Origin of the sequence: Pseudomonas sp. SG20052 (genome assembly GCF_031766055.1) — a bacterium.
Taxonomy (GTDB): domain Bacteria; phylum Pseudomonadota; class Gammaproteobacteria; order Pseudomonadales; family Pseudomonadaceae; genus Aquipseudomonas; species Aquipseudomonas mandelii.
Genome location: NZ_CP134498.1, coordinates 1,941,082 through 2,171,767 on the forward strand (window position 1 = coordinate 1,941,082; position 230,686 = coordinate 2,171,767).

172 protein-coding genes, 2 tRNA genes, 3 rRNA genes and 9 pseudogenes (1 of these 186 cut by a window edge) are annotated in these 230,686 nt (G+C 60.7%); 92 read left to right on the top strand and 94 right to left on the bottom strand.

What is annotated here, in order from left to right; all coding sequences use genetic code 11:
- Together earP and RHP74_RS08870 are read left to right on the top strand one after the other, a co-directional pair.
- Positions 1-927: the 3' portion of an elongation factor P maturation arginine rhamnosyltransferase EarP gene (earP, locus tag RHP74_RS08865; RefSeq protein ID WP_311098957.1), read on the top strand. It extends 231 nt beyond the left edge of the window; only the last 927 of its 1,158 coding nucleotides appear in the window; its start codon lies beyond the left edge, outside the window; its stop codon occupies positions 925-927.
- Positions 928-975: 48 nt separating this feature from the next.
- A complete protein-coding gene (locus RHP74_RS08870; protein WP_007943632.1) occupies positions 976-1,545 on the top strand; it encodes an elongation factor P in 570 nt (189 codons plus the stop codon).
- Between the two features lie 174 nt (positions 1,546-1,719).
- Here the strand turns inward: RHP74_RS08870 and RHP74_RS08875 are convergent, their stop codons facing one another.
- From RHP74_RS08875 to RHP74_RS08890, 4 genes are all read right to left on the bottom strand, one after another.
- Positions 1,720-2,733: an alpha/beta hydrolase gene (locus RHP74_RS08875; RefSeq protein WP_311098962.1), complete on the bottom strand. Its 1,014-nt coding sequence runs from the start codon at positions 2,731-2,733 to the stop codon at positions 1,720-1,722.
- Between the two features lie 33 nt (positions 2,734-2,766).
- On the bottom strand, positions 2,767-3,186 hold the full coding sequence (locus tag RHP74_RS08880; protein ID WP_010461312.1) for an organic hydroperoxide resistance protein: 420 nt from the start codon (positions 3,184-3,186) through the stop codon (positions 2,767-2,769).
- A 346-nt stretch (positions 3,187-3,532) separates the two neighbouring features.
- Positions 3,533-3,994: a MarR family winged helix-turn-helix transcriptional regulator gene (locus tag RHP74_RS08885; RefSeq protein WP_042932887.1), complete on the bottom strand. Its 462-nt coding sequence runs from the start codon at positions 3,992-3,994 to the stop codon at positions 3,533-3,535.
- 69 nt (positions 3,995-4,063) lie between these two features.
- Positions 4,064-5,020 (bottom strand): LysR family transcriptional regulator, encoded by a 957-nt coding sequence (locus RHP74_RS08890; RefSeq protein ID WP_311098965.1) that lies wholly within the window; start codon positions 5,018-5,020, stop codon positions 4,064-4,066.
- A gap of 124 nt (positions 5,021-5,144) precedes the next feature.
- Here RHP74_RS08890 and RHP74_RS08895 point away from each other — a divergent pair, with 124 nt between their 5' ends.
- On the top strand, positions 5,145-5,879 hold the full coding sequence (locus RHP74_RS08895; RefSeq protein WP_042932884.1) for a sulfite exporter TauE/SafE family protein: 735 nt from the start codon (positions 5,145-5,147) through the stop codon (positions 5,877-5,879).
- Here the strand turns inward: RHP74_RS08895 and RHP74_RS08900 are convergent.
- Entirely contained in the window at positions 5,869-6,723 is an 855-nt protein-coding gene (locus RHP74_RS08900) for a LysR substrate-binding domain-containing protein (RefSeq protein ID WP_010461304.1), read from the bottom strand. The two genes, RHP74_RS08895 and RHP74_RS08900, sit on opposite strands and share 11 nt — an antisense overlap.
- Before the next feature lie 96 nt (positions 6,724-6,819).
- Here RHP74_RS08900 and RHP74_RS08905 point away from each other — a divergent pair, with 96 nt between their 5' ends.
- Together RHP74_RS08905 and RHP74_RS08910 are read left to right on the top strand one after the other, a co-directional pair.
- Entirely contained in the window at positions 6,820-7,035 is a 216-nt protein-coding gene (locus RHP74_RS08905; protein ID WP_010461302.1) for a DUF1127 domain-containing protein, read from the top strand.
- 64 nt (positions 7,036-7,099) lie between these two features.
- Positions 7,100-8,329: a winged helix-turn-helix domain-containing protein gene (locus RHP74_RS08910; RefSeq protein WP_311098969.1), complete on the top strand. Its 1,230-nt coding sequence runs from the start codon at positions 7,100-7,102 to the stop codon at positions 8,327-8,329.
- A gap of 90 nt (positions 8,330-8,419) precedes the next feature.
- Here the strand turns inward: RHP74_RS08910 and RHP74_RS08915 are convergent, their stop codons facing one another.
- Positions 8,420-9,766 (bottom strand): class II 3-deoxy-7-phosphoheptulonate synthase, encoded by a 1,347-nt coding sequence (locus RHP74_RS08915; protein WP_010461297.1) that lies wholly within the window; start codon positions 9,764-9,766, stop codon positions 8,420-8,422.
- 149 nt (positions 9,767-9,915) lie between these two features.
- On the opposite strand from RHP74_RS08915, the gene RHP74_RS08920 reads away from it, so the two are divergent.
- Positions 9,916-10,671: a spermidine synthase gene (locus RHP74_RS08920; protein ID WP_010461296.1), complete on the top strand. Its 756-nt coding sequence runs from the start codon at positions 9,916-9,918 to the stop codon at positions 10,669-10,671.
- Between the two features lie 138 nt (positions 10,672-10,809).
- On the opposite strand, the gene RHP74_RS08925 is transcribed toward RHP74_RS08920, so the two are convergent.
- Positions 10,810-11,601, bottom strand: coding sequence for a crotonase/enoyl-CoA hydratase family protein (locus RHP74_RS08925; protein ID WP_311098971.1), 792 nt, complete (start codon positions 11,599-11,601; stop codon positions 10,810-10,812).
- A 434-nt stretch (positions 11,602-12,035) separates the two neighbouring features.
- On the opposite strand from RHP74_RS08925, the gene RHP74_RS08930 reads away from it, so the two are divergent.
- Positions 12,036-13,709, top strand: a complete 1,674-nt coding sequence (locus RHP74_RS08930) for a DEAD/DEAH box helicase (protein WP_008146183.1) — start codon at positions 12,036-12,038, stop codon at positions 13,707-13,709.
- Between the two features lie 187 nt (positions 13,710-13,896).
- On the opposite strand, the gene RHP74_RS08935 is transcribed toward RHP74_RS08930, so the two are convergent.
- A complete protein-coding gene (locus tag RHP74_RS08935; RefSeq protein WP_010461290.1) occupies positions 13,897-14,664 on the bottom strand; it encodes a class III extradiol ring-cleavage dioxygenase in 768 nt (255 codons plus the stop codon).
- A 103-nt stretch (positions 14,665-14,767) separates the two neighbouring features.
- On the opposite strand from RHP74_RS08935, the gene RHP74_RS08940 reads away from it, so the two are divergent.
- Positions 14,768-15,424, top strand: a complete 657-nt coding sequence (locus RHP74_RS08940; RefSeq protein ID WP_102593946.1) for a thiopurine S-methyltransferase — start codon at positions 14,768-14,770, stop codon at positions 15,422-15,424.
- A gap of 134 nt (positions 15,425-15,558) precedes the next feature.
- Here RHP74_RS08940 and htpX read toward each other — a convergent pair whose 3' ends face one another.
- Together htpX and RHP74_RS08950 are read right to left on the bottom strand one after the other, a co-directional pair.
- Positions 15,559-16,446 (bottom strand): protease HtpX, encoded by an 888-nt coding sequence (gene htpX / locus RHP74_RS08945; protein WP_010461286.1) that lies wholly within the window; start codon positions 16,444-16,446, stop codon positions 15,559-15,561.
- 316 nt (positions 16,447-16,762) lie between these two features.
- Complete coding sequence (locus tag RHP74_RS08950) at positions 16,763-17,974, bottom strand: pyridoxal phosphate-dependent aminotransferase (protein ID WP_010461284.1); 1,212 nt, start codon at positions 17,972-17,974, stop codon at positions 16,763-16,765.
- Between the two features lie 226 nt (positions 17,975-18,200).
- Here RHP74_RS08950 and msrB point away from each other — a divergent pair, with 226 nt between their 5' ends.
- From msrB to RHP74_RS08965, 3 genes are all read left to right on the top strand, one after another.
- Complete coding sequence (gene msrB, locus RHP74_RS08955; RefSeq protein ID WP_010461282.1) at positions 18,201-18,596, top strand: peptide-methionine (R)-S-oxide reductase MsrB; 396 nt, start codon at positions 18,201-18,203, stop codon at positions 18,594-18,596.
- A gap of 198 nt (positions 18,597-18,794) precedes the next feature.
- A complete protein-coding gene (locus RHP74_RS08960) occupies positions 18,795-19,280 on the top strand; it encodes a glutathione peroxidase (RefSeq protein ID WP_010461280.1) in 486 nt (161 codons plus the stop codon).
- The gene (locus tag RHP74_RS08965; RefSeq protein WP_010461278.1) at positions 19,277-19,738 is read left to right on the top strand and encodes a MarR family winged helix-turn-helix transcriptional regulator; all 462 of its coding nucleotides are present in this window, start codon (positions 19,277-19,279) and stop codon (positions 19,736-19,738) included. Before RHP74_RS08960 ends, RHP74_RS08965 begins: the two co-directional genes overlap by 4 nt.
- On the opposite strand, the gene RHP74_RS08970 is transcribed toward RHP74_RS08965, so the two are convergent.
- Positions 19,722-22,043: a response regulator gene (locus RHP74_RS08970; RefSeq protein WP_077747913.1), complete on the bottom strand. Its 2,322-nt coding sequence runs from the start codon at positions 22,041-22,043 to the stop codon at positions 19,722-19,724. The two genes, RHP74_RS08965 and RHP74_RS08970, sit on opposite strands and share 17 nt — an antisense overlap.
- Before the next feature lie 168 nt (positions 22,044-22,211).
- Here RHP74_RS08970 and RHP74_RS08975 point away from each other — a divergent pair, with 168 nt between their 5' ends.
- Both RHP74_RS08975 and RHP74_RS08980 read left to right on the top strand, forming a co-directional pair.
- Complete coding sequence (locus tag RHP74_RS08975; protein ID WP_010461274.1) at positions 22,212-23,102, top strand: ATP-binding protein; 891 nt, start codon at positions 22,212-22,214, stop codon at positions 23,100-23,102.
- Entirely contained in the window at positions 23,099-23,581 is a 483-nt protein-coding gene (locus RHP74_RS08980) for a GAF domain-containing protein (RefSeq protein ID WP_077747912.1), read from the top strand. The genes RHP74_RS08975 and RHP74_RS08980 overlap by 4 nt, the downstream gene beginning before the upstream one ends.
- Here RHP74_RS08980 and RHP74_RS08985 read toward each other — a convergent pair whose 3' ends face one another.
- The 9 genes and pseudogenes from RHP74_RS08985 to RHP74_RS09025 form a co-directional block, all read right to left on the bottom strand.
- On the bottom strand, positions 23,582-26,530 hold the full coding sequence (locus tag RHP74_RS08985; RefSeq protein ID WP_311098978.1) for an HD domain-containing phosphohydrolase: 2,949 nt from the start codon (positions 26,528-26,530) through the stop codon (positions 23,582-23,584). It abuts the gene before it with no gap.
- Positions 26,531-26,579: 49 nt separating this feature from the next.
- Complete coding sequence (locus RHP74_RS08990; RefSeq protein ID WP_311098980.1) at positions 26,580-30,236, bottom strand: transporter substrate-binding domain-containing protein; 3,657 nt, start codon at positions 30,234-30,236, stop codon at positions 26,580-26,582.
- 8 nt (positions 30,237-30,244) lie between these two features.
- Positions 30,245-30,871, bottom strand: coding sequence for a response regulator transcription factor (locus RHP74_RS08995; protein WP_010461270.1), 627 nt, complete (start codon positions 30,869-30,871; stop codon positions 30,245-30,247).
- A gap of 257 nt (positions 30,872-31,128) precedes the next feature.
- Positions 31,129-31,363 (bottom strand): annotated as a pseudogene (locus RHP74_RS09000) (hypothetical protein).
- A gap of 186 nt (positions 31,364-31,549) precedes the next feature.
- Entirely contained in the window at positions 31,550-32,881 is a 1,332-nt protein-coding gene (locus RHP74_RS09005) for a deoxyguanosinetriphosphate triphosphohydrolase (RefSeq protein WP_010461269.1), read from the bottom strand.
- Positions 32,882-32,948: 67 nt separating this feature from the next.
- Positions 32,949-34,112 carry an EAL domain-containing protein gene (locus RHP74_RS09010; protein WP_169858169.1) on the bottom strand — a complete coding sequence of 388 codons (1,164 nt, stop codon included), beginning with the start codon at positions 34,110-34,112 and terminating at the stop codon, positions 32,949-32,951.
- Between the two features lie 126 nt (positions 34,113-34,238).
- Positions 34,239-34,580, bottom strand: a complete 342-nt coding sequence (locus RHP74_RS09015) for a hypothetical protein (protein WP_010461265.1) — start codon at positions 34,578-34,580, stop codon at positions 34,239-34,241.
- Positions 34,577-34,966, bottom strand: a complete 390-nt coding sequence (locus RHP74_RS09020; protein WP_042932237.1) for a phage holin family protein — start codon at positions 34,964-34,966, stop codon at positions 34,577-34,579. The genes RHP74_RS09015 and RHP74_RS09020 overlap by 4 nt, the downstream gene beginning before the upstream one ends.
- 1 nt (position 34,967) lies before the next feature.
- Complete coding sequence (locus RHP74_RS09025; protein ID WP_010461262.1) at positions 34,968-35,282, bottom strand: YqjD family protein; 315 nt, start codon at positions 35,280-35,282, stop codon at positions 34,968-34,970.
- Positions 35,283-35,584: 302 nt separating this feature from the next.
- On the opposite strand from RHP74_RS09025, the gene RHP74_RS09030 reads away from it, so the two are divergent.
- Complete coding sequence (locus RHP74_RS09030; protein WP_010461260.1) at positions 35,585-36,793, top strand: ammonium transporter; 1,209 nt, start codon at positions 35,585-35,587, stop codon at positions 36,791-36,793.
- A gap of 1 nt (position 36,794) precedes the next feature.
- Here RHP74_RS09030 and RHP74_RS09035 read toward each other — a convergent pair whose 3' ends face one another.
- Entirely contained in the window at positions 36,795-38,507 is a 1,713-nt protein-coding gene (locus RHP74_RS09035) for a monovalent cation:proton antiporter-2 (CPA2) family protein (protein WP_010461257.1), read from the bottom strand.
- 206 nt (positions 38,508-38,713) lie between these two features.
- Between RHP74_RS09035 and RHP74_RS09040 the strand changes: the two genes are divergently transcribed.
- The 3 genes from RHP74_RS09040 to RHP74_RS09050 all read left to right on the top strand — a co-directional run bounded on the left by RHP74_RS09040 (position 38,714) and on the right by RHP74_RS09050 (position 40,398).
- Positions 38,714-38,950 carry a glutaredoxin family protein gene (locus RHP74_RS09040; RefSeq protein ID WP_010461255.1) on the top strand — a complete coding sequence of 79 codons (237 nt, stop codon included), beginning with the start codon at positions 38,714-38,716 and terminating at the stop codon, positions 38,948-38,950.
- A 168-nt stretch (positions 38,951-39,118) separates the two neighbouring features.
- The gene (locus tag RHP74_RS09045) at positions 39,119-39,436 is read left to right on the top strand and encodes a transcriptional regulator (protein WP_145308626.1); all 318 of its coding nucleotides are present in this window, start codon (positions 39,119-39,121) and stop codon (positions 39,434-39,436) included.
- 71 nt (positions 39,437-39,507) lie between these two features.
- Positions 39,508-40,398: a pseudouridine synthase gene (locus tag RHP74_RS09050; RefSeq protein WP_010461251.1), complete on the top strand. Its 891-nt coding sequence runs from the start codon at positions 39,508-39,510 to the stop codon at positions 40,396-40,398.
- A gap of 69 nt (positions 40,399-40,467) precedes the next feature.
- Here RHP74_RS09050 and RHP74_RS09055 read toward each other — a convergent pair whose 3' ends face one another.
- Positions 40,468-40,689 (bottom strand): YgdI/YgdR family lipoprotein, encoded by a 222-nt coding sequence (locus RHP74_RS09055; protein WP_010461249.1) that lies wholly within the window; start codon positions 40,687-40,689, stop codon positions 40,468-40,470.
- Between the two features lie 76 nt (positions 40,690-40,765).
- On the bottom strand, positions 40,766-41,368 hold the full coding sequence (gene mobA, locus RHP74_RS09060; RefSeq protein ID WP_010461248.1) for a molybdenum cofactor guanylyltransferase MobA: 603 nt from the start codon (positions 41,366-41,368) through the stop codon (positions 40,766-40,768).
- Between the two features lie 81 nt (positions 41,369-41,449).
- Here mobA and moaB point away from each other — a divergent pair, with 81 nt between their 5' ends.
- The gene (gene moaB / locus RHP74_RS09065; protein WP_221108814.1) at positions 41,450-41,989 is read left to right on the top strand and encodes a molybdenum cofactor biosynthesis protein B; all 540 of its coding nucleotides are present in this window, start codon (positions 41,450-41,452) and stop codon (positions 41,987-41,989) included.
- Complete coding sequence (gene glp / locus RHP74_RS09070) at positions 41,973-43,199, top strand: gephyrin-like molybdotransferase Glp (RefSeq protein ID WP_311098991.1); 1,227 nt, start codon at positions 41,973-41,975, stop codon at positions 43,197-43,199. Before moaB ends, glp begins: the two co-directional genes overlap by 17 nt.
- A 66-nt stretch (positions 43,200-43,265) precedes the next feature.
- Here glp and RHP74_RS09075 read toward each other — a convergent pair whose 3' ends face one another.
- Complete coding sequence (locus RHP74_RS09075; protein WP_077747906.1) at positions 43,266-43,574, bottom strand: hypothetical protein; 309 nt, start codon at positions 43,572-43,574, stop codon at positions 43,266-43,268.
- A gap of 323 nt (positions 43,575-43,897) precedes the next feature.
- On the opposite strand from RHP74_RS09075, the gene yegS reads away from it, so the two are divergent.
- Positions 43,898-44,815 carry a lipid kinase YegS gene (gene yegS, locus RHP74_RS09080; RefSeq protein ID WP_010461241.1) on the top strand — a complete coding sequence of 306 codons (918 nt, stop codon included), beginning with the start codon at positions 43,898-43,900 and terminating at the stop codon, positions 44,813-44,815.
- Here yegS and RHP74_RS09085 read toward each other — a convergent pair.
- From RHP74_RS09085 to RHP74_RS09095, 3 genes are all read right to left on the bottom strand, one after another.
- Positions 44,799-45,458 carry a response regulator transcription factor gene (locus RHP74_RS09085; RefSeq protein ID WP_010461240.1) on the bottom strand — a complete coding sequence of 220 codons (660 nt, stop codon included), beginning with the start codon at positions 45,456-45,458 and terminating at the stop codon, positions 44,799-44,801. The two genes, yegS and RHP74_RS09085, sit on opposite strands and share 17 nt — an antisense overlap.
- Positions 45,455-46,348 (bottom strand): sensor histidine kinase, encoded by an 894-nt coding sequence (locus tag RHP74_RS09090; protein WP_042932235.1) that lies wholly within the window; start codon positions 46,346-46,348, stop codon positions 45,455-45,457. The genes RHP74_RS09085 and RHP74_RS09090 overlap by 4 nt, the downstream gene beginning before the upstream one ends.
- Before the next feature lie 399 nt (positions 46,349-46,747).
- Positions 46,748-47,218 carry a hypothetical protein gene (locus RHP74_RS09095; protein ID WP_311100448.1) on the bottom strand — a complete coding sequence of 157 codons (471 nt, stop codon included), beginning with the start codon at positions 47,216-47,218 and terminating at the stop codon, positions 46,748-46,750.
- Between the two features lie 462 nt (positions 47,219-47,680).
- Here RHP74_RS09095 and RHP74_RS09100 point away from each other — a divergent pair, with 462 nt between their 5' ends.
- Positions 47,681-48,616, top strand: coding sequence for a chemotaxis protein CheV (locus tag RHP74_RS09100; protein WP_010461233.1), 936 nt, complete (start codon positions 47,681-47,683; stop codon positions 48,614-48,616).
- A 199-nt stretch (positions 48,617-48,815) separates the two neighbouring features.
- Positions 48,816-49,622: an MOSC domain-containing protein gene (locus RHP74_RS09105; RefSeq protein WP_077747902.1), complete on the top strand. Its 807-nt coding sequence runs from the start codon at positions 48,816-48,818 to the stop codon at positions 49,620-49,622.
- 72 nt (positions 49,623-49,694) lie between these two features.
- On the opposite strand, the gene RHP74_RS09110 is transcribed toward RHP74_RS09105, so the two are convergent.
- From RHP74_RS09110 to RHP74_RS09145, 8 genes are all read right to left on the bottom strand, one after another.
- Positions 49,695-49,979: a pyrimidine/purine nucleoside phosphorylase gene (locus RHP74_RS09110; protein WP_010461229.1), complete on the bottom strand. Its 285-nt coding sequence runs from the start codon at positions 49,977-49,979 to the stop codon at positions 49,695-49,697.
- A gap of 61 nt (positions 49,980-50,040) precedes the next feature.
- A complete protein-coding gene (locus RHP74_RS09115) occupies positions 50,041-50,589 on the bottom strand; it encodes an exonuclease domain-containing protein (protein ID WP_311098995.1) in 549 nt (182 codons plus the stop codon).
- Positions 50,590-50,660: 71 nt separating this feature from the next.
- Complete coding sequence (locus RHP74_RS09120; protein ID WP_311098997.1) at positions 50,661-52,622, bottom strand: acetyl/propionyl/methylcrotonyl-CoA carboxylase subunit alpha; 1,962 nt, start codon at positions 52,620-52,622, stop codon at positions 50,661-50,663.
- Positions 52,623-52,755: 133 nt separating this feature from the next.
- Complete coding sequence (locus RHP74_RS09125; protein ID WP_010461220.1) at positions 52,756-53,553, bottom strand: enoyl-CoA hydratase/isomerase family protein; 798 nt, start codon at positions 53,551-53,553, stop codon at positions 52,756-52,758.
- Positions 53,550-54,707: a citronellyl-CoA dehydrogenase gene (gene atuD, locus RHP74_RS09130; RefSeq protein WP_083374689.1), complete on the bottom strand. Its 1,158-nt coding sequence runs from the start codon at positions 54,705-54,707 to the stop codon at positions 53,550-53,552. Before atuD ends, RHP74_RS09125 begins: the two co-directional genes overlap by 4 nt.
- Positions 54,708-54,733: 26 nt before the next feature.
- Entirely contained in the window at positions 54,734-56,350 is a 1,617-nt protein-coding gene (gene atuC, locus RHP74_RS09135) for a geranyl-CoA carboxylase subunit beta (RefSeq protein ID WP_010461216.1), read from the bottom strand.
- A 3-nt stretch (positions 56,351-56,353) separates the two neighbouring features.
- The gene (locus RHP74_RS09140) at positions 56,354-57,223 is read right to left on the bottom strand and encodes an SDR family oxidoreductase (protein ID WP_077747897.1); all 870 of its coding nucleotides are present in this window, start codon (positions 57,221-57,223) and stop codon (positions 56,354-56,356) included.
- A gap of 12 nt (positions 57,224-57,235) precedes the next feature.
- Positions 57,236-59,038 carry an acyclic terpene utilization AtuA family protein gene (locus RHP74_RS09145; protein WP_010461213.1) on the bottom strand — a complete coding sequence of 601 codons (1,803 nt, stop codon included), beginning with the start codon at positions 59,036-59,038 and terminating at the stop codon, positions 57,236-57,238.
- 178 nt (positions 59,039-59,216) lie between these two features.
- On the opposite strand from RHP74_RS09145, the gene RHP74_RS09150 reads away from it, so the two are divergent.
- The 3 genes from RHP74_RS09150 to RHP74_RS09160 all read left to right on the top strand — a co-directional run bounded on the left by RHP74_RS09150 (position 59,217) and on the right by RHP74_RS09160 (position 61,844).
- Positions 59,217-59,840, top strand: a complete 624-nt coding sequence (locus tag RHP74_RS09150; RefSeq protein WP_010461210.1) for a TetR/AcrR family transcriptional regulator — start codon at positions 59,217-59,219, stop codon at positions 59,838-59,840.
- A gap of 95 nt (positions 59,841-59,935) precedes the next feature.
- The gene (locus RHP74_RS09155) at positions 59,936-60,730 is read left to right on the top strand and encodes a transporter substrate-binding domain-containing protein (RefSeq protein WP_311099002.1); all 795 of its coding nucleotides are present in this window, start codon (positions 59,936-59,938) and stop codon (positions 60,728-60,730) included.
- Positions 60,731-60,830: 100 nt separating this feature from the next.
- Positions 60,831-61,844: a GNAT family N-acetyltransferase gene (locus tag RHP74_RS09160; protein WP_311099004.1), complete on the top strand. Its 1,014-nt coding sequence runs from the start codon at positions 60,831-60,833 to the stop codon at positions 61,842-61,844.
- 156 nt (positions 61,845-62,000) lie between these two features.
- Here RHP74_RS09160 and RHP74_RS09165 read toward each other — a convergent pair whose 3' ends face one another.
- On the bottom strand, positions 62,001-62,549 hold the full coding sequence (locus RHP74_RS09165) for an RNA polymerase factor sigma-70 (protein ID WP_010461205.1): 549 nt from the start codon (positions 62,547-62,549) through the stop codon (positions 62,001-62,003).
- 378 nt (positions 62,550-62,927) lie between these two features.
- On the opposite strand from RHP74_RS09165, the gene RHP74_RS09170 reads away from it, so the two are divergent.
- On the top strand, positions 62,928-75,911 hold the full coding sequence (locus RHP74_RS09170; RefSeq protein ID WP_311099008.1) for a non-ribosomal peptide synthetase: 12,984 nt from the start codon (positions 62,928-62,930) through the stop codon (positions 75,909-75,911).
- Positions 75,912-76,129: 218 nt separating this feature from the next.
- A complete protein-coding gene (locus tag RHP74_RS09175) occupies positions 76,130-76,942 on the top strand; it encodes an alpha/beta fold hydrolase (protein ID WP_077747891.1) in 813 nt (270 codons plus the stop codon).
- Between the two features lie 115 nt (positions 76,943-77,057).
- On the opposite strand, the gene dsbG is transcribed toward RHP74_RS09175, so the two are convergent.
- The 4 genes from dsbG to RHP74_RS09195 all read right to left on the bottom strand — a co-directional run bounded on the left by dsbG (position 77,058) and on the right by RHP74_RS09195 (position 81,187).
- Complete coding sequence (dsbG, locus tag RHP74_RS09180) at positions 77,058-77,828, bottom strand: thiol:disulfide interchange protein DsbG (protein ID WP_311099010.1); 771 nt, start codon at positions 77,826-77,828, stop codon at positions 77,058-77,060.
- On the bottom strand, positions 77,804-78,670 hold the full coding sequence (locus RHP74_RS09185) for a TlpA disulfide reductase family protein (RefSeq protein ID WP_077747889.1): 867 nt from the start codon (positions 78,668-78,670) through the stop codon (positions 77,804-77,806). The genes dsbG and RHP74_RS09185 overlap by 25 nt, the downstream gene beginning before the upstream one ends.
- Positions 78,670-80,406, bottom strand: a complete 1,737-nt coding sequence (gene dsbD / locus RHP74_RS09190) for a protein-disulfide reductase DsbD (protein WP_311099013.1) — start codon at positions 80,404-80,406, stop codon at positions 78,670-78,672. The genes RHP74_RS09185 and dsbD overlap by 1 nt, the downstream gene beginning before the upstream one ends.
- A gap of 82 nt (positions 80,407-80,488) precedes the next feature.
- Complete coding sequence (locus RHP74_RS09195; protein ID WP_311099015.1) at positions 80,489-81,187, bottom strand: hypothetical protein; 699 nt, start codon at positions 81,185-81,187, stop codon at positions 80,489-80,491.
- A gap of 290 nt (positions 81,188-81,477) precedes the next feature.
- On the opposite strand from RHP74_RS09195, the gene RHP74_RS09200 reads away from it, so the two are divergent.
- From RHP74_RS09200 to RHP74_RS09220, 5 genes are all read left to right on the top strand, one after another.
- On the top strand, positions 81,478-82,161 hold the full coding sequence (locus RHP74_RS09200; RefSeq protein ID WP_311099017.1) for a response regulator: 684 nt from the start codon (positions 81,478-81,480) through the stop codon (positions 82,159-82,161).
- Positions 82,158-83,483 (top strand): ATP-binding protein, encoded by a 1,326-nt coding sequence (locus RHP74_RS09205; RefSeq protein ID WP_077747886.1) that lies wholly within the window; start codon positions 82,158-82,160, stop codon positions 83,481-83,483. Before RHP74_RS09200 ends, RHP74_RS09205 begins: the two co-directional genes overlap by 4 nt.
- 218 nt (positions 83,484-83,701) lie before the next feature.
- On the top strand, positions 83,702-84,187 hold the full coding sequence (locus tag RHP74_RS09210) for a GNAT family N-acetyltransferase (RefSeq protein ID WP_010461187.1): 486 nt from the start codon (positions 83,702-83,704) through the stop codon (positions 84,185-84,187).
- A gap of 77 nt (positions 84,188-84,264) precedes the next feature.
- Entirely contained in the window at positions 84,265-85,677 is a 1,413-nt protein-coding gene (locus RHP74_RS09215; protein WP_311099021.1) for an aspartate aminotransferase family protein, read from the top strand.
- Between the two features lie 81 nt (positions 85,678-85,758).
- Positions 85,759-85,986, top strand: a complete 228-nt coding sequence (locus RHP74_RS09220) for an MbtH family protein (RefSeq protein WP_010461182.1) — start codon at positions 85,759-85,761, stop codon at positions 85,984-85,986.
- 187 nt (positions 85,987-86,173) lie between these two features.
- Here RHP74_RS09220 and RHP74_RS09225 read toward each other — a convergent pair whose 3' ends face one another.
- From RHP74_RS09225 to RHP74_RS09260, 8 genes are read right to left on the bottom strand one after another with little or no spacing between them, the layout of a single operon-like run.
- Positions 86,174-87,073, bottom strand: coding sequence for a metal ABC transporter solute-binding protein, Zn/Mn family (locus RHP74_RS09225; protein WP_311099023.1), 900 nt, complete (start codon positions 87,071-87,073; stop codon positions 86,174-86,176).
- A complete protein-coding gene (locus RHP74_RS09230) occupies positions 87,074-87,973 on the bottom strand; it encodes a metal ABC transporter permease (protein ID WP_010461179.1) in 900 nt (299 codons plus the stop codon).
- A complete protein-coding gene (locus tag RHP74_RS09235; protein ID WP_311099025.1) occupies positions 87,973-88,830 on the bottom strand; it encodes a metal ABC transporter ATP-binding protein in 858 nt (285 codons plus the stop codon). The genes RHP74_RS09230 and RHP74_RS09235 overlap by 1 nt, the downstream gene beginning before the upstream one ends.
- The gene (locus RHP74_RS09240; RefSeq protein WP_311099026.1) at positions 88,827-89,753 is read right to left on the bottom strand and encodes a metal ABC transporter solute-binding protein, Zn/Mn family; all 927 of its coding nucleotides are present in this window, start codon (positions 89,751-89,753) and stop codon (positions 88,827-88,829) included. The genes RHP74_RS09235 and RHP74_RS09240 overlap by 4 nt, the downstream gene beginning before the upstream one ends.
- A 35-nt stretch (positions 89,754-89,788) precedes the next feature.
- On the bottom strand, positions 89,789-90,361 hold the full coding sequence (locus RHP74_RS09245) for a DUF6162 family protein (protein WP_311099028.1): 573 nt from the start codon (positions 90,359-90,361) through the stop codon (positions 89,789-89,791).
- Complete coding sequence (locus tag RHP74_RS09250) at positions 90,358-90,681, bottom strand: hypothetical protein (RefSeq protein ID WP_010461170.1); 324 nt, start codon at positions 90,679-90,681, stop codon at positions 90,358-90,360. Before RHP74_RS09250 ends, RHP74_RS09245 begins: the two co-directional genes overlap by 4 nt.
- A complete protein-coding gene (locus RHP74_RS09255; RefSeq protein WP_010461169.1) occupies positions 90,678-91,220 on the bottom strand; it encodes a hypothetical protein in 543 nt (180 codons plus the stop codon). The genes RHP74_RS09250 and RHP74_RS09255 overlap by 4 nt, the downstream gene beginning before the upstream one ends.
- Positions 91,217-92,410, bottom strand: a complete 1,194-nt coding sequence (locus tag RHP74_RS09260; RefSeq protein WP_010461167.1) for a PepSY domain-containing protein — start codon at positions 92,408-92,410, stop codon at positions 91,217-91,219. Before RHP74_RS09260 ends, RHP74_RS09255 begins: the two co-directional genes overlap by 4 nt.
- Positions 92,411-92,814: 404 nt before the next feature.
- Here RHP74_RS09260 and leuC point away from each other — a divergent pair, with 404 nt between their 5' ends.
- Positions 92,815-94,236, top strand: a complete 1,422-nt coding sequence (gene leuC / locus RHP74_RS09265; protein WP_311099031.1) for a 3-isopropylmalate dehydratase large subunit — start codon at positions 92,815-92,817, stop codon at positions 94,234-94,236.
- Complete coding sequence (gene leuD, locus RHP74_RS09270) at positions 94,233-94,847, top strand: 3-isopropylmalate dehydratase small subunit (protein WP_083374676.1); 615 nt, start codon at positions 94,233-94,235, stop codon at positions 94,845-94,847. Before leuC ends, leuD begins: the two co-directional genes overlap by 4 nt.
- A 96-nt stretch (positions 94,848-94,943) precedes the next feature.
- On the opposite strand, the pseudogene RHP74_RS09275 reads toward leuD, so the two are convergent.
- The 3 genes and pseudogenes from RHP74_RS09275 to RHP74_RS09285 form a co-directional block, all read right to left on the bottom strand.
- Positions 94,944-95,893, bottom strand: a pseudogene (locus RHP74_RS09275) (LysR substrate-binding domain-containing protein).
- A gap of 18 nt (positions 95,894-95,911) precedes the next feature.
- The gene (locus RHP74_RS09280; protein ID WP_311099033.1) at positions 95,912-96,787 is read right to left on the bottom strand and encodes an alpha/beta hydrolase; all 876 of its coding nucleotides are present in this window, start codon (positions 96,785-96,787) and stop codon (positions 95,912-95,914) included.
- A gap of 241 nt (positions 96,788-97,028) precedes the next feature.
- Positions 97,029-97,487: a VOC family protein gene (locus RHP74_RS09285; RefSeq protein ID WP_311099035.1), complete on the bottom strand. Its 459-nt coding sequence runs from the start codon at positions 97,485-97,487 to the stop codon at positions 97,029-97,031.
- A 120-nt stretch (positions 97,488-97,607) separates the two neighbouring features.
- On the opposite strand from RHP74_RS09285, the pseudogene RHP74_RS09290 reads away from it, so the two are divergent.
- Positions 97,608-97,694 (top strand): annotated as a pseudogene (locus RHP74_RS09290) (methionine ABC transporter substrate-binding protein); the annotation flags it as partial.
- A 118-nt stretch (positions 97,695-97,812) separates the two neighbouring features.
- Here RHP74_RS09290 and soxR read toward each other — a convergent pair.
- Positions 97,813-98,280 carry a redox-sensitive transcriptional activator SoxR gene (soxR, locus tag RHP74_RS09295; RefSeq protein WP_010461153.1) on the bottom strand — a complete coding sequence of 156 codons (468 nt, stop codon included), beginning with the start codon at positions 98,278-98,280 and terminating at the stop codon, positions 97,813-97,815.
- 95 nt (positions 98,281-98,375) lie between these two features.
- Between soxR and RHP74_RS09300 the strand changes: the two genes are divergently transcribed.
- On the top strand, positions 98,376-98,741 hold the full coding sequence (locus tag RHP74_RS09300) for an antibiotic biosynthesis monooxygenase (RefSeq protein ID WP_154503919.1): 366 nt from the start codon (positions 98,376-98,378) through the stop codon (positions 98,739-98,741).
- Here RHP74_RS09300 and RHP74_RS09305 read toward each other — a convergent pair.
- Positions 98,738-98,926: pseudogene (locus tag RHP74_RS09305) on the bottom strand (sigma-54-dependent Fis family transcriptional regulator); the annotation flags it as partial. The gene RHP74_RS09300 and the pseudogene RHP74_RS09305 overlap by 4 nt on opposite strands.
- Before the next feature lie 117 nt (positions 98,927-99,043).
- Here RHP74_RS09305 and RHP74_RS09310 point away from each other — a divergent pair.
- From RHP74_RS09310 to RHP74_RS09325, 4 genes are all read left to right on the top strand, one after another.
- Positions 99,044-99,313, top strand: a complete 270-nt coding sequence (locus tag RHP74_RS09310; RefSeq protein ID WP_010461147.1) for a hypothetical protein — start codon at positions 99,044-99,046, stop codon at positions 99,311-99,313.
- 102 nt (positions 99,314-99,415) lie between these two features.
- Complete coding sequence (locus RHP74_RS09315) at positions 99,416-100,027, top strand: LysE family translocator (protein WP_145308576.1); 612 nt, start codon at positions 99,416-99,418, stop codon at positions 100,025-100,027.
- A gap of 204 nt (positions 100,028-100,231) precedes the next feature.
- The gene (locus RHP74_RS09320) at positions 100,232-101,389 is read left to right on the top strand and encodes a cysteine desulfurase family protein (RefSeq protein WP_010461142.1); all 1,158 of its coding nucleotides are present in this window, start codon (positions 100,232-100,234) and stop codon (positions 101,387-101,389) included.
- A gap of 65 nt (positions 101,390-101,454) precedes the next feature.
- On the top strand, positions 101,455-103,263 hold the full coding sequence (locus RHP74_RS09325; protein ID WP_145308574.1) for an aminopeptidase P family protein: 1,809 nt from the start codon (positions 101,455-101,457) through the stop codon (positions 103,261-103,263).
- Here RHP74_RS09325 and RHP74_RS09330 read toward each other — a convergent pair.
- The gene (locus RHP74_RS09330) at positions 103,256-104,164 is read right to left on the bottom strand and encodes a LysR family transcriptional regulator (protein WP_077747874.1); all 909 of its coding nucleotides are present in this window, start codon (positions 104,162-104,164) and stop codon (positions 103,256-103,258) included. The genes RHP74_RS09325 and RHP74_RS09330 overlap by 8 nt on opposite strands.
- A 114-nt stretch (positions 104,165-104,278) precedes the next feature.
- Here RHP74_RS09330 and RHP74_RS09335 point away from each other — a divergent pair, with 114 nt between their 5' ends.
- The gene (locus RHP74_RS09335) at positions 104,279-105,277 is read left to right on the top strand and encodes a zinc-dependent alcohol dehydrogenase family protein (RefSeq protein ID WP_311099044.1); all 999 of its coding nucleotides are present in this window, start codon (positions 104,279-104,281) and stop codon (positions 105,275-105,277) included.
- Here RHP74_RS09335 and RHP74_RS09340 read toward each other — a convergent pair.
- Positions 105,274-105,864: a 2-hydroxychromene-2-carboxylate isomerase gene (locus tag RHP74_RS09340; protein WP_145308569.1), complete on the bottom strand. Its 591-nt coding sequence runs from the start codon at positions 105,862-105,864 to the stop codon at positions 105,274-105,276. The genes RHP74_RS09335 and RHP74_RS09340 overlap by 4 nt on opposite strands.
- Positions 105,865-105,903: 39 nt before the next feature.
- Positions 105,904-106,632, bottom strand: a complete 729-nt coding sequence (locus RHP74_RS09345; protein ID WP_010461132.1) for an SDR family oxidoreductase — start codon at positions 106,630-106,632, stop codon at positions 105,904-105,906.
- Positions 106,633-106,724: 92 nt separating this feature from the next.
- Here RHP74_RS09345 and RHP74_RS09350 point away from each other — a divergent pair, with 92 nt between their 5' ends.
- On the top strand, positions 106,725-107,297 hold the full coding sequence (locus tag RHP74_RS09350) for a TetR/AcrR family transcriptional regulator (protein WP_282411634.1): 573 nt from the start codon (positions 106,725-106,727) through the stop codon (positions 107,295-107,297).
- Here the strand turns inward: RHP74_RS09350 and RHP74_RS09355 are convergent.
- Both RHP74_RS09355 and rhtA read right to left on the bottom strand, forming a co-directional pair.
- On the bottom strand, positions 107,284-107,565 hold the full coding sequence (locus tag RHP74_RS09355; protein ID WP_010461128.1) for a hypothetical protein: 282 nt from the start codon (positions 107,563-107,565) through the stop codon (positions 107,284-107,286). The genes RHP74_RS09350 and RHP74_RS09355 overlap by 14 nt on opposite strands.
- A gap of 168 nt (positions 107,566-107,733) precedes the next feature.
- Complete coding sequence (gene rhtA, locus RHP74_RS09360) at positions 107,734-108,621, bottom strand: threonine/homoserine exporter RhtA (protein WP_010461127.1); 888 nt, start codon at positions 108,619-108,621, stop codon at positions 107,734-107,736.
- Between the two features lie 670 nt (positions 108,622-109,291).
- Between rhtA and RHP74_RS09365 the strand changes: the two genes are divergently transcribed.
- From RHP74_RS09365 to rrf, 5 genes are all read left to right on the top strand, one after another.
- Positions 109,292-110,830: ribosomal RNA gene (locus RHP74_RS09365) — 16S ribosomal RNA — on the top strand.
- A gap of 123 nt (positions 110,831-110,953) precedes the next feature.
- Positions 110,954-111,030: transfer RNA gene (locus RHP74_RS09370), tRNA-Ile, on the top strand.
- Between the two features lie 10 nt (positions 111,031-111,040).
- Positions 111,041-111,116, top strand: a tRNA-Ala gene (locus tag RHP74_RS09375).
- Positions 111,117-111,356: 240 nt separating this feature from the next.
- Positions 111,357-114,248: ribosomal RNA gene (locus RHP74_RS09380) — 23S ribosomal RNA — on the top strand.
- Between the two features lie 158 nt (positions 114,249-114,406).
- Positions 114,407-114,522 (top strand): 5S ribosomal RNA (gene rrf / locus RHP74_RS09385).
- The 16S, 23S and 5S rRNA genes sit together here with 2 tRNA genes alongside, the layout of an rRNA operon.
- Before the next feature lie 111 nt (positions 114,523-114,633).
- On the opposite strand, the gene RHP74_RS09390 is transcribed toward rrf, so the two are convergent.
- Positions 114,634-115,557, bottom strand: a complete 924-nt coding sequence (locus tag RHP74_RS09390; protein WP_311099048.1) for a TIGR03571 family LLM class oxidoreductase — start codon at positions 115,555-115,557, stop codon at positions 114,634-114,636.
- A 273-nt stretch (positions 115,558-115,830) separates the two neighbouring features.
- On the opposite strand from RHP74_RS09390, the gene mrdA reads away from it, so the two are divergent.
- Positions 115,831-117,723, top strand: a complete 1,893-nt coding sequence (gene mrdA, locus RHP74_RS09395) for a penicillin-binding protein 2 (protein ID WP_010458391.1) — start codon at positions 115,831-115,833, stop codon at positions 117,721-117,723.
- 12 nt (positions 117,724-117,735) lie between these two features.
- Here mrdA and RHP74_RS09400 read toward each other — a convergent pair.
- Positions 117,736-117,872: pseudogene (locus tag RHP74_RS09400) on the bottom strand (LysR family transcriptional regulator); the annotation flags it as partial.
- Here RHP74_RS09400 and RHP74_RS09405 point away from each other — a divergent pair.
- The 5 genes and pseudogenes from RHP74_RS09405 to RHP74_RS09425 all read left to right on the top strand — a co-directional run.
- A pseudogene (locus RHP74_RS09405) lies at positions 117,871-118,077 on the top strand (histone deacetylase family protein); the annotation flags it as partial. The pseudogenes RHP74_RS09400 and RHP74_RS09405 sit on opposite strands and share 2 nt — an antisense overlap.
- Positions 118,078-118,323: 246 nt before the next feature.
- On the top strand, positions 118,324-120,228 hold the full coding sequence (locus RHP74_RS09410) for a sigma-54-dependent Fis family transcriptional regulator (RefSeq protein WP_077748922.1): 1,905 nt from the start codon (positions 118,324-118,326) through the stop codon (positions 120,226-120,228).
- Positions 120,228-121,946 (top strand): ABC transporter ATP-binding protein, encoded by a 1,719-nt coding sequence (locus RHP74_RS09415; protein WP_304873067.1) that lies wholly within the window; start codon positions 120,228-120,230, stop codon positions 121,944-121,946. Before RHP74_RS09410 ends, RHP74_RS09415 begins: the two co-directional genes overlap by 1 nt.
- Positions 121,936-122,613: a S8 family serine peptidase gene (locus RHP74_RS09420; protein WP_010458395.1), complete on the top strand. Its 678-nt coding sequence runs from the start codon at positions 121,936-121,938 to the stop codon at positions 122,611-122,613. The genes RHP74_RS09415 and RHP74_RS09420 overlap by 11 nt, the downstream gene beginning before the upstream one ends.
- Entirely contained in the window at positions 122,610-123,899 is a 1,290-nt protein-coding gene (locus tag RHP74_RS09425; protein ID WP_311099051.1) for an FAD-dependent monooxygenase, read from the top strand. Before RHP74_RS09420 ends, RHP74_RS09425 begins: the two co-directional genes overlap by 4 nt.
- A 50-nt stretch (positions 123,900-123,949) precedes the next feature.
- On the opposite strand, the gene RHP74_RS09430 is transcribed toward RHP74_RS09425, so the two are convergent.
- Positions 123,950-125,440 (bottom strand): aldehyde dehydrogenase, encoded by a 1,491-nt coding sequence (locus tag RHP74_RS09430; protein WP_154911472.1) that lies wholly within the window; start codon positions 125,438-125,440, stop codon positions 123,950-123,952.
- Positions 125,441-125,714: 274 nt separating this feature from the next.
- Between RHP74_RS09430 and RHP74_RS09435 the strand changes: the two genes are divergently transcribed.
- Complete coding sequence (locus tag RHP74_RS09435; RefSeq protein WP_311099054.1) at positions 125,715-125,969, top strand: DUF1652 domain-containing protein; 255 nt, start codon at positions 125,715-125,717, stop codon at positions 125,967-125,969.
- Between the two features lie 45 nt (positions 125,970-126,014).
- On the opposite strand, the gene RHP74_RS09440 is transcribed toward RHP74_RS09435, so the two are convergent.
- Positions 126,015-126,371 carry a hypothetical protein gene (locus tag RHP74_RS09440; RefSeq protein ID WP_311099056.1) on the bottom strand — a complete coding sequence of 119 codons (357 nt, stop codon included), beginning with the start codon at positions 126,369-126,371 and terminating at the stop codon, positions 126,015-126,017.
- 345 nt (positions 126,372-126,716) lie between these two features.
- On the opposite strand from RHP74_RS09440, the gene peaA reads away from it, so the two are divergent.
- The 4 genes from peaA to peaD all read left to right on the top strand — a co-directional run bounded on the left by peaA (position 126,717) and on the right by peaD (position 131,277).
- Positions 126,717-128,297 (top strand): quinohemoprotein amine dehydrogenase subunit alpha, encoded by a 1,581-nt coding sequence (peaA, locus tag RHP74_RS09445; protein WP_311099058.1) that lies wholly within the window; start codon positions 126,717-126,719, stop codon positions 128,295-128,297.
- Positions 128,298-128,378: 81 nt separating this feature from the next.
- On the top strand, positions 128,379-129,809 hold the full coding sequence (gene peaB, locus RHP74_RS09450) for a quinohemoprotein amine dehydrogenase maturation protein (protein WP_311099061.1): 1,431 nt from the start codon (positions 128,379-128,381) through the stop codon (positions 129,807-129,809).
- Position 129,810: 1 nt separating this feature from the next.
- Positions 129,811-130,134: a quinohemoprotein amine dehydrogenase subunit gamma gene (gene qhpC, locus RHP74_RS09455; protein WP_008027961.1), complete on the top strand. Its 324-nt coding sequence runs from the start codon at positions 129,811-129,813 to the stop codon at positions 130,132-130,134.
- Positions 130,135-130,158: 24 nt separating this feature from the next.
- Positions 130,159-131,277, top strand: a complete 1,119-nt coding sequence (peaD, locus tag RHP74_RS09460) for a quinohemoprotein amine dehydrogenase subunit beta (RefSeq protein ID WP_010458411.1) — start codon at positions 130,159-130,161, stop codon at positions 131,275-131,277.
- A 135-nt stretch (positions 131,278-131,412) separates the two neighbouring features.
- Here the strand turns inward: peaD and RHP74_RS09465 are convergent, their stop codons facing one another.
- Positions 131,413-131,814, bottom strand: a complete 402-nt coding sequence (locus RHP74_RS09465) for a lysozyme inhibitor LprI family protein (RefSeq protein ID WP_077748915.1) — start codon at positions 131,812-131,814, stop codon at positions 131,413-131,415.
- A gap of 273 nt (positions 131,815-132,087) precedes the next feature.
- On the opposite strand from RHP74_RS09465, the gene RHP74_RS09470 reads away from it, so the two are divergent.
- Together RHP74_RS09470 and RHP74_RS09475 are read left to right on the top strand one after the other, a co-directional pair.
- Entirely contained in the window at positions 132,088-132,576 is a 489-nt protein-coding gene (locus RHP74_RS09470; protein WP_010458415.1) for an SRPBCC family protein, read from the top strand.
- Positions 132,577-132,583: 7 nt separating this feature from the next.
- Positions 132,584-133,384, top strand: coding sequence for an aminoglycoside phosphotransferase family protein (locus tag RHP74_RS09475; protein WP_311099067.1), 801 nt, complete (start codon positions 132,584-132,586; stop codon positions 133,382-133,384).
- A gap of 468 nt (positions 133,385-133,852) precedes the next feature.
- Here the strand turns inward: RHP74_RS09475 and inhA are convergent, their stop codons facing one another.
- Complete coding sequence (gene inhA / locus RHP74_RS09480; RefSeq protein ID WP_311099069.1) at positions 133,853-134,530, bottom strand: isonitrile hydratase; 678 nt, start codon at positions 134,528-134,530, stop codon at positions 133,853-133,855.
- Between the two features lie 88 nt (positions 134,531-134,618).
- Here inhA and RHP74_RS09485 point away from each other — a divergent pair, with 88 nt between their 5' ends.
- On the top strand, positions 134,619-135,602 hold the full coding sequence (locus RHP74_RS09485) for a GlxA family transcriptional regulator (protein WP_010458421.1): 984 nt from the start codon (positions 134,619-134,621) through the stop codon (positions 135,600-135,602).
- Here RHP74_RS09485 and RHP74_RS09490 read toward each other — a convergent pair.
- The 4 genes from RHP74_RS09490 to RHP74_RS09505 form a co-directional block, all read right to left on the bottom strand.
- Positions 135,571-136,473 carry an alpha/beta fold hydrolase gene (locus tag RHP74_RS09490; protein WP_169857422.1) on the bottom strand — a complete coding sequence of 301 codons (903 nt, stop codon included), beginning with the start codon at positions 136,471-136,473 and terminating at the stop codon, positions 135,571-135,573. The genes RHP74_RS09485 and RHP74_RS09490 overlap by 32 nt on opposite strands.
- Before the next feature lie 58 nt (positions 136,474-136,531).
- Entirely contained in the window at positions 136,532-136,921 is a 390-nt protein-coding gene (locus tag RHP74_RS09495) for a hypothetical protein (protein WP_311099071.1), read from the bottom strand.
- Between the two features lie 326 nt (positions 136,922-137,247).
- Positions 137,248-139,074: a glycoside hydrolase family 15 protein gene (locus RHP74_RS09500; RefSeq protein WP_311099073.1), complete on the bottom strand. Its 1,827-nt coding sequence runs from the start codon at positions 139,072-139,074 to the stop codon at positions 137,248-137,250.
- Positions 139,067-139,855, bottom strand: a complete 789-nt coding sequence (locus RHP74_RS09505; RefSeq protein WP_221108860.1) for a glucose 1-dehydrogenase — start codon at positions 139,853-139,855, stop codon at positions 139,067-139,069. Before RHP74_RS09505 ends, RHP74_RS09500 begins: the two co-directional genes overlap by 8 nt.
- 232 nt (positions 139,856-140,087) lie before the next feature.
- Between RHP74_RS09505 and RHP74_RS09510 the strand changes: the two genes are divergently transcribed.
- From RHP74_RS09510 to RHP74_RS09530, 5 genes are all read left to right on the top strand, one after another.
- The gene (locus RHP74_RS09510) at positions 140,088-141,260 is read left to right on the top strand and encodes an MFS transporter (protein WP_311099075.1); all 1,173 of its coding nucleotides are present in this window, start codon (positions 140,088-140,090) and stop codon (positions 141,258-141,260) included.
- 206 nt (positions 141,261-141,466) lie between these two features.
- Positions 141,467-142,201, top strand: coding sequence for an alpha/beta fold hydrolase (locus RHP74_RS09515; protein WP_311099077.1), 735 nt, complete (start codon positions 141,467-141,469; stop codon positions 142,199-142,201).
- Between the two features lie 189 nt (positions 142,202-142,390).
- A complete protein-coding gene (locus tag RHP74_RS09520; protein ID WP_311099079.1) occupies positions 142,391-153,358 on the top strand; it encodes a non-ribosomal peptide synthetase in 10,968 nt (3,655 codons plus the stop codon).
- Positions 153,358-165,120, top strand: a complete 11,763-nt coding sequence (locus RHP74_RS09525) for a non-ribosomal peptide synthase/polyketide synthase (protein ID WP_311099081.1) — start codon at positions 153,358-153,360, stop codon at positions 165,118-165,120. The genes RHP74_RS09520 and RHP74_RS09525 overlap by 1 nt, the downstream gene beginning before the upstream one ends.
- A 128-nt stretch (positions 165,121-165,248) precedes the next feature.
- A complete protein-coding gene (locus tag RHP74_RS09530; protein WP_154503963.1) occupies positions 165,249-166,205 on the top strand; it encodes an alpha/beta hydrolase in 957 nt (318 codons plus the stop codon).
- A 258-nt stretch (positions 166,206-166,463) separates the two neighbouring features.
- Here RHP74_RS09530 and RHP74_RS09535 read toward each other — a convergent pair whose 3' ends face one another.
- The 5 genes from RHP74_RS09535 to pvdM form a co-directional block, all read right to left on the bottom strand.
- Positions 166,464-168,929, bottom strand: coding sequence for a TonB-dependent siderophore receptor (locus RHP74_RS09535; protein WP_010458435.1), 2,466 nt, complete (start codon positions 168,927-168,929; stop codon positions 166,464-166,466).
- Between the two features lie 260 nt (positions 168,930-169,189).
- Positions 169,190-170,839, bottom strand: coding sequence for a cyclic peptide export ABC transporter (locus tag RHP74_RS09540; RefSeq protein WP_311099082.1), 1,650 nt, complete (start codon positions 170,837-170,839; stop codon positions 169,190-169,192).
- Between the two features lie 234 nt (positions 170,840-171,073).
- On the bottom strand, positions 171,074-171,952 hold the full coding sequence (locus RHP74_RS09545) for a formylglycine-generating enzyme family protein (RefSeq protein WP_077748900.1): 879 nt from the start codon (positions 171,950-171,952) through the stop codon (positions 171,074-171,076).
- A gap of 136 nt (positions 171,953-172,088) precedes the next feature.
- Positions 172,089-173,369: an aminotransferase class V-fold PLP-dependent enzyme gene (locus RHP74_RS09550; protein ID WP_311099085.1), complete on the bottom strand. Its 1,281-nt coding sequence runs from the start codon at positions 173,367-173,369 to the stop codon at positions 172,089-172,091.
- Positions 173,370-173,399: 30 nt separating this feature from the next.
- Positions 173,400-174,749 carry a pyoverdine-tailoring dipeptidase-like protein PvdM gene (gene pvdM, locus RHP74_RS09555; RefSeq protein WP_311099086.1) on the bottom strand — a complete coding sequence of 450 codons (1,350 nt, stop codon included), beginning with the start codon at positions 174,747-174,749 and terminating at the stop codon, positions 173,400-173,402.
- Between the two features lie 242 nt (positions 174,750-174,991).
- Between pvdM and RHP74_RS09560 the strand changes: the two genes are divergently transcribed.
- Positions 174,992-176,620, top strand: coding sequence for a PvdJ/PvdD/PvdP-like protein (locus tag RHP74_RS09560; RefSeq protein WP_311099088.1), 1,629 nt, complete (start codon positions 174,992-174,994; stop codon positions 176,618-176,620).
- Positions 176,621-176,733: 113 nt separating this feature from the next.
- Here the strand turns inward: RHP74_RS09560 and RHP74_RS09565 are convergent, their stop codons facing one another.
- From RHP74_RS09565 to RHP74_RS09575, 3 genes are read right to left on the bottom strand one after another with little or no spacing between them, the layout of a single operon-like run.
- Entirely contained in the window at positions 176,734-178,128 is a 1,395-nt protein-coding gene (locus tag RHP74_RS09565) for an efflux transporter outer membrane subunit (protein ID WP_311099090.1), read from the bottom strand.
- Between the two features lie 7 nt (positions 178,129-178,135).
- Positions 178,136-180,109: a MacB family efflux pump subunit gene (locus RHP74_RS09570; protein ID WP_169857413.1), complete on the bottom strand. Its 1,974-nt coding sequence runs from the start codon at positions 180,107-180,109 to the stop codon at positions 178,136-178,138.
- Positions 180,110-181,282, bottom strand: a complete 1,173-nt coding sequence (locus tag RHP74_RS09575; RefSeq protein ID WP_010458456.1) for an efflux RND transporter periplasmic adaptor subunit — start codon at positions 181,280-181,282, stop codon at positions 180,110-180,112.
- Between the two features lie 321 nt (positions 181,283-181,603).
- Between RHP74_RS09575 and RHP74_RS09580 the strand changes: the two genes are divergently transcribed.
- From RHP74_RS09580 to RHP74_RS09605, 6 genes and pseudogenes are all read left to right on the top strand, one after another.
- Complete coding sequence (locus RHP74_RS09580; protein ID WP_042932216.1) at positions 181,604-182,086, top strand: sigma-70 family RNA polymerase sigma factor; 483 nt, start codon at positions 181,604-181,606, stop codon at positions 182,084-182,086.
- A 122-nt stretch (positions 182,087-182,208) separates the two neighbouring features.
- The gene (locus tag RHP74_RS09585; protein ID WP_311099093.1) at positions 182,209-183,546 is read left to right on the top strand and encodes a SidA/IucD/PvdA family monooxygenase; all 1,338 of its coding nucleotides are present in this window, start codon (positions 182,209-182,211) and stop codon (positions 183,544-183,546) included.
- Between the two features lie 378 nt (positions 183,547-183,924).
- A pseudogene (locus tag RHP74_RS09590) lies at positions 183,925-184,259 on the top strand (cation transporting ATPase C-terminal domain-containing protein); the annotation flags it as partial.
- Positions 184,260-184,362: 103 nt separating this feature from the next.
- A complete protein-coding gene (locus tag RHP74_RS09595) occupies positions 184,363-184,773 on the top strand; it encodes a hypothetical protein (protein ID WP_010458467.1) in 411 nt (136 codons plus the stop codon).
- A gap of 142 nt (positions 184,774-184,915) precedes the next feature.
- The gene (locus tag RHP74_RS09600) at positions 184,916-185,536 is read left to right on the top strand and encodes a response regulator transcription factor (RefSeq protein WP_042932214.1); all 621 of its coding nucleotides are present in this window, start codon (positions 184,916-184,918) and stop codon (positions 185,534-185,536) included.
- A 36-nt stretch (positions 185,537-185,572) separates the two neighbouring features.
- Entirely contained in the window at positions 185,573-188,755 is a 3,183-nt protein-coding gene (locus RHP74_RS09605) for a response regulator (RefSeq protein ID WP_311099095.1), read from the top strand.
- Between the two features lie 3 nt (positions 188,756-188,758).
- Here the strand turns inward: RHP74_RS09605 and dkgB are convergent, their stop codons facing one another.
- Positions 188,759-189,562 carry a 2,5-didehydrogluconate reductase DkgB gene (gene dkgB, locus RHP74_RS09610; protein ID WP_311099096.1) on the bottom strand — a complete coding sequence of 268 codons (804 nt, stop codon included), beginning with the start codon at positions 189,560-189,562 and terminating at the stop codon, positions 188,759-188,761.
- Between the two features lie 234 nt (positions 189,563-189,796).
- Positions 189,797-190,336 (bottom strand): PaaI family thioesterase, encoded by a 540-nt coding sequence (locus RHP74_RS09615; RefSeq protein WP_077748889.1) that lies wholly within the window; start codon positions 190,334-190,336, stop codon positions 189,797-189,799.
- A 262-nt stretch (positions 190,337-190,598) separates the two neighbouring features.
- Here RHP74_RS09615 and RHP74_RS09620 point away from each other — a divergent pair, with 262 nt between their 5' ends.
- The 3 genes from RHP74_RS09620 (at position 190,599) to RHP74_RS09630 (ending at position 193,637) form a co-directional block, all read left to right on the top strand.
- A complete protein-coding gene (locus RHP74_RS09620; RefSeq protein WP_282410845.1) occupies positions 190,599-191,465 on the top strand; it encodes a pirin family protein in 867 nt (288 codons plus the stop codon).
- A 115-nt stretch (positions 191,466-191,580) separates the two neighbouring features.
- Positions 191,581-193,023, top strand: a complete 1,443-nt coding sequence (locus tag RHP74_RS09625; RefSeq protein ID WP_010458478.1) for a mechanosensitive ion channel domain-containing protein — start codon at positions 191,581-191,583, stop codon at positions 193,021-193,023.
- Between the two features lie 173 nt (positions 193,024-193,196).
- Complete coding sequence (locus tag RHP74_RS09630) at positions 193,197-193,637, top strand: carboxymuconolactone decarboxylase family protein (protein ID WP_077748887.1); 441 nt, start codon at positions 193,197-193,199, stop codon at positions 193,635-193,637.
- Here the strand turns inward: RHP74_RS09630 and RHP74_RS09635 are convergent, their stop codons facing one another.
- Positions 193,638-195,230 carry a DHA2 family efflux MFS transporter permease subunit gene (locus RHP74_RS09635; RefSeq protein ID WP_083374640.1) on the bottom strand — a complete coding sequence of 531 codons (1,593 nt, stop codon included), beginning with the start codon at positions 195,228-195,230 and terminating at the stop codon, positions 193,638-193,640.
- A complete protein-coding gene (locus RHP74_RS09640) occupies positions 195,227-196,348 on the bottom strand; it encodes an HlyD family secretion protein (protein ID WP_311099100.1) in 1,122 nt (373 codons plus the stop codon). Before RHP74_RS09640 ends, RHP74_RS09635 begins: the two co-directional genes overlap by 4 nt.
- Positions 196,349-196,600: 252 nt before the next feature.
- On the opposite strand from RHP74_RS09640, the gene RHP74_RS09645 reads away from it, so the two are divergent.
- Both RHP74_RS09645 and RHP74_RS09650 read left to right on the top strand, forming a co-directional pair.
- Positions 196,601-198,328, top strand: coding sequence for a ShlB/FhaC/HecB family hemolysin secretion/activation protein (locus RHP74_RS09645; protein WP_311099102.1), 1,728 nt, complete (start codon positions 196,601-196,603; stop codon positions 198,326-198,328).
- A 105-nt stretch (positions 198,329-198,433) separates the two neighbouring features.
- Entirely contained in the window at positions 198,434-202,945 is a 4,512-nt protein-coding gene (locus RHP74_RS09650; protein ID WP_311099104.1) for a hemagglutinin repeat-containing protein, read from the top strand.
- 125 nt (positions 202,946-203,070) lie between these two features.
- On the opposite strand, the gene RHP74_RS09655 is transcribed toward RHP74_RS09650, so the two are convergent.
- Complete coding sequence (locus RHP74_RS09655; RefSeq protein ID WP_311099106.1) at positions 203,071-204,252, bottom strand: acetyl-CoA C-acyltransferase family protein; 1,182 nt, start codon at positions 204,250-204,252, stop codon at positions 203,071-203,073.
- Complete coding sequence (locus RHP74_RS09660; RefSeq protein WP_311099108.1) at positions 204,249-205,031, bottom strand: enoyl-CoA hydratase; 783 nt, start codon at positions 205,029-205,031, stop codon at positions 204,249-204,251. The genes RHP74_RS09655 and RHP74_RS09660 overlap by 4 nt, the downstream gene beginning before the upstream one ends.
- 228 nt (positions 205,032-205,259) lie before the next feature.
- Between RHP74_RS09660 and RHP74_RS09665 the strand changes: the two genes are divergently transcribed.
- From RHP74_RS09665 to RHP74_RS09675, 3 genes are read left to right on the top strand one after another with little or no spacing between them, the layout of a single operon-like run.
- Positions 205,260-206,363: a polyamine ABC transporter substrate-binding protein gene (locus tag RHP74_RS09665; RefSeq protein ID WP_221108885.1), complete on the top strand. Its 1,104-nt coding sequence runs from the start codon at positions 205,260-205,262 to the stop codon at positions 206,361-206,363.
- A 31-nt stretch (positions 206,364-206,394) separates the two neighbouring features.
- Positions 206,395-207,813, top strand: a complete 1,419-nt coding sequence (locus tag RHP74_RS09670) for an aminotransferase (RefSeq protein ID WP_083374635.1) — start codon at positions 206,395-206,397, stop codon at positions 207,811-207,813.
- Between the two features lie 53 nt (positions 207,814-207,866).
- Complete coding sequence (locus RHP74_RS09675; protein WP_010458507.1) at positions 207,867-208,703, top strand: LuxR C-terminal-related transcriptional regulator; 837 nt, start codon at positions 207,867-207,869, stop codon at positions 208,701-208,703.
- A gap of 73 nt (positions 208,704-208,776) precedes the next feature.
- Here RHP74_RS09675 and RHP74_RS09680 read toward each other — a convergent pair whose 3' ends face one another.
- Positions 208,777-208,989: a hypothetical protein gene (locus RHP74_RS09680; RefSeq protein WP_077748877.1), complete on the bottom strand. Its 213-nt coding sequence runs from the start codon at positions 208,987-208,989 to the stop codon at positions 208,777-208,779.
- 179 nt (positions 208,990-209,168) lie between these two features.
- Here RHP74_RS09680 and RHP74_RS09685 point away from each other — a divergent pair, with 179 nt between their 5' ends.
- From RHP74_RS09685 to RHP74_RS09705, 5 genes and pseudogenes are all read left to right on the top strand, one after another.
- Positions 209,169-209,729 carry a hypothetical protein gene (locus RHP74_RS09685; protein WP_311099112.1) on the top strand — a complete coding sequence of 187 codons (561 nt, stop codon included), beginning with the start codon at positions 209,169-209,171 and terminating at the stop codon, positions 209,727-209,729.
- A gap of 413 nt (positions 209,730-210,142) precedes the next feature.
- A pseudogene (locus tag RHP74_RS09690) lies at positions 210,143-210,504 on the top strand (DUF6124 family protein).
- Positions 210,505-210,750: 246 nt separating this feature from the next.
- A complete protein-coding gene (locus RHP74_RS09695; protein WP_311099115.1) occupies positions 210,751-211,251 on the top strand; it encodes a sigma-70 family RNA polymerase sigma factor in 501 nt (166 codons plus the stop codon).
- A gap of 40 nt (positions 211,252-211,291) precedes the next feature.
- Complete coding sequence (locus RHP74_RS09700) at positions 211,292-212,266, top strand: FecR family protein (protein WP_304875793.1); 975 nt, start codon at positions 211,292-211,294, stop codon at positions 212,264-212,266.
- A 108-nt stretch (positions 212,267-212,374) separates the two neighbouring features.
- A complete protein-coding gene (locus tag RHP74_RS09705; protein ID WP_311099118.1) occupies positions 212,375-214,798 on the top strand; it encodes a TonB-dependent siderophore receptor in 2,424 nt (807 codons plus the stop codon).
- 86 nt (positions 214,799-214,884) lie between these two features.
- On the opposite strand, the gene RHP74_RS09710 is transcribed toward RHP74_RS09705, so the two are convergent.
- The 4 genes from RHP74_RS09710 to RHP74_RS09725 all read right to left on the bottom strand — a co-directional run bounded on the left by RHP74_RS09710 (position 214,885) and on the right by RHP74_RS09725 (position 217,862).
- Complete coding sequence (locus tag RHP74_RS09710; protein WP_083374629.1) at positions 214,885-216,036, bottom strand: MFS transporter; 1,152 nt, start codon at positions 216,034-216,036, stop codon at positions 214,885-214,887.
- Between the two features lie 235 nt (positions 216,037-216,271).
- Positions 216,272-216,928 carry a carboxymuconolactone decarboxylase family protein gene (locus RHP74_RS09715; protein WP_200668062.1) on the bottom strand — a complete coding sequence of 219 codons (657 nt, stop codon included), beginning with the start codon at positions 216,926-216,928 and terminating at the stop codon, positions 216,272-216,274.
- 33 nt (positions 216,929-216,961) lie between these two features.
- The gene (locus RHP74_RS09720; RefSeq protein WP_311099121.1) at positions 216,962-217,471 is read right to left on the bottom strand and encodes a carbohydrate-binding module family 20 domain-containing protein; all 510 of its coding nucleotides are present in this window, start codon (positions 217,469-217,471) and stop codon (positions 216,962-216,964) included.
- Between the two features lie 112 nt (positions 217,472-217,583).
- The gene (locus RHP74_RS09725) at positions 217,584-217,862 is read right to left on the bottom strand and encodes a hypothetical protein (protein ID WP_311099122.1); all 279 of its coding nucleotides are present in this window, start codon (positions 217,860-217,862) and stop codon (positions 217,584-217,586) included.
- Between the two features lie 91 nt (positions 217,863-217,953).
- Here RHP74_RS09725 and RHP74_RS09730 point away from each other — a divergent pair, with 91 nt between their 5' ends.
- On the top strand, positions 217,954-218,733 hold the full coding sequence (locus tag RHP74_RS09730) for a helix-turn-helix transcriptional regulator (RefSeq protein WP_311099124.1): 780 nt from the start codon (positions 217,954-217,956) through the stop codon (positions 218,731-218,733).
- A 46-nt stretch (positions 218,734-218,779) separates the two neighbouring features.
- The gene (locus RHP74_RS09735) at positions 218,780-219,772 is read left to right on the top strand and encodes a diaminopimelate epimerase (RefSeq protein ID WP_311099125.1); all 993 of its coding nucleotides are present in this window, start codon (positions 218,780-218,782) and stop codon (positions 219,770-219,772) included.
- Positions 219,773-219,884: 112 nt separating this feature from the next.
- Here the strand turns inward: RHP74_RS09735 and codA are convergent, their stop codons facing one another.
- From codA to RHP74_RS09760, 5 genes are all read right to left on the bottom strand, one after another.
- Positions 219,885-221,129: a cytosine deaminase gene (gene codA, locus RHP74_RS09740; RefSeq protein WP_311099126.1), complete on the bottom strand. Its 1,245-nt coding sequence runs from the start codon at positions 221,127-221,129 to the stop codon at positions 219,885-219,887.
- 13 nt (positions 221,130-221,142) lie between these two features.
- Positions 221,143-222,414, bottom strand: a complete 1,272-nt coding sequence (gene codB / locus RHP74_RS09745; protein ID WP_145308970.1) for a cytosine permease — start codon at positions 222,412-222,414, stop codon at positions 221,143-221,145.
- 248 nt (positions 222,415-222,662) lie between these two features.
- Positions 222,663-223,496, bottom strand: a complete 834-nt coding sequence (locus tag RHP74_RS09750; RefSeq protein WP_010458544.1) for an alpha/beta fold hydrolase — start codon at positions 223,494-223,496, stop codon at positions 222,663-222,665.
- Positions 223,497-223,712: 216 nt separating this feature from the next.
- Positions 223,713-224,069 (bottom strand): 6-carboxytetrahydropterin synthase QueD, encoded by a 357-nt coding sequence (queD, locus tag RHP74_RS09755; RefSeq protein WP_008152165.1) that lies wholly within the window; start codon positions 224,067-224,069, stop codon positions 223,713-223,715.
- Between the two features lie 84 nt (positions 224,070-224,153).
- Positions 224,154-225,233, bottom strand: a complete 1,080-nt coding sequence (locus tag RHP74_RS09760; protein WP_311099133.1) for a patatin-like phospholipase family protein — start codon at positions 225,231-225,233, stop codon at positions 224,154-224,156.
- A gap of 272 nt (positions 225,234-225,505) precedes the next feature.
- Here RHP74_RS09760 and RHP74_RS09765 point away from each other — a divergent pair, with 272 nt between their 5' ends.
- Genes RHP74_RS09765 through RHP74_RS09780 form a run of 4 tightly spaced genes read left to right on the top strand, consistent with a single transcriptional unit; the run spans position 225,506 to position 228,101 of the window.
- Positions 225,506-225,814, top strand: coding sequence for a PepSY domain-containing protein (locus tag RHP74_RS09765; protein WP_010458554.1), 309 nt, complete (start codon positions 225,506-225,508; stop codon positions 225,812-225,814).
- The gene (locus RHP74_RS09770) at positions 225,814-226,119 is read left to right on the top strand and encodes a PepSY domain-containing protein (RefSeq protein WP_010458557.1); all 306 of its coding nucleotides are present in this window, start codon (positions 225,814-225,816) and stop codon (positions 226,117-226,119) included. The genes RHP74_RS09765 and RHP74_RS09770 overlap by 1 nt, the downstream gene beginning before the upstream one ends.
- A 3-nt stretch (positions 226,120-226,122) precedes the next feature.
- The gene (locus RHP74_RS09775; protein ID WP_311099136.1) at positions 226,123-226,791 is read left to right on the top strand and encodes a response regulator transcription factor; all 669 of its coding nucleotides are present in this window, start codon (positions 226,123-226,125) and stop codon (positions 226,789-226,791) included.
- Entirely contained in the window at positions 226,788-228,101 is a 1,314-nt protein-coding gene (locus RHP74_RS09780; RefSeq protein ID WP_083377230.1) for a sensor histidine kinase, read from the top strand. Before RHP74_RS09775 ends, RHP74_RS09780 begins: the two co-directional genes overlap by 4 nt.
- A 125-nt stretch (positions 228,102-228,226) precedes the next feature.
- Here RHP74_RS09780 and RHP74_RS31365 read toward each other — a convergent pair whose 3' ends face one another.
- Together RHP74_RS31365 and RHP74_RS31370 are read right to left on the bottom strand one after the other, a co-directional pair.
- Complete coding sequence (locus RHP74_RS31365) at positions 228,227-228,982, bottom strand: methyl-accepting chemotaxis protein (protein ID WP_370654464.1); 756 nt, start codon at positions 228,980-228,982, stop codon at positions 228,227-228,229.
- A gap of 150 nt (positions 228,983-229,132) precedes the next feature.
- Positions 229,133-230,374, bottom strand: a pseudogene (locus RHP74_RS31370) (chemotaxis protein); the annotation flags it as partial.
- Between the last annotated feature and the right edge of the window lie 312 nt (positions 230,375-230,686).

Consider the following 230,686-nt stretch of genomic DNA (forward strand, 5'->3'; position numbering starts at 1 on the left):
TGGCCCACCGAATGGCAACCCGCTGAAGCCGCTGATGTGGTGATCGCCGCGTTCGCCTGCCAGTTGCCGGGCCCTTACATGGACGCCATGGCTTCGCGGGAAAAGCCGCCGCTGTGGATGAACCTCGACTACCTGAGCGCCGAAGACTGGGTGATCGGTTGTCACGGTTTGCCGTCGGTGAAGTACAAGAATGTGCAGAAGTACTTCTTCTTTCCGGGGTTTCAGAAAGGCACGGGCGGGTTGCTGCGTGAAAGCGGATTGCTTGAACGTCGCAGGCAGTTTCAGCAAGACCCCGAGGCGCAGCGAGCATTCCTGCAAGGCCTTGGGATTGATCGCGCGCCCAATGCCCAACTGATCTCGCTATTTGCCTACGAAAATAGCGGCTTGGCCAGTTGGCTGGACGTGATGGCCGTCGATTCGACACCCACGCATCTGTTGGTGCCCGAAGGCCGGATTCTCGGGGATGTCGCACGTTGGCTCGGCGTCGACGGATTGGCTGCCGGTGCGCTGCATGTGCGAGATCAATTGACCGTACAAATCCTGCCGTTCGTCCGACAGGATCAATACGATCACGTGCTTTGGTGTTGCGATTTCAACGCCGTGCGCGGTGAAGATTCCTTTGTCCGCGCGCAATGGGCAGGGCGGCCGCTGCTCTGGCACATCTATCAGCAGGACGAAGACATCCACCTGGACAAGCTCGACGCCTTCCTGGCGCTGTACACGAAAGGCCTGTCCGAGCCTGCCGGCGAGGCGATCAGCGGTCTTTGGCGTGCGTGGAATGCGGGTCATGATATGTCCGACCACTGGCTTGCGACCCGTAAACACTGGCCCGAGCTGCAAAAACACGCCGAGGCGTGGTGTCTGGAACAGGCCTTGCAGGCCGATCTTGCCGCGGCGCTGGTACAGTTTTATGTAAATTGGATATGATACGCGGCCTAGATTTTTGTAAATCCCATCCAAATTCGGATATTCGCAATGAAAACTGGTAAAGAACTGAAACCCGGTACCGTGATCCGTCTCGAAAACGATCCTTGGCTGGTTCAGAAAGCTGAATTCACCAAATCCGGTCGTAACAGCGCGATCATGAAGACCAAGCTGAAAAACCTGCTGACCGGTTACAAGACCGAGATCGTTTACAGCGCTGACGACAAACTGGACGACGTAATCCTCGACCGCAAAGAAGCGACCCTGTCCTTCATCAGCGGCGACACCTACACGTTCATGGACACCACTGACTACACCATGTACGAGCTGAACGCTGAAGACATCGAAGCCGTTCTGCCTTTCGTTGAAGAAGGCATGACCGATGTTTGCGAAGCGATCTTCTTCGAAGAGCGTCTGGTTTCCGTAGAACTGCCGACCACTATCGTGCGTCAGGTTGACTACACCGAAGGTTCCGCTCGCGGTGACACTTCCGGCAAGGTGATGAAGCCTGCCAAACTGAAGAACGGTACCGAGCTGTCGGTTGCTGACTTCATCGAAATCGGCGACATGATCGAGATCGATACCCGCGAAGGCGGTTCCTACAAAGGCCGTGCTAAATAAGCACAGCTTCAGGAATGAAAAAGCCCGACCATTGAGTCGGGCTTTTTTGTGCCTGTCTGAAACACACGCCCCTGTAGGAGCGAGGCTTGCCCGCGAAGGCGTCGTGTCATTCACCATCGATGTCGACTGACACGACGCCTTCGCGGGCAAGCCTCGCTCCTACAGGGGGCGGTGTTATTTCAGGTGTTGCTTGAGTTCTTCGGACGCTTGCAGCATCGCCGACCGTACCGCCGGCACCTGGCTCACTACGTTAAGCAAGCCGTAGTCGTGAATCATCCCGTTGTAACGAACCGATGTGACCGGCACACCCGCCTCGTCGAGTTTGCGGGCATAGGCTTCACCTTCATTGCGCAGCACGTCGGCACCGGCTGTCTGCACCAGCGCAGGCGGTAAGCCCTTCAGTTGCGCGGTGGTGGCCCGCAGCGGCGAGGCGTAGATCTCGTTACGTTGTTTGGCGTCGGTGGTGTAGTTGTCCCAGAACCACTTCATCATGTTTTTGGTGAGGAAGTGACCCTCGGCAAACTGGTTGTAGGACGCGGTTTCGAAGCTGGCATCGGTCACCGGCCACAGCAGCACCTGGAACTTGATCGCCGGCGTGCCCTTGTCTTTGGCCATCAGTGCAACCACGGCTGCCATGTTGCCACCGACGCTGTTGCCGGCCACGGCCAGGCGTTTGCCGTCGACGTTGATCTCTTTACCGTGCTCGGCCACCCATTTGGTCGCGGCGTAAGCCTGGTTGATCGCCACCGGATAGTGCGCTTCCGGGGAAGGGGTGTAATTGACGAACACCGCTGCTGCACCCGACCCCGTCACCAGGTCGCGAACCAGACGTTCGTGGGTCGGGAAATCTCCCAGCACCCATCCGCCGCCGTGGAAGAACATGAACACTGGCAGCTCGCCCTTGACACCGGCCGGCCGGACGATGGTCAGGCTGAGCGGTTGGCCGTCGACCTGGATGGTCTTCTCGCTGACATCGGCTTTTGGCAGCGTCAGTTTCACCGAGGCTTGCGCACCCACCAGCACCGCACGGGCTTCTTTGGGGGTGAGTTGTTCCATCGGTTTGCCGGTGCCGGCATTCAGAACGTCGAGGAACGCCTGGGTGTTGTGTTCAACCCCATCACCTGCGAACGCGTTACTGATGGACATAGCGAGAAGGGTGCCGGTCAAGACTTTGCTGAAAGTGTTCATGTTCATTTCCTGTTCGGGCCTGGTAGTCGGCGGTTAGACGGTGACGTGCAGGCGCACATCGACGTTGCCACGGGTCGCGTTCGAGTACGGGCAGACTTGGTGAGCCGCCTCGACCAGGCTTTGCGCGTCGGCTTGTTCAAGACCTGGAAGGCTGATGTGCAGGTCGATGTCCAGGCCGAAACCACCAGGGATCTGGCCGATGCCGACATGGGCGGTGATCGACGCGTCGTTCGGGATGCTGCGTTTGGTCTGGCTGGCGACGAATTTCAGCGCGCCGATGAAGCAGGCGGAGTAGCCGGCGGCGAACAATTGCTCAGGGTTGGTCGCTGCGCCGCCGGCACCACCGAGTTCTTTCGGGGTGGCGAGTTTGACGTCGAGGATGTTGTCACTGGAAACCGCACGACCGTCACGGCCGCCAGTGGAGGTTGCGATTGCGGTGTAGAGAGTTTGCATGGTGTGAGCCTCGTTCGGATTTGATTTGTTTGCGCTAAATATTTGCGCGCTAAGTAAGTGCGAGATGAATGTATAGCGCTAATAGTTAGCGCGCAAGATATTTTTTTGAAAAAGTTTTGGTTTGGAGGAGTGCGCGGGTTGGAGGTGTTGAGTTAGAGCGGTCGCGGCAGGATTTTTTAGCGGAAGATTTTTTCGAAGGAGGCAACCCGATCAACTGGAACACCACAAAACAAATGTGGGAGTGAGCCTGCTCGCGATGACGGAGTGTCAGTCAGTATCAATGCTCAATGACACACTGCAATCGCGAGCAGGCTCGCTCCCACAGGGATTTGGGGGGATTGAGGGATTAAAGGCTGTCTTGCAGATTGCTACGCAGCTCTTGCAGCTCCGCTTGCAGTTTTTGCAATCTCTCAAGCGTCATTCCGCTTGCCCCGAGGATGCACTGGGGAATGCTGCGTGCCTTGTCGCGCAACGCACGGCCCTGCTCGGTCAGCTCGACGATCACCACCCGTTCATCCTCTCGGCTGCGGGTGCGACTGAGCAATCCTTCGACCTCCAGGCGTTTGAGCAAGGGGGTCAGTGAGCCGGGGTCTGTCAGCAGTCGCGTGCTGATTTCGCCTACGGTCAGCCCGTCCCGCTCCCACAACACCATCATCGCCAGATACTGCGGATAGGTCAGCCCCAGCGCTTGCAACAGCGGCTTGTAGACCTTGGTCATCAGCAGCGAGGTGGAATGCAGGGCGAAACAAGCCTGATTATCCAGCAGCAGCGGGTCGCAGTTATCCGGGGTGGTGCGTTCGGTGGTCATTTCAAAGCCTTGATCAGTGATCGTCATGAATCTAGCGGGCGAATCTTTAATGCACCAGACAATTCTAGACTAATGCCGGTCCAGGGTGTTTTGCAGTGCCAGGTCCCACGGCGGAATCGGGCTGAAGCGGGTTTTCAGATACTCCAGCAACAAGCGGCTTCGGGAGTTGGGTTGTTGCTCAAGACGTAATGCATAGATGCCGGTGGTCTCCGATGGAGGCAAGCCGTTTTCACAAAACAGCGGCAGCAACTCGCCACGCAAAAGGTACTCGCTGGCCAGCCAGGTCGGCAAATGCGCGATGCCCAGCCCCGCCAACGCCCCACAGACCAGTGCTTCGGCATTGTTGGCACTCATGCGGATGCGCGCTGGGCGATGCAGGTGCAGGTGCCCGTCGCGCTCAAAGCGCCAGGCAAAGGGTGGGGCCAGGCCGTCCCAGTCGAGGCCGTCATGTTCGATCAACTGCGCCGGTTCGGTCGGGACGCCGCGGCGTTTCAGGTATTGCGGGCTGGCACAGGCAATGCGCACCATACTTGCCAGCGGCGTGGCCACCAGACGGGTGTCGGCCATTTGCCCTGCGCGCAGCATCAGATCCACCTTCCCCAGGTTCAGCCCCTGCATGTCGACAAAACTGTCGATCAGATGCAATTGCACATCGAGGCCCGGATAGAGCATCAGGAAGTCGGCAATCACCGGCGCCAAGTGCCGTCGGCCGAACGCCGCTGGCGCATCGATGCGGATCAAGCCCTCCGGCGCACTGCTCAGGGATACGGCTTCGGCGCGGGCCAGGCGCAGTTCCGCCACAATCCGTCGCGCCCGTTCGGCGAACGCCAGGCCAGCAGGAGTAGCACGCACCGCGTGGGTGCTGCGAATGAACAACTGGCTGCCGACTGCGTTTTCCAGGCTGTCGATACGTCGCGCTACCGCCGAAGGCGTCAGCGGATGTCGCCGGGACGCTGCGGAAAAGCTCCCGGTTTCCAGCACATCAAGGAACAGGCCGAGTTGATCGGTCAATTGATTCGGGTTCATGGTGTATCAGCGCTTGTGCGAAGTTGGCACAGCCATTGTGCGTTGCTGTGCGTTTCCCCGCCAGCGCCGACTGCGTAGGATGAATGGCCTGATAAAAGGAAAATCGCCTGTGATTGAGTTTGTGATGTATCTGGTCTTCGGCGCCGCCCTGGGAACTCTCGGTGGGCTATTCGGCATTGGCGGTGGTTTGATCGCGATTCCGCTACTAGGCGTGCTGTTCGGTCTCGATCAGCAAATTGCCCAGGGCACGGCGTTGGTCATGGTGGTGCCCAACGTGATGCTGGCGTTGTGGCGCTATCACCAGCGTAACCGCATCGAAATGCGCCATGCACTGCCATTGGCCGCAATGGGCTTTTGCTTCGCCTGGATCGGGTCGATCTGGGCGGTAGGCATTGACGCGCAAACCATGCGCGTGGGGTTTGTTGCGTTTCTGATTGCCCTGTCGACCTACAACCTGGTGCGCATGTTCACCGCCAACGCACCGGCCTCTGCACAAATGCGTTATTCCTGGCCATGGTTGGGCGTACTGGGCGCGGCATCCGGCACCATGGGCGGGTTGTTCGGGGTTGGCGGTGCGGTGGTGGCGACGCCGGTGCTGACCAGCCTGTTCGGCACCTCTCAGGTGGTGGCCCAAGGATTGTCGCTGGCCCTGGCTCTGCCCAGCACCGGCGTCACACTGGTGACTTACGCCGTGCATCACCAAGTGGACTGGATGATCGGGTTGCCGTTGGCTGTCGGCGGATTGATGAGCATCAGCTGGGGCGTGAAGATCGCCCACGCCATGCCGGAGCGGCTATTGCGCGGGTTGTTCTGCGGGTTCCTGGTGCTGTGCGCGGTGATGCTCGCGTTTAAAGTTTGAAGCCTTCGACGATGTGCTCGGCCAGGCACTCGGTGATCGGGGACGGGTTGTGCAGATTGCGCACCAGCATGATGCAGGCTTCCGGCAACAGCGGCAGGTCTTCGGCTTCTCCCAGGATGCGCATGTCCGGCGTGATCAGGCTTTCCAGTTGCGCAGTCACCGCGAGGCCCGCACTGACCACGGCCATTAACGCCGACAGGCTCGAACTGTTGTAGGCGATGCGGTAATCGCGCCCCATGGCATCCAGCGCATTACACGCCCACAGCCTGCAGAAACAATCACTGTTGAACATCGCCAGGGGCAATGGCGTCTGCTCGTGGGCGTTGAAGCATTGAGCTTCGGCCCAGACGAAACGCTCCTTGCGCAGCAACTGGCCGATTTCAGTACCGGGCTCGCGGGTGACGATGGACAAGTCCAGGTCCTGGCGTTGCAACAGTTGTTTGGTTGATTCGCAGTGGACCTCGATCTGGATCAGCGGGTAGAACTTGGCGAAACGCGACAGGATCCCCGGCAGGAAACGCATGACGTAATCGTCGGGCGTGCCGATGCGCACGGTGCCGACCATGTGCGGCTCGCGCAGGGTGTTGAAAACTTCGCTGTGGAGTTTGAGGATGCGCCGCGCGTAACCCAGCAATACCTGGCCCTCGGCAGTCAACTTGACCTGGCGTCCATCACGTTCGAACAGCTGGCGCTGCAACACGTCTTCTTCCAGACGCTTCATCTGCATGCTCACCGCTGACTGCGTGCGGTTGACCATTTCTCCGGCACGGGTAAAACCACCCTGGTCGGCAATGGCGACAAAGGTGCGTAGCACGTCAGTATCGATACTTGGGTACGCCGACATCCATCAATCTCCGAGATGGTTACCATCAGAAACATTCGTTGGATTGATCTTAGCGCTGAGGCGAGACTTGAGCCATCCCTAAAGGAGGGCAACAAGATGAAAGGTCATAACGAGCATGTAACGGAAGAAAAATTCTCAATCCACGCGGTATCCGATCTGCTGCACAAGTTTAGTCGCTGGTACGAACTTCACCGTGAACGTGAGCTGCTGGCAAGTTTGAGCGACGAAGCACTGAAGGACATTGGCGTGAGTCGTGCCGATGTCGAACATGAATCGGTCAGGCCGTTCTGGGATGATCCGATGCATAAATGATGAGGCCATCGCTACACAAACCCCTCTCTGGTGAGGTAGGTTGCGAGCAGACACGGAGGTATTCATGCCCGCAACGCTGTCCTTTTCCAACAAACAGGCTCGACGTCTGGCGCTGGCCGCCCAAGGGTTCAACGGGCGGCAACCGCCAGCGGCGATCAAACCGGTTCAGCTCAACCGGCTGATCGAACGGCTGGGCATTCTGCAGATCGATTCGGTCAATGCGTTGGTGCGCTCGCACTACCTTCCTTTGTTTTCCCGCCTCGGAAATTACTCCCCCGATTTGCTCGATCAGGCTGCCTGGAGTCAGGGCCGACGTCGCACGTTATTCGAGTATTGGGGTCATGAAGCTTCGTTGCTGCCTATGTCGATGTACCCCTTGATGCGCTGGCGCATGCAGCGTGCAACACGTGGCGAAGACATCTACCAGCAACTGGCGCGTTTCGGTCGCGAGCAGCAGGACACGATTCGCCGAGTGCTGGCCTCGGTGCAGGCACTTGGCGCTCTGGGGGCTGGAAGTCTGTCGACCCGTCAGGAACGGGCCGGGCCATGGTGGGACTGGAGCGCTGAAAAACATGCGCTGGAATGGCTGTTCGCCGCTGGTGAAGTCACGGTCGCCGGTCGCCGCGGATTCGAGCGGTTGTATGATTTGCCGGAGCGGGTGATTCCTTCAGCGGTTCTGCAACAGCCTTTGCTCAGTGAGGCCGAGGCCCAGCGCGGGCTGTTGCTGCATGCGGCGACGGCATTAGGTGTCGGCACGGAAAAGGACCTGCGCGATTATTTTCGCCTGAATCCGGCAGACAGCCGGCCGCGTCTGGCTGAACTGATAGAGACGGGTGAATTACTGGCCTGCGAGGTTCAAGGCTGGCGTCAACCGGCCTACTGCTTGCCCGAGCCGAAAGTGCCGCGCAAGGTCGAGTCCAGTGCCTTGCTATCACCTTTTGACTCGTTGATCTGGGAGCGCAGCCGCACCGAGCGGTTGTTCGATTTCCGTTATCGACTGGAGATTTACACGCCCCAGGACAAACGGGTCTACGGCTATTACGTACTGCCGTTTTTGCACAATGAGCGGATTGCCGCGCGGGTTGATCTGCGTGCCGAACGAGCGTTGGGCCGGCTGGCGGTGCATGCCGTGCATGAAGAGGAGCCAGGGCTGGACGAGGCAGGGATGTTGGCGTTGGCGGGCAATCTGCGGCAAATGGCGGATTGGCTGGGGCTTGAGCAGGTTCAGCTCAATTGCCCGCGGGCGAGTGCGGCGCGCTTGCGGGTGGCGTTGGCACAGATTCAGGGTGGCTGAGCGGGCACCTTCGCGGGCAAGCCTCGCTCCTACTGATTCAACGCAATCCTGTAGGCGCGAGGCCGTTGCCCGCGAATGGCGCGACGCGATTCAGCGCCGAACTTGCTTCAGCGTCTCGGCAATCAGGAACGCCAATTCCAGCGACTGATCGGCATTCATCCGCGGATCGCAATGGGTGTGGTAACGGTCCGACAACCCGTCTTCAGTGATTGGCCGGGCACCACCAATGCACTCGGTCACGTTCTGCCCGGTCATCTCGATGTGGATACCGCCGGCGTAACTGCCTTCCGCTTCATGAACCTGGAAAAATTGCTTCACCTCACCGAGGATCTGCGCAAAGTCGCGGGTCTTGTAACCGCTGCTGGCCTTGATGGTGTTGCCGTGCATCGGGTCCGAGCTCCAGAGCACCTGCTTGCCTTCACGCTGCACCGCGCGGATCAACGCCGGCAAGTGATCGCCAACCTTGTTCGCGCCCATGCGTGCGATCAAATTCAAGCGGCCTGGGTCGTTGTCCGGGTTCAGCACGTCGATCAGGCGAATCAGGTCTTCGGGGTTCATGCTCGGGCCGACCTTTACCCCGATCGGATTATTCACGCCACGCAGGAATTCGACGTGGGCGCCGTCGAGTTGACGGGTGCGGTCACCGATCCACAGCATGTGCGCTGAGCAATCGTAGTAATCGTTGGTCAGGCTGTCGCGGCGCACGAAGGCTTCTTCGTAATTCAGCAGCAGCGCTTCGTGGGCCGTGAAGAAACTGGTTTCGCGCAGTTGTGGCGAACTGTCCATGCCGCAAGCGCGCATGAAGGCCAGGGTTTCATCGATGCGATCGGCCAAGTGGCTGTATTTTTCAGCCAGCGCCGAGTTGGCGATGAAGTCCAGGTTCCATTTGTGCACCTGATGCAGGTCGGCAAAACCGCCTTGGGCGAAAGCGCGCAGCAGGTTCAGGGTCGCGGTGGACTGGTGGTAGGACTGGAGCAAGCGCTCCGGGTCCGGTACGCGGCTTTTTTCATCGAAACCGATGCCGTTGACGATGTCGCCACGGTAGGCGGGGAGGGTTACACCGTCGATGGTTTCATCGTTGGCCGAGCGAGGCTTGGCGAACTGGCCGGCCATGCGCCCGACCTTGACCACCGGGCAACCCGCGGCGAAGGTCATGACAATCGCCATCTGCAGCAGGACTTTAAAGGTGTCGCGAATTTTTGCGGCCGAGAACTCGGCGAAGCTTTCGGCGCAGTCGCCCCCTTGCAACAGAAACGCGCGGCCCTGGGTGACTTCAGCGAACTGACGGCGCAACTCCCGGGCTTCACCGGCAAACACCAGCGGCGGGTAGCTGGCCAGGGTCTGCTCGACTTGACGCAAATGCGCGGCGTCGGGGTAAAGGGGTTGTTGCTGGATCGGCAGGGCACGCCAGCTGTCAGGGCTCCAGGGTTGGCTCATCACGGTCTCGGTTGTTTTACGCTCGGACGTTCATGTTATCAGCAAATTAGTGCGTGACCTGTTCCGGTTGCTTCGCGGACAATCGCGCCTTTGCCGCTTCATGTTGCGGATTATCGCGTTGCCGGGCCAGGCGACGATCAGGAGACGAAATGACTGAGGAGCGCGTCGAGCATTTGCTCGCCGAGGTACAGGATGAGTTCGGCGTGATTCGCGTGCTGGAGGTGGCCGATTACCGATTTCTCGAGTTCGGTGATGCCATCGAGCAGAGCTGCGTGTTCACGGCTGACCCGAGCTGGCTCGAGTACGATTACACCCGGGCGATGCTGATTGGCGCGCTGTGCCACGAACAGCCGGAAAGCGCGCTGTTTCTTGGCCTCGGCGCCGGCACGCTGACCCAGGCGTGCCTCAAGTTTCTGCCCCTTGAAGATGTCGAAGCCATCGAATTGCGCCCCGACGTACCGCGTCTGGCCATCGAATACCTGGGGCTCGATGATGATCCGCGTTTGTACATCCGCGTCGGCGATGCGCTGGAGTTGCTCGATACCGCTGAACCGGCGGACTTGATCTTCGTCGACCTTTATACCGATGTCGGTCCCGGTGTCGGGCATCTGGCCTGGAGCTTCCTGGAAAACTGTCAGAAACGCTTGAATCCGGGCGGTTGGCTGGTGATCAATCAATGGGCCACCGACGACGGCAAACCCTTGGGTGCTGCATTGTTGCGCGGGCTCTATCACCGGCATTACTGGGAGCTGCCGGTGAAGGAGGGCAATGTGATTCTGATCGTGCCTTCGGAGCTGGATCAGGAACTGGACATGAATGGACTGCTTGCCCGGGCCGAAGGGCTGGCGCCGCGGTTGGGGTATTCGTTGCAGTCGTTGATCAAGGCGATTCGCCCGGCGACTTGATGCAATGAGGCCTTGTGGCGAGGGAGCTTGCTCCCGCTTGAGTGCGCAGCACTCACAAGATTTGCATTGATTGCGAAGATTTTGGGGCCGCTTCGCAGCCCAGCGGGAGCAAGCCCCCTCGCCACAAAAGCAAATCTGTCAGCAGCCCTTGAAGATGCCCGGCCGCTTTTCGATCATCGACCGCACACCTTCCCGGGCATCCTCACTCGCCAGCAACTTCTTCACCAGCGGCGGCAATGCCTGCGCCGCCGCAGTTTCCCCTTCGTATCGCGCCTGCCGGGCAGACATCAACGTCGCCTGAACCCCCAACGGCGCCTGACGGGCGATCCGCTCAGCCAATTCAATGGCCCGTGGCAGCAGATCCTCGCTGGCCATGACTTCCTGCACCAACCCCAGGTGCAACGCTTCATGCGCATCAAATTCATCGCCAGTCAGCAGCCAGCGCATGGCATTGCCCCAGCCGGCGACTTGATGCAGGCGCAACGTGGCACCGCCGAAGGGGAAGATCCCGCGCTGCACTTCCTTCTGGGCAAAACGGGTGTTGCTGGCGCAGAGGTTGATGTCGGCGGCCAGCATCAGCTCGATGCCAATGGTCAGGCAGTAGCCTTGCGCGGCGACAATCACCGGTTTGCTCACCCGGGGCCCGGCAAACACGCCCCACGGATCGCAACCGCCGGGCGGTGCCTGCCAGCCTTCGGCCAGGGCCGCACTGGCATTGATCAGGTCGAGCCCGGCGGTGAAATGCTCGCCATGAGCGAACACCACCGCCACCCGCGCTTCGCTGTCGGCCTCGAACTCGCCGTAAGCCAGGCTCAGTGCGTTGAGCAGATCGAGGTCGAAGGCATTGCGCTTGGCCACCCGATCCAGGCCGATCATCAGGACATGGCCGTGTTTTTCACGGGTGACACGACTGGGGTCGGGCTGATTCATGGAGCATTTCCTCGGGCGGGAAGGGTGTGCCAGGCCGCGGGTCAAAACCGCTGGTCTGCGTCACAAGGATGAACCGTTTTAGCGCCATCGCCAGCAGGGCCGGGCCTTTGAAAAATAGACCGTTGCACGATTATCTGCAAAGCGTGTGACATAACGGTGTATACGTCAGTTTTCCGACAAATAATGCTCCCTTTTTGGGCGATTTCCGGTATAGTGCGCGCCGGCCTTTAACCGGGCCGCGTTTAGGTAGCGCAATTTCCCGAAGTCAGCTTCGGCTGCACGTCCGCACAGCGGACTCTCCCTTGACGAATCTTTTTCATTCATTCGTTTTCGCAAATCCCCGCCGACAAAGCAGCCAGGGCGACTCTTGAGTCTTACACGGCATGCGCAGCTTTGGAGCATGGGTCTTTGCGGATGCACTTAGAGGCAGACCCATGACCCAGGAAACCGGCGGCTTCGCCGCTTTTAATCTTAATCCGAACATTCTTGCAGCCGTCATCGCGACTGGCTACGAAGAGCCTTCGGCTATTCAGCAGCAATCGATCCCGATCATCATGGCCGGTCACGACATGATTGGTCAGGCGCAAACCGGTACGGGTAAAACCGCCGCGTTCGCCCTGCCGATCCTGCACCGCATCGATCCTGCAAAGCGCGAGCCGCAAGCCCTGATCCTGGCGCCAACCCGTGAGTTGGCGCTGCAAGTAGCAACCGCTTTCGAAACCTACGCCAAGCAAATGCCGGGCGTTACCGTTGTGGCCGTTTACGGCGGCGCCCCGATGGGCCCACAACTGAAAGCAATCCGTAATGGCGCACAGATCGTTGTCGCCACACCGGGCCGTCTGTGCGACCACCTGCGTCGTGACGAAAAAGTCCTGTCGACCGTGAACCACCTGGTTCTGGACGAAGCGGACGAAATGCTCAAACTGGGTTTCATGGACGACCTCGAAGTTATCTTCAAGGCTCTGCCGCCAACCCGTCAGACCGTGTTGTTCTCGGCCACCCTGCCGCAGTCGATCCGTGCCATTGCCGAACGCCATCTGCGCGATCCGCAACACGTGAAGATCCAGACCAAGACTCAGACCGTTACCGCGATCGAACAGGCTCACCTGTTGGTTCACGCTGACCAGAAGACCTCGGCTGTATTGAGCCTGCTGGAAGTGGAAGACTTCGACGCCCTGATCATGTTCGTGCGCACCAAGCAAGCGACCCTGGACCTGGCCAGTGCCCTGGAAGCCAAAGGCTACAAAGCCGCTGCGCTGAACGGTGACATTGCTCAGAACCAACGTGAGCGCGTGATCGAATCCCTCAAGGATGGCCGTCTGGACATCGTTGTGGCGACCGACGTTGCTGCTCGTGGCCTGGACGTTCCGCGCATCACTCACGTTTTCAACGTTGACATGCCGTACGATCCAGAGTCCTACGTTCACCGTATCGGCCGTACTGGCCGTGCCGGTCGCGAAGGTCGTGCACTGTTGCTGGTGACTCCGCGTGAGCGCCGCATGCTGCAAGTGATCGAGCGTGTAACCGGTCAGAAAGTTGCCGAAGTCCGCCTGCCGGATGCTCAGGCCGTTCTCGATGCCCGCATCAAGAAACTGACCAACAGCCTGTCGCCACTGGTAGCTGATGCTGAATCGACCCACGGTGATCTGCTGGATCGCCTGACTGCCGACATCGGTTGCACCCCGCGTGCACTGGCCGCTGCTCTGCTGCGCAAGGCAACCAACGCTCAGGCGCTGACCCTGGCCGCGATCGAGAAAGAACGTCCACTGGTGCCGAACAACGCACCGCGTGGCGATCGTCCAGAGCGCACCGGTGATCGTCCGGACCGTGGTGATCGTGAGCGTCGTGCTCCGGTTCCATTGGCCGAAGGTCGTGCTCGTTGCCGTACCGCGCTGGGTGCGCGCGATGGCATCGCTGCCAAGAACCTGCTGGGCGCTATCCTCAACGAGGGTGGCCTGGCTCGCGAAGCAATCGGTCGCATCCAGGTGCGTGACAGCTTCAGCCTCGTCGAGCTGCCGGAAGATGGTCTGGAGCGTCTGCTGACCAAGCTGAAGGACACTCGCGTTGCCGGTAAGCAGTTGAAGCTGCGTCGCTATCGCGAAGATTGATCCGCTCTCGGGCTGATTGATCGAACATAAAAAATCCCCGACTGGTTCGGGGATTTTTTTTGGCCTGCTGTTTGTGCCTGGACTGGGCATCGAGTTGCCCCAATCGCGAGCAGGCTCGCTCCCACATTGGATTGTGATCCCCTGTAGGAGCGAGCCCGATCGCGAAGGGGACGCCTCGGTCTACCTGTCAGTCAAAACGGTAGATGTCCATCCCCAGCGCACCCATGGTGAACCCTTGATGGGCAACGCTGAACTCACCCCCAGCCCCGCGAGCAAAGTACAACGGCAGCAAATGCTCATCGCTGGGATGATTGCGCACTGCGTTTGGCGCCTGCTGACGATAATCGTGCAGTGCGGCTTCATCGTTGGCGGCGAGTTTTTCAATCATCCAGTCACGGAACGTCCGGGCCCACGGTTCGACACTTTCCGGGCCGGCGTGCCAGTCCAGTTCACGCAGGTTATGGGTGATGCTGCCGGAGCCGATCAACAACACGCCGTGCTCGCGCAGGCTGGCCAAGGCATGGCCGACCCGGGTTTGCAGGGCAGGGCCGCCACGGGTGGGCAGCGAGACTTGCACCACCGGGATGTCGGCCTGCGGATACATCAACGACAAAGGCACCCAGACGCCGTGGTCGAAGGGGCGTTTGGTATCGATCCGTGCCGGCAGGTTGTCGGCCTGCAGTAACTCGACCACCTCGCCAGCCAGTTGAGGATTACCGGGTGCCGGGTATTGCACTTCGAACAGTGCTTTCGGGAAGCCGCCGAAATCGTGCCAGGTTTCAGGCCGGGGATTGCCACTGACCAGCAAGTCGTTACTTTCCCAGTGTGCAGAGACGATCACGATGGCTTTCGGTTTCGGCATTTCGGCGGCCAGGCGAGCGAGGGCGGGCCCGCTGGCACCCGGTTCCAGTGCCAACATGGGCGAGCCATGGGATATGTACAGGCTGGGGAACATGAAAGAGCTCCTGAGGGGTAAGATGGCAGCATCTTCAGTCAGATCATTGATCTAAATCTAATATAAGTTTTAGGGTCTATTGATCGAATTTTCGGGATTAATTATGCAGCCGGAGTTTTGGCACAAGCGGTGGACGTCGAATCAGATCGGCTTTCACCTGCCGGAAGTGAATCCATATCTGCAACGTTACTGGCCGCAGCTGGGCCTGGAGGAGGGCGCGCGCGTCCTGGTGCCGCTATGTGGGAAAAGCCTGGATCTGCTGTGGCTGGCGAAATGCGGTCACGAGGTGTTGGGCATCGAATTGTCGGAAAAGGCGGTGGAAGACTTCTTCCACGAGCATCAATTTGATCCGGACGTCAGCGACCAGGGGCCTTTCACGGTCTATCGGGCGGGTTCAATCGAGGTCTGGTGCGGCGACTTCTTCGCGTTGACGGCCGGCGATGTCGCCGATTGCAGCGCTCTGTACGACCGCGCGGCATTGATCGCGTTGCCGCCGACGATGCGTGAGCAATACGCCGAGCATTTGAAGCGGATTCTGCCGAAGGATTCGCTCGGGCTTTTGATTACTCTGGATTACGACCAGGCACAGAAGGAAGGCCCACCGTTTGCCGTGCCCGATGACGAAGTGCAACGGTTGTTCGGGGCAACCTGGGAGCTGAAGATTCTGGAAGACCAGGACGTATTGGGCGAGAGCTGGAAGTTTATCGAAAGTGGCGTTACTCGGCTTGAAGAGCGGGTTTATCGGGTTTCCATCCGATAGATTTGTAGTGGCTTCACTGGACCATCGCAAGCTTGCTCGCGATGGGGCCCGAATGAACACCGCAAAAATCAGCAGACAAAAAAAGGCCCGCATTCACTGCGGGCCTTTTCTTTTAAGGCGTAGTGCGAGAGCTATCAGCCCCGACGACGCAACGCGTCAATACGCTCTTCCAGCGGCGGGTGGCTCATGAACATACGAGCGAACCCTTGTTTGATGCCGCCGTTGATGCCAAAGGCATTCAGCGTATCCGGCATGTGCACCGGCAGGCCCTGTTCGGCACGAAGGCGTTGCAAGGCACCAATCATTGCGCTGGTACCGGCCAGACGTGCACCGGCTTCGTCGGCACGGAACTCACGTTTGCGCGAGAACCACATGACGATGGAGCTGGCCAGAATGCCCAGGACCAGTTCGGCGAAGATCGTCGCTATGTAGTAGGCGATGCCCTGGCCTTCTTCGTTCTTGAAGATCACCTTGTCGACAAAGTTGCCGATGATCCGGGCGAAGAACATCACAAAGGTGTTCACCACGCCCTGGATCAACGCCAGGGTGACCATGTCGCCATTGGCTACGTGGCCGATCTCGTGGGCCAGGACGGCCTTCACTTCATCCGGCGAAAAACGTTCGAGTAGACCCTGGCTGACCGCCACCAGTGCGTCGTTCTTGTTCCAGCCCGTGGCGAACGCGTTGGCCTCGTAGGCGGGGAAAATCCCGACTTCGGGCATCTTGATCCCGGCTTCGCGGGACAGTTGCTCGACGGTTTGCAGCAGCCATTGCTCGTGACGTGTGCGCGGCTGGCTGATGATTTGGGTGCTGGTGCTCATCTTCGCCATCCACTTGGAGATGAACAGCGAGAACAGGGAACCGGCGAAACCAAAGACCGCACAGAAAATCAGCAGCTGATTGAGGTTGAGATCAACCCCGTTGGCCGCCATGAACCCGTTGAAGCCGAAAAGGCTCAGGGTGATGCTGGCAATCAGCACGACCGCCAGGTTAGTGGCCAAAAACAGCAGGATGCGCATCATGGTTGTAGAAATCTCCTCATGCTAAAGATGTAGCGTACTGCGGGGTATATAAGGTGCTGCACCGGGCTATTCAACCGAGTGACTATTTCAAACTGTGTCCTACAGCAACAGTCTAGCTGCTTGCAGGGCAATTCCGACGGCGATGCGGGAGGTGTTTGACAGCCAATTCGCCTCTCAGGCCCCGTCGTTGTTAGACGCGGGCCCAAAACGTGGCTTCAGTAAGTGACAGGAGCAGTGATGGCTGACAGGGGGCAAAGATATGTTGCTGAATTAATCACCGTGCGACCGATGCACGTGTCGCACGGTGAAGTTCAGTTCACTGGCGGTAGGATTTGAGGAAGTTACCGATCCGGCCAATGGCCATGTCCAGTTCGTCCACCCGTGGCAAGGTCACGACACGGAAGTGATCCGGCCAAGGCCAGTTGAAGGCCGTGCCTTGCACCACCAGCAGTTTTTCGGAGAGCAGCAGGTCGAGCACGAACTTCTCGTCATTGTGGATCGGGCAGACTTTCGGATCGATCCGCGGGAACGCATACAACGCCCCCATTGGCTTCACGCAACTCACGCCCGGAATATCGTTAAGCAGTTCCCAGGTGCGATTGCGCTGTTCCAGCAAGCGACCGTGCGGCAACACCAGGTCATTGATGCTCTGGTAACCGCCGAGAGCGGTCTGGATTGCATGCTGACTCGGCACGTTGGCACACAGGCGCATGTTGGCCAGCATGTCGATGCCTTCGATGTAGCTCTGGGCGTGGTGTTTCGGACCGGAAATGGCGATCCAGCCGGAACGGAAACCGGCCACGCGATACGACTTGGACAGACCGTTGAAGGTCAGGCACAGCAGGTCCGGCGCCAGGGAGGCGGTGCAGATGTGCACGGCATCGTCGTACAGGATCTTGTCGTAGATCTCGTCGGAGAACACCACCAGATTGTGCTGGCGTGCCAGTTCCAGCATGCCCAGCAGCACTTCTTTCGAATACACGGCGCCGGTCGGGTTGTTCGGGTTGATGATCACCAGGGCCTTGGTGTTCGGGGTGATCTTGGCCTTGATGTCGGCCAGGTCCGGCCACCAGTTGGCCTGCTCGTCGCACAGGTAATGCACCGGGTTGCCGCCGGACAGGCTCACGGCAGCCGTCCACAGCGGATAGTCAGGCGCTGGCACCAGCACTTCGTCGCCATTGTTCAGCAATGCCTGCAACGACATCACGATCAGCTCGGAAACGCCGTTGCCCAGGTAGATGTCTTCAATGCCGACACCTTCCACCTGCTTTTGCTGGTAGTACTGCATGACAGCCTTGCGCGCGCTGAACAGGCCTTTGGAGTCGCTGTAACCCTGAGCGGTCGGCAGGTTGCGGATCACGTCCTGGAGGATTTCGTCCGGCGCTTCGAAACCAAAGGGCGCCGGGTTGCCGATGTTCAGCTTGAGGATGCGATGACCTTCCTCTTCCAGGCGTTTGGCGTGCTTGAGCACTGGGCCGCGAATGTCGTAGCAGACGTTGGCGAGCTTGTTCGATTTGCTGACCTGCATGGCGATGTGTTCCCGAAAATGAACGATCCAGGCGGCGTATGAACTACCGTACTGGGAATCCTGCGTATTCACACAGGCCTGACGCCTTGAGATGCAGCACCCATAAATCCGTTTGAATGCGCGTGGTCTGGCTGCCAGACTGGCGTTTGACGAGGCGCAATCATACGTGCCGCCCGATCCGTGGAAAAGGTACAGATCGGGCTTTTTCAGCTGCTGAGGTGTGACGATGGAAAAGTTGGATAAAACCCTGGAGGAATGGAAGGCGATGCTCGATCCAGAGCAGTACAACGTTTGCCGTCTGAAGGGCACCGAACGGCCGTTCTCCGGCAAATACAACGACACCAAAACTGACGGTGTCTATCACTGCATCTGCTGCAACGAGCCGCTGTTCGACTCCAAAACCAAATTCGACTCCGGCTGCGGCTGGCCGAGCTTCTACGCGCCGATCGGCGACAGCGCCATGGTCGAGATCCGTGATGTCAGCCACGGCATGATCCGCACTGAAGTGGTTTGCGCCAAATGCGACGCGCACCTGGGGCACGTGTTCCCGGATGGCCCGCCGCCGACCGGTCTGCGTTATTGCATCAATTCGGTGTGCCTGGACCTGGTACCGCGCGAGTAATGCGAGCCATGTAGGAGCGAATCTTGCTCGCGAAGGCGTCTCAACATTCAGCACAGTTGGTGACTGACCCGACGCCTTCGCGAGCAGGCTTAGCCCCTACAGATATCCGAAGATATCCGGCGCCCCGCACATTTAAATTGCACACAATTCAATTGCTCGCTATGTTCATGGCTTGTTCCGTCAATTCGAGCCAAACCCATGAGCGACAACCTGCTGACCATCCCGGTGACCACCATCAAAGGTGATCAGAAAACCCTGGCCGATTTCGCCGGCAAAGCCGTCCTGGTGGTCAACACCGCCAGCAAGTGCGGTTTTACCCCGCAATACAAAGGCCTCGAAGAATTGTGGCAGACCTACAAGGATCAAGGCCTGGTGGTGCTCGGCTTTCCCTGCAATCAGTTCGGCAAGCAGGAACCGGGTAACGAAGGGGCGATTTCCGAGTTCTGCGAGTTGAACTTCGGTGTCACCTTCCCGCTGTTCAAGAAGATTGACGTCAATGGTGCCGGTGCTCATCCGCTGTTTGTGCAATTGAAGAAACGTGCACCGGGCGTGCTCGGCTCCCAGGGCATCAAATGGAACTTCACCAAGTTCCTGATCGGCAAGGACGGCCAGTTGGTCAAGCGCTTCGCTCCGGCAACCAAGCCGCAGGACCTGAGTCGCGAGATCGAAGCCCTGCTCAAATGAACACCCTGTCCGTCGATTCGCTGAAGCTCGACAGCCAGCTCTGCTTCAAGCTGTATGCGGCTTCTCGGGCGGTGATCCGCGCCTACAAGCCGATGCTCGATCAACTGGGCCTGACCTATCCGCAATACCTGGCGATGCTGGTGTTGTGGGAATGGCAGGAAACGGCGCCGGAGCAGCCGACGGTCAAGGCGCTGGGCGAACGCCTGGCGCTGGATTCCGGCACCCTGACGCCGTTGCTCAAGCGCCTTGAGCAACTGCAACTGGTGCAGCGCCAGCGTTCGGCGCGCGATGAGCGAGAAGTGCACCTCAGTCTTTCGCCGACCGGCAAGGCTTTGCGTGATCAGGTCGGGCCGCTCAAGGCCCGGTTGCTGTGCGACAGCGGCGTCGATCTGGATCGCCTGCATGATCTGCGCGACGGTCTCGATCACCTGCTGGGGCAAATCAAAGCGCTGTCGTAGTCGGTATCCACAGGTCGAGCAACGCGGCCAGTTCTTCTCGGCGAAAGGGCTTGGCCAGGTAATCGCTCATGCCCGCCACACGGCAGCGTTCGCGTTCCTCGGACATGGCGTTGGCAGTCAAGGCCACGATGGGCAGTTGTGGCCAGCGCCCGCTGCGACGGATTTGTCGGCTGGCTTCATAGCCATCCATCACCGGCATGTTGCAGTCCATCAGCACCAGGTCGAATTCGCTGTGCTCAAGCTGATCCAGGGCTTCGGCACCGTGAGCGGCGACGATCACCTCGCAACCGAGTTTGCCGAGCATGCCCTTGGCCACCAATTGATTGACCGGGTTGTCCTCGACCAGCAGGACACGTCCGCGTCGTTGGGGGGTAAGGTTTTCGACCCTGGCACCGTTGATCAGGTTGCTTTCGGGCAGCAGCACCCGGCGCAATGTCTGGTAAAGCGCATTGCGCGCCAAAGGACGAGCCTGCTGTTGCAGGGGCGCCAGGGCGTTGGCTTCTTCACTGGGCATGAAGCTGCCATAGGCGGTCACCAGCAAGATAGGCGCGTCGAGGGTCGGGCGCAGGCCAAACAGGCATTCGGGGCAGTCGGTGATCAGCACGTCCGGGTCGAGGCCGATGAACGAGTCATCGATGGACCGTTGCTGATAGTCGAGCCCCCAGCCGGGCAACAGGTTTTTCAGCAGTTCCGCCAGGCCGCTGTTGGCCGCGGTGACGGCAATGACCTTGCCCGGTAACGGCTGTGGGGCGATGGCCCGGGTGTGGCAGGGCAACGGCAGGTCGGCGCAGAACTGGCTGCCGAAACCCGCTTCCGAGCTGATGGTCAGCCGCCCCTGCATCGCTTCGCAGAGGTTATAGGTCAGCGCCAGGCCCAGCCCGGTGCCGCCAAATTGGCGGGTTATGCCGGCGCCGGCCTGCGTGAAAGGCTGGAAGATTTTGACCTGAGCATCCTGGGCAATCCCGATACCGGTGTCGCAGACTTCGATTCTGACGCCATCTTCAAAGGTTGAAAGGCGCACATCCACCCGACCGAAACGGGTGAACTTGAGGGCGTTGGACAACAGGTTGCTGACGATCTGCCGGACGCGGGTCGGATCCCCCAGCACCAACGCCGGAAAGTGCGGATCGATCAGGCAGGTCAACTCGACGCTGGGCGCGGCGTTCTGCGACAGCAGATTGGCGGTGTCTTCGATCAGCGACCCGAGGTCGAACGGAATGTGTTCGAGTTCGAGCTGGCCGGCATCGAATTTCGACAGGTCGAGAATATCGTTGAGCAGTTCCACCAGCACTTTGCCCGAGTCATGGGCAATGGACAGCTGTTGCTGTTGTTCGGCAGTGAGCGGTCCGTCCAGCGAGAGCGCGATCATGCCCAGCAGGCCGTTGAGCGGTGTGCGGATTTCATGGCTCATATTGGCGAGAAACACCGAACGTGCTTCGGCCATATCGAGGGCGGTGCTTCGTGCGACTTCCAGCTCCTGGTTCGATTGACTGAGCCGGGCATTGATCGCCTTGAGCTCCGCGGTGCGGGCCGAGACGATGTTTTCCAGTTGCCCGAGGTAGTCGGTCAGGCGGTTTTCGGCGTTGCGCCGCTGCTGGATTTCGGTGGCGATGTTTTCGAACTGCTGGTTGGCCACTTTGACCAGCACACCGATTTCATCGTTTTTATGTCCGCTCGGGTATTCCAGCCAGGTCGGTTCCGCGCTACGCGGATCGCGCCCGCTGAGTTCGCGGATGACCCGCACCAGCGGCTTCGTCAGCATCACGTAGAACAGCGCCAACAGGATGCCGGTCAGGATCAGGCTGCGAGCGAAGCCGTTGAGCAGCGTCACCTCGGCCCGGCGCAGGAAACGGCTGCCGAAGGCGTAGGTATCGACTTCCAGTCGCAAGGTGCCGAGTGATTCGTTCGGCAAGTGATCGAGGTAGAGGCGGTCTTCAAACTGGCGGTTGGCGCCGAACAGGAAGTCGCTGATCATCCGATAATTGCTTTGCAGGGTCGGGCGTTTGACGCTGGCCAGGACGGTGCCGTTGTTGTCAGTCAATTGCGCACCGATGATCGCCGGCGAGCGCAACAGGCCCATGGTCAGTTCCTGGGAGAGTTCGGCGTCGATGTTGTAGGCGATGCGGGACGCGGGGTTATGGCTGATTTCCAGTAAAGACAGTATTTCACGGTTGATGGAGGCGTCTTCGCTGGCATAATCGATGCCTATTTGCAGCAGACTGAGCAGCGTGCCCAGAATGAAACCGACAAGCACGGTTAGCCTGGCTTGCTTGTATGACAGCCGGTGGGTGAATTTGATATCCATGGGGTGTTGAACCACTTCCGTTTCCCTTCGCTGCTCAAGCATAGTCGATCATGCATGGATACCGATGTTCTCGCGAGCCCTTGTGCAACAAGGGATGAACCGGGTGCCGAATGCTTCGTTGCGTCGCTGCAATGCCATCATCACTGTGAACGTGCCCGAGGAGAAGACGTGGATTCCCGATTGAATGCTTTTCTTGAACGCGCCGATGCTGTCCTGGCCCGTATCGAACCGCTCTTGCCTGCTCCTCGGCAAGCCATCGACTGGACGCAATGCCTGGCCGCGCGCTGGCAACGCGAGGGCCGCAGCGGGTTTCTGCTGCCGCTGCATGTCAGCCTCGACACGCGGTTGTCCGACTTGATCGGTGTCGACCGCCAAGTGGAGCAACTGGGGCGAAATACCCAGCAGTTCCTCGACGGCATGCCCGCCAACCACGCACTGCTCTGGGGTTCGCGCGGCACTGGCAAATCGTCGCTGGTTCGCGCCTTGCTGGCCGAGCACGCCAAGGCCGGCCTGCGGTTGATCGAGATCGAGCGCGATCACCTGGCGGACCTGCCGCGCGTGGTCGAGCAGATCGCCAGGCTGCCTCAGCGTTTCGTGCTGTTCTGCGATGACCTGTCGTTTGAGTCGGGTGAAGGCGACTATCGCGTGCTCAAGAGCGTGCTCGACGGCTCGCTCGAACAGGCGCCGGATAACGTCTTGCTGTACGCCACCTCTAACCGTCGCCACCTGGTGCCGGAGAAGGAAAGCGATAACGAAAACTGGAAACGGGTCGATGGCGAACTGCATCCCAGCGAGGCGGTGGAAGACAAGATCGCGCTGTCGGACCGTTTTGGATTGTGGCTGTCGTTCTATCCGTTTACTCAAGAGCACTTCCTTGACGTCGTCGAGCACTGGATCGGGCAATTGGCCGGAAAATCCGGCCTTGAGTGGCAGCGTAACGAAGAGCTGGACATCCTCGCCGTGCGCTGGGCTACGGGCCGGGGCAACCGCAATGGACGCTGCGCGTATCAATTTGCCCGCTATTGGGTGGGGCTGAAGCTGTTGGAGCACAAAGCATGATCGATTTACAGAAGAGCGGCCAAGGCCTGGACGGTTACGGCATGTTATGGGCGCAGCTGGAGTCGCTACTGGCGGACGAGCGTGACTTTATCGCCAACGCCGCGCAGTTTTCGGCGTTCCTGTACAGCCAGCTCGACGACTTGAACTGGGCCGGTTTCTATCTCAATCGTAACGAGGAGCTAGTGCTTGGCCCGTTTCAGGGGCAGATCGCCTGTGTGCGGATTCCGTTCGGTCGCGGCGTGTGCGGGACGGCGGCGGCGACCTTGAAGACCCAGTTGGTCGAAGACGTTCACGCGTTCCCCGGGCACATCGCCTGCGACAGCGCCTCGAACAGCGAGCTGGTCGTGCCGCTGGTCAAGGACGGTCGCCTGATTGGCGTGCTGGACCTCGACAGCCCGAGTCTGGCGCGGTTTACAGCTGACGATCAGGCCGGTATCGAGCAACTGGCGGCGATTTTCCTGCGTCTGACCGATTGCTGATCACACCCTCAAGCCGGCCTTGAGCAACAGGCTTGACGGGTCGACCGCATCGATCTGCCTTGGATCGAGGAATCGGTCGGCGTATTGCAGATAGATGCCGGCGTTGATGAACAAGCCGAACAACTCCGGATCGATATGGGCGTCACGGCACATGGTGGCCATGATGCCCAGCGCTTCGCTCAAGGTTTTGGCCTTCTTGTAAGGGCGATCGGCGGCGGTCAGTGCCTCGAAAATATCGGCAATCGCCATCATCCGTGCCGGCAGACTCATTTCTTCGCGCTTCAACTGTTTGGGGTAACCGGTGCCGTCCATTTTCTCGTGGTGGCCGCCAGCGATTTCCGCGACGTTGTTGAGGTGGCCGGGGAAGGGCAAGTGGCTGAGCATCAGGATCGTCTGCACCATGTGGTGGTTGATGATGTAACGCTCCTCGCGGGTCAGCGTGCCTCGGGTGATGCTCAGGTTGTAGAGCTCGCCTCGGTTGTATTTGTAGCGCGGCACATCGAGCTTGAAACCCCAGGGATTGTCTTCCGGAATCAGTTCGCTTTCGGCGCGTTCGAACAGGTGCTCGGGCTTGTCCGCCAACAGCGGCTCGCTGACCGGCAAGGTCGGTGCCGGGGTTCGTGCCTGGCGGCGGTTTTCTTCCCAGGACACACCGATTCGATCGTCCAGGGTTCGGGTCCAGTTGCGCTGGGCAATGCTGCGCAGCCGTTGCAGATCGGCTTCGGCCATGGCCTCTGCGCCCAGATTGCAGCGGGCGACGAAGGCGAAATCATCATCCAGCCCCGCCAGGTTGGCATTGCGCAATTCGGCCAGGTGCTGCTCGTCACCGCCCAGGGCGACGGCTTGCCAATAATTGATCCAGGCATCGCGCTTGAGGACTTCGAAACGGGTGCGGATTTCATGGATGCGGTCGTTCAGGGTCTCAAGCTTGGTGGCTTTGTCGACCACGTATTCAGGCGTCGTGACCTTCCCGCAGTCGTGCAGCCAGGCCGCAATGTGCAGGGCTTCCCACTCATCTTCGGTGGGTTGGTAGTCGCTGAAGGCCGGGGCCTGACTGGCGGCCGCCGCCTGGGCGAGCATCAGGGTCAGCTCCGGCACTCGCTGGCAGTGGCCTCCGGTATAAGGGCTCTTGGCATCGATCGCGCCGGCCAGCAATTGAATGAAGGCGTCCAGCAGTTGTTTCTGTTTGGCTTGCAGGCGCTGGCTCTCAATGCTCACGGCCGCGGCGCCGGACACCGCCTGGAGAAACGCGATGCGGTCCGGGCGCAGTTTTTCCAGGTCGCTTTGTGTGCCGCTGTCGGTCAAAAGCAGGATCAGCAGGCCCACGGTTTCGTTGTGCCGATTGTGCAAGCGGATGCCGATCAGGTGCACCCGGGGGTATTCCAGCGCGAGCATCACCTTCTGCAAATCGCCCGCCTGTTCGAAACCCAGATTGGTCACGATATTGTCGGCGTTCGACAACTGCTGAAGCCACTGAGGACTCTGCGGATCCTGGAGTTCGTGTCCCTGAACTCCGAATGAGGGCAATGCTTGTGACGTGCCATTGATGACCAGGCCCTGGGGCTCCATGCGATCGCTGTCACGTTCGCGCAGGTAAATAAGACCGGCCTGGGCTTGCCCGATCTTCACGGTTTCAAACAGCACCCGCTGCAGCAACGGCGCAAAGCGGGTCTCCGCGCTCAAGCTATCGGTGATCTGGAAAAAACTGCCCAGAGTGTCCTTCATCCGCGCCATCGACACGCTCAGTTGGTCAATTTCAAGCACCGGCGAACTGTGGCCGATCGGAAAGTCGAAATTGAAACTGCGCACCGCATCGGCTTCCTGCACCAGCGTGCGCAGGGGCTTGACCAGGACTCTGGAGGTCAACCATCCCACGGGCAGGCACAGCAGCAATGTCGCCAGAGTAATCAGCGCGCCTTGCCAGCGCATGCGGTAGGCATCGGCGAGCAATTCGTCCTCCGGCACCAGCAACGCCAGTTGCAGTCCCTGGGGACCGCCCTCCGTCATGCTGCTGCGCGCCACGATCCATTGACGACCGGCGGCGTCCAGCCGATTGTTGGCAGGAGGATTGGAGAGCAGGGCGCCGAGGCCGGGGCTGAGGTCGGCAGCCTTGTTCAGGCGAGCGGTCTGGCCGTCGATGATCAGCTTGTCGCTGTCGGGGTAGGCGATGGCATTGCCCTGGGCATCGAACAGCACGATTTCGGTATGGGGCGTCACCACGTGTTTGGCCAGGGTGGCCGACAATTCGGCCAGGGTCAGGTCGGCCCCCATCACCGCGTTTTCACCACTGCGCCGGGCCAAGGTTGTGCCGACGTTGCGGGTGGAGAAAAAAACGTAGGGGTCAGTGGTGATCTGGTTCACGTCGCCGCGTGCGCTGGAGAACCAGGCACGAGTGCGGGGATCGAAGGTTTCGTCGGGGTTGTCCAGGCGGTTGATGAGCGTCAGGGATTGATCAAAAAACAGGGATTGGGAGCGGATCTGACCACTGCTGCCACTGTGCTCGATGCTCCAGACTTGAAACGCCGCTGAATCGGGGGCTTTCAGTTCAGTTCTCAGGGATGCCGTCCGCAAGGGGCGAACCATGAAAAAATCACCGTTGCCATAACCCAGGTACAACGATGCCAGGTTGGGGTTGTCGTTGAGCGACTGGCTGAACGGCTGGAGCAACGCCAGGCGTTGCTCCAGATCCGGAGCGCGGGTCGCCGGGTAGTCCGCCAGCAGGCTCAGCAGATGGCGAATCGGCTCGTAGGTGCCTTGCAGGTCCAGGCGAACATCCTGCTCGATGCGGTTGAAGAGCTTTTCACTGCTGGAAAGAATGATCTGCGTGGTTTGCCCGTAGTTGAAAATGCCCAGCACCGCACCGGTCAGCAATAACAGAAAGGTGAACATCACACTGATATGGATGTGCAGCGGAAACCGGCGTTGATCCGGGCGCAGTGGGCTGGGCATTGCGGGTCTCTCCATGATGTTTAACACACTGCTCAGCGTCCAAGCATAGTTAAGGCTGCATCATTCTGCTTTTCTCGTTGTGGCCTATCTGTTGCTCCAAAGCCTGTTCCAATGCCTGCTCCAGTTCGACCATCGCCTGGTCCATGGCCTTGGTGCAATTGACGACTGCTTCAGGGGGGAGCACGTCATGACAGGCGTTTTCCAGCGCCTCGCAGCTGTCGATCAATCGGCAAGCCTGGACGATTCGCGCAGCACCCTTGATTTTGTGGGCCACCTCGATGAAAGCCTGCCGATCTTCCGTGGGGGACAACGCCAGCAACTCTTGCCGATCCAGACGATTGCTGTTCAGCAGTTCGGACAACAGGCGCCGATCCAGTGTCGGGCTGCCACCCGTCAGCAGATGCAGCCCTTCAAGACTGAAGGCCGGGGTGCGGACCGTTGGCGCAACGCCTTCAACCCACTGACTCAAGGCTGTCAGGCTCAGGGGTTTGAACAGGCAGTCGTCCATTCCGGCTTGTCTGCAGCGTTGTATTTCTTCCGGTTGTGCGTTGGCGGTGAAGCCCAGCACGGTACAAGGCCGGCTCTGCGTTTGCTGTTCATGTTGGCGAATGGAGCGAGCCAGTTCGTATCCATCCATGATCGGCATGTTGCAATCGACGATCACCAGATCGAACACGTTGTCCTTCCAGGCCTTCAACCCCGCTTCGCCATCCGGTGCGGCGCTGTAGCGATGCCCCAGGAACTCCAGTTGCTGACACATCAGCAAGCGATTGGCGGGATGGTCGTCGACCACCAGGACGTTCAGCACAGCCGAGGTCGGGTGAAGGGACGGTTCAGCGGTTTTCGACACCCGCTCGGCTGGCAGTGTTGCAAGGTTCAGCGAGATCCTGACCTGAGTGCCGATACCAGCCTGGCTGCTCAACTGCAGGTTGCCGCCCATCATCTCGCACAGATTGCGGCTGATCACCAGACCAAGCCCTGCGCCGCCTCTGGCTGCCTGCGCGGAATGATCGGCCTGGGCGAAAGGCTCGAACAAACGCCGTTGGTCCTGTTCGCTGATCCCGACCCCACTGTCCTGAACCTGTAACTGCAACAGCACCCGGCCGGGTTCGTCGGTCGGATGCAGTTCGACCACAATCCGGACCTGACCCTGTTCGGTAAATTTGATGGCGTTGCTGACGAGGTTGGACAGCACCTGCTTGAAGCGCATTGGGTCCAGCAGGACATCGGAGGGTGGTTCTGCCGGGTTGAAGTCCAGCCGCAGGCGCAGATTTTTCTGGCGGGCCAGTCCGTCGAAAATCCGCACCACCGACGCCACGGTTTCTCTCAGGTTGACGCGTTCCGGGCTCAGGCTCAGGCGACCGGATTCAATTCGCGCAATATCAAGAATGTCCCCGATCAGGTTCAGCAGGTCTTTCGCCGAGTGGTAGGCCACGTCAATGGCCGGGCGATCCGGGTGGCTGTGATCGATACGCTTGAGGGTCAGTTCGAGCATGCCGATGATGGCGTTCATCGGCGTGCGGATTTCATGGCTCATGGTCGCCAGAAAGGTGCTTTTGGCACGGTTGGCTTCATCCGCACGCTCTTTCGCGGCACGCAGGTCGTCGAACAGTTGTCGGCGTTCGCTGATGTCGATCCAGCCGCCAATGATGCCTTGTACTTCACCGCTGGAGTCCCGGTAGGGAAGTATCCAGTGATAAATCGTCAGTGTGCGGCCACCGATATGCAATGGCCGATCGAGAATCAGCGGAGTTCCTTCGGCCACGACGCGTTGGTAATCCGCCTGGTATTCCTGGGCTTCAAATGAGTTGCTCAAGCTGCCCTGCATGACGTTTTTACCAATCACGTCTTCGCGTTTGGCGCAGAAGACCTCCAGGTAACTGTCGTTACAGCTTTGCAACAAGCCCTGGCGATCGCGCACGTAGATGGGATGAGGCGTGCCGTTGACCAGCGATCCCATGAACTCGAGTTGGTCGTTCAGGGCGAGCTCGGCGGCCAGGCGCTGATTGATCTGGCGACGCATGTAAGCGTTCCAGGTCATGGACATCAGCAGCAGCACGCCGACACCCAGAACGATCTGATAGAACACTCGGTGATAGTTGCGCCAGGTACTTTGCGAGGCAGACGAGTAGCCTTGCCAGCGGCTGTTGATAATGCCCAGCTCTTCCGGCGCGATGCTCAGCAGGGCCTTGTCGAGGATCGAACCCAGCTCTTTGGCGTCGCGCCCGGTCGCCAGGGAGAACGCGGCTTGCCGGGTACCGATAGTGGTGCTGATTTGAAGTGCGTGCTCGAAGATTCGCGATGAGATGAAATAGTTGGCAATCACTAATGAGCTCACCGTCCCTTGCGCCTGACCCTCGGCGAGCAATTCCACGGCGCTGAAGGTGTCCGGCGTTTCGATCAGATGGATTCGCGGGAACTCGCGGCGCAGGTAATCCGCCATAGGATTGCCTTGGGCGATGGCCAGGCGCTTGTCCGTGAGTTGCGTCAGATTTGACGGGCTGTCGGCAGCTTTGCGAGTGAGCAGGACAAAGGAGTTTTCCAGATAAGGACGGCTGAAGTTCAGCATCGCTTCACGTTGAGTGCTGGGGAGCAGGGCGGCAATCAGGTCGGCCTGATGGCTGTTGACCTGCTCGATCATCTCGTCATCGTTACGGCTGCGATGGATCTCGAAGCGCAAACCGGTGCGCAATCTGATCAGTTCGAGCAAGTCGGCGGATACGCCCCGGAAGTTACCGTCGCTGTCGAAAAAGGTCAGCGGGGCCAACGCTTCGTTGACCACGACCCGCACGACGGGATGTTGCGCCAGCCAGCGTTGTTCACGGTCGCTGAGTTGCAGTTTCTGATCGGTGAGAAGAATGTCACTGCCCGCACTCCAGCGTTTGGCGATGTTTTCTCGCTCGCTGCCAGGGGTCCCTTTGAGGATGGCGTTGATGATCCCGAGCAGAGCCTGGTTGCCCTTGTGTACGGCGAAGCTGAAACCATGGGCCTCGTGTTTACCGAAGTTGGCCATGCGGATGTTGTTCAGATACCCCTTGTTGATGATGTAATGGGTTGAAATGGTGTCGCCCAGAAAAACATCGGCCTGGTCGAAAGCCACCGCATTGATTGCATTCTGGTAGGAGGGGTAGGAAGTGATGATCGCTTTCGGGTACAGGGCTTTGACTTCGTCCAGCGGCAAGTAGTGATAAACCATGCTCAGGCGCAGTCCGGCGAGCCCGTCGCTCAGGGATCTGGTTTCGCCTTCCCGTGTCACCAGAACCGGTTGATCCACGGCATAGGGCAAGGACAGCACGATGTCCGCATTGCGGGCTTCAAAACCATTGGCGCTGCCGAGCATGTCGACCTCGCCTTTTTCCAGGGCTTTGATCGCGTCTCCCCGGGAAACGTAGCGCTGGACCTTGACTGGCAGGCCGGTGGCCTTGCCCAGGATGCCCGCGTAATCAGCAGTGAAACCTTCGTAGTCGCGGCCGCTGATAGTCAGGTCGAAAGGAGGGTAGTCGGGGGCAGAGGTGCCCAGAATCAGTTCACGCTTATTGTTAAGCCATTGTTGTTGCGATTTATCCAGTTGGACTTCCATGTGTCCGGTCATTGAGCGACTGAGCAGAGTGTACTGCTCGCTCGCCGTCGGTGCCGCGTGCGCTGAGGTGCTCAGACATAAACCCGCGACCAGCGGTATCAGATAATCCATTAAACGACTGGGCATCCTGTTTCTCACACTAACGCGTTGCGTTTTGCCATATCAATGAGTTCAACGAGTGATTTGGCCTTGAGTTTTTGCATGAGACGTTTTTTGTAAGTGCTGACAGTCTTGTTGCTCAGGAACATGCCCTTGGCAATTTCCTTGTTAGTGCGGCCTTGGGCAAAAAGTTGCAATACCATCAGCTCTCTGTCATTGACTGACTTGAACAGTTCAAGGTCGGAATATCGCTCATCGTCAGCACGGACAGGATTCAAGGCCTGGCTGGGGAAATAGTTGTAACCTGATAGTACCGCTTTAATTGCGCTCACCAGTTCACTAAGGTCTTCCTGTTTGCATACATACCCGGACGCGCCGGATTGCATGCAGCGAATACCGAAAAGTGTCGGGCACTGGGCTGTTAAAACCAGCGTTTTCAGGGGGGTACTCATTGCGTTGAAGCGGGAGAGAACTTCCAGCCCATCCAGTTTGGGGATGCTGATGTCAAGAATGACCAGGTCTGGCATGCATTCACGAACCATCTGCATGGCATCGACCCCATTATCAGTTTCGCCGACGACTTTGTAACCCTCATGTTCGAGCAACATTCGGACGGCAAGACGGATGACAGGGTGATCGTCGACAATAAAAACGGAGTTCATAATCAAATCCCATACGCGCTCAAATAAAGCGCGCACCTTAGCTCAGATAGTTGAGGGGGGGATCAACTGACAGGCCTGTAGTGGCAATATAAGATAAATCCTACAATCGAAGAAGAATCGGACTACGGATCAACTAGGTTTTGCATGAGGATCAGTCAAGGTGTTGTATGTGCGTTTGGTGGGTCGGACAGATTGATTTGAAATGGATTAGATTGTTGTTTAAATGTCTTTTAGTGTGTCTTTGTTTGGGAGAGTTTTTACAGTGAAATCAAGGTCAATAAGTTTCTAAGGTCTGATTGTTTCAGGGGTTTTATCAAATAGCCCAACAAGGGCAGCCCGTGTTCGACGGCTATTCTTTCAAGAGCGTCCAGTTCAATGGATGTCAGACTACTCAGCACAATGGCCTGTCTGATCATTCCCATTTGGCTGGTTGGCCCTGAGCTGGAAGGGGTGGTCTTCCACCAGCAAGATGCGCCAATCGTGTTCAGACATGGGTTTTTTCATGCTTCATCTGTCGAGCAGAGGGCGCGTGATTGTTTCGCGATCGGACCGTTCATTCGATCAGTCGGCTCTGCACAGGGTGTAGGGCGATTCTGCTGACGCGCGGATTGAAACGAGAAATGCGCAGAACGTCGATCAGCCGGTCAGGAGGCCCTGACGCGGCTGAACGATGCACGGTTATCCGTGGCTTGAGCGACCGGTCATTTCCAGTGCCATTTGACTGGCATAGCTGTCGGTCATGCCGGCGATGAAGTCGATCATTCTCAGGAACGAGGTGTGTAAAGGACCATGAGGATCAGGCGCATTGTTGCCTAGCAGGTCGAGGATGCGCCGGCTCTTGAAGGACGGTGTTCGACCGTTGTGTTGTTCCAGTGCTGCGCCACAGAATGCGTTGAGGAGGATTTCGAGGGTGGTATAAGCGCCGATTTCGTGCAGCGTCTTGCGCTTGTCCTGGAAGATCTTTTTGCGCGCCATGTCTTTGGCATTCAAGACGCAGCGCTTGGCCGGACCATGCATGTGCTCCACCAGATCGCCGGGCAGCGTGCCGGCCAGCAGCGAGTCCTGTTGCTCGACGAAGGCCCGGGCGGCGGCATTGGTCAGGTGCTCGATGGCCTTGCCCCGCAGGATCGCCAGTTTACGCCGACGCGAATCCAGCGGGCCCAGTTGGCGATAGGTTTCCGGGAGATCATCACCCACCAGGTCGAGCAGCAAAGACTCGACTTCGGCGTACTCCAGCAAGTCCATTTCCAGGCCATCTTCCAGATCGATCAGCGCGTAACAGATATCGTCCGCAGCCTCCATCAGGTACACCAGTGGATGGCGTGCCCAGCGCTGTTCCTCCAGTTGCGGCAGGCCGAGCTTAAGGGCGATCTGCTCCAGCAACGGCAGTTCGCTCTGATAGCAGCCGAACTTGTGCTTTTTGTAGCCCAATGAATCGGCGTGCTTTGCCGTCCACGGGTATTTCAGATAAGTGCCCAGCGTGGCGTAGGTCAGCCGGGTGCCGCCGTCGAATTGATGGTATTCGAGCTGGGTGAGCACCCGGAAGCCTTGGGCGTTGCCTTCGAAGTTCAGGAAGTCATTGCGTTCGACGTCGCTCATGGCGTCCAGCCAGCCACGGCCGGCGGCCTGCTGGAACCAGTGACGGATCGCGTCCTCGCCGGAATGCCCGAAGGGTGGGTTGCCGATGTCATGGGCCAGGCAAGCCGATTGCACCACCATCCCCAGGTCGCTCGGTTCGCACCAGTCGGGCAAGGCGCTGCGAATGGTCTCACCGACGCGCATGCCCAGCGATCGACCCACACAGCTGACTTCCAGCGAGTGGGTCAGGCGTGTGTGGATGTGATCGTTGCTGGTGACCGGGTGGACCTGAGTCTTGCGCCCGAGGCGGCGAAAGGCACCCGAGAAGATGATGCGATCGTGGTCTTTGTGAAAAGGGCTGCGGCCGAGTTCTTCCGGGCTGTGCAGAGGCTTTCCGAGGCGTTCGCGGGTAAGCAGGGTTTGCCAATCCAAGGCTGGACTCTCCGTCAGGTGACTGAGCCTCTAGCTTCCGGGTTCGTGCCTGCGCCTGCAAGCGGTACTAGAGCCCGGCGGCGTCGATGTCGATGAGCAGCAGTCGCTCGCCGTTGTCGAAAAATTGCCCGGCGGTGAGGCAATACTGATTGCTGGTGGCATCGCGGTAGGTCGTGGACAGTGTCAGGCGCCGCTCTTCCCAGCCCTCGGCCAGCAACTGATAGAAATAGGGTCGCCACGACCAGTTATGACCCAGGTAGCGGTTATCGGACTCCCAGCCGTTGTTGCGCCATTCCAGATTGGGCGTCAACTGGGTGCCGTGACGGTCGCATTGATAGAAGCGCAATAGCCATGGAAACGCCTGCAGCTGTGGCAGGGCGCTCAGCGGCGCACGGGCCAGGGCCCAGGCTTGCAGGATCGCCATCAATTCGCAGAGTTGCTGGCGCATGATCATCAGTCGACCGCGTTCGCCCAGTTTCTGCTGAACATAACGCTGGCGCAGTTGCGCGAAACGTTCGACAAAGGCGTCGGTGGCGAAGAAGTCCTCCTGCGCCCGGGCAAAGAGAAATCCTTGTACGTAACGCGAGCCGCACTCCAGGGCGAAATTGAGCTGATCTTCGGTTTCCACCCCTTCGGCAATGATCCAGCACCCGGTTTTCTCGGCCATTTGCGCCAGGGCTTTCACCACGTCGCTACTGGGGCCGCCCAATGCCGCGGCCTGGAACAGTCGCATATCGAGCTTGAGAATGTCCGGTTGCAGGGCCAGCACGCGATCAAGTTGCGAGTAACCGGCACCAAAATCATCGATGGCGATCCGTGCACCGGCGTGTCGATAGCGTGCCACGACGTCGGCCAGGCGCTGGATGTCGCCCCCCAGTTCGGTGATCTCGAAGACGATGCGTTGCGGATCGACGTTGTGTCGGCTCAATTGCTTGAGGCTCGGTAGAGCCTGGTCCGGCCGTAAGCGGTTGATCCAGCGCGGTGATATGTTCAGGCTCAGAAACCAGTCCGATGGCGCTTCATGCAAACGGCTCAGCGCGTTATCGCGGATCTGCCGGTCAAGGCGACGAAGGGCGATGGCGGGTGTTCGCGGGTCGGCGAACAACGGCCCCACCGAAGCCAGTTGACCGTCGGCCTGTCGCAGTCGACCCAGCGCTTCCACACCCGCGATACGGCCTGTGGCGGTATCGATAAATGGCTGAAAGCAGGCGAGCGGTTGCCCGTCGATCACGAGGCCTCCTTAGTAAGGTCTTGTTTTTGGATTGAGCTGTTCGCCGGGTAGGCACACAGGATTGAACCTCTCGATAAAGAGGTTAATCCCGGTGGTGTTGCAAGAATGCAGCCAGATAGTGGCTATTCAGTCTTTGCGCGAAGAACCCTGCATGACCAATTTGATCAGGGGGCCCAGCGTTGTGCCTAGGCGAACCAGCCGGGTCAGGCTGCCGGTACCGCCGTTCTTGGCACCTTTACCGGTTAGAAAACCGAGCAGCGTCACGGCGGCCATGCCCCAGAGCGGGGCGTGCTTGATGCCGAAGCCATCGTGCAGGTTTTTCGTCATCCCGCGTACCCGCTGCAGGGGTTGCAGCAATTGCGCGGATTCGTGACGGATTTCCTGGCGATGCATTTCCATGCGCAGGCGTATCAGCGCCTTGCGCATTTCGGTGCGAGAGCTGTTATGGGGCAATTCAGGCAGGCTCATGGCAGCAGGCGCTCCCTATCGTTGGCCAATTCTTCCAGGGTGCCGTGGAAGGGTGAGGACTCATCGAAAATCGCTGCTTTCAGGCGCATGGCGCAAAAAACTGCAGCCAGGGTGTAGAACACACAGAGTCCGATGATCGCTGGCAGACGGTAGGTGTCCCAGAACAGAATCAGCACCAGCGTCGACAAGCCCACCAGCAACAGCAACGCAAAGACCAGCGCCAGGCCTGCAAACAGCAACAGGCTTACGGTGCGCGCTTTCTGTTCCTGCAACTCGATGCCGAACAGTTCGACATGGCTGTGCAACAGTCCAAGAAAAGCGGCACCCAGGCGCCGCGATGAAGAGCTTGTGCCCGTCGCGGACGAGCTGGATTCACCGATAGACATATCAGCGCCGAGTGGCCAGCAGGCCAATCAGAAAACCGACACCCGCCGCAATCCCGACCGATTGCCATGGATTGGTCTGCACGTAATCTTCGGCAGCGGTAACGGCAGCCTGGCCGCGTTCGCGCAGGGAGTCTTCGGTCAGCTTCAACGTTTCGCGGGCACGCAGCAGACTGTCGTGGATCTGGGCGCGCAGTTCATCGGCCTGATCGCCAGCCAGGGTTGCGGTGTGTTCCAGCAACCGCTCGGTGTCGTTGACCAGAGTCTGAAAGTCGTTCATCAGGATATCTTGAGCAGTCTTTGCTTTGATGCGGGCCATTGGTGATCTCCGTAATTGGCTTCTGAAGCGTTCGAGTATGAGCGTTATGTGAAGGTTCAGTACAAATGACTGGTACAACTTTTGCTATGTCATGGTGCATCAGCCCGCGCCGTTGCGCTGTTGCCGGGCATGATTTCAGGAAAACCCTGATTCAAACAATTAAAACTCGCGTCTAGGTTTCAGCCTTGTGCGCCAAAGCGGTTCATGGGGATCAATGCCTTGATCCTGCGAGCCGCAACTTGGTGCACAAATTCTCTGCGCGAACCGCTTTGGTGCCTTTTAGCCTTCAGGTCTGCCAACCCATGGAAAATCTGCAAAGCGCTGTGGACAGTCTGGTCCATAGCTCCAATACGTTGTTCATTCTTATCGGTGCGGTCATGGTTCTGGCCATGCACGCCGGTTTTGCCTTTCTTGAAGTCGGCACGGTTCGACAAAAGAATCAGGTCAACGCCTTGTCGAAGATTCTCAGCGACTTCGCCATTTCGACCCTGGCCTACTTCTTTATAGGCTATTGGATTTCCTACGGGGTCACCTTCATGCAACCAGCGGCGGTGATCAATGCGGATCATGGCTACGGGCTGGTTAAGTTTTTCTTTCTGCTGACCTTCGCGGCGGCGATTCCGGCGATCATTTCCGGAGGCATTGCCGAGCGCGCCAGATTCGTTCCGCAGTTGTGTGCGACGGCGCTGATCGTGGCGTTCATCTACCCGTTCTTTGAAGGCATGATCTGGAACGGCAACTTCGGGCTGCAAGCCTGGTTGCTGGAACAATTTGGCGCCAGCTTCCATGACTTCGCGGGCTCGGTCGTGGTCCACGCCATGGGCGGATGGCTGGCCCTCGCGGCGGTGTTGTTGCTCGGCCCCAGGCAAGGGCGTTATCGCGAAGGGCGGCTGGTGGCGTTCGCACCGTCGAGCATTCCCTTCCTGGCATTGGGTTCGTGGATCCTGATCGTCGGTTGGTTTGGCTTCAACGTCATGAGCGCCCAAACGCTGCAAGGCGTCAGCGGATTGGTCGCGGTGAACTCGCTGATGGCCATGGTCGGCGGCACCGTGGCGGCACTGATCGTCGGACGCAACGACCCGGGGTTTCTGCATAATGGTCCACTGGCCGGGTTGGTGGCGATCTGCGCAGGTTCCGACCTGATGCACCCGGTGGGCGCGCTGGTCACCGGTGTGATCGCCGGGACCCTGTTCGTCTGGTGCTTCACCGCGGCTCAAGTCAAATGGCGCATCGACGATGTGCTGGGTGTCTGGCCGTTGCATGGTTTGTGTGGTGTCTGGGGAGGACTCGCCTGCGGCATCTTCGGTCAGAGTGCATTGGGTGGTCTGGGTGGGGTGAGCCTGATCAGCCAGTTGATCGGCACCTCGTTGGGTGTGATCGTCGCGTTGCTCGGTGGTTTTGTGGTGTACGGCGGGATCAAGGCGTTGCATGGTCTGCGCCTGAGCCAGGAAGAGGAGTATTACGGTGCGGACTTGTCGGTGCACAAGATCGGCGCCGTGAGCCAGGACTGATTCACTTTTCTTCATCGTCGCTCCCGGGATAAAAACCGTGCAGCAGACGATAACGATCATGCCGTATCTGGTCGGCCCGCTCCTGTACCTGATGCGCGGGTAAACCCAGCATGATCAGGGCGTGGGAGGCGAGCATCAGGCTCGATTCCAACAGCTCGGGCACGACTTCGCTGGCGCCGGCCGCTTTCAACTCGGTCAGTTGGCTGTCGTCTCGAGTGCGTACCAGGATCGGAATCTTCGAGTTCAATCGGCGCGCTTCCTGGAGAATCAAGAGCGCGATGTCGGTCTGGTCCACGGCAATCACCAGCAGCCTGGCCCGCGCCAGCCCGACCGCGAGCAGCAGTTCACCGCGCCGCGAGTCGCCGTAATGCACACAGGTTTCATCCACGGCAGCTTCCTGGACACGCACCGGATCGGTGTCCAGCGCAAGGTAAGGTTGGCGCGCGTTGCGCAACGCGCGGCCGATCGACTGACCCACGCGACCGTAGCCACAAATCACAACGTGGTTGTGCAAGTCGGCGTTAAGCGCGCTGATTTCTGCCAGTTTTGCTTCTTCGTTGGGCTTGCGATGCAGGCGTGTCGCAATGTGGGGGGCGGCGCGCAGCAACAACGGTGTCACCAGCATCGAGCAGAATGTCGCGGCCAGCAGAAGACCTCCGAAGTCGGCAGGCATCAGTTTGTTTTGCTGCATCTGCGCCATCAAGGCAAAGCAGAACTCGCCACCCTGAGCCAATGCAAGGCCGCTGCGCCAGGCGGTTTCGCCGTCGCTGCCGCGCCATTTGACCAGCAGCGCGACCACTGTGCCCTTGATGAGCAGTAACCCAAGCGTCAGGCCGAGAACCATAAGGCCGTGGCTGACAAACAGCTGCAAGTCGATCAGCATGCCGATGCTGACGAAAAACAACCCGAGCAAGATGTCGCGGAACGGTCGGATGTCCGCCTCGATCTGGTGCCGATAGTGGCTTTCCCCCAGCAGCATGCCGGCGAGAAATGCACCCAGGGCAGGGGAGAGACCGAGCAGGTGAGTCAGCCACGCGGTCAGCAAAACGATGACCAGCGCCAGCAGCACGAACAGCTCCGGGGAGCGGGCGGCGGCAACTTCATGGAACAGGCGGGGCAACAACCATCGACTGGCCAGCAGCAAACCACCGAACAGCACCAGGGTCTTGCCCAGCGTCAACGGCAATGCCCAATACCAGGCTTGATCGCTGTTGCCGGCGAACACCGGCACCAGGGTCAGCAACAGCACCGCCACCACATCCTGGAACAGCAACACGGCGATGGCATTCTGGCCGTGACTGCTGAATATCTCGCCGAGGCTGCTCAGCTCCTTGCTGACTATGGCCGTAGAAGACAGCGACAGACCGGCACCGAGTAACAACGCGGGCGTCGTCGGCATGCCGAACAGCATCAGCAATGCCCCCATCAAAATCCCGGACACCAACACTTGCAGGCTACCAAGGCCGAACACCACCCGACGCAGCTCGATCATCTTCGACAGGGAAAACTCCAGCCCAAGGGAGAACAGCAGAAACACCACGCCCAACTCGGCCAGGTCCGGCAACTCTTCGCTTTCATTCACCCAGTTGAACGCCGTCGGCCCGATCATCAGCCCTACGCACAGATAGCCCAGCACCGGAGGCAAACGCAGGCGCTGGAACAATGCAATCACCACCAGGGAGGAGGCGAGTATGATCAAGAGGTTGGCGAACACGAAAAACTCCGGTGAGGGGCTGGCTACTCAAGCGTAGAAGTAAAAAAAACCTGAGCATCACGTAATTGGCCGCTGGAGCGACTGATATGCGTCAGGGTTTTACCGCCGCCCATTGCGATTTGTGCTCAAGGGCAGAAAATTCACCGGCTCGACGGCTTTTCGGAGCAAGCCTAGAATAGGTTCTTAATTTTTTAGGTTGAGCGCTCATGCTTCCTGAATGTCAGTTGTTCGGCACCCTTGGGTGCCACCTCTGTGAAGTGGCCGAAGCCATGCTGATGGAGTTTGTCGAACGTGGTCTGCTGGTGGAGCTGGTGGATATCGCTGAAGATGAAACATGGTTTGAAGCTTACAGCCTGCGTATCCCGGTGCTACGGCGGGTCGATACCGGCGCTGAACTGGGCTGGCCATTCAATGCCGACGAGGTGGTGGCGTTCCTGCGTTAAGCGGTTTTGTGGTTGGCGATGTCCCGTTTGTCGAACTTTGCGAATGATCCCCTTGGCTTAACCGATGCTCTTCGGATACTGTATGCGCATACAGTTATTCGTAATATTGCCGTTCGCCCCTGGTTTTCAGGTTCGAGCAGGCAGTACCGGGCGTGAGAGGGGAAGATCGTGGTCAATGTCGAACAATTGAAAAACAGCGTGAACCGGATGTCGGTTGATGTTGTGCGCGAGGCGGTCCTCGAATTGCGTCTGGATGGTCTGGTCACGGAAGGAAAAACACCCTTCAACAAACTGCACTTCAACACCTGCTTTGCCGAAATCGAAGCGTTGTTCCAGCGCGCGGGTTATCACCGCCAGCTCGATGTCGTGGGTTATCAGGGCTTGTTGTACGCGCTTTATGATCCAGGCCGCTGGGAAGCGGTCGATGTGCTGCGCTGGCTCAAGGAGTTCACCGAAGCGGCGGCGCGCAAGCAGATACCGGCGTGAGGATTCTCTTCTAGGTTCGTTCCGGCCACTGTTGGATAATGCTGGCCTGTATTGAGGGTCAGAGCGTTTGTATGTCCACTTCATCTTTTTCTGCTTCGCACAACCAGGCCAGCACGCTCTATTTGCCGCCGGGTCCGTGGCAGACCGTGCTCGATTGCCTGTGCGACCACTTCAGCGCTATTGGTCGTGAACAATGGCTGGACAGGATTGCTCGTGGTCGCGTGCTTGACGGGCACGGTCAACCGATCGCTCTGGATCTGCGTTACAAGGAAGGCCTGCGGATTCATTACTTTCGTGAGGTGCCGGACGAAAAACCGATCCCGGTGGTCGAGTCGATCCTGTATGCCGACGAGCATCTGGTGGTGGCGGACAAGCCGCATTTTCTGCCAGTGACGCCTGCCGGGGAATACGTGGAGCAGACGTTGTTGCGGCGGCTGATCCGTCGCCTGGATAACCCGAATCTTGTGCCTTTGCATCGCATTGACCGGCACACGGCGGGACTGGTGTTGTTCTCAGCGAACCCTGAGAGTCGCTCGGCTTACCAGTCATTGTTTCCTACACGGAATATCGAAAAACGCTACGAAGCAATCGCCCGCGCATTGCCTGAACTCACCTTTCCACTGGTTCATAAAAGTCGGCTGGTCGATGGCGAGCCATTCTTTCGCATGCAGGAAGGTCCGGGTACCAGCAACACCGAGACGGCAGTTGAGGTTCGTGAGAAAAACGGCGATCTCTGGCGTTATGGACTTTATCCAGTGACCGGCAAGAAACATCAGTTGCGGGTGCACATGACTGCTTTGGGCGCCAGTATCTGCAACGACCCGTTCTACCCGCAGGTGCTCAAGGATGTCGAGGACGACTATGCCAATCCCTTGAAGCTGCTGGCTCAGGGTTTGCGGTTTGTCGACCCGGTCACAGGCCAGCCACGTGAATTCGAGAGCACCATCACCCTGCAATGGTGATCACAGTGCATCAGGCACGAAAAAGCCCGCATCAAGCGGGCTTTTCTGTATCCGGTGGTGCCGTAACGATTACAACTCTTTAACGGTACGAACCTGATCTTTGTTGATGCGGGTGTGTTTGCCATCAAGCTGTTCGAACTCGTAGAAACCCGATTCGTCATCGTATTTTGGCGCGTCGACGGCCTGGATTTCGCGACCGTCATTCAAGGTGATCACTGTAGGCGATGCGCAACCGGCGAGGGTTGCAAGGCCCAGTGCGAGCATGAGAGTGGCGAGGGTCCGTTGAGTCATGAGTGTGTCTCCGAATATGAATTCTTTTGGTTACTGAGCTTGAGACGTATGCAACGCGCGCAAGTTCCTTCTCGTGTCAGTCTGACACAGTGTTGTGTGCACTTAACAGCTCCGGCGTGTTGAGGTTGGCCAGGCGAGGATCGTTATCGGGACATTGCAGGGCGGTAGCGCCCAATTTGCGCATGAGGCGTCCCGGACTGCGTTCGCCCTCATTCCAGGCTCTTTCAAACGCTGCCGAAAGCGCCACCGGGATGATGCACAGCAACGGCTCCCAGTGTTCGTTATGGCGCAGCATCAGCGGTTTGTCCGGATGCTGGCGGGCGGTTTCGCGCATGCTCTGGAGCAGGGCCGCATCGATGCGCGGCACATCGCACGGCAACACCAGCAGACAGGCGTGGCGGGCGGCCCTGAGGCCGGCGCGAATACCGGCCAAGGGTCCCGGGAAGTCGCCTTCATCGTCATGGACCAACTGGTCGGCAAAAGGCGCATATTTTTCCAGGTTCCTGTTGCAGGAGATGATCAGATCATCACTCAGCGCGCGGGTCTTGCGATGCAGGTGCGCGATCAGTGGCTCGCCATGCCATTCCAGCAAACCCTTGTCCTGGCCGCCCATGCGTTGGCCTCGACCACCGGCCAGGAGCAGAATGGAGCAGGGCGGCAAATGTGTACTCAAGGTCATGGCACGTCTCCATGGGGGCGGCGAAAAAACGGGGCGCTGTGATATAACACCGAGCTGTTTATCCTACAACTGGACGAGCCTATGAAAGCCAAGGCTGAAGTACCTTTCGCGCCGCTCAACATCGCGGTGTTGACGGTCAGCGATACCCGCACCCTGGAAACCGATACGTCAGGGCAGCTTTTCGTCGACCGCTTGAGCGCTGCCGGCCATAACCTGGCTGCTCGGGTTTTGCTTAAAGATGATCTCTACAAAATTCGCGCGCAAGTCGCCAACTGGATTGCCGATGATGTCGTGCAGGTGGTGTTGATCACCGGCGGTACCGGGTTCACGGGGCGCGACAGCACGCCGGAAGCGGTGAGCTGTCTGCTTGACAAGCAAGTCGACGGTTTCGGCGAGTTGTTCCGGCAGATTTCGGTCGCGGACATCGGCACTTCGACTGTTCAGTCCCGGGCCCTGGCGGGTTTGGCCAATGGCACGCTGGTCTGCTGTTTGCCGGGTTCGACCAATGCTGTGCGCACTGGCTGGGATGGCATTCTCGCCGAACAGCTGGATTCGCGGCACCGTCCCTGCAATTTCGTCGCTCACCTTAAACAGGCGGCACCTTGTGAATCCCGTGGGTAAGCCCGGCAAAGCCGGTAGCTTGATGGCGGTCGAAGTCGCGCTGGCGCGTTTGCTGGAAATGGCTGAGGCATCAACGATAGGTGAGCGTGAGCGCTTGCCGTTGGCACAGGTTGAAGGTCGCATACTGGCCGATGACCTGGTCTCGACGCTTGATCTGCCGCCATGGCCGAACAGTGCCATGGACGGCTATGCCTTGCGCGTCGCTGACTGGACGGGCGAACCCTTAATGGTCAGTCAGAAGATTTTCGCCGGCCAGGCACCCGGACCATTGAAGCCAGGTACCTGCGCCCGAATCTTTACCGGTGCGCCTGTACCGGCAGGTGCCGATTGCGTCGAGATGCAGGAGAACGCCGAGGTTCAGGCGGACGAGCGCGTTCGTTTTATCGAGGCAATGACCCCGGGTCAAAATATTCGCCCGCAAGGCCAGGAAACTACCGTTGGCGAAATTGTTTTGCCGGCGGGCACCCGTCTGGGACCTATCGAGCAGGGCCTGGCGGCGTCGCTGGGATGTGCTGAGCTGAACGTGGTTCGCAAGGTTCGTGTCGCAGTCCTGTCAACTGGAGATGAATTGATAGAGCCGGGCCAGCCCCTCGGGCCGGGACAGATTTACAACAGTAATCGCGTGTTGCTGTGCAGTTGGTTACAGCGCTTGGGCTGTGAAGTGATCGATGCCGGAATTCTTCCCGATGATTTAGCGGCCACTCGCGCCCGCCTTGGGGAATTGAAGGATGTCGATTTGATCCTTTCTACCGGCGGCGTGTCGGTGGGAGAAGCCGATTTTCTGGGCATTGCCTTGCGCGAAGAGGGCGAGTTGACCCTGTGGAAACTCGCCATCAAACCAGGCAAGCCGCTGACGTTCGGTCATTTTCGCGGCGTCCCCGTGATTGGTTTGCCCGGCAACCCTGCGTCGACGCTGGTTACATTTGCCTTGTTGGCCAGGCCCTATCTTTTGCGCCGCCAGGGTGTGAAAGAGGTCGAGCCATTAAAGTTTCAGGTGCCTGCAGGATTCGACTGGCCAAAGGCTGGTAATCGCCGAGAGTATTTGCGTGGGCGCCTGGAGAATGGTCGGGCAATCATCTACAAGAATCAGAGCTCCGGGGTGCTCCGCAGTGCCGCTTGGGCTGATGGTCTGGTTGAAGTACTGGAAGACCGCACGTTGATCGAAGGCGATGACGTGAACTTCATTCCGCTGAGCGAAGTCCTGAGCTGATTCTGGCGAAAGTCTTGTCACGCAAGCCCGGTAGATCTTGCCGGAGCTTGCGTGTATGGCTAGCGTTTAACGAACCAGAAGTGACACGACCTGATCAAAGCGGCTGTTGGCGACCCAGCCCAGCAGCCCCAGGACCACGGCTGTTCCACCCGCAGAATAGGCCAGCCTGTGTTTGATGGATTTAACATCGCCACGGACCTCTTCCATGTCTCTTCGGATGTATTTGAGGTGTGTCTCGAGTTCAATGACGCGAGGTTCCATATCAACTCCTCCGGCGGTTTTTGCGCTGTTATTGAATTCAGCCTGATGATTGGCGCGATTGCCTGCCGATGGCGCGACCTGACTGATCGGTAACCTGATGTCATGGCTTTGCATGGGCTGAAACGCTCCTTGCCTTCAAGCCCTTTGGATGGCCGACACTGGTGTTGATTGCGCTTTGTGTGGCCCTTGAAGAAGGTCTACTCATGGTTTTCACATCCCTGTGTATTGAATGTTGATGACTGATGCCGCGGACCTCAAGGTGTACCAATCGCCAAGGTTGGTCAATTGAGCCGATTCCGTACATGTTGTAAGAAAATTTCCCGCGCTGTAGGACCACAAGGCTGTACGGCTCAAAAAAATTCAAATCCCTGCGACTTTTATAGGCGGTGGTGAGGTCAACATCTCTCATACGGAGTCCAAACATGGGAGCGGCAATAATGAGTGAGCGCAAAGCGCTGTTGATTCTGCATGGCAAGCAGGCGCTCAACGAGGAGGTCCGTGCGGCCGTCGACGTTAAACGCCAGCAGGGCTGGGAGTTGGCCGTCCGACTGACCTGGGAGGCGGGTGACGCGCAGCGGCTGGTGGAAGAAGCCTTGAGCGCGGGCTATACGCAACTGATTGCCGGCGGCGGTGATGGCACCTTGCGTGATATCGCTGAGGCCATGGCAGCGCATTCGACGCAGGCCAGTCTGGTGCTGATGCCGCTGGGCACCGCGAACGATTTTGCGCGTGCCGCCGGTGTGCCGCTCGAACCCGCTCTGGCGCTGGACCTTCTGGAGGTTGCACCGCAAGCGATCGATCTGGGCGAGGTGGGCGGTCAAGTCTTTCTGAACATGGCCACCGGCGGCTTTGGCAGTCAGGTCACGGCGAATACCTCGGAAGACTTGAAGAAAGTCCTCGGGGGCGCGGCGTATCTGTTCACCGGGTTGTCGCGCTTCAGCGAACTGCATGCTGCCTACGGCGAGTTGCAGGGGCCGGACTTTCATTGGAGTGGTGAGCTTTTGGCGTTGGGTATCGGCAATGGCCGGCAGGCTGGCGGTGGTCATGTACTGTGCCCGGAGGCGCTGGCTGACGATGGGCTGCTGGATATCAGCATTTTGCCGGCGCCGCAGGAAGTGGTCGGTACGTTGAAAACGCTGCTGGCCGATGGCTTCGGCATCGACAACATGTTTGTGCGAGCTCGCCTGCCATGGGTCGAGATCAAAGTTGCGGAAGGCCTCTACATCAATCTGGATGGCGAACCTATCGAGGGCGAGAGCCTGCGATTCTCGGCGCGTCCAGCGGCATTGCGCGTGCATTTGCCGCAGAATTCGCCTCTGCTGAGCGCTTCGAAAACGGTCAGTCGTCCAGGCTGATGATTTGCTCGCGCACGGCAAACAGCACCAGGCCGGCCACGTCGTAGATCTGCAGGCGCTTCATGATCTGCGAGCGGTGGGTTTCAACGGTTTTGATGCTGAGGCCCAGGCCATTGGCGATTTCCCGGGTGGATTTGCCCCGAACAATCAGTCGCAGGATTTCCAGCTGGCGGGCCGTCAGGTTGTGTGAGTCCGCAGCCTCGGGTTGATGCTTCTGGTTACGGATCAGTGCCTGGTTGATAACTGTGTGGGCAATGGCCGGGCTCAGGTAACGCTCGTTGTTGCGCAAGGCATCCAGGGCATGTTCCAGCTCGGTGGCCGTGGTGTCTTTGAGTAAATAGCCATGAGCACCGGACTCAAGCGCCTGCATGATCAGGGCCGGGTCGGTGTGCATCGACAGGATCAACACCTTGCTTTGCGGGCGGACCTGCTTGAGTCGCTGCAAGGCTTCAAGGCCGCCGGTCTGCTTCATGGAGATATCCAGCAGAACGATGTCAGGGGACAGCTTCTCGACCATCTCGAGTAGCTGCGAGCCGTCATTGGCCTCACCAATGACCGCGTAGCCGGGAATATCCAGCACCAGAGCGCGCACGCCTGCCCTGATAAGCGAGTGGTCATCCACCAGAAGTAAGTTACAAGTCAATGCATAACCTTATTCGTACTGGCCCGTTCGAGCGCACGGGGCGCCCAGGGAAAGAGTGCTTCGATTTGAGTGCCTTTGCCCGGCTCGCTGGTCACGACCAGGGTACCGCCCAGTTGATCGATCCGTTCCACCATCCCGGCCATCCCGCGTTGCCCCTCTCGACCGGGGTCTGCGGCTGGTGCGAACCCCAGGCCGTCGTCGCTGATCAGCAGCGCCAAACCCTGGGGCATGCGTTGCAGGCGGATCAGCAGGTTATTCGCTTCGGCATGGCGAAGAATATTGGTCACCGCTTCCTGGGTGATTCGAAAGGCGGCCACCGCCATTTCTTCCGGTATGCCGGTCAGGCGTTGATGGCATTCCAGGCTCCAGTGAATTGAAGTATTGGCCAGGGTCTTGAGCAAATGCGCACGCAGGCTGGCTTCAAGTCCGAGGCTGGCCAACTGCCTGGGATTGAGAATGGCCGAGACATCGCGAACCTTGGCAAGGGTTTCGTCCAGTGTGTCGCAGAGCACCGTGCACTGGCCTTGCATGTCTTCAGGCATCCGGCGTTTGAGCCATTCACTTTGAAGTTTTGCCGCGGTCAGCAACTGGCCGATGTCGTCATGTAGTTCCCTGCTGAGACGATGACGTTCATTTTCCTGGACCTCAAGTAGACGATCGGCTAGTTCTTGTGGCTGAAATTTTATTGATTTGCTCGACAGGAAATGTTGTACCCATACGCAGCCAAGTGCCGCCATGTTCAGTACCAGCAGACTCATCGGCACTGAAGCAGACAAGCTGAAAACCAGCAGGCTGCCGAGTGCCGAGGCGGTGCACAGCAAAAGCGTTAACCGCCGCGCATTTTTTTGGGAGGGGAGCCGTGGGGTGAATGACTTGAGGCTGGCGTACATAGCGGATGGAGCCAATGGATGTTCGCTGCGGGCAGACCGGCCATCGTGGATGACGGGTCTCTGTCTGAAATCTGTAGTGACTCGTCTCTAGCCGTGCAATCCAGGGCGGGGGCTGACAGCACCTTCAAATTCGGCCTGCACTCGTCTGGAGTCACTTTGACATTAGAATGGCGTCAACTAATGGTCGGCATAATACCATTTAAGCTACCGTTGGTCGCGTTCGGTATATATGTCTATTCAGTCAGGAATTAGGGGTTTCGGACGATAGTTCCATAATGGAAAAAGTTTAACGGAGGGAATAGTTATTTGTATCGAGCTGTCGTTGACATGAGCACACCCCAATTAATGAGCAGCATCATGACAATGATATTACGCAATAAGGCTTGGTTATCTGGCGGATTAAGCCTGCCGCTCCGAATAGGAAACAAGCGTGAAGGGTTTGGAATTAACCGGAGGCTGGAAATGACTTTGTCCGACCTGAAACGCAAAGGCTTCAATCAGGGAAGTCTGTTCACTTTCATCCAGGCTGAGTTGGCCGGTGGTCTGATCGATGAGTTCGAGTTGCCAGGCCATCAACGTAAAGCAGTCCTTCAACGCACACAGGGCCTGGTCGTGCAGTTCCATGTGGCCTTGTGCGTGGTTCAACAAGCCATGGATGTGCAGCGAAAATTCAGAAACCGCCTCCAGGGCCAGGGCATCCGCCTTACTCGCTAATTTAAGCAGGCTGCTGAGCATGCAATCGATTGCGTCTTTGTCATTGCTGATCAACTGCAGATGGCTAAGGCACTCTTCCGATTTGGCCAGGAGTGTTTCAGCCTCGACGAGGAACTCCGGAAAGCGCTGAGCCCACTGTTTAGTGTCGTTCGGCATGCTTATCTCCACAACGTCATGTCAAATGAGGGGATGTCGTGTGTGTCGACGAAGACGTCCAGCGTCCCGGCGCTGCCGTGCCGGCATGAGATCGCGCTCCGGCTGGCCTGGGCGCAGGCTGGGGAACTCGAGAGGGTGGATGGCCACTTACCTGCGATCGCACACAAAAGCCTGACTCCGTTCATGCAATGAGAATGGCGTCACATTAATGGCTATTGGATATTGCGAATATCAGGTTGGGCCTGATTGTTACTAGGGGAATCCCTTATACAGGGGAACCTAACGTGCAAACCGAGGTCGCGCCGCAGGGGATGAAGCAGATGAAATCGCAGCGCCAGTAAAGCATGATGTTAATGTGACATCAATGCCCGATCATGGCATTTTGTCTCAGGGTCAAGGTCTGGCCAAAACTGCCGATAACCCTCTTTAGTGAATTCATCAGAACAAGCCCAGGAGTCATTAATGGCCGGCATTCTCGACACGGTAGACCAACGCACACAACTGGTGGGTGAGAATCGCCTGGAAATTCTCATGTTCCGGCTGGCCGGTCGGCAATTGTTCGCGATCAACGTCTTTAAAGTGCAGGAAGTGTTGCAACTGCCGAAGCTGACCCTAATGCCCCAGCGCCATCCGTTTGTCTGCGGCGTGGTCAACTTGCGTGGGCAGACGTTGCCGGTGATTGACCTGTCCCAGGCCATCGGCATGCGTCCGCTGGTGCCTGGCCCTACCAGTACGATCATCGTCACCGAGTACAACCGTTCAGTGCAGGCGTTCCTGGTTGGCGGCGTAGACCGCATCGTCAACATGAACTGGGAAGCCATTCTGCCGCCGCCGGCCAGCGCCGGCCGCCAGCATTACCTGACCGCCATCAGCAAGGTCGACGATCAGTTGGTGGAAATCATCGACGTCGAAAAAGTCCTGGCCGAAATCGTGCCGTACAACGCCAAGGTCTCGCGCGAGAAACTCGACGACCCGGTGCTGGAGCGCGCCCGTGGTCGTGAAGTGCTGTTGGTGGATGACTCCAACGTTGCCCTGTCGCAACTGCGCGACACCCTGGGCCAGTTGGGCGTGAAGATGCACATCGCCAGCGACGGCTTGAAGGCGCTGAACATGCTCAAGGCCTGGGCCGATACGGGCGTGTCGATGACCGACAAACTGCTGATGGTCTTTACCGACGCGGAAATGCCGGAAATGGACGGCTATCGCCTGACCACCGAAATCCGCAACGACCCGCGCTTGCGTGGCCTCTACGTGGTGCTGCATACGTCGCTGTCGGGCAGTTTCAACGACTCTATGGTCAAGAAGGTCGGCTGCGACAATTTCCTCTCCAAGTTCCAGCCCGACAAACTCGTCGACGTGGTGCGTCAGCGCCTGATGCTCGACGAAGTGCCGGCCTGACACGATTTAGGCTGCACACGATCAACCTGTAGCGAGCCTGCTCGCGAAGAAGCCATCACTGTCAACATTGATATTGGCTGATACATCGCCTTCGCGAACAGGCCCGCCCCCACAAGGTAAACAGAGATCGGTTTTCTGCCTTTGATTCGGCGACCAAGCTCGTATAGGGTGGCATTTTTTGCCCACCAGGGAGCTGGCCATGTTGCGTCTGAGCGCGCTTTACCGTTATCCGTTGAAATCCGGCAAGGCCGAGGCCCTGCAGCAGATTTGTCTCGACAAACTGGGGCTGGACGGTGACCGACGCTGGATGCTCGTGGACGAGGCCAATGGGCGCTTCCTGACCCAGCGCACGGTGGGGAAGATGAGCCAGCTGTCGGCGTTATGGAATGCTGACGGCGGCTTGACCCTCAGTGCACCCGGGCGCCCGGCAATCGATATTGCCTTGCCGGGCAGCGGCGCTGAACTGCGGGGCGTGACGATCTTCAAAGACAGCCTGCGCGTGCCCGATGCCGGCGATGAAGCCGGCGCCTGGGTCAGTGAGTTCATTGGAAAGCCGACGCGCCTGGTGCAAATTCCTCTGGATCGCGCGCGCACCACACAAGCGGGCTACGGCCGGAATGACGATCAAGTGGCGTTCGCCGATGGCTTCCCGCTGTTGCTGATCGGGCAGGCGTCCCTGGAAGACCTCTCGAAAAATGTCGGGCGCCCGCTGGAAATGCTGCGCTTTCGACCAAACCTGGTGATCGAGGGCAGCGAGGCGTTTGCCGAGGACAACTGGAAGCGTATTCGCATCGGGGATGTTGAGTTCCGCGTGGTCAAGCCCTGTTCGCGCTGCATCCTGACCACCATCGACCCGCAAACCGGTGAGCGCAGCAGTGATCGCGAGCCTCTGGCCACGTTGCAGAAATACCGTTCCCAGGCGGACGGTGCAATGTTCGGACAGAACCTGGTCAACGACAGCAATGGCCAACTTGAAGTCGGCATGCCAGTGACGATCCTGGAATAAACACACGAAATAAAAAATGCCCAGGTCCTAAGGGGCCCGGGCATTTTTTTGTCGCTGTGAAAACCCGGGGGTTTAGCCGCGGTATTCGCACAGGTAAGCGGTGTCGACGGCCACTTTCAGCTGGAACTTGCTGTTGGCAGGCACGTTGAACTGGCTGCCGGCGGCGAAGGTTTCCCAATCGGTGCTGTCAGGCAGTTTGACGGTGAGGGCGCCGGTCACCACGTGCATTATTTCACGCTGGCTGGTGCCGAATTCGTATTCGCCCGGAGCCATGACGCCGATGGTCGCAGGACCTTCAGCGGTGCCAAAGGCGATCGACTTGACGGTGCCGTCGAAGTACTCGTTGACTTTAAACATGGGCGATTCCTCGAAAAGGGCTAAAAAGGGCCGGCCAGTATGCACAAGGCCTTGAACGCCGTCACCTCTCTGGCGGGAGAACCTGTGGCAACAGGCGCGCCGTATTGCGCGCATCTTCCAGCGCCCGATGCTGTTGGCCATTGAACTGCATGCCCGCCAGTTGCAGCGCGCCGTTGAGCCCCAGCGGGCGTTCCAGGCGCCGGGCCTTGGCAAAGCGCTGTTTGAGATTCATGTGCGGCACTTTCTCAAGCACGCTGCACAGGTGCAGTCGCTGCCATTCCTGAAGCAGTTGCTTGCGATCGTAATCGCCCCAACTGGCCCAGCCCTCCAGTTCCGATTGATGGCGCACGAGCCATTGCTCGAATGACGGCCAGACCTCAACCAGCGTCTGCGCTGCGTCGACGTTGGCCTGAGTGATGTGCGTCAGCTCCCGGCAAAACGGCGTCAGCAAAGGCCGACGCAGTGGCCGAACGAAGCACTGGAAACAATCCACCTCGCGCCCTTTTCGGTCCACCAGGGTGGCACCGATTTCGATGATTTCCATTTCCGTAACTGGCCAGCCACCGTCATCGGTGGTGGCTTCCAGATCGATCACCAGCCAGTGAGGCATCGCAGGGTTCCTGGTATCCGCGTCCTGATAGGGCTTGAGCGTAGCCAAAGCCGGCGGATCCGCCTAGCGGCTTATTCGACCTCCAACAAAATTTGACGATTCTTGACCTGATCGCCGACTCGCACCTTCAAGCGTTTAAGCACGCCGTCGATCCCTGATTTGAGTGGGTGCTCCATTTTCATCGCTTCGAGCACCACCAGCAGTTGACCTTTGCTGACCGGGCTGCCCTCGCTGACCAGTACGTCGACGATCGCCCCGTCCATGGGGGCCTTGAGGGTGCCGGAGCTGACACTGGCCTGGCTGCTGACCAAGGCTTGGGTCCGATCGACCAGACGCAGGCTGCCGGGGCGGGTGAACAGCCAGAGTTGCCCGCCCGCGAGGCGGTAGGCATGGCGTTGGCGGATGCCGTCGATCATCAGGGTTGCCCAGTGCCCGTCGCACTGAATGACCTTCAATTCGAGGGTTCGGCTGCCGACTTGCAAGCGGTACGGTGAGTCAGGCGCTGCGTTCAGTTCCACTGGCCAGTCCTGATCCTCCAGGCCTATTCGCAGATGCAGGGGCACGCTGGCGTTGTTTCGCCAACCGGCCAGCGGGGCACGGTGAGCCTGCGCCGAGGCGTGAAAGAACAACGCCGCCGCAATGGCCAGTTCTTCGACGCTCGGCACCTTCGGATGCAGACAAGGATGGTCGGCGAAACAGCTCGGGATAAACCCGGTGCTGAACTCGCCGCTGATGAACTGCGGGTGTTGCAGCAGGCTGGCGAGCAAGTGCTGATTGCTTTGCACGCCCAGCAACACGCTGTCCTGCACCGCCCGCAGCAGTTTGCGCCGCGCTTCTTCACGGGTGGCTCCGTGGGCAATGATCTTGCCCAGCAGCGGATCGTAGAACGGGCTGATGTTCTGGCCTTCGATCAAACCGTGATCGATCCGCACACCGTCTTGCAACGCCAGCTCCCACGCCTCGACTCGCCCGGTTTGTGGCAAAAAGCCCTGGGCCGGATCTTCGGCGTACAAACGCACTTCCATGGCATGCCCGTTGAGCTGCACTTCTTCCTGGCTCAACGGCAGCGGCAGGCCCTCGGCGACGTGCAGCTGCCAGGCCACCAGATCAAGGCCGGTGATCAATTCGGTCACCGGGTGCTCCACTTGCAGCCGGGTGTTCATCTCCAGAAAGTAGAACTGCCCGCGCGCGTCCAGCAAAAACTCAACGGTGCCGGCGCCCACGTAATTCACCGCGCGCCCAGCCTTCAACGCCGCTTCGCCCATGGCCTGGCGCAACTCGGTGGTCATCACCGGGCAGGGTGCTTCTTCGATGACTTTCTGGTGGCGACGCTGGATCGAACAGTCGCGTTCGCCGAGGTAGATCAGGTTGCCGTGCTGGTCGCCGAACACCTGGATTTCGACATGGCGCGGATCGATCAGCGCTTGTTCGAGAATCAGTTCGTCGCTTCCAAACCCGTGCAGGGCTTCGGAGCGCGCGGTTCGCAGCTGTTCCAGCAAATCGTCGGCGCTGTGCACCAGGCGCATGCCGCGTCCGCCGCCGCCGGCGCTGGCCTTGATCATCAGCGGATAGCCGATGCGTGCGGCTTCGCGGCTCAGGGTCGCATCGTCCTGTTCGGCGCTCTGATAGCCTTTGATGCAGGGCACGCCGGCCGCGAGCATGGCGAGTTTCGACAGGCGCTTGCTGCCCATCAATTCGATTGCTTCGGGGCTCGGGCCAATGAAGGTGATGCCGGCGTTTTGGCAGGCGAAGGCGAATTCGGCATTTTCCGAGAGAAAGCCGTAGCCGGGGTGTATCGCGTCGGCACCGCTGCGCCGGGCGGCGTCGATGATCGCCGGGATGTTCAGGTAGGACTGCTGCACCGGGGCCGGGCCGATGTTGACCGCTTCGTCGGCCATTTGGACGTGCAGGGCGTCGGCGTCGGCATCGCTGAATACGGCGACGGTGCGGTAGCCCAGGGCGTGGGCGGTGCGCTGGATGCGGCAGGCGATTTCACCGCGGTTGGCGATGAGGATTTTGCTGAGTCCGGGCATGGGTTGTTCCCTTGTTATTGCGGTGAATGTGATGGCCTCTTCGCAGGCAAGCCTCGCTCCTACAGGTACAGCGATTGCCGCGGGATTGGGCTCGGCACAAAACCTGTAGGCGCGAGGCTTGCCCGCGAAGCTTTTAGAGGGCCCACCCCGGTTTACGTTTTTGCACGAAGGCCATCGTCCCCTCGACCCCTTCAGCCCCGGTCACCGCTTCGCTGAACCACCCGGCCGCTTCATCCAGCAACGCGTCCGAAGGCTGCCCCGCACTCGCCAACAACAGTTTTTTGGTCGTGGCATTCGCCCCCGGCGCGCAGCACAACACATGGGCCAGAATTTCATCGAGGCGTTCGGCCAAGGCTTGCGCGTCATGCTCGACGAAATGCACCAAGCCCATGCGCCGTGCCTGGGTGCCATCGAAGCGTGCGGCCGTCAGTGCCAGTCGACGTGCCTGGGTCAAACCGATGCGCTGCACCACAAACGGCGCGATCTGCGCGGGCAACAGACCGAGACTGGTTTCCGGCAGACCGAACTGCGCCAGGTGATCGGCCAGCGCGACATCGCTGACGCAGGCCAGTCCCAATCCACCGCCAAGCACCGCGCCTTGCAGCACCGTGATGACCACTTGCGGCGCGTGTTGCACCTCTTGCAGCAGCGCGCCGAACGCTCGGTTCAAATCGCGATAGGCGTCCGGGCCTTGAGCCCGGGCATTGGCCATGTCCTTGATGTCGCCGCCAGCACAAAAATGCCCGCCGGCACCGCCGATCACCAGCGCACGAACGGCTCGATCGTCACGCACCGCGGCGAGCACCGCACGCAGTTCGGCAACCATCTGCAAGCTCATGGCGTTGCGGCTTTCCGGGCGGTTGAGGGTGATGTGCAGCACGCCGTTATGGGATTCGAGCAGCAAGGTCTGGCAAACCGGCAGGGCGCTCATTTCTTTTTCCCCGGCAGGATGCCCATCAGTTTGCAGATGATGCCCAGCATGATTTCGTCGGCCCCGCCGCCGATCGACACCAGCCGCACGTCACGGTAAGCGCGGGCCACCGGGTTGTCCCACATGAAGCCCATGCCCCCCCAATATTGCAGGCAGCTGTCGCTGACTTCGCGACCCAGGCGCCCGGCCTTGAGTTTGGCCATCGACGCCAGGCGCGTGACGTCCTGGCCTTTGATGTACTGCTCGGTGGCCTGATAGACCAGCGCTCGCAAGCATTCGATTTCGGTTTGCAGTTCGGCCAGGCGAAAGTGAATGACCTGATTGTCGATCAGCGCGCTGCCGAAGGTCTTGCGCTCCTTGCAGTACTCGATGGTGCTGTCGACGCAGTATTCCAGGCCCTTGATCATGTTCGCCGCGCCGAACAGGCGTTCTTCCTGGAATTGCAGCATCTGCATCATGAAGCCCGCGCCTTCATGGCCGATGCGGTTGCGCTGCGGCACGCGCACGTTGTCGAAAAACACCTGGGCGGTTTCCGAACTGCGCATGCCGAGCTTGTCCAGGTGCGAACTGAGGCTGATGCCCGGGGTGTTCATCGGCACCATGATCAGCGATTTGTTGACGTGCGGTTTGTCGTCGGAGGTGTTGGCGAGCAGGCAGATGAAGTCGGCGCTCGGCGAGTTGGTGATCCACATTTTGCTGCCGTTGATCACGTAGTCGTCGCCGTCCTTGCGGGCGCTGGTTTTCAATCCGGCGACGTCGGAACCGGCACCGACTTCGGAGACGCCAATGCAACCGACCTGTTCACCGGTAATCGCGGGACGGAGGAATTCTTCGCGCAACTCATCGGAGCCGAAGCGGGCGAGGGCGGGCGTGCACATGTCGGTCTGCACGCCAATGGACATCGGAATCCCGCCACAATGAATCGTGCCGAACTCTTCGGCCGCCACGATCGAATAGCTGTAGTCGAGTCCCATCCCACCGAATTTTTCCGGTTTGGAAATCCCCAGCAAGCCGAGGTCGCCGGCCTTGCGGAAAATCTCGTGGATGGGAAAGCGCCCGGCCTTTTCCCATTCTTCGACGTGGGGATTGATCTCGTGATCGACGAATTGGCGGACCGTGCGACGCAGTGCTTCGTGTTCCTGGGTGAAGATCATTTTTATTGTTCTCCTGTGATCCGCGATCAGAATCTCGCGACGCCAAAACTGTTGGTTTGCAGTGGCCGCACTTCGGCCTCATGACAGATGTCCAGCAAGTAACCGAGCAAGGTCCGGGTATCCCGCGGGTCGATCAGCCCGTCGTCCCACAGGTTGGCGCTGCCATACAGCGCGGTGGACTGGCTGTCGAGTTTCTGCGCGGTCACCTGTTCCAGCATGTCGAGCATTTTGGGGTCCGGCACCAGGCCGTCCTTGAGTTGTTTGGCCTCGGTGACGATGCGCAGCACCTTGCCGGCCTGGGCACCACCCATGACGGCGGTGCGGCTGTTGGGCCAGGCGAAGATGAAACGCGGGTCGAGGCCGCGGCCGCACATCGCGTAGTTGCCGGCGCCGTAGGAGCCGCCGACGACGATGGTCAGTTTAGGCACCCGGGCGTTGGCCACCGCTTGAATCATCTTCGCGCCGTGCTTGATCACGCCTTGCTGTTCCGACTCGGTGCCGACCATGAACCCGGTGGTGTTGTGGAAAAACAGCAGCGGCGTCCGGCTCTGGTCACACAGCTGAATGAATTGCGCCGCCTTGCTCGCCCCCTTGGGCGTGATCGGGCCGTTGTTGCCGATGAATCCGCAGGCGCGGCCCTGAATGTGCAAATGGCCGCAGAGGGTCTGCTGATCGAACTCACCCTTGAACTCGAGGAAGCTCGAACCGTCGGCAATCCGCGCGATGATTTCGCGCACGTCATAGGGCTTTTTCGGATCGTCGGGAATCAGCCCGAGCAACTCGTCGATCGGGTAGAGCGGGTCTTCCCAATACCGGGCGGGCGCTACCGGCAGCCGTGAATTCCACGACAGCAGACTGACAATCTCGCGCACCTGGCGCACGCCATCGGCATCGTTCTCGGCCAGGTATTCGGCGGTGCCGGCGGTTTGTGCGTGCATCTCGGCGCCGCCCAGTTCTTCATCGGTGGCGACTTCTCCGGTGGCGGCCTTGAGCAGCGGCGGGCCGGCCAGAAACAGCTTCGCCTTGCCGCGCACCACCACCACATAATCCGAGAGCCCCGGCTGATAAGCTCCGCCCGCTGTGGCCGAGCCGTGGACCACGGTAATCTGCGGCAGCCCCATGGCCGACATCCGCGCCTGATTGGCAAAGCTGCGCGCGCCTTCGACGAAAATCTCCGCCGCGTAATTGAGATTGGCGCCGCCGCTCTCGGCGAGGGTGATCACCGGCAGTTTGTTTTCCATGGCGATCTGTTGCAGGCGCAGGGACTTTTTCAGACCGCTGGGGGAAATGGTCCCGCCCTTGATCGCACTGTTATTCGCCACCACCAGCACCCGCACGCCGGACACGTAGCCGATCCCGGCGATCAAGCCGCCGCCGGCCGAGCTGCCGTCCTTGTCGTCGTGCAGTTTGTAGCCGGCCAGGCTCGCCAGTTCGAGGAACGGCGCGCCAGGGTCGAGCAGCAGATTGAGGCGTTCACGGGGCAGCAACTGGCCGCGTTTGTCGAATTTGGGCTTGGCTTCGGCCGCCTTGTTCAGCAGGTTTTGTTCGAGCTGGCGGACCTGCTCGATGCCGACCAGCATGGCCGTGCGGTTCTGGGCGAACTGTTCGCTGAACGGGTCTACCTGGGACTGGATCACCGGCATGGTTTATTCCTTGTCCTTGAGCACATCAGGAAGGTAGGCGCGGTGAAAACCGTTGTACGACTCACTGTTCGTCGCCTTGTGAATCGGCCACGCCCGACCACCGAGACTCGCGGCGCCGTCGATGCGCAACGTGCTGCCGCTGATGAACGCGGCGGCCGGGCTGAGCAGGAAAACAATCGCCGCGCTGACTTCGGATTCCGTGCCGATGCGCTTGAGCGGCACATGCTCGCGCAAGGTTGGAATCACCGCTTTGAACGCACCTTCGTAGGTGTCCATACCGCTCGATGCCACCCAACCCGGCGCCACCGCGTTGACCCGCACCCCGGCATAACCCCATTCGAAGGCGGCAGTCTTGGTGAGGTTGTCCATGCCCGAGCGCGCCGCGCCCGAGTGGCCCATGCCGGGCATGCCGCCCCACATGTCGGCGAGCATGTTGACGATGGCGCCGCCGTGTTTGCTCATGGATTGGTTGAACACTTCCCGGGCCATCAGGAAACCGCCCACCAGGTTGGTGCGCATCACGGTTTCGAAACCCTTCTGATTGATCGAGGCCAGCGGCGACGGGTATTGGCCACCGGCATTGTTGACCAATCCGTGGATCGGGCCGTGCTGGCGGATCAACTCGCTGACCAGATGCCTGACCGCTTCTTCTTCACGAATGTCGCAGGTGGCCCAGTCCGCCTTGCCGCCGTCTTCGGCAATCTCGGCGGCGACGTTTTTCAACTTGTCGGCCTTGCGCCCGACCAGCAGCACATGGGCGCCAAGTGCCGCCAGCTCATGGGCGGTGCACCGGCCGATGCCGCTGCCGCCACCGGTGACGATGATGGTTTGGCCTGCAAACAAACCGGCTTTGAAAATCGAATCGTAGGCCATGGCGACCGTCCTCTAGTTGACCTGGTCGGCGATGCCCTGGGGCACCGGAATCTGGATGTCCAGCAACTGCTGGGCGAAGGCTTTGCCTTGCGGATCGATTCGCAGGCTGGCCACGCCACCGCCGCCGAGGGCGTTCTCCAGGAGAAAATTGAAACTGTGGGTGCCGGGCAAATACCAACGCTCGACACGTCCGTGGATCGGGTCAAGGACATGGCTCATCCAGTCGACCATCACCTCGGGCGTCAGGGCTTCGGCGATCCATGGCAGATACTCGGCTTCCCGGGCCATGACGCCGATGTTGCTGTGATTACCCTTGTCGCCGGAGCGCGCGACGGCGAGTTTGATCAGGGCCACGCTGGCATCGGCGCGGCCTGTGGGTTGCGGCGGGTCGAACGGAACGGGCAAGTCATCCGGGTCGAGCACATCGACGGCGGGCAGGGCGCACGGGTGGCGTTGGCCCTGCAGATCAATTTCCAGCGTGCAGGCGGTTTTGTCGATGAGGAACGAGAACAGCCGGATCAGCGGATACACCGTCGGCCGTCCACCGACAATTCCGGTCAGTCCCGGCGCCATGCCGGTGGCAGCCTGGGCGATTTCCCGGGAGAACACGATCAGTGCCTGTTTGTTCGGATGGCGCACCGCGAGTTTGATCACCACTTCGCGGCTGTCCTGGCGTTGGCCGTGGGCACCGTAAGTGGCCTCGCTGCCCAGGAGTTCGATGTTCACTTCACTGTAGGGCGCCCAGCCGCGCTGGCTGAAGATCTCCGAGGTCTTGTTGATGATCGCCTGGCCGACCCGTTCGGCCTTGGCCACGGCATCGATCCCGGCGATCAGGCAACTGGCGGTGCAGCGGAAACCGTCCGGGTAGGTCGCGCTGACCTTGTATTGATCGGTAGGCGGCAAGCCTTTGGCGCCATGCACCTGAACTGCGTTTTTACCTTGTTGCACAAGTTTGACCTGGGTGAAATCGCAGACCACGTCAGGCAGCAGGTAGGCCTGGGGGTTGCCGATTTCATAGAGCATTTGTTCGCCGACGGTCAACGGCGTGACCAGGCCGCCTGAGCCCTCGGGTTTGCTGACGATGAACTGGCTGTCGGCGCTGACTTCGACGATGGGGAAGCCAATGTGTTCGTAATCGGGCACATCGCGCCAATCGGTGAAATTGCCGCCGGTGCACTGGGCGCCACATTCGATGATGTGCCCGGCCAATGCGGCCTGGGCCAGTTTGTCGTAGTCATGCCAGGACCAGCCGAATTCATGGACCAGCGCGGCACTGACGACCGCGCTGTCGACGACGCGTCCGGTAATGACGATGTCGGCACCCAATCGAAGGGCTTCGACAATGCCCGGTGCGCCGAGGTAGGCGTTGGTCGAGACGCACATCGGCGGCAAGGGCGCGCCGCTGAACATTTCATGCAGGCCACGGCTGCTCAGCTGTTTGAACTGCGGTTGCAGGTCGTCGCCCAGCAACACGGCGATTTTCAGTGCCACCCCGGCCTTGTCACATGCCGCTTGCAAGGCAGCGGCGCAGGCCTGTGGATTGACCCCGCCGGCATTGCTGATGACGCGGATGTGTTGTTCGGCGAGTTGCCCAAGCAGTGGGCTGAGGACTTCGATGAAGTCGCCCGCATAGCCCGCCTGCGGATCTTTCATCCGTGCGCCGGCCATGATCGACATCGTGATTTCTGCCAAATAGTCGAAGACCAGATAGTCCAGACGCCCACCGTGCACCAGTTGCGCAGCAGCGGTTGAGGTATCGCCCCAGAACGCGCTGGCGCATCCGATGCGAATCGTTTCTGGCGCAGTCCTTTCCATAACCACCTCCGATAGAAGTGCATCGAGACTACCAAGCAAGCGCTTGGTTTGTAAACGACTGAAATATCTTCTGCCCGAGCGCTTGCTTGGTTGTCGTCGCCAGCTTAAATTGCCCGCGCAACCCCGCTGTTTTAGCGGCGGGCGGCGCATTTGATTGATCGACTGTAGGAGAGAATGGGTGGACGAGCAAAAAGCCCTGGGGGTCATGCGCGAATTGGTCGACAGCGGCCAATTGACCGACCCCGACAGCGCCCGCGGCAAACTGCTGCAAGTGGCGGCTCACCTGTTCCGTAACAAAGGGTATGAACGCACCACGGTGCGCGATCTGGCTGGCGCCGTGGGCATTCAGTCGGGCAGCATTTTTCATCACTTCAAAAGCAAGGACGAGATCCTGCGCGCGGTGATGGAAGAGACCATCCGCTACAACACGGCGTTGATGCACGCCGCCCTGGCCGAGGCCGGCAATGTACGCGAGCGGGTGCTGGCGCTGATTCGCTGCGAATTGCAGTCGATCATGGGCGGCAGCGGCGAGGCCATGGCGGTGTTGGTGTACGAATGGCGTTCGCTGTCCGAAGACGGTCAGGCGCAGGTGCTGGCGCTGCGCGATATTTACGAAGCGCTTTGGCTGCAGGTGTTGGGTGAAGCCAAGGACGCCGGTTTTATCCGCGGCGATGTGTTCATCACGCGTCGTTTTCTGACGGGGGCGTTGTCCTGGACCACCACCTGGTTTCGTGCCGGCGGCAGCATGAGCCTCGATCAATTGGCCGATGAAGCATTGATTCTTGTGCTCGAAGAGAAGTAATAAGGTGTCATGAGCCAGCAGGAAACTGGCTAAGTGGCCGAAACCGCCTAGCTTGAATGCATTGATGGGTATTTTTTGGGGAGTGGGTTGTTTTGATGTCTTCGCCAATTAGGACGGCCACGCGGCTTTTGCTGGCGTCGCTCGCGGCGGTTTGGGTATTGCCGTCCCAGGCTGCACAACTGGTGCGTGTCGGTGCCGCACATTTCCCGCCTTATACCGTGCGCCCGGAATCCGGTGCCGACACTGGCCTGCTGCCGCAATTGGTAGAAGCCTTGAATCAATCGCAGAGCGACTATCAGTTCGTCCTGGTGCCGACTTCGATTCCTCGGCGATTCGGAGATTTCAAGCAAGGTCGGGTCGACATGGCCATTTTCGAGAACCCGGACTGGGGCTGGAAGGACATTCCCCACGTCAGCGTCGACATGGGGCTTGAAGACGCCGAGATTTTCGTCGCGCAACGTGAGCCCGAGCGCCAGCAAAGTTATTTTACCGACCTCACCGGCAAGCGTCTGGCGCTGTTCAGCGGCTATCACTACGAGTTCGCCAACTTCAATGCCGACCCGAAATTCCTCGCGCAGAACTACGACGCCACGCTGACCTATTCCCATGACAGCAACCTGCTGATGGTGCTGCGCGGGAGGGCAGACATTGCCTTGGTGACGCGTTCCTACCTGAGCGATTACCTGCTGCGCAACGAGCTCGTGGCCGATCAGCTGCTGGTGTCGCAGCGCGTCGATCAGGTGTATCACCACTACGCGATCCTGCGTCCGTCCGCGCCCATCAGCGGCGAGGCGTTCGGCAAGTTGCTGCAAGGGTTGCGGGACAATGGGCAGATGCTGAAGATTTTCGATCCATACAAGATTGCAGTGGTGGCGGTGCCCAAGCCCTGAATGACACCGCAGGTCGCGCCAATTCGCGACTTCACTTAAATTTCCTGCCCCGGCTCACGTCACAGGGTTGAACTGTCGACGATTATCGTGAGCCCGACCCATGCCCCATCTGAATGACCTGACTGCCCTGGCCTTGCCCAACGGAAGCCGTCTTGTAGCTGATGAAACCCAAAGTCGCCTGCACCTCAGCCTGGAAGGGCAGCCGCTGATCGAGCTGCGCCTGACGCGCGAGCCCGATGTGCAGGTGCAGGTCGAAAAGCGTTTCGACACGCCTGAAAGTCAGGCGCTCTGGGCCACCTGCTATTGGCTGTTTGCCCGTGATCCGGCGTGCCAGCACCTGACGTTTCAACTGCAGCAATCGCCTGCCGACGCCTTGGCGAGCGGTTTGCTGATTCCCACCGACACCGCCGGCCAATACCGTTGCGAACGCACGCTGTTCTGGCAGTTGCCCCAGCCGTGGCTCAGCCAGGCGCAGGCCGACACTTATCCGCAGCAAATGGTCATCAGTGGCGGCAAGCGTCATCCGCTGCGCCCGCTAAAACCACGCGGTGAAGTCTATCGGCGCTTCGATGCGCGGCTCGGTGGCTGGATTTCCCTGCGCACGCTGGATATCGATCTGGACCTGGGGCGTTTCAATCGCTGGCAGAACAGCCCGCGGGTCGCGAGTTTCTGGCAGGAGGAGGGCAGCCTCGAGCAGCACCGCGAGTACCTGAGCAAACTCGAAGCCGATCCTCACACCCTGACCCTGATCGGTTGTTTCGATGATCAGCCGTTTGCCTATTTCGAAGCCTACTGGGCCAAGGAAGATCGCATCGCGCCGTTCTATGACACCGGCGATTACGACCGTGGTATCCACATGCTGGTGGGTGAAGAAAATCACCGTGGCCCGCACAAGGTGGCGAGCTGGTTATCGGCGTTGACGCACTACCTGTTTCTCGACGATCCGCGCACCCAGCGAGTCGTCGCCGAGCCTCGCGCCGACAACGGGAAGATGATCAAGTACATGCAGGACCAGGGTTACCACTGTGAGAAGGAGTTCGACTTTCCGCACAAGCGCGCGGCGTTGATGATGCTGGGGCGGGAGCGGTTTTTTGCTCGGTGCAAGTTGGCGTGATGCTTATGGCTCAAGGTCTGCACTGACCTTGAGTGCCCCATCGCGAGCAGGCTCGCTCCCACATTGAATCTCCAGTGAACACACAATCGGTGAACACCAAAGATCCAATGTAGGAGTGAGCCTGCTCGCGATCGGGGTCACCGCAAATTGGAGCTTTTAGCGACGGGCAAAGGTATCCACACGATTGCCCGAGACCTTGCGGCAGTGCACCAGCGCATCGCGAATCATGAAGTTCACCAGTGTCGGCGAGACGCCGAGTTCCTTGGCGATGTCCTTTTGCGGCACGCCGTGCAGGCGGTACATCTCGAAGGCGTAACGGGTACGGCTGGGCAGCTCCGTCAGCGCATCGGCGATGTTTTCCAGGGTCGAGAAATTGATGTGCGAGGTTTCCGGCGAAGCGCCCTGAATCACCACGTTCAGACCTTCCTCTTCCGGCCCGGAGTATTTCTGCTCCAGCGCCTGCTTGCGATAGTGGTCGATCGCCAGGTTGCGCACGATCTGGAACAGATAACTGAGCTGAGCCTTGAAGGATGACGTGATCTGCGGCGCCGATTGCAGCCGGAAAAACGCATCCTGGACCACGTCTTCAGCACGCGACCGGCAACCGGTAATCCGCGCTGCAATCTTGACCAGAATCAGTCGGTTGTCGACAAAGGCCTGAAGTAGCGGTGAATCGCACCTGCTTGTGGATACTTGTTCCGTCATGGAAATCACCTTGCTGCCAATAGGTTGGTGGGGCGGCGGGGGGTGGCCGTCCTACACATCGAGCGACAAATTATGCTGAATGATAATGATTGTCAATTGAGAAAGAGAACTAATGCTCCTCAGTGGTGCAGAGTGAGAACTGCGACACGCTGTCGCACTCGCGTGCAGCACTTGGTTCCGTTGACGATCGACCCTGCCGACTAATTATTTCAAGACGTCATCCGTTCTCATTGGTGAAAGGTGCCGGGTAAATCCCGGCCAAAACCGCACTCCCAATGCCTTGCGCAGTCGGCGAAGACCGCGTCCTGCATGCCCTTTAGTGGGCGTGACGTAAGAAAACCGATTCCATTTGCAAGCCGAATTCAGGCAGGAAACCTCATGACCGACGCGTTCGAACTCCCAAGCAATCTGGTCCAAGCCCTCCAGCGCCGAGCGGCCCTGACGCCGGATCGGGTGGCCTTGCGTTTTCTTGCCGAAACCCCGGAGCAGGCCGTGGTCCTCAGTTATCGCGAGCTGGATCAGCGGGCGCGAACCATTGCCGGTGCGTTGCAGGCCGAGGCTGAGTTCGGCGATCGCGCCGTGCTGTTGTTTCCGAGCGGCCCGGATTACGTCGCGGCGTTTTTTGGTTGCCTGTACGCCGGAGTGATCGCGGTGCCGGCTTATCCGCCGGAGTCGGCTAAACGTCATCACCAGGAACGTTTGCTGTCGATCATCAACGATGCCGAGCCGCGCCTGCTGCTGACCAGCGCCGGCCTGCGTGACGCCTTGCAGCAGATTGAAGGTGCGCCGCCGCTGCTGTGCGTCGACACCCTCGACGGTGCCTTGGCCGCCAGCTGGGTCGCGCCGAACCTGGCCGGTGACCACATCGCCTTTCTGCAATACACCTCCGGTTCCACCGCGTTGCCCAAAGGCGTGCAAGTCAGCCACGGCAACCTGGTGGCCAATGAACTGCTGATCCGTCATGGCTTCGGTATCGATCTGAACCCGGATGACGTGATCGTCAGCTGGCTGCCGCTGTACCACGACATGGGCCTGATCGGCGGTCTGTTGCAGCCGGTTTTCAGCGGTGTGCCGTGTGTGTTGATGTCGCCGGCGTATTTCCTCGGCCGGCCGTTGCGCTGGCTGGAAGCGATCAGCGAATACGGCGGCACCATCAGCGGCGGCCCGGATTTCGCCTATCGCCTGTGCAGCGAGCGCGTCAGTGAGTCGGCGCTGGAACGCCTCGACCTGAGCGGCTGGCGCGTCGCGTATTCCGGCTCCGAACCGATTCGTCTCGACACCCTCAATCGTTTCGGCGAAAAGTTCGCGGTGTGCGGTTTCACCACTGACAGTTTCATGGCGTCCTACGGGTTGGCCGAAGCCACCTTGTTTGTCGCCGGAACCCCGCGCGGTCAGGGCATCGGCAACCTGCGCGTGGACGATCAAGCCCTGGCCCAAAACCGCGCAGAGCCTGGCGAGGGCAGCGCGATCATGAGTTGCGGCATCAGCCAGCCGGATCACGCGGTGTTGATTGTCGACCCGGTCGCGCTCAACGAACTCGCCGACAACGCCGTCGGCGAAGTGTGGGCTGCCGGGCCTAGCATCGCCCATGGCTACTGGCGCAACCCCGAGGCCAGCGCCAAGACCTTCGTCCAGCACAACGACCGGACCTGGCTGCGCACCGGCGACCTGGGTTTCATGCGTGACGGTGAACTGTTCATCACCGGGCGCCTGAAAGACATGCTGATCGTTCGCGGTCACAACCTGTATCCGCAAGACATCGAACAGACCGTCGAACGCGAAGTGGAAGTGGTGCGTAAAGGTCGTGTCGCGGCTTTCGCGGTCACTGTCGATGGCCGGGAAGGCATCGGCATCGCCGCGGAAATCAGCCGCAGCGTGCAGAAGATCCTCCCGCCCGACGCGTTGATCAAAGCCATCCGCCAAGCGGTGGCCGAGGCGTATCAGGAAGCGCCGAGCGTGGTGGTGCTGCTCAATCCGGGCGCATTGCCCAAAACCTCCAGCGGCAAACTGCAACGTTCGGCCTGCCGCAATCGTCTGAAGGACGGCAGTCTCGACAGCTATGCGCTGTTCCCTTCAGCGGACGCTCAGGGCGAATCCGGCACAGCGTCGGGTTCCGAACTGCAAGCCTTGATCGGCCAGATCTGGAGCGAGCAACTGCAGGTCAAACAGGTCAACGCCGACGATCACTTCTTCCTGCTCGGCGGCAATTCCATCGCCGCCACTCAAGTGGTTGCGCGACTGCGTGAAACACTCGGACTGGAGCTGAACCTGCGCCTGCTGTTCGAAGCGCCAACCCTCGGCGCCTTCACTGCCGCTGTCGCTCAGCTGCAACAGGACGGCGGCCTGGCCCAAGGCGTGATTACTCCGCTGTCGCGTCACGAACCGATGCCACAGTCTCTGGCGCAGAACCGCCTCTGGATTACCTGGCAACTCGATCCGCACAGCAGCGCCTACAACATTCCCGGGGCCTTGCGCCTGCGTGGAGAGCTGGACGAAAACGCCTTGCGCGCCAGTTTCCAGCAGCTGATCGAACGTCATGAATCCTTGCGCACACGCTTCTTCGAACGGGACGGCGTGGCGCTCCAGCAGGTCGATGTGGCGGGCGAATTCAACCTGCAATTGATCGACATCAGCGAACTGCCCGCCGAGGAGCGCGAAGCCCGCGCGCTGCACATCCGTGAGGACGAAGCCCGCACCCAATTCGATCTGGAGAAAGGCCCGCTGCTGTGGGTGACGCTGGTGCGCCTCGACGACGATGACCATCAACTGCTGGTGACGATGCATCACATCATTGCCGATGGCTGGTCGCTGAACGTGCTGATCGACGAGTTCTCGCGCCTGTACGCCGCGGCTTCCCAAGGACAAAAGGCCACGCTTCCCGCATTGCCGACCCAATACGCCGATTACGGCAGCTGGCAGCGTCAATGGCTGGCGCAAGGGGAGGGCGAGCGTCAACTCGCCTACTGGAAAACGCAGTTGGGCGAAGAGCATCCAACGCTGAACCTGGCCACCGATCATCCGCGCTCGGCGCAGCACGTTCACAGTGCTGCCCGCCACTCGATAAAGCTCGCCGCGACCCTGAGCGATGCCATTCGCCAGACCGCCCAGGCGCATGAGTCGACGCCGTTCATGCTGTTGCTCGCCGCCTTCCAGAGCCTGTTGCACCGCTACAGCGGCCAGCGCGACATCCGCATCGGCGTGCCGAATGCCAACCGCCCGCGCCTGGAAACCCAAGGGCTGATCGGCTTCTTCATCAACACCCAGGTGCTGCGTGCCGACGTGGATTCGCGCCTGCCATTCGTTGAGCTGCTGGCGCAAACCCGCCAGGCCGCGCTGGGGGCGCAAGCGCATCAGGATCTGCCGTTCGAACAACTGCTCGAAGCGTTCCCGCAAGCGCGCGAACAAGGCTTGTTCCGGGTGATGTTCAACCACCAGCAACGGGACTTGAACGCGCTGCGCCGCTTGCCGGGATTGCTCGCCGAAGAACTGCCGTGGCACAGCCGCGAAGCCAAGTTCGACCTTCAACTGCACAGCGAAGAAGACCAGAAGGGTCGCTTGAGCCTGTCCTTCGACTACGCCAGCGAGCTGTTCGACGCGACGACCATCGAGCGCCTGGCCGAGCATTTCAGCCACCTGCTGCGAGCCATTTGCGAGCAACCGTCCACCGCCATCGGCGACCTGCCACTGCTGAGCGCAAGCGAACACGACCAACAATCGTCCTGGAGCGCCGCGCCGTGCACACCGGCCAGCCAATGGTTGCCGGAACGGCTCAACGAGCAAGCGCGCCAGACCCCGGAACGCACCGCGCTGATCTGGGACGGCGGCAGCCTCGATTTCGCCGAACTGCACACCCAGGCCAACCGCCTGGCCCATTACCTGCGCGACAAAGGCGTCGGCCCGGACGTCTGCGTGGCCATCGCCGCCGAGCGTTCGCCGCAGTTGCTGATCGGCCTGCTGGCGATCATCAAGGCTGGTGGTGCCTACGTGCCGCTGGACCCGGATTACCCGGCCGAGCGCCTGGCCTACATGCTCAGCGACAGCGGCGTGGAGTTGCTGCTGACCCAGACCCAATTGCTCGAACGCCTGCCGGCCACCGATGGCGTCAGCTTCATCGCCATGGATGCGCTGCATCTGGAGAACTGGCCAAGCCAGGCGCCGGGCCTGCACCTTCACGGCGACAACCTCGCCTACGTGATTTACACCTCCGGTTCCACCGGTCAACCCAAGGGCGTCGGCAACACCCACGCGGCGCTCGCCGAGCGCCTGCAATGGATGCAGAACACCTACGGTTTGAACGACACCGACGTGCTGATGCAAAAAGCCCCGATCAGTTTCGACGTGTCGGTGTGGGAGTGCTTCTGGCCGCTGATCACCGGCGCCCGCTTGCTGATTGCCGGCCCCGGCGAGCACCGCGATCCGCATCGCATCGCGCAGCTGGTTCAGCAATACGGCGTGACCACGCTGCACTTCGTGCCGCCACTGCTTTCGTTGTTCATCGACGAGCCGCTGACCGCCGAATGCACCAGCCTGCGCCGGGTCTTCTCCGGTGGCGAAGCCTTACCCGCCGAGCTGCGCAACCGCGTGCTGGAACAACTGCCGGCCGTGCGATTGCACAACCGCTACGGCCCGACCGAAACCGCAATCAACGTCACCCATTGGCACTGCGTCCGCGCCGATGGCGAGCGCTCGCCGATTGGCCGTCCGTTGGGCAACGTGGTGTGCCGCGTGCTCGACAGCGACCTCAACCCGGTGCCGGCCGGGGTGCCGGGTGAGCTGTGCATCAGCGGCATCGGCCTTGCTCGTGGTTATCTGGGCCGTCCGGGGCTGACCGCTGAACGTTTTATCGTCGATCCACTGGGCGTGCAGGGCGCGCGTCTGTACCGCACCGGCGACCGTGCGCGCTGGACGGCGGATGGGGTGATCGAATACCTCGGTCGCCTCGATCAGCAGGTCAAACTGCGCGGCTTCCGTGTCGAGCCCGAAGAAATCGAAGCGCGCTTGCTGGCCCAGGAAGGCGTCGCCCAAGCCGTGGTGCTGGTGCGCGAAACGGCCGCCGGTGGCCAATTGATCGGTTACTACACCGCCACCGATTCCATTGAACAGGTTGATGTTCAAACCGCACGCCTGACAGCCGCACTGGCGGCTGAGCTGCCGGAATACATGGTCCCGGCCCAGCTGATGCGCCTGGACGAAATGCCCCTGAGCCCGAGCGGCAAACTCGACCGTCGTGCCTTGCCCGAACCGCAATGGCAAGTGCGCGAACACGTCGAGCCGGTCACAGCGCTTGAGCAGCAAATCGCCGGCATCTGGCGCGAAGTGCTCGGCCTTGCGCAGATTAGCCTGCGTGACGATTTCTTCGCCCTCGGCGGTCATTCGTTGCTGGCCACGCAAATCATTTCCCGCACCCGTCAGGCCTGCGACGTTGAGTTGCCGCTGCGGGCACTGTTCGAAAACAGTGAGCTGGGCGCGTTTGCCGAACAGGTGCAACTGATCCAGGCCAGCGGCAAGACCAACCAGCAACCGCCCATCGAGAACGTCGACCGCCGCCAACCGGTGCCGCTCTCTTATTCCCAGCAACGCATGTGGTTTCTCTGGCAAATGGAGCCCGACAGCCCGGCCTATAACGTCGGCGGCATGGCACGGTTGCGCGGTGTACTCGATGTCGGGGGTTTCGAAGCAGCTTTGCAAGCGCTGATCATACGTCACGAAACCCTGCGCACCACGTTCCCGAGCATCGACGGCGTGGCCCGCCAACAGGTGCATGCGCAAACCGGCATGCGCATGGACTGGAAGGACTTCTCGGCGCTGGAGGCCGACAGCCGTGAGCAACGGGTGCAGCAACTGGCTGACGACGAGGCACATAAACCGTTCGATCTGGAAACCGGTCCGCTGCTGCGCGCCTGTCTGGTCAAGACCGCCGAGCACGAACACTATCTGGTGCTGACTTTGCACCACATCGTCACCGAAGGCTGGGCGATGGACATCTTTGCCCGGGAACTGAGCGCGCTGTACGAAGCGTTCGTCGATGACCGCGAATCGCCGTTGGCACCGCTGCCAGTGCAGTACCTGGATTACAGCGTCTGGCAGCGCCAGTGGCTGGAATCCGGTGAGCGCCAGCGCCAGCTCGACTACTGGACCGCGCAACTGGGCCGCGAACATCCGCTGCTGGAATTGCCCGCCGACCGTCCACGTCCGCCGGTGCAAAGCCATCAGGGCGAACTGTTCCGTTTCGACCTGAGCGATGACCTCGCCGCACGGGTGCGCGCCTTCAACGCGCAAAACGGCCTGACCCTGTTCATGACCATGACAGCCGCACTGGCCGTGCTGCTTTATCGCTACAGCGGCCAAAACGACCTGCGCATCGGCGCGCCGGTGGCCAACCGGATTCGCCCGGAAAGCGAAGGACTGATCGGGGCGTTCCTCAACACCCAAGTGCTGCGTTGCCAGCTCGACGGGCAGATGTCCGTCGGTGAATTGTTCGAGCAGGTGCGCCACACGGTGATCGAAGGCCAGTCCCATCAGGACTTGCCATTCGATCACTTGGTCGAGGCCTTGCAGCCACCGCGCAGTGCCGCGTACAACCCGCTGTTCCAGGTGATGTGCAACGTGCAACGCTGGGAATTCCAGCAAAGCCGCACCCTGGCCGGCATGACCGTCGAGTACCTGGCCAACGATGCCCGGGCGACCAAGTTCGACCTCAACCTGGAAGTCACCGACCTCGATCATCGACTGGGTTGCTGCCTGACTTACAGCACCGATTTGTTCGATGAACCGCGCATTGCACGCATGGCGGGGCACTGGCGCAATCTGCTGGAAGCGCTGCTGAGCGATCCGCAACAGCGACTCTGCGAGTTGCCGTTGCTCGACGCCACGGAACAGCAAAAGCTGTTGGACAGCCTTGGCGTCGAACCGGGGGAGCATCGCCTCGATCAATGCATCCATCACCTGTTCAGCGAGCAAGCCCTCGCCCGCAAAGACGCACCGGCGTTGACGTTTGCGGGTGAAACCCTGAGCTACGCCGAACTCGACAGCCGCGCCAATCGCCTGGCCTGGATGCTTCGCGAACGCGGTGTCGGCCCGCAGGTTCGCGTCGGCCTGGCGCTTGAGCGTTCGCTGGAAATGGTCGTCGGCCTGCTGGCGATCCTCAAGGCCGGCGGCGCTTATGTGCCGCTGGACCCGGAATACCCGCTCGATCGCCTGCATTACATGATCGAGGACAGCGGCATCGGTTTGCTGCTCAGCGATGCGGCGATGTTCGACGCGCTCGGCGAATTGCCGGCCAGCGTCGGCCGTTGGTGCCTCGAAGAGGACGCCGCCGCGTTGGCCCATTACCCGGCCACCGAACTGCCCTTTATCAGCCTGCCGCAACATCAGGCGTACCTGATTTACACCTCGGGTTCGACCGGCAAACCGAAAGGTGTGGTGGTGTCCCACGGTGAAATCGCCATGCATTGCCAAGCGGTCATTGAGCGCTTCGGCATGCGCCCGGACGATTGCGAACTGCATTTCTATTCGATCAACTTCGACGCTGCGACCGAGCGTTTGCTGGTGCCGTTGTTGAGTGGTGCGCACGTTGTCCTGCGCGCCCAAGGCCAATGGGACGCGGAAGACATCTGCGCGCTCATTCGTCGCCACCACATCAACATCCTCGGTTTCACCCCAAGCTACGGCAGCCAATTGGCGCAGTGGCTGGCGACCCAGGGCGAAACCCTCCCGGTGCGCATGTGCATCACCGGCGGCGAAGCCCTGACCGGTGAACACCTGACGCGAATCCGTGCGGCGTTCAAACCAAGCCTGTTTTTCAACGCCTACGGCCCGACCGAAACCGTGGTCATGCCATTGGCCAGTCTCGCACCCGAACAGCTGGAAGAAGGCTTGGCCAGCGTGCCGATCGGCAGCGTGATCGGCGCGCGGGTCGCCTACATCCTCGATGCCGACCTGGCCTTGGTACCGCAAGGCGCGACCGGTGAGTTGTTCGTCGGTGGCGCCGGTCTGGCGCAGGGTTATCACCAGCGACCGGGCATGACCGCCGAACGGTTTGTGGCGGACCCATTCGCCGCCGATGGCGGACGTCTGTACCGCACCGGCGACCTGGTGCGCCAGCGTGCCGATGGCCTGGTGGAGTATCTGGGGCGCATCGACCATCAAGTGAAGATTCGCGGGTTCCGCATCGAGTTGGGCGAGATCGAAACCCGTCTGCTGGAGCATGAGTCGATCCGCGAAGCCGTGGTCCTGGCCCTCGACGCGCCGAGCGGCAAACAGCTGGTCGGCTATCTGGTGACCGAGGTCGCCGAGCAGGACGAAACGCAACAAGCGGCATTGCGTGAAGCGCTGAAGCATCACCTCAAATCGCAACTGCCGGATTACATGGTGCCGACGCACCTCATCCTGCTGGCCAGCATGCCGCTGACCACCAATGGCAAACTCGACCGCCGCGCCTTGCCAGCGCCGGACCCGGAACTCAACCGTCAACACTACGTGGCGCCAAGCAACGAGCTAGAGCTGACCTTGACCGGCATCTGGTGCGAGGTGCTGAACGTCGAGCAAGTGGGCCTTAACGACAACTTCTTCGAACTGGGCGGCGATTCGATTCTGTCAATCCAGGTGGTCAGCCGTGCGCGGCAGCAGGGCATTCATTTCAGTCCGCGTGACCTGTTCCAGCACCAGACCGTGCAAACCCTGGCCGCCGTGGCCACCCGCACCGAGCAGGTCACCGCCGAGCAAGGCCTGCTCAGCGGTGAGTCGCGTCTGACGCCGATTCAGCACTGGTTCTTCGACACGGACATTCCCGAGCGTCAGCACTGGAACCAGGCATTGCTGCTGGAGCCGACCGTCGCGCTGGAACCCCATCGTCTGGAGCAAGCGCTGCTGGCGGTAATCGAACAGCACGATGCCTTGCGGTTGCGTTTCAGCCAGACCGACACGCAATGGCGCGCCGAGCATCAGGCGATTTCCAACGTGCCGGTGCTGTGGCAAGTGCGAGTTTCGTCCATGGACAAATGCGCCGCGCTGTTCGCCGATGCCCAGCGCAGCCTCGACCTCGAACAGGGGCCGCTGATGCGCGTGTTGCTGGTCGATGGTCCCGAGGGCGTACAACGGCTGTTCATCGCCATTCACCACTTGGTGGTGGACGGCGTTTCGTGGCGGGTGCTGCTCGACGATCTGCAAACCGTTTACCGTCAACTGGACGCCGGGCAGTCGGTCATACTGCCGGCGAAAACCAGCGCCCTCAAGGATTGGTCCGCCCGTTTGCAGGCCTATGCCGGCAGCGAATCCCTGCGTGAAGAACTGAGCTGGTGGCAGTCGCAACTGACCGGGCCGAACGCCGAATTGCCCTGTAATCGTCCTGAGGGCGGGCGGCAGAACCGGCATGCGCAAACCGTCAGCGTGCGCCTCGATGCCGAGCGTACTCGCCAGTTGCTGCAACAGGCGCCGAGTGCCTATCGCACGCACGTCAACGACCTGCTGCTGACCGCGTTGGCTCGGGTGCTGTGCAATTGGAGCGGAGAGGAGTCGGCGCTGATTCAGCTTGAAGGCCACGGCCGCGAAACCCTGTTCGACGAGATCGACCTGACCCGCACCGTCGGCTGGTTCACCAGCGCTTATCCGTTACGCCTTATGCCGGCGAACGGGCAGGGCGCCTCGATCAAGGCGATCAAGGAACAACTGCGTGCCGTGCCGCACAAAGGCCTGGGTTATGGCGTGCTGCGTTATCTGGCCGATGATCTGAGTCGTCAGACCCTGGCCGCGTTGCCGGTGGCGCCGATCACCTTCAACTACCTCGGTCAGTTCGACCAGAGCTTCGGCGCGGACGCCTTGTTCCGTCCGCTGGACGAGCCCGTCGGCGCGGCCCACGATCCTCGCGCGCCGCTGCCCAATGAGCTGTGCGTCGACAGTCAGGTGTATGGCGGTGAGCTGGTGCTGCGCTGGACCTTCAGCGCCGAACGCCACGATCCGCAAGCCATCACCGACCTGGCCAACGCTTATCTTGGCGAACTGCAAAGCCTGATCGAACATTGCCTGCGCGACGATGCGGGAGGCCTGACGCCGTCGGACTTCCCGTTGGCGAAACTGACCCAGCCGCAAATCGACGCGTTGCCAATCCCGGCCGCCGTCATCGAAGACGTCTACCCGCTGACCCCGATGCAGGAAGGCATGCTGCTGCACACCTTGCTGGAACCGGGCACCGGCCTCTACTACATGCAGGATCGCTACCGCATCAACAGCGAACTCGACCCGCAACGTTTCGCCCAGGCCTGGCAAGCGGTGATCGCCCGCCACGAAGCCCTGCGCGCATCGTTCTGCTGGAACGTTGGCGAAGACATGCTGCAAGTGATCCACAAACCCGGCAGCACGCCGATCGAGATCCTCGACTGGACGCACATTGCCGAAGCCGAGCAAGAGCCGAAACTGCAAGCGCTGCTCAAAAGCGAGCGTGAAGCCGGGTTCGATCTGCTCAATCAGGCACCTTTCCACCTGCGCTTGATCAAGGTCGGCGCGGCGCGTTACTGGTTCATTATGAGCAACCACCACATCCTGATTGATGCCTGGTGCCGCTCGCTGCTGATGAACGATTTCTTCGAAATCTACACCGCCCTCGGCGAAGGCCGGGAAGCGCAACTGACCGTGCCCCCGCGCTATCGCGACTACATTGGCTGGCTGCAACGCCAGAGCCTGGCCGAGGCGCGGCAGTGGTGGAAAACCAATCTGCAAGGTTTCGAACGGACCACGCCGATCCCGAGCGATCGGCCGTTCCTGCGTGAGCATGCCGGTGAAAGCGGCGGCATGATCGTCGGTGACCGCTACACAAGGCTTGATGCTCGCGACGGTGCGCGCCTGCGCGAACTGGCGCAGGCGCATCAACTGACCATCAACACCTTTGCGCAAGCGGCGTGGGCCTTGGTGCTACGACGTTTGAGCGGTGATCGTGACGTGCTGTTCGGCGTCACGGTGGCCGGGCGTCCGGTGGACATGCCGCAGATGCAGCGCACCGTCGGGCTGTTCATCAACAGCATTGCGCTGCGGGTGAAAATGCCCGAGGACGATCAGCGTTGCAGTGTGCGCCAGTGGTTGAGTGGTTTGCTCGACAGCAACATGCAACTGCGCGAGTACGAATACCTGCCGCTGGTGAGCATTCAGGAAAACAGCGAACTGCCCAAGGGCCAACCGCTGTTCGACAGCCTGTTCGTGTTCGAAAACGCCCCGGTGGAAGTCTCGGTGCTGGACCGTGCACAGAGCCTCAATGCCACGTCCGATTCGGGCCGCACCCACACCAACTTCCCGCTGACGGCGGTCTGCTATCCGGGGGATGACCTGGGGCTGCACCTGTCTTACGACCAGCGTTATTTCGACGAATCGACCGTCGAGCGCATGCTCGGCGAGTTCAAGCGATTGTTGCTGGCGCTGGTCGAAGGCTTCCATGGCGACATGGCCGATCTGCCGTTGCTGGGCGACGAGGAACAGGATTTCCTGATCCACGGCTGCAACCAGAGCGAGCACGATTACCCGCTGGAACAAAGCTATGTCGCGTTGTTCGAAGCGCAGGTCGCTCGGCATCCGCAGCGGATTGCCGCCAGTTGCCTGGATCAGCAACACAGTTATGTCGAACTGAACCGACGCAGCAACCGCCTCGGTCATGCGTTGATCGCGGCCGGGGTCGGGCTGGATCAACCGGTGGCATTGCTGGCCGAACGTAACCTCGATCTGCTCGGCATGATCATCGGCAGCTTCAAGGCGGGCGCGGGTTATCTGCCGCTGGACCCGGGGCTCCCGAGTCAGCGTCTGAGCCGGATCATCGACCTGAGCCGCACGCCATTGCTGGTCTGCACGCAAACCTGTCGTGAACAGGCGGTCGCGCTGCTGGAGGCGTTCAGTTGCGCCAACCGGCCGAAATTACTGGTCTGGGAAGAGGTGCAGGCGAGCGATGTATCGGTGGCGAATCCGGGTGTTTACAGCGGCCCGGACAACCTCGCCTATGTGATCTACACCTCCGGCTCCACCGGTTTGCCCAAAGGCGTGATGGTCGAACAGCGCGGCATGCTCAACAACCAGTTGAGCAAGGTGCCGTACCTGAATCTCAGCGAGGTTGATGTGATCGCCCAGACCGCTTCGCAAAGCTTCGACATTTCGGTCTGGCAATTCCTCGCCGCACCGCTGTTCGGGGCGCGGGTGGACATTGTGCCGAACACCATCGCCCATGACCCGCAAGGGTTGCTGGCGCATGTGTCGGCCCAGGGCATTACGGTACTGGAAAGCGTACCGTCGCTGATTCAGGGCATGCTCGCCCAGGAACGCATGAGCCTCGACGGCCTGCGCTGGATGCTGCCGACCGGTGAAGCGATGCCGCCGGAACTGGCGCATCAATGGCTGCTGCGCTACCCGGAGATCGGGCTAGTGAATGCCTATGGCCCGGCGGAATGCTCGGACGACGTGGCGTTCTTCCGCGTTGACATGGCCTCGACCCGTGGCAGTTACCTGCCCATCGGTACGCCGACCGACAACAACCGTTTGTACCTGCTCGATGGTGCGCTGGACCTGGTGCCGTTGGGGGCGGTGGGCGAGTTGTGCGTCACCGGCACCGGGGTCGGGCGTGGTTACGTCAGCGACCCGTTGCGCACCGCCCTGGTATTTGTACCGAACCCGTTTGGCGCGCCGGGGGATCGTCTGTATCGCACCGGCGACTTGGCCCGACGTCGCAGTGACGGCGTGCTGGAATACGTTGGGCGTATCGACCATCAAGTGAAGATTCGCGGTTACCGCATCGAACTGGGTGAAATCGAAGCACGCCTGCATGAGCAACCGGAAGTGCGCGAAGCGGCGGTCGGTGTGCAGGAAGGCGTGAACGGCAAGCATCTGGTCGGCTATTTGGTCGCGGCGGATGCTTTGATCAAGCCAACGGAGCGACTCGAACGCATCAAGCAACGCCTGCGTACCGAACTCCCGGAATACATGGTGCCGCTGCACTGGTTGTGGCTGGAGCGGATGCCGCTCAATGCCAACGGCAAACTCGACCGCAAGGCGCTGCCGGCGCTGGAGATCGGCCAGTTGCAGAGCCAGGATTACCAGGCGCCGCGCACCGAGCTGGAGCAGACACTGGCGAATATCTGGGCCGAGGTGCTGAAGGTCGAGAAGGTCGGCGCGCAGGACAACTTCTTCGAACTGGGCGGGCATTCGTTGCTGGCGACGCAGATTGCTTCGCGGGTGCAGAAAGCCTTGCAACGGGATGTGCCGTTGCGGGCGATGTTCGAGTGCAGCACGGTGGCGGAGTTGGCCGAGTACATCAACGGGTTGGCGGCGAGTGACATCACCGAGGAGAAGGTGGATCGCCTCAATGACTTGATGGCGGAGTTGGAGGGGTTTTGATTCTTTAGCGTCTGTGCGGGTCCTTTCGCGGGCAAGCCTCGCTCCTACAGGATTTGTGTCGTTCGCAATTTTTATGATCGACACCAGGCCTGTGGGAGCGAGCCTGCTCGCGATGGCGTCATTGAATTTGCGCGAATTTGCGCGTTGACTGCCGCTTCGGACCGGCTCAGGCTGCCTCTGCTTTTTTTGTTGAATTCCCTTCAAAAAGGAGACAGTTAATGCCCTTTGTAACGATTGACGGACAGCCCCTTCACTACATCGATCAAGGCACCGGCCCGGCCGTATTGCTGGCCGGCAGCTACCTGTGGGACCAGGCCATGTGGGCACCGCAGATTGCTGCGTTGTCGCAACACTATCGGGTCATTGCCCTGGACCTGTGGGGCCACGGTGAATCCGGGCCACTTCCCGAAGGCACGAAGTCGCTGGATGACATCGCCCGCCAGGCCTTGGCGCTGCTCGATCATCTGGACGTTGATCGTGTCACGCTGGTCGGTCTGTCGGTCGGTGGCATGTGGGGCGTGCGACTGGCGCTGTCAGCGCCACAGCGGATCAATGGCCTGGTGCTGATGGACACTTACGTCGGCGTCGAGCCGGAACCGACTCGCCAATACTATTTCTCGCTGTTCAAACAGATCGAAGACACCGGCGTGATCGCGCCGCAGTTGCTCGACATCGTGGTGCCGATTTTCTTCCGTCCGGGCATCGATCCACAGTCGGCCCTGTATCAGGATTTTCGCGCGAAACTGGCGGCGTTGCCGTCCGAACGTCTGCGTGAAAGCATTGTGCCGATGGGGCGGATTACGTTTGGGCGGGATGATCTGTTGCCGCGTCTGGGCGAGCTGAACCCTGCCACCACGCTGGTGATGTGTGGCGATCAGGACAAACCGCGGCCGCCGTCGGAAACGAAGGAAATGGCCGGGTTGATTGGCTGCCCGTATGTGCTGGTGCCGGAGGCGGGGCATATCTCCAATCTGGAGAATCCGCCGTTTGTGACGGAGGCGTTGTTGAAGTTTTTAGCCGAGAGAAATTAGTCGATCTTGCTGGCCCCATCGCGAGCAGGCTCGCTCCCACAGGGGAATGCATTCAAATGTGGGAGCGAGCCTGCTCGCGATGGGGCCGGTGTGGTCACAAAGTCTCTGCAGCAAACTACTTGGCCCCGAGAATCTTCATCAACTTGTCCGGCGAAGGCGCGCCTTGCTGCTGTTGCAGCTCGCCCTTGTCGTCCATGTAGAAAATCGCCGGGGTGGCCTGCAGTTCCAGGTCTTCCATCAACTGCATGTTCGCCGCCAATTTCGCCTGAATCGCCGGCGGCACGTCCTTAAGGGCTTTCAGCGAACTGCCCTTGCCGGATTTTTCGTGATCTTCCAGCGCCTTGCTCGGGTCCTTGGCGGCTAGCAGCGCGGCGGATTTGCCCGGGCTGTCTTCGCGAATGATCCCGACCATGATGTGCCGCAGCTGCACTTTGCCGGCATTGACCCACGGCCGAGCCTGTTCCCAGAACATGTTGCAGTAGGGGCAGTTCGGGTCGCTGAACAAGTACACGATGCGTGGCGCATCTTTTTTGCCGTCGGCGATCCAGTTGCTGGCTTCCATCTTGGCCCAGACTTCCTTGGACATCGGCGCGTAGACCAGTTTCTGCAACGGTGCACTGCTCAGGTCGTTGCCCTCGGCGTCGTACAGATTGCCCAGCAGTACATGCTTGCCGTCCGGGGTCAGGTACAGCGCGATACCGCGGTTCTGGTACTGGGCGGCGTAACCGCGCAGCCCGTCGGGTGCGTCGAACTGACCGACGATTTTCGCGCCCTTGGCTTCGATCTTCTTGATCGCTTCAGGCAATTCTTCGGCGGCCTGCACCGACGGCAGGTGCAGCAGCGCTGCGCCCAGAGTCAGCGTCAGCAGGTGGCGGAGGCGGGGCATGGCAGTTTCCTTGAAGAGGTGGCCGGTACGGCAGGAGAAGGGGTGTCGAAGTTTTCCAGGGCGCGGGCCAGGCTGGCATCCGAGAGTTCACCCAAATGGCTGCCCAACAATCGACCGTCGGGGCTATAGAACAGCGTAGTCGGCAATGCCATGGAACCCACGGCCTGACCCAGTCGACCGCTGCCGTCGAACAGCACGTTGGTCAGGCTCAGGCCTTGGGTTTCGAGGAAGGTGCTGACGCTTTGCATGCTTTCGGCCTGATTGACGAACAGGAAGGTCAGGTCCGGACGCTGTTGCTGGGCGTTTTCCAGCACCGGCATTTCCCGGCGGCACGGCGGGCACCAGGTGGCCCAGAGATTGATGACCAGCGGCCCACCCTTGTAGTCCGCCAGTTGCACGGTTTCGCCGGCGGCGTTGCGCAGGGCGATTTCCGGCAGGCGCGTGCCTTGTTCGTAAATACTCAGAGAGAAAGTCGCCAGCAGCCAGAATGCCAACCCGCTGGCCACGCCAAACCCCAGCGGGCGGCGCAGACCCGGTCGGCGCCAACCGCGATACAGCGCGGTGAGCAGCAGCACAATCACCCCGGGCCAGGCGAGGAAACCGCCATCGCGCAGGTCGATGATCTGCCACGGATCGTTGCGATAGTGGGCCCAGTAGGCGCCGACGAACCCGACCCGCGCCGCCAGCATGCCCAGCAAAAAAAGGCTGAACAGCGCCGACTCGGGGTTCTCGCCACCGCGCTTGGCCACCCGCCAGCCGACAAACGTCGCCAGCGCCAGGGCACTGATCAGCAGCAGATGGTTAAGCGCGATGGCAAAAGTGCCGAGGGTAAAGGTCAGCATTAACGGGCCTCTCGGGTGATGGTCCAGCGTTGCAGGAAAGTGTCGGCATCGACCTCGCCGGTGATGCGCTGACTGCGGCGCTCTTGGCCGTCTGCGCCGATCCACAGAAAACTCGGTGGCCCCGGCACTTTATAACGGCCGAGCAGTTCGCGGCTGTCGGCATTGTCGGCGGTGACGTCCAGCCGTAGCAAGCGCACATCGCTCAGCGCTGCCATCACATGGGCTTTGCCGAAGACCTGTTTTTCCATGACCTTGCACGACACACACCAGTCGGCGTAGTAGTCCAGCAGCACCCATTGGCCCTGAGCCTGGGCGGCGTCCAGTTCCTGTTGCAGCGCTTGCGGATTGTTGATCGTGGTGAAGGCCTCATGGCCGGTCGGGCGAGCGGCATTGCCGGAAGAGGCGGAAGCGCTGTAGACCTGCAACGGTTTGAGCAAATCATCACTGCCCCCGGCGGCCCCGATCATCAGCAGACCGCCCCACATCCCGAGCAACAGCGCACTGGCGCCGAACAGATGGGCGACGCGGCCAAAACCTTCCGACTGTTTCCAGGCGCTATAGGCGGCAATCAGCAGCAAGGCGCCACACAAACCGATCCACAGCGATTGATCCAGCACCGGGCGCAGCATCAGCAGGGCGGTGGCGAGGAACAGGAAACCGAACACGCCTTTGAGCAGGTTCATCCAGGCGCCGGGTTTGGGCAGGAAGCGATTGCCCACGGTCACCAGCAACAACAGCGGCACACCGATGCCGATGCCCATTGCGAACAGAATCAGCCCGCCATGCAACGCATTACCGCTTTGTGCGATGTAGAGCAGGGCGCCGGCCAATGGCGCGGTCATGCACGGGCCGACCAGCAGCCCCGACAAGGCCCCGAGCACACCGGCACCGATCAGACTGCCGCCACGCTGATTGCGCGACACATTTTCCAGCCGATCACGCACCGCCACCGGCAGTTGCAGCTCGAAGAAACCGAACATCGGCAACGCCAGCAGGACAAATATCGCCGCGAAGCTGCCCAGCAGCCAGGGGTTCTGCAACAGCGCCTGAAGGTTCGCACCAAGCAGCGCGGCCAGCACACCCATCGCCGCATACACCAGCGCCATGCTCACCACGTAGCTGGTCGCCAGGGCGAAACCGCGTTTGGGCGTGGCGCCGCTGCCGACGATCAACCCGGCCAGTATCGGCAGCATCGGCAACGAGCAAGGGGTGAAGGCCAACAGCAGGCCCAGACCGAAGAACACCAGCAAGCTCCAGCCCAGCGCCCGTTGTTGCAGGCCGCTGGCCAGGGCCTGATCCGGTGCTTCGTTGGTTGCGCCCGCAACGTTGCCACCCAGGTCCACGACCTGGGTTTGCGGCGGATAGCACAATCCGGCATCCGCACACCCCTGGAAGCCCACCTTGATCTGCCCGGTGGCGCCCGCCGGAATCTTCAGCTCCAGGCCTTGGCGATACACCGGTTGTTCGCCGAAGAACTCATCACTGTGCGCTTCACCTTCGGGTAATGGCGGCTGTTGCTCCGAGGGCAACCCCTCGAATTTCAGGCGTTTCTGGTAAAGGTAATAGCCGTCGTTAATTTGCCAAACGAGCTGCGTTTCACCCGATTCAAGGCGCTCGGAAGTAAAGACAAAGGCCTTTTCCACCGGTAAAAATTCAGGTTTGGTATCGAACGGATTGGTCCCTGCCTGGGCCACACCCGAGATCAAGAGAACAAAAAGAAGAAACAGTCGACGCATGGGTAAGCCTTATCCCTGTGCAAGTGAGGTGCACAATGGGAGGCGGCGATTAACCGATGATTAACCGCGAGTCGACAGATTCTCAGTCTCGTAGCAATCCGGGCCAATTCACCTCATTCACCGGGTGCGGGCCAGAATGCATACGATTCATTTGCAGGTTGTAGATGATGTATTCGTTGCCAGTCAGGAAAATGTAGAAATAATTGTCGTCACTATTACTGTCTTTTTGCACGCCGGTAATAATTCGGTCGAGGTAGGGGGACAGTCCGCTCCAGGCGGTCGGGGAGATGGAGGGTTGTTTGTAATAGTTGCTTTTGTAGTTGAATTGGAAGTGCTTTCCGTCGCTCATGATGAACTTAAATATGTGGCCCGTTTCGTTTAGGGTCCACCACGTTACTGCGATGATACGATCGAAATAAGGAAGAATGGGAGCCCATCCAGTATTTTCCACAGGCTTTATATAACTGGCTCTATCGGTGTCTTGATTATACTTGCAGACGGTCGGTGTAGTGCCTTCGTAAAAAAACAACCATGTTGCGTCAGAGTCATAACCTTCAGATTCATTGATCAGATCAGTGGTGGTTAAGCCAAAGCGTAGGTTTTTGGCATGGGCGTGAAAGTCATTCCAATTGCCGTATGAAATATCGCTCGGGTATCCCTTTGGAACTTGCCTGTCGCCAAGGCTGTAACGAGAGTATTTATTGATGTCTTTGAAGAAGAAATGAATTCCATCTTTGCCAGAGCGCCAGTCGACGGTGACAAAGTTTTTCAAGATTGGCATGTTGTTGTTCCTTTCAATAGTTAAACGTTTGTTGGTTGTTCAAGAGCAGGTTTGTGGTCAGGTTGTCATGTTTTTGTGTTGTGAATTAGTTGCGGATTGAGCTTATCGCTTTACGAAAATCAATAAGAGTTTTTTTTGAGGTTGTTTGTGTCGCTTTGCAACTAAGGTGAATGAATAAGTTTGATTTGATTGGGTGACAGAAAGCCGGGCTATTCGTCATCCCTCGCAATTGACATAATTGCGCCTTAATCCACATCTGCTTGACTCGCGTTTTTACTCATGGAGCGCCCATGCACGTACTGGTTTGTGAAGATGATGCGCTGATCGCCAGCGGCATTGTCGCCGGCCTCACCGCACAAGGCCTGACGGTGGAGCACGTCGCCACGGCATCGGCTGCCCGGGCGATGCTCAAGGTGGCTGAGTTCGACGTCATGGTGCTCGACCTTGGTCTTCCCGATGAGGACGGCCTGAAGTTGTTGCAGCAGTTGCGCCACAGTGGCCTGGAGATTCCGGTGCTGATTCTCACGGCGCGGGATTCGGTCACTGACCGCGTCGATGGCTTGCAGGCCGGCGCCGACGATTACCTGCTCAAACCGTTCGACCTGCGTGAACTCGCCGCCCGTCTGCACACCTTGTTGCGACGCGTGGCGGGGCGCAGCGTCAACCTGATCGAACACGGCCGTCTGACCTACGACCCGAGCAGCCGGGAAACCATGCTCGGCGGCCAGTCCGTCGACCTTTCGCGGCGTGAACAGTCGCTGTTGCAAGCCTTGCTGCATAACCGTGGCCGAGTGCTGTCCACCGAACAATTGAAGGACAGCGTCTACGGTTTCAATGACGAACTGGAAAGCAACGCCCTCAACGTGCATATCCATCACCTGCGGCGCAAACTCGGCAATGGCATTGTCGAGACCGTGCGCGGCCTGGGTTATCGCCTGGGACCGGCCGATGGTGGAGAGGAAATGAAAAAGTGATGAGCCTGCGTTTGCGCCTGAGCCTGACGCTCGGCGCCGCTTTTGCGCTGATCTGGGCCCTGGCGGCGGCCTGGATGCTCAGCGACCTGCGCAACCAAATGATGTTTTCCCTCGACCAGCGGCTGGTGGCATCGGCGCGCATGGTCGCCGGCCTGATGGAACAATTGCCCGCGTTGCCGAGCAAGGGCGAGGGCACCCATTTCAGCGCGGAACAACTGAATATTCCGGGTGGCATGGCCTGTCAGGTCAGCTCGTTGCGCGGCGAAATCCTCGCCCGCAGTCACACCGATCCGCAACAAACCCTGGAAGCCGAGAAAATGGGCTTCCACGATCAGATGATCGACGGCGCGCCGTGGCGCAGCTTCACCCTGGCTCGCGGTGATCTGCGCATTACCACGGCGGATCGGCAGATCGAGCGTGAGGCGCTGAACATGTCGATCCTGCTGGCCGCTTCGGTGCCGGTGGGCGTGGCGTTGCTTGGCTGCCTGTGCCTGTTGTGGCTGGGGATTGGCCAGGGGCTGGCGCCGCTCAACCGGATGCGCGATGCCTTGATGCGCCGCAGCGCCGATTCGCTCGAACCCTTGCAGATCCAGCCGCTGCCCAGCGAGCTTCAACCGTTGCTGGACACCCAGAATCAGCTGTTCCAGCGCATCGGCAAGACCATCGAGCGCGAACGCCGCCTGACCGGCGACGCGGCCCACGAATTACGCAGCCCCCTGACCGCAATCAAAACCCATCTGCAAGTGGCGCGCATGACTGATGGCGCGGCCCGGGATCAGTCCCTGGCACGGGCAGAAGAGGGCGCCGACCGCATGCACCGCACGCTGGAGCAATTGCTGCTGCTGGCGCGGGTCGAGGGCAGTTTGTCGTTCGACGACGGGGTGCAATGCAGCGCCGAACAGGTGGCGAAACTGGCGATTCAGGATGCGGCCAGCGGTGATCGTCGGCGGATCAAGCTGCACATGCCAGCGAAGTTCTCCGATGCCCCGGTGCAGATGCCCGCGGTGCTGTCGATCGCCGCATTGCGCAACTTGCTGGACAACGCCCTGCGCCATACCCCGGGCGACGGATCGGTGGAACTGAGCCTGGAAACCACTGGCAGTCGCGCACGCTTTCTGGTCCGCGACCACGGCCCGGGCATTGCCGATGACGACCTGCAACACCTGACCCAACGTTTCTGGCGCAACGGCCAGAGCACCGGCTGCGGATTGGGCCTGGCGATTGTCCAGGCGATTGTTCAGCGGTGCGGTTGCACCCTGCATTTCGACAGCCGGCCGGATGGGTTGCGGGTTGAATTGACCATGCCGCTACAACCCCTCTAACCAACACCGCAACTTCCCCTGTGGGCGTGAGCCTGCTCGCGATGAGGCCATAACATCCAACATCCATGTTGACTGTTACACCGCCATCGCGAGCAGGCTCACTCCCACAAGGGAGGCTGTGTTGCACATCAAATGTAACTTCTCTCTATTAGTCAGCGACTCGCCACAGCGCTATCGTCCCCGGCAGCTTTTTCTCAATGGATTGAGGTAACAGCGCCATGGATGCATCGATTCACATCTGCAAGGCAACCCCCGCCGACGCCGGCATCATCAGTCGGATCGTCGAGCGCTCCATTCGTGTCGGCTGCGCGCTCGACCATCGCAACGACCCGAGAACCGTCGCCACCTGGACCCACAACAAAACCATCGAGCACGTGCAACCGTGGCTGACCGACCAACGGTTGTACCTGAACATCGCCCTGTTGCAGGACAAGCCGGTCGGCGTCGCCATGGCGGCGATCAGTGGCAAGGTCGCGTTCTGCTATGTGCAGCCGGAATGGTTTCGTCGCGGTGCCGGAGAGGCGCTGGTTCACGACCTCGAAGGCTGGTTGATCAATCAGGGACTGGGCCAGGCTCGCCTCAACAGCACCCGCACCAGCGAGGCTTTTTATCGCCATTTGGGGTACCGGCCCTGCGCTGAAATCTTCATCGTGGCCGGGCTCCATGCCATTCCCATGCATAAGGCACTGACACCGCCTTCATAGAAAGCTGATCGAGGGTCTAAATCCTCGGCGCCCTGATGCGTTTCCAGAACAGGAAAACCTTATTGAGGGGTCGAGAGATGTCAGTCGCTACCAGCCTAATGGAAGATCAGTCGGCCCGGATCGCTCCGGCGCCGGTCGAGACGCTGTATCAGTTCAATGAATCGCCGTTGCTGGCCCGTCAAAACCAGCAGGAATCGAATGCCCGCAGTTACCCGCGACGCATTCCCCTGGCGCTCAAGCGCGCCAAGGGCATTTATGTCGAAGACGTCGAAGGTCGCCGTTTCATCGACTGCCTGGCGGGTGCCGGGACATTGGCCCTGGGGCACAACCATGCGGTGGTGATCGAAGCGATCCAGCAAGTGCTGAGCGATGAGTTGCCGCTGCACACCCTCGACCTGACCACGCCGGTCAAGGATCAATTCGTCCAGGACCTGTTCGGTTTGCTGCCGGCGGCGTTGGCTGCTGAAGCCAAGATCCAGTTCTGCGGCCCCACCGGCACCGACGCGGTGGAAGCCGCCCTGAAACTGGTGCGCACCGCCACCGGACGCAGCACCGTGTTGTCATTCCAGGGCGGTTATCACGGCATGAGCCAGGGCGCGCTGAGCCTGATGGGCAGCCTGGGGCCGAAAAAGCCGCTGGGCGCCTTGCTCAGCAACGGCGTGCAGTTCATGCCGTATCCCTACGACTACCGCTGCCCGTTCGGCCTCGGCGGTGCGCAAGGGGTGAAGGTCAACCTGAGCTACCTGGAAAACCTGCTCAATGATCCAGAGGCCGGCGTGCAATTGCCGGCGGCGGTGATCGTCGAAGCGGTGCAGGGCGAGGGCGGGGTGATCCCGGCCGATCTCGATTGGCTGCGCGGCCTGCGGCGCATCACCGAACAGGCCGGCGTGGCGCTGATCTTCGATGAAATCCAGAGCGGTTTCGCTCGCACCGGCAAGATGTTCGCCTTCGAGCACGCGGGGATCATTCCGGACGTGGTGGTCATGTCCAAAGCCATCGGCGGCAGTCTGCCACTCGCCGTCGTGGTTTACCGCGACTGGCTCGACACCTGGCTGCCGGGCGCTCATGCCGGGACTTTCCGCGGTAATCAGATGGCCATGGCGGCGGGTTCTGCGGTGATGCGTTACCTGACCGAACACAAGGTCTGCGAGCACGCTGCCGCCATGGGCGAGCGCCTGAGCGAGCACCTGCGCATTCTGCAGCGGGACTTCCCGCAATTGGGCGACATTCGCGGGCGCGGCTTGATGCTCGGCGTTGAGCTGGTCGATCCGACGGGTGCGCCCGATGCATTGGGGCATCCGCCGATCTTCGGTCGCCTGGCGCCGCTGGTGCAGCGTGAATGCCTCAAGCGCGGGCTGATTCTTGAGCTGGGTGGGCGTCACGGCGGCGTGGTGCGTTTCCTGCCGCCGCTGGTGATTACCTCCGCAGAAATCGATCGGGTGGCCGAGATTTTCGGCCGGGCCATGGCCGCAGCCACCGCCAGCCTCTAAATTTTTTGCGCCGCGCAACGTTCCTTCTACATACCGGCTGCGCACGCCGCGCAGCCCACCCTACAGCGATGGAGACACAGCATGACGTCAGTATTCGACCGCGAGGACATCCTCTTTCAGGTCGTGGTCAACCACGAAGAGCAATACTCGATCTGGCCCGACTACAAAGCGGTGCCTGCCGGCTGGCGCACCGTGGGCAAGAGCGGCCTGAAAAAGGAATGCCTGGCCTACATCGAAGAAACCTGGACCGACATGCGTCCGTTGAGCTTGCGTCAGAAGATGGACGAGCAGGCGGCGGTGGCTAACTAAGGCACGACGCAAAAGGAAGCCCGCTGGACTGGTGGCAGTCAGCGGGCTTTTTCATGTCTGGAATGTGTCTCGCCTGTCAGGCCGCCTTCGCGAGCAGGCTCGCTCCTGCATTGGATCTATGGCGTGACACAAATCCCCTGTGGGATCGAGCCTGCTCGCGATGAACGATAACGTGGACTCACTGACGTTAAACCCCGCTCAACCCCTTGATCACCCGATCCACATTCCCTTCCAGCTCAGCCACCGGATCCGCCGCGTCGACACTCAACACCACCAGCCGACTGCCTGCCTCTGCGATCACCGCTTCCACCGCCTCAGACGGCTGGCGATGATGCAACACCACCGCCACATCATTGTCCTTCAGCGTCGCGCCCAATTGCTTGAGTGCTTCAGGTGTCCACTCGGCGTCCGGCCGTGCATCGAGGCCGATCAGCTCCAGATTCAACCCGCCGATCAAGTAGCCGAAGTGATCGCTCAGGCTCATTACAGTGAGGTTATCGGCACTGGCCAATCGCGCTTCGCTGTCCGCGCTGAGCTTGAGCAAGCGCTGTTTCAGTGCCGCCAGGTTAGCCTCGATCGCAGGCTTGGCCTCGGGCGCCAGGCGCACCAGGTCCGCCGCCATCACATCCGCCATCCGCCCCATGTTGTTGCTGGAAAGCCACGGCTGGCTGTTCAAGCCGTCGACCTTATTGCCCGGCTGCACGGCGATGCCAGGCAGGGCGCCGTCCACCGGGCGGGCGGCGTCGACTTCAACGATACGAATGTTGCTGCGCCGGGCAATCGGGTACAGCGGATCGTCTGCCCACAGTGAGCGCAGACCGATCACCGCATCGGCGTCGGTCGCCAGTCTGGCCAGCGCCGGAGCGCCACGACCGGTGAAGTACGCGGTCTGACGGCTGCCCGGCAGGTTCGTCGGCGCAGCACGTTCAAGGGTGACGTCGGTGCCCTTGAGCAAGACTTCACCCAGCCCGTAAGTGATCGGCAAGGACGCCAGCACGCGCAGGGGTTTTGTGTCCGCTGCAAAGGGGGTAGTGACCAGCCCGCACAGGGCGACGGCAAGGGTCAGTTGACGCAGAGAAAAAGACATTTATCCGATATTCCCTTTCAGGCTTGGGACAACACCACGGGCGATGGCGGCGAGGGCGAAGGCGATACCGGCGACCAGAATGATCGCGGCACCGGACGGAATGGGCAGGTCGAAGACGATCGGCGCGAGGATCCCGCACAGCGTGCTGACCGTGGCGATCAGCACCGAGCACCAGAAGAAACCCTTCAGCGACTGGCTGAGCAAGCGTGCCGCTGCGGCGGGAATCACCAGCAGCGCACCGACCAGAATCGCGCCGATGACTTTCACTGCGGCCACGGTGATCAGGGTCACCAGAATCACAAACAGATAATCCAGGGTCTTCACCGCCACACCACGAACCGCCGCCAGCTGCGGGTTGAAACTGGCCAGCATGATGCGGTTGTACAGCGGCAAGGCCAGCGCCATGACCAGCGAACCGACGATGGCCAGCACCAGCAGATCGTTACCGTTGACCGTCAGCACCGAACCGAACAGCACGTTTTCGAGGATGTGCACGTTGATCTTGCCCGCCAGGATCAGCAGCAGGCTCGCGCCCAGGGCCAACGACACCGAGAGGAACACACCGATCAACGTATCCGGCGCCAGCCCGGTGCGGTTGCGCAGGTAGTTGAGCAGGATGCCGAACAGCAGGCAGTAACCGAACAGGCTGCCGTAAGGCCCGGTGTAAGGTTCGCCGAGCAGGATGCCGACGGCCACGCCGGTCAATGCCGCGTGACCCACCGCTTCGGAGAAAAACGCGAAGCGCTTGACCACCACCAGCGTGCCCAGACCGCCCAGCACCGGCCCGATCAGCAAACCGGCGAGCAGGGCGTTGACCACAAAACCATAGGCCAGCGCTTCAGGCAGATAACCCGAAGACGCCCAACCCTGAACCATCAAGCGAAAGGCTTCATAACTCATCAGGCAGCGCTCCGTGGATGGGTCGAGAACAGGGTCAGCAGGCGTTCCGGGGTCAGCGCCTGTTTCGGCGTGGCATCGAACAGCACCCGACGATTGAGTCCGGTCACCCGGTCGGCCAGACGCCCGACGGCTTCCAGATCATGCTCGATCCATAACACGGTGATGCCGCTCTGGCGCCAGTCGCCGAGCAATCGCTCGAACACCTGGATACCGGCCTCATCGAGGGCCGACATCGGCTCGTCGAGCACCAGCAACTGCGGCGCCGGGATCAAGCCTTGAGCGAGCAACACGCGCTGACGCTCCCCACCGGACAACGCGCCCATGCGCCGCTTGCGCTTGTCCTGCAGGCCGACCCGTTCCAGCGCTTCACCAATCGCGGCTGCGTAATGCTTGCTCACACCGAGGAACGCCGGACGACGCTGACACATCGCGGCCATGAAATCGTCGACGGTCATGGGCAGGCCGCGGTCGAATTCCAGCGCCTGAGGCACATAACCGATGGTCCCGGGTGTGCCCGGCCATTGCAGGCTCAAGCGACCTTGATGTGGCATCTGTCCGAGCAGAGTCTTGATCAGCGAGCTCTTGCCGCCACCGTTCGGGCCGACCAGCGCATGCACGCTGCCGGGCTGGACCTGGAAGGTCACGTTGTCGAGGATCGTCGTGCGCCCCAGCGTCAAACTGACCTGCGCAAAATCCAGCGTCGGCCCCGAAACCTGTGGGAGTGACGGCGCGACGATTCGACCTGCTCGCGATTGCGGTGGGTCATTTAGCGATGATGTCGAATGACTGGACACCTTCGCGGGCGTGGTCGCTCCCGCACCCACAGGCGACTCGCTGATGGTTTCTTTCGCCGTCATTTCCCCGACTCCTGAATCGCCCGAACCACGGTGTCGAGGTTGCCGGTCATTTCCTTTTCGTACTTGTCGGCGGTGTATTCGCCATAGGAAATGTGCGACAGCGGGTACAGCTTCACCCCGGACTCACGCTGGATGGTGTCGACGTAGCTGGACGGGAAATCCATCTCGGAGAAGATCACCTTCACGTCCAGTTCCCGCAGTTGATCGATGGTCTTTTTCAGCTGGCTTGGGCTCGGCTCGATGCCGTGGGCCGGCTCGACCACGGCGGTCACTTCGAGGCCGAATTCGCGCAGCAGGTAGTCATAAGCCGCGTGCACCGTGGCCACTCGCAGTTCGGCGTTCGGTGCCTGGGTCAGTTTCGCCAGGGCGTCGGCGCGCATTTGCCGCAGGCGCTTGCCGTAGGCGCGGGCGTTCTGGGTGTAGGTCTTGGCATTGGCCGGGTCGAGCTTGCCCAGTTCCCGGGCAATGTTGTTGACCTGGGCAATGGAGGCGCTGATCGACAGGAAGGTGTGCGGGTTCACCACCTTGCCGGCCCCGCGTGCGGCGGTGCCGGTGGCCGCCAGCAGCGACACGTTTTCGTTGGCTTCGATCACCGGGACGTTCGGCGTTTCGCTGGCGGCGATCATGCGGTCGGCGAAGTCGTCATGACCGACGCCATTGAGTACGACCACGTCGAGCCCGCTGATGCGCTTGATGTCTTCGGCGCGGGGCTCATAGGCGTGCGGGTTGAAACCGGCCGGAATCAGCGGCACCACTTCGGCCTTGTCACCGACAATGTTGGCCACGTAGCTGTAATAAGGGTGCAGGGTAATGCCGATGCGCAGGCGCTTGGCATCCTCGGCGCTGGCCAGTGGCGTCAGCAACAAGGCAAGCAAGCCGACCAGCAGCGGGCGCAGGAATGAGCGTTGAGATGAAATAGGCATGGGAAAGCGGTCTTCTCTCGGGTGAAGGCGAGGGTTCAGTGCCGGTGCTGGCGGGTCACGCCGGCATCGAATTGCGCGACGATCTGCTGCCAGCCGGCGCTTTCGAGCGCGGCGTCAGTGAGATCGGTCGGGGCCGCGAGGGCTTTGTCGCGATTGAGCCAGACGTCAGGGGCATCGTCGCCAGCAGTCAGGCGCATCAGAAACGAACCGGCCACGGCGGGCGTCTGGCTTTGACCGAAATAGGCCTTGGCGTCGAGCAGCTGCCAGGCATGGCCGCCACGGCTGACGGAACTGGCGTCCTGGGCAAATGGTGCAAAGCCTTCATCGGCAAGCGTTGCGGGCGTCGGCAGCGCTTGCTGTTCCTGACGCAGCAGATGAATCTCGTCCAGCGTTACCCGCAGGTCGGCATAGATGCCTTGCTCGGATGCGCTCAGATCGCGACGGGCATCCAACTGATGGCTGCCTACGCTGCTGACTTCCTGAGGCTCATGGCGCCAGGCGACGACCGAACCGGCTATCGCCAGGATCATCAGGCACAACAGCAACACATACAGGGTTTCATGGCCGGCACCTGCCGGGCGGACGACGTGCGTGGTAGGCGTACTCATGGGGCTTCGATGTCCGCTTGGTCGATCTCGACGACGTGGCCGGGGCCTGCGTCGAACAACACGTAGAATTCGGCACCGGGCTTCTTGAAAGTCAGGGTCGAATCGGCGCCGAGCTTGCCCGGTACCAGGATGGTTTCGTCGTAGCCGATCACATCCAGCGTCACCCCCGGTGCGCCGCTGCCGTCGGAGAAACCGCCCGTGCATTTGATTTGTTCGGCGTCGATGGCTTTGCATTCGCACATCGGGTTGTGGGCCAGGGCGCTGGCGCTGAACCCGGCGCATAGCACCAGTAAAACCGCGTTTAGAGAACGTAGCATCATGGTTTGCCTCCTTGTTTGTTCAGCCACGCGAGGGTGGCGGGGGATGCCTGGCTCAGGGGGATCGACGCTTGATGCATCGCGCCGTCCCAGCCTTCCATGGTGATCCACAGTTCGGCGTCGGCTTTGGTCTTTTCGGGGATCGGCAGCATCGCGCCCATGCGGTACGGCGTGCCGAAGAAAATCACCCCGGCGGCGCGCAGGCTGCGGGGTTTGCCGATGCGCAGATACGTCGCCTTGACCTGGTCGCGGCAGCTGTCGCACAGCGCCGCGTTGAAGCTCTTCATGTGGCCGGCCGGGCCATCGAGGGTCGGGGCTTCGTTGCGCAACTCGGCGAGGCGCAGGCTCCAGGGCCCGACCTGCACTTCACCGATTTCCCGCTCACCCAGGCCGGTGTCGCCGCGAAACAGCGCCGCGTCGGCAAAGTATTTGGGCATGAACCCCAGCGGCACCAGCAGCAGCAGAACGTTGATGTGGAAGCGCCATTTGTGCCAGAAGCGGCTCAGTTTCGAGGCTGGTTTTTCAGCGGTGAACAGGCTCATTGGCTGACCTCCGTGGTTTCGCGGCGATCGACAGCGGCGGTGCGAGGACGTTTGTCTTTGCGCTTGAGGGCATTGGCCGTGGCCAGGGCGGTGCGCTTGGTCCAGATCAGCAGGCCGCTAAGGACCATCATGCTCAGGATCAAACCGAAGAAGAACCAGATCAGCTTGATCCAGAGGCCGCCGAAATCACCGGTGTGCAGCGGCCGCATGGATTCGGTCACCAACTCCAGGCCGGATCGGTCGGACAGCAGGCGGGTGGCGGCGATATCGCCGGTGTACGGGTTGATCTCGGCAGTCTGGAACATCAACGGATACCAACTGCGACCGCCCACCGTGAGGTAGCTATAGGCGTTGGCGGGCAGGCTGACGAAGCTGTCTTCCAGACCCGGGATGCGTTCCTTGGCCTGGGCAATCGCGGCTTCCAGGCTGATCATCGGCGCTGGCGAGCCATCGGTGCTCACCGGCACGCTCTCACGTGGAACCACCAAGGCCACCGGCGCGGTGGAGATCGACACCTGGTTATCGAACATGAACGCCTGGATGAGGAACCAGGTGCTGGTGATGGAAATCACCGCGATGAACCAGATCGACCAGATGCCGCTCAGGCGGTGAAAGTCGCCCCAGAAAATCCGCGCGCCATGACGGATGCGTAACGTCGGTCTAAAGAAACCTTTCCAGAAGCGCTTGTAGACCACCAGCCCGGTCACCAAAGACGCCAGCAAAGGCAAGCTCAGGAACGACACCAGGTACCAGCCCCAGCTGTAACCGTTGGTGAACGGCACCAGCCACCAGCCATGCAATGCACGGGTGAAGGCCTGGAAATTGAATGGCGGGGCGGCGCCCTGAATCACGCCGCTGTACGGGTTGACGTAAACCTTCACCGAGCGCCCGTCGGGGTAGCTGACATCGACATCGAGCGCGAAGTGCGACTCGTCGGGCCGGCTGATGGCCTCGACCAGGGTGTTCGGTTCCGCCTTCTTGATGGCGGCGACGATCTGGTCATAACTGAGCAGCGGTGCGTCGTCGGTGGGTTGGCTGGCGCGCATCTGCGGGTTGGCCAGCCAGACAATTTCCTGACTGACCACCGCCAGTGTGCCGGTGACACAGACGATCAGTACGAAAAACCAGATCGGCAAGGCCAGCCAGCTATGGACCAGAAACCAGAGTTTGGAGCGGGATTTCTTCGACATGATTAAAGGTCTTGTATCGATGGGAAGGCCTCTGCTGCGGGCTTCCCAGCGATGAGGTCCATGAAAAGTCGTCCGTGGCTTTTGCCTACGCGGACTGACTGCATCTATATAGGACGGATGAGGAACGGAAATCCCGAACGACAATGTGAAAGAAAATGTTTCGCGTTCCGGTCGGCGCGCAGACAACCCCTGTAGGAGCGAGCCTGCTCGCGATAGCGATCGTTCAGCCCGCTTCAACGTAACTGGCACACCGCTATCGCGAGCAGGCTCACTCCTACCGGGGGGGAACCGATCCAACACGAACCATGGTTCACGGGATCACTGTCCGGCCATTGATGGCGATGTCCTACTCCCTAAGATGGAGCTCAGACGCCTTTCACCCGCGAGCCTGAGCGAGCCTTTCCATGCCTCCAGCAAGAACTCTCTACGACAAACACATCGATTCCCACACGGTGTGTCGCCTCGATGACCAGGGTCACGTCCTGTTGTACATCGATCGCCAGGTCATCAACGAATACACCAGCCCCCAAGCGTTCAGCGGGTTGCGCGAGGCCGGACGCGGGGTCTGGCGGGCCGGCACAGCGCTGGCGGTGGTCGATCACGTCAACCCCACCGCCCCGGTGCGCATCGCCGCGATGCCGGACCCCGGCGGTGCGCGACAGGTGTCGTACCTGGCGGAAAACTGCCGTGATTTCGGCATCGAACTGCTCGACATCCTCAACAAACGCCAAGGCATCGAACACGTCATTGCGCCGGAGCAGGGTTTCATTCTGCCGGGCATGGTCATCGCGGCGGGCGACAGCCACACCACAACCTATGGCGCCCTCGGTGCGTTTGGTTTCGGCATCGGCACCTCGGAAATCGAACACCTGCTGGCGTCTCAGACGCTGGTCTACAAACGCCTGAAAAGCATGCGCGTGACGGTGGAGGGGGCGCTGGCGCCGGGGCTGACGTCCAAAGATGTGATCATGGCGCTGATCGGCCAGATCGGCGCCTCGGGTGCCACCGGCTACGCCATCGAGTTTCGCGGTTCGACCATCGATGCCTTGAGCGTCGAAGCACGCATGACCATCTGCAACATGGCCGTCGAGGCCGGGGCGCGGGGCGCGTTCATGGCCCCGGACGAGAAAGTCTTCGCCTACCTCAAGGGCAAACCCCGCGCACCCAAAGGCGCGTTGTGGGAGCAAGCGGTGGAGAAGTGGCGCGCCTTGCACAGCGATGCGGGCGCGCACTTCGACCGTGAAGTCCAGGTGAACGCCAGCGCTCTGGAACCAATGGTGACGTGGGGAACCAGCCCGGATCAGGCTTCCCCGATCGGCGCGCGCGTGCCGGACCCGCAAGACGTCAGCGACCTGATCCTGCGTCAGGACATGCGCCGCGCCCTGAATTACATGGGCCTCGAAGCCGGGATGCCGCTGAGCGACATCGTCATCAGCCACGCCTTTATCGGCTCCTGCACCAACGCGCGCATCGAAGACCTGCGCGACGCCGCCAGCGTGGTGCGTGGCAAACATGTCGCCGGGCACGTGCGGGCGATGATCGTGCCGGGGTCCACCGAAGTGCGCAATCAGGCGGAGGCCGAAGGCCTGGCGGCGATCTTTATCGAGGCCGGGTTCGAGTGGCGCCAGTCCGGGTGCTCGATGTGCCTGGCGATGAACGACGACGTGCTGGCGCCGGGCGACCGCTGCGCCTCCAGCACCAACCGCAATTTCGAAGGCCGTCAGGGCGCGGGCGCGCGCACGCACCTGATGAGCCCGGCCATGGTCGCCGCCGCGGCGATCACCGGCCGCCTCACCGACATCCGTCACTTTGGAGACCGCGCATGAGCCTGCAACCCTTCACCCAGGTCACCGGTCAGGCGGCGCCGATGCTCGCCGCCAATATCGACACCGACGTGATCATGCCCAAGCAGTTTCTCAAGGGCATCGACCGCGCCGGGCTGGATCGCGGTTTGTTTTTTGACCTGCGATTTTTGCCCGACGGTTCACCAAACCCTGAGTTCGTGCTGAACCAACCGGCGTGGCAAGGCGCACGTTTCATGGTGGTCGGGCCGAACTTTGGCTGTGGGTCGAGCCGCGAACATGCGGTCTGGGGCTTGCGGCAGATGGGGATTCGGGCGTTGATCGGCAGTAGCTTTGCCGGGATTTTCTATGACAACTGCCAGCGAAATGGAGTGTTGCTGATCACCCTTGATGAAGCCGTATCGCAGCGGCTTGGGCACGTGGTCAGTCAGCCGGACAGCGCGCTCATCAACGTTGATCTCGAGGCACAGGAAATTCGCCTCCACGACGGTAAAGTCATCTCGTTCGAGATCGACACCCTGCGCAAAACCGCACTGCTGCTGGGTCTCGACGCCATCGGCAGCACCCTGCAGCGCAGCGAGCAAATCAAAGCCTTCGAACGTAATCACCTGGCTGCCAACCCCTGGCTGAGCTGAAATCGCCTTCGTGGGCAAGCCTCTCTTCTTTAGGTTCTGCGCAATCCTTGTAGGAGCGAGGCTTGCCCGCGAAAGGGCCCGCCCTGACACAACCAATCAAACCGACAACCCCTTGAAATGCTCCTGCAAAAACTCCACACACGCCCGCAGCTTCCCCGAGTACGCCAGCCGCGTCGGGTACACCGCCCAGACGTTGGCGCTCTGACTGTATTCGGGCAGCAACTGCACCAGCCGCCCCTGATCAGCAGCGGTTTCACGTCCCACAATGACCGCAGCACCACACCGCGCCCGTCCAGTGCCCACTGCAAGACAATCTCGCCGTTGTTGGATGACAGCGGGCCGCTGACCCGCACGCTTTCTTGAACCCCGTTACGTTCCAGATTCCAGATGCCGAACGCGTTATCGCGCTCCTTGATCACCAGGCAATGATGCTGCTCCAGTTCATTTAAGGTCTGCGGCATGCCCTGCTGTTGCAGGTAACCGGGCGCTGCGCAGACAACCCGTCGATTGCTCACCAACTGCCGACCGATGTGCTGGCCGGGAATGTCGTCGCCGACACGGATCTCAAGATCGAAGCCTTCATTGACGATGTCCACCACCCGGTCGAACAGGTCGAGACGAATCTCCAGCTCCGGATAACGCTCGGCCAGCAACGAAACGGCTGGCGCCACGTGATGACGGCCGAAACCGAAACTGCTGCACAGATGCAGGCGCCCGCGAGGGCTGTCGTGGGCGTCGGAGAGTTCGTCGTGCAGTTGCTGGAAGTCATCGAGAATGCGCAACGCCCAGCGCTGGACCCGTTCACCGTCCTCGGTCAGGGCGATGCGGCGACTGGTGCGATGGAGCAGGCGGGTGCCGAGGGTGGTTTCGAGAATCTGGATGCGCTTGCTGACATAGGCGGGCGACAGGCCCAGCTCATCGGCCGCGGCGGCGAAACCGCTCTTGCGGATCACGGTGAGGAGTACACGCAGGTCTTCGGGTAGGGGCACGTTGTCTTTCTTGGTGGTCATGGCAGAACGAACACTGGCGGCATGAGCCGCCAGCATAGCAGCGGGACGCAGCGATCAGCGCAGGAAGCCCAGCACTTCGGCGAGCAGCAGTTCGGGGATTTCTTCAGCGATGTAATGGCCGGCAGGCAAGGCCTTGCCACGCACGTCGGTGGCCACGTGTTGCCATTCCTTGAGCGGCTCGAAACAGCGCCCGACCGTGCCTTCTGCACCCCATAGCACCAGTAACGGCAGGTGCAGATATTTACCTGCCTGGATATCGGCGCGGTCATGTTCCAGATCGATGCTGGCGCTGGCGCGGTAGTCCTCGCAGATGCCGCGCGCGGTGCCCTGCAGTTGCAGGCAGCGCAGGTATTCGCCGAAGGCATCGGCGGTGAACGGCTTGAGCCCGGCGCTGCGACTGCCCATCACGCTGCGCAGATAGGCGTCGGGGTCGGCTTCGATCAGGGTTTCCGGCAGCGGGGCCGGACGGATCAGAAAGAACCAGTGCCAGTAGGCGCGGGCAAAGGCTTCGTTGGTTTGCGCGTACATCGACAGGGTGGGAGCGATGTCCAGCAGCACCATGCGTTGCACGGCAGCGGGATGATCCAGCGCCAGGCGATGGGCTACGCGAGCGCCACGGTCATGGGCCAGCACCGAGAACTGCTCGAAGCCCAGGGCCTTCATCAGCTCGACGCTGTCCTTGGCCATTTCTCGTTTGGAGTAGTGGGTGTGGTGGTCGCTGGCCGGTGGTTTGCTGCTGTCACCGTAACCGCGCAAATCGGCGGCGATCACGGTGAAGTGCTTGGCCAGTTGCTCGGCAACCTTGTGCCAGATGACGTGGGTCTGCGGGTGACCGTGCAGCAACAGCAGGCCAGGTCCGCTGCCGCCGATGCGGTAGGCAATGTCCACACCGTTGACGTGGCGCTGGTCTTTCAGGAATCCGGCGAACATGAGGCGAGTCCTTGTTGTAGTGGTCTGCATCCTGAAAGTGTTGCGCCGTGAGGGCAAGGCGTGAAACGTGGTGCGCTTGTTCATGAAGTGTGTTCGAGGGATCTGTGGTGTCAGGGATGCCGCCTCCGCGGGCAAGCCTCGCTCCTAAGGGGGATTGTTTCGTTCGCAAATATCCGGAACCACGCACCCCCTGTAGGAGCGAGGCTTGCCCGCGAAGAGGCACGCTCAGACGTTGAAGTATTCAACCCTGCTGAAACATCTTCTTGGCCCGCTGCTCGATCTGCTCCTGAGTCAAATCCTCCTTGCGCGTGGCCAGGAACCACAAATGCCCATAGGGATCTTTCAACGTCCCTGAACGGTCGCCATAAAACTGATCCTTGACCTCGGACACCACCGTTCCACCCGCCGCGATTGCCTGTTTATAGGACTTGTCCACATCGGTCACATACAAATGCAGCCCCACGGACGGCGATGTGTCGGGATTGCTCAACGGCCCTTGATCGCATGGCGTACCGAGCATGATCGGGCAATCGCCAATCCTCAGCTCGGCGTGGCCAATCCCGCCATCAGGCATGGACAGACGCATGACTTCCGTGGCGCCAAAAGCCTTCTTGTAGAACTCGATGGCTTCGGCCGCTTTTTGAATGCCCAGATAAGGCGTGATGCTGTGATAACCCTCTGGAATGGGTTTGACGCTCATGACGGTTCTCCCTTGTTGTTGTGAATTGAAGGTGTTCCTTCGCCGATTTCCGGTCGGATAACTATAGGTCAGCGCTTTTTGCGCCACTGAGTGCCCGACGAGCAGCAGCGCCACTGTTTGCAGAAACGGGCCAAGGCGTTGAGCTCCGATGAGTTTCGGCAGTTCATCCTGACACGCTGCAAAGGACAGATTGCGCCGGGTTTCTAAGCTTTCGGTCTGCCTTGAGGACGCCTTCGCGGGCAAGCCTCGCTCCTACAGGTTTTGTGTCGTTCGCCAGTAACACGCAATCCTGTAGGAGCGAGGCTTGCCCGCGAAGGCCACGCCGCTATTTCGGATCTGCCCCGGATTCCAACAGCTGCGCCCCCGGCCCCTGTTCCCCCAGCACATCGCCAAAGTTACGCAACGGACACGCCTCCATCGACAGACACCCGCAGCCGATACAGCCATTGAGCTTGTCCCGCAGCAAGGTCAATTGACTGATCCGCTCATCCAGATCCCGACTCCACTGCGCCGACATCACCTTCCAGTCCGCCGCCGTCGGCGCTCGGTTATCCGGCAAGGCTTTTAGTGCCTCGCCAATCTCCGCCAACGGAATTCCCAGGCGCTGCGCGACTTTGATCAACGCCACCCGCCGCAGCACTTCCCGCGGATAACGCCGCTGGTTGCCCTGATTGCGATTGCTTTTGATCAACCCCTTGGACTCGTAAAAGTGCAGGGCCGTGACCGCCACGCCGCTGCGCGCGGCCAATTGGCCGACAGTGAGTTCCTTGTGCAGATGTTCCGGGGTGATCATTTGAAAAATGCCTCTTGACCTCTAGTTAAGTCGAGGTTTTACCCTGCAAGCCTTCGGATCGCAAGGTCCGGCTTACACGTCAGTGGGGACTCTTCATGCAAGCGCCAGAGAAAAATCGCAGCTTCACCCAGTTGATCGAATTCGAGATCGAACCCCATCAGCAACCCGCGTTGGTGTCGGCCTTGTCAAAGCAGACCGAGCGCCTGGCCCAAGGCTACAGCGGGTTTTTGAGTGCGAGCATCCAGGCCAGCGACGACGGTCGGCGGGTGCTCAACTACCTGCAATGGCAAACTCGCGAGGCGGGGGAAGCCGCGTTTCAGAGCTTTGAAAGCGGCGAGCAGGATTTCTGGCAGCTGATTCGCGCGCATCAGGCGAAAACCGTGACGTTCGGCTCGTTCCAGGTGTTGCACAGTCTGGAACGTAGCCATGACTACGCGCTGCACTGCAATCTGGTGAGTTAAATCGACAATTGCATCAGGCGCTCGCCTTGCACGTTTTCCGTGGGCCGGCGCTTGTTCACCGCCCGTTCGCCGATCTTGATCAGTCGTGTGCGCGTGACGTTGTGGCTCAAGCCCAGCAGGGCAGCGGTGTGCACCTGGTTGTAATGGCTGAGGCGATACGCTGCGCGCAACAACGTGTGTTCAATGGTTAAACGGTATTAGCCAAATTCGATAGCCACTATCGAGAGCGTTGATTTCTGCCCTTCGAAGGGGGCGGGTAGCCTGTGTTCATTGCCCCGAACCCAGATGCCAGGACGCCACCCATGAAACCTCTAATCGCCACTTTCCTGCTGCTCGCGGTCTCCGTTCTTGCCGGATGTGCCAGCCATGTTTCACCCGAATTGCGACCCTATACCGCTGAAGAAACTCGGGAACTGGCGCTGGAGGACTTGAATCGTCGCGGTTTGTCCTTCGACGAGTACCATGCGAAAAAAGCCGAATTGCTCGGCCTGCCGCAAAAACCGGTCGGTTTCGACAAACATGGCGAGATGAACGCTGAACGTGCTGTACAGCTTCACGGTCGTCCAAGCTGATCTCAAACTGTACCGTTCGAAGTTTCACGTAACTGTCCATGGGTTTCCCCGGAGGCGTGCGATAGGGTCAACACCTGACTGACCCTGATTGGACTACCGCTCATGCTCTCGCTCGATCTGCTGCTGGGCTTCGCCCTGTTTGCCCTCGTCACCTCGATTACCCCTGGTCCGAACAACACCATGTTGCTGGCATCGGGCGTGAATTTCGGCTTTCACCGCACCATTCCGCACATGCTGGGCATCACGTGTGGTTTCTTTGTCCTCGTCCTGGCGGTCGGTTTCGGCCTGGGTGCCGTGTTTCAAACCTACCCGTTGCTCTATACGGTGCTGCGCTACGTCGGCGCGGCATACCTGTTGTACCTGGCGTGGAAAATCGCCCATTCCGGTCCGGTCTCCGAGAGTGAAAAGGGCGACAGCAAACCCATCAGCTATCTCGGTGCGGCGGCGTTTCAGTGGGTCAATCCCAAGGCGTGGATCATGGCGATCGGTGCCATCAGCACCTACACGCCGATGCAGGGCTACTTCACCAATGTGATCGTGATTGCTGCGGTCTTTGCCTTGATCAATTTGCCGAGCGTCGGCGTCTGGGCCGGATGCGGCACGTTGTTGCGCAATGTGTTGAAGGATCGTCGCTGGTTGCGCCTGTTCAACTGGGGCATGGCCCTGCTGTTGGTGGCTTCGCTGTATCCGTTGTTGCTCGAGAGCTTTAGCTGACACATCGCTTCAACCGGTTGGCCGATGCCTGTTAAGCTCGACTTCAGGAGCGTTCCTACGCACTTTTAAATGAAGTTGTTCTTCTTTAACGGCCTCCGATCAGGTATTTCTAACGCTCTGAACGGTCGGCGCAACTCACGAGGTTGCGCTTTGAGCGTTCAGTGACGAGCCTCCTGATCCCGGAACATGCTCTGCGAGTCTTCTATGAATAAACGTCCTCTGTATTTTGACTACGCCGCCACCACGCCGGTGGATGAGCGGGTCATCAAGGTCATGGTCGAGTGCCTGGGTTTCAACGGCAACTTTGGCAACCCGGCGTCCAGCTCCCATGCCTTCGGCCAGCAGGCCCGGCAAACGGTCGAGCAGGCGCGGCGTCAGGTCGCCGAACTGGTCGGCGCTCAGGCGGACCAGATCGTCTGGACCTCCGGCGCCACCGAATCGAACAACCTTGCCCTCAAGGGCGTGGCCCAGGCCCGCGGGGTGTCCGGCGGACACATCATTACCAGCCAGATCGAACACAAGGCAATCCTCGATACGGCGAAACAGTTGCAGGACACAGGCGTTGCCGTGACGTATCTGGTGCCTGACGCCGAGGGCCTGATTACCCCGCAAGCGGTCAGCGAGGCGATGCGCGAAGACACCTTTCTGGTGTCGCTGATGCTGGTCAACAATGAACTGGGCACCGTCAATGACATTGCAGCCATCGGCCAGGTGGTGCGTGATCGTGATGCACTGTTCCATGTCGACGCCGCCCAGGGCGCGGGCAAAGTGGCAATCGATCTTGCCCGCTTGCCGGTGGACCTGATGTCGTTTTCGGCGCACAAGATCTACGGCCCTAAAGGCATCGGCGCCCTGTACGTCGGCCCGCGCGCGCACCAGCGTTTGCTGGCGCAGATTCACGGTGGCGGTCACGAGGGCGGTTTGCGTTCCGGCACCTTGGCGACTCATCAGATCGCTGCGATGGGTGTGGCCTTCGCCTTGGCGGCGGCCGCATTCGACGAGGAAAAAGCCACGATCGTGCGGCTCCGCGAACGCTTGCTCGAGCAACTGCTGAGCATCCCCGGCGTGCGGCTCAATGGCAGCCCGACCCAACGCATTCCTCATACCCTGAGCCTGACCTTCAACGAAGGCGAGTTCAATTCTGCGGCGCTGAGCAGCTCGATCGCGTTTTCTGCGACCTCGGCCTGTAACTCCGCCAGCAATGCCCCGTCCCATGTGCTGCTGGCCCTGGGGCATGACGCCCGCTCGGCGGGTCGCACGATTCGCTTGAGCCTCGGCCGGTTCACCACCGAACAGGATGTCGACCAAGCGGCACAACTGATTAAAGCGGCCTGCGCCAGTGCTCCGGCATTCTGGCAATAAGGTCTGAAAGTGTCGGCACTGATCGGCACTCAACAATAATGATGAAGTGATTAGCAGGAGACATGATGAGTACGCAGCCTTCGATCAATGGATCGGTGCCCCAACGTTTGGCGCAAACCCGCGAGCTGATGAGCCGGGAGGGCATTCATGCCCTGCTGGTGCCGTCGGCCGATCCGCACTTGTCGGAATACCTGCCGGGCTATTGGCAAGGGCGGCAGTGGTTGTCGGGCTTTCATGGCTCGGTCGGCACACTGATCGTGACCCCGGACTTTGCCGGCGTCTGGGCCGACAGCCGTTACTGGGAACAAGCGAGCAAGGAACTCAAGGGCAGCGGCATTGAACTGGTCAAGCTGCAACCGGGCCAGCCTGGCCCGCTGGACTGGTTGGCCGAGCAAACCCCTGAAGGCGGTGTCGTCGCGGTAGATGGCGCGGTGATGGCCGTGGCGTCGGCGCGGACGCTGGGCGGCAAACTTGAAGAACGCGGCGCACGTCTGCGCACTGACATCGACCTGTTGAGCGAAGTCTGGAGCGACCGCCCGACGCTGCCGAATGAGCCGATCTACCAGCACTTGCCACCGCAGGCGACGGTCAGTCGGGGTGAAAAGCTCGCGAAATTGCGTGAGGTGTTGAAAGATCGTGGTGCTGACTGGCACTTCATTGCCACCCTGGATGACATCGCCTGGCTGTTCAACCTGCGTGGCGGCGACGTGTCGTTCAACCCGGTATTCGTGTCCTTCGCGCTGATCAGTCAAGAGCAGGCCACTCTGTTCGTGGCCCTGAGCAAGGTCGATGCCGAGCTGCGTGCGGTCCTCGAACAAGACGGCGTGACCCTGCGCGATTACAGCGAAGTGGCCGACGCCTTGCGCGCCGTGCCGAGCGGCGCGAGCTTGCAAGTCGATCCGGCGCGCGTGACGGCCGGTTTGCTGGATAACCTGAACAGCGGCGTGAAACTGGTCGAAGGTCTCAACCCGACCACGTTGGCCAAATCACAGAAAAGCCTGGCCGATGCCGGGCACATTCGTCAGGCCATGGAGCAAGACGGCGCGGCGCTGTGCGAGTTCTTCACCTGGCTGGACTCGGCGTTGGGTCGTGAGCGCATCACCGAACTGACCATCGACGAACACCTGACGGCCGCGCGTACCCGACGTCCGGGTTATGTGTCGCTGAGTTTCAACACCATTGCCGCGTTCAACGCCAATGGCGCGATGCCGCACTACCACGCCACCGAAGAAGAGCACGCGGTGATCGAAGGCGACGGTCTGTTGCTGATCGACTCCGGCGGCCAATACCTGGGCGGTACCACCGACATCACGCGGATGGTGCCTGTCGGTACGCCGACGGATGAGCAGAAACGCGATTGCACGCGGGTGCTCAAGGGCGTCATCGCGCTGTCCCGTGCGCAATTCCCTCGTGGCATTCTCTCGCCTTTGCTCGACTCGATTGCCCGCGCGCCGATCTGGGCTGAAAGTGTTGATTATGGACACGGCACCGGTCACGGCGTCGGCTACTTCCTCAATGTGCACGAAGGCCCGCAGGTCATTGCCTATCAGGCCGCCGCAGCACCGCAAACCGCGATGCAGCCGGGCATGATTACCTCCATCGAACCGGGCACTTACCGACCGGGCCGTTGGGGTGTACGGATCGAAAACCTGGTGTTGAACACCGAAGCGGGCAAGAGCGAATTCGGTGAGTTCCTGAAATTCGAAACCCTGACCCTGTGCCCGATTGACACTCGCTGTCTGGAACCGTCGCTGCTGACTGACGACGAAAAGCAGTGGTTCAACGCCTACCACGCCGAGGTGCGCCAGCGCTTGAGCCCGTTGCTCGAAGGTGCAGCCCTTGAGTGGTTGAACACCCGGACTGCAGCTATTTGACCGGTTGGAGTTCAGGCGCTGTTTCGAGCGCCTGACTCATGTAGTCGACAAAGGCTTTGACCCTGGCGGATTGACGACGATTCGCCGGGGACACGGCATGAATCGGCAGCGACTGCGCGGTGTAGTCCTGCAAAATCGCAGTCACTCGCCCGGCGTTCAGATCCTCACTGAACAACCATACCGGCGACAAAGCAATTCCCAATCCTCCCAGCACCATCTCGCGGATCGCCTCTGAGTTGTTGCTTTTTGCATTGCCCTTGATCCGCACCTCATGATGCTGGGCTCCGCTCTCGTACACCCATAGGTTCTGACTGTTCAGCAGGTTGAATTGCAGGCAATTGTGTCCGCGCAGTTCTTCTGGTGTTTGCGGCTGGCCGTGTTGCTTGAGGTAGCCTGGCGCAGCAACGGTCACTCGGTGGGTGGTGCCTATGCGGCGGGCGATCAGACCGCTGTCGGTCAATTCGCCGATTCTGAACGTGACGTCGAGGCCTTCGCTGACCAGGTCCTGATTCTGGTCACTGAGTTGCAGGTCAATCTGCACCTGGGGGTGTTGTTTCAGAAACTCAGGAAGCCGCGGTGCAATCTGCAATCGCCCGAAACTGACCGAGGAACCGATCTTCAGGTTGCCGGCAACGGTTTCGCGTCCTGAATGAAAACTGTGTTCCGCCGCGTCCACGGCCGCGAGGATTTGTCGGCACTCGCTGTAGTACCGCTGACCTTCGTCAGTCAGCGAGAGTTGACGCGTGCTGCGGGAAATCAGCTTCCCGCCCAGTTCAGTTTCCAGCGCCCTTAGCACTTTACTGATGGTTGGCTGGCTGGTCTGCATCTCCCTGGCAACGGCAGAAAAGCTGCCGCGCTCGACGACCCGGACGAAGATGGCCATTGCATTGAGTTTGTCCATGGGTTTCTCATTGATGCCAAATGGGCATGGTCACTATAGCGATACAGCGTCTTATCGGCATGAGTGAGTGAGAGGAAGATCGTCCTACCGCCACCTCTGACAGGAATTTGCGAAATGACTGACTCACTTCAAATGCGTGCTCTGATTGTTGATGTGGCCAACGGGCCGTTACGCTTGGTTTCCATCCCGCGACCTGTGCCAGGACCGGGTCAGGTGTTGGTCAGGATCAAAGCCAGTGGAGTGAATCCGCTGGATGGAAAAATTCGTTCGGGTCAGGCGGCTCATGCGCGACAACCCTTGCCAGCGGTGCTGGGCATGGATCTGGCCGGGACGATTGAGGCGTTAGGCGAGGGCGTAAGTGGATGGCTGCCGGGTGATGAGGTCTACGCGATGGCGACCGGAATCGGCGGTGCGCAAGGTTCGCTTGCGCAGTTCGCGGTGGTTGATGCGCGTCTGCTGGCGCACAAACCGGGCAATCTGAGTATGCGTGAGACCGCCGGGTTGCCCCTGGTGTTGATAACCGCATGGGAAGGATTGGTAGATCGGGCTCGAGTGCGTGCCGGTCAGAAGGTGCTGATCCATGGCGGTGCCGGGGGTGTCGGGCACGTGGCGGTGCAAATAGCCCGGGCTTTCGGTGCTGAAGTATTCGCCACGGGCTCTGCGGGTCAGCAGGCAATCATCGAAAGCTTCGGTGCGACTTTTATCGACTACCGCAAGTCTTCGGTTGAGGACTATGTGGCGGAGCACACGGGGGGAGAGGGGTTCGATATTGTCTATGACACGGTGGGCGGTGAAACGCTGGATGCTTCCTTCAAGGCCGCTCGGGTCTACGAGGGGCATGTGGTGAGCTGTCTCGGATGGGGGCAGCACAGTCTGGCACCGTTGTCGTTTCGGGCCGCGACTTACTCCGGAGTGTTTACCTTGTTGCCTTTATTGACTGGCAAGGGCGGCGAGCACCACGGGCAGATCCTTCGGGACGCCGCGAAGTTGATTGAGGCCAGTAAGCTGAAGCCGTTGCTTGACCCGCGGCAGTTCACATTGCAAACCGCCGAGGCCGCCCATGAACTGCTCGCTGGTGGAGCGGCTCAAGGTCGTTTGGTCATCGAGATTTAACGCAGGGCCTCAAGGACGAAGTCCAGTCGATCCTGACCGAAGAACATCTGATCGCCGATGAACATGCACGGTGCGCCGAATACACCGCGCTTGACCGCTTGCTCGGTGTTGTCCTTGAGAGCGGCTTTGACGTCCTCATCGGCGGTAAGGGCCAGTACTTCGTTTGGATCGAAACCATTTCGCGTCAGCACGGCTGCAACAGTCGCCGGATCATCGAGGCTGCGTCCCTCGACCCAGAGTGCGTGGAACAGACAATCGATAAACGCTTGGAAGCGTTCGGGATGACGTAATTGCATACCGGTGACGGCGCGCATCAGCATCAGGGTATTGATAGGGAAGTGCGGGTTGAACTTCAGTGGCACGCCGTATCGTTTGGCGTAGCGGTCCAGGTCCTGAAACATGTAGCGACCTTTGGCCGGAATGGTTGCCGGTGAAGCGTTGCCCGTGGCTTTGAAGACCCCGCCCAGCAGCATGGGTTTGTAGACCAGTTGGCTGTCGGTCTGCTCGCAGATCTTCGGTAATTGGGTATACGCCAGGTAGGTGGCGGGGCTGCCTAAATCGAAAAAAAACTCCACGGTTTTGCTCATGGTCGGTGCGCTCTGCTTATTGTTGTTGGGGGGGAGGGCTTACCAGCGTTCGTTCCAGGGGCGCAGATCCAGCTCGAAAGTCCATGCGTCCCGGGGCTGACTGTGCAAGTACCAATAGTTCTCGGCGATGTGCTCGGGATTGAGGATGCCGTCCTCGTCCTTGGTCGCGTACTTTTCCGGAAAACTGTTGCGGATGAAATCAGTATCGATGGCGCCGTCGACGACGACATGGGCAACGTGAATATTCATCGGCCCCAGCTCGCGGGCCATGCTTTGAGCCAGTGCGCGAATCCCGTGCTTGGCGCCGGCGAAGGCTGCAAATCCTGCCGCACCGCGCAAGCCAGCGGTGGCGCCGGTGAACAGAATCGTGCCGCGTTGGCGCCTGGCCATCCGCTTGGCCACTTCACGGGCATTGAGAAAACCTGAGAAACAGGCCATTTCCCAGATCTTGAAATACTTGCGGGCAGTTTCTTCGAGAATGCTGCACGGCACATTGGCGCCGATGTTGAAAACAAACGCTTCGATGGGGCCGATCTCGGTCTCAATCTGCTCGACCAGCGCAATCACATCCTCTTCCTTACGTGCATCACAGGCAAATCCGTGGGCGTCACCGCCATTGGCCTTGATTGCATCGACCAATGGCTGGAGTTTGTCCGCGCTACGACGAGTGACGCAGGCAATGAAACCTTCCTGTGCAAAACGCTTGGCAATCGCGCCGCCGGTGGCATCACCGGCGCCGACAACCAGTACGACCTTCTTATTATTCATGGGTAGATCCCTTTGATGAACGATCGTTAACTGAACGAACGTTATGCTAGGATTTGGCATGCGTCAAGACAGTCAATCCTGAGGGCAAGGCAATGCGTTACTCGGCCAATCACAAGCTGGAAACAAGAGAGAAACTGCTGACAAGCAGCGCGGTGTCGGCCAAAAAGTCCGGTTTTTCCACGGTAGGCGTCGACGGGCTGATGAAGGCGATCGGCTTGAGTGGTGCTGCTTTCTACAGTCACTTTTCGTCGAAGGACGAACTGTTCGCTTCGATCGTTGAACGCGAGTTGCGCCAAAGCCTGGAGCGTTTGGGTGCTGATCAGGATTGCGACAGGCTCGAACGTTGCCTGAAGCATTATCTGAGCATGGCCCATGTCGAGCACCCGGAGTCCGGTTGCGCATTACCGGTATTGGGAGCCGAAATTGCTCGTTCAGATATCGCTGTTCGCCAGGAGGCGGAGGTCTGGATTTGTCGGCTGCAGGAGCGTTGGGCAAGTATTCTGGAAAGCGACAGTCTGGCGTGGGCGATTCTGTCGCAATGCATCGGTGCCTTGGTCGTGGCGCGAATGCTGGCCACTCCCGGCATCCAGCGCACCGTGCTGAAGTCCAGTTACGATGAGATTGGCCGCCAGATTGCCGGGCGGCATCAACCTATTTGCAAATGACGATCATGCTTCGGCTGGTATAGCCGGCAGGGTTGAGACCAAATGGATAATCACCTGGTTCTTCCACGGCATCTCCCGACTTGGCGATGACCTTGTAACCCTTGGGCGCGCACGAGTTGGCGGCGCTGGTGTAGCACTTGTCCCAGGATGACGAAAGCCCTGAACAATTGATATGCAGCCCTTTCTTGCCATGTTTGACTTGTGTTTTCGATGTCGCCGCGCAACCCGCAATTGCGAGTACGGCAATCAATAGCAAAATTCGTTTCATTACTGTCCTTATAGCGCTCCCGGATCTCGCGCCCGGGTGTGGCTGCATTCGCTTTCGATTGAAGCGTTCTGATATCCCTATCCTGAAAAATCCTTGGATGACATTCGGTTGCGGGCCTAAACATGGCCTAATTGAGCGGCAAATACCAGACCTGCGTCAAATCCTGTATCAATCCGCCGCGACCGCGGGCTTGGCAGCACTTCCCATGGTCATGGTCGCCCCCACGGAAGCCAGAATGATGCACATGATCGCCATCCACTGTGACAGTGTGAGGTATTCGTGGAGAAACAGCAGACCAGACAGCGCGCCAATAGCCGGTTCAATGCTCATCAATGTGCCGAAAGTCCGGGTTGGCATTCGGGTGAGCGCGACCATCTCCAGCGTATAGGGCAGGGCGGTGGACAGAAGGGCGACAGCGATGGCCACGGGGATCAATGACGGAGTCAGCAGGGCGGCACCGGCATGGACGATGCCGATAGGCGCGACGAACAGTGCGGCAATCATCACTCCCAACGCTGCGGTCTGTACGCCATTGTCGGCGCCGGCCTTCTGGCCGAACAGGATGTACAGCGCCCAGCACACCCCTGCACCCAAGGCATAACTGGCGCCTGCCAGGTCGATTCCCGCACTTGTCGCTCCTGTCGGTATCAATAGCAGCAAGCCGATAGCCGCCAAGGCAATCCACAAAAAGTCGATTGCGCGGCGTGAGGCATAGATAGCCACCGCCAGTGGCCCGGTGAACTCCAGGGCGACGGCAATACCCAGGGGGACGGTGCGCAAAGACATATAGAAGAGGAAGTTCATGCCGCCCAGTGCCATCCCGTAGACGATAACGGTACGCAAGGACTTTGCGGTGAGCTTCGCCCGCCATGGGCGCAACAGGATCAGCATGATCACGCTGGCGAAGAGCAGCCGCAGGGTGGTGGTCCCCTGAGCGCCGATAATCGGGAACATGCTTTTGGCCAATGAGGCGCCGGACTGGATCGACGCCATGGCTATTAAAAGCAGGCCCACCGAGAACAGGGTCGAGACGAGGCTGCGGGGATGGTCATTCATAGCGTGGCATCGTCCGAAGTGGGAAGCGAAAGTGTTGTTCTATGGTTTGGGCAATATATTGCGCATTCGCGACGGTCGCGTCTATATATAAGCAGCGATTTTGGGCAACCTGATAGAAAAGCCAAATCAGGGGTTGACGGCAGATTCTGGAAGTCTATAATTCGCCCCACTTCCGGCGCAGTCGAAACGGAAAACTCCTTGGTAAACAAAGAGTTACGCAGTTTTCGACGGCGAGTTGCTTCAGGTCATCGAAGCCCAGAAGGAGTTGATCAGGCGGGGTTGTTTGGCTTGGTTGACGGTTCGATCTTCTCGGTCGAAAGCGGAGAAAAAGAGGTGTTGACAGCAGCGAGTAACGCTGTGGAATTCGCCTCCCGCTAACGAGAGATCGGAAGCGCAAGTGGTTGAAGTTGCAAAGGAAACTTTGAAAACTTCTGAAAATAACCGCTTGACAGCAACAGAGGCTGCTGTAGAATGCGCGCCTCGGTTGAGACGAAAGATCTTAACCAACCGCTCTTTAACAACTGAATCAAGCAATTCGTGTGGGTGCTTGTGGAGTCAGACTGATAGTCAACAAGATTATCAGCATCACAAGTTACTCCGCGAGAAATCAAAGATGTAACCAACGATTGCTGAGCCAAGTTTAGGGTTTCTTAAAAACCCAAAGATGTTTGAACTGAAGAGTTTGATCATGGCTCAGATTGAACGCTGGCGGCAGGCCTAACACATGCAAGTCGAGCGGCAGCACGGGTACTTGTACCTGGTGGCGAGCGGCGGACGGGTGAGTAATGCCTAGGAATCTGCCTGGTAGTGGGGGATAACGCTCGGAAACGGACGCTAATACCGCATACGTCCTACGGGAGAAAGCAGGGGACCTTCGGGCCTTGCGCTATCAGATGAGCCTAGGTCGGATTAGCTAGTTGGTGAGGTAATGGCTCACCAAGGCGACGATCCGTAACTGGTCTGAGAGGATGATCAGTCACACTGGAACTGAGACACGGTCCAGACTCCTACGGGAGGCAGCAGTGGGGAATATTGGACAATGGGCGAAAGCCTGATCCAGCCATGCCGCGTGTGTGAAGAAGGTCTTCGGATTGTAAAGCACTTTAAGTTGGGAGGAAGGGCAGTTACCTAATACGTATCTGTTTTGACGTTACCGACAGAATAAGCACCGGCTAACTCTGTGCCAGCAGCCGCGGTAATACAGAGGGTGCAAGCGTTAATCGGAATTACTGGGCGTAAAGCGCGCGTAGGTGGTTTGTTAAGTTGGATGTGAAATCCCCGGGCTCAACCTGGGAACTGCATTCAAAACTGACAAGCTAGAGTATGGTAGAGGGTGGTGGAATTTCCTGTGTAGCGGTGAAATGCGTAGATATAGGAAGGAACACCAGTGGCGAAGGCGACCACCTGGACTGATACTGACACTGAGGTGCGAAAGCGTGGGGAGCAAACAGGATTAGATACCCTGGTAGTCCACGCCGTAAACGATGTCAACTAGCCGTTGGGAGCCTTGAGCTCTTAGTGGCGCAGCTAACGCATTAAGTTGACCGCCTGGGGAGTACGGCCGCAAGGTTAAAACTCAAATGAATTGACGGGGGCCCGCACAAGCGGTGGAGCATGTGGTTTAATTCGAAGCAACGCGAAGAACCTTACCAGGCCTTGACATCCAATGAACTTTCCAGAGATGGATTGGTGCCTTCGGGAACATTGAGACAGGTGCTGCATGGCTGTCGTCAGCTCGTGTCGTGAGATGTTGGGTTAAGTCCCGTAACGAGCGCAACCCTTGTCCTTAGTTACCAGCACGTAATGGTGGGCACTCTAAGGAGACTGCCGGTGACAAACCGGAGGAAGGTGGGGATGACGTCAAGTCATCATGGCCCTTACGGCCTGGGCTACACACGTGCTACAATGGTCGGTACAGAGGGTTGCCAAGCCGCGAGGTGGAGCTAATCCCAGAAAACCGATCGTAGTCCGGATCGCAGTCTGCAACTCGACTGCGTGAAGTCGGAATCGCTAGTAATCGCGAATCAGAATGTCGCGGTGAATACGTTCCCGGGCCTTGTACACACCGCCCGTCACACCATGGGAGTGGGTTGCACCAGAAGTAGCTAGTCTAACCTTCGGGAGGACGGTTACCACGGTGTGATTCATGACTGGGGTGAAGTCGTAACAAGGTAGCCGTAGGGGAACCTGCGGCTGGATCACCTCCTTAATCGACGACATCAGCTGCTCCATAAGTTCCCACACGAATTGCTTGATTCATTGAAGAAGACGATAGAAGCAGCTTTAAGCTCCAAGCTGATAGCTCCAAGCTAACAGTTGCGCGCTCGAAATTGGGTCTGTAGCTCAGTTGGTTAGAGCGCACCCCTGATAAGGGTGAGGTCGGCAGTTCGAATCTGCCCAGACCCACCAATTTTGTTATGGGGCCATAGCTCAGCTGGGAGAGCGCCTGCCTTGCACGCAGGAGGTCAACGGTTCGATCCCGTTTGGCTCCACCATATAACTGCTTCTGCTGTTAGAGTTTAGAAATGAATATTCCGGTGTGAATATTGATTTCTAGTCTTTGATTAGATCGTTCTTTAAAAATTTGGGTATGTGATAGAAAGATAGACTGGACGTTACTTTCACTGGTAACGGATCAGGCTAAGGTAAAATTTGTGAGTTGCTCTTAATTGAGTATTATCGAATTTTCGGCGAATGTCGTCTTCACAGTATAACCAGATTGCTTGGGGTTATATGGTCAAGTGAAGAAGCGCATACGGTGGATGCCTTGGCAGTCAGAGGCGATGAAAGACGTGGTAGCCTGCGAAAAGCTTCGGGGAGTCGGCAAACAGACTTTGATCCGGAGATGTCTGAATGGGGGAACCCAGCCATCATAAGATGGTTATCTTAAGCTGAATACATAGGCTTAAGAGGCGAACCAGGGGAACTGAAACATCTAAGTACCCTGAGGAAAAGAAATCAACCGAGATTCCCTTAGTAGTGGCGAGCGAACGGGGACTAGCCCTTAAGTGGCTTTGAGATTAGCGGAACGCTCTGGAAAGTGCGGCCATAGTGGGTGATAGCCCTGTACGCGAAAATCTCTTAGTCATGAAATCGAGTAGGACGGAGCACGAGAAACTTTGTCTGAATATGGGGGGACCATCCTCCAAGGCTAAATACTACTGACTGACCGATAGTGAACTAGTACCGTGAGGGAAAGGCGAAAAGAACCCCGGAGAGGGGAGTGAAATAGATCCTGAAACCGTATGCGTACAAGCAGTGGGAGCCCACTTTGTTGGGTGACTGCGTACCTTTTGTATAATGGGTCAGCGACTTATTTTCAGTGGCGAGCTTAACCGAATAGGGGAGGCGTAGCGAAAGCGAGTCTTAATAGGGCGTCTAGTCGCTGGGAATAGACCCGAAACCGGGCGATCTATCCATGGGCAGGTTGAAGGTTGGGTAACACTAACTGGAGGACCGAACCGACTACCGTTGAAAAGTTAGCGGATGACCTGTGGATCGGAGTGAAAGGCTAATCAAGCTCGGAGATAGCTGGTTCTCCTCGAAAGCTATTTAGGTAGCGCCTCATGTATCACTGTAGGGGGTAGAGCACTGTTTCGGCTAGGGGGTCATCCCGACTTACCAAACCGATGCAAACTCCGAATACCTACAAGTGCCGAGCATGGGAGACACACGGCGGGTGCTAACGTCCGTCGTGAAAAGGGAAACAACCCAGACCGTCAGCTAAGGTCCCAAAGTTATGGTTAAGTGGGAAACGATGTGGGAAGGCTTAGACAGCTAGGAGGTTGGCTTAGAAGCAGCCACCCTTTAAAGAAAGCGTAATAGCTCACTAGTCGAGTCGGCCTGCGCGGAAGATGTAACGGGGCTCAAACCATACACCGAAGCTACGGGTATCACTTAGGTGATGCGGTAGAGGAGCGTTCTGTAAGCCTGTGAAGGTGAGTTGAGAAGCTTGCTGGAGGTATCAGAAGTGCGAATGCTGACATGAGTAACGACAATGGGTGTGAAAAACACCCACGCCGAAAGACCAAGGTTTCCTGCGCAACGTTAATCGACGCAGGGTTAGTCGGTCCCTAAGGCGAGGCTGAAAAGCGTAGTCGATGGAAAACAGGTTAATATTCCTGTACTTCTGGTTATTGCGATGGAGGGACGGAGAAGGCTAGGCCAGCTTGGCGTTGGTTGTCCAAGTTTAAGGTGGTAGGCTGGAATCTTAGGTAAATCCGGGATTCTAAGGCCGAGAGCTGATGACGAGTGTTCTTTTAGAACACGAAGTGGTTGATGCCATGCTTCCAAGAAAAGCTTCTAAGCTTCAGGTAACCAGGAACCGTACCCCAAACCGACACAGGTGGTTGGGTAGAGAATACCAAGGCGCTTGAGAGAACTCGGGTGAAGGAACTAGGCAAAATGGCACCGTAACTTCGGGAGAAGGTGCGCCGGTGAGGGTGAAGCATTTACTGCGTAAGCCCATGCCGGTCGAAGATACCAGGCCGCTGCGACTGTTTATTAAAAACACAGCACTCTGCAAACACGAAAGTGGACGTATAGGGTGTGACGCCTGCCCGGTGCCGGAAGGTTAATTGATGGGGTTAGCTAACGCGAAGCTCTTGATCGAAGCCCCGGTAAACGGCGGCCGTAACTATAACGGTCCTAAGGTAGCGAAATTCCTTGTCGGGTAAGTTCCGACCTGCACGAATGGCGTAACGATGGCGGCGCTGTCTCCACCCGAGACTCAGTGAAATTGAAATCGCTGTGAAGATGCAGTGTATCCGCGGCTAGACGGAAAGACCCCGTGAACCTTTACTATAGCTTTGCACTGGACTTTGAATTTGCTTGTGTAGGATAGGTGGGAGGCTTTGAAGCGTGGACGCCAGTTCGCGTGGAGCCAACCTTGAAATACCACCCTGGCAACTTTGAGGTTCTAACTCAGGTCCGTTATCCGGATCGAGGACAGTGTATGGTGGGTAGTTTGACTGGGGCGGTCTCCTCCTAAAGAGTAACGGAGGAGTACGAAGGTGCGCTCAGACCGGTCGGAAATCGGTCGTAGAGTATAAAGGCAAAAGCGCGCTTGACTGCGAGACAGACACGTCGAGCAGGTACGAAAGTAGGTCTTAGTGATCCGGTGGTTCTGTATGGAAGGGCCATCGCTCAACGGATAAAAGGTACTCCGGGGATAACAGGCTGATACCGCCCAAGAGTTCATATCGACGGCGGTGTTTGGCACCTCGATGTCGGCTCATCACATCCTGGGGCTGAAGCCGGTCCCAAGGGTATGGCTGTTCGCCATTTAAAGTGGTACGCGAGCTGGGTTTAGAACGTCGTGAGACAGTTCGGTCCCTATCTGCCGTGGACGTTTGAGATTTGAGAGGGGCTGCTCCTAGTACGAGAGGACCGGAGTGGACGAACCTCTGGTGTTCCGGTTGTCACGCCAGTGGCATTGCCGGGTAGCTATGTTCGGAATAGATAACCGCTGAAAGCATCTAAGCGGGAAACTAGCCTCAAGATGAGATCTCACTGGGACCTTGAGTCCCCTGAAGGGCCGTCGAAGACTACGACGTTGATAGGTTGGGTGTGTAAGCGCTGTGAGGCGTTGAGCTAACCAATACTAATTGCCCGTGAGGCTTGACCATATAACACCCAAGCAATTTGCTGACCTGAAAAGGCACCAGATTGCGGTGTGTGAAGACGAAATGAACCGAAAGTTCGATTGTTCACAAACACCGAGATCTATCACATACCCATTCGCTGGAGCGTGCGCTGTAAGGCAAACGACCTGGCTACCGAATTTCTTGACGACCATAGAGCATTGGAACCACCTGATCCCATCCCGAACTCAGCAGTGAAACGATGCATCGCCGATGGTAGTGTGGGGTTTCCCCATGTGAGAGTAGGTCATCGTCAAGATTAAATTCCGAAACCCCAATTGCGAAAGCAATTGGGGTTTTGTTTTGTCCGCAGGAAAGTGGCGCAAAGAAAAGGGCAGTCTGATAACTGCCCCAGGATCCGTCTGCGTCGTTAGTGAAACTTCGGCAGTACGTGTTCTGCTATTTCTTCAATAACCTCTGCCACAGGGCGTTCGCTACGACGCATGTGCAAGCCGACATGCTGCACACCAGCCTCACGTAACGCCTGAAGCTCATCAATCAAGGCCAGCCGTCCACAACTGCCACCGAAGCGCACACGTCGCATGGGGGTATGAGGATTAGCAGTCAGGTCCAAGTGTACGAAGCTGATATAAGGCTTATCGCCTCCAACTTCCCGCCACAGCCCCACTCGACGTCGGTGCTCATCCGGCGTACCAGGGTAGGCGAGCCAACCATCCATGTGCTCACCAATCCAGGCCGGTGATTGTTGACCAAGACCTGCAACCAGCAGTGGCATAGGCTGATTTCGCTCCGGCAGCAGGAGAGCGCCCTCAGGTAAACGACCTTCACCCTGGCTGCGGATCAATTCAACCGTATCGCGAAAGATCTCCCCGCGCTGATCGTAATCCACCCCAAACAACGGATACTCCATCGGCCGGTCACCACTGGCCACCCCAAGGAGCAGACGCCCGTCACTCAGTTCATCAACACTGTTGGCGGCCTTGAGCGTTAGCCAAGGCTGACGCAATGGCAGCACAACCGCTGCTGTACCGAGCATGATGTTCTCCGTAATCCCGGCCAAATACCCAAGGTAAGAAAAGGTCTCATAGACCTGTGCAGCGTCGCCAAAGTTGGGGTCGTAAACCGGCACATCACGTACCCAAAGTGCGCGAAAACCTGCGTTGTCAGCCAAACGTGCCATCGCCGCGTGCTGCTTCAAGTCGGGGACACCAAAAGGCCGATCCTGAGCGATCCGCAGCCGCTGTCCATCACTGGACCAATCATTATCCAGCGGCAGTTCCAGTCCGATGGAAAATCCATTCGAGCCGAGTAATCGTTGAAATCGTGGATGCATGAAAAGACTCCCAAACAACAAAATGGAATGACATGCACCCAGTATCTACAGGCTCATCTACAAGAAAAATGCATGAATCGGAATATCAATCTTGAGCAAAACGCACGAGTCAAAGAAAAAGCCGACCGTCGTTTTGACCCTCAAGGACAACCATTCGAGAAAATCCCAATAAAGTGACTGCACAGTTTTTGGTATGGTGCAGCTCGTTTTTTAACGGATTGATTTGCAGGCCTAAGGATCGCCCTCTTTTTTAGTCATAGAGCCGCTACAGAAATGCCCGAACCGATACCCATCAAGGACCACGAAAAAGAGACGCGTCTGGTCAACAAGCGGCTGATCGCCTGCGCCTTGTTCGTCGCCGCCATTTCCTGCGCGCTTGTGGTGCGCATGTATGTCCTGCAAGTGGTCGAATACGACTATCACTCGACAATCTCCGAAAACAACCGCGTCCATGTCCTGCCGATCACCCCGACCCGCGGGCTGATCTACGACCGCAACGGCGTAGTCCTCGCGGATAACCGTCCCAGTTTCAACCTCACCATCACCCGCGAACGCGCCTCCGATGTCAAAGAGGAGCTCGATGAGGTGGTCAACCTCCTGCACTTGCCAGCCGAAGACCGGACACTGTTCGACAAGGCCATGAAACAGGCGCGCCACCCGTTCGTGCCGGTCACACTGTTCTACGAGCTCAGTGAACAGCAAATCGCGGTTCTCGCGGTCAATGAGTTCCGTCTGCCGGGGATCGATGTCGAGCCCCAGTTCGTGCGCCATTACCCGTTTGGCGCACACTTTGCGCACTCGATCGGTTACGTTGGTCGTATCAACGAAAAAGAATCCAAAGCCCTCGACACGGTGGAGTACCGCGGCACCCAATCCATCGGCAAAACCGGCATTGAAAAATTCTACGAGTCGCAATTGCACGGCCAGGTGGGTTACGAAGAAGTCGAAACCAATGCCCAGGGCCGCGTACTGCGAGTGCTCAAGCACACCGATCCGATCCCCGGCAAAAACATTGTCCTGAGCCTGGACGTCAAACTTCAGGAAGCGGCCGAGGAAGCCTTGGGTGATCGTCGTGGTTCGGTGGTGGCGCTCGATCCATCGACCGGTGAAGTGCTGGCCATGGTCAGCAAGCCCAGTTTCGACCCGAACCTGTTCGTCACCGGCATCAGCTTCAAGGAATACGCGGCGCTGCACGACTCCATCGATCGGCCGCTCTTCAACCGCGTTCTGCGCGGCCTCTACGCGCCAGGTTCGACCATCAAACCCGAGGTGGCCATTGCCGGCCTCGACGCTGGCGTCGTCACCCCTCAGACCCGTGTCTTTGACCCCGGTTATTACCAGCTCCCGGACTTTGATCACAAATACCGTAACTGGAACCACAGCGGCGACGGCTGGGTCGACATGGACGCGGCGATCATGCGCTCCAACGACACCTACTTCTATGACCTGGCCCACAAGCTGGGCATTGATCGCCTGCACGACTACATGGCCATGTTCGGCCTCGGCGAAAAAGTCTCGCTGGACATGTTCGAAGAGTCTGCCGGCTTGATGCCATCGCAAGCGTGGAAGCGCGCCACGCGCCGTCAGGCCTGGTTCCCGGGCGAAACCGTGATCCTTGGCATCGGCCAGGGTTATATGCAGGTCACGCCGCTGCAGCTGGCCCAGGCCACCGCGCTGATTGCCAACAAAGGTGTGTGGAACCGACCGCACCTGGCAAAGACCGTGGATGGCGTAGCGCCGGTGGACGAGCACCCTATGCCGAACATCCTGCTCAAGGATCCGCGTGACTGGGAGCAGGTCAACCATGGCATGCAGATGGTGATGCACGACGCCCGCGGGATTGCCAGAGCCGCCGCGCAGGGCGCTCAGTACCGCATTGCCGGCAAGAGTGGTACCGCGCAAGTCGTCGCGATCAAGCAAGGCGAGCGCTACAACCGGGCGAAAACCCTGGAGCGCAACCGCGACAATGCCTTGTTCGTCGGCTTCGCCCCGGCCGAGCACCCGAAGATCGTCATCTCGGTGATGATTGAAAACGGAGAGGCCGGTGGTCGCGTCGCCGGCCCAGTGGTGCGGCAGATCATGGACGCCTGGTTACTCGATCAGGACGGCCATCTAAAGCCGCAATACGCCACGCCGAGCAAAGCTCCGGGCGACCCTCACGTCTAAGCGCTCAAAGCTTCACAGCACAGGCTCGCGAATACTGAGCATGTGCTGTGAAGCTCGAGGAAGACCGTTTCGGCTTGACTCATCTTCTGCTCGCGGGTCCACAACAGCTGAATATCGAAACCCACCACCCCATCCTCCGGCGGCCATCTGGTGCTGTCCCTGGGGTTCGATATTTTCGAACAGGACCCGCAGCGCAAAGTGGCAGTGACCCGTGAAGGGTTCGCGGTGTTGGGCGAACGGATTCATAGCCTTGGGTTGCCGTGTCTGATTGTGCAGGAGGGCGGGTATCACCTGGAGAGTCTTGAGGACAATGCCCGGGCGTTTTTTGTGAATGCCGAGGTGTGGCAGCTCTGAGATCATTGGGGCCAGGTACGTCACCTTCGCGGGCAAGCCTCGCTCCTACAGGTTATTTGCCTGGGGGGAAATTTTGGTTCGCCTCAACCCTGTAGGAGCGAGGCTTGCCCGCGAAGAAAGATGACTCGGTCCACCTGACAGAACACAAGTGCTGTAAGGCACTTGCCATCGCCCTGACGTTAACGTAAAGATTGCGGCAGGGCGCTGAACTTGAAAGGCGCAAAGCGGACCGATCCGGAGCGCTTGATGACGCTAATAAAAACACCTTCTCCCAAGCTGCACCGCGAAGCCCGGCTGGCCCGGGAAAAACTCCATCTGGAGGGCGAAGTCCCCGATGGTGTTCTGCGGGCAGAAATCGATGCGTCGTGGCGGCGCAGCCTCAGCCATGGCGTGCATTTCAACGCCAAGCACGAACTGGCGCTGGAATCGAGCGCCAGCCTCGACGTGCTGTTGGCAAGCAATCGCCTGCTGATCGACGCCGCATTACCGGCCATCGACTACCTGGCTGAACGCCAAGGCAAGGAAGGCCTGATCATCCTCGCCAACTCCGACGCCACCATCCTCGCCGTCGAAGGACGCGCCGACCGCCTCAAGGGCAGCGGCCTGCAAGACATCACCCTGGGCGCCTGCTGGAGCGAAGCCGCTCGTGGTACCAACGCACTGGGCACCGCACTGGTGGAAGCCCGGCCGACGATGATCGATTGCGGCGAGCATTACCTCGATCGTCTCAGCGATTTCTCCTGCACATCGGTGCCGATCCATTGCCCCCAAGGCGACATCCTCGGCGTCCTTGACCTGACCCGCGAAGGCCCCCTCGGCCGCGTTCATGACAGCACCGCGTTGCTGGCCATGGCCGTCAGCCAGATCGAAAGCCGCGTGTTCAACGCCAGTTACCCGGACGAAATCGTCCTCGCGTTCCACAGCCGTCGGCAATACCTTGAATCCCCTTGGCAGGGCCTGCTGGCGGTGAGTCTCGGCGGACAGATCCTGGCGGTCAGCGCGCAAGCCTGTCAGTTGCTGCGTGCCGAGCGTTCGGCCCTGGTCGGTCGGCGTTGCGAGGAGTTTCTCGGTGTCGATGGCCTGCAATTGCTGTCCCGTCTGCATCAAGGTGGCGTCGGCAGTTTGCAGACCGCCAAAGGCGAATTCTTCTACAAAACCCTGCGGGCGCCGCAACGTTCCATCAACGTCAGCACACCGCCGCGCAGCCCCGCGAAAACCGCCAAGCCACAACCGGATCTCGAATCCCTGGCCGGCAGTAACGTGCGTTATGCCCGGGCCTTGCGCATGGCCCGCCAAGGACTGGCCAATGAATTGCCGGTATTGCTGCTCGGTGAAACCGGCACCGGTAAAGAAGTCATCGCCCGTGCGCTGCACATGGCCGGAACCCGCTGTGACAAACCTTTCGTTGCGGTGAACTGCGCGGCAATCCCTGAAGGCCTGATCGAGTCGGAACTGTTCGGCTACCGCGAAGGCGCCTTCACCGGCTCCCGTCGTGGCGGCATGATCGGACGACTGCAACAGGCCCACGGCGGCACCTTGTTCCTCGACGAAATCGGTGACATGCCGCTGGCCTTGCAGGCCCGTCTGCTGCGGGTGTTGCAGGACCGTAAAGTGGCGCCGCTGGGCGCGGGCGAGGAACAAGACATCGACGTCGCGCTGATCTGCGCCACCCACCGAGACCTCAAGCGCCTGGTCGAAGAAAAACACTTCCGTGAAGACCTGTTCTACCGGGTCAACGGCATCAGTGTGATGCTCCCGGCCCTGCGCGAGCGCGAGGATTTCAGCAGCTTGGTTGCTCGTCTGCTGGCCAAACTTGATGCCCCGACGATGGTCCTGCATGACGATCTGAGTCGCTTGCTCGACGGCTACCATTGGCCAGGCAACATTCGCCAACTGGAAATGGTCCTGCGCACCGCGCTGGCCATGCGCGAACCCGGGGACACGGTGCTCACCCTCGACCACCTGCCCGACAGCATGCTCGACGAACTGACCGCCACTGAACGCCCGGCATCGGGCAGCATTCGCGAAAACGAACTGGAGCTGATCCGCCAGGCCCTGGACAGCCATCAGGGCAACGTCTCGGCCGCCGCCGACGCCTTGGGCATCAGCCGCGCGACCCTGTATCGCAAGCTCAAACAGTTGCGTTCGTGATGCAGCGCTTGATCGTTCGGCTGATCGACAGCCAGAACCCCGAAGCCCTGCAAGCGGCGTTGCGTTGGCTCTACAGTTTTGTACGCCCGCATCGATTGGCGATTGCCGGGCTGCTCGGCTTGTCGGTCTGCGCTTCGTCGCTGGTGCTGGTGCAGCCGTGGCTGACCAAACTATTGATCGACGATGGCTTGCTGGCGAAAAACTTCCCCATGCTGGTGTTGATTGCCGGATTGATGATTCTCGCCGGGCTGCTCGGCACAGCGCTGTCGGGGATCAATCGCTACCTGCACACGCGACTGTCCGGGCGGATTCTGTTCTCGCTGCGCGACGACCTTTATCGACATCTGCAAACCCTGTCACCGAGCTTCTATGGACAGCGGCGCATCGGTGATCTGATGTCGCGCCTGGATGGCGACGTTGCGGAGATCCAGCGCTTCGCTGTGGATTCGCTGTTCTCGGCGGTATCGAGCGTGGTTGGCCTGGTGGTGGCGGTGGCGATGCTGCTGACCCTGTCGTGGAAACTTTCACTGCTGGCATTGGTGCTGATTCCCCTCGACATCCTCTGGCTGCGCTGGATGCGGCGCAAAGTCGAGCGCGATGTACGGCAGTTGCGCGAGCGCTCGGCGGACATGTCCTCGTTCATGGTCGAGACCTTGCCGGTGATGAAATTCATCCAGTCTGCCGGCCAGCAACAACGCGAATCGCGCCGTCTGGAGTCGCTTGGTCAAGGCTATATGAGCCAGCTGCTGCGCCTGCAAGTCACCGAGTTTTTTACCCAGGCGGTGCCCGGCACGCTGACGTCATTGTCCCGGGCCTGTGCGTTTTTGATTGGCGGTTATTGGGTGGTGCAGGGGACCTGGCAACTGGGCGCGCTGATCGCGTTTTCCACGTACCTGGGGATGGCGGTCGGACCGGTTCAGAGCCTGCTCGGGCTCTATGTGGCGATTCAGCGGATGACCGTCAGCCTCGGCCGGGTCATGGAACTGCGCGGTGAAGAACCGACCGTGCTAACACCGGTTGAACCCAAGCCGATGCCGACCTCTGGCGAGTTGCGTTTCGACGACGTGCACTTCAGCCATCCCGGTCGTCCGACGACCTTGCGCGGCATCGAAGCGCGCATTCCCTATGGCTTGAAAGTCGCCCTGAGCGGCGGCTCCGGCGTCGGTAAATCAACGCTGATCGATCTGCTGCAACGCCATCACGATCCGCAAGCTGGCCGGGTGCTGCTGGGCGAGGTCGATCTGCGTGAACTGGACCTGTTCCAGCTGCGTCGGCGGATAGCCGTGGTCAGTCAGGACATCGTACTGTTTCGCGGCAGCCTGGCCGACAACCTCGCTTACGCGGTGCCGGACGCCAGCCGTGAAGCGATTGCCGAAGTCGCAAGGCTGGCGCAACTCGACAGCCTGATCGAATCGTTGCCCGAAGGTCTCGACAGTCCGTTGGGCGAACGCGGCCAGCAGTTGTCCGGCGGGCAGAAACAGCGGATCGCCATCGCCCGGGCGTTGTTGCAGGATCCGCTGATTCTGGTGTTGGATGAAGCGACCTCGGCGGTGGATGAAGCCACCGAGCGCGAAGTCATCGAGGCCATCGACCGACTGTTTGCCGGGCGCACGCGGATCCTGATCAGCCATCGTCCTTCCACCCTGGCTGATGCTGATGTGCGTTTTGAATTGCTCGACGGCGTGCTCACATCAAAAACGGTGCTGCATGAAGCCTGAGCTAAGGATTGGCGTGGTCGACAGCGGACATTCGGCGGCGCAACGGGTGCAGGTGATCGCCGGACGGCGTTTTTCGCTGCTGGAGGATGGCCTGGCCGAGAGCGACTTGCGTGACGACCCGCTGGGCCACGGCAGCGCGGTGATCGAAGCCATCGGGCGGCGAGCCCCTGCGGCGGTGTTTTGCGTGGGGCAGGTGTTTGACCAGCGCGGCGTCACCAGCGCCTTGCAGATTGCCAGCGCTATCGACTGGCTGGTGGCGCAGGATGTTCGCTTGATTAATTTGAGCCTTGGATTACGCCAGGATCGCAGCCTGTTGCGCGAAGCCTGCGCAGCGGCGGTGGCGCGGGGCATTTTGTTGTGTGCCTCCAGCCCGGCCCAGGGCGAGGGTGTGTATCCGGCGAATTATCCACAGGTGCTGCGCGTCACCGGCGATGCGCGTTGCGCCGAGCATGAATGGTCGTGGCTCAACAGTGCCCAGGCCGATTTCGCGGCGTGCGTGCATGGGACCTATCCGGGACAGTCCGGTGCGAGCCTTGGGTGTGCGGCGTTGAGCGGACATATTGCGAGTTTCCTGGTTGCCCATCCCGACGCGAGTAACGAGCACGTCATCGAGTGGCTGCGCGAGAACGCCCGCTATCGCGGCCCTGAACGGCGCTTCGGCGCATGATTGTGATTCTTGGCGCTGGACCTGCCGGGGCGGCAGTCGCCCTGGGTTTGCGGCGACTCGGTTATGCGGTGACCCTGGTCAGCGAGTGGCGCCGGTTTGCGGCACTGGAAGGCGTTTCGCTTCGGGTGCTGGAGGCCCTGCGCGGCGCGGGCCTGCAGCAGGCGTTGGCGGATGCGGCGTTGCCCTCCCAGCGGCAGGTGTCATGGAACGGACAGCAACATGCGCAGAACACCGAATTTCTGTTGGATCGCCCGAGCTTCGACCGAGGTTTGCGCGAAGACCTGCGTCTGGCAGGTGTTGAGCTGATCGAAGGGCGGGTGCTGAGCGTTCAGGCCTCGGCGGTGGGGCATCGGGTCGAGATTGAAGGGCGCGAGGCGCTGCTTGCGGATTTTCTGGTAGAGGCCCGCGGACGCCAGGCGCCCGCACTGGGCAAAGGCCTGCGTGGGCCGGAGACGGTCAGCCTGCTCAATCGTTGGCAAGGCACGCCGGGCAGCACCGCCAGCGCGGTGGAAAGCCTTGAGGACGGCTGGGCGTGGATGGCGCGGCGGGCCGATGGTCAGTGTTATTGGCAATGGACGGTGGACGTGGCCAGCGCGCAATTGCCAGGCAAGGCGACGTTGCCGGATTACTGCCGCGCACGGCGTCAGGGTTCGGCATGGGCGCGTGAGTTTTTCGGCGCCGGGCCTGAGACCGATCTCCAACTGCATGCGCGCAGCAGCACGGCGATTTTGAGTCCGCAGGTCTGTGGTGATCACTGGATCCGGGTCGGCGATGCCGCGATGGCGGTGGATCCGCTGTCGGGCAATGGCATTTTCCAGTCCTTGTCTTCAGCGTTACAGGCGCCCACGGTGATCAACACGTTAGTGCGTAAACCGGAACGGGCGGCGCTGGCCCAACGGTTTCATCAGCAGCGGGTGGAGCAGCTGTTTTTGCGCTTTGCGCGGATCGGTCGCGACTTTTACGCCGATGAGCAGAGGTGGCTGGAGCAGCCGTTCTGGCAGGCACGGCGGCAGTGGCCGGATGCCGAAGTTGCCCATGCCGAGGCGGATTTTGCGGCGTTGAGGATTGAGCGGGCGCCGGTGTTGAAAGATGGGTTTGTCGATGAAGCCGAGGTGGTGATCACGGCGGATCAGCCGTTGGGGATCTGGCATGTGCAAGGGGTTGAACTGGCGCCGTTGGTGCGGCGGTTGCGGACCGAACCGGCCGAGCAGGTGCTGGCGGGGTTGACGGCGGAGCAGGGGCGGATGGTTCGGAGTTGGTTACTGTCGCAAGGCTTCAAACCCTAACCGATCGTTCCCGCGCAGAGCGTGGGAACGATCAGCGAAGAACGGCGCTATTACAACTTGATCAACACCGACTTCAACTCGGTGTAATGCTCAATCGCCGCATACCCCATCTCCCGCCCGACCCCGGACATTTTGTACCCGCCAAACGGCAACGCCGGATCGAGCGCGCTGTGGCAGTTGACCCACACCGACCCCGATTTGATTCGCGGAATCATCCGGTGCACCGCCGCCAGGTCGTTCGACCAGATACTCGCGCCCAGCCCATAAGGACTGTCATTGGCCATGCGCAACGCATCGGCTTCATCATCGAACGGAATCGCCACCAGCACCGGGCCGAAGATCTCTTCCTGCACCAGCGAGTGCTTCTGGTCGACATCGACAATCACCGTCGGCTTGACGAAAAACCCTGGCCCGAACTGCTCACCGCCGCAGGCGATGGTCGCGCCACTTTCCCGGCCTTTTTCGATGTACCCGTACACCCGTTCCTGCTGGCGAGCGGAAATCAGCGGCCCCATCTCGACGCTTGGGTCCAGACCGTTGCCGAGTTTCATGGCGTTGGCGATGTCGGCGATGTCCGCCACCACATTGTCGAAATGCTTGCGCTGCACATACAGCCTGGAACCGGCGCAGCACACCTGGCCCTGATTGAAGAAAATTGCGCTGGCGGCCCCGGCTGCGGCGGTTTTCAGGTCGGCATCGGCCATGACGATGGTTGGTGATTTGCCGCCCAGTTCAAGCGTGACACGGGTCATGGACTCCATGGCGATCTTGCCGATCTGCTTGCCCACGGCGGTGGAGCCGGTGAAGGTCAGCTTGTCCACCAGAGGGTTGTGGGTCAGCGCCGAGCCTGCGGTGATGCCGGTACCAGTGACCACGTTGAACACGCCCTCCGGGTACCCGGCTTCCAGCACCAGTTCGGCCAGTTTCAGCGCGGTCAGCGGGGTTTCGTCGGCGGGTTTGAGCACCACGGTGCAGCCGGTGGCCAGGGCCGGGCCGAGTTTCCAGCAGGCCAGCAGCAGCGGGAAGTTCCAGGCAACGATGGCACCCACCACACCTACCGCTTCGCGGCGGATGAAACTGTGGAACTGATCGTTGGGCATCAGCGGCAACGACACTTCAACGCTCGAGCCTTCGATCTTGGTCGCCCAGCCCGCCATGTAGCGCAGGAAGTCGATGGATAACTGCACGTCCATCACCTGGGCCACCGCTGCGCTTTTGCCGTTGTTCAGGCATTCCAGTTGCGCCAGTAGTTCGGCGTCGCGTTCCATCAGGTCGGCGAGTTTCCACAACAGGTTCTGCCGCTCTCGTGGGCGGGTGCGGGTCCAGGTCGAATCATCGAAGGCCTGACGAGCGGCCAGCACGGCGCGGTCGACGTCCTCGGGCGTTGCCCTTGGCACGACGCACAGCACTTCACCGGTGGCCGGGTTGTGCAGGGGCATGGTCTGGCCGTCGGCGGCCTCGACCCAGTCACCGCCGATAAGCATGCGCGGGGCGCGCTGGATGAACGCCGAGGTGGCGGGAAGCAAATAAGGGAGGGGCATGGCGAGACCTCTTGTTGTTCGTGAGAACGGAGGCTTTCGCAATGGCTGTGCCAAGTGCCAAGAAAGGCAGGGACGCCCTTGGTCGGCGGGGTTTTGGCGGCTCATGGGAACAGCGGACACAGAGGGGGTTGTTGCAAATTGCGACAACTATGAGACGACGAGCGACCTGCTGCGACCTTGAGACACCCACTTTAGGAGACTAGAATTTTCTGGCTCGGTGGATGAAGCGATGGTCCGTTCATCCGGCCAACCATCTGGCGTGAGGGAGGTAACGATGTTCCTTTCAACCCTGGAAATTCAAAACATCATTGAACACAGTATGTTGCCCGCTGTGTGCACATGCGTCATGGAGGCAGACCAGTCCATGACGATCCGGGTCTGTGACTGCATGACAGGAAAAGTGGAACTGATCGCCACTAACGTCCCCATATGGAACTTGAACAGTCCCCATGACATTGCTGTACTTGTGGCGGATATTCAGCAAAAAATCGAGGCTCATAAAAGCATTTCCTCGACATTGGCCAGTTGAGCCGGCGTCCCCCGCAACACGCAAGTGTTGCGGGGAAGTGGCGGATCAGGAATGGATCTTCCGCGAAATCTCTTGAAACGTGGCGCCATCTACGGCAGCCAACAGCTTTTTGTCATCATTGAGCGTCGCCAGAAAGGTCACTTCGGTTTCCTTGCCTGCGAGCATGAACCCGGCAATCGCGCCGATAGGGCCCAGCAACATCGCGCCCGCCACGCCGAAGCCGATGGCGTCCTTGATGTTGTTGATCGATTCCTGGTTAGCGACTTCCACACGCTTGAACGCTGAGAGCGGGAGGGTGATGCCGGGCCACGGGTGAAGCGACGTTCTAAGGGTAAAAACGCCGTCTCTGTACTCTCCATCACCCTGCAGAAAGTCCCCCGCCAGGACAGTGATGCTTGCCATCTTGTTTTCCCCTGACTGGCAATCGGTGAATCACCATTTCGCACCCGCCTGCAATGGCCGTCAATCGTCGGGCGATGAACTGTTCCGACCGGGGCATCTATGCTTGTCTCAGGTTGCAACACCTGTCGCGATATTAGACGCAGGCGAACCCGCCCAACCTCGATTCGCGGGCCTTGTCTTCGTGTAACTGCTTGATAAAAAAGGCTATCGGCAAGCTGGCACGCTCCGTGTATTGCTCATTGCAGACGTTTCTCTTGCCTCCGTCAGCGCTGCGCCGCCGACGGCAGAAACCATAAAAACGATAAGCCACAAAAATAAGAAAGCACTGTGCGAGGTTCGACGTTGATGAAGAGAAGACTCCGATCAGGCCTGAGCGCCAGTCTGCTGGCCGTGGCCGCGTGTGTGGCGCTGCATTCGCCATACAGCCTGGCAGCCCGCGACGCCCAGACCATCCTCAAGGAAACCTGTCAGGGCTGTCACACCCCCGAAGCTGACAATGCCCTGAGCCGCATCAGCCACCAGCGAAAAACCCCGGAAGGCTGGCTGATGAGCATCGCCCGGATGCAGACCATGCACGGTTTGCAGATCAGCGATGACGACCGCCGCACTCTGGTCAAATACCTGGCCGACACCCAAGGCCTGGCGCCGAGTGAAACCGATGGCGTGCGTTATGCGCTGGAGCGCCGGCTCAATACCGTCGAGAAATTCGACGACCAGACCAGCCAGATGTGCGGCCGCTGCCACTCCGGTGCGCGGGTTGCCCTGCAACGGCGTCCGGCCCAGGAATGGGAGCGCCTGGTGAACTTCCACCTCGGCCAATGGCCGTCCCTGGAATACCAGGCGCTGTCTCGTGACCGCGACTGGTTCGACCTGGCTCGAAAAGACATGGTGCCGCTGTTGGCCAAGCGTTACCCGCTGGACAACCCGGCCTGGAAAAAATGGCTGGGCAGCGCGCCGAAAGCCGAGTCGCTGGTCGGCGACTGGAGCTTCAGCGGCCACTTGCCGGGTAAAGGCGAACTGGCCGGCGTGATGAACGTCACCGCCGATGGCAGCGACACCTTCAAGGTCGGCGTCAAAGGCCAATACGCCGACGGCAGCCCGTTCAATGGCGAGGGCAGCGCGATTCTCTACACCGGTTACGAATGGCGCGGCAACGTGACCATCGACGGCGTGACCATGCGCCAGGTGTTCGCGGCCCAGGGCAATGCCATGCAGGGGCGGATGTTCGAGGCCGAGCACGATGAGCGCGGTCTGGACTTCGTCGCCACCAAACACGGCAGCAGTCGTTTGCTGGCGGTGCAGCCGGGTTATTTGAAGGCAGGTACCGAAACGGAAGTGACCCTGATCGGCAGCGGTCTCACCGGTAAACCGAACTTCGGCAAAGGCGTGGAGGTGGTGGAAGTCGTCGAGCAAAGTCCTGATCGCATCAAGGTCAAACTCAAGGCGGCCGCCAACGCCCAGCCGGGGCTGCGCAACGTCACCGTTGGCACGCTGAAAGGCCCGACCCTGTCGGTCTACAGCAAGATCAACCAAGTCAAAGTCGTGCCCGAGTTCTCGGTGGCACGGATCGGCGAGGGCGGTGGTTCGACGCCGAAAGTCCAGGGCCGGTTCGATGCCGAAGCCTGGGGCAAGGGTGCAGATGGCAAGCCGTATCGCATCGGCGTGTTCCCGGCGCAGTGGTCGGTCGAAGCCTTCGACGATCGCGCCAAGGAAGACGAAGACGTCAAGTTCGCCGGCACCATGCAGGCCGACAGCGGCGTGTTCACACCGGGCGATGCCGGGCCGAACCCGCAACGCAAGATGTCCACCAACAATGCCGGCAACCTCAAGGTGATCGCCGCCGTCGACGACGCAGGGAAATCCCTGACCGGCGAAGGCCACATGATCGTCACCGTGCAACGCTGGAACAATCCACCCATTCCATGAGTTGGCTGAAACCACAGGCTTCAGACACTTTTTCGGAATGACCGCAGGCCCCGTTAAACGGGGTTTGCACAGGAGGTTGCAATGGGCGCTATTTTGAATCTGGTCGAACGGAACCTGCACGAAGTGCACGTCGATGCCGACCGCATGCTGTTTCATATCCCCAGCAGTTCGCTGTTCGCCAGCGATGAGCTGACGGGCACCATCATCGATACCTTGCGCGGTCCCGGCTGTTCGTCGGAGGACCTGATCCAGCGCTTGGCATCGCGTTTCAACGGCGAGGAAATCACTGAGACCCTGCGCGAGCTGATGTCCCTGGAACTGGTCAGCGACGGCTCGCCGCTGACCCCGGACATCGGCACCAAACGGGTCGAGCGCACGGCGATCAATACCGTGGTGCTCAACGTCAACACCGGCTGCAATCTGAGCTGCACCTACTGCTACAAGGAAGACCTCGACAAGCCCTCGGCCGGCAAGAAAATGGACGTCGAAACAGCCGTCGCGTCGGTGGAAATGCTGCTGCGCGAATCGCCGGATGAAGAGCGCTTCACCGTGGTGTTTTTCGGTGGCGAGCCGCTGAGTAATCGCAAGCTGATCGAGTACATGGTCGACTATTGCGAGAAGCGCTTCCGCGAGGCGGGCAAGTTCGTCGAGTTCGTCATGACCACCAACGCGACGCTGCTCACCGAAGAGACCGTGGACTACCTGAATGCCCACCGTTTTGGCCTGTCAGTCAGTATCGACGGACCGAAAACCGTGCACGACCGCAACCGAATCACCGTGGGCGGGCAGGGCACTTACGACGTGGTGCGGCGCAAGGCCGAGATGCTGCTGTCGCGCTACAGCAGTCGTCCGGTGGGTGCCCGGGTCACGTTGACCACCGGCGTCACCGACGTCGAAACCATCTGGGATCACCTGTTCAACGAACTGGGTTTTGCCGAGGTCGGCTTCGCCCCGGTGACCTCCGGTGACATCAGCACCTTCAACCTGTCCAGCGACGAGCTGATCGAAGTCTTCGCCAGCATGAAGAGACTTGGTCGGCGTTACCTGGAAGCGGCTCTGGAACACCGCAACATCGGTTTCTCCAATCTGCACCAGCTGATCACCGACATCCACGAAGGTCACAAAAAAGCCCTGCCTTGCGGCGCGGGCCTGAAGATGCTGGCAGTGGATCACAAGGGCGAACTGAACCTGTGTCATCGCTTTACCGGTTCGTCACTGCCGACCTTCGGCAACGTCCACAGCGGTGTGAAACAGGTGGAGTTGAATGACTTCCTTTCCCAGCGCCTGGACCGTACCAACACCGGCTGCGAAGACTGCCAGATCCGCAACCTGTGCTCCGGCGGCTGCTACCACGAGAGTTACGCCCGGTACGGCGACCCGACCCACCCGACCTATCACTACTGCGAACTGATGCGTGACTGGGTCGACTTCGGCATCGAGGTCTACACCCGGATCATGGCCCACAACCCTGCGTTTATCAGCAGCTACATCACTCCGCGCAAGGCTCACTGATATGAAACATCTCAAGGCAATCAATAACAAAGCGTTGAAACTGGATGAGGCCGCGGCCGAAAACCGTATCGAAGAAGTGGTGGCGATGAGCTCTGTCGCGGGCTGTGCCTCGACCACTGACCCGGGTTGGGAAATCGATGCGTTTGGCGGGGTGTCGTCGCTGTGCCAGCCGATGGAAGCCGACCTGTATGGCTGCTCCGACCCTTGCTGGTGGCCTGCCCAGGTGCCCGACATGATGAGCACCTACCCGGACTGGAACAAGGATGCCCAGGCGTCCAACGACAACTGGCGCAACCTCGGCACTGTCTTCCCGAAAGACAAGTGATCGGACATGAAGAAGGATTCCAGCATGCATCGCATTAAAGCCTGCGGCCTGGCCGCGTTCGCCGTCCTGAGCGTCTGTTCAATCAACGTTCTGGCCGATGAAAACACTGCATTACAAGCGGGTCACGAGTACATGGTGACCACCAATTACCCGAACAACCTGCACGTGCTCGACCTGGCGACGGACACCTTGTTCAAGACCTGCAAGATGCCGGACGCCTTCGGTCCGGGCACTGTGCAGTTATCGCCGGATCGCAAGACCGCTTACGTGCTGAACAATCACTACGCGGATGTCTACGGCGTCGAGCTGGACAGCTGCAAGCAAGTGTTCCACGCCAGCATCACCCAGAAGCCTGGGGAGAAAGCGAAGTCGATGTTTGCCTTTACCCTCAGCCACGACGGCAAGGAACTGTTTGCCATCGCCAACCCGACGTTGATGCTCAACGACCGCTACGAAGTGCAACAGCCGCGGCTCGATGTCTACGCTACCGACGCCGGCCTGGACGCCAAACCCGTGCGCAGTTTCCCGGCGCCACGGCAGCTGACCATCATGCAGAGCGGTGACGACGGCACGCTGTACGTGGCGGGGGCGGATGTCTACAAGGTCGACGTGAAGACCGGCAAGTTCGACGTGCTGATCCCCAGTCGTCACTGGAAGCGGGCGAACTACAGCGCGCCGGACGTGCTTTACGTGTGGAACCAGCAGACCTATCGCCATGATTTCTCGCTGCTCTACACCGCCGCGAAATTCAAGGACAAGAAACAGGATCCGGCCACCGCTGAATACCTCTACGGGCTGTTCAGCATCGACCTGAAAACCGGCAAGACCGAAACCACCGACTTCGGCCCTCTGACGGAAATCTACTTCAGCGGCATGCGCTCGCCCAAGGATCCGAACCTGATGTTCGGCGTGCTCAACCGCCTGGCCAAGTACGACATCAAGGAGAAGAAAATGCTCCAGGCGGCAACGCTGGATCATTCCTACTACTGCATTTCCTTCAACAAGGACGGCAGCAAGATCTACCTGGCGGGGACGTTTAATGATGTGGCGATCTTTGATCCGGAGAGCATGAAGCAGATCGGCAACATCAAGTTGCCGGGGGGGGATATGGCGATCACGACGGCGCAGATATTTGTCCGGTAACGTGTGGCGTCTGAACTGACGCCTTCGCGGGCAAGCCTCGCTCCTACACGGTCGCCTCGCACCCAATAGTGCGATCACTGCGAACCTTTAGGCGCGAGGCTTGCCCGCGAAGAGGCCCTCAGCATCACCGAGGTGTTACACCCCAGGTACCGGGCAACCCATATCCCCTTCCTGACACTTCAGATAATTCTTGAAAGTCTCCACCCGCGCCTTGGTCAATTCAGTCACGCAGTTGCTGTAGATCAGCGGATACACACTCCCGCCTTCCACCCCGGCACTCGCGAACTTGCACTCGGCATCCCGAAACGCAATCCACGAACGCTGTGCCCCGAGCAGCAGCTTTTTGCTGTCCGGGTTGCTCTTCAAGCGCTGGGTGATCTGCTGGTAAAGCGCATTCAACTCTTTGTCCGCCGCCTTGTGCTGCTGCGCCGCGCATTGATTCATCGTGGCCTGGTCGGTGGCGTTGTCACAGTCCGCCGCGTGGGCGACGGTGGTGAACAGCAAAGGGGTCAGGGCCAGGAGGAAGCGTGGGTGCATAGTGATTCTCGCTGTGATGGGTAAACGTTGAGATGCAGTGTAGCGAAGGGTGTGGCCAACCAATAACGAAGTCAGGTGTAACCTCTTTAGCCAAGGGGCTTGCCTGCGTCAACGGTCCGCGTACTGTGCCAGGCATTCGGCTGCGAGCCAGAACTTCCCTCTGAAAATGCAGCCGAATATTTCAGACATGCTTGATAACAACACCCCATTGATACAACTTTAAGGTTGGTCTTGTGGTCTTACAGGCCTACTGTTCAGTACAGGAGGTGACTTATGAACCCAGCATCAGATCGCATCGAAAGGAAAATCCTGCTCAAAGTACCGCGCTCGCAGGTGTGGCGCGTGCTGGCCAATGCCGAGGCCTTCGGGCAGTGGTTTGGCGTGGCGCTGGAGGGCAAGCGCTTTGTCGCCGGTGAATGGACGCAGGGGCAGATTACTTACCCGGGTTATGAGTACCTGCTGTGGAATGTGCTGGTGGAGCGGGTCGAGCCGGAGCGGGTGTTTTCGTTTCGCTGGCATCCCTATGCGGTGGAGCCGGACACCGATTATTCCCAGGAACCCACCACGCTGGTGAAGTTCGAGCTCGAAGACATGGATGAGGGCACGTTGCTGAAGGTCACCGAGTCCGGTTTTGATCACATCCCGCAGACGCGCAGGCTCAAGGCGTTCCGTATGGACAGCCGTGGCTGGGATGAGCAGATGAGCAATATCGAAGAATTTCTGAAAACCGGCGCCAAGGCTCACGAGCGTCAGGAAGAGTAAAGGCTGCATGTTTGAAACCTGGTTGAAACGCTGGGCCCTGGTGCCGGACGGCGAACCGATCATCACGCCCGGCAGTCGTTTGCTGCCGGTACGGATGGGTGAGTTGCCGGCCATATTGAAGGTCGCCGTCGATGCCGAGGAAAAGTTCGGCAATCTGCTGATGACCTGGTGGGACGGCGAGGGCGCCGCGCGGGTTTACGCTCATCATGGCGATGCGTTGGTGCTGGAACGTGCCGAGAGCGATCGATCGCTGATGCACATGGCGCTCAACGGCCAGGATGACGAGGCCAGCCGGATACTGTGCACAGCGCTGGCTCGTTTACACGCCCCGCGTTCATCATCGCCGCCGCCCCTGATTCCCTTATGGTCATGGTTCGCTTCCTTGCGCATGGCCGCCGAACAGCAGGGCGGCACTTACTTGCTCAGTCTGAAAGCCGCCGAAGCGTTGCTCGCCGAGCCGCAGGATGTGGTGGTTTTGCACGGCGATATGCATCACGACAATGTTCTGGATTTCGGCCCGCGAGGCTGGCTCGCTATCGATCCGAAGCGGGTGATCGGCGAGCGCGGGTTCGACTACGCCAACTTGATCTGCAATCCCGATTTGCCGACGGCTAATGATCCGCAGCGCTTCAAAAAACAGATCGAGGTCGTGGCTCAGGCCGCGGGGCTGGAGCGTCAACGGCTGCTGCAATGGGTGTTGGGGTTTGCCGGGTTGTCGGCGGCCTGGTTTCTCGAGGATAAGGATGAGCTTGCGGCGCAAGGTCAGCTGCAGGCCGCTGAACTCGCGGCTTTCATGCTGATTGGCTGACGCGTCTAAGGGTTTTCGGAAGGGCGGGTATAGCGAATGTCTTACACGCGATGGTAGCTATGTCGTCTATTGCACATTGGATCCGAAGCGTAATCTAGCCTCATCAACTGAAGCACAGGAAGTGCTCCAGGATCACGGATGATCGACCATTAGCAAGGATTCGCTGCCGACAGGGAGTCGATATGGTCTTGGGAAAACCCGCTTCGGCGGGTTTTTTTTCGCCTTTTGAAAACTGTAGTGTTCGTGTGGATTTTTGATCTTATGGTCAAAGGCTTACACCTGCTGACGGGTATGTCGTCTTTTGGTGCTTCACCATTGCGCTTATTCTGGATCCATCAACTGAAGCACAGGGAGTGCTCAGGATCAGGGATGATCGACCATTGGCCAGGATGGCTGCCGACAGGATGTCGAAAATGGTCTTGAGAAACCCGCCGAAGCGGGTTTTTTTTCGCCTGTCGAAAAGTACTGCTACAGCCTGGACGCCGCCCGTCCAGTGATCTGCGCCCTTTGCTGCAGGGATGGCGCCGCCCGCCGATGCGCTTCTGCCAATACGCTCGGCGGCGCTGTTTCGGGGCTGCCGGACTGGAACGGCGGTGCCGGGGCGTATTCCAGCTGCAACTGCACCAGCTCGGCCGTGTCCTTATCGAACAACTCGGCCGCCAGGGTCAGGGCAAAATCGATCCCTGCGGTAATCCCGCCACCGGTCAGCAGATTGCCGTCGCGCACGACGCGGTCCTTCACCGGTATTGCCCCCAAAGGCCCCAGCAATTCGTGATAAGCCCAGTGCGTGGTCGCGCGTTTGCCTTTCAGCAGACCGGCCGCGCCGAGCACCAGCGCGCCGGTGCACACCGACGTGACATAACGCGCGTTAGCCGCTTGGGCCTTGATAAACGCCAATGTCTGCTCATCCTCCATCAATGGCCCGACGCCGCTGCCCCCGGGAATGCAGATCACATCGAGTGGCGGGCAATCATCGAAGGTCGTGGTTGGCTTCAGCACCAGCCCGGTGCTCGAAGTAACCGGCACCAGGTCCTTCCAGATCAGATGCACCTTCACGTCCGGCAGCGAGGCCAGCACGTCGTAAGGGCCGGTGAGGTCCAGTTGTTGAACCTGTGGAAACAACAGAAAACCGATCTGCAACGTCATGGTGTTTTCTCATGAAGTGGGTGGACGGCTTCACTTTAGGCTCGTAGGATCTGGCGTATACGCCAATAACCCCACGAATTGCGCCAATATGCCAAAAACCATTCATGTGCTCGCGTTCGCCAATGTGCAATTGCTCGACGTCACCGGGCCGTTGCAGGTGTTTGCCTCGGCCAACGACATCGCCCGTCAACAAGGCTTGCCGGCGCCCTACGCGCCGACGGTAATTGCCAACGGTGGCGGGGTGGTGATGTCGTCGGCGGGGCTGGCGCTGTTAGCCGAGCCGTTGCCCGAGCAAGGCAGCGACACCTTGATCATCGCCGGTGGTTGGGGTGTCTACGCGGCGGCGGAGGATGAGTCGCTGGTGGCCTGGGTGCGTGAACAGGCGACGGCGTGTCGGCGGGTTTCATCGGTGTGCACCGGGGCGTTCTTGCTGGCGGCCAGTGGTTGGCTTGACGGTCGGCGTGTGGTGACTCACTGGACCCGTTGCGAGCAATTGGCGCAGAAACATCCCCGGTTACGGGTCGAGCCCAACCCGATCTTTATCAATGACGGCCCGGTCTGGACCTCGGCCGGCGTTACGGCCGGCATCGATCTATCATTGGCGATGGTCGAAGAGGATCTCGGTCGCACCATGGCCCTGGACGTCGCTCGGCAACTGGTGGTGTTCCTCAAGCGCCCGGGCGGTCAGTCGCAGTTCAGCGTGACCTTGTCTCTGCAAAAGGAAGGCAGCCGGTTCGACGAACTTCATGCCTGGATCAGCGAAAATCTCACCATGGACCTGGGCATTCCGACACTCGCCTTGCAGGCCGGCATGAGCGAACGCAGCTTCGTTCGCCATTACCGCGCCGACACCGGCCAGACGCCGGCGCGGGCCATCGAGCTGATCCGGGTCGAGACCGCGCGACGCTTGCTCAGTGATACCGGTCTGCCGATCAAACGGGTGGCGGTGCAGTGCGGGTTCGGCAGTGAAGAAACGCTTCGCCGCAGTTTTCTGCGGGCCATGGGCGTAACGCCGCAAGCCTATCGCGAGCGGTTTTCTGTCAGCGCTGAAGCAGATCCAGTAATGCCTTGAGCGTCGCTTCGGGTGCTTCTTCGGGAATGTTGTGGCCGACGCCCGCCAGCACTCGCCGCTCATAAAACCCAGAGAAATGTTCAATGTCCTCATCAATCTCCTCGGCCGGTCCGACGCCATCGTCGGCACCACACAGGGAAATCGTCGGGACGCTGATCGACGGTTGCCGGGTCAGCGCTTCTTCCATCCACGCCAGTGCCGGGTCCCCTGGCGCGTACATGAAGCGGTGACGGTACGAGTGAATCACCACCTCGACGAAATCCGGGTTGTCGAAGGCCGGCGCGCTCAGTGGGTAGCGCTCAGGGCCTTTGGCCCAGGTCGGTGACCATAATTTCCAGAGCAATTCGCACAAGTCCCGGCGATTTTTCGTCAGGCCCTCGACACCGCGCGGGGTGTGAAAGTAATACTGATACCAGAGGCGATGCTCGGTTTCCGGGGCCTGTGGCTGGGTGGAGCCGGGAATATTCTGCAGGTTGTAGCCATCGCCCGTCACCAGACAGCGAACCCGCTCCGGCCAAAGCGCCGCGACGATGCACGCCGCCCGACCGCCCCAGTCGTAGCCGCAAAGGGCGGCCTTCGGGAGGGCCAGCGCGTCCATCAAGTCCAGCAGATCCTGGGCGAGGGCGGCTTGCTGGCCGGAGCGCAGGGTGTCGGGGCTGTTGAAGCGGGTCGGGCCGTAGCCGCGCAGGTACGGAACGATAACGCGGTAGCCCCGAGCGGCAAGGGCCGGGGCGATTTCGTCGTAGCCGCGTGGGGAATAAGGGAAGCCGTGAAGGAGGAGGATCGGGTCGCCGGTGGCAGGGCCGTGTTCTTCGTAGGCGACCGTCAACGTCGGGGTCTTGATGTTCTGGATCAACGCTTCAGTGTTCATCGGACACTCCAGAGGTGTTTGTCAGACGGAGGATGCAAAGAGACCAGGTTCCGCCAACTCAGACTTCGACTTCGGCCACCTGATTGAAGTACTTCGACCGGTCCGGCGTAAACGTCACCACCATCCTCGTCCGCGAACACGTCAGAGGCCGCTCTTCACCCAGATCAACATCCAGATCCTCCCCACGCAAACCCTGCCACTGGGCCAGGTATTTGAGGGATCCGTACTTTTCGAGTTTCTTCAGGCTGCGGCTGACGCCACCTTTCCAGCCCAGCACCGGCAGTTCGCCGGCAAGGCAGCGTTGGGCGAGTTCGGGGAAACGGGCGGCGCGTTGGCGGCCGATCTCCCAGCATTTGATCAGGCCTTTGTCGGGGGCCTCCCACAGTTCATCGCGGTTCAGGCCTGAACGCAGAGGGGTGTCGATGGGGCGGTGGATACGCTGGCTCATTCTGGTTCCTTGAATTCGGGTTTTATCGGGCAGCTCCGCTGCACCCGTTGACGGTGGATGGTAGGGGGGGATGTAACGGCTGGCAACAAACGTTTTCGGGCTGTTGGAATGAGCGGTTTCGGGTGATTGGGCAGGTTTGTTTAATGGTTGTAGGAGTCTGGACCCTACCGCTCACTTTTTTCGCGGGTATTCAGCCAGTCCTGTGCGATGGCTGATGACGTCTTCGCGAGCAGGCTCGCTCCCACAGGTTTTGTGTCGTTCACAAATAGCGTATTTGACACAAATTCTGTGGGAGCGAGCCTGCTCGCGATAGGGGCAACGCGGACTCAAGGCTGCCAGTAATTTTTCTCCCCACTCAATTTCCGATCCAGAAAGCTGGCCGCGCTGATCAGCGCCAAGTGCGTCAACGCTTGCGGCGTGTTGCCCAGGTGTCGCCCATGGCTGTCGAACTCTTCGGCGTATAAGCCCAGCGGGTTGGCGTACCTGAGCAATTGTTCAAACTCCAGGTGCGCCTTTTCCACCTGGCCTGCCCGGGCCAGGCATTCGACGTACCAGAATGAACACGCAGCAAAGGCGCCTTCGGTGCCGCTGAGGCCGTCGATCTGGCTGTCTTCGTTGCGATAGCGGTAGACCATGCCGTCGCGCACCAGGGTTTTCTGAATGGCTTCGAGGGTCGATAACCAGCGCGGATCCTTGGCGCTGACGAAGCGCACCAGCGGCATCAGCAACATCGAACCATCCAGCGTGGTGCCGCCGATGTACTGCACGAAATGCCCGCGTTCTTCGTTCCAGAAGTTGTCCCAGATGTCGGCGTAGATCGCTTGACGGGTCTGGTCCCAGCGGGAAAACGGCGCGGGCAGGGAGCGTTTGGAGGCGAGTCGAATGGCCCGGTCCAGGGCCACCCAGCACATCAGTCGCGAGTGCAGAAAGTGATGCTGTTCGCCGCGCATTTCCCAGATGCCCACATCCTCTTGCTGCCAGGTTTCACAGACTTGATCCACGACGCCCACGGCGTGTTTCCAGCCTTCATGGGAGATCGCGTCGCCGTATTTGTTGACCAGGTACACCGCGTCCATCAGCTCGCCGAAGATGTCGAGCTGGACCTGGTCATACGCTTGATTGCCAATGCGCACCGGCGTCGCGCCGCCATGGCCGGACAGGTGCGAGAGCTCGGTTTCCGGCAGTTCCTGGCGCCCGTCGATGGCGTAGAGGATGTTGAGTTTCATCGGTTTGCCGTGGCAATCGCTGACCCGCCCGCGCAGCCAGCGCATGTAGTCGTTGGCTTCCTGAACAAAGCCCAGGCGCATGAACGCGTAGACGGTGAACGAGGCGTCGCGGATCCAGGTGTAGCGGTAGTCCCAGTTGCGTTCGCCGCCGGGTGTTTCCGGCAGGCCGAACGTGGCGGCAGCGAGGATCGCGCCGTGTTTGCGCGAGGTCAGCAGCTTCAGGGCCAGGGCTGAGCGGTTGACCATTTCCCGCCAGCGACCACGGTAGTTGGACTGACCGCTCCAGTCGCGCCAGAACTTCAGCGTGCGTTCCAGGCACAACCCGGCCGCGCCTTTGTTGAAACGCGGGTCGTCGATGCCGCCGAGCAGGAATTCCGCGCTCTGATCCTGTTTGAGGGTGAATTCAGCGACGGCCGCGTTGCCGTCGATACGCAAGGTCTGATCCGATGCCAGGCGCAGAGAGGGCTGATCATCGGCCTCGAATGCCACGTCTTTGGCATCCATGCGTGCGTGGGTCCTGGCGCGAGCGTAGTCATGCCGCACGGCGCAGCGCATGTGAAACGTTGCCTGGCCGCTGACCACCCGGACCCGGCGCATCAGCACCGGCAGATCATCTTCGCTGTCGCCGATGGGCAGCAGGTCGGTGACTTCGACCACGGCGCGCTCGCTCAGCCAGCGGGTTTGCAGCACGTTGGTGTCGGGCAGGTAAATCTGTTCGCGGCGCGCATCAGGCAAGTCCGGCGATAGCTGGAAAATGCCTGCCTCGGGCGTGTCCAGCAGCGAGCAGAAGATCGACGGGCTGTCGAATTCCGGCCAGCAGAAAAAGTCGACGCTGCCCTTGTCATTGACCAGCGCCGCGCTGCGCATGTCGCCGATGATGCCGTGGGCGTCGATGTTGCTTTGTCGCTCGGGATGATGATCAGCCATTGCCGCGAAACTCCGGATAGAGGCTCATGCCGCCGTCGATGAACAGGGTGGTGCCGACGATGTAGTCCGACGCATCGGAGGCGAGGAAGACCAGCGCGTTGGCGATGTCCTCGACTTCACCGACCCGACCGTAAGGAATAAGTTTGAGCAGTTGCTCCTCGTTGGCATCGCGATTGATGTCTGTACGAATCGCCCCCGGTGCGATGCCATTGATGCGGATGCGCTGGTGGCTGACTTCCTGGGCGAGGGTTTGCATCAGCATGTCGACGCCGCCCTTGGACGCGGCGTAATTGACGTGGCCGGCCCAGGGAATGCGCTGGTGCACCGAGCTCATATGAATAATCTTGCCGGCGGCCCGGGACACGCCTTCGCGAATACCCTGACGGTTGAAAATACGCAGGGCGGCGCGGGCGCAGAGGAACTGTCCGGTGAGGTTGACGCCGATCACCTGGTTCCAGTCGGCGAGGGTCATGTCCACCGCCTTGGCGTCTTTTTGCATACCCGAATTGGCCACCAGAATGTCCAGCGAACCGAACGCCTCGAGGGTTAGCGCGAACAGCCGTTCGACGTCTTCTTCTTTGGAAACGTCGGCACCGATGGCGATAGCCCGACCGCCTTCAGCGTTGATCTGCCGGGCCAGTTCTTCGGCGGGTTCAGCCTGGGAATGGTAGTTGATCACCACTGCGGCCCCGGCGGCGGCCAATGCCTTGGCGGCGCCTGCGCCGATGCCTGAGCTGGCACCGGTGATGAGGGCGACTTGTTGGTCGAGGGAAATCTGCATCAGTGTGAGCGCCTTGAGTGTGAGGGCTTAATTAGCTGACTGACGGGGGCTGGCGAGAGTTCACGTCGAACCATGAAAGTTTCGTCACCTGACCGCATGACACCTGATCGTTCCCACGCCGAGCGGCGGGAACGATCAACGTGTGAGGCCTTCACATTCAACCAACAATTGCCTGCTTTCCCCTCGGTTCGCCTTATGGCAACTTGCTCGCCCTGACTGAGACTCGCACCCCATGACCAACCCCTACCGCGACCTGTTCAAAGCCCCTGGCAGCCGAGCGTTCGTGCTGGCCGGGATGATCGCGCGCATGCCCATTTCCATGACCGGCATCGGCCTGATCACCATGCTCTCGCAACTGCAAGGCGGCTACGGTCTGGCCGGTGCGGTGGCGGCGACGTTTGCTCTGGCCACGGCGTTTTGTGCGCCGCAAGTCTCGCGGCTGGTGGATCGCTTTGGTCAAGGCCGGGTTCTGCCGGTTTCGGCGTTGATCGGTGGTGGGGCGTTGTTGCTGGTGTTGCTTTGCACCCGCTTGCAGGCGCCGATCTGGACGTTGTTTGTGTTCGCCGCGCTGGCCGGTTGCATGCCGAGCATGTCGGCGATGGTCCGTGCGCGCTGGACCGAGGTGTATCGCGGCCAGCCGGAGCTGCAAACCGCTTATGCGCTGGAATCAGTGCTGGACGAAGTCTGCTTTATTGTCGGGCCGCCGCTGTCGGTGGGTTTGTGCGTGGTGGCGTTTCCCGAGGCCGGTCCGTTGGCGGCGTTGCTGATGCTGGCGATCGGGGTGACGGCGTTTGTCCTGCAACGGGACACCGAGCCGGCGGTGCATCCCCATGAAGAACACCATCAGGGCTCGATTATCCGTTCGCTCGACATTCAATTGCTGATGCTGTTGATGGTCGCCATGGGCACCATCGTTGGCGTGGTGGATGTGGTCAGCGTGGCCTTCGCCCAGCAGCAGGGCCAGCCGGCAGCAGCGAGCATTGTGTTGTCGGTGTATGCCATTGGTTCCTGTCTGGCGGGATTGGCGTTCGGGGCGTTGCGCTCGAAAGTGCCGCTGCCGCGATTGTTCTTGTATGGCGGGGTGGCGACGGCGGTCACCACGCTGCCGTTACTGCTGGCGACGAACATTCTCGGGCTGTCGCTGGCGGTGTTTGTCGCCGGTCTGTTCTTTGCGCCGACGCTGATTGTGGCAATGGCGTTGGTGGAGCGCATCGTGCCGCCGGCCAAACTGACTGAAGGCCTGACCTGGCTGGTCACCGGGTTGAGTATTGGCGTGGCAATCGGTGCGGCCGGTTCGGGTTGGCTGATCGATGCATTTGGGGCCCGTAGTGGATTCTGGGTGGCAATTGCTGCCGGTGCGGTGATCCTCGGTTCCGCAGTCCAAAGCTATCGCCACCTGAGATAAGCGAAACACAGAACCTGTGGCGAGGGAGCTCGCTCCCGCTGGGTCGCGAAGCGGCCCCAAAAAACCCGTTTTACGACTGCTGCGCAGCCGAGCGGGAGCAAGCGCCCTCGCCACGATGTCAGTGTTCGGCACTTCTACAACCTTGGGACTAATTCAAGGCCGGCCTCATCCGTTCCCTTGATAGACAACTTTTCGAGGTAAGCCCGGTGACCCAGCTGACATTGCTGTGCCTGCCCTATTCAGGCGCGAGCGCCATGGTCTACAGCCGCTGGCGGCGCAAGCTGCCGGAATGGCTCACGCTGCAGCCGGTGGAACTGCCGGGGCGTGGCGCACGGTATGGCGAGCCGTTGCACACCGACATGCGACGCCTGGCGCTGCAACTCGCCCAGGAACAAAACGCCACGCTCAAGGCGCCATACGCATTGTTCGGTCATAGCCTGGGCGCGTTGGTGGCCTGTGAAATGGCCCATGCGTTTCGCTCGCTGGGGTGCCCGGAGCCGGTGGCCCTGTTCGCCTCGGGCACGGCTGCACCCACCATGCGGGCCGACTACGATCGCGGCTTCGCCCAGCCCAGGACCGATGCCGAATTGATCGATCAACTGCGCACCCTCAATGGCACCAGCGAAGAAGTGCTGGCCAATAAAGAGCTGATGAGCCTGACACTGCCGGTCCTGCGCGCGGACTTCCTGCTGTGCGGGCGCTTCGAACCGCAGCAGCGTCCCTTGCTCAAGTGCCCGGTGCATGTGCTCGGTGGCAAGGATGATCGGGCCACCACCGAGCAGTTGATCGGCTGGAGCAAGGAAACCCACGGTAGTTTTTCGGTGGACATGCTTGCGGGCGGGCACTTCTTTATCCATGAGCACGAAGCCAAGGTGTTGCGGGTGATCAAGGATCAGCTTGAGGTTCACCATCGGCGGCACGCCATGGCTGCCAGCGCCTGACGCAATCCCGGGCGTCACTCAATCCCTGTGGGAGCAAGCTCGCTCCCACAATGATTCTTACCCCTCTGACACCCCGCGTTTTACCTCCTGCCTGATACTTGTTCTCATTCGCTAATTTTTCCGGTCTGCATTCGTTTTATAGGGACGACGTGCCTTTGTGCTTCCCGCCACTGATCCGGATGCTTAGAAATGAATGCTGAAGACTCCTTGAAACTTGCTCGCCGGTTTATCGGGTTGCCCCTGGAAAAGCGCCAGATGTTCCTTGCGGCCTTGCAAAAGGAAGGCGTTGATTTCGCCCGGTTCCCCATTCCAGCCGGCGTCGACGCCGAAGATCGCCGGGCGCTGTCGTACGCCCAGCAACGCATGTGGTTTCTCTGGCAACTGGACCCACAAAGCGGCGCCTACAACCTGCCCGGTGCGGTGCGCCTGACCGGGCGTTTGAGCCTGCCGGCGCTGGAGCAAGCCTTCGCCAGCCTGGTGGCGCGCCACGAAACCCTGCGCACGGTGTTCCAGCGCCAGGCCGACGACACGTTGCTGCAAGTGCCGGCCAGCGCGCCGCTGGTCATCGATCATGTGGATTTCAGCGCCTTGCCAGCCACGGAGCGCGAAGTGGCAGTTGCCAAGGCAGCCGAGCAGCAATCGGTGTTGCCGTTTGATCTGTCAGTCGGCCCGCTGCTGCGCGTCACTTTGCTCAAGCTCGCCGAGCAGGAACACGTCCTGCTGCTGACCCTGCACCACATCGTGTCCGATGGCTGGTCGATGAACGTGCTGATCGACGAATTCATCCGCTGCTACGACGCCTTTGAGGCGGGCGCGCAACCGCAAATCGCGCCATTGCCGATCCAGTACAGCGACTACGCATTGTGGCAACGCCGCTGGCTCGAGGCGGGCGAACAGGCGCGTCAACTCGACTACTGGCAAGCGCAACTGGGTGATGAGCACCCGGTGCTGGAACTGCCCACCGATCACCCGCGCCCGGCGATGCCGAGCTATCGCGGCACCCGTTACGAGTTTGCGGTCGACCCGCAACTGGCCGAGCAACTGCGGGCCACGGCGCAGAAACACAGCGTCACCCTGTTCATGCTGTTGCTCGGCGCCTTCAACGCGCTGCTGCATCGCTATACCGGGCAGACCGACATCCGCGTCGGCGTGCCGATTGCCAACCGTAACCGCGCCGAGATCGAAGGCCTGATCGGCTTCTTCGTCAACACCCAGGTGTTGCGCACGAAGCTCGATGGTCAGACCCGCGTCGACGAGTTGCTGCGCGCCATCAAGGAAACCGCCCTTGGCGCCCAGGCCCATCAGGACCTGCCATTCGAGCGCCTGGTCGAGGCGCTGAAACTGGAACGCAGCCTCAGCCACACGCCGCTGTTCCAGGTGATGTACAACCACCAGCCTCAGGTCGCGGACATTTCCACGGTCAGCACCGCCTCCGGCCTGGCGCTGGGCGTAATCGAGTGGGAAGGGCGCACCACGCAGTTCGACCTGACCCTCGATACGTATGAAAAGGGCGGCAAACTGCACGCGGCGCTGACCTACGCCAACGACCTGTTCGACGCCGCGACCATCGCGCGCATGGCGCAGCACTGGACGCATCTATTGCAGGGCATGGTCAGCGATTCGCAGCAGCACATCAGCGATCTGCCGCTGCTGGAAAGCACTGAATACCAGCGCATCGTGCATGACTGGAATCGCGCTGACGAAAGCTTCGCGCAGGATTTGTGCATTCATGAACTGATCAGCCAGCAAGTTGCGGACAGCCCGGACGCGTTGGCGGTGACCTTCGCCACCCAGCATCTGACCTACGCCGAACTCGACGCTCAGGCCAATCGCCTGGCCCACCGGCTGATCGAACTGGGTGTCGGTCCGGAAGTCCGGGTCGGCGTGGCGATGCAGCGTTCCGACAGCTTGCTGGTCGCGCTGCTTGCCGTCCTCAAGGCCGGTGGCGCCTACGTGCCACTGGACCCGGATTACCCGGCCGAACGCGTCGCCTACATGCTCGAAGACAGCCGCGCCCTGATGCTGCTGACCGAGCATTCGGTCGCCGCGACATTGGCCGTGGCAGCCGATACCCCGGTGTTGCTGATGGACGATATGACCTGGGCCGCTTACCCGAGCAGCGCGCCGGTCACCCGCGTCACGCCGGACAACCTGGCCTACGTGATTTACACCTCCGGCTCCACCGGAAAACCCAAGGGCGTGGCCATCGCCCATCGCAACGTGCTGGCGCTGATCGACTGGTCTAAATCGGTGTACAGCCGCGAAGACATCCAGGGCGTGCTGGCCTCGACCTCGGTGTGCTTCGACCTGTCGGTATGGGAGCTGTTTGTGATCCTGGCCAACGGCGGCTCGGTGATCATCGCCCGCAACGCCCTGGAGTTGCCGCAACTGCCGGCCCGGGATCAGGTGCGCCTGATCAACACCGTGCCGTCGGCAATCAACGCCTTGCAGCGCGACGGACAGATCCCGCCGAGCGTGCGCATCATCAACCTCGCCGGCGAGCCGCTGAAGCAGAGCCTGGTGGACGCGTTGTATGAGCAGTCGACCGTCGCACACGTCTACGATCTGTACGGGCCGTCGGAGGACACCACCTATTCGACCTGGACCCGCCGTGCAGCGGGCGGTCGCGCGAACATCGGCCGTCCCCTCAAGCACACCGCCAGCTATTTGCTGGACGCCGACCTGCAACCGGTGCCCCAAGGCGTGTCCGCCGAGCTGTACCTGGCGGGCGCCGGCATCACCCGCGGTTACCTCGCACGCCCAGGCATGACTGCCGAAAAATACGTGCCGAACCCGTTCGCCAGCAACGGCGAGCGCTTGTACCGCACCGGCGACTTGACCCGTTATCAGGTCGACGGGTCGCTGCAATACGTCGGGCGCATCGACCATCAGGTCAAGGTCCGTGGCTTCCGTATCGAGCTGGGCGAAATCGAAGCACGGCTGTTGCAGCAAGCGGACGTGCGCGAACTGGCTGTGTTGGCGCAGGACGGCGTCAACGGGCAGCAACTGGTGGCCTACATCGTGCCGACCGATCCGGCGTTGCTCGATGACGCCGATGCGCAAGCCACCCTGCGTGAAACCCTGAAAGCGACATTGCGCCAACACCTGCCGGACTACATGGTCCCGGCGTTCCTGCTGTTCCTCGCGCAGCTGCCGCTGACCCCCAACGGCAAACTCGACCGCAAGGCCTTGCCGGCGATTGACGGCGCGCAGCAACAGCGCGAGCACGTCGCACCGCGCACAACGATGGAAAAAGCCCTCGCCGCGATCTGGCAGGACGTGCTGGCCATCGACAACGTCGGCCTTGAAGACAACTTCTTTGAACTGGGCGGCGACTCCATCGTCTCGATGCAAGTGGTCAGCCGTGCGCGCCAGGCCGGGATCGTGTTGAGCCCCAAGGACCTGTTCCAGCACCAGACCGTCCGCAGCCTGGCCCAGGCTGCCCGCAGCGGCGAGCAAACGCTGATCGACCAAGGACCGGCGAGTGGCGCGGTGGCGTTGGCGCCGGTGCAACAGGGGTTCTTCGAGCAAGCAATTCCCGAGCGTCAGCACTGGAACCAGTCGCTGTTGCTGGTGCCGCGCGAGGCGTTGAACGTCGAGGCGCTGGACCGCGCGCTTGAGCAGTTGCTGACGCATCACGACAGCTTGCGCCTGCGTTACGAGCAGACCGCTGAAGGCTGGCAGCAGGTCTATGCGGCGCCGACCACCGAGTCAGTGTTGTGGCAGCGTCAGGCGCAATCGGTCGAAGCACTCAACGCGCTGTGCGATGAAGCCCAACGCAGTCTTGATCTGCAAAATGGCCCGTTGATCCGGGCGCTGCTGGTGGCGATGGCGGACGGTTCTCAGCGTTTGCTGCTGGTCATCCATCACCTGGCGGTGGACGGTGTTTCCTGGCGCGTGTTGCTGGACGATCTGCAGCAGTTCTACAGCGGCAGCGCCGTGAAGAGGGTGAAAACCAGCACGTATCAACGCTGGGTCGCCCGTCTGCAAGATCATTTGCCAGCGTTTGAAAACAGCCTCGGTCACTGGCAGGCCCAGCTGCGCGACGCGCCGACCGATTTGCCGTGTGACCGTCCGAACGGCGCGCTGCAAAACCGCTTTGAGCACAAACTCGAAATCAAACTCGACGCCGAGCAAACCCGCAAATTGCTGCAACAGGCTCCGGCGGCATATCGCACCCAGGTCAACGACCTGCTGCTGACCGCGCTGGCACGGTCGGTGTGCCGCTGGAGCGGGCAGGGCAGCACGCTGATTCAGCTCGAAGGCCATGGTCGTGAAGACCTGTTTGACGACATCGACCTGACCCGCACCGTCGGCTGGTTCACCAGCCTGTTCCCGGTCAACCTGACGCCGTCGGTTGACCTCGGCGCGTCGATCAAGACCATCAAGGAACAACTGCGTGCCGTGCCGGACAAAGGCCTCGGCTACGGCGCGCTGCGTTACCTCGGCGCCCCGGCGATGCGCGCCGAACTGGCCGCGTTGCCGCAACCGCGCATCACCTTTAACTACCTCGGGCAGTTCGACCGCCAGTTCGACGACGCCGCGCTGTTCGTGCCGTCCACCGAAGGCAATGGCGTGGCCCAGGATCCGTCGGCGCCGCTGGGCAACTGGCTGACGGTCGAAGGCCAGGTCTACGGTGGCGAGTTGGCGCTGAGCTGGGGTTTCAGTCGCGAGATGTTCAACACCGCGACCATCCAGCGTCTGGCGGACGATTACAACCAAGAACTCAACGCGCTGATCGAACACTGCTGCGGCGTTGAAGTGCCTCAGGCCACGCCGTCGGATTTCCCGTTGGCGCGCATCAGTCAGGTGCAACTCGACGAATTGTCGGTCGCGACCCTTAAAGACCTGTATCCCCTGTCGCCAATGCAGCAGGGCATGCTGTTCCACACGCTGTACGAACCGCAAGTCGGCGCCTACATCAGTCAGTTACGTCTGGACATCCAGGGCCTCGATCCGCAGCGATTCGCTCAGGCCTGGCAAACCGCGCTGGAGCGTCACGACATCCTGCGCAGCCGCTTCCACTGGCAAGGCCTCGACACCGCGCATCAGGCGATTGTCCGCCACGTCGCGTTGCCGCTTGAAGTGCTGGACGCCACCGACACCGATACGCTGGCCGACGCCGAACGTGCCCAAGGTTTTGAATTGGGCAGTGCGCCGCTGTTTCGCTTGAAGCTGGTGCGCATGGGCGCCAATGACTGGCACCTGATCTACACCAGCCACCATATTTTGATGGACGGCTGGAGCAACGCGCAGTTGCTCGCCGAAGTGATCCAGCATTACGCCACTGGCAAGGCGCTGCCGGCACCGACCGGGCAATACCGTGATTATCTGGGCTGGTTGCAGCAGCAATCGGCTGCCGAAGGCGAGCAGTTCTGGAAAGCCGTTTTGGCACCGCTGGAAGCGCCGACCTTGCTGGCCGAAGCCTTGCGTCCGCCAGTGGGCGCCGAGGGCAGCGAGGAATTCCGCGTCGCCCTTGATAGCCGCGCCACCCAGCGTCTGATCGAGTTCGCCCGCCAGCAGAAAGTCACGCTCAACACCGTGCTGCAAGGGGCGTGGAGCCTGTTGCTGCATCGCTGCACCGGCCAGGATTGCGTGGTGTTTGGGGCCACGGTTGCCGGGCGTTCGGCGCCGTTGCCGGGGATCGAAGCGCAACTCGGCTTATTCATCAATACGTTGCCGCTGGTCTGTGCGATGAAGCCGGATTGCACCGTCAGCCAATGGCTGGGCGAGCTGCAAGGGCTGAACCTGGCCATGCGCGAGTTCGAGCACGTGCCGCTTTACGACATTCAGGGCTGGGCGGGGCAGCAGGGGGCGGCGCTGTTCGACAGCCTGTTGGTGTTCGAAAACTTCCCGGTGGCCGAAGCGTTGAAACAGGGCGCACCGGCCGGGTTGTCGTTCGGCAATTTGCACAATCACGAGCGCACCCACTATCCGCTGACGTTGGGCATCGAGTTGGGCGAAGGCCTGAGCCTGGACTTCAGCTACGACGCCGCGCGTTTCAGCGCGGCGCAAGTTGCCGGCTTGTCGGCCAATTTGCAGCACCTGCTGATGCAACTTGTCACCCAGTCGGACGCCGCACTTGGCGCGCTGGAACTGCTCGACGTCGACGGCAAAAACGCGCTGCTCGCGATCAGCCAACCGCCGACAATCGAGTTGTCCACAACACTTCTGGCCCACGAGCAGATCGCCGCGCAGGCCGCCGCGACCCCGGTCGCGCTGGCGTTGCAGGTTGACGGCCAGTCCCTGAGCTACGCGCAATTGAACACCCAGGCCAACCGTCTGGCCCATCGTCTGATGGCCAACGGTGCCGGTCCGGGCAAGCGTGTCGGCCTGGCGCTGCACCGTGGTCCGCAGCTGATCGTCAGCCTGCTGGCGGTGCTCAAAAGTGGCGCCGCCTACGTGCCGCTCGATCCGAAATACCCGAACGAACGTCTGGCCTACATGATCGATGACAGCCGTCTCGACGTGCTGCTGTGCGAATCCGGTCTGCTGGAGGAGGTGCCGGGCGTGCGCCGTCTCAGCCTTGAGGACGGCACCGACTACCCCGACAGCAATCCGCACCACCACGCGGTCGCCGGCGATCTGGCCTACATCATCTATACCTCCGGCTCCACCGGCCAACCCAAAGGCGTGGCCATCGCCCATGCCGCGTTGCGCGAGTTTTGCCAGAGCGCCGCCGACTATTCGGTGCTGTCGGCGTCGGACCGGGTGTTGCAATTCGCGACCTTCAGCTTCGACGGTTTCGTCGAGCAATGTTTCCCGGCGTTGTGCGTCGGCGCGGCGTTGATCATGCGCGGCGATGACGTGTGGGACGCCGGTCGCCTCGCCGCCGAAATCGTCCAGCACGGCGTGACCGTGGCGGACTTGCCGGCCGCTTACTGGTACTTGCTCGCTCGCGAATGCGCGAGCGGCGTGGTCAGCGGTCTCGGTGCTTTGCGCCAGGTCCACGTCGGAGGCGAAGCGATGTCGGTCGAAGGTTTGCGCCTGTGGCATCAGGCCGGATTGAGCCACATGCGACTGCTCAACACCTATGGCCCGACCGAAGCGACTGTGGTGTCCAGCGTGCATGAGTGCCGTCTCGACGATGCCAGCGATGCGTTTGGCATTCCGATTGGTCGTGCCATCGCCGGTCGTGCGCTGTATGTGCTGGATGCGGCGGGTCAGTTGCTGCCGTCCGGCGGTGTCGGCGAACTGTGCATCGGCGCCCCGGCCTGCCTCGCGCAAAGCTACTTCAATCGTCCGGCGCTGACCGCTGAACGTTTCCTGCCGGACCCGTTTGCCCGTGAACCGGGCGCGCGTCTGTACCGCAGCGGCGATCTGGCGCGCTACAACGCTCAAGGGCAGCTGGAATACGTCGGCCGCATCGACCATCAAGTGAAGATCCGCGGTTTCCGCATCGAAATGGGCGAGATCGAAGCCTGCCTGCAAGCCCGTGAAGACGTGCGTGAAGCGGCGGTCATCGCCCAGGACGGCACGCAACTGGTGGCGTACATCGTGGCCGGCGATTCGCTGTCGTCCGAAGTTGATTATCTGGAAGGCCTGAAAGCCGCTCTGCATCAGTCGCTGCCGGAATACATGGTGCCGAATCACTTGGTCCTGCTGCCGAAGCTGCCGCTCAACAACAACGGAAAACTGGATCGCAAAGCCTTGCCGCGTGCTGAAGCTGGCGATGCCCAGCGTGACTTCGTGGCCCCGGTCGAAGGGCTGGAAGCTCAACTCGCGCTGATCTGGCAGGACGTGTTGCAGGTCGGGCAAGTTGGCCGCAACGACAACTTCTTCGCGCTCGGCGGGCACTCGTTGCTGGTGCTTCAGGTGATCTCGCGGGTGCGGCAACAGTTGCAGCTCGAACTGTCGGTGAGCAGCCTGTTCTCCGCTGCGAACCTGGCGGAATTTGCCGGGCGTGCCGCGCTGGCAAATGTCAGCGGTCAACCTTTGCTACAACGTGCCGTGATCGATCAGCCGCAGGTTTTGTCTTATGCCCAACAGCGCCAATGGATTCTCTGGCAACTGGACCCGCAAAGCCCGGCCTACAACATTCCTGCCGCACTGCGCCTCATAGGCCCGCTCAACCGCGAAGCCCTGCGCGAAGCCTTCGCCCGGTTGCAGGACCGTCACCAAACCCTGCGCACGACCTTCGAACAAGATGGTCAGCAGGCACGTGCGGTGCTGCACGACAATCTGGCGTTGCAACTGGAGGAACGCACACTCGATCAGGTGTCGGTCGACACGGCCGTGGCCGAAGAAATCGCCCGTCCGTTCGACCTGCGCAACGGTCCGCTATGGCGCATGTTGCTGCTGCAAGTGAACACCGACGAACACGTGCTGGTCCTCACCGTCCATCACATCGCTGCCGACGGCTGGTCGATGCAGGTCATGGTCGATGAGTTCAGCTCCTTGTATCAGGCGGCCGCCAGCGGTCGCGCCGCCGATTTGGCTGACCTGCCGGTGAACTACAGCGACTACGCCCGCTGGCAGCGCGACTGGCTGGAAGCGGGCGAGGGTGCACGTCAACTGACGTGGTGGCGTGAGCAACTGGCCGGCAGCCAGGCGCCGCTGGAATTGCCCAGCGAACTGACCCGTCCGGCCCGCCGCAGCGAGCGCGGTGCCAGCCTGATGCTCAACGTGGATCGCGAGTTGCTCGCCGGTTTACGTCAACGCGCCCAGGAACAGCAAGTGACGTTGTTCATGCTGTTGCTGGCGAGTTTCCAGACCTTGCTGCATCGCCAGAGCGGGCAGTCGCGCATCAACGTTGGCGTGCCGAGCGCCGGTCGTTCGCGTCTCGAAACCGAAGGCCTGATCGGCTTCTTCATCAACACCCAGGTGCTGCGTGCCGAGATCGATGGGCAGCAGCCGTTCAGCACCTTGTTGCAACAGGTCAAACAGGTTGCATTGGGCGCGCAAGCGAATCAGGACTTGCCGTTCGAGCAGCTGGTCGACGCCTTGCAACCGGACCGCAGCCTCAATCACAGCCCGTTGTTCCAGGTGCTCTACAACCATCAGCAGCCGTTGGGCGCGAGTGTCGAACGCACGGTTGCCGACCTGAACGTCGAGCGTCTGCACTGGCAGCAACACACCACGCAATTCGATCTGATCCTCGATACTCAGGAGCAGGGCGAAGCACTGGATGCCAGCCTGACCTATGCCACGGATGTGTATGACGAAGCGTCGATGCAGCGCCTTGGCGAGCAGTGGCTGAACCTGCTGCGCGCGGTGGTCAGCGATCCGCAGCAACGCGTCGCCGAACTGCCCCTGATTGACGGGTCGCAGCAAGAGGCTTTGGTGCAGCACTGGAACCCCGCATTCCAGGCGCAACCGATGTCGCCGACCTTGCATCAGTTGTTCGAAGCGCAAGCCGCACAACGGCCGAATGCCGTCGCCCTGGTCTACGAAGGCGAGCAATTGACCTACGCCGCACTCAACGCCCAGGCCAACCGCTTGGCGCGCACACTGCGCGAGCAGGGCGTCGGGCCAGAAGTGCGCGTGGGCATCGCCACCGAGCGGGCGATGCCATTGGTGATCGGCTTGCTGGCGATTCTCAAGGCCGGCGGCGCCTACGTGCCCCTCGACCCGCATTACCCGGCCGAACGCCTGAGCTACATGATCGAAGACAGCGGCATCACGCTGCTACTGACCCAGCAACACTTGATCGACAGTCTGCCGGCCCGAGACGGCGTGCAGGTGCTGAGCCTGGAATCGTTGCAGCTGGATGGGGTCAGTGACGCCAACCTGCCAGCGCTGGCGACCCCGGACAACCTCGCCTACGTGATCTACACCTCCGGTTCCACCGGTCGTCCTAAAGGCGCATTGCTCAGCCATGGCAACGTCGGGCGTCTGCTCACGGCCACGGCTGGCGAGTTTGGCTTCGGTCCGGACGATGTCTGGACGCTGTTCCATTCCTACGCCTTCGACTTCTCGGTGTGGGAGCTGTTTGGTTCGCTGTGCACCGGCGGGCGTCTGGTGATCGTGCCGTATGACATCAGCCGCGAGCCGCAGCAATTCCATCGCTTGCTCTGTGATGAGGGCGTGACGGTGTTGAACCAGACGCCGAGCGCGTTCCGCCAGTTGTTGCCGATTGCCTGTGCCAGCCCACGAAGCATGGCGTTGCGTCAGGTGATTTTCGGTGGCGAAGCCCTCGAAGTCGCGAGCCTGCGTCCCTGGTTCGAACGCTTCGGCGACCAACAGCCAACCCTGGTCAACATGTACGGCATCACCGAAACCACGGTGCACGTGACCTACCGTGCAATCCGCCTGGCCGACCTCGACGGCAAGGCCCAAAGCCCGATTGGCCTGCCGATCCGCGACCTGCGCTGGTACTTGCTCGACAGTCAGCTGCAACCGGTGCCGGTGGGTGTGGCGGGCGAGTTGTACATCGCCGGCGCCGGTCTGGCGCGGGGTTATCACGGCCGTTTCGGCCTGACCGCCGAGCGTTTTGTGCCGAGCCCGTTCGAGGCTTCGCAGCGTCTTTATCGCAGCGGCGACCTGGCGCGTCAGCGTGCCGATGGCAGCATCGACTACCTCGGCCGGATCGACCAGCAAGTAAAAATTCGCGGTTTCCGCATCGAATTGGGTGAAATCGAAGCCGCGCTGCTGGCCCAACCGGGCGTGCGCCAAGCGGTGTTGAGCGTGCATGCCGGCGACGGCGGGCCGCAGCTGTGCGCCTACGTCGTGGCCGAGCAAACCCCGCATGACCCGATCGCCTGGCGCGACAACCTGCGCACCGCGCTCAAGGTGGAACTGCCGGACTACATGGTGCCGAGCCACTGGTTGCTGCTGGATGCCTTGCCATTGACCGGCAACGGCAAGCTCGACCGCAAGGCGCTGCCGGTGCCCGATGCCCAGGAATGGCAACGGCCGTTCGAAGCCCCCGAGGGCGACCTCGAACAGCAACTGGCCGCGATCTGGGCCGACGTGCTGGGCGTGGTGCAGATAGGCCGACGCGACAACTTCTTTGAATTGGGCGGGCATTCATTGCTCGCGGCCCAGGCCAGTGCCCGTGTGGAACTGGAACTGGGCATCGAGCTGCCGCTGCGCGCTCTGTTCGAATCCACCGACCTTCAGGCTTATGCCGCCATGGCCGGGCAACACGCCCCGGCTGACAACGATGCACGTCTTGATGCGCTTGAGTCGCTTCTCGACGAGATGGAGATCAACTGATGGAACACACCACTGCCCAGCGTATCGCCAGCCGCTTCGCCGGCCTGCCGGCTGATAAGCGCCGCGAGTTTCTGCAACGCATGCAAGAGCAGGGCGTGAGCTTCGGCCAGTTGCCGATTCCGCCGGCTGCGGAGCTGCAAGCAACGTTCGAATTGTCATACGCGCAGCAGCGCCAATGGTTCCTCTGGCAACTTGATCCACACAGTTCGGCGTACAACATTCCGGCCGCGCTGCGTTTGCACGGGCCGCTGAACGTTGCTGCGTTGCAGCAGAGTTTCGATGGGCTGCTGCAGCGGCATCAGAGTTTGCGCAGCCGGTTCGTCGAGGACGACGGGCAAGTGGTGCAGACGCTGGCCGAGTTCACCTCGCTGCCCATCGAGCAGATCGACCTGCGCGGCGAACCTCAGGATCAGCGCTTCGATCAGGCGATGAACAGCGTCGAACAGGACATCGCCCGGCCGTTCGATCTGCAACACGGTCCGCTGTTGCGGGTCAGCCTGTTGCAACTTGATGCCGAAGACCACGTGCTGTTGCTGACCTTGCACCACATCGTCACCGATGGCTGGTCGATGGGCGTGCTGGTGGAAGAGTTTTCCCGGCTCTACGCCGCGCATTGCCAAGGTCAGAACACGGTGCTGGAGGCACTGCCGATCCAGTATTCAGACTATGCGATGTGGCAACGACGCTGGATGGAGGCGGGCGAGCTGGAACGTCAACTCAACTGGTGGCGCGACCGCCTGGGCAGCGAACAACCGCTGCTCGAATTACCGACCGACCGTCCGCGCCCGGCGCAACCGAGCCAGCGCGGTGCGCGTCTGGATTTCGCCCTCGATGCCACGTTGGCCAGCGGTCTGATGAGCCTGGCCAAGCAGCGCGGTGTCACGCCGTTCATGCTGTTGCTGGCGAGCTTCCAGGCCTTGCTCTATCGCTACAGCGGCCAGGCCGACGTGCGTGTCGGTGTGCCGATTGCCAACCGTAATCGCGCGGAAACCCGTGGCTTGATCGGGTTCTTCGTCAACACCCAGGTGATGCGTGCGGAACTGGACGGACGTCTGCCGTTCAGCCAATTGCTCGACCAGACCCGCGCCGCCTCGCTGGATGCCCAGGATTATCAGGACTTGCCGTTCGAGCGTCTGGTGCAGGCGCTGCAAGGTGAACGCAGCCTCAGTCACAGCCCGCTGTTCCAGGTGATGTTCAACCACCAGCAAGCCAAACCGGCGGCGGTCAGCGGCTTGCTCGCCGGCCTGCGCGTCGAGGCATTGAACGCCACGGCGCACACCACCCAGTTCGACCTGCAACTGGACACCCAGGAGGAGGGCGACAAACTGTTCGCCAGCCTGACTTACGCCACCGATCTGTTCGACGCTGAACGCATCGAGCACCTCGCGCGGCACTGGCGCAATTTGTTGGCCGGTGTTCTGGCTAACCCGCAATGCCCGCTCGCCGAGTTGCCGTTGCTGGACGCCGATGAGCGTCTGCGCATCCTCGACGAGCTCAACGACACCGCTCAGGCCTATCCGGGCGAAGTCTGCGTGCAGCGCCATTTCGAAAAACGCGTAGTTGAACACCCAGAGGCGACGGCGCTGGTGTTCCAGGACCAGTCCCTGAGTTACGCCGAGCTGAACCGGCGCGCCAACCGTTTGGCCCACCACTTGCGTGCCCAGGGTGTCGGCCCGGACGTGCTGGTGGGGATTGCCTGCGACCGTTCGTTTGAAATGGTTGTCGGCCTGCTGGCGATTCTCAAGGCGGGCGGTGCGTACGTGCCGCTGGACCCGGAATACCCGGTTGATCGCCTGAGCTACATGATCGAAGACAGCGGCATTACGTTGTTGCTGACCCAGGAATATCTGCTGGCGCAACTGCCGACCCCGGACAACGTGCGCACCTTGTGCCTGCACGCCGACACCGATTGGCTGAACGACTTGCCGGGCACTGACCTGGCCAACCTTGCGGTCGCGGAAAACCTCGCTTATGTGATTTACACCTCCGGCTCCACCGGCAAACCCAAGGGCGCCGGTAACCGCCATGTGGCGCTGCATAACCGTCTGGCGTGGATGCAGCAAGCCTACAACTTGCAGCCGAGCGACCGCGTGCTGCAAAAGACCCCGTTCAGTTTCGACGTGTCGGTGTGGGAGTTTTTCTGGCCGCTGATGAAGGGCGCCACCCTGGTGATCGCCGCGCCGGGCGAGCACCGTGATCCGCAACGCCTGGCCGCGTTGATCGTCGAGCAGGCGATCACCACGCTGCACTTCGTGCCGTCGATGCTCTCGGCGTTCATCGCTGCCGACGAAGCGCTGGCCTGCACCTCGTTGCAGCGGATCATTTGCAGCGGTGAAGCGCTGCCGATGGAACTGCAACGCCAGACCTTGCGCAGCCTGCCGCAAGCCAATCTCCACAACCTCTATGGTCCGACCGAAGCGGCCATCGACGTGACCCACTGGACCTGCGTGGAAGAAGGGCGTGACAGCGTGCCGATTGGCCGGCCGATTGCCAACTTGCGCACCTGCATCCTCGACAGCGAACTGCAACCGTTGCCACTGGGCGCGGTGGGCGAGTTGTACCTGGGCGGCGTCGGCCTGGCGCGCGGTTACCACCGTCGTGGCGCGCTGACCGCCGAGCGTTTCGTGGTCGATCCGTTTGGCAGCGGCGAGCGTCTGTACCGCACCGGTGACCTGGCGCGCTATCGCGCTGATGGTGCCATCGACTACTGCGGGCGCATCGACCACCAAGTGAAGATTCGCGGTTTGCGCATCGAGCTCGGCGAAATCGAAGCGCGCCTGCAAGAACATGCGGACGTGCAGGAAGCCGTAGTGTTGGCCCTCGATGGCCCGGGCGGCAAGCAGTTGGTCGCGTACATCGTGCCGCAGGACCGGGCCTTGGTCAGCGCCGATGCCGAGCAACAAGGCGCCTGGCGTGAAACCCTGAAAAGCCATTTGCTGGCGAGCCTGCCGGATTACATGGTGCCGGCGCAGACCGTGCTGATCGAGCAAATGCCCCTGAGCCCCAACGGCAAACTCGAGCGCAAACGCCTGCCCGCGCCGACCGCACAGGTCAGCCAACGCGCCTTCGAAGCGCCACGCAGCGAACATGAACAGGTGCTGGCGCAGATCTGGCAGGACGTGCTGGGCGTGGAGCAGGTCGGGCGTCAGGACAATTTCTTTGAACTGGGCGGCGACTCGATCATTTCGATCCAGGTGGTCAGCCGTGCGCGTCGCGCCGGCCTGAGCCTGCAACCCCGCGACCTGTTCCAGCAGCAAACCTTGCAAGCCCTGGCCGCCGTGGTCAAGGAACAGGCCGCACCGCTGGCGCAGCAAGGGCCGGTGGAAGGTGTGCAAACCCTCACGCCGATCCAGCGCTGGTTCTTCGACGAGCCGATCCCGCAACGCGCGCACTGGAACCAGGCGGTGCTGCTGACACCACGCGAAACCCTTGAATTGCCACGCCTGCAAGCCGCGCTGCAACGTTTGCTCAAGCAGCATGATGCCCTGCGTCTGCGCTTCAGTCAGGTCGATGGCCAATGGTCGGCGCGTTATGTCGGGGCCGACAGCTGCGATGTGATCGACATGCTCTGGACCGCCCGCGTGGCCAACGATGCTTCGCTGGAATCGGTGTGCGACGAGGCGCAGCGCAGCCTCAGTCTGCAAGACGGTCCGCTGCTGCGCATCGCGTTGATCGCTCAGGCGGATGGTTCGCAGCGGTTGCTGTTGGTGATCCATCACCTGGCGGTGGACGGGGTGTCGTGGCGGGTGTTGCTGGAAGATTTGCAAGCCGCTTATCAAGGGCAAGACCTGCCACCGAAGACCAGCGCTTTCCAGGCCTGGGCCGACAAACTTGACGCCTACGCCCGCTCCGAAGCCGCTGCCAGCGAACTGGACTGGTGGCAAGCGCAGCTGAGCGTCGCCAATGATTCGCTGCCCGCCGCCAATGCCCAAGCCAGTCAGGCCGGGCATCTGCGCCAAGGCGTGAGCATCGGCCTGGACCGCGATCAAACCACCAGGCTGCTGCAACAGGCGCCAGCGATTTACCGCACACAGGTCAACGACCTGCTGCTGACCGCGCTGGCCCGAACCCTCAGCCGCTGGACCGGTGACGCTTCGGCGCTGATTCAACTCGAAGGCCATGGTCGCGAAGAGCTTTTCGACGACATCGACCTGACCCGCACCGTTGGCTGGTTCTCCAGTCTGTTTCCGGTGCGCCTGACGCCAACCGCCGACCTGTCGGGCTCGATCAAGGCCATCAAGCAGCAACTGCGCGAAATCCCCGGAAAAGGCCTGGGCTACGGCCTGCTGCGCTACCTGGGCGATGCCTCGACCCAAGCGGCGTTGGCCGGATTGCCGCAAGCACGCGTGACGTTCAACTACCTCGGGCAGTTCGACCAGAGCTTCGCCGAAGACGCCCTGTTCACCCCGGCCAAGGAATCCAGCGGTGCCGCGCAATCGGCGGACGCACCGTTGCCGAACTGGCTGTCGGTGGACGGCCAGGTGTATGGCGGCGAACTGAAACTCGACTGGACCTTCAGCCGCGAATGCTTCGACAAACGTGAAATCGAAGCGCTGGCCGCCGATTACCAACGTGAATTGCTGGCGCTGATCGACCATTGCCTGAGCGACGGTGCGGGTGGCGTGACCCCGGCGGACTTCCCGCTGGCGCGCCTGACCCAGGCGCAACTCGATGGCTTGCCGGTGCCGCCGGCGCAGATTGAAGACCTGTATCCGCTGTCGCCGATGCAGGCCGGTCTGTTGTTCCACAGCCTCTATGAATCGGCGTCTGGCGCCTACGTCAATCAGCTCAGCGTCCAAGCCCGTGGCCTCGACGCCGAGCGTCTTGGCCGCGCCTGGCAAGCGGTGCTCGACACCCATCCGATCCTGCGCAGCAGCTTCCACTTCCCCGACGGTTTCGAAGCGCCGGTGCAAGTGGTCCATCGTCATCTGCAACTGCCGATGACGTGTCTCGACTGGCGTGGCCGCAGCGATCAGGCCGACGCATTGATTGAACTGATCGACAACGAGCGCCTGCAACTCGATTCGACCCGGGCGCCATTGATGCGCCTGACCCTGGTGCGGCTGGACGATGAGCGTCAGCAATTGATCTACACCCACCATCACCTGTTGCTGGATGGCTGGAGTAATTCGCTGCTGCTGAGCGAAGTCTTGCAGCGTTATGCCGGACAGGATGTGCAGGCGCCGACCGGGCGTTTCGCCGATTACATCGGCTGGCTGCAACGTCAGGATGCTCATGCCGACGAGGTCTTCTGGCGCGAGCAGCTGGCGACCCTCGACAACCCGACGTTACTGGCGCAGAGCCTGGCCCATGGCGACGGTAAAAATCAGTTGGCCGTAGAGTTTGCCGACCATCGCCAGACCTTCGATGGCGCCACCAGCCAGCGTTTCAGCGAGTTTGCCCGTCAGCAAAAAGTCACCCTCAACACCTTGGTGCAAGGCGCCTGGGCACTGTTGCTGCAACGCTACAGCGGCCAGCGCAGTGTTGCGTTCGGCGCGACTGTGGCGGGGCGGCCGGTGGATTTGCCGGGTGCCGAAAGCCAGCTCGGCCTCTTCATCAACACCTTGCCGGTGATCAGCAGCCCGGACGCGGTGGAAAGCGTCGGCCAGTGGCTGACCCGTTTGCAGGCACAAAACCTCGAACTGCGTGAGCATGAATTCACCGCATTGGGGGACATTCAGCGCTGGGCCGGGCGTGCCGGTGAGCCGCTGTTCGACAGCCTGCTGGTGTTCGAAAACTTCCCGGTGGCCGAAGCGCTGCAACAAGGCGCGCCGGCCGGTTTGAGCTTCTCGGTTCCGCAGAACCATGAACGCACTAACTTCCCGCTGACCCTGGCGGCCACCGCCGAAAGCCAATTGAGCCTGAACTGGAGTTACCAGTGCGCCCATTTCAGCGGCGAAGCGATTGTTCGGATGAGCGAGCATCTGGCCGCGCTGCTGGCGGCGATGGTCGCCGCGCCAAACGCGGCATTGAGTGAACTGGACCTGCTGACCGCGCCGGAACGCGCGCAACAGTTGGTCGAATGGAACCCGGCATTCACGGCCGCGCAAAACCCGCTCTGTGTGCATCAGTTGATCGAGGCCCAAGCGGTCATCCGCCCGGACGCCACCGCGCTGATCTTCAACGATCTGCAATTGAGCTTCGATCAGCTCAACCGTCGCGCCAACCAATTGGCCCATCGTCTTCGCGCACTGGGCATTGGTCCGGAAGTGCGCGTTGGCCTGGCGATGCAGCGCTCACCGGAAATGATCGTCGGCCTGCTGGCGATCCTCAAGGCCGGCGGCGCCTACGTGCCGCTGGACCCGGCTTACCCGACGGAACGCCTGCGTTACCTGATGGAAGACAGCGGCATTTCGCTGATGATCAGTCAGTCGTGGCTGCGGGAAAAACTGCCGTTGCCCGAAGGCCTGCCGGTGCTGGAAATCGACCGCGAGCCGCTGGCGTCCATGGCGGACACCAACCCGGTCAACCTGACCTGCGGCGAAAACCTCGCGTACCTGATTTACACCTCAGGCTCCACCGGGCGGCCCAAAGGCGTCAGTGTGGCCCACGGTCCGCTGGCCATGCATTGCCTGTCGATCGGCGAGTTGTACGGCATGACCCCGGATGATCGCGAGTTGCAATTCGCCTCGATCAGTTTCGACGGTGCCCACGAACGCTGGCTGACGCCGCTGGTGTTCGGTTCGGCAGTCATGCCCCGCGATGACGAGTTGTGGAGCGTGGAGCGCACCTGCGCCGAGATCGAAAAACACGGCATCACCATTGCCTGTTTTACCCCGACCTATCTGTCGCAGATCGCCGACTTCATGGGCGAAGCGGGGCGTGATTTGCCGATCCGTTCGTACACCCCGTGCGGCGAGGGCATGGCCAAGCACGCGTTCGATGAAGTCCAGCAAGTGCTGCAACCCAAGCGCTTGATCAACGGCTACGGCCCGACCGAAACGGTGATCACGCCACTGATCTGGCTGGCGTACCCGGATACCGGGTTCGACTCGGCGTTCATGCCGATTGGCCGGCCGGTGGGCAACCGCAGCGCCTACATTCTGGATGGCGGCTTGCAGCCGCTGCCGGTTGGCGTCGCGGGCGAGTTGTACCTGGGCGGCGAGGGCGTCGCCCGGGGTTACCATCAACGTCCGGACCTGACCGCTGAACGCTTCGTGCCGGATCCATTCGTGCCGGGTGCGCGTTTGTACCGCAGCGGCGACCTCGCACGGTTCCGCGCCGATGGCGTCGTTGAATACCTCGGCCGTATCGACCAGCAAGTGAAGATTCGCGGGTTCCGTATCGAACTCGGCGAAATCGAAGCCTGCCTGCTGGAACACGAAGGCGTGCGTGAATCGTTCGTGATCGACCGTGAAGGTCCGGTGAGCCGCCAGTTGGTCGGTTACGTGGTGCCCCGCGATCCGCTTGCCGATGAGCAGGCTCTGCGTGAAGCGCTGACGGCTCATCTGCGCAGCCGATTGCCGGCGCACATGTTGCCGGCGCACTTGATGTGCCTGGCCGCGTTGCCGCTGACGCCGAACGGGAAGCTTGATCGCCAAGGCCTGCCGGCGCCGGAAGCCACTCGGCAGAACCACGATCACGTGGCCGCCGCAACACCGGCCGAAGTGTTGCTGGTTGAGATCTGGCAGGAACTGCTGGGGCTGGAGTCGGTGGGTGTCACCGAGAACTTCTTTGAGCTGGGCGGTGATTCGATCATTTCGCTGCAAGCGGTGAGCCGTGCCGGGCAGCGTGGGCTGGTGTTCAGTCCGAAGCAGCTGTTCGAGCAGCAGACCATTCGTGCTTTGGCCTCCGTGGCCAGCAGCCGTGAAGCAACATTGATCGAAGCGCCAAACGTCGAAGCTTTCTCACTGGTGCCGCACATCGACATCGCTGCCCGTGAAGGTCTGCAAGACTTGTATCCGCTGTCGCCGATGCAGCAAGGCATGTTGTTCCATTGCCTGGATTCACCGGAGCTCAACCCCTACGTCAACCAGTTGAGCGTGGCGGTCGACGGCTTGCAGGTGCCGCGTTTCCGCGCGGCCTGGCAGACGCTGGTCGAGCGGCATGAAGTGCTGCGCGCCGCGTTCCGCTGGCGCGATGGCTTGGCCGATCCGCTGCAAGCGGTGTTCGCCGACGTCGAGTTGCCGATCGAAGAACTCGACTGGCGCGACCGCTCCGACACCGAGCAGGCGCTGGGCGAACTGGCCGCAGCGGAACAGGCCAAGGGCTTTGACCTGAGTTGCCCGCCGTTGATGCGTTTCATCCTGGTGCGCCTGGGTGATGACCGTTACCAGATGATCTGGATCTACCATCACCTCTTGCTCGACGGCTGGAGCGCTTCGCGTCTGCTGGGCGACATGCTGCGCCTGTACCACAACGACAGCCTGCCGACCCTGACCGGGCGCTACGCCGACTACATCGCCTGGCTGCAACGCCAGGACGGCGCGCAAGCCGAAGGCTTCTGGCGTGAGCGCCTGGCGCTGCTCGAAGAACCGACCATTCTGGCCAAAGCTTCCGGTGCCGCTGGTTCCGGCCACGGCGTGATGTACAGCCACCTCGACGCCGAGGCGACGCGCAAACTGCACAGCTTCGCCAAGCGTCAACGCGTGACACTGAACACGCTGGTGCAAGGCGCGTGGCTGTTGCTGCTGCAACGCCACAGCGGCCAGCGCAGTGTCGCGTTCGGCGCCACGGTGGCGGGGCGCCCGACCGGGTTGGCCGGTGCGCAGGACATGCTCGGTCTGTTCATCAACACCTTGCCGGTGATTCAGACCCTTGATCCGCAACAGCCGGTGGGCGAGTGGCTGCGCGACTTGCAGGATTACAACCTGATGGTGCGTGACTACGAACACACGCCGTTGTCGGACATTCAGCGCTGGGCCGGGCAGGGTGGCCAGGGTTTGTTCGACAGCATCATCGTGTTCGAAAACCATCCGGTGGACCGCGCCCTGAAAGGCGGCGAGGAAGGCGAGCTGCGCTTTGCCGAAGTCGGCAGTGGCGGGGTGACCAACTTCCCGATGGACTTGATGGTCAGCGCCAACGAAGAAGGCCTGGAAGTTGAGTACCTGTTCCTGCGTGATCGCTTCAGTGACGTGGAAGTCGAGCGGATTCGTGCGCAGTTGGAAGGATTGCTGCGTGCGTTGCCGGAGGATGCTACGCGTCTGCTTGGCAATATTGGCTTGCCTGAGGCGCGTTTGAGTCTGCCGCTGGTGTCAGATGACACCGCTGATTTGCTTCACGCGTTTAATCAACACGTCAAAGCGCAGCCGCAGAAAATCGCCTTGATTTGCGAAGATCGGCACGTCAGTTATGCACAGCTTGAGGCGCAGGCCAATGGGTTGGCGCAGCAACTGATCGGCTGCGGCATCGGCCCGGAAAGTCTGGTGGCGGTGGCGTTGCCGCGTTCCGAACGCACCATCGTTGCGTTCCTCGCGGTGCTTAAAGCAGGGGCGGCGTATCTGCCTTTGGACCTCGCGTACCCGGCCGAGCGGCTGGCTTATATGTTGAGCGATTCGGCGGCCAGCCTGTTGCTCTGTGACAGCAATCTGGGGGATCGACTGACCCTGGCCGACAGCCCGCCACGTCTGCTGCTCGACCAGTTGAGCGTTACAGATCACGCTGAATGCCCGGTTTCCAATCCGTTGCCGGGGCACTTGGCGTATTTGATTTACACCTCCGGTTCCACGGGCCAGCCCAAAGGCGTGGCGGTGGCACGTGGGCCGATTGCCCGGCATTGCCGCGGCATCATCGAGCTCTACGAACTGGCACCGCGCAGCCGTGAGCTGCACTTCATGTCGTTCGCCTTCGACGGTGCGCAGGAGCGTTGGCTGAGTGTGATGCTGGCCGGTGGCAGCCTGGTGATCCGCGAGGACAGTTTATGGACCCCGGAGCAAACCCTCGAAGTGATGCAGCGCCATGGCGTCACCGTCGCCTGCTTCCCGCCGGCCTACTTGCAACAGATGGCCGAAGTGGCCGAACGCCTTGGCAATCCACCGGCGGTCGAGGTGTATTGCTTTGGCGGTGATGCGGTGCCGGAGGCGAGCTTCGAGCAGGTCAAGCGCGCCTTGCGTCCGCAGCGTCTGGTCAACGGTTATGGCCCGACCGAAACCGTGGTCACGCCGCTGCTGTGGCGTGCCGAGGCCAGCGAAACCTGCGACGCGGCGTATGCGCCGATTGGGCGTGGCGTGGCCGGGCGTGGTGTGTATGTGCTGGACACCGACCTCAATCCGCTGCCGGTTGGTGTCAGCGGCGAGTTGTACCTGGGCGGCGAATGCCTGGCGCGCGGTTACCACCAGCATCCCGGCATGAGCGCCGAGCGTTTCATCCCCGATCCGCTCGAGGCCGGTGGCCGCATGTACCGCACCGGCGACCTGGTGCGCCAGCGCGAGTGCGGGTTGATCGAATATCTGGGGCGTCTTGACCAGCAAGTGAAGATCCGTGGTTTCCGCATCGAGCTGGGCGAGATCGAAGCGCGTCTGCGCGAATGCGTTGGGGTGCAGGATGCCGCCGTAGTGGTACACGACACGCCGACCGGCAAGCAATTGGTCGGTTATGTGGTGGCGGCCGGTGCTGTCGGGCTGGATCGTCGCTTGAAATCTGAGCTGCAAGCACAACTGCCGGACTACATGGTGCCGCCACGGATCCTGGTGCTGGAACGCTTTCCGCTGTCGGCCAACGGCAAGCTCGACCGTCGCGCACTGCCAATGCCTGAATGGGCGCTGGGCGGTTATCGCGCGCCGCGCAACGATCTGGAAAAGGCGCTGTCCGCGATCTGGCAAGAGGTGCTCGGCGTGCCGCAAGTGGGCATCGACGACAACTTCTTCGAACTGGGCGGCGACTCGTTGCAGGTGCTCAAAGTCATCTCGCGGGTGCGCAGTCAGCCGCAACTGGGCTTCGAGTTGAAGCTGCGGGATCTGATGCAGAAACCGTGCATTGCCGAACTCAGTGGTTATCAGGTGACCGAACCCACGTCTGCGCCGGACCCTTTGCTGGCGCTGAATGCGCGGATCCCGAATGTGCTGGCGCTGTTCTGCCTGCACGCCGGTTTCGGTACGGTGTTCGACTACGAACCGTTGGCCCGGCGTCTGGAAGGACGGCGCACGGTGTACGGCGTGCAATGCCGCATGCTGCTTGACCCGCACTGGCAGGACGAATCGCTGCTCGCCATGGCGCAAGCCTATGCGCAGCGGATTCGCAGTCAGCAGGCCAAAGGACCGTATTACTTGCTGGGCTGGTCGTTGGGCGGCGCGTTGACGCAGTTGGTTGCCCACGAATTGGAAGGCCAAGGTGAAACCGTGGCGTTTGCCGGGTTGGTCGACAGCTACGTGGCCGGCACCGCCGAGGCGGGGGACTGGCGCGAGGACCTCGGTGATTTCCTGAAGTTTGTGCTCGGTTTGCCCGCCGATGAGGCTCAGGCGTTGATTGCGCGCAAAGCCGCTGGCTTGAGTGAACGCGAGGGCTCCACCGCCGTGATTGAAGCCGCCTTGCACGGTTCCAATGAACAAGCCGCATTGGGCGCGGGGGAGCTCACGCAGATCTTCGCCACCGGCTCACGCCTCAAGCAACTGGCGCTGGCGCATCGGCAACTGCCGACGATCAAGGCCTCGGCCCATCGTTGGTGGGTGGCCGGGCGCGACGACGAACGTCGGGTGTTCGAGGCCCAGGTCGGCAGTCATGGCGTTGATCGCCTGTTGGCCGGCGGGCACTACGAGCTGTTGCGTGGTGATGAGTTGCTTGATGAGCTTGAGGACTTACTGGAACGCCGTTTGGCCATTGCGTAACTCATTTTTGTAGGAGCGAGGCTTGCCCGCGAAGGCGATCTCAAGGACGCCTTCGCGGGCAAGCCTCGCTCCTACAGATCACGGCTTTTCTCGCATTTTTTTACTTGTTTATTTAAAGGATTCGTCCCATGGCCGTATTGCCAGAACTTGAAGCATTTCTCGAACTCGCCGAGTTGGGCCGGATGACCGGTAAAAGTCGCGCGATGCATGAACAGACTCCGCAACAGGCACGGATTGATTTTGAAGCCTCCTCGGGGTTTCTCGATGTGCCGCTGGACAGCGTGGCCTGCGAGGACTTCACCATTGCCGCGCGGGATGGCCACAGTCTGTCGGCAAGGGTGTATCGCGATGGGCAAGCGGTCGACGGCTTGCAGCCGGTGTTGCTGTATTTTCATGGCGGCGGCTATGTGGTCGGCAGCCTCGATTCCCATGATGCGCTGTGCCGGCGACTGGCCTCGCAAGGCGGGTTTGCGTTGTTGACCGTGGATTACCGACTGGCGCCGCAATGGCGTTTCCCGACGCCGGTGCAGGACGCTTGCGATGCGGGCAACTGGCTGGTGCGCGAGGGCGCTGCGCGTGGGCTGGATGCGAACCGGGTGGCGCTGGTCGGTGACAGCGTGGGCGCGACATTGGCCACGGTGTTGTCGATCATGGCAGTGCGTGAACCTGAGGAACTGGCGTTGAAACCCAAGGCCCAGGTGTTGCTGTATCCGGTGACGGATGCGACGACGAAACGCGCCTCGCACCGGGATTTTGCCGAGGGCTATTTGCTGGAGACGCCGACGCTGGACTGGTTCTATGCGCATTACGGGCGCACGCCGGATGACCTGGCGGATTGGCGTTGCTCGCCGTTGCTGGCGGCGGATTTATCAGGCTTGGCACCGGCGCTGGTGTACTTGGCCGGGCACGATCCGCTGCATGATGAAGGGCTGGCGTATGCCGAGCGGTTGCGTGCGGCGGGGAATGAAGCGACGTTGCTGGAACAGCCGGGGATGACCCATGACTTCATGCGCATGGCGGGGTTGCTGGGGGAAGTGGAAGGGATTCACTCGGAAGTGGCGGGGTGGGTGCGTTCGCGGATCTGAATTGCCATGAAAAAAACCGCCATGCCTGGATCAGGGGTGGCGGTTTTTTTGTGTCCGGTTCAGGGGATTTCTGGTGGGGCGACAATTGCCTTCGCGGGCAAGCCTCGCTCCTACAGGTTGGCGTCGAGTTGTGGCATGGTGCCAACCTGTAGGAGCGAGGCTTGCCCGCGAAGGCGGACTCCCATTCACCACAAAATCCCTGGCCAAAAAAAATGCCCGCATCTGACGACACGGGCATTTTTCATTTCAGCTCACGACTCAGAAATCATACTTCGCGGTGACCTGCACGTTACGCGGCTCGCCGTAGAACGTGGTGTCGAAGTTGCCCAGGCCCGTCAGGTAGTTCTTGTCGAATACGTTGTTGGCATTGACGGTGAAGCTCAGGTGGTCGTCGTACTGGTAACGGGTCATCAGGTCCACGAGGGTGTAGCCACCTTGCTTGATCTGGGTGTAGTCGCCCGCGCTGGCGCTGTAGATCTTGCCGTAGAACGCGCTCTGCCAGCTCACGCCGCCACCGACGGTGAACTGGTTCATCACGCCCGGCAGACGGTAGGTGGTGAAGGTACGCACAACGTGTTCAGGACGGGTGGTGGACAGCGGGTAGCCGAAGATCCGTTGCTCGTCCTGGTCACGGGTCCGGGCGTAGGTGTAGCCCGCGGACAGGTTCCAGCCCTCGGCCAGTTCACCGGCCAGTTCCAGTTCCACACCTTTGGTGGTCGCGCCGTCGATGGCTTTGTAGATACCTTCGTTGGTGACCGGGTTGGTGCCGATCGATTCAGCGACGTTGTCCTGTTCGATGCGGAAGAAGGCCAGGCTGGCGTTCAGCTTGCCTTCGAAGTAGGCCGCTTTCAGACCGGTCTCGTAGGCGTTGCCTTCAACCGGCTGCAGGGTCGAGCCGTTGGCGTCCTTGTAGATTTGCGGCTGGTAGATATTGGTGTAGCTGGCGTACGCGGAGTACGTGTCGTTGAGGTCGTAAACCACACCGGCATACGGGGTGACGACGCCGTGTTCCTTGTAGCTGGCGTGGGTGTCGGTCTGGTTGGCGCCCGGGTTGTAGTTGTAGTCTTCGTTGTACTTGAAGGTGCTCAGGCGGGTGCCGAGGATGAACGACAGGTCATCGGTCGGGCGCAGGCGCGTGGCCAGGTAAACGCCGTTCTGGCTCTGGGTACGTTCGTATTTGCCGTTCTTCGGGAATTCCTGTTTCGGCAGTTCGCCGTTCCAGTCATAGATGCTGCCGGGCACTTGGGAGAACGCACTGGTGTCGTAAGTCGAACCGGTCTGGCGCGAGTGGGACGCCATGACACCGGCGACCAGTTCGTGCTCGCGACCGCCCAGGCTGAAGGGGCCGGAGACGTTCACGTCAGCGGTGTTCTGAACGCGATGACCTTCCCAGCGACCCCAGTAAAGGAACATGCCTTCACCGGTGGCGCGGTCCGGGTTGCCACCGCTGGCCGAGGCCAGTTGGGTGTCATGGTCGGTGGTTTTCTGGTCCAGGCTGACTTTGAGTTTCCAGTCATTGGCCAGCGCTTGCTCCAGCGATGCAAAGTAGGTGGTGCTGTCGAAATCACGACGGCTCCAGTCGGCCGCCGGGTTGAAGTGACGCGGGAACTCGGTACGGCCGCCATCGGCGAAATATGTCGGGTTACCGGTCCACGACGAACCGCGCGGGGTGGCGCTGGATTTGTCGATGCCGAAGGTCAGCAGGGTGTCGTCGGTAAGGTCGGCTTCGAGTACGCCGTAAAACAGGTCTTTCTTCTGGCTGTAGTGATCCAGGTAGGAGTTGGCGTCCTGGTATGTGGTGACGAAGCGACCGCGGACGTTGCCGGAATCAGTCAGCGAACCGGAAATATCACCTTCAGCACGGTACTTGTCCCAGCGGCCGGCGGTGGCGCTGACCGAGGCCTTGAATTCCTTGGTCGGCTTCTTGCGGATCAGGTTGACCGTGGCGGACGGATCGCCGGTGCCGGTCATCAGGCCGGTAGCGCCTTTGATGACTTCGATGTGGTCGAGGCTGGCCGAGTCGTCACTGTTGTTCGGGTTTTCACCGTACACACCGTCGTAGATGGTGTTGACGCCATCGTACTGGAAGTTGGTGATGGCCTGGCCACGGGCGGAAAACTCGGTACGGTCACTGTCGTACTTCTGCGACGTGATGCCGGGGGTGTTGCGCAGTGCGTCGGCAACGCTGGTGACGCCGCGATCGTCCATCTGCTGGCGGGTGACCACGGTTACCGATTGCGGTGTTTCGCGAAGGGTCAGCGGCAGCTTGGTCGCGGTGGTGGTGGCGCCAGTGGTGTAGGAGCCGGTGTCTTCAGTGGTCAGGCCCAGGGCCTGGCCGGAAATCGTGGTCGCGCCCAGTTGCAGGCCCGAACCGCCGCCGGAGACCAGCGTGACGCTGTTGCCGTTGATCTGGAACGAAATGCCGGTGCCTTTGAGCAGGGCGCTCAGGGCTTCGGACGGCTCCAGCGAACCTGACACTGCACGGGACTTGATACCCGCCACCTGATCCGGGCTGTAGAGGATCTGCAGGTTGGTCTGCATGCCCAGCTCGGTCAGCGCGTTGGAAAGCGGCTGGACGGCAATGTTCACTTTTACAGGTGCAGCATTGGCCATCGAGCTCCCCAGCAAGGTGGCGGTCAGCAGCACGCTGGTAAACAGGGTGCGATGCAATGTCGGGCGCTGTACGGCCAGCGCGAGAGGTGTGCGGCGTGGTAGAGGTCGCATTACTTACCTGAGCTCCTGAAAAGTGGGGTGCAGAGTTTTTGTTAATAAGAATGATTATTAGACGCGGCGCGAAGCAAAAACCGGAAAGAAAGACGTCAATTAATTTTCAGAAAGAAGAAACCGTGGCGAGGGGGGCGCCCAAATGTCGGCCAGTTAAGAGAAACAACGGTGGGGGCGAGCCTGCTCGCGATGGGGGTATTTCATTCACCATTGAAGGTGACTGATCCACCGCTATCGCGAGCAGGCTCGCTCCCGCAGGGTCAGGCCGGTGCCAGCTCGGTGACGACCCGGCCGCTCTCCATGCGCACCAACTGGTCGGCCACGTCGAAGTAACGGTCATCGTGGGAGATCACGATGATGGTTTTGCCCAGGCGCTTGAGGTCCGGCAGCAGCTCGGTGTAGAAAATCCGGCGGAAGGTCGGGTCCTGGTCGGCCGCCCATTCATCGAACACCAACACCGGGCGTTCTTCGAGCCAGGCATTGACCAGCGCCAGGCGCTTGCGCTGGCCGGTGGAAAGGTCGGTGGTGGTGAAATTGCCGTCCTTGACGCTGACCTTGTGCGCGATTTCCAGGCGTTGCAGGTATTTGTTGGCGTCTTCGGGGATGTGCGTGTCGCCCTGGACCACGTCATCGAACAGGTAATAATCAGCGAAGATCGTGGTGAACAACTGGCGATAGTCATCACGATTTTGCGCATCAATCGCCTCGCCGTTGACCCGGATCTCGCCCTGTTGCGGCGTGTACAAACCCAGCAGTAACTTGATCAGCGTGGTCTTGCCGCAACCGTTCTCACCGACAATAAACGTGATGTCGCCTTGCTTGATCGTCAGGTTGACCGGGCCCAACTGGAAGGGTGCAGCGCCTTCGACAGCCGGGAAGGCGAAACGCACATCGGCCAGTTTCAGTTCGTGCACGGCTTGCTTGACGTTGCCCTGATCGCTGAGCAGCAAGTGCGGCTCAGGGGTGGAAAACTGCTCGGACAACTCGGCGATCCGGCGGAAGGCGATCTGCGCACGGCTGACAATCGGCAACGTGCTGATCAAATGCTCCAGCGGGCCTTTCATATACAACAGCACCAGCACGAAGCCGCTCATCACGGTCTTGTCGGCGTTTGGCCAGAAGGATTGCAGCGCCAGCACCAGGCCGATGACCACGAAGAACAGCATCGAGCCGAAGGTCTTGGCGATCACGAAGGTGTTGACCGAGCGCACCTGGGTCTTGCAGATGAAATCGGCTGTCGCCTTGATCCCCGACGCGAACATGCGTTGGCGACGCGGACGGTGGATTCGTAGTTCCTTGGCGCCATCGGCAATCGCGTTGTAGTGCTTTTGCAGCTCGTCTTCAGCGTCACGGGCGGCCATGAAACCCTGCACACCCTTGCTCTGGGCATAAGCCTGGATCGCGGTGCCGATCAGGATCGCGGCGACCATGATCAGGAACATCGGCCACGACAGGATGGCCAGGTAACCCATGCAACCGAGGGTCACGGTGAGGGAAATCGCCAGGGGGGCGAAGGCGAAGGCGAAGTCGCTGATGGTATCGACGTCGTGGGTCAGGACCGGAATCAAGCGGTGGCTGCGATAGCGTTCGATCTGCTCGATGGGGGCCGACAGGACTTTTTCACCGAGCTGTTTGCGCAGCCTGGCAATGATGTGCTGGCCGACGTAGTTGGTGCCGATGTCCGAGCAGATCGAGCTCAGCAGCGCCAGCAGGCACAGGCCGGCAAACAAGGCGACTACGCCTTGGGTCAGGCCGGTGTCCGAATGCAGGGCGTTGTTGATGGTCGCCAGCAGTACCGTGACACTCAAGCCGCCGACCATGCCCAGGAAAATGGACGCGGCGACGATGAGTCGAAACGGTTTCAACAGGGCGAACAACTCGCCGATGGCGCCACGGGGAGGCTGGGTCATGGAAGACAGTTCCTTGGGTATAAAGGCAGATACCCAGTAGAACGTCTGATCGAGGGGTTAATTTACAGGGTCGCCGACTGGCGGCGTTCGCCGGGCATAGCGAAAATACCTGACACCACACTAAACCTTGTGGGAGCGAGCCTGCTCGCGAAAGCGGTGAGTCAGCCGACATCCATGTCGACTGTTAAACAGCCTTCGCGAGCAGGCTCGCTCCCACAGGATCGGGATTATGGTTTAGAGATCACGCACGATACGGAAACCTATCCAGTCGCCACGCTCTTGCGGGTACTGGCTGTTGCGGTTGCCGGAGCGGGAGAACACTGGCGCTTCACCCCAGTCGTTGCCGCGAATGCGGACCGCTTCGCAGTTGGGTTCTACCCAGGCACTGCCATCGGTGGGCGCGCCGACGTAGTTGGGGTGTTCGCAGTCTTCGACCCATTCGTAGACATTGCCGTGCATGTCGTACAGGCCGAACGCATTCGGTGCATAGCTGCCGACCGGCGAGCTGTAGCTGTAACCGTCCGCCGGGCCGTAGGTGTTGGCGTGTTGGCTGATGCTGTATTCCTTGCCTTCATCGAACGGGAAGGGGAACGGACCCTTGGTGCCGCCGCGCGCGGCGTATTCGCGTTGAGCTTCGCTGACCATGTGGTACTTCTGCCCGGTCTTCTTCGAGAGCCAGGCGACGTAGTTCTTCACGTCATCGAAATTCATGCACACCGCCGGCTGACGCGGGCCTTGCGGGTAACGCGGTTTGCTGGCGACGCACTCGCGACCCGGTCGGGTATCGCCATTGGCGATGGTCACGCCACTCTCGCGCACGTAGCTGTCCCATTCACCGGCGGTGACCTGGAAGCGGCTCATGGCGAAGGGTTTGGCGAAGGTCACCTCGTGCATCGGGCTTTCGTCGGGCTCGCGACCGACTTCATCGTCCGGCGTGCCCATGGTGAACGTACCGGCAGGCAGCACGACCATTTCCGGGCAATCGCGGCAGTCCTTGAATACTTTGCCGGGTTGCGGGGTGGTGGCCGCCTGGGCGGTGGTTGGCAGCAGACCGGCGAGGAGGGCGGACAAGGCGAGGGCCTTGAGAGGCACGGTTAATAGATCTCGGTTCATTTGTCGTCTCGATTTAAAGAAAACTGGCGTCTCTGTGGCGAGGGCGCTTGCTCCCGCTGGGCAGCGAAGCGGCCCCACAGAAAGGGACTGCTGCGCAGTCCAGCGGGAGCAAGCTCCCTCGCCACAAGGGGCCGCATCAGACGGTTTTGCTCAGCAAGGCCATGACGCGGTCGATTTGGTTTTCGGTGTTGAGCAGGCCGGGTGCGATGCGGATCACCGGGCCGACGTCGCGGTCCACCGAGTCGCAAACCACGCGGTTTTCCATCAACTGGACGGCGATTTTTTCGCAGTCGCGGTCCTTGACCCGGAAGAAGGTGAACCCGGCCGACAGGTCCGGGCTCCTGGGCGTGACCAATTCAATCTGCGGGTGTTCCAACAGCCGGTTTTTCGCATAGGTATTGAGGGCGTGAATGCGCGCCTGGACCTCGGCCTTGCCCAGTTCCAGGTGCAGCTTGAACGCCTCGTCCAGGGCCCAGCGATGTTCGAAGCTGTGATAACCGCCGGGGGTCATGATGGTCGAGAACGTGGTCGCTTCGGAGAAGGTCGGAATCGTCGGCGTCACATCCTTGAGCTCCGCTGAACGGGCGCAGATGATCCCGGTGCCGCGCGGGCCGAACATCCATTTGTGGGTGCCGGCGATGAAAAAGTCGCAGTGCATGTCTGGGAAGTCGAGCTCTTCGACGCCGAAACCGTGCACGCCATCGACCACATACAGGATGCGGTCCTTTTCCTCACGATTGCGATTGCGCTCCGCCACCAGCTTGCCGATCTCACCAATCGGCAGCTTCACGCCGCTGCCGGACTGCACCCAGGTCATTCCCAGCACGCGGGTCTCAGGGCGAATGCCTTTGGCAATCGAACCCAGCACCTCATCCGCTGAAACGTTGTGGCTGTTCTCGAACAGCTTGAGCTTGCGCACCTTGACCCCGTCCTTTTGCTGGCGATAGCCCAGAGCGTAATTGGTGGCGTAGTGTTCGTGCTCGCTGGTGAGGATTTCCTGATCCGGGCGCACATGGATGCCGCCGTAGATCAGCGACAGACCTTCTGTGGTGCTGCCGGTCAGTGCGATTTGCTCAGGCTTGGCCTTGAGGTAATGACCGGCCCAGACGCGCACCGTGTGCTCGCGTTTTTCGGTTTCGCCCAGGTCCCAATCCATTGCCAGCCCCGGGTTGCGGTCGAGGTTGGCGCGGTGGCGTTCAATCGCCTCACGCACCGGCCGTGGGTGGGACGTCACCAGGAAATTGGCGAAGTGCAGGTAGTCCGGATCCTGGTCGAACAATGAACGCAATTGCGCCCATTTGTCCTTGGGCAGCGGCGGTGGATTGGCAGCCAGTGCCGGCAGATTCACGGCAGCACTCAGGGGCAGGCCAGCCGCGAGAATACCGGCCTGCTTGAGAAATGAACGGCGGTTAGTCATGAGCTCGGTTCGCTTTTGCAAAAGAGGACATCAGTTTTTTGCCACCGGTCTGGACGACTTCTGCACCTGGTCCCAGACCCGCAGGAAATTCCCGCCCCAAAGCTTGGCGATATCGGCCTCGCTGTAGCCGCGACTGATCAGCTCGGCCGTCACGTTGCGAGTTTCGCTGACATCCTTCCAGCCCTCCAGACCGCCGCCGTCGTTGAAATCGGAACTGATGCCGACGTGGTCGATACCGATTTTTTTCACCGCGTAATCAATCGCGTCGCCGTAGTCCTTGAGGGTGGCTTTCGGTTCTTCGTCGACGATGGCGTAGAGCTGGCTGGCGTACTCGCCGAAACGTTGTTCGGACCAGACGGTGATCACCGGGTCGCCCGGCATCAGCGCCATCTCCAGGCCTTGCAGCGGTTGCAGGTCGAAGCGTGCGCGAAGGGCGTTGAGTTTGTCTTGGGTGGCCTGGCTCAGCGGACGGATGTAGGTCGGGAAGCCGACAATCTGCACCACGCCGCCGCTGTTCTTGATCAGCTGCATTTCCTGGTCGCTGAGGTTGCGCGGGATGTCCACCAGGGCGCGCGGTGCCGAGTGCGAGGCGACCATCGGCGTGCGGCTCAACTGGGCGACTTGCTCCAGGGCTTTGGTCGACATCTGCGACACGTCGATGATCACGCCCAGATCGTTGAGACGATGCACCGCTTGTTTGCCGATCTCCGACAGGCCCCCAAGGGCGTCGCGCGAATCATTGAAGAACGGCAGCGGTCGGGACGAATCCGCCCAGGCGTTGTTGCCCACGTAACTGAAACCGAACATGCGCATGCCACGAGCGGCCCACGTGTCCAGCGCGGTCAGGTCGTTGCCCAGCGGGTAGGCGTTGAGCATGCTCATGAAGATCGCGAACTTGCCTTCGCCGTGCAGGCGACGGAAATCGTCCGGGGTGTAGGCAATGGCAACCTGGTTGGGGAAGTCGCGAACCATCGTGCTGATGATTTTGTAGCGGGTTTCCTGCTCGAACCGGGCTTCGTCGACGAAGCCGGCGGTGGGGCGATGCGGGGCGTTGGCGCCGTTCCAGATTTCCGGCCAGCCGAAAATCGTCAGGGCCGCGCCGGACAAGCGACCGCGGCCGGTCTTGACCAGGTCGAATTGCCCGGTGCCGTCCTTGTCCGCTTCATTGCCGGCGGTGCCGAAGTCCAGCGGTATGGTGACGTGGCTGTCGAACGAGAGGATGCGCTCTTGCAACTCATCGGCCTGTTTCATCACCTTGGCCGGGTAGCCTGGATTGTCCTTGAACCAGTAATCCCAGGCCGCATAGCCTGCCCCGGCACTGATCGCCAGGGCCAGCGGCAGGCCGATGTAGAGAGCCTTTTTCGAACGTGGTTTTGTCATTGCCATCTCAGTCAGGTTCGTCGCCCCGGTGCGGGCGCAGGGGCCTTTGCTATCTGGGAAGAACGAGTGGTCCGGTTGGAAATTTAGTGGGACTGATGGCCTCTTCGCGGGCAAGCCTCGCTCCTACGGGTTAATGCAGGACCTGTAGGAGCGAGGCTCGCCCGCGAAGCTTTTAAATTTTTGCAGGCAACAAACGTTCTAGCTTGGATAAAGCCTGCTTCATGGCTGACACAGGTAGGGCAATGACGATTTCTCGACGATGGTTCATGGCAGGCCTGGCGCTCACCGGCGCCGCCGTGCCTGCGGCTTTTTATGGGCATCGCGAATGGACGAAACCGGATCCGACGATCACCCCCGGCGAAGCTTCATTCGATGTGGCGGATGTCGCCGGCCAGCAGTTGGCGAACACCTTGCGTGGCGTCTGGCAGATTCGTTTCGAAGGGCGTGACGCCGGTATCGAAGGCTTGCCACGGGACGGGCTGGAAGTGTTTCTCGACGTCGGCCACAAAGGTCGCGGCCTGATCGGATTCCTCGACACCGCCCAGCGTTTACGCTCCAGCGATGAGCCGCGCTACCGGGTGCTGGGCGATCTGGCAGAAGCCAAACCGGCCGAGCTGAGCTGGCGGCTGGTCAGTGCCACCGCCGCCAGCGGCACGCCAGATTACGAATTCAGCATGTCGCTGGACGAAGTCTGGGCCGGTTTCGGCAACGCAGGCAGCGGCACCCTCAGTGGCCGGGTGTTGAACCTCGATCGCCCGTTGATGATGACCGCGCAAGACAATCGCTTCATCGCGGTCAAGCGCGTGTTTCCCGAAGCTCGCGAGCGAACCGGTCTCAACGCGCCGCTGCTGGCGTGGCTGGTGTCCGCCGAACATCGGCTGTTTCACCAGCTCTGGCATGCCTCCCGGGACAAGTGGCACACCCTCTCCGAAGACAAGCGCAACGCCCTGCGCGGTATCGGCTGGCAGCCCGGCCCGCGGGACAAGGAGCGTGATGCCCGTGGCGCGCGAAAGGATCGCAACGGTTCAGGCGTGGACTTCTTCTTCATGCACCGGCACATGCTGGGCACGGCGCGCTCGATGCAGGATTTGCCGTCATGGCAGCATTTTCCACTGCCGCAGCCGGAACTGGCCCGGGATCGCATCGGTTTCGCCAATTACTGCGACAACCATGACGGCACCGCATTGCCACCGACCTGGCAGGCCGACGACGATGTCGAGTATTCGCAATGGGTCAGCGACATCAAGACCGCTGAGACGTATCACAGCAACTTCCAGGTCTGGGAGTCGCGCTATCGGGATCCGCGTTATCTGTCGAAACTCACCCTTGGGCAGTTCGGTTCAGAGGTCGAGCTGGGGCTGCACGACTGGCTGCACATGCGCTGGGCGTCGGTGCCGCGTGATCCGTCCAATGGCCAGCCGGTGCCGTTCGCGAGGGATCCGGCGGACTTTTCCGCGCGCTGGTATGCGCCGGAAAACGACTTCCTCGGCGACCCGTTTTCATCCCACGTGAACCCGGTGTTCTGGCATTTTCACGGCTGGATCGACGATCGCCTGGAAGACTGGTTTCGCGCCCACGAGCGTTTTCATCCGGGGGAGGTGAGTCGGCTGGAGGTCAACGGTGTGGCGTGGTTTGCGCCGGGGCGCTGGGTCGAGGTGGCTGATCCGTGGCTGGGGCCGAGCACCCATGGTTGCAGCACGACGCCGGGGTTGCAGATGGGCAAGTCGGTCGAGATGGACCCGGAAACCATGAAACTGGCGTTGCGCATCACCTTTGGTGAAGACGATAAAAAGCTGGCGGACCTGTTCCGCAAAGTGCCGCAGCGGCCTTGGTATGCGCGGCATTTGAAGGCCAGGCCGATTACCAGCTAAACCGATAGACCGGGTTATCGTTCTTCGCGGGCAAGCCTCGCTCCTACAGGTATAAATAATGCCCTTGTAGGAGCGAGGCTTGCCCGCGAAGAGGCCCTCACTGGCAACTCAAATCACAGAACCTGCCACCCGCCACCCAACGCCTTGTACAGCGCGATACTCGCCTGCAACCGCGACAACCGCAGCTGCACATTCAGATCCTGCGCCGCATACAGCGTGCGCTGGGTCTCCAGCACGGTCAGCAAATCCTCGGCTCCGGCCTGATAACGGCTTTGCGCGATATTGAAGGCGGTCTGCGCCTGGCTCAGTTCCTCGCTTTGCCACTGTCGCTGTGCATCCAGCCCGCGAATGCTGTTGAGGGCTTTTTCCACGTCGGCGAAGCCGTTGATGATCGCCCCGCGATAGGTTTCCAGCAGTTCTTCCTGGCGGGCCGTGGCTTTGTCGCGCTCGGCGCCCAAGCGACCATTGTTGAAGATCGGCGCAAGCAATCCGGCGGTGAGGTTGTAGAAAGGACTGCGCAGAATATCTGCCGCCCGGTTCGCCCCCGACCCCAGTTCGGCACTCAACGTCACCTTCGGCAGCATCGCCGCGCGGGCGACGGTGACGTCGGCTTGCGCGGCGGCCAGTTGCGCTTCGGCGCGGGCGATGTCCGGGCGGCGGGTGAGCAGTTCGCTGGGGGCGCCGGCCGCGATGGTCGGCCATGACAGCTGATCAAAGCGCTCCTGACCCAGCGCCAGTTGCTGAACCGGCCGGCCGAGCAGGGCGGCCAGACCGATCAGCGCGTCTTGAGCCTGTTGCTGCACCAGCGGCAACTGCCGTTGTTGCGCGGCCACCAGGCTCTTCTGCTGCGCCAGCTCAAGTGCCGTTGCGGAGCCTGAATCGAATCGCGTCTGCACCAGTTTCAATACGTTCTGCGCGTTGGCCAGGTTCAGCTCGGCGATGCGGCTTTGCTCGCGCAGCGACAAGGCCTGCGCGTAGGTGTTGGCGACGCCGCTGAGCAGCGTCAATTCCACGGTGGCCTGATCAAACTCGCTGGCCTGCAAAGCGAATTGCGCGCGGTCACGGGAGGCCCGTTGACCGCCCCAGAAATCGATTTCGTAAGTGGCGCTGAGGCTGGCGTTGAAGTAATCGACGGCCTTGTTTTCGCTGTCGGCGTCGAGCTGGCTGTAACCGTTGCCGCGCAGCAGTTTTTGCCGATTGGCGTTGAGGCCAGCCTTGACCTCCGGCAGCAGCGAGCCACCGGCAACCACCGTCTCGGCCTGCGCCTGGCGCACCCGCGCGATGGCCGCGGCCAGGTCGTAACTGCCGACCCGCGCCTGTTCGATCAGTTGATCCAGCTGCGGGCTGCCAAACTGCGTCCACCATTGCAGGTTGTTGCGGGTGGCGTCTTGCGTGTGCGGCGATTGCCAGGCGTCGGGCGGCTGGAGGCCACTGTCCGGGCGCTGGGCGTGCGTGCCGCAGGCGCCGAGCAACAGGCAGAGGGTCAGTAAACTCAGTTGCGGCTTCATGGAGAGATCATTCACTGGTAAGGGCCGTGACCGGGTCGAGTCGGGCAGCTTTGCGGGCCGGCATGAAGCCGAAGACAACACCGGTGACCAGGGCGCAGGCGAAGGCGCCGAGCACCGCTATCAAAGAGAATGCGACCGCGACTTCGCTGAGGATCAGCACGCCGCCGACGATCAGCGCCAGGGCAATCCCGGCGAGACCGCCGACCACCGAAAGCATCACCGCTTCCGTCAGGAACTGGCGCAGGATGTCGCGCTGACGGGCGCCGGTGGCCATGCGGATACCGATCTCCCGCGTGCGCTCGCGCACGGTCATCAGCATGATGTTCATCACCCCGATGCCGCCGACCAGCAGTGAGATGGCGGCAATCGAGCCCAGCATCAATGACAAGGTGTTTTGCGTGCGCGCTTCGGCCTGGATCATCGCGGCGTTGTTGGTCAGTTCGAAATCCTTCTTGCCGTTGTGCAGGCGCAGCATCAATTGCTCGATGGCGATTTCGGTCTCCTTGACCTTGCGTGCGTCGGCAGCGGCGATAGCCACGTATTCGGGATTATGCGTGCCGAACAGCCGCACACTGGCGGCGGAGTAGGGGATGGCGATTCGGTCGTCGCTGTCGGAGTCGCCGGAGCTGGCGCCTTTTTCGGCGAGCACGCCGACCACCTGGAACGGCACGTTTTCGATCAGGATGTACTGGCCGATCGGGTTGGCCACGTCCTTGAGCAACTTGGTCCGCACCTTGTGGCCAATCACTGCCACCGCGGCGGCGTTACGTTCATCGTCCTGGGTGAAATAGCTGCCTTGCACCACCGGCCAGTTGAAGATGGCCGGGAAATTGGTGTCGTTGCCGCCGACGTAGCTCAAGTGGTCGAGGTTGCCGAAACGCACCCCGGCCTCCTGGCCGTTGACCGGCATGATCCGCGTCACCTGCGGCAGGCTTCCCACCGCCGCGACGTCATCGAGGGTGACGATACCCCGCGGCGTTCGCGGGTTGGGTGATGAGCCACTGAGGTAAATGATGTTTGAGCCGAAGGCGCCCATTTGCGCCATGACCTGGCGTTTGCTGCCTTCGCCGACGGCCAGCATGACCACCACCGACGCCACGCCGATGATGATGCCGAGCAGCGTCAGCGCGGTGCGAAAGCGGTTGATCCACATCACCCGCCACGCCGCTTGTACGGCGTCGATCAGTTCGCCTTTCCAGGCCCCGGTCGCTTCGGCGCCTTCGGTCAGGCGCTTGCGCAGATCCACCGCTTGCAGCGCACCGGGGTTGGCCGAGGTTTGTGCTTGAGGGTTGTCCACCGCGCTGTCGCTGATGATCAGCCCGTCGCGGATTTCGATGATGCGCTTGGCCCGGGCCGCGACTTCGCGGTCGTGGGTGATGAGGATGACCACGTGGCCCTGGCTCGCCAGTTCGTCGAGCAGGGTCATGACCTCGGCGCCGCTGTGGCTGTCGAGGGCGCCGGTGGGTTCGTCGGCGAGGATGATGTGGCCGCCGTTCATCAAGGCGCGGGCAATCGACACCCGTTGTTGCTGGCCGCCGGAGAGCTGGTGCGGGCGGTTGCCGGTGCGCGACGCCAGGCCGAGGCGGTCGAGCAGGGCGGCGGCGCGGGCATGGCGTTCGGCGGCGGGCAGGCCTGCGTAGATGGCCGGCATCTCGACGTTTTCCTGGGCCGAGCCGGACGGGATCAGGTGATAACCCTGGAACACAAAGCCAAAGGCTTCGCGGCGCAGCCAAGCCAGCTCGTCGCTGTCGAGGGCGGCGACGTTTTGCCCGGCGAACCGGTATTCGCCCGAGGTCGGGCGGTCGAGGCAACCGAGGATGTTCATCAGCGTCGATTTGCCGGAGCCGGACGCGCCGACAATCGCCACGAATTCCCCGGCATGAATCGACAGGTCGATGCCGCGCAACACGTGAACTTGCGGTGAATCGCCGCCGCCGTAGGCTTTGCGGATGTCCTGCAGGTCGATCAGAGGCGTCTGCATTCAGCCGCCACTCCCGTCGGCCGTGCCGATCAGCAGGTGATCGCCTTCCTGCAAACCGTCGAGGATCTGCACCCGCAGACGATCGCTGATGCCGGTGCGCACGTCGCGCTGCTGGATACTGCCGTTTTCAGCGACGACCTGGGCAATTTGCCTATTCGCTTCAGTGCCGGCCTGCAGCGCCGCGACCGGCGCGGTCAGGGTGTTTTTTGCCTGATCCGAAACGAAGAACACCTGGGTGGTCATTTCCGCCATCAGCGCGTTGTCGGCGTTATCGACGTCCAGCAATACCGTATACAGCACCACGCGCGCGCTGCCGCTTTTGCTCGAACTGGCCGGGCTGCCGCCGCCCTGGCTAGTCTGGTCCAGTGGCTTGGGCGGCACCGGCAGAATCTGCCGCACGGTGCTGCTCCAACGCCGGTTGCCGCTGCTGAGGGTGGTGAACCAGGCGGTCATGCCGGGTTTGACGTGGCCGATGTCGGCTTCCGAAACTTCGGCCCACACCGTCATGGGCGACAACTTGGCGATGCGCAGAATCAACGGTGTTTGCTGCTGGGCGTTGAGGGTCTGGCCGACCCGGGCGTCGAGGGCGACCACGGTGCCGGCCATCGGTGCGTAAATCCGCGTGTAACCGAGTTCGGCCTGATCGCTGCGCAGGCTGGCCTGGGCCTGACGGATCTGCGCCTGGAACATGTCGATGCGCGCCTGGGTGGCACGCAGTTCGGCCTGGGCGGTTTGCACGTCTTCCTCGCGGGTCGCGCCGCCGGCCTTGAGGTTCTGCTGACGCTGGAATTTCTGCCGGGCCAGTTCATGCTGGGCTCGTTGTTCCTGGAGCTGCGCCTTGAGGTTCTCGATGGAGAACCGGCCGGCGTCGAGCTTGGCCTGCTGGGTGGACGGATCGATCTCCACCAGCAGTTGGCCTTCCTTGACCACGTCGCCGACCTCCACATGAATCTTCTGGATCTGCCCGGACGCCTGCGCACCCACGTCGACATAACGCCGGGGCTGCAGGGTGCCCAACGCGGTGACGCTGCTTTCAATGTCGCCACGACTGACTTGCACGGTGGCGAATTTATCCCGGCCCGGGGGGATCACTTGCCAGGCGGCGATGGCGATAACGGGGATCAGACAAAGTGCTACAAGCAGGGCGCGTCGGGTCTGTCGGGGACGTTTCATGCAGGGTTCCGGCCAATGGGTATCGGCCCGTCGTTCATCCTGCGCACGAAAAGCGGCGGCAGGCGAACGCTGTCGGGGAGCCGACAGACACGGGGAGCTGTCCTGTAAACGAGGAATGTCGCGGGGAATTTAGGTGCGGACACATACCGTTACAGGTGTAGCGCATGACTATTTATCAGGTAAGTCAAAGCAACACTTTAAATCTATATGAGAATTACTATAAATTACGCGACTCGAACTGCCACCATCTTGCCACTGCCCATTTGTGCGGTCGCGGAAGTGGCTCAAGGATAGAAACCGCACCCTGTGCGGCCGGGAGTCATGTTGGAAAACTACTATCGCGAGCTGGTGTGTTTCCTGAACGCCAGGCTAGGCAACCGTCAGGTGGCCGAAGATGTGGTGCATGACGCTTATCTGCGGGTGCTGGAGCGTTCCAGTGACACACCGATCGAGCAGCCCCGGGCCTTCCTTTATCGCACCGCGCTGAACCTGGTGATCGACGATCATCGCCGCAATGCCTTGCGCCAGGTTGAATCGCTGGACGTGCTCGACAACGAAGAGCGCTACTTCACCCCGTCCCCGCACAACTGCCTCGATCATGGCCAGCGCCTAGAAATGCTCCAGCGTGCCCTGGCGGAATTGCCGCGGCTGTGTCGCGAAAGTTTTCTGCTGCGCAAGATCGACGGCCTGTCGCACCCGGAAATTGCAGAGCACCTCGGTATCTCGCGCGCGCTGGTGGAGAAGCACATCGTCAATGCCATGAAGCATTGCCGCGTGCGGATGCGACAGTGGGACGCCCATTGATCCCTTCTCTCTAAATTTTTTTTCATTGTCCTCGTTCCTACTCAACAGACGACCTGCTGTCCTGCATCAGGTCACTTAGGCTTATTCCCCTTGTTGAGGGGTTCATCCAGAGGACACTGGAAATGACACAGGCAATTGCATCGCCCATCGTTCACGACCTGATCGGCGTCGGTTTCGGCCCTTCGAACCTGGCGCTGGCCATCGCTCTGCAAGAGCGCGGGCCGAGCCAGGGCGAGCTGGATGTTCTGTTTCTCGACAAGCAGGCGGACTATCGCTGGCACGGCAACACCCTGGTGACCCAGAGCGAGTTGCAGATCTCCTTCCTCAAGGACCTGGTGACCCTGCGCAACCCGACCAGCCCGTATTCGTTCGTTAACTACCTTAAGCATCACGGGCGTCTGGTGGACTTCATCAACCTCGGCACCTTCTACCCTTGCCGCATGGAGTACAACGACTACCTGCGCTGGGTCGCCGGCCAGTTTGAAGCCCAGAGCCGCTATGGCGAAGAAGTGCTGACCATCGAGCCGGTGCTGCACAACCAGCAGGTCGAGGCGCTGCGGGTGATCTCTCGCGATACCCAAGGGCAGCAACACGTGCGCACCACCCGTTCGGTGGTGGTCAGTGCCGGCGGTACGCCGCGCATTCCCGAAGCGTTCAAGGCGCTCAAGGATGACGGCCGCGTGTTCCACCACTCGCAGTACCTGGCGCAGATGGCCAAACAGCCTTGCGTGAACAATCAACCGATTAGCATCGCAATCATCGGCGGCGGCCAGAGCGCGGCGGAAGCCTTCATCGATTTGAACGACAGCTTCCCGTCGGTGCAGGTCGACATGATCCTGCGTGGCTCGGCGCTGAAGCCGGCGGATGACAGCCCGTTCGTCAACGAAGTGTTCTCGCCGGAGTTCACCGACCTGGTGTTCCAGCAGGCGAGCAGCGAGCGTGAGCGTCTGGTCAACGAGTACCACAACACCAACTATTCGGTGGTGGACATTGACCTGATCGAACGCATCTACGGCATCTTCTATCGCCAGAAAGTCTCGGGTATCGCGCGTCACACCTTCCGTACGCTGACCACCATCGAAAAAGCCACCGCCACCGAGCGCGGCATCGAGCTGGCGGTGCGCAACAATGCCACCGGTGAAGTCTCGGTTCGTCTGTACGATGCCGTGGTATTGGCCACCGGTTACGAGCGCCAGATGCACCGCAAACTGCTGGCGCCGCTGGAGCAATACCTGGGTGATTTCGAGGTGGATCGCAACTACAAGCTGATCACCGACGAGCGCTGCAAGGCCGGCATCTATATGCAGGGCTTCTGCCAGGCGAGCCACGGTTTGAGCGACACGCTGTTGTCGATCCTGCCGATACGCGCGGATGAGATTGCCGGGTCGTTGTATGACCATGGCAAGCACCGTGGGCATAGCCGGTCGGTGGTGGATTTGTTGTTGGCCACTGCCAGTTAAATTTTCTGTGTCTGTTGACCCGTCATCGCGAGCAGGCTCGCTCCCACAATGGACCTGTGTCTGCAGGCCTGATGCGGGAGCGAGCCTGCTCGCGATGGGCCCTGAAGAACACCACAAATATTGAAAGCTGAACCCTTCCTGAAGAACCCCGCAATTCCCCCACCCGCCGCCGTTCCTTCGTTTACTCTCCAGAAATCGGGGCGTAAGCATCGCGCGTTTTCATCAATAGCGGAGACCCTCAGTGGGGACTTGTTCGAGTGACAGTAGTCGGCCGGTTTCGATAACCGGCACCTTCCCGGCAAGATAACGCGCAGCCTGTTGCCGTTGTCTCGCCAATAAGCGAGCAGCGGGAATCCCGATCGCGGCCAGCTCTGGGCCTGGTACGTGTTCGACGCCAATACCCCGGACCATCAAACGCTCTTCAGTCCGGCTGGTTCGTGGTCGGGCTGCTGACCCAGACCTTGATCGTGCACATGATCCGCACGCCGAAAATCCCGTTCCTGCAAAGCCGCGCAGCCATGCCGTTGATGGTCATGACCGGGATCATCATGGCCGTGGGGATATTCCTGCCGATGGGGCCGTTGGCGCACTACTTCAAACTTCAGGCGTTGCCGTCGCTGTATTTCGTGTTCCTGCCGCTGATTCTGCTGGCGTACATGGGGCTGACTCAGGCGGTGAAGGGTTTCTACATTCGGCGGTTTGGATGGCAGTAATGGCCGGAAACTGCGGTCTTTTAGGAAAAGTCCTACAGAAACATCTGTGCGCCTCCCGTAGCCTCGCCGCTTCAAAAATCAGCTATTCACACATGAGGCTACGATGCCGAATAAAGCCTTGCGCATCTTGATCGCCGACGAGCAACACTTTCACCGGATGCTGATCGAGCGGCTGTTCAATCAGCTCGATTATTACCGCGTGGCGCCGGTGCAGGACCTTGCTTCAATGCTGACTCTGGTCGAGTACGGTTGCGAGCCGTTCGACCTGGTGGTCGTCAATGCCGCGCTGGCGGCAGGCGAACTGGATTTGCTCAGCTATTTTCTCGATAACCGGCAGGTTCGCCACGCACTGATTTTCGACGGCCAACGGGCACAGTTGCCGACAATTCCGGCCCACTCGCAACCCAGGGTTCAGGTGAGTCACGCGGCGCTGCCTGATCTGCGCTGTATTCAGACGTTGCTGGCGATCATTGATCCATCGTCGCAGGAGCGTAATCAGCGGTACGCCGGGTGATTGCCGCATACCGTTCGTCGGTACTGTCATTTCTGACAGGTAGATTCTGCCTTTCTCCCATGCAACAGTCCTGGCGCAGCCGTTGCGTCTGCCCCGGCGTTATCCGACGGGCATTCGTTGAGTTTTTGCACAGGGAGTTGCCATGAAGAGAGCGATGATTGTGGACGATCATCCGGTGGTTCGCGCCGCAGTGAAACTTGTACTTGGGCGGGAAGGCTTCAAGCAGATTCATGAGGCGGCCAGCGTTGGGGAAGCGTTGACCACACTCCGTGAGCAACAAGTGGATCTGCTGATCCTGGATCTGGTGATGCCCGGCGGCAACGGCCTGGACCTGCTGGAGCGAATCAAGGCCTGCGACTGGAAATGCGTAGTGCTGGTGTTCACCTCGCTCGATCCACTGTTTTTCCAGGAGCGATGCATGCGCGGCGGCGCGTTGGCGTATGTCTCAAAAAACAACAGCCTGGAGCAACTGCAAAAGGCTGTGCACGCGTTGATGGCGGGCTACACCTACTTTTCGCAGTTGCTGTCCAGACCGATGAACCCGCTGCAACACAGCGAAAAAAAGTTGATCGATACACTGTCCAACCGCGAGTTGACCATCTTGCAATACCTTGCCCGAGGCTTTTCCAACAAAGCGATCGCCGAAGCCATGAACCTGAGCCACAAAACCGTCAGCACCTACAAAACACGCTTGGTCATAAAACTGGGGGTTGTGGCGGCAGTGCATCTGCGGGACTTCGCCATACGCAATAACCTGATCTGAGTGCGCCTGACCGTGCGTGTATGGCTGCTGCGCCTCATGTTGTGTCTCGTGCCGGCGGTATCGGCTTCCGCCGGCGAGCCTGAGCGTTTGCAGTTGCTGGGGCGGTCCACGGTGGAGGGCTACGCGGTCGATCTGGATGAACAAGACCGGCAATGGCTGCGCAACAAGCGTGTGTTGCGCCTCGGGGTGAGCGGACCGGACTACCCGCCGTTCGAAGTGACGCGCAATCACGACGAGCTGGAAGGCATCACCGCCGATTACGCCATACTCGTTGCGCAACTGCTGAACGTACAGATCGAAGTGCTACGTTATGTCACCCGAGAAGCGGCCATGGAGGCGCTTAGATTCGGCGAACTGGATCTGCTGGGCACTTCGAACAACTTTGAACTGGCCGACCCCGAGCTGATCCTGTCCAGCGCTTATGCTGAAGACCAGCCGATGCTGGTCACCCGACTGGACGAGCACATGCCCGTGGATCTGGCGGGTAAGCGCATTGCCATGGCCGATGATTACCTGCCGGCGCAGACCGTTGAATCGTTCTATCCCCAGGCCAGCCTGCAACGTTATCCTTCGACGCTCGATGCGCTCGGGGCGGTGGCGTATGGGCAGGTTGACGTTTCCCTCGTAGACATCTTCAGCGCCAATTACCTGATCAACAATAACTACCTCAGTGACGTTCAACTGATGGGGCCGGCCAGCCTCGACGCTAACCCGTTCGGCTTCGCGCTGGCTCGGGACAACCTGGCGCTGAAGGACCTCATCGACAAGGCGCTGGTGGCGATCCCCATGGAGCAGCGCTCGATCATCGAGCAGCGCTGGAGCGCCGGCAGGGCGAAAGTGGCGGGACAGCAGCGCGTGGACCTGAGTGAGAGTGAACAGCGCTGGCTGGATCAGCATCCGACGGTCAATGTGGGGGTTGTGGAGAATTTTGCGCCCTTGACGTTCTACGATCCCGAGGGCCGATTCAGCGGGTTGGCGGCGCAAATGCTGACGCTCATCAGCCAGCGCAGCGGTTTGAATTTCAACGTGTTGCGAGGCCAATCCCTGGACCAGCAGATCCAGCGACTCAAGGCCGGCGAGATTGACATCTTGCCCGCCATCATTCCCACGACCGAAGGCGTATCCGGGCTGCACTTTACCCGGTCCTATGCAGTCAATCCCTACACGCTGGTCAGTGCGACCACCTCCGGTAGTCCACAGACGCTGGGCGATCTGGCCGGTAAGCGCCTGGCGATTTATCCCCGTCACCCCATGCGCGCGTTCATTCAGGCGCGGTCACCGCAGGTGCAGATGGTGGACGTACAAAACCCGGCCGAAGGTCTGGAGTCGGTGGCAAAGGGACAGGCCGATGCCGCGCTCAGTTCGTTGTTCATGACCCGTTACCTGATTGACCGGTATTACCAGGGACGTTTACGCATCAGCAGTACCGTGGGCGATGAACCGGCGCGCATCTCGATGGCAACCGGCCGTGATGAATCGGTGTTGAACTCGATTTTGAACAAGGCCTTGCTGAGCATTTCGCCCGAGGAAATGGACGATCTGGTCGCCCGCTGGAGCAGTGATGCGGTGGTCGATGACAGTTATTGGCTGCGCCATCGGCAAGCTATTTTGCAGGGGTTTGCGGCGGCCGGGGCGTTGTTGTTGCTGGCCTTGGGATGGATCGCCTGGCAGCGTCGGCAAATTCGCCAACGCCAGCAGTGGCTGCAGCAGTTGCAGCAGGCCAAGGACGTTGCGGACGATGCCAACCGTGCCAAAACCACTTTTTTGGCAACCATGAGCCATGAAATCCGCACACCGATGAGTGCCCTGATCGGGTTTCTGGAAATGGCCTGGAAGCGGGCAGAAGAGGGCGTTGCCGATCGCCGATCCCTTGAGGTCGCCGCTACGGCTGCTCAGCAGTTGCTGGCGTTGATCGGCGACATTCTGGATATCGCGCGCATTGAGTCCGGGCGTTTATCGCTGGCGCCCGAACGTGCCAATCTGCGTGATCTGGTGGCGTCGATCTGTCGGGTCTTTGAAGGACTTGCCCGGGAAAGGCACTTGGCGTGGCGCGTCGATCTGGACCCGCGCAGCGACCGTGAGGTGCTGATCGACCCCACGCGCTTCAAGCAGGTGCTGTCCAACCTGTTGAGCAACGCGATCAAGTTCACCCGTGAGGGTGAGGTGAGTTTGACGTTAAGTGTGGTGCCCGGATTGTCAGGACATCTGGGGGTCAATGTGCGCATTGAAGACACCGGCATCGGCATCAGCGCAGCTGACCAGAAACGCTTGTTCAGTCCGTTCGTTCAGGCCGGTAACAGCCAGCTATCTGCGAGCATGGGGTCCGGGCTGGGGTTGGTGATCAGTCAGGCGTTGTGCGAAATGATGGGGGGGCGGCTGGTGCTGCGCAGCGTCCTTGGCCAAGGCTCGCAAGTCGACATCAGCCTTTCGCTGATGGCGTTGAAGCCGTTACCACCCTGTGCATCAGCCGACAGCGGATCACCGATACCCACGCGGCCACTGACCATTCTGGTGGTTGACGATTACCCGGCCAATCGCCTGTTGCTCTCAAGCCAGCTGAGCTACCTGGGGCATCGTGTAATGGAGGCCGAAGAGGGCGAGCGAGGGCTGGAACTGTGGCGTACACACGAGTTTGATGTGGTCATCACTGACTGCAATATGCCGAAGCTCAGCGGTTATGAATTGACCGGTGAGATACGCGATGAAGAGCGCGCATATGGCCTGCTGCCGACGCTGATCCTGGGTTTTACCGCCAATGCGCAGCCTGAGGAAACGGTCCGGTGCCTGGAAGCTGGCATGGACGATTGTCTGTTCAAGCCGATTCGGCTGGCGGATCTGAGTAGTTGGTTGGCCGACCGGTTTGCAGAGACGACGAACGAACAACCCCCATCATCCGAGATCGATTTGAGCGAGCTGGAGCAATACGTCGGGGAAGACCGGACGTTGATCAATCAATTGCTGCGTGAACTGGCAATAACCAATCGCAACGACCGCGAACATCTGCTTCAAGCACACGCCGACAACAATCTCCCGGGGCTGCGAGACCTGGCGCACCGTATCAAGGGCGGTGCGCGCATGGTCCGTGCCCAACGGTTGATCGAAAGGTGCAAGGCGCTGGAACGTGCCTGCGCCGAAGGTCGTGCGACATCGATCGACGAAGCCGTCGATCAATTGCAGGACGCCATGCGAAGTCTCGATCAGAGCCTTGAGGCAGGCTGACACTTAATCCCAGTGCGGCGCGATACCTTTGGGGCTGGTCAATCGATGGCCGCGATCCAGGCTGGCGATCAACGCCATGTCGGTTTCGCTCAACTGCAGGTCACAGGCTTTCAGATTGCTTTGCAGGTTGGCGCGTTTGGTGGAAGAGGGGATAACCGCGTACCCCGACTGCATGGCCCAGGCCAGCGTGACTTGGGCCGGGGTAGCCTGAAGACGAGCGGCGATTTGCTGGATGACCGGGTCTTTCAACACTTCGCCGTAGGCCAGGGTCATGTAGGACGTGATCTGGATGCCCTGGCGCCGGGCAAACTCAACGACCTTGCGGTTCTGCAGGTACGGGTGCAGCTCGATCTGGTTGGTCGCGATGTTCTCGGCACCGACCGCTGCAATCGCTTTTTGCATCAGCTCGACGGTGAAGTTGGAGACGCCGATCTGCCGGGTCAGGCCCAGTCGCTTGGCTTCGAGCAAGGTGCCCATGAACTCTTCGACCGGCACTTGATCGTCCGGGGACGGCCAGTGGATCAGCGTCAGGTCCAGGTAATCGGTTTGCAGTTTGCGCAGGCTCTCTTTGAGGCTGTCGATCAACCGGTCTTTGGCGAAATTGGCGATCCAGATTTTACTGGTGATGAACAATTCTTCACGGGCGATACCGCTGGCGGCAATGGCCTCGCCGACCTCGGCTTCGTTTTCGTAGATTTGCGCGGTGTCGATCACTCGGTAACCCAGCGCGAGGCCGGTGCTCACCGAATCGATGACCACTTGGCCTTGCAAGCGAAAGGTACCAAGACCGAAGGCGGGAATAGACATCAATGACTCCAAGGGTTGCAGTGGGAATGGACAGGAGTATCCCCGGCTGCCTCCCTGGGAAAAACCGCTGGATGGGCAAAGCAATGTTTACCGCAAGTCATGAATCGGGGGGCCGTCTGGAGGATTGAGGGTGTCTGGTCTGCCGTCTTCGCGGGCAAGCCTCGCTCCTACAGGGGCGGCGTTGCGTTTGTAGGCGCGAGCCTGCTCGCGATGGCCACAACTCGGTCTCGGAGTTTACCCCCGAGCCTCAAGAATCATGCAAGTCGTCGACCCCGTCGCATACAACCGCCCATCCACATCATAAATCCGCCCCTCGGCCAGCGCGGTGGAGCGGCCCAGATGCACAATTTTTCCTTCGGCCCGGACCGGTCCACTGGCACCGGTCAACGCCCGGACGTAGCTGATGCGCAAGTCCAGCGTCGTATACCCCTGGCCCTTCTTGAGCTGTGTATGAATCGCGCAGCCCATGCACGAATCCAGCAAGGTCGCCGCGTAGCCGCCATGCACGCTTCCCAGCGGGTTGTAGTGCCGCGAATCCGGCGTGCCCTGGAAAATGAAGAGCCCGGCCGACCATTCGATGGGGATGAAATCCATCAAGGCGCCGATAGGCGGTGAAGGCAGTGCGCCGTCGCCGATACCCTGGAAAAACTCGGCGGGTGACAGCGCGCTGACCTCAGCCATGGACAGGCTGCCCGGTCCGGCCAGACGCGAGCGCATGGCCTGTTCCTGGGCGATCCATTGGGCGAGGGTGGCGTCGCGGGTGGGGCTTTGCATGATGAGTTCCTCGAACGAGAGCGGATATTATGGTTGTAATTCCGATCGATATTATGTCCGAAATAAAAACTCCGCCAGCCCCGCGTGTCGAGTCGTCACACGCTATCGCCCAGGCGCAATTCCTCGCCGATTACCAGCCCTGTCGAAACCTTTGCCATCGTTCTCCAGGTAGAACGCTCAGGCTGATTTTTGCCGTCTAGTGCATTGAAGCGTTCGGTCTTAAGCTGAGTCCATTGCGTCAAACAACGAATTTGGAGGCAGGATGAAAAACATCATCGGTATTTACACCAGCCCGCGCACCCACTGGGTCGGCGACGGTTTCCCGGTTCGCACACTGTTTTCCTATGACAACCTGGCCAAACACATCAGCCCGTTTTTGCTGCTCGATCATGCTGGCCCCGCCGAATTCACCCCGACCACCGAGCGTCGTGGCGTGGGTCAGCATCCGCACCGCGGTTTCGAAACCGTGACCATCGTTTACAAGGGCGAAGTGGAGCACCGCGACTCCACCGGCAGCGGCGGCAGGATTGGCCCCGGCGATGTGCAATGGATGACCGCGGCGTCGGGGATTCTCCACGAGGAATTTCACTCCGAAGAGTTCGCCAGGACCGGCGGCACCCTGGAAATGGTGCAGCTGTGGGTCAACCTGCCGGCCAGGGACAAAATGGCCGATGCCGGTTACCAGACGATTCTCGATGGCGACATCCCGAACCTCCCGCTCAAGGACAAGGCTGGCAGCTTGCGCTTGATCGCGGGCGAGTTTGAGGGGCACACCGGTCCGGCGCGCACGTTCACGCCGATCGACGTCTGGGACCTGCGCCTCAACGGCGGCAAGTTGTTGACCCTCGACCTGCATGAAGGCCGTAACACCGCGCTGGTGGTGTTGCGCGGCACGGTTGAGGTCAACGGCCTGGAACTTATGCGCGAAGGGCAGTTGGCGTTGTTCGAACGCGATGGCCATCAGCTCAGCCTGGAAGCCAATGATGACGCCGTGGTGTTGCTGCTCAGCGGCGACCCGATCGACGAACCGATTGTCGGTCATGGCCCGTTCGTGATGAACAGCGAGCAAGAGATTCATCAGGCCTTTGCTGACTTCCAGTCGGGCCGTTTCGGCCAGATGAGCGGTTGAGCTCATTGTCTTGACGCTGGGCTGTGCCAACACTCATCCCGCAGTTTTTTGAGGTGTTATCAGATCCGCATTTACTCCTACACTGTGCCCATCCGTACATGGCTGGAGTTGTTTGATGCTGTCACTGCTTACCAATCACCCCTTGATCAGCGCGCTGGTCCTGATCCTGATTGATCTCGGCTTGTGGCGCTTGATCAGTGCCAACGGCAGCAACTGGAAACTGGTCGTGCGGCTGGTGATTTTTGCGCTGTTCAGCGTCTTGTTGTTCAACGAAGGCATGAACCCGCTGGAGCCGGCACCCTGGGCCGATAACGTACCGCTGCACCTGGCGGCCACGGGGTTGCAGATCGGCTGGTGGCTGTTCGGCGCGCGCACCCTGACGGTGTTGATCGGTGCGGTGATGATGCAACGGGTCGGGCACACGGGGCGGTTGCTGCAGGATCTGCTCGGTGCGGTGATCTTTCTGATCGCCGTCATCGCCGCCCTGGCCTATGTGCTCGAACTGCCGGTCAAAGGCGTGCTCGCGACCTCCGGTGCGTTGGCGATCATCGTCGGCCTGGCCTTGCAAAGCACCCTCAGCGACGTGTTCTCCGGGATCGTCCTCAACACCACCAAACCCTATCAACTGGATGACTGGATCTCCATCGACGGCACCGAAGGCCGGGTCACCGACATCGATTGGCGCGCCACGCGCCTGCAAACGTCCCAGGGCAGCATGGTGGTGATTCCCAACTCGCTGGCGGCCAAGGCCAAGATCATCAATTTCAGCCGGCCGAGCGATATGTTCGGCGTCTCGATCAGCCTGCAACTGAGCCCGCACGCGCGCCCGCAAACGGTGCTCGACGCGTTGGAGCGGGCGATGCAGGGTTGCCGTTATCTGCTGAGCAAACCGGCGCCAAGTGTGGCGTTGAAAGGCTCGAGCGCCAGTGGCGTGGAGTACGAAATCAGTGGCTTCGTGGTTTCCATGGATCAGAAACGCATGGTGCGCAATCTGCTGTTCGACCTGGCGTACCGGCACTTGCAGGCGTCTGGTGTCAGCCTGTTGTCGAGCGTCGAATCCAACGCGCCTGCCGTCCTGTCACGGCCACGGGCGTTGCTGGACAGTTCGAACATTTTCTCGACCCTGCGTCAGGAAGAGAAAGACACCTTCAGCCAGAACATGACCCTGCAAACCTTCCGCGCCGGTGACATGATCCTGCCGGCGGGTGAGGTCAGCGATCACCTGTTCATCATCGAATCGGGTGTGGTCTCGGTGCAGTTGAGCCGGGGCGGGGTCAAGTTCGAATCCGGGCGCATGGGCCCGGGCGAGGTGATCGGCGAGGGCGGGATTTTGTCCGATACCGCGCTGCCGGCGGAGTTCAGCGCCAAGACCGCCTGCAGCTTGTATCGCATCGAGAAGGACTACCTCAAACCGTGCCTGGATGCGCGTCATGACATCAGCGAAGCGATGACGGCGTTGCTGGATTTCCGCTTGCACAAGGCGCAGGCCCTGACCCAGGAAGTGCCGAAGGTGGTGGAGAAGAAAGGGTTTTTGCGCTGGTTGCGCAGTCGGGCGTAGGGATCTTCGGGGATGAGCACTGCGCGGTTCGTGAGCAGGCAAACCGCGTTTCAGCTCGCCAATCCATCATCGGCACATCCAATGGTCTCCTTGACTTTGGTGATATTGGTTATTTGTGAGAGGGGTGTGGGGGATTAACTTGGCTCCACCCCCATTTGGTATTGGAGTCCACCATGAAACCTCGCCTCGATTTCTACACCGCGTCCCCTGACGCACTCAAAGCCATGATCGCGCTGGAAGGCGCGGTTTCGAAGCTGCCGCTGGAAAAGACCCTGATCGAACTGGTCAAGCTGCGCACCTCGCAAATCAACGGCTGCGCCTTCTGCCTGGACATGCACAGCGCCGATGCGCGCAAGGGCGGTGAAGACGAGCGCCGTCTGTACACACTGTCGGCCTGGCGGGAAACGCCGTTCTTCACCCCGCGTGAACGTGCGGCGCTGGCGTGGACCGAGTCCCTGACGCTGCTGAGCCAGACTCACGCGCCGGATGAGGACTACGAACTGGCGGCGTCCGAGTTCAGCCCGAAGGAATTGGTCGACCTGACCGTGGCCATTACCACCATCAACGCCTGGAATCGCCTGGCGGTGGGTTTCCGCAAAATGCCTCAAGCCTGATCAGTGAGCGTCTGCTGACGGCGCGGCCGGTGGCTGCACCTTGCGCATCAAGGGCACCATCGCCGTGGCAATGATGAAGCACACCATAATCATCAGAAAGGCGTCGCCGTAGGTCTGGGTCTGGGCTTCGCGGTAGGTCAGCAGCCAGAGTTGATGCAGACTGGCGGTGACGCCGGCGTCGCCGCTCTGGCCGAGGGCGGCGAAGTTATTGCCGACCTGGGACAGCCATTGGTTCAGCGCTTCGTTGGTGCTGTTGAGGTTTTCCGCCAACCGGGTGAAGTGCAGGTTGGTGCGGTCGTTGAGGATGGTCGCACACGCGGCAATGCCGATGGCGCCCCCCAGGTTTCGCATCAGGTTGAACAGCCCCGAGGCATGTTTGAGCCGTGCCGGCGCCAGTCCGCCGAGGGTTAATGTCACCGCTGGCGGCACGGCCAGTTGCTGGGCGATTCCGCGCAAGGCTTGCGGCAGCATCAGTTCTTTGGCCCCCCAGTCATGGGTGATCGGGCTGAAATCCCACATCGACAGCGCGAACAGACCAAGGCCGCTCATCATGATCCAGCGCAGGTCGATGCGATTGGCCAGAAAGGCGTACAGCGGAATCGCCATGATCTGGAACACTCCGGTGGAGAAAACTGCCAGACCAATGTCCAGCGCACCGTAGCCGCGCACCCGGCCGAGGAACAGCGGCGTCAGGTAAATGGTGGCAAACAGGCCGATCCCGGTGACGAACGAGAAGAAACAACCGAGGGCGAAGTTGCGGTCCTTCAAGGCGCGCAAATCGACGATCGGGTTGGCCACATGCAAGGTTCGCCCGATGAAAGCCAGGCCGGCCAGGCCACTGATCCATGCCGTGGTCAAAATTGTGCTGTCGCTGAACCAGTTCCAGCGCGGACCTTCTTCGAGGGTGTATTCCAGGCAACCGAGAAACAGCGCCATGAACACCATGCTCAAGTAGTCGGCGCCCTTGAGCAGCGACAGTTCCGGCTGGTCGATTTTCACCAGCATCGGCACTGCCACCGCGACGAAAATCCCCGGTACCAGATTGATGTAGAACAGCCAGTGCCAGGATGAAATGTCGGTGATCCAGCCACCAATCACCGGCCCTAGGGTCGGTGCCAGCGAAGCCACTGCGCCGATGGTCGCGGCCGCGATCACCCGTTGTTTGCCGGTGAAGAAAAAGAACGCGGTGGTGAATACCAGCGGGATCATCGAACCACCGAGAAAGCCTTGCAGGGCACGGAAGGCGATCATGCTCTGGATGTTCCAGGCCGCGCCGCAGAGCAGGCTGGCCAAGGTGAATCCCACCGCAGAAGCGCAAAACAGCCAGCGCGTCGAGAACACCCGCGACAGCCAGCCCGACAGCGGGATCACGATGATTTCGGCAATCAGGTAACTGGTTTGCACCCACGCCGTTTCATCGGTGCCGGCCGAGAGTCCGCCGCCGATGTCACGCAGCGAAGCGGAGACGATCTGGATATCCAGCAGCGCGATGAACATGCCGATACACATGGAGGCAAAGGCGAAAACCTTGGTCGCCGTCGCCATGTTCGCGGCATTGAACGGTTGCGCGGGGGCGGCGAGGGCGCGGCTCATGGCGCGCGGGCCACGGCCGGGGTTGCAGGTTCCTTGCGAGTGTCCACTTCGGCGGTGACCGACAGGCCCGGACGCAGGTGGCCGAGCACGCCATCGGCCGGATCAAGCACGATGCGCACCGGCACCCGCTGAACGATTTTAGTGAAGTTGCCGGTGGCGTTTTCCGGCGGCAGCACGCTGAACTGTGAGCCACTGGCCGGCGCGAGGCTGTCCAGATGACCATGAAACGCCTGCCCGGAAAGCACGTCGGCATGAATGACCACCCGCTGCCCCGGATTCATGCGCGCCAGTTGATCTTCCTTGAAGTTGGCATCGACCCACAGACCACTGGACGGTACCACCGACAGCAGTTGCGAACCGGCCTGGGCATAAGCGCCGACCCGCGCCCGACGATTGCCGATTACGCCGTCCACTGGGGCCTTCAGTTCGGTGTAATCCACGTTCAGTTGCGCCAGATCACGTTCGGCGTGGGCCTGCATCAGCGCGGCACGGGCCTGCTGCTTTTGCGTTGCGATCACGTTGAGCTGCCGCTGCGCCGCCAGCAGTTCGGCCTGGGCCCTCGAACTGAGGGCCTGAGCCGTTTTGAACGTCGCGTCGGCGCGTTGGGCGCTTTCCACCGAGACCGCATTACTGCCAACCAGTTTTTTGTAGCGCGCATTGTCGTCCCGTGAGCGAGCGGTTTCGGCGCCGGCGGCATCGATGCCGGCGCGGGCCTGGCCGATCACCGCGTGTTGCAGTTGTTCGGTGGCGTCGAGGTTGGCCAGCAACGCTTCTTCGGCGGCCACCGCGCCGTCAGCCCTGGCCAGGTTGGCGCGGTAGTCACGGGCGTCGAGGCGGATCAGCACGTCGCCGGCCTTGACCTTCTGATTGTCGGTGACCAGCACTTCTTCGATGTACCCCGCGACTTTCGGGCCGATCACTGTCACGTCGCCGCCGATATAGGCATCGTCGGTTTCTTCAATGAAACGCCCGGTGGTCCACCAATGCGTCGCGTACAACCCGGCAAACACCAGGGCAGCGATGGCCGCCGTCAGCAAGATCAACCGTTTGAGCAGGGGAGACTTGGGTGTGCTCACCGGGACAGCGACGTCGGGTTCGAGGCTGGGCATGCTGGTCATTGAGTGAATACCTATGGGAAGCGGGTCTTTATTACGCATGTAATATGACGCAGGTAATATTTCGCGGCAAATGATTTCTGTTGCCAGTCGTCAGGGCGATGACAGCGGGAACGAACAGGAACGACAAGGAAACCAATTGTTTAAGAAATGTAAGCGTTGTAGGACGCGTCTTGCATTTGCGTAGGAACGATCTGACTATCACTCGCATTGATGGGATGGCATTAAGCTATTTGATGATGACAGGGATGTTGAGTGCCGTATTCGTTTCGCGTTGTGCATCGCCGTTGTTGCTCGCCTTGCACGCTGTTGTTGGCTTCGTTGTTGAGCCTGAGTGCTTCTGCACTCCAGGCGGCAGAGCCCTCCGCCCCAGGCCAGGAAGTGCTGCGCCAGCAACAACAGCAACAGCGCGATCTGCAACAGCTGCAACTGGAGCAGCGTCGCCGGCAACTGGAGCGCGGTAGCTTTGGTCCTGCGCCGGTCGCGCCGGCCGTCCCCGCCAGTGTGCCCGCCGATGAACGCTGCTGGCCCCTAAGTGGCACGCGTGTCGGTGGCGTCACCCTGATCAGTAGCAAGACCCTCGACGAGCGGATCAAGCCGCAACTGTCGTCGTGCATGGGCGTCGGCCAGATCAACCATCTGCTGGCGACCATCACCGGCCTGTATGTGGACGCGGGGTACATCGCCAGTCGGCCGTACCTGCGCAGCGCTCCGGTCGCCGGGCAATCGCTGGATATCGTGGTCGATGAAGGTTACGTCGAGTCCATCGAACTGGCCGACCAGCGCCTGCCGGTGTCCCTCGGTGGCGCCTTCCCCGGAATGCTCGGCAAGCCGCTGTACCTGCGCGATCTTGAGCAAGGCCTGGATCAGTTGAACCGCTTGCGTTCGCTTGACCTGACGGCCGATATAGCCCCCGGCTCGCAGCCCGGCGCCTCGCGGATCATCCTGCGTTCGCGCACCAGCGGCCAGTCTCGATGGGCGTTGGGGCTGGGCGTCGACAACCTCGGCAGCGCCAGCACCGGGCGTGATCGCGACACCCTGAGCCTGAGCCTCGACAGTCCGCTGGAGCTCAATGACGCCCTCAACGTGAGTGCCAGTGACACCCTCAATCGGGGCGATCGCTACAGCCGCAACGCCAGCGTTTACTACGCCATTCCCTACGGTTACTGGACCTACAGCGTATTCGCCAGCCATGCCGAATACCGCGCGCCGTTCAAGCTCAGTACCCTGAAATTCCACAGCAGCGGCATCACCGACCAGCTCAGCGTGCGCGCCGACCGGGTGTTGTGGCGCGATCAGAGCCATCAGTTCAGCGCCAACCTGCAACTGGCCCACAAGGACGTCGACAGTTATCTGGAGAACATTCGCCTCGGTATCCAGAGCCCGACCCTGACCGTGGCCGAAGCCGGTTTGAGCCTGTTCTGGCTCAACAGCGCCGTGTGGAACCTGGACGTCAATTACGCCCAGGGCCTGCGCTGGTTCGGTGCCGATGACGATGCCCAGCGCCAGGTCAACGACCTGCCCAAGGCGCAGTTTCGCAAGTACCGCGCCGGTCTCAGCCAATGGCGAAACGGCCAGTTTGGTCAGCAGACATGGCAGTGGCAAAGCCAGTTGAACATTCAGTACAGCCCCGATCCGCTGCCGGCCATCGAACAACTGCTCGGCACCGATGATTCCGCCGTGCGCGGTTACCGGGTCAACAGTGCGTCCGGTGCCAGCGGCGCGATCTGGCGCAACACCTTGCGCCTGCCGTTGCGCAGCGATTGGCCGGTGCAAGTCACTCCGCGCCTGGGGCTGGACAACGGCTGGATCAAGGCCGACCACGGCACCCAGGGGCAACGCCTGAGCGGGGCCAGCGCCGGGGTCAACCTGAGCTGGAAAAACCTGCAAGTGGACGTCGATTACCAACGCAGCCTCAACACCCCCAGCGGTTTAAGGCATGAGCCAGAGACCTGGCTGATGCGCATGGGGTTGCAGATATGACCACCGACTCACCCGACACACATTCAGCCGTCGGACCTGTGCGCGACAGCCTCGGCAATCATCCCAACGCGCAACGTGATGCCGCACTTTTATTGAGAGGTTCCTATGCCTGAACAAACATTTGCGTTCCATCTTTCCCCTCGGGGAAAACTGCGCTGGGCGATTGCCAGCCTGTTCCTGATTGCCCATCTGCCAAACGCCCTCGCGGGTGGCGTGGTGGTCGCACCGGGCCCCGGCGGCACTGCACAACTGCAAACCCAGGGCGGCGTGCCGATCGTCAATATCGTTGCACCCAACGGCTCGGGCCTGTCGCATAACCAGTTCCTCGATTACAACGTTGATCGCCAGGGCCTGGTGTTGAACAACGCCTTGCAGGCCGGGCAATCCCAACTCGCCGGGCAACTGGCCGCCAACCCGCAGCTCCAGGGCCAGGCCGCGAGCGTGATCCTCAACGAAGTGGTCAGCCGCAACGCCTCGGCCATCAACGGTGCCCAGGAAATATTCGGCCGCGCCGCCGATTATGTGTTGGCCAACCCCAACGGCATCTCGGTGAACGGCGGCAGTTTCATCAACACACCGAACGCCAATCTGGTGGTCGGCCGTCCCGAATTGAACGACGGCAAGCTGCAAGCCCTGAGCACCCGTGAGGCCTCCGGGACGTTGCAGATTCAGGGCGCGGGCCTGCAAAACCGTGAGGGCTCGATCAACCTGATCGCCCCGCGCATCGACAGCCAGGGCAGCCTCAACGCTCGGGATCAACTGAACCTCACCGTCGGCCGCAATCAGGTGGATTACGCCTCGGGCCAGGTGAAAACCGTGGACCCGGCCGGCAACACCACCGACCACCGCATCGACGCCAGCCTGTTTGGCGCCATGCAAGCGGGGCGCATCAACATCGTCAGCACCGCTGAGGGCGCCGGCGTGCGGGTCGGGCCGGTGCAGGTCGCGGGTCGCGAGGGCGTGCAGATTCGCTCGGCAGGGGATTTGAGCATCAGTGGCCAAGCCGTTCCCGACAGCCTTGAGGTAATCCGGGCAGGCGTTCGCAGCAGCCAGGGTGACGTCCGCTTGCACAGCGGCAAGGACCTGACCCTGGCCGCCGCCGACGTCAGCGGTCGCGACGTCAAACTCGACGCCGGACGCAACTTGACCTTGAGCACCGTCGAAAGCCGCCGTCTCCAGGAGACGCGCGAAAACTGGAACAACAGCACCATCGGCATCACTTGGGAAACCTACGACCGCACGCAGACCGACAGCGATTCACGCCAGCACGGCAGCCAGATTCTCGCCAGCCGCGACGCGCACTTGTCGTCCGCGGGTGACACTGAACTGAAAGCGGCCAAGGTCAAAGCGGCGAACAATCTGAGCGTGCAAAGCGGCGGCGATCTACGCCTGAGCGCCGCCACCGAAAGCCACACCCAGACCGATCAGGGCAACCACCGCAAACACTTGTGGAAAGCCGATTGGAACACCAGCAGCGAAGAGCAGCGCAGCATCACCAGCCACTTGGAGGGCGGCAACATCGCCCTGCAGACCGCCGCGTTATTGCGTTCCGAAGGGGCTGAGTTGAGCAGCGCCGCTGACATCCACCTCGCGGGAAAACAGGTGGAAATCACCAGTGCCAGCCGCACTCAGCGCACCAGCGACAACCGTTACTCGGGCGATCTGGTGGGCGGCGGTTTCTTTGGCAAGACCGGCGACGCCGATCAGGGCAAGACCCAGAACCAGGGCAGCAAAATCAACGCGGCCGGCAAGTTGATCGTCAAGGCGGACGACGTGCGGATCAGCGGCAGCCAGGTGCGCGGCGGCACCGAATCGAGCGTCATCAGCGACAAGGGTTCGCTGGTGATCGATGGCGTACAGGACACTTCTCACACCAACAGCCACGACAAGGACAGCAAGTTCTTCGGCATCACCAAGGACGAAACCCGGCAGAACGCCAAGGACAGCAGCACGGTGCGCAGCGAGCTGACCTCGGACAGCAACCTTAGGCTCAAGAGCGCCAAGGACATTGAGGTGGCCGGTTCCACGGTCAAGGCTGGCGGCAACCTGAGTGCTGACGCGGCGGGGGATGTGAAGGTGCATTCCGCGCAAGACACTCGCGACAGCAGCACAACCACCGAGACGCGTGGCTTCGATGCCTACGCCAGGGAAAACAGTCCGGACGCCGGGCAGTATCGTGCCGGTGTGCATTACGAAGACAAGCAGAAAACCGTGACCGGCAACGACATCAAGCAGCAGGGCTCAAGCCTCAGCGGCGGCACTGTGCAACTGGCGGCGGGCGGCGACCTGACGCTCAAAGGCGCCGAGGTCAACGCCACACACGGCGACGCGACGCTGACCGGCAAGAACGTCTCGCTGCTGGCCGAGCAGAACAGCCACAGCACCTCGACGGATAAAACCGGCACCAGCGGCGGCTTCTACTACACCGGCGGCCTCGACCGCGCCGGCAGTGGCATCGATTTCGCGCACACCTCCTCGCAAGACACTACTGGCACAACCACCGCGCAAACCACCGGCGTGCAGAGCAGCGGCAACCTGAACATCAACACCGGCAAACTGACCACCGAAGGCGCGCGTCTGGATGCCGGCAAAGGCCTGAATGTCGCTGCCGTCGAGGTGGACAATCGCGCTGCGCACAACACCGACAGCAGCACCCACAAAGACAGCAACTGGTCAGCGGACATCGGCGCCAACGTCGAGTACAAGGACATCGCCCGGCCGATCGCCGGAGCGGTCAAGGATGTGCTGGCCGGCAAGGTGCCGGACAAGGATGCGCTGGCCAACCTCGGTCAACCCAACGTCGGCATCGACGTTGCGATCGGTCATCAGAACGCCAGCCATACTGAGCAAACCAGCACCGCCGTGGTCAGCCAGTTCAAGGGCGGCACCGTGGAGATGAACGTGGCCGGGACGTTGCAGGACCAGGGCACTCAGTACCAAGCGAGCACGGGCAAGGTCAACATCAACGCCGATACCTTGGTGGCGACCGCCGCGAATAACACCCACCGCAGCACCGATCAGGCGCTGGACGCCAAGGCTGACGTGCGGGTCTACACCAAGACCGGTGAGGACGTGAACGTCGCCGGCAGCGGTGCGGGTGGCAGCAGCCAGACGCGCAAGGACACGTCCACCGCTGTCGTCGGCAGCTATGCCGGCAGCAAAGGGGTGACCATCAATCTGCGTGGCGATGGCCAGTTCGAAGGCAGCCATTTCGATGGCGGGCAGGGCGGTGTCTTGATCAAGACCGGCGGTGACCTGGCGCTGAATCAGGCCACTGACCGCCAGAGCAACGACACCTCCAGCCTACGCGGCAACGGCTCGTTGAACGTCGGCACTGCGCCGGGCACCAACGGCACCAATGTCGATCTGGGTGCGGGTTTCCAGCTCGATCACACCGGCAAACAAACCCGGGACAGCCAGGCGCAGGTGTCGAGTATTAAGGGTAAAGGTCCGGTGCTGTTGAGCAGCGGTGGCGATCAGATCCTGCAAGGGACGAAGGTCGACACGCGGGGCGGCATTGACTTGAAAGCTGACGGCCAACTCGATCTGCAAGCGGCAACCGACACCCACACCGCGACCGGCAGCAACCTCGGCGGCGGCCTCAAGGTGGGCGGCAGCAAAACCAGCACGGAGATAAGTGCTGACCAGGGCGGCAACGTGAGCGGCAATTTCAACATCGGTCGGGTCAACGAAACGACCCGGACTTTGACCGGTGGACAGCTCAACAGCCAGGGCAACATCGCCCTCGGTGGTGACGCGATCCACCTGCAAGGCACCCAGGTCAGCGCCCCGAGCGTCAGCCTCGATGCGCAGAGCGGCGGCATCCTCCAGGCGTCGGCCGAGTCCACACAGAACCGCACAAACTGGAATGTGGCACTGAATGCCGGCGGCAACCTGAGCAACAGCACACCGGTCGTCGCGGATGAAAAGAACGTCGCCACAAGTGATCACGGCTTCAATGCCGGGGCCAAGGTCGGCGTGGATTACCTGCAAGGCACGACCCAGCAGAACAGCCAGATCAAGGCTGACAACGTGGTGTTGAACAGCGTGGGTGATACTCGTCTGGCGGGTGGGCGGATTGATGCGACGACCGTCAGCGGCAAGGTCGGCGGTGACCTGAGCGTGGAAAGTCGCCAGGACAGCCAGACTAGCGCCAAGGTTGATATTGACCTCGGCCTGACAGGCAAGAAGGCTGCACCAGCCGACAAGGACAAAGTGGCCGAGAACACCAAACCGGGCGGGACTGACTACAAGCCGACACTGAAACTAGATGGCGGTTACACGCATAAGGACAGCGTCGGCCAGGCTTCCGGTATCAGTGGCAGCCAGGGTGTGAATCTGAAGGTGGGCGGCGCCACGCAACTGAGCGGTGCACGGATTGCATCGACTGACGGCCGCGTGGGTCTCGGTGGTTCCAAAGTCACCACTGCCACCGTGAGCAACCGTGATTACGGGGTCAACGCCGGTCTGGATTTGCCTGAAAAGGCAGCGGGTGAAGCCGGTAAACCGGTCGTTACAACCCCGGGTGAGCACAGCGTCAAACTCGGTCCGGTCACCCTGGGCGGTCATTACGACAGCCAATCGTTACAAGCTGGGATCGACGAGAAAAACATCTGAAACGCAAGACCTTGTGGGAGCGATTCTGCTCGCGATAGCGGCGATACAGTCGAGAAAACTCTCGCCTGATACACCGCATTCGCGAGCAGGCTCGCTCCCACATTCAATCACCGTCGTCCTGACACTCAAACTCGCTCAAAAATCGCCGCAATTCCCTGACCACCGCCAATGCACATGGTCACCAGCGCATATCGCCCGTTGATGCGCTGCAGTTCGTGAATGGCTTTGGTGGCAATCATTGCGCCGGTCGCGCCCACTGGGTGACCGAGGGAAATACCCGAGCCATTCGGGTTGACCTTGGCCGGGTCTAGGTCCAGTTCCTGGCTGACCGCACAGGCCTGGGCGGCGAAGGCGATGTTGGCTTCGATCACGTCCAGGTCAGCCACGGTCAGGCCTGCGCGTTTGAGTGCCAGGCGCGTGGCGGGAATCGGGCCCAGGCCCATCAGTTCTGGCTCAACACCGGCGTGGGCATAGCTGACCAGGCGAGCGAGCGGGCGAAGATTGTTGACCTGCACCGCGCTGCCGGTGGCCATGACCAGTGCCGCAGCGCCGTCGTTCAGGCCCGAGGCATTGCCGGCCGTGACTGAACCGTCCTTCTTGAACGCCGGCTTCATCTGCGCGAGTTGTTCCAGGGAAGTGGAACGCGGGTGTTCGTCGATGCTGAACAGCGTCGTTTCCTTGCGGCCACGGATTTCGACCGCTGCGATCTGCTCACTGAAGTAGCCATTGGCGATGGCGAACGCCGCGCGTTTTTGATCTTCCAGCGCGAGGGCGTCTTGCATGTCGCGGGTGATGCCGTTGCGCTCGGCAATGTTTTCGGCGGTGATGCCCATATGGATGCCATGGAACGGGTCGTGCAGGATGCCCAGCATGTAGTCGATGGCCTGGACGTTGCCCATGCGCGCACCCCAACGGGCGGACGGCATCAGGTACGGGCCGCGGCTCATGGACTCGGCACCGGCGCCGATGGCAATCTCGGCGTCGCCCAGCATCAAGGTCTGGGCCGCGCTGATGATGGCTTGCAGGCCGGAACCGCAGAGGCGGTTGACGTTGTAGGCGGGGGTTTCCTTGGGGATGCCGGCGTTCATCGCGGCGACCCGGGAAATGTACGCGTCGCGGGTCTCGGTCGGGATCACGTTGCCCATCACCAGGTGGCCGATTTGCGCCGGGTCCACGCCGGAGCGCTCCAGGGCGGCCTTGACGGCCGTGGTCGCCAGATCGGCCAGCGGGACATCTTTGAGCGAGCCACCAAAGGAGCCGATGGCGGTGCGTGCGGCGCTGACAACAAATACGTCTGGGGTGTTCATGAAGGCTTTCCTGTAGATGAGTTCTTTTCAGTGTTGCGATTAACCAGTGCGTTCAACGCTGCCTGCGCTTCAGGGGTGGTCAGGCGCTTGATGAACAGCAAGTTCTCCTGGCGAATGGTGGCTTGCAGTTCCGGCATGGACGTCTGCTTGAGCAGTTGCCGGGTCTGACGCAGGGATTCCTGGGGGAGCGCCAGCAGGCGACGAGCCATGCGCTCGGCGGCCGCCAGGCACTGTGGCCCGTCGTCGAACAGTTCGTTGGCCAATCCGCACGCGACGGCGGCGGCACCGTCCAGGCTGTCGCCCCACAGCAGCAAGCGCGCCGCCCGGGCATGACCGAGCAGGCGCGGCAGCAGCAGGCTGGCGCCGAACTCCGGGCACAGGCCCAGGTTCACGAACGGCATGCGCAACCGGGCATTGCGCGTGACCAGCACCTGATCGCAATGCAGCAGCAGGGTGGTGCCGATGCCGATGGCCGCTCCGCAGACCGCCGCGATCAACGGTTTTTGCAGGTGGATCACCACGCGCATCAGGCGAAACGCCGGGCTATCCAGATCGGTCGGCGGATGCTGGAGAAAATCCGCCAGGTCGTTGCCACTGGTAAAGCAGGTGTCGCCACCGGTGACAATGATCACGCCGATTTCAGCGTCTTCATCAGCGGCCAGTAACAGATCGGCCAGCTGCGTGTACATGCGATTATTCAGCGCGTTGAGCTTGTCGGGGCGGTCAAAGGTGAGCGTCAGTACACCTTCGTTTCGTTCTTGTTTGATCAGGTCGTTCATGTACGTACCCTGGGTGATCGCTATGAACGGCACTCTAAGCGCGGGACCGGCGCCGGATCTATGACAAAACCAGTCAACGAAACTGCCGCTTTTTGCCATGTCGGCCGTCGCGAGTGCCACAAACCGGCCCACACACCCATTCGGGGTATGGCGCGGTTGGCTGAATCGACCAATAGTGGATTCATCCGCTCATCCAGATCGGAACTCGCTTGATAAGGTGAATTTGCTATGCGCAAGGCCTTCTTGGTGATGCTTGGTGCGTTGATTGTGCCGCTGTCGGCAGCCGTCCACGGCGCCGAAGTGGACGATAGCCACACGCTGCGGCTGTATAACTGGGCGGATTACATTGGCGAAAAAACCATTGCCGACTTTCAGAAAGCCACCGGCATCCGGGTGATCTACGACACCTTTGATGCCTATGAAACGGTTCAGGCCAAGTTGCTCACCGGTCACTCCGGCTATGACCTGGTGGTGTTGAACGCTTCCCTCGCACCACCGCTGATCAAAGCCAAAGTGTTCCAGCCGCTCGACAAAAAGTTGCTGCCAGGCTGGGCCAATCTGGACCCGAAAGTCTTGCAGGACTTGCAGGGGTTCGATGCAGGCACGCTGTACTCGGCGCCCTATACCTGGGGCAGCAATGGCATCACGTACAACGTCGACAAAATCAAGGAGCGCATGCCGGACGCGCCGATTGGCTCGTTGGCGATGATCTTCGACCCTAAAATCGTCTCGCGCTTCGCCGATTGCGGCGTGACCCTGGTCGATGCGCCCACTGAAGTCATTCCACTGGCGCTGAAGTACCTGGGGCGCGACCCGCGAAGCGCCACGCCGGAGGACCTCAAGGCCGCCCAGGATTTGCTGCTGTCGGTCAGGCCGTACATCCGCAAGTTCGACTCGGTCAACTACCTGACCAGCCTGCCCAATGGCGATGTGTGCATGGCCATGACCTGGTCCGGCGATTACGCGACCGCCATGGCTCGCGCCGAAGAAGCCAAACTGAAGATCAAGCTGGCCTATTTCATTCCCAAGGAAGGTTCGCTGATCTGGTTCGACAACCTGTACATCCCCGCCGATGCGCCCCACGTGGCCAACGCCCACACGTTCCTCGATTACTTGATGCAGCCACAAGTCATGGCCGACGTGACGGACTTCATTCACTACGCCAACAGCAATGCGGCGGCCACACCGTTAGTGCACGCCGATGTGCGCAATAACCCGGCGATTTATCCCGATGACGAAACCCGCCAGCGGCTGTTTCCGCAGAAAACCCAGGATGCAAAAGAGATGCGTGCCATGACCCGGGTCTGGAGCACGGTGAAGAGCGGGATTTGATCGTTTACCCCCTTTGGTTTGAGGTTTTTGTATGGCTACTCCAACTCAGAAAATGCTGTCGAGCGTCGATAACGCCCATTTGCTCAAAGCCGATAAAGCGCACTACATGCACGGCTATCACATGTTCGACGAACACGCCGAGCAGGGCGCGCTGAACATTGTGGCCGGTGACGGCGCTTATATTTACGACACCCAGGGCAACCGCTTTCTCGATGCGGTGGGCGGCATGTGGTGCACGAACATTGGGTTGGGCCGAGAGGAAATGGCGCTGGCGATTGCCGACCAGGTCCGGCAACTGGCGTACTCGAACCCGTTTTCCGACATGTCGAATAACGTCGCCATCCAGTTGTGCGAGAAACTCGCCAGCCTTGCCCCCGGTGACCTCGATCACGTGTTCCTGACCACCGGCGGCTCCACCGCCGTGGACACCGCTTACCGGTTGATTCAGTACTATCAGAACTGCCGTGGCAAACCGGAAAAGAAGCACGTCATCGCCCGTTTCAACGCGTATCACGGCTCGACCACCCTGACCATGTCGATCGGCAACAAGGCCGCCGACCGTGTGCCGGAATTCGATTACGCCAACGACAAGATTCACCACGTCTCCAACCCAAATCCTTACCGGGCGCCGGATGGCATGGACGAGCCGCAGTTTCTCGAGTTTCTGATCAAGGAGTTCGAAGACAAGATCCTGTCCATCGGCGCAGACAAGGTCGCGGGCTTTTTTGCCGAGCCGATCATGGGCTCCGGCGGCGTGATCATTCCGCCCAAGGGTTACCTGAAACGCATGTGGGAAGTCTGCCAGCGCTACGACATTCTGTTTGTCGCCGACGAGGTGGTGACGTCGTTCGGGCGTCTGGGCAAGTTCTTCGCCTCGTATGAGGTGTTCGATGTTCAGCCGGACATCATCACCACGGCCAAGGGGCTGACGTCGGCTTACTTGCCGTTGGGCGCGTGCATTTTTTCCGACCGTATCTGGAAAGTGATTGCCGAGCCCGGCAAGGGCCGTTGCTTCACCCACGGCTTCACCTACAGCGGCCACCCGGTCTGCTGCACGGCGGCACTGAAAAATATCGAGATCATTGAGCGCGAACACCTGCTGGAGCATGTCGACGTGGTCGGCGCGTATCTGGAACAGCGTCTGGCCACACTCAGCGACTTGCCGCTGGTGGGCGATGTGCGCTGCCAGAAGTTCATGGCCTGCGTGGAATTCGTGGCCGATAAACGCACCAAGGCGTTGTTCGCCGACGAGATCAACATCGGCGAGATGATTCACTCCAGGGCGCAGGCCCGGGGGCTGCTGGTGCGGCCGATCATGCACCTCAATGTCATGTCGCCGCCGCTGATCCTGTCGTGCGCTCAAGTGGATGAAATTGTCGAGACCCTGCGGGTGTGCATTCTTGAAGTGGCGGGCGAACTTGAGCAGAACGGCCTGTATTTCGGCCAATGAGTTCGTCGAATCCGCGGTTATCAGGTGCCGGTTCACCCGCTAGACTGCGGGGCATGAGCAAACCAAACGATGACACATTGATCGCCTTGCCCTTCGGCGCCTTGCATAAATGGCACGGCGAAATGCGCCAGGCCTTCGCCCATATCGATGAGCCCGACGCGCTGAGCTTTTTGGCGTCGGCCTTCGGGCATCTGGTGGCTATCGAATCGGTGATGATCAGCCTGGAACACAAGGACCGCCCGCCACAATTGTTGTATCAGCGGGGCATCCCGGAAAAATACCGGGAGTCGATCATCGACCGCTATTTTTCCGGGGGCTACCTGCTCGACCCGTTTTGCCTGGCGGTGGAGCAGGGGCTGGCGCAAGGGTTTTATCACCTGGAGGACATTGCCCCGGACAACTTCTTCGACAGTGAGTACTACAAGACTTACTACTTGAAGGCCGGGAGTTCGGAAGACAGTTTTTACATTGTCGATACCGGCCATGACACCCAGGTGTCGGTGAGCCTGTTTCAAGGCTTCGGCGGGGAAAGTCTGCGGCTTGAACAGCTGAACCTGCTGCGGGCGGTGGAGCCGCTGGTACGCGAATTCATCAGCGAGTTCAGCCGCCGGGGCTTGCAGCTCAGCGCCGTCAATGAGGGCGTGCGTGACGATCTCAAACAACGTGTGCAGTCTGCCTTCGAGCAGTTCGGCTGCGACTTGCTGACCGAGCGCGAGCGGGAAGTGGCGCACATGGTGCTGCGGGGGCACTCCGTGAAATCCACGGCCAGCCAGATGAGCATCTCGCCGGAGACGGTGCGCATGCACCGCAAGAACCTTTATCTGAAGTTGAACATCGGTTCACAGTCGGAATTGTTTGCGCTGTTTATCGAGTGGCTGCGCAAGCACTGATCCAACCGCCAGCCGCACCCACAAGGCATCACGATAGACGACGGGATGAGCAATTAGCCGGGTCTTCGAACCACTACGGATCTGACTTTTTATCGACCTGGGGAGCCAAGGGGCTATCCAGCACCCAATGCATTTTCTGAAAGGCTTTGCGCTCGCGCGCGACCGCAGCGTCCCATTCATCCCCGAACGCCTTGCCCGAGCGGACCAGCTCCATGACGGCCGCCGTTGCGACGGTCAGTTCGAGGCGGGCCTGGCGCAGGTCTTCGTTGAACTTCTCAATCGTCATCCATGCACTCTGAAAGTCGTCGGAGCCGTTTGTATGGCCGTGAAGCAGATTTTTTCGGCCAGATTTGAGGGTCGATTGGTCGCAAGTCATAGAGGTTCAACTAGAATTTTAGACGTCGGAAGGCAGGTTGCAGCCGCGCTCAAACAACAAAAACAGTGCAAAACAAGGGGCACCCAACCTTGAAAATTTCAGCCCTCTGCGCTACCGGGAGCTTGTTGGTTTCGACTGCGGTGTCTGCCACCGGGATTATTCCTGTCCTCGATCTGGACTTCACACGACCGGCTGTCGAGACCCTGAAAAAAATCGGCATCAATGACGCGTGTATTATTGCCGCCTCCAACCCTGCAGCGTTCACCTACTGCCGGGAAGGGTCATCAACGCTCTGGAAATATCAGGCGCTGGATCTGGAACAACAGGCGTCGATCCTTAAAGGCGAACAGCGACCCTCCACGGATTTCGGGCGAATCACCGTGGTGGAAGTTGACAGCGCCGCTTGCCTGGAAGACACCCCTGCGCCTTTGATCAAGCCGGCTATTACTCGCGGGTTAGCCTTGGGCGTGATCTTGCTGTTTTTGTTGATCGGCTTTCGATACACCTACCGGGCGATCATGCCCCTCCGCGATGACCACGCAGTGCTGTCGGACGCGTCCTTGCAACGATTGACCGGATACTTGCCGGCAAAGGCGCTGGGAGCGTTTGGTATTGCCGCTGCCGTGACGCTGGTTTACTGCTTCTGGTGACATCACCGGCAACAGCGTTCGTCCGGACAACTCGGTCAACTGTGGGAGTGAGCCTGCTGCCTGTTTGGCGTACATGTTTAAAGGCGTTTAAGGTTACTTCCTGAAAGCTACAGCGCCTTGCGCCATTGCCTACGACTACGCCAGAATCCGCCGGCTTGTGCGCTTTGGACCCCCTCGGTAACTTGGTCCCCGTCACTGATTCCCAGTGATCGGGTTTAGTAGCCCGAAGGTTTGAAGGCTGCACAAGCGTCTGTCAGACAGGTGTTCCAATGCCTGTCCCTGATGGTGGCTGTGCGCAGGGCGCCCTCGGGCGCGCCGGCTTTGCCTTCTTTCCCCGGTCTACTAACCTGCGTACAGCCGCCACCCCTTGTATTAGTAGCGAGGTGTGGCTGCCCATTAAGGAAGAAAGGCATATGTGCAAAGTTACTCCAAACCCGCCAGACACTGATCCGGCATCCCCCTACGAATCACTCGATTCCAAAAAACTCCACGAAGCCGCCGAACGCGCCCTCGACCATTACCTCAACCCCGCCGCCCTCAAAATCCCGGTCTTCGAAAACCGAGCACCATGTTCATGATTGCACCGGACATCAAAGACGAAGACCTGCTGGCGCACACCTGCGAATCACTGGCCTCGGCCAGCGTCATGACCGCCGATTTCGCGGCCTTCCTGGAAGGACCGCATCGGCATACGGCGCTGGGGATCCAGCAGATCATCATGCAAGCGGAACTGGCGGTGAACCGGATGATGGATAACGTCGAAGTACCGAAGTAAGCACCGCACCTGTGGCGAGGGAGCTTGCTCCCGCTTGAGTGCGCAGCACTCACAAGATTTGCATGCATTGCGAAAATCTTGGGGCTGCTGCGCAACCCAGCGGGAGCAAGCTCCCTCGCCACAAAATCAATTCTGATTTGAAATGCTCCTTTGGGTGACTAACGGCAACCCCCCCCATGTGGAATCCATTGCTTCCCATTAATAGGAAGCATTACTATTCACGCCCCGTCTCCACAGCACACCGCAATGACCCCCAAGTTGCCCCGCAGACACGGCTTTTTCGAGCATTACGAAGAGTTGGTTGGCACCTGGACCCGTCGCCTGAGAAGTCGTCAGCAGGCCGAGGACCTGGCGCACGACACCTTCGTGCGGGTGCTTGAGTCCGATTCGTCGGCGGTGGAACAACCTCGGGCCTATTTGCACCAGACCGCGCGCAATATCGCGGTGGATGGTTATCGGCGTGAGGACCGGCGGGGCGCCATGGAGTCGGAGGCGTTTGATCACAGTGGGTCGTCGTCCGGTGACCCGGAGCATTTCATGCAGGCGATCCAGTTGGCTGATTCCATCGAACGGGCGCTCTGCGAGCTGCCGGTCAACTGCCGAAAAGTCTTTGTCTGGCAGAAGATCGAAGGCCTGACCCAGGCGGAAATCGCCGAACGCCTGGGTCTGTCCAAGAACATGGTGGAAAAGTATATGATCCGCACCTTGCGGCATCTGCGCGACCGCCTCGACGGACTGCACCCATGATCGGCCGCGCTTTCTCATCCCCAGCCAAACAGGAACTTCCATGATGGATACTCGTGATTGTGCGTGCGGGCAAACAACGGTGCGCGACGATGCGGTGCGCTGGTTTGTGCGTTTGCAGGAACCGGCCGTGGACGTCGAAGCGTATCGGCGTTTCGAAGCCTGGCTGGCTGAACATCCTCAACATCGCGACGAATTCCAGGTGCTGCAGGGCTTGTGGACGGCCGCCGATCTGCTGCCCGCCAAGCGTCTGCAAGCCCTCTGCGAAACGCCGCCGGCACGTCGCAAGCGTCAGCCGCTGGTGCGTTATGCGGTGGCGGCCAGTGTGCTGGCCGTGGCGCTTGGCTTGGGGTTGTTCAGCGGGTTGAATCACCCGACGACCTACACGGCCGACTATTCCACGGCCTTGGGCGAGCGTCGTCATGTGGCGTTGCCCGACGGTTCGGTGATCGACCTGAACAGTCGCAGCCGCGTGCAGGTGCGCTATGAAAAAGACCGGCGCGGCATCGAGCTGATGGAAGGCGAAGCCCTGTTCAGCGTCGAGCATGACAGCCGCCGGCCGTTCGTGGTCGAGGCGGGTAGCGGCAAGGTGACGGTCACCGGCACGCGTTTCGATGTGCGCCGGGACCTGACCGAAACCCGGGTCGCGGTGGAGCAGGGCACGGTCAAGGTTCAGGGGCAGGGACCTGATGTGATCAGCCTCACCGCCGGCCTCGGCACTCGTGTCGATGCCAAAGGCGTGGTTGCCGCCGCTTATGCGGTCAATCCGGCGGAACTGACCGCGTGGCGCAGCGGCAAACTGGTGTTCAACAACGCCAGCCTTGCCGATGTCGCCGCAGAAGTCTCGCGCTACCGCGAGAAGCCGCTGACGGTCGGCAACGACAAAGTGGGCAATCTGCGCCTTACCAGCGTGTTCAAAGCAGACAACACCGACGCGCTGCTCAAGGCCTTGCCGAGCATTCTGCCGGTGGCCGTGCGGACCCTCGATGACGGCAGTCAGGAAATAATTTCCAATTAATTTCCAAACCGATTCAGGTTTTTTTTGAGTTCTTCGTCTTCTTGTCCAACTGCAACTGGTTTGCATTAACAGCCGCACACTCTTGCGATCTACAGGACAATGTTCGACGTGAAGAAAACCACCGCTAAAAACAATAAGTCACCTTGGCTGCGGCTCGCGCTCGCCCTGGCCGTCAGTGCCGCGCTTCCCCACGCATTTGCCGCCGACGGCATTCATATTCCCGCGCAACCGTTGGGCCAGGCCTTGAGTGAGCTGGGTCAGCAAACGTCGTTGCAGGTTTTCTTCAGTCCTGAACTGGTGGCCGGCAAACAGGCCCCCGCCGTCGACGGCGACCTCTCGCCGGAACAGGCCTTGCGCCAATTGCTGCAAGGCAGCGGCCTGCAATACCAGATCGATCAAGGCTCGGTGACCCTGATGCCGGCGCCGACTTCCGCAACCGCCGGCCCGATCGAGCTGGGCATGACCGACATCAAAGTGGTCGGCGACTGGCTCGGCGATGCCGACGCTGCGGTGGTGCAGAACCATCCCGGCGCACGTACCGTGATCCGCCGCGAAGCGATGGTCGAGCAGGGCGCCATGAACGTCGGCGACGTATTGAAGCGCGTGCCCGGCGTGCAAGTGCAGGACGCCAACGGCACCGGCGGCAGCGACATTTCCCTGAACGTCGGCGTGCGCGGCCTGACCTCGCGCCTGTCGCCACGCTCCACCGTGCTGATCGACGGCATACCGGCAGCCTTCGCGCCCTACGGCCAGCCGCAACTGTCCATGGCGCCGATTTCCTCCGGCAACCTCGACAGCATCGACGTGGTGCGCGGCGCCGGTTCCGTGCGTTATGGACCGCAGAACGTCGGTGGCGTGATCAACTTCGTGACGCGCGCGATCCCGGAAAAAGCCACCGGCGAAATCGGCACCACCCTGGAAACGTCCCAGCACGGCGGCTGGAAGCACATCGACACCGCATTCCTCGGCGGCACCGCCGACAATGGCATCGGCATGGCGCTGTTGTATTCCGGCGTGAACGGCAACGGTTACCGCGAGCGCAACAACGGCAATGACATCGACGACGTGATGCTCAAGACGCACTGGGCGCCCACCGATGTCGACGATTTCAGCCTCAACTTTCACTACTACGACGCCAGCGCCGACATGCCCGGCGGCCTGACCCAGGCACAGTACGACGCCAATCCGTTTCAGTCCGACCGCAATAACGACAACTTCAGCGGGCGCCGCAAGGATGTCTCGTTCAAGTGGACGCGGCAGCTCGATGATCGCACTCAGGCCGAAGTGCTGACGTACTACACCGACAGCTTCCGTGGCAGCAATATTGCGGCTCGCAATCAGCAAACCCTGGGCTCGTTCCCGCGCACGTATTACACCTTCGGCATCGAGCCAAGGGTGTCCCGAGTGTTCGACGTCGGCCCGACCACCCAGGAAGTCAGTGTCGGTTATCGCTACCTCAAGGAGGGCATGCACGAGCAGGCGAGCCGCCTGGCGCTGGTCAACAACGAGCCAGTGATTCGTCCTGGTTCGGACGGCCATGTGTACCAGGATCGTACCGGCGGCACTGAAGCCAACTCGGTGTACGTCGACAACAAGATCGACGTCGGTAACTGGACGATTACGCCCGGCATCCGCTTCGAACACATCAGCACCGACTGGCACGACCGCGCCGTGCTCGATACCGCCGGCAGACGTGTACCGGAGAAAAACCGCAGCATCGAAAGCAACGAGCCACTGCCTGCCCTGAGCGTGATGTATCACCTGTCGGAGGAGTGGAAGCTGTTCGCCAACTACGAAACCTCGTTCGGCAGCCTGCAGTATTTCCAGCTGGGTCAGGGTGGCACGGGGGATGAACCCGCCAATGGCCTGGAGCCGGAAAAGGCCAAGACTTATGAAGTCGGCACGCGCTACAACAATGAGGTGTGGGGCGGCGAGTTGACGGCGTTCTACATCGACTTCGATAAAGAGTTGCAATACATCAGTAATGACGCGGGCTGGACCAACCTCGGCGCGACCACGCACCAGGGCATCGAGGCGTCGGTGCACTACAACATGGCGGCACTGGACCCACGGCTCGACGGCCTGACCGCCAACGCCGGGTTCACTTACACCCGCGCCGTGTATGAAGGTGAAATTCCAGGCTTCAAGGGCCGTGACCTGCCGTTCTATTCGCGCCAGGTGGCGACCGCCGGCCTGCGTTACGACATCAACCGCTGGACCTACAACCTCGACGCGTTTGCCCAGTCCAAGCAGCGCTCACCGGGCGTTGCGGTGAACGCCGATGGCAGCTTCACCAACAACTACATCACCGAAGGCTCCGCCGATGGTCAGTACGGCGACATTCCGGGCTACGTGACCTGGAACGTGCGCGGTGGTTATGACTTTGGTTCGCAGCTGTCGAACCTGAAGGTCGGCGCCGGGGTAAAAAACATCTTCGACAAGCAGTACTTCACCCGCTCCAGCGACAACAACTCGGGGATGTACGTCGGTGCACCACGCACGTTCTTTGTGCAGGCCAGCGTCGGGTTCTGATAGCCCGAGTCGCCTTCATTCGCGGGCAAGCCTCGCTCCTACAGGGACCACCGAACCTGTAGGAGCGAGGCTTGCCCGCGAAGCTTTCAAACCTTCAACACTTTCCCGCCAATGGCTACCGCCACCAGCAACACCGCCATCAACCCGAAGGCAAAACTCAAGCTGCTGCCATGGGCGATAAAGCCGATCACTGCCGGGCCCGCGAGAATTCCCGCATAGCCCAATGTGGTAATGGCCGGCACTGCAATGTGCTCAGGCATGACCGTCTGTTTCCCGACCGCGGTGTACAGCACCGGCACGATGTTCGAGCAGCCCGCACCCAATAACGCATACCCGACCAGTGCCGCCTCCCAGGCCGGCGCAAACGTCGCCAATGCCAAACCCGCCGCCGCCATCAGGCCGCCGAACACCATCACCCGCGTCGCGCCCAGGCGCCGGACAATCCGGTCCCCGGTCAGCCGTCCGGCGGTCATGGTCAGCGCAAACGCCGCGTAACCGAGCCCCGCATACGCCGTGTCAATCCCGCGTTCCTGCGCCAGGAACACCGCGCTCCAGTCGAGCGCCGCGCCTTCGGCCAGGAACACGATGAAACACATGCCGCCAATAAACAGCACGATGCCATGGGGCACGGCAAAGGCCGGTCCCGAGCTTTCGCTGCCGTAAGGCAACAGGTGCGGCGCGGCTTTGAGCAAGGCCAGCACCAGAACCACGATCACCACCGCCATCGCCCCCAACGGCGACAGACCCAAGCCGAGCAGGGCGCTGACACCCGCCGCGCCGACAATCCCGCCGAGGCTGAACATCCCGTGAAACCCCGACATCATGTTCTTGCCGCTGGCCCGCTCGACGATCACCGCTTGCAGGTTCACCGTCGAGTCCACCGTGCCCAGGCCCGCGCCGAACATGAACAGCGTGGCGATCAATGCCGGTATTGACGACACGGTGGCCAGCAACGGCAACGCCGCGCAAATCAACAACGTCCCCCCGGTTGCCACACGACGGCAGCCGAAACGCGTGGCGAGCAGGCCAGCTATCGGCATCGCCAGAATCGAGCCCACCCCCAGGCACAACAGCAACAACCCGAGCGTCCCTTCGTCGAGCCCGGCCCGTGCCTTGGCATAAGGCACCAGCGGCGCCCAGGCGGCGATGCCAAGACCGGCAATGAAAAAGGCGATGCGGGTGGACATCTGCTCCAGGCGTCCGGGAACAAATGAGGCTTGGGTATTGAGGCTGGTCATATCGATCCTTGGCAAAAAAACGTCGCACTCCCAAAGGGACAGTGACTGACCCATAGGGTTCGGTCAGCGTCCACAGCGGTTTGCGGTCAGGCAGGGCGACATCCTTGCATAGCCTGACCCTCTGTCGCGAGCGCAGGCCGCGAGTTAATTGCCTGTGCAGGCGACAACGTGTGGATGCTGAAGGTTTGCAGCGGTATTTTCCGACGCACTGGCTGTAGTCACGAACGGTTGTCGATCAACGAGCAATAAAACGTGTCACCGAGACGATCTGCGTTCCTTGCACTTGAATGTGCAAGAGCGCGGCAGGAAGGGAGGGCTCGTCGTCGAAACATTCAACAATGACGGTGCTGGCCGTTGTCGCCTGGATCGAAAGGCGTAGCGAGCGGCGTAACAGGCGTTTGATCGCAGCACTCAGGGGGACGGCTGATTTGCCATTGCGTACTTGCTCACAAAACGCCAGCGCTACCTCGCGCGGTGTGGGGGGAGGCGGCGAAACAATTGCGGCTTCGTCAAACAGTCGATTGAGCTGATCGGCCGCAGCCACCGCTCTCGGGAAACCGGCGAAGGCTGAAACCTGCAGCAATATTCCCGTCAGTTCTGCCGGTGCGAGCCCCGAGGCCAGCCCCGTCTTGAAATGCACACTCAACGGTGGCCCGACCATGCCCGCCGCGACAATCGCAGCAAACGACACCGCTTCACGCAGACGAGGATCCAAGTCAGAACGGTCATGCAAATAACCGTAAACAACACCCACCGCCAGTTCGCCCAGGGCCGGAACCGTTCTGAACAGTGCTTCCAGGCGAGTTGCGCCGTCAGGAACCAGGTCGATGAAGGATTTCCGGCCCTCGCTGTATAGCGTTTCCATGGGAGAGATCGGGTATCGGCTGCTCATGTCGCGCCCTCTTTTCAGACCTGCAACGCCAATCTAGAAGGTGCCTCTTGTCTCGCTCTCGGTGCCGCTGGTGAAGCTGACGTTTGGTCCTGGCTGCCAACGCACGGCGTGCGACGCGTCGTTATTGCGCTCGATGCATTTCCACAGGGTGTCTTGATCCGCCGGCACATCAATCGAACCGTTCCATTGGTTCTGCGAAGGCCTGTGGGCCAATGCCACGGCATGACGAGGATTCCAGGCCCCCAGTTCCAGCGATGAGCCCACGGCATAATCGTCGCGCAGCGTGATGAATTCGGCGTTGAAGGTTTCGAACACGCGCGGGTTGTCGGTATTTAGATCGGCGTTGCCATCGAGGAAGGCGTCGCCCTTAGCGCAGGCGCCACAATCATGGCGGCATTCGCTCCGGCCTCTGAGGAACAGCGGTTCATTGCGATTGTTTTCGGCCATGTGGTTGGGTACGACGTCGTAGACCAATTTGACGCCTGCAGTTACTCCGCCGAGTACCAGGGCAATGAGCAGGGACACTAGGGAAGCCCGTTTCATGACCTTCCTCCGAACGTGCATCAGGAGCTTCACTCTGGCCCGGGGGCGAAGGCTTGTCTGCTGTCATAACTGACAGATCTGGCAGACTTGTTCGCAATAAGTGGCGAGGGATTTATAACTGAGTGACTGGAGGAACGCCCGGCTCTTGCTCACACAACGCCCGGACCAGTGGGTCGCGCACCTGCATCAGTTCGAACAGGCCCAGGGCACGTAGCGCCGGCAACGCCTGGAGAATGTCTTGCGTCGCGGCCGTGCGTTGATCCTCGCGTGTCTGGGGATCGATCAGCATCCGGGCATTGATCAGAAAGGCCCCGACCGTGCCTTTGCGCACGACAGTTCCATTGAATTGGCCTTGGTTCAGATCGTCGGGAAGCAGGTCTTCGGCGCGCATGGTTGATACTCCGGTGAATGAGTGCCCAGACTAATCCGTTGCTCATGGCTAAACTGCGCTATCCGGGTCATTCGATAACGTGAAACTGCCAATGGCTAAACCACTGATATCTGTTGAACAGGCGCGATCCAACACCGGGCCGCTGGTAATTGCCTCGGTCCTGAACAGTCCCATCGAGCGCACCAGCACTCCCCACCGGCATGCGCGCGGGCAACTGTTGGGCGCGCGGCGCGGGCTGTTGACGGTGGAGGCGGCAGATCATCACTGGGTGGTGCCGGCGACCCATGCGGTGTGGATTCCACCCGACTGTGTGCATGGCTTGCGCTCCCACGGCCCCTTCCACGGCTGGAGTGTCTACGTGGTCGCGCCGGCCTGTGTCGTATTGCCCGGACAACCCTGCATCATCGCAACTTCAGGTTTGCTTCGTGAGGCCGTCGACCGGGCGGCGACCTGGAGCGAGGGACCGCTGGATCAGCGACAGGCGCGGATCGCTCAATTGATTGTGGATGAGGTCGCCGCGCTGCCCGCCGAGCCCTTCGGTCTGCCGCGGCCACTCGACCCGCGTCTGCGGCGGATCAGTCAGGCGCTGGCCGACGACCTCGCCGACAACCGTTCGCTCACCGAGTGGGCGCAATGGGCCGGTTTGTCTGCCAGGACCCTGGCCCGGCGCTTCGTCGATGAAACCGGCTTCAGCTTCAGCCAATGGCGCCAGCGCGCACGCTTGCTGCGAGCGCTGGAGTTACTCGCCGCCGACGTACCGGTGACCACCATCGCCCTGGAACTGGGCTACGACAATGTCAGCGCGTTCATTGCGATGTTCCGGCGAACGTTTGGCGTGACGCCGGGGCGGTATTTCATCGCAGGCCGTTGACGCCTACAGTACGGGCTCTTTTCAAGCTGACTTTCAGGACCGATCCATGACGCCGTTCTACGATGCTCGAGGCAATATCTACGCGGTGCTGACGCCCGACGAGGTGCGCGGTCGCGGTATCGATTTGCCGGACCAGGCTCGCGACGCCGCGCAGATCCGCGAGCAATGGGCAACGGCCGCTATCGAGGCATTTTGCAGTTGGGCGCCCGGTTCACAGCCATCGGGCAGCAAAGACCATCGCTGCGACGGGCTGTTGGTGGGGCCGTTTCAATCCTCGCCACCCTTTGATCTGTTGATCGTCAATACCGACGGCACCCTGGCCGAGCGCAGTGGCAATGGGCTGACGATTTTTTCCCAGGCGCTCAGCGAGCAAGGATTGATGCCCGAGGACCAGGCGTGCCTGCTGCGGGTTCATCACGACAAACGCGATGCGGTTTCACCGGTGGAAACCACTGTGGACGCCGCTGAGGTCGACGGTGTGCAAGGGTTCTGGCTGGATTTGGGCAAGCCTTCGTTCGGGCCGCAAGCGGTGGGTGCGCGCGAGGCTGAACGCGTGACGCTGAACGAGCGCGAAGTCAGCCATGTGCAGCCGTTGTCGGCGCTTGATCCTGCCTGGAACCGCAGCCAGTTTGTGCGCATCGGCAATCCCCATTGCGTGACGCTGCTGACGAATGCCGACGCGTTGCCCAGCAATGAGCAGATGCGAGAATCGCCCTTGGCCCAAGGCTTGATGCGTATCGCCTATGCCGCGCCGACCGGGGCTGGGCAGCCGTGTCCGGCGGGGGTGAATTTGCAATGGGCGATGCTTGAGTCAGAGGGGCGAGTGGTGGCGCGGGTGTTTGAGCGCGGGGAAGGGCCGACGGCGTCGTCAGGCACCAGCGCCAGTGCGGTGGCGTGTGCGGCGTGGCGGGTGGGTTGGGTGACGGCGGGTGAAGTGAAAGTCGTCATGCCGGGCGGCACGGCGCCGGTTTTGTTGGAAGAGTCGGAGGGGAAATTGAGTCGGGTCAGGCTGTTTGGCACAGCGCGGTTGATGGGTTGATTATTAGATAGCCCTCGCGAGCAGCCTCACTCCCACAGGGGTTTTGTGATCGGCTCGCCCCCCCTGTGGGAGCGAGCCTGCTCGCGAAGAGGCCCGCCCAGTCAGCGAAATTTCAGAGCTGACCCGCCCATTCCACCACCGGCATCGTCCGCTTCATCAACACCTTGCCATCGCGCACCGAATACAACGGCAACCCCTGGCTGCGGATCACCTCGTAGTCACTGTCCGCCGACAGAATCAGCAAATTCGCCGGCCGTCCGGCCTCCAGCCCATAACGGTCCCCAAGGTTCATGGCCTTGGCGCTGTTGTCGGTGACCAGGTCCAGCGCACTTTGCAGGTTGCGATACCCCAGCATGTGGCAGATATGCAGCCCCGCTTCCAGCACCCGCAGAATGTTGCCGTTGCCCAGCGGATACCACGGGTCAACGATCGAATCCTGGCCGAAGCACACGTTCATCCCCGCTTCCAGCAACTCATTGACCCGGGTCACGCCGCGGCGTTTCGGAAAGGTGTCGAAGCGCCCTTGCAGGTGAATGCTTTCGGTGGGGCAGGAGACGAAACTGATCCCCGAATGCCCGAGCAGACGGAAGAGTTTGGCGCAGTACGCGTTGTCGTAAGAGCCCATGGCCGTGGTGTGGCTGGCGGTCACCCGCGAACCCATGCCACGGCTGCGGGCTTCTTCGGCCAGCACTTCCAGAAACCGTGAATGCGGGTCGTCGGTTTCGTCGCAATGCACGTCCACCAGGCAGCCGGTGCGCTCGGCGAGGTCCATCAGAAACTTCACTGAGCTGACGCCCTGATCGCGGGTGTATTCGAAATGCGGAATGCCCCCCACCACATCGGCGCCCATACGGATCGCTTCTTCCATCAGCTCCCGGCCGTTGCGGTAGGACTCGATGCCTTCCTGCGGGAACGCGACGATTTGCAGGTCGATCAGGTGCCGGCTTTCCTCGCGCACTTCGAGCATTGCCTTGAGCGCGGTCAGTTGCGGGTCGGTGACGTCGACGTGGGTGCGCACATGCTGGATGCCGTGGGCAGCGAGGGTCTGGATGGTTTTCTTGGCGCGGGCCTTGGTGTCTTCCTCGGTGATGGTGACCTTGCGTTCGCCCCAGCACTCGATGCCCTCGAACAGCGTGCCACTCATGTTCCAGCGTGGCTCGCCAGCGGTGAGGGTGGCGTCGAGGTGAATGTGCGGCTCGACAAAGGGCGGCACCACCAGGTTGCCGCCGGCGTCGAGGTCGTCGGGCCCCAGGGTGTGGGCTTCGGTCTGACGGGCGATGGTGCGGATCAGGCCGTTTTCCAGGTGCAACTCATGCAGGCCTTCTTGGTTGCGCAGGCGGGCGTTGATGATGTGCATCAGGCGAATCCTTTTATAGATCTTGTAAGGGAGCTTCAGCGGCACGGGCACCCAGTACGCTGGTCAATAGCACATACGTTAGCGCGGCAGCGGCAATCCCTACCAGTGGCGCGATCCAGGGCGAGCTGAATGCGGCGACGGTGCCGACGGCATAGGCGGTCAAACCGGGCCAGTTGAACGCCGGCAATCGAGCATCGGCCAGACGAGGATATTGACCACGATAGCGGTAGAAGAAATCCGCCATGATCACGCCGCCTATCGGCGGAATCACCGTGCCCAGCAGAATCAGATACGGCACCAGCATGTCGTACATGCCCAGCAGCGCGAGCAAGGTGCCGATCACCGCGCCGGCCAGGGTCACGGTTTTGCGGCGGCCGGTGCGCAACAGGTTGCAGCCGGCGACGGCGAAGTTGTAGATGGTGTTGTCCTGGGTGCTCCAGATGTTGAGCAGCAACATGGCCATCGCGGCCATGGCGAAACCTTGCAACAGCAGCACTTCGACCACGTCCGGTTGCTGGTAGACGATGGCCCCGTAGGCCCCGATCAACACCATCAGGCCGTTGCCGATAAAGAAGCCGATCAGGCTCGCCAGCACCGCGACCCGGGCGGAACGGGAGAAGCGCGTCCAGTTGGTCGCCTGGGTGGCGCCGCTGACAAAGGTGCCAAAGACCAAAGTGATCGCGGTCGACCAGTCAAGCGTTCCCGTCGGAACCACCGCGAGCAGCCCATCGAGCCCGCCGACCTTCACTGTGGCGACCCACATCGACAGCATCAGCAGCAACATCATGGCGGGCACCGCGATGTACGAGAGGATTTCCAGCCCGCGATAACCGACATACGCCGTGGCGCAAAATGCCAGGCCGAACAGCACCATCAGGCCCAACACCGTGCCCTCGCTCAGTTCGAAATACTTGCCCAGCACCACGGCGGCTGTGGCCGTGCCCCAGGCGTACCAGCCGATCTGGGTGAAGCCGAGGATCAAGTCGCTGAGCTTGCTGCCGACCTCGCCGAAGCAAAAACGCCCCATCAGCACCGAATTGAGGCCGCTCTTGAAGGCGATGTAACCCAGGCTTGCGGCGTAGATGCCCAGCAGCAGATTGCCGACGATAATCACCGCCATCATCTCGCTAAAGCTGAACGCCACGCCGAGCTTGCCGCCGGCGAACATGGTGGCGGTAAAGAAGGTGAATCCCAGCAGCACCATGGCGGTGGAGGCGAGGCCTTTGCGGGCATGCATCGGTACTTCGCTGAGAGGGTAATCGTTGCCCGGATCTTTTTGCGTCATGTGGCGTTCCTTGCTGAATGGGTGACGCGGGAGGGGTTGCAGTGGTCGTGCCAATGGCTGGATATGCAGTTACTTATAGTCGAGGCGGAGAGTTTGGCGCGGGAGGGGCACAAATGCGGTGCACCTGAAGGAATATAGAGCCCATGTGGGAGCGAGCCTGCTCGCGATTGCGGTGTGTCAGGCAATGTAGATGTCGACTGATACACCGCAATCGCGAGCAGGCTCGCTCCCACAGGGATTCGGTTTCTTCAGGAGGGCTGGATTAAGGGCAGGAACCGCAGTAAAGCCGCGACGATGGCCTCGGGCGCATCCTCCTGAACCAGGTGCCCGGCGTTGGGAACCGCATGAAATTGCGACCCGGCGATCATCTGATGCAGTGCCCGTCCACGCTCGATGGGAATCCACTGATCCTCCTCGCCCCACAGAATCTGCACCGGGCAACGCACCGTTGGGTACAACACCTCCGCCTCGCGGGTGTAACGCTCGTCCATCTGCGCAATCTGCCGATAGAACGCCGCTTGCCCGGGATCGCCCAGCCACGGTTGTACATACGGGTCGAGCTCTTCATCGGGGATGTCGCGCTTGATCGCCCCGCGAATATATGCCGGCACAATCGCCTGTTGAATGTAATCGGGCAGTCCGCTGAACGCCGCTTCATGCTGGCGTACATGCTGCACGAACGGCGAACCCCAGGGCGTCAACGCCACCGGATCAATCAATGTCAGGCTGCGGTAATCCTTGCCGTTGAGCAGGTGCGCGCGCAGCGCGGTGGCACCGCCGAAGTCGTGGGCGACCACGTCCGGCCGCGCCAGGCCCCAGTGATCGAGCAAGCTCGCCAACAGGTCGTTCTGCACCCCCAGCGATACGTCGCCGGTGATTTTCTCGGATTGCCCATAACCCAGCAGGTCGAAGTAATGCACCCGGTGGGTGGTGATGAAATGTGGAGCGATGCGGTGCCACACGTAAGACGAAAAGGGCGTGCCGTGCACAAACACCAGCGGCGGGCCGTCGCCGCGCACGGCGTAGCGAACGGAATGCCCGTTGAAGCGATAGGTCTGAGCCAGCGGCCAGTCAGTCCTCATGGGGATGTCCTCTTGGCATGTTCGAGCCAAAAAGCATAGGCATAAAAAAACAGCCAATGAAGGCTGTTTTTTGTATCACTGACGAAACGCATTGCTCCTTGTGGGAGCGCGCCTGCTCGCGATAGCGTCGGCACACATGGCAGCAATGTGACTGACAGGCCGCTATCGCGAGCAGGCTCGCTCCCACAGGGGAATTGAGTTGTCTTTTAGAGCGGGTTACTCGCCGTGATAGATGCAGCCGCTGGTGCACGTCTCGTGGATACGGATCGCGCTGAGTTCCGGCAGCAGGGGCTTGAGTTCCTTCCAGATGAACTTGGCCAGCACTTCGCTGGTCGGGTTTTCCAGGCCGGGAATATCGTTCAGGTAGTTGTGGTCGAGGCGCTCGTACAACGGCTTGAAAATCGCCTTGATTTCCGAGAAGTCGCGGATCCAGCCGGTGTGCGGATCGAGGTCGCCGCTCAAGTGGATCGCCACTTTGAACGAGTGGCCGTGCAAACGGCCGCATTTGTGGCCTTCCGGTACGTGAGGCAGGCGGTGGGCGGATTCGAACGTAAACTCTTTGAAGATTTCCACAGTGATTTCAGCTCTGTCAGGTGGCGATCGCCGCGGCGATGTGGGCAGGCGGCGAGTTTACCAGAGCGCCGGGCAAAACACTGACTAAAGGGTCAGCAAGCGCTCGCCGAGGCGACCATTGGCGGCCAGTTCGAGAAACTCGTCGCCCAGGCGACGGCTCGCGTCCATCGTTGTACGCCAGTATTTCTGCCGGCTCGGGGCATCGCCCATGAAGCGCTTGAAGTCGTTGCGGTCCGGCAACTTGCCGTAGGGCAGGCGCGCCAGGTAGTCCTTCGACGGCGCCAGCAGCAGGACATCCTGCAACCGCGCCGGGCAGGCTCGGCGCCACGGCAGGGTCTTGTCGAACCAGCCGGGGATGACCCGGTCGGTGAAATGCGGATAGAGCACGATGTCGTTGCCGCTGTAGGGCAGGTCGAGGTGATAGTCGAGCAGGCCGCCATCGCGAAACGTCCCCGCGCCTGCGCCCGGCAGGTCGCGCACGCCTTCCATCACCATCGGGATCGAGCCCGACGCAAGCAGCGCCTGACGCAGGTTGCCGGCATTCAGCGCGACGAAGCGTGACGGGAAGTCGTTGAGTGCATTGACTGGCGGCGCCAGGCGCGGGTCGTGGATGATCAGCCGTTCGAAATGCCGCGACAGCCGTGCGCGCCCCCGCAGGTTGTCGGCGATCACCGACGACAGGCCCAGCCCGAGACGGCCGCGATGATCGTCCGCGAGCAAGCCGTGGCTTTTGACCACCATGATGTTCAGGCGGTAGTGGGCGTTGTCCAGAATCGACGCATCGCGACCGTCGAGCAGTTCATCGAGCATGCGCCGGGAGCTCTGGCTGATCTGCGCCATGGTCACGCCCTTGTCGAAGTTCTGCTCGGTGTAGAGGTGACCGAGGCGCCGGATGCCTTCGGCGGCGTCCGGCAGACAGGCGCTGGCGAAGCGCCAGGAGCCCACCGACGCTCCGATCAACGCACGCTCGCGCGGTACGGCCGGCAGCCATTCGCCAAACAACGCCAGGTCCAGACCTTGAATCCCCAACGCTTTCGGCCCCCCGGCGGCCCCCGGCAACGTGCCGACATCGGCGGCGCTCAAACCGTCTTCACGGATGCGTGCCAAGGCCCTCGGGCCGGCCTTGAGGGTCAGGGAAGGGAACTTGATGTGGATGGCGGTCATACCGGTCTCGATGTCGGGCAAGCGGGGGGATTATAAACAGCTCAGGCAACGCCACCAATCCACACTGTGGGCGTGAGCCTGCTCGCGATTGCGGTCTGTCAGGCATTAAAGATGTCGACTGACATGACGCTATCGCGAGCAGGCTCGCGCCCACAGGGTCGGTGTTCGCCCAGGGTTTATGGGTTGCTCCAATGATGGCAATTCAGTTTCAGTTAAGTTCAGCCCGCTAAGGTGCTCCTCGTAGGCAACACATAAAAAATACGGAGACACCCATGAAAACCCTGACTGCCCTGTTCACCGCGTCCATCCTTACCCTGACCGCCAGCCTCGCCCACGCCCGTGATTTAGGCCCCGATGAAGCCCTGCGATTACGCGACGCTGGTACCATTGTGTCTTTCGAGAAGCTCAACGCCACCGCTCTGGCCAAACATCCCGGTGCCAAAATCACCGAAACCGAGCTGGAAGAAGAGTACGGCAAGTACATCTACCAGGTTGAGCTGCGCGACCCACAGGGCATTGAGTGGGATCTGGAATTAGACGCGGTCAGCGGCCAGGTTCTCAAGGATCATCAGGATACGTAATGAAGGTGTGTTCATTTTCACGCATGGCGCTGGTGCTGCTGGCGTTCTGCTCGGTCGTCATGGCCCGCGACCTCGATCAGGACGAAGCCCTGCGCTTGCGCCAGCAAGGCGTGATCCTGCCGCTTGAGCAATTGTTAAAACAGGCGTTGGACCGCTACCCCGGCTCCAAACTGCTGGAAGCCGAGCTTGAAGAAAAACACGACGTCTACATTTACGAAGTCGAGTTGCTGACCACCGAAGGGGTGGTTCGTGAGCTGGACCTCGACGCCACCACTGGCCAGTTACTGAAAGACAAGGAAGATTGATCGATGCGTTTGCTTCTGGTGGAAGACCACGTGCCGCTGGCCGACGAATTGATGGCCGGCCTCAACTGGCAGGGGTATGCCGTGGACTGGCTGGCCGATGGCCGCGACGCGGTGTATCAGGGCAGCAGCGAGCCGTATGACCTGATCATCCTCGACCTGGGCCTGCCGGGTTTGCCGGGGCTTGAGGTGCTGGCGCAATGGCGGGCCGGTGGTCTGGTCACGCCGGTGCTGATCCTCACGGCACGCGGTTCCTGGGCCGAGCGCATCGAAGGCCTCAAGGCCGGTGCCGACGATTACCTGACCAAACCGTTCCACCCCGAAGAGCTGCACCTGCGGGTCCAGGCGTTATTGCGGCGCTCCCACGGTCAGGCCAACCAGCCGACGCTCAAATCGGCGGGGCTGCACCTGGATGAAGGTCGCCAGTGCGTCACGCGTGACGGTGCCGATATCCAGCTGACGGCCTCCGAGTTTCGCCTGCTGCGTTATTTCATGCTGCACCCCGAGCAGATCCTTTCCAAAAGCCACCTCGCCGAACACCTCTACGACGGTGAAACCGAGCGCGATTCCAACGTGCTCGAAGTCCACGTCAACCACCTGCGGCGCAAGCTTGGGAAAAGTGTGATCGAAACCCGTCGCGGCCAGGGTTACCTGTTCGGCGGACAAGCCCAGTGAGGTCGATTCAGCGCCGCTTGAGTCTGGGGCTGATCAGCGTGATGGTGGTCGTCGGCCTGGTGCTGGCGCAAACCAGCCTGTGGTTGTTCGAAAAGGGGTTGCAGCGCTACCTCGAAGACGGTTTGCGCAACGACAGTGAAAACCTGCTGGTGGCGCTGGTGCGCGGGCCGGCGGGGTTGCAACTGGATGAGCGGCACCTGTCGCCGGCCTATCAACGGCCGTTTTCCGGGCACTACTTCCGTATCGATTTCGCCGACAAGCATTGGCGTTCCCGCTCGTTGTGGGATCAGGAACTGCCGCCACTCGACCATCCCGGCCTGCACAGCAACCTGCAACTGGGGCCGGAAGGTCAGCAATTGCTGGTGCTGCGTTCGGACTATCGCCGGCTCGGGCAATCGATTTCGATCAGTGTGGCGCAGGACTACACGCCCGTGCGCGAGAGTTTTCGGCGCATGCAACAAGTCGGCCTGGGCCTCGGGCTGGCGGGGTTGCTGCTGATTCTGCTGCTGCAACGGATCACCGTGCGCCGCGCCTTGCGCCCACTGGAAAAGGCCCGAGAGCAAATCGCCCAGTTGCAGCAGGGCCAGCGCTCGCAACTCGATGACCAGGTGCCGGTGGAGCTGGAGCCGCTGGTGGCGCAGATCAACCATTTGCTGGCCCACACCGAAGACAGCCTTAAACGTTCACGCAATGCCCTGGGCAACCTTGGGCATGCGTTGAAAACGCCGTTGGCGGTGTTGCTGAGCGTAGCTTCCAGCGAGAAGCTCGACGCTTATCCCGAACTGCGCAAACTCCTCAAGGCTCAACTGGAACAGGTCCAGCAGCGGCTCAGTCGCGAACTCAATCGCGCCCGCTTGTCCGGCGATGCGCTGCCGGGTGCGCTGTTTGATTGCGATGGGGAACTGCCGGGGTTGTTGGCGACGTTGAACATGATTCACGGCGAACACCTGAACCTGAGCTACCGCGCACCAACCGGTCTGCAGCTGCCGTGGGATCGCGAGGATTTGCTCGAACTGCTAGGCAATCTCTTGGATAACGCCTGCAAATGGGCGGACGCCGAGGTTCGGTTGAGCGTGGTCGAGACGGCGCAAGGGTTTGAATTAAGCGTGGAAGATGATGGACCGGGGATTCCCGAGGCGCAGCGCGATCAGGTGCTGAACCGGGGGACACGGCTGGATGAACAGACGGATGGGCATGGGTTGGGGCTTGGGATTGTGCGCGACATCGTCGACACGTGGGGCGCGGTGATGCGGTTGGAGGAAAGCGAGTGGGGCGGCCTGAAAGTGCTGATCAAACTCCCCAAACGCTAAGTATCCCTGTAGGAGCGAGCCTGCTCGCGATAGCGGTGTGTCAGTCGACATCTCTGTTGGCTGACACACCGCTATCGCGAGCAGGCTCACTCCCACTTTGATCTTCAGTGGACGCGATAACGGCGTTAAACGCGAAACTGATCCATCAGACTCTGCTGCTGATTTGCCAGGCTATTGAGTGACTGACTCACCCGCGCCGATTCATTCGCCTGTCCCGACAGCGACTCCGTCACATCGCGAATCGTCGCCACGTTGCTGTTGATCTCCTCGGCCACCGCGCTCTGCTCTTCGGCCGCAGACGCAATCTGCAGGTTCATGTCGCTGATCACCGTCACCGCCTCGCCGATCTGGCGCAGCGCTGTCACCGCTTGGCCCACTTGCTCGACGCTGCCTTGCGCCTGGCGATGGCTGTTGTTCATCGAGCCAACCACGTCCTGCGTGCCGCACTGCAATTGCTCGATCACAACGCGGGTTTCTTCAACCGACTCCTGGGTGCGTCGCGCCAGGTTGCGCACTTCATCGGCGACCACCGCAAAACCTCGTCCGGCCTCACCGGCGCGGGCCGCTTCGATCGCGGCGTTGAGGGCCAGCAGATTGGTCTGTTCGGCAATGGCGCGGATCACCTCCAGCACCGAACCGATTTTCTCGCTGTTGGCCGCCAGGCCTTCCACTTGCACCATGGCCGCGCTCATGTCGGCGGCGAGGTTGCCGATGCTGGTGGTGGTCTGGTCGATGACGGTCAGGCCGCGGCGAGTCGCTTGGTCGGCATCCTTCGCGGCCTGGGCGGCTTGCGCGGCACTGCGGGCGACGTCCTGGGCGGTGGCGCTCATTTCGTGGGAGGCGGTGGCGACCTGATCGACCTGACGGTATTGCTGCTCCATGCCGGCGCTGGTCTGCGTGGCAATGGCGGAGGATTGATCCGCGGTGCTGCGGGCGTCCTGCACCGAGCGTTTCACTTCGGCGATGATCGGTTGCAGCTTGTCGAGGAAGCGGTTGAACCAGCCAGCCAACTGGCCCAGTTCGTCCTGCTTGTCGTAAGCCAGGCGTCGGGTCAGGTCGCCTTCGCCGCTGGCGATGTCTTCGAGCATGTGCGCCACGCCGAGGATCGGTCTGGTCACGCTGCGCGCCATCAGCCACACCAGCAGCAAGCCAATCAGCGCGGCCAGTACACCGAGGCCGAGCTCAATCAGGGTGCCGCTGCGGTTGCTGTCATCGAGTTGGTTTTTCAGGGTTTCGGCGGGGCCGACCAGGACTTTTTCCGGCACGTCGAGCAACACGCCCCAGGATTTCCCGCCGGGAATCGGCTGGAACGGCGACAGCACTTTCAGTTGCTGGTTGCTGTGCAGGCTTTCGGTGGTGCTGCTGGCCGCGAGCATGCGAATCAGCTCGGTGCCGTCGGACGTGTCCACGGTGTCCAGGCGCTGGCTGAGTTTGCTGGCGTCCGCGCTGTAACCGGCGAGTAAGCCGACCGGGCTGATGATGCTGACGCGGGTCTGGCCGTCGTAGAGCTTTTTGCTCGCGCCCTGACTCATGGCCTGCAAGCTGTTGAGGTTGATGTCCACCGACAGCGAAGCGATGACTTTGCCGTTGACCATCAGCGGGAACACGATGCTGGTCATCAGCACCTGCTGGCCGTCGATCACATAAAAATACGGTTCGATCACGCACGGTTTGAGCGTGGTGCGCGGGCAGGTGAACCAGGCGTTGGCCGGCTCGCCGCTGGGACCGGCCTTGGTGTCGGTCATGTCGCTTTCCGGCAACGCCATGGAGGTCACTTTGCCAGGCACAGGTTGCGACCAATACAGGGCAAAACGGCCCTTGTCGTTGCTGCCCAGTTCAGCCTGGCCAGCGAACAGATCGTCCTTGCCGTCCAGCGCGTTGGCTTCGAATACCAGGGACAGGCCGAGCAAATCCGGGTTGGCTTGCAGCGCCGACTTGACCTGGCGGGTCAGGTCTTCACGCAGGTCGAAGGCGTCCAGAAAACGCTTTTCCGCCTGGTCGCGCAGGAACAGCACCTGGCGCGAAAAGCCGTGGCCGTATTGATAGGCGTCCATGAACTGCTGACGAATCACCAGCGCCTGGTTTTCCCCCTGGGATTCGATCCGGGCCTGAGCGGCTTCGGTGAGCATCTCCATGCTCGAGGCTTTCACCATCCCGGAGCTGTGCTCCATGCGATACAGCGAAAGACCCACCAGCAGGGTCACGATGCCGGCCAGGCAAAGCCCGGCCAGCAGGGTGATTTTCCATTGGATGGAAAGTTGTCTGAGCGACATGGAGAGACGTCCTTATTCGATATTTATCTGAGACTTTGCACTGTAACGGCCACGATTCACCTTTCTTTATGCCTGCATCCGAATAAGGCTCGCCGCTGATTTTGTGGCGAGAACGCTTACCTGTGGCGAGGGAGCTTGCTCCCGTTGGGTTGCGAAGCGACCCCTGGCATTCCGTCAGCCACTACGCATCGGCAGGTTTTACGCCTGCTGCGCAGTCGAACGGGAGCAAGCTCCCTCGCCACAGGTATTTCGTGGCCCGTTACATACAGGTCGGCCCATGCGCTTTGACACCGGGCCGACTCTGCGGCACAG

What these genes read in the sequence shown, in the direction of transcription:
- RHP74_RS09605 (WP_311099095.1), top strand. Translation starts at nt 185,573, where the DNA reads ATGTTGTGTCTCGTGCCGGCGGTATCGGCTTCCGCCGGCGAGCCTGAG.
- RHP74_RS09330 (WP_077747874.1), bottom strand. Translation starts at nt 104,164, where the DNA reads ATGGACAAACTCAATGCAATGGCCATCTTCGTCCGGGTCGTCGAGCGC.
- codA (WP_311099126.1), bottom strand. Translation starts at nt 221,129, where the DNA reads ATGCACATCATCAACGCCCGCCTGCGCAACCAAGAAGGCCTGCATGAG.
- RHP74_RS09660 (WP_311099108.1), bottom strand. Translation starts at nt 205,031, where the DNA reads ATGAACGACCTGATCAAACAAGAACGAAACGAAGGTGTACTGACGCTC.
- RHP74_RS08970 (WP_077747913.1), bottom strand. Translation starts at nt 22,043, where the DNA reads ATGGATATCAAATTCACCCACCGGCTGTCATACAAGCAAGCCAGGCTA.
- RHP74_RS09750 (WP_010458544.1), bottom strand. Translation starts at nt 223,496, where the DNA reads ATGAGGACTGACTGGCCGCTGGCTCAGACCTATCGCTTCAACGGGCAT.
- RHP74_RS09565 (WP_311099090.1), bottom strand. Translation starts at nt 178,128, where the DNA reads ATGAAGCCGCAACTGAGTTTACTGACCCTCTGCCTGTTGCTCGGCGCC.
- RHP74_RS08940 (WP_102593946.1), top strand. Translation starts at nt 14,768, where the DNA reads ATGCAGCCGGAGTTTTGGCACAAGCGGTGGACGTCGAATCAGATCGGC.
- RHP74_RS09580 (WP_042932216.1), top strand. Translation starts at nt 181,604, where the DNA reads ATGTTGGAAAACTACTATCGCGAGCTGGTGTGTTTCCTGAACGCCAGG.
- RHP74_RS09760 (WP_311099133.1), bottom strand. Translation starts at nt 225,233, where the DNA reads ATGACCGCCATCCACATCAAGTTCCCTTCCCTGACCCTCAAGGCCGGC.
- RHP74_RS09165 (WP_010461205.1), bottom strand. Translation starts at nt 62,549, where the DNA reads ATGACGGAACAAGTATCCACAAGCAGGTGCGATTCACCGCTACTTCAG.
- RHP74_RS09240 (WP_311099026.1), bottom strand. Translation starts at nt 89,753, where the DNA reads ATGCCTATTTCATCTCAACGCTCATTCCTGCGCCCGCTGCTGGTCGGC.
- RHP74_RS09050 (WP_010461251.1), top strand. Translation starts at nt 39,508, where the DNA reads ATGTCCACTTCATCTTTTTCTGCTTCGCACAACCAGGCCAGCACGCTC.
- RHP74_RS09540 (WP_311099082.1), bottom strand. Translation starts at nt 170,839, where the DNA reads ATGACCCAGCCTCCCCGTGGCGCCATCGGCGAGTTGTTCGCCCTGTTG.
- RHP74_RS09015 (WP_010461265.1), bottom strand. Translation starts at nt 34,580, where the DNA reads ATGAGCCTGCCTGAATTGCCCCATAACAGCTCTCGCACCGAAATGCGC.
- RHP74_RS09675 (WP_010458507.1), top strand. Translation starts at nt 207,867, where the DNA reads ATGAGCAAACCAAACGATGACACATTGATCGCCTTGCCCTTCGGCGCC.
- RHP74_RS09170 (WP_311099008.1), top strand. Translation starts at nt 62,928, where the DNA reads ATGACCGACGCGTTCGAACTCCCAAGCAATCTGGTCCAAGCCCTCCAG.
- RHP74_RS08980 (WP_077747912.1), top strand. Translation starts at nt 23,099, where the DNA reads ATGATCGATTTACAGAAGAGCGGCCAAGGCCTGGACGGTTACGGCATG.
- RHP74_RS09510 (WP_311099075.1), top strand. Translation starts at nt 140,088, where the DNA reads ATGACCAACCCCTACCGCGACCTGTTCAAAGCCCCTGGCAGCCGAGCG.
- pvdM (WP_311099086.1), bottom strand. Translation starts at nt 174,749, where the DNA reads ATGACAAAACCACGTTCGAAAAAGGCTCTCTACATCGGCCTGCCGCTG.
- RHP74_RS09560 (WP_311099088.1), top strand. Translation starts at nt 174,992, where the DNA reads ATGACGATTTCTCGACGATGGTTCATGGCAGGCCTGGCGCTCACCGGC.
- RHP74_RS09125 (WP_010461220.1), bottom strand. Translation starts at nt 53,553, where the DNA reads ATGAGCGCCCTGCCGGTTTGCCAGACCTTGCTGCTCGAATCCCATAAC.
- RHP74_RS09600 (WP_042932214.1), top strand. Translation starts at nt 184,916, where the DNA reads ATGAAGAGAGCGATGATTGTGGACGATCATCCGGTGGTTCGCGCCGCA.
- RHP74_RS09320 (WP_010461142.1), top strand. Translation starts at nt 100,232, where the DNA reads ATGAATAAACGTCCTCTGTATTTTGACTACGCCGCCACCACGCCGGTG.
- RHP74_RS09055 (WP_010461249.1), bottom strand. Translation starts at nt 40,689, where the DNA reads ATGACTCAACGGACCCTCGCCACTCTCATGCTCGCACTGGGCCTTGCA.
- RHP74_RS09650 (WP_311099104.1), top strand. Translation starts at nt 198,434, where the DNA reads ATGCCTGAACAAACATTTGCGTTCCATCTTTCCCCTCGGGGAAAACTG.
- RHP74_RS08960 (WP_010461280.1), top strand. Translation starts at nt 18,795, where the DNA reads ATGAGCGACAACCTGCTGACCATCCCGGTGACCACCATCAAAGGTGAT.
- RHP74_RS09730 (WP_311099124.1), top strand. Translation starts at nt 217,954, where the DNA reads ATGGCTAAACCACTGATATCTGTTGAACAGGCGCGATCCAACACCGGG.
- RHP74_RS09665 (WP_221108885.1), top strand. Translation starts at nt 205,260, where the DNA reads ATGCGCAAGGCCTTCTTGGTGATGCTTGGTGCGTTGATTGTGCCGCTG.
- RHP74_RS09300 (WP_154503919.1), top strand. Translation starts at nt 98,376, where the DNA reads ATGCAAGCGCCAGAGAAAAATCGCAGCTTCACCCAGTTGATCGAATTC.
- RHP74_RS09245 (WP_311099028.1), bottom strand. Translation starts at nt 90,361, where the DNA reads ATGAGTACGCCTACCACGCACGTCGTCCGCCCGGCAGGTGCCGGCCAT.
- RHP74_RS08935 (WP_010461290.1), bottom strand. Translation starts at nt 14,664, where the DNA reads ATGTTCCCCAGCCTGTACATATCCCATGGCTCGCCCATGTTGGCACTG.
- RHP74_RS09260 (WP_010461167.1), bottom strand. Translation starts at nt 92,410, where the DNA reads ATGTCGAAGAAATCCCGCTCCAAACTCTGGTTTCTGGTCCATAGCTGG.
- RHP74_RS09435 (WP_311099054.1), top strand. Translation starts at nt 125,715, where the DNA reads ATGTTCCTTTCAACCCTGGAAATTCAAAACATCATTGAACACAGTATG.
- inhA (WP_311099069.1), bottom strand. Translation starts at nt 134,530, where the DNA reads ATGACGTTGCAGATCGGTTTTCTGTTGTTTCCACAGGTTCAACAACTG.
- qhpC (WP_008027961.1), top strand. Translation starts at nt 129,811, where the DNA reads ATGAAACATCTCAAGGCAATCAATAACAAAGCGTTGAAACTGGATGAG.
- RHP74_RS08995 (WP_010461270.1), bottom strand. Translation starts at nt 30,871, where the DNA reads ATGAACTCCGTTTTTATTGTCGACGATCACCCTGTCATCCGTCTTGCC.
- RHP74_RS09230 (WP_010461179.1), bottom strand. Translation starts at nt 87,973, where the DNA reads ATGAGTTATGAAGCCTTTCGCTTGATGGTTCAGGGTTGGGCGTCTTCG.
- peaA (WP_311099058.1), top strand. Translation starts at nt 126,717, where the DNA reads ATGAAGAGAAGACTCCGATCAGGCCTGAGCGCCAGTCTGCTGGCCGTG.
- RHP74_RS09095 (WP_311100448.1), bottom strand. Translation starts at nt 47,218, where the DNA reads ATGCCGAACGACACTAAACAGTGGGCTCAGCGCTTTCCGGAGTTCCTC.
- RHP74_RS09440 (WP_311099056.1), bottom strand. Translation starts at nt 126,371, where the DNA reads ATGGCAAGCATCACTGTCCTGGCGGGGGACTTTCTGCAGGGTGATGGA.
- RHP74_RS09430 (WP_154911472.1), bottom strand. Translation starts at nt 125,440, where the DNA reads ATGCCCCTCCCTTATTTGCTTCCCGCCACCTCGGCGTTCATCCAGCGC.
- RHP74_RS09615 (WP_077748889.1), bottom strand. Translation starts at nt 190,336, where the DNA reads ATGCAAAGCCCCACCCGCGACGCCACCCTCGCCCAATGGATCGCCCAG.
- RHP74_RS09315 (WP_145308576.1), top strand. Translation starts at nt 99,416, where the DNA reads ATGCTCTCGCTCGATCTGCTGCTGGGCTTCGCCCTGTTTGCCCTCGTC.
- RHP74_RS09120 (WP_311098997.1), bottom strand. Translation starts at nt 52,622, where the DNA reads ATGCCCGGACTCAGCAAAATCCTCATCGCCAACCGCGGTGAAATCGCC.
- RHP74_RS09770 (WP_010458557.1), top strand. Translation starts at nt 225,814, where the DNA reads ATGAAGGTGTGTTCATTTTCACGCATGGCGCTGGTGCTGCTGGCGTTC.
- yegS (WP_010461241.1), top strand. Translation starts at nt 43,898, where the DNA reads ATGAGTGAGCGCAAAGCGCTGTTGATTCTGCATGGCAAGCAGGCGCTC.
- RHP74_RS09670 (WP_083374635.1), top strand. Translation starts at nt 206,395, where the DNA reads ATGGCTACTCCAACTCAGAAAATGCTGTCGAGCGTCGATAACGCCCAT.
- RHP74_RS09695 (WP_311099115.1), top strand. Translation starts at nt 210,751, where the DNA reads ATGACCCCCAAGTTGCCCCGCAGACACGGCTTTTTCGAGCATTACGAA.
- RHP74_RS09160 (WP_311099004.1), top strand. Translation starts at nt 60,831, where the DNA reads ATGCCCCATCTGAATGACCTGACTGCCCTGGCCTTGCCCAACGGAAGC.
- RHP74_RS08900 (WP_010461304.1), bottom strand. Translation starts at nt 6,723, where the DNA reads ATGTCGGCGTACCCAAGTATCGATACTGACGTGCTACGCACCTTTGTC.
- RHP74_RS09040 (WP_010461255.1), top strand. Translation starts at nt 38,714, where the DNA reads ATGCTTCCTGAATGTCAGTTGTTCGGCACCCTTGGGTGCCACCTCTGT.
- msrB (WP_010461282.1), top strand. Translation starts at nt 18,201, where the DNA reads ATGGAAAAGTTGGATAAAACCCTGGAGGAATGGAAGGCGATGCTCGAT.
- RHP74_RS09520 (WP_311099079.1), top strand. Translation starts at nt 142,391, where the DNA reads ATGAATGCTGAAGACTCCTTGAAACTTGCTCGCCGGTTTATCGGGTTG.
- RHP74_RS08910 (WP_311098969.1), top strand. Translation starts at nt 7,100, where the DNA reads ATGCCCGCAACGCTGTCCTTTTCCAACAAACAGGCTCGACGTCTGGCG.
- codB (WP_145308970.1), bottom strand. Translation starts at nt 222,414, where the DNA reads ATGACGCAAAAAGATCCGGGCAACGATTACCCTCTCAGCGAAGTACCG.
- dsbG (WP_311099010.1), bottom strand. Translation starts at nt 77,828, where the DNA reads ATGCCCCGCCTCCGCCACCTGCTGACGCTGACTCTGGGCGCAGCGCTG.
- RHP74_RS08890 (WP_311098965.1), bottom strand. Translation starts at nt 5,020, where the DNA reads ATGAACCCGAATCAATTGACCGATCAACTCGGCCTGTTCCTTGATGTG.
- RHP74_RS09775 (WP_311099136.1), top strand. Translation starts at nt 226,123, where the DNA reads ATGCGTTTGCTTCTGGTGGAAGACCACGTGCCGCTGGCCGACGAATTG.
- mrdA (WP_010458391.1), top strand. Translation starts at nt 115,831, where the DNA reads ATGCCCGAACCGATACCCATCAAGGACCACGAAAAAGAGACGCGTCTG.
- RHP74_RS09280 (WP_311099033.1), bottom strand. Translation starts at nt 96,787, where the DNA reads ATGTTCGCCGGATTCCTGAAAGACCAGCGCCACGTCAACGGTGTGGAC.
- RHP74_RS09710 (WP_083374629.1), bottom strand. Translation starts at nt 216,036, where the DNA reads ATGACCAGCCTCAATACCCAAGCCTCATTTGTTCCCGGACGCCTGGAG.
- RHP74_RS08905 (WP_010461302.1), top strand. Translation starts at nt 6,820, where the DNA reads ATGAAAGGTCATAACGAGCATGTAACGGAAGAAAAATTCTCAATCCAC.
- RHP74_RS09570 (WP_169857413.1), bottom strand. Translation starts at nt 180,109, where the DNA reads ATGCAGACGCCTCTGATCGACCTGCAGGACATCCGCAAAGCCTACGGC.
- RHP74_RS09020 (WP_042932237.1), bottom strand. Translation starts at nt 34,966, where the DNA reads ATGTCTATCGGTGAATCCAGCTCGTCCGCGACGGGCACAAGCTCTTCA.
- moaB (WP_221108814.1), top strand. Translation starts at nt 41,450, where the DNA reads ATGAAAGCCAAGGCTGAAGTACCTTTCGCGCCGCTCAACATCGCGGTG.
- RHP74_RS09620 (WP_282410845.1), top strand. Translation starts at nt 190,599, where the DNA reads ATGAAAAACATCATCGGTATTTACACCAGCCCGCGCACCCACTGGGTC.
- RHP74_RS09625 (WP_010458478.1), top strand. Translation starts at nt 191,581, where the DNA reads ATGCTGTCACTGCTTACCAATCACCCCTTGATCAGCGCGCTGGTCCTG.
- RHP74_RS09415 (WP_304873067.1), top strand. Translation starts at nt 120,228, where the DNA reads ATGCAGCGCTTGATCGTTCGGCTGATCGACAGCCAGAACCCCGAAGCC.
- RHP74_RS09475 (WP_311099067.1), top strand. Translation starts at nt 132,584, where the DNA reads ATGTTTGAAACCTGGTTGAAACGCTGGGCCCTGGTGCCGGACGGCGAA.
- mobA (WP_010461248.1), bottom strand. Translation starts at nt 41,368, where the DNA reads ATGACCTTGAGTACACATTTGCCGCCCTGCTCCATTCTGCTCCTGGCC.
- RHP74_RS08990 (WP_311098980.1), bottom strand. Translation starts at nt 30,236, where the DNA reads ATGCCCAGTCGTTTAATGGATTATCTGATACCGCTGGTCGCGGGTTTA.
- RHP74_RS09595 (WP_010458467.1), top strand. Translation starts at nt 184,363, where the DNA reads ATGCCGAATAAAGCCTTGCGCATCTTGATCGCCGACGAGCAACACTTT.
- RHP74_RS09345 (WP_010461132.1), bottom strand. Translation starts at nt 106,632, where the DNA reads ATGAATAATAAGAAGGTCGTACTGGTTGTCGGCGCCGGTGATGCCACC.
- RHP74_RS09425 (WP_311099051.1), top strand. Translation starts at nt 122,610, where the DNA reads ATGATTGTGATTCTTGGCGCTGGACCTGCCGGGGCGGCAGTCGCCCTG.
- RHP74_RS08985 (WP_311098978.1), bottom strand. Translation starts at nt 26,530, where the DNA reads ATGCCCAGCCCACTGCGCCCGGATCAACGCCGGTTTCCGCTGCACATC.
- RHP74_RS09765 (WP_010458554.1), top strand. Translation starts at nt 225,506, where the DNA reads ATGAAAACCCTGACTGCCCTGTTCACCGCGTCCATCCTTACCCTGACC.
- RHP74_RS09420 (WP_010458395.1), top strand. Translation starts at nt 121,936, where the DNA reads ATGAAGCCTGAGCTAAGGATTGGCGTGGTCGACAGCGGACATTCGGCG.
- RHP74_RS09350 (WP_282411634.1), top strand. Translation starts at nt 106,725, where the DNA reads ATGCGTTACTCGGCCAATCACAAGCTGGAAACAAGAGAGAAACTGCTG.
- RHP74_RS09115 (WP_311098995.1), bottom strand. Translation starts at nt 50,589, where the DNA reads ATGCCTCACTGGCTGGTGATCGATCTGGAAGCCACCACCGATGACGGT.
- RHP74_RS08930 (WP_008146183.1), top strand. Translation starts at nt 12,036, where the DNA reads ATGACCCAGGAAACCGGCGGCTTCGCCGCTTTTAATCTTAATCCGAAC.
- rhtA (WP_010461127.1), bottom strand. Translation starts at nt 108,621, where the DNA reads ATGAATGACCATCCCCGCAGCCTCGTCTCGACCCTGTTCTCGGTGGGC.
- RHP74_RS09195 (WP_311099015.1), bottom strand. Translation starts at nt 81,187, where the DNA reads ATGCCAATCTTGAAAAACTTTGTCACCGTCGACTGGCGCTCTGGCAAA.
- RHP74_RS09410 (WP_077748922.1), top strand. Translation starts at nt 118,324, where the DNA reads ATGACGCTAATAAAAACACCTTCTCCCAAGCTGCACCGCGAAGCCCGG.
- RHP74_RS09355 (WP_010461128.1), bottom strand. Translation starts at nt 107,565, where the DNA reads ATGAAACGAATTTTGCTATTGATTGCCGTACTCGCAATTGCGGGTTGC.
- RHP74_RS09700 (WP_304875793.1), top strand. Translation starts at nt 211,292, where the DNA reads ATGATGGATACTCGTGATTGTGCGTGCGGGCAAACAACGGTGCGCGAC.
- RHP74_RS09485 (WP_010458421.1), top strand. Translation starts at nt 134,619, where the DNA reads ATGCCAAAAACCATTCATGTGCTCGCGTTCGCCAATGTGCAATTGCTC.
- RHP74_RS09715 (WP_200668062.1), bottom strand. Translation starts at nt 216,928, where the DNA reads ATGAGCAGCCGATACCCGATCTCTCCCATGGAAACGCTATACAGCGAG.
- RHP74_RS09285 (WP_311099035.1), bottom strand. Translation starts at nt 97,487, where the DNA reads ATGAGCGTCAAACCCATTCCAGAGGGTTATCACAGCATCACGCCTTAT.
- leuD (WP_083374676.1), top strand. Translation starts at nt 94,233, where the DNA reads ATGAGCCTGCAACCCTTCACCCAGGTCACCGGTCAGGCGGCGCCGATG.
- RHP74_RS09255 (WP_010461169.1), bottom strand. Translation starts at nt 91,220, where the DNA reads ATGAGCCTGTTCACCGCTGAAAAACCAGCCTCGAAACTGAGCCGCTTC.
- RHP74_RS09390 (WP_311099048.1), bottom strand. Translation starts at nt 115,557, where the DNA reads ATGCATCCACGATTTCAACGATTACTCGGCTCGAATGGATTTTCCATC.
- RHP74_RS09655 (WP_311099106.1), bottom strand. Translation starts at nt 204,252, where the DNA reads ATGAACACCCCAGACGTATTTGTTGTCAGCGCCGCACGCACCGCCATC.
- RHP74_RS08925 (WP_311098971.1), bottom strand. Translation starts at nt 11,601, where the DNA reads ATGAATCAGCCCGACCCCAGTCGTGTCACCCGTGAAAAACACGGCCAT.
- RHP74_RS08920 (WP_010461296.1), top strand. Translation starts at nt 9,916, where the DNA reads ATGACTGAGGAGCGCGTCGAGCATTTGCTCGCCGAGGTACAGGATGAG.
- RHP74_RS09200 (WP_311099017.1), top strand. Translation starts at nt 81,478, where the DNA reads ATGCACGTACTGGTTTGTGAAGATGATGCGCTGATCGCCAGCGGCATT.
- RHP74_RS08915 (WP_010461297.1), bottom strand. Translation starts at nt 9,766, where the DNA reads ATGAGCCAACCCTGGAGCCCTGACAGCTGGCGTGCCCTGCCGATCCAG.
- RHP74_RS09220 (WP_010461182.1), top strand. Translation starts at nt 85,759, where the DNA reads ATGACGTCAGTATTCGACCGCGAGGACATCCTCTTTCAGGTCGTGGTC.
- RHP74_RS08875 (WP_311098962.1), bottom strand. Translation starts at nt 2,733, where the DNA reads ATGAACACTTTCAGCAAAGTCTTGACCGGCACCCTTCTCGCTATGTCC.
- RHP74_RS09630 (WP_077748887.1), top strand. Translation starts at nt 193,197, where the DNA reads ATGAAACCTCGCCTCGATTTCTACACCGCGTCCCCTGACGCACTCAAA.
- RHP74_RS09575 (WP_010458456.1), bottom strand. Translation starts at nt 181,282, where the DNA reads ATGAAACGTCCCCGACAGACCCGACGCGCCCTGCTTGTAGCACTTTGT.
- RHP74_RS09155 (WP_311099002.1), top strand. Translation starts at nt 59,936, where the DNA reads ATGTCTTCGCCAATTAGGACGGCCACGCGGCTTTTGCTGGCGTCGCTC.
- atuD (WP_083374689.1), bottom strand. Translation starts at nt 54,707, where the DNA reads ATGATCTTCACCCAGGAACACGAAGCACTGCGTCGCACGGTCCGCCAA.
- RHP74_RS09185 (WP_077747889.1), bottom strand. Translation starts at nt 78,670, where the DNA reads ATGCTGACCTTTACCCTCGGCACTTTTGCCATCGCGCTTAACCATCTG.
- RHP74_RS09210 (WP_010461187.1), top strand. Translation starts at nt 83,702, where the DNA reads ATGGATGCATCGATTCACATCTGCAAGGCAACCCCCGCCGACGCCGGC.
- RHP74_RS09310 (WP_010461147.1), top strand. Translation starts at nt 99,044, where the DNA reads ATGAAACCTCTAATCGCCACTTTCCTGCTGCTCGCGGTCTCCGTTCTT.
- RHP74_RS08880 (WP_010461312.1), bottom strand. Translation starts at nt 3,186, where the DNA reads ATGCAAACTCTCTACACCGCAATCGCAACCTCCACTGGCGGCCGTGAC.
- RHP74_RS08950 (WP_010461284.1), bottom strand. Translation starts at nt 17,974, where the DNA reads ATGCAGGTCAGCAAATCGAACAAGCTCGCCAACGTCTGCTACGACATT.
- RHP74_RS09640 (WP_311099100.1), bottom strand. Translation starts at nt 196,348, where the DNA reads ATGACCAGCATGCCCAGCCTCGAACCCGACGTCGCTGTCCCGGTGAGC.
- RHP74_RS09505 (WP_221108860.1), bottom strand. Translation starts at nt 139,855, where the DNA reads ATGCAGATTTCCCTCGACCAACAAGTCGCCCTCATCACCGGTGCCAGC.
- dsbD (WP_311099013.1), bottom strand. Translation starts at nt 80,406, where the DNA reads ATGCGTCGACTGTTTCTTCTTTTTGTTCTCTTGATCTCGGGTGTGGCC.
- RHP74_RS09090 (WP_042932235.1), bottom strand. Translation starts at nt 46,348, where the DNA reads ATGTACGCCAGCCTCAAGTCATTCACCCCACGGCTCCCCTCCCAAAAA.
- RHP74_RS09545 (WP_077748900.1), bottom strand. Translation starts at nt 171,952, where the DNA reads ATGAACCGAGATCTATTAACCGTGCCTCTCAAGGCCCTCGCCTTGTCC.
- RHP74_RS09490 (WP_169857422.1), bottom strand. Translation starts at nt 136,473, where the DNA reads ATGAACACTGAAGCGTTGATCCAGAACATCAAGACCCCGACGTTGACG.
- RHP74_RS09325 (WP_145308574.1), top strand. Translation starts at nt 101,455, where the DNA reads ATGAGTACGCAGCCTTCGATCAATGGATCGGTGCCCCAACGTTTGGCG.
- RHP74_RS09720 (WP_311099121.1), bottom strand. Translation starts at nt 217,471, where the DNA reads ATGAAACGGGCTTCCCTAGTGTCCCTGCTCATTGCCCTGGTACTCGGC.
- RHP74_RS09680 (WP_077748877.1), bottom strand. Translation starts at nt 208,989, where the DNA reads ATGACGATTGAGAAGTTCAACGAAGACCTGCGCCAGGCCCGCCTCGAA.
- RHP74_RS31365 (WP_370654464.1), bottom strand. Translation starts at nt 228,982, where the DNA reads ATGGAGCAGCAATACCGTCAGGTCGATCAGGTCGCCACCGCCTCCCAC.
- RHP74_RS09635 (WP_083374640.1), bottom strand. Translation starts at nt 195,230, where the DNA reads ATGAGCCGCGCCCTCGCCGCCCCCGCGCAACCGTTCAATGCCGCGAAC.
- RHP74_RS09075 (WP_077747906.1), bottom strand. Translation starts at nt 43,574, where the DNA reads ATGCAAAGCCATGACATCAGGTTACCGATCAGTCAGGTCGCGCCATCG.
- RHP74_RS09335 (WP_311099044.1), top strand. Translation starts at nt 104,279, where the DNA reads ATGACTGACTCACTTCAAATGCGTGCTCTGATTGTTGATGTGGCCAAC.
- RHP74_RS09175 (WP_077747891.1), top strand. Translation starts at nt 76,130, where the DNA reads ATGCCCTTTGTAACGATTGACGGACAGCCCCTTCACTACATCGATCAA.
- RHP74_RS09525 (WP_311099081.1), top strand. Translation starts at nt 153,358, where the DNA reads ATGGAACACACCACTGCCCAGCGTATCGCCAGCCGCTTCGCCGGCCTG.
- RHP74_RS09535 (WP_010458435.1), bottom strand. Translation starts at nt 168,929, where the DNA reads ATGCGACCTCTACCACGCCGCACACCTCTCGCGCTGGCCGTACAGCGC.
- htpX (WP_010461286.1), bottom strand. Translation starts at nt 16,446, where the DNA reads ATGATGCGCATCCTGCTGTTTTTGGCCACTAACCTGGCGGTCGTGCTG.
- RHP74_RS09030 (WP_010461260.1), top strand. Translation starts at nt 35,585, where the DNA reads ATGGAAAATCTGCAAAGCGCTGTGGACAGTCTGGTCCATAGCTCCAAT.
- atuC (WP_010461216.1), bottom strand. Translation starts at nt 56,350, where the DNA reads ATGCCGGTGATCCAGTCCCAGGTAGACCCGTTCAGCGAACAGTTCGCC.
- RHP74_RS09110 (WP_010461229.1), bottom strand. Translation starts at nt 49,979, where the DNA reads ATGTTTAAAGTCAACGAGTACTTCGACGGCACCGTCAAGTCGATCGCC.
- RHP74_RS09470 (WP_010458415.1), top strand. Translation starts at nt 132,088, where the DNA reads ATGAACCCAGCATCAGATCGCATCGAAAGGAAAATCCTGCTCAAAGTA.
- RHP74_RS09140 (WP_077747897.1), bottom strand. Translation starts at nt 57,223, where the DNA reads ATGGCCTACGATTCGATTTTCAAAGCCGGTTTGTTTGCAGGCCAAACC.
- RHP74_RS09495 (WP_311099071.1), bottom strand. Translation starts at nt 136,921, where the DNA reads ATGAGCCAGCGTATCCACCGCCCCATCGACACCCCTCTGCGTTCAGGC.
- soxR (WP_010461153.1), bottom strand. Translation starts at nt 98,280, where the DNA reads ATGATCACCCCGGAACATCTGCACAAGGAACTCACTGTCGGCCAATTG.
- RHP74_RS09725 (WP_311099122.1), bottom strand. Translation starts at nt 217,862, where the DNA reads ATGCGCGCCGAAGACCTGCTTCCCGACGATCTGAACCAAGGCCAATTC.
- RHP74_RS09235 (WP_311099025.1), bottom strand. Translation starts at nt 88,830, where the DNA reads ATGACGGCGAAAGAAACCATCAGCGAGTCGCCTGTGGGTGCGGGAGCG.
- RHP74_RS09145 (WP_010461213.1), bottom strand. Translation starts at nt 59,038, where the DNA reads ATGGAAAGGACTGCGCCAGAAACGATTCGCATCGGATGCGCCAGCGCG.
- RHP74_RS09465 (WP_077748915.1), bottom strand. Translation starts at nt 131,814, where the DNA reads ATGCACCCACGCTTCCTCCTGGCCCTGACCCCTTTGCTGTTCACCACC.
- RHP74_RS09735 (WP_311099125.1), top strand. Translation starts at nt 218,780, where the DNA reads ATGACGCCGTTCTACGATGCTCGAGGCAATATCTACGCGGTGCTGACG.
- RHP74_RS09215 (WP_311099021.1), top strand. Translation starts at nt 84,265, where the DNA reads ATGTCAGTCGCTACCAGCCTAATGGAAGATCAGTCGGCCCGGATCGCT.
- RHP74_RS09100 (WP_010461233.1), top strand. Translation starts at nt 47,681, where the DNA reads ATGGCCGGCATTCTCGACACGGTAGACCAACGCACACAACTGGTGGGT.
- RHP74_RS08870 (WP_007943632.1), top strand. Translation starts at nt 976, where the DNA reads ATGAAAACTGGTAAAGAACTGAAACCCGGTACCGTGATCCGTCTCGAA.
- RHP74_RS09530 (WP_154503963.1), top strand. Translation starts at nt 165,249, where the DNA reads ATGGCCGTATTGCCAGAACTTGAAGCATTTCTCGAACTCGCCGAGTTG.
- leuC (WP_311099031.1), top strand. Translation starts at nt 92,815, where the DNA reads ATGCCTCCAGCAAGAACTCTCTACGACAAACACATCGATTCCCACACG.
- RHP74_RS08895 (WP_042932884.1), top strand. Translation starts at nt 5,145, where the DNA reads ATGTATCTGGTCTTCGGCGCCGCCCTGGGAACTCTCGGTGGGCTATTC.
- RHP74_RS08885 (WP_042932887.1), bottom strand. Translation starts at nt 3,994, where the DNA reads ATGACCACCGAACGCACCACCCCGGATAACTGCGACCCGCTGCTGCTG.
- RHP74_RS09550 (WP_311099085.1), bottom strand. Translation starts at nt 173,369, where the DNA reads ATGACTAACCGCCGTTCATTTCTCAAGCAGGCCGGTATTCTCGCGGCT.
- dkgB (WP_311099096.1), bottom strand. Translation starts at nt 189,562, where the DNA reads ATGTCTATTCCCGCCTTCGGTCTTGGTACCTTTCGCTTGCAAGGCCAA.
- RHP74_RS09225 (WP_311099023.1), bottom strand. Translation starts at nt 87,073, where the DNA reads ATGTCTTTTTCTCTGCGTCAACTGACCCTTGCCGTCGCCCTGTGCGGG.
- peaB (WP_311099061.1), top strand. Translation starts at nt 128,379, where the DNA reads ATGGGCGCTATTTTGAATCTGGTCGAACGGAACCTGCACGAAGTGCAC.
- RHP74_RS09500 (WP_311099073.1), bottom strand. Translation starts at nt 139,074, where the DNA reads ATGGCTGATCATCATCCCGAGCGACAAAGCAACATCGACGCCCACGGC.
- peaD (WP_010458411.1), top strand. Translation starts at nt 130,159, where the DNA reads ATGCATCGCATTAAAGCCTGCGGCCTGGCCGCGTTCGCCGTCCTGAGC.
- RHP74_RS09250 (WP_010461170.1), bottom strand. Translation starts at nt 90,681, where the DNA reads ATGATGCTACGTTCTCTAAACGCGGTTTTACTGGTGCTATGCGCCGGG.
- RHP74_RS08965 (WP_010461278.1), top strand. Translation starts at nt 19,277, where the DNA reads ATGAACACCCTGTCCGTCGATTCGCTGAAGCTCGACAGCCAGCTCTGC.
- RHP74_RS09340 (WP_145308569.1), bottom strand. Translation starts at nt 105,864, where the DNA reads ATGAGCAAAACCGTGGAGTTTTTTTTCGATTTAGGCAGCCCCGCCACC.
- RHP74_RS09105 (WP_077747902.1), top strand. Translation starts at nt 48,816, where the DNA reads ATGTTGCGTCTGAGCGCGCTTTACCGTTATCCGTTGAAATCCGGCAAG.
- RHP74_RS09025 (WP_010461262.1), bottom strand. Translation starts at nt 35,282, where the DNA reads ATGGCCCGCATCAAAGCAAAGACTGCTCAAGATATCCTGATGAACGAC.
- RHP74_RS09585 (WP_311099093.1), top strand. Translation starts at nt 182,209, where the DNA reads ATGACACAGGCAATTGCATCGCCCATCGTTCACGACCTGATCGGCGTC.